221 protein-coding genes, 3 tRNA genes and 2 pseudogenes (1 of these 226 only partly in view) are annotated in these 222747 nt (G+C 72.2%); 125 read left to right on the forward strand and 101 right to left on the reverse strand.

Annotated features, from left to right (window positions below):
• The first annotated feature begins 155 nt into the window (after window positions 1-155).
• A complete protein-coding gene (locus ACE3QY_RS00005; protein WP_374453959.1) occupies window positions 156-680 on the forward strand; it encodes an HNH endonuclease signature motif containing protein in 525 nt (174 codons plus the stop codon).
• Window positions 681-744: 64 nt separating this feature from the next.
• On the opposite strand, the gene ACE3QY_RS00010 is transcribed toward ACE3QY_RS00005, so the two are convergent.
• A complete protein-coding gene (locus ACE3QY_RS00010) occupies window positions 745-1527 on the reverse strand; it encodes a phosphotransferase (protein WP_374453960.1) in 783 nt (260 codons plus the stop codon).
• Window positions 1528-1608: 81 nt separating this feature from the next.
• Between ACE3QY_RS00010 and ACE3QY_RS00015 the strand changes: the two genes are divergently transcribed.
• Both ACE3QY_RS00015 and ACE3QY_RS00020 read left to right on the forward strand, forming a co-directional pair.
• A complete protein-coding gene (locus tag ACE3QY_RS00015) occupies window positions 1609-2130 on the forward strand; it encodes an SGNH/GDSL hydrolase family protein (protein ID WP_374453961.1) in 522 nt (173 codons plus the stop codon).
• 36 nt (window positions 2131-2166) lie between these two features.
• Entirely contained in the window at window positions 2167-2775 is a 609-nt protein-coding gene (locus tag ACE3QY_RS00020) for a nucleotidyltransferase domain-containing protein (protein WP_374454897.1), read from the forward strand.
• Window position 2776: 1 nt separating this feature from the next.
• Here ACE3QY_RS00020 and ACE3QY_RS00025 read toward each other — a convergent pair whose 3' ends face one another.
• Entirely contained in the window at window positions 2777-3124 is a 348-nt protein-coding gene (locus ACE3QY_RS00025; protein WP_374454898.1) for a cation:proton antiporter regulatory subunit, read from the reverse strand.
• Window positions 3107-3967 (reverse strand): annotated as a pseudogene (locus tag ACE3QY_RS00030) (RimK family alpha-L-glutamate ligase); the annotation flags it as partial. The gene ACE3QY_RS00025 and the pseudogene ACE3QY_RS00030, both read right to left, overlap by 18 nt.
• Window positions 3968-4016: 49 nt before the next feature.
• Between ACE3QY_RS00030 and ACE3QY_RS00035 the strand changes: the two are divergent.
• Window positions 4017-4523 (forward strand): ATP-dependent zinc protease, encoded by a 507-nt coding sequence (locus ACE3QY_RS00035; protein ID WP_374453962.1) that lies wholly within the window; start codon window positions 4017-4019, stop codon window positions 4521-4523.
• 8 nt (window positions 4524-4531) lie between these two features.
• Here ACE3QY_RS00035 and ACE3QY_RS00040 read toward each other — a convergent pair whose 3' ends face one another.
• Entirely contained in the window at window positions 4532-5866 is a 1335-nt protein-coding gene (locus tag ACE3QY_RS00040) for a hypothetical protein (RefSeq protein ID WP_374453963.1), read from the reverse strand.
• 125 nt (window positions 5867-5991) lie between these two features.
• Between ACE3QY_RS00040 and ACE3QY_RS00045 the strand changes: the two genes are divergently transcribed.
• Genes ACE3QY_RS00045 through ACE3QY_RS00080 form a run of 8 tightly spaced genes read left to right on the forward strand, consistent with a single transcriptional unit; the run spans window position 5992 to window position 13541 of the window.
• Complete coding sequence (locus ACE3QY_RS00045) at window positions 5992-6924, forward strand: phosphodiester glycosidase family protein (protein WP_374453964.1); 933 nt, start codon at window positions 5992-5994, stop codon at window positions 6922-6924.
• A gap of 4 nt (window positions 6925-6928) precedes the next feature.
• Window positions 6929-8041, forward strand: coding sequence for a GtrA family protein (locus ACE3QY_RS00050; protein WP_374453965.1), 1113 nt, complete (start codon window positions 6929-6931; stop codon window positions 8039-8041).
• A 16-nt stretch (window positions 8042-8057) separates the two neighbouring features.
• The gene (locus tag ACE3QY_RS00055) at window positions 8058-9578 is read left to right on the forward strand and encodes a carbohydrate-binding domain-containing protein (RefSeq protein ID WP_374453966.1); all 1521 of its coding nucleotides are present in this window, start codon (window positions 8058-8060) and stop codon (window positions 9576-9578) included.
• A gap of 45 nt (window positions 9579-9623) precedes the next feature.
• Window positions 9624-10049 carry a hypothetical protein gene (locus ACE3QY_RS00060; protein ID WP_374453967.1) on the forward strand — a complete coding sequence of 142 codons (426 nt, stop codon included), beginning with the start codon at window positions 9624-9626 and terminating at the stop codon, window positions 10047-10049.
• Between the two features lie 41 nt (window positions 10050-10090).
• Entirely contained in the window at window positions 10091-11113 is a 1023-nt protein-coding gene (locus tag ACE3QY_RS00065) for a succinylglutamate desuccinylase/aspartoacylase family protein (RefSeq protein ID WP_374453968.1), read from the forward strand.
• 10 nt (window positions 11114-11123) lie between these two features.
• Window positions 11124-12320 carry a cysteine desulfurase-like protein gene (locus tag ACE3QY_RS00070; protein WP_374453969.1) on the forward strand — a complete coding sequence of 399 codons (1197 nt, stop codon included), beginning with the start codon at window positions 11124-11126 and terminating at the stop codon, window positions 12318-12320.
• 41 nt (window positions 12321-12361) lie between these two features.
• Window positions 12362-12709 carry a PadR family transcriptional regulator gene (locus ACE3QY_RS00075; protein ID WP_374453970.1) on the forward strand — a complete coding sequence of 116 codons (348 nt, stop codon included), beginning with the start codon at window positions 12362-12364 and terminating at the stop codon, window positions 12707-12709.
• Window positions 12702-13541, forward strand: a complete 840-nt coding sequence (locus ACE3QY_RS00080) for a hypothetical protein (RefSeq protein ID WP_374453971.1) — start codon at window positions 12702-12704, stop codon at window positions 13539-13541. Before ACE3QY_RS00075 ends, ACE3QY_RS00080 begins: the two co-directional genes overlap by 8 nt.
• Before the next feature lies 1 nt (window position 13542).
• Here the strand turns inward: ACE3QY_RS00080 and ACE3QY_RS00085 are convergent, their stop codons facing one another.
• Both ACE3QY_RS00085 and ACE3QY_RS00090 read right to left on the reverse strand, forming a co-directional pair.
• Entirely contained in the window at window positions 13543-14394 is an 852-nt protein-coding gene (locus tag ACE3QY_RS00085) for a GNAT family N-acetyltransferase (protein WP_374453972.1), read from the reverse strand.
• A 43-nt stretch (window positions 14395-14437) separates the two neighbouring features.
• On the reverse strand, window positions 14438-14680 hold the full coding sequence (locus ACE3QY_RS00090) for a hypothetical protein (protein WP_374453973.1): 243 nt from the start codon (window positions 14678-14680) through the stop codon (window positions 14438-14440).
• A 90-nt stretch (window positions 14681-14770) separates the two neighbouring features.
• Between ACE3QY_RS00090 and ACE3QY_RS00095 the strand changes: the two genes are divergently transcribed.
• Together ACE3QY_RS00095 and ACE3QY_RS00100 are read left to right on the forward strand one after the other, a co-directional pair.
• Window positions 14771-15601, forward strand: coding sequence for a hypothetical protein (locus ACE3QY_RS00095; RefSeq protein WP_374453974.1), 831 nt, complete (start codon window positions 14771-14773; stop codon window positions 15599-15601).
• A 45-nt stretch (window positions 15602-15646) separates the two neighbouring features.
• Window positions 15647-16690, forward strand: coding sequence for a DNA polymerase IV (locus tag ACE3QY_RS00100; RefSeq protein ID WP_374453975.1), 1044 nt, complete (start codon window positions 15647-15649; stop codon window positions 16688-16690).
• A 108-nt stretch (window positions 16691-16798) separates the two neighbouring features.
• On the opposite strand, the gene ACE3QY_RS00105 is transcribed toward ACE3QY_RS00100, so the two are convergent.
• From ACE3QY_RS00105 to ACE3QY_RS00120, 4 genes are all read right to left on the reverse strand, one after another.
• A complete protein-coding gene (locus ACE3QY_RS00105) occupies window positions 16799-17506 on the reverse strand; it encodes a ZIP family metal transporter (protein WP_374453976.1) in 708 nt (235 codons plus the stop codon).
• A gap of 19 nt (window positions 17507-17525) precedes the next feature.
• A complete protein-coding gene (locus ACE3QY_RS00110) occupies window positions 17526-18992 on the reverse strand; it encodes a peptide MFS transporter (RefSeq protein WP_374453977.1) in 1467 nt (488 codons plus the stop codon).
• A 75-nt stretch (window positions 18993-19067) separates the two neighbouring features.
• Window positions 19068-21632 (reverse strand): ABC transporter permease, encoded by a 2565-nt coding sequence (locus ACE3QY_RS00115; RefSeq protein ID WP_374453978.1) that lies wholly within the window; start codon window positions 21630-21632, stop codon window positions 19068-19070.
• A 4-nt stretch (window positions 21633-21636) separates the two neighbouring features.
• Window positions 21637-22413 carry an ABC transporter ATP-binding protein gene (locus ACE3QY_RS00120; RefSeq protein WP_374453979.1) on the reverse strand — a complete coding sequence of 259 codons (777 nt, stop codon included), beginning with the start codon at window positions 22411-22413 and terminating at the stop codon, window positions 21637-21639.
• 113 nt (window positions 22414-22526) lie between these two features.
• Between ACE3QY_RS00120 and ACE3QY_RS00125 the strand changes: the two genes are divergently transcribed.
• A complete protein-coding gene (locus ACE3QY_RS00125) occupies window positions 22527-23129 on the forward strand; it encodes a LysE/ArgO family amino acid transporter (RefSeq protein WP_374453980.1) in 603 nt (200 codons plus the stop codon).
• 46 nt (window positions 23130-23175) lie between these two features.
• The gene (locus ACE3QY_RS00130) at window positions 23176-23592 is read left to right on the forward strand and encodes a DUF1801 domain-containing protein (RefSeq protein WP_374453981.1); all 417 of its coding nucleotides are present in this window, start codon (window positions 23176-23178) and stop codon (window positions 23590-23592) included.
• Between the two features lie 9 nt (window positions 23593-23601).
• Here ACE3QY_RS00130 and ACE3QY_RS00135 read toward each other — a convergent pair whose 3' ends face one another.
• The gene (locus ACE3QY_RS00135) at window positions 23602-23775 is read right to left on the reverse strand and encodes a hypothetical protein (RefSeq protein WP_374453982.1); all 174 of its coding nucleotides are present in this window, start codon (window positions 23773-23775) and stop codon (window positions 23602-23604) included.
• A gap of 49 nt (window positions 23776-23824) precedes the next feature.
• On the opposite strand from ACE3QY_RS00135, the gene ACE3QY_RS00140 reads away from it, so the two are divergent.
• Window positions 23825-24457 carry a hypothetical protein gene (locus tag ACE3QY_RS00140; RefSeq protein WP_374453983.1) on the forward strand — a complete coding sequence of 211 codons (633 nt, stop codon included), beginning with the start codon at window positions 23825-23827 and terminating at the stop codon, window positions 24455-24457.
• Window positions 24458-24507: 50 nt separating this feature from the next.
• On the opposite strand, the gene ACE3QY_RS00145 is transcribed toward ACE3QY_RS00140, so the two are convergent.
• Complete coding sequence (locus ACE3QY_RS00145; protein WP_374453984.1) at window positions 24508-25461, reverse strand: helix-turn-helix transcriptional regulator; 954 nt, start codon at window positions 25459-25461, stop codon at window positions 24508-24510.
• Between the two features lie 121 nt (window positions 25462-25582).
• On the opposite strand from ACE3QY_RS00145, the gene ACE3QY_RS00150 reads away from it, so the two are divergent.
• Entirely contained in the window at window positions 25583-26266 is a 684-nt protein-coding gene (locus ACE3QY_RS00150; protein WP_374453985.1) for an alpha/beta fold hydrolase, read from the forward strand.
• A 7-nt stretch (window positions 26267-26273) separates the two neighbouring features.
• Here the strand turns inward: ACE3QY_RS00150 and ACE3QY_RS00155 are convergent, their stop codons facing one another.
• Window positions 26274-27260, reverse strand: coding sequence for a serine/threonine-protein kinase (locus ACE3QY_RS00155; RefSeq protein WP_374453986.1), 987 nt, complete (start codon window positions 27258-27260; stop codon window positions 26274-26276).
• 173 nt (window positions 27261-27433) lie between these two features.
• Between ACE3QY_RS00155 and ACE3QY_RS00160 the strand changes: the two genes are divergently transcribed.
• The 5 genes from ACE3QY_RS00160 to ACE3QY_RS00180 all read left to right on the forward strand — a co-directional run bounded on the left by ACE3QY_RS00160 (window position 27434) and on the right by ACE3QY_RS00180 (window position 32566).
• Window positions 27434-27796: an ArsR/SmtB family transcription factor gene (locus ACE3QY_RS00160; protein ID WP_374453987.1), complete on the forward strand. Its 363-nt coding sequence runs from the start codon at window positions 27434-27436 to the stop codon at window positions 27794-27796.
• 3 nt (window positions 27797-27799) lie between these two features.
• A complete protein-coding gene (locus tag ACE3QY_RS00165; RefSeq protein WP_374453988.1) occupies window positions 27800-28288 on the forward strand; it encodes an SRPBCC domain-containing protein in 489 nt (162 codons plus the stop codon).
• 30 nt (window positions 28289-28318) lie between these two features.
• On the forward strand, window positions 28319-28882 hold the full coding sequence (locus tag ACE3QY_RS00170; protein WP_374453989.1) for a dihydrofolate reductase family protein: 564 nt from the start codon (window positions 28319-28321) through the stop codon (window positions 28880-28882).
• 48 nt (window positions 28883-28930) lie between these two features.
• Window positions 28931-30769 carry a Na+/H+ antiporter gene (locus tag ACE3QY_RS00175; RefSeq protein WP_374453990.1) on the forward strand — a complete coding sequence of 613 codons (1839 nt, stop codon included), beginning with the start codon at window positions 28931-28933 and terminating at the stop codon, window positions 30767-30769.
• Between the two features lie 111 nt (window positions 30770-30880).
• Window positions 30881-32566 (forward strand): FAD-dependent oxidoreductase, encoded by a 1686-nt coding sequence (locus tag ACE3QY_RS00180; protein ID WP_374453991.1) that lies wholly within the window; start codon window positions 30881-30883, stop codon window positions 32564-32566.
• Window positions 32567-32570: 4 nt separating this feature from the next.
• Here the strand turns inward: ACE3QY_RS00180 and ACE3QY_RS00185 are convergent, their stop codons facing one another.
• Window positions 32571-32948, reverse strand: coding sequence for a DUF1304 domain-containing protein (locus ACE3QY_RS00185; RefSeq protein ID WP_374453992.1), 378 nt, complete (start codon window positions 32946-32948; stop codon window positions 32571-32573).
• Between the two features lie 16 nt (window positions 32949-32964).
• On the opposite strand from ACE3QY_RS00185, the gene ACE3QY_RS00190 reads away from it, so the two are divergent.
• Complete coding sequence (locus tag ACE3QY_RS00190) at window positions 32965-33600, forward strand: class I SAM-dependent methyltransferase (RefSeq protein ID WP_374453993.1); 636 nt, start codon at window positions 32965-32967, stop codon at window positions 33598-33600.
• Between the two features lie 103 nt (window positions 33601-33703).
• Window positions 33704-33913: a hypothetical protein gene (locus tag ACE3QY_RS00195; protein WP_374453994.1), complete on the forward strand. Its 210-nt coding sequence runs from the start codon at window positions 33704-33706 to the stop codon at window positions 33911-33913.
• Window positions 33914-33932: 19 nt separating this feature from the next.
• Here the strand turns inward: ACE3QY_RS00195 and ACE3QY_RS00200 are convergent, their stop codons facing one another.
• Window positions 33933-34154: a hypothetical protein gene (locus ACE3QY_RS00200; protein ID WP_374453995.1), complete on the reverse strand. Its 222-nt coding sequence runs from the start codon at window positions 34152-34154 to the stop codon at window positions 33933-33935.
• Window positions 34154-34741 carry a DUF664 domain-containing protein gene (locus ACE3QY_RS00205; RefSeq protein WP_374453996.1) on the reverse strand — a complete coding sequence of 196 codons (588 nt, stop codon included), beginning with the start codon at window positions 34739-34741 and terminating at the stop codon, window positions 34154-34156. The genes ACE3QY_RS00200 and ACE3QY_RS00205 overlap by 1 nt, the downstream gene beginning before the upstream one ends.
• A gap of 98 nt (window positions 34742-34839) precedes the next feature.
• Here ACE3QY_RS00205 and ACE3QY_RS00210 point away from each other — a divergent pair, with 98 nt between their 5' ends.
• Window positions 34840-35937: an oxidoreductase gene (locus ACE3QY_RS00210; RefSeq protein ID WP_374453997.1), complete on the forward strand. Its 1098-nt coding sequence runs from the start codon at window positions 34840-34842 to the stop codon at window positions 35935-35937.
• A gap of 18 nt (window positions 35938-35955) precedes the next feature.
• Here ACE3QY_RS00210 and ACE3QY_RS00215 read toward each other — a convergent pair whose 3' ends face one another.
• Window positions 35956-36891, reverse strand: coding sequence for a DUF2971 domain-containing protein (locus tag ACE3QY_RS00215; protein WP_374453998.1), 936 nt, complete (start codon window positions 36889-36891; stop codon window positions 35956-35958).
• A gap of 52 nt (window positions 36892-36943) precedes the next feature.
• On the opposite strand from ACE3QY_RS00215, the gene ACE3QY_RS00220 reads away from it, so the two are divergent.
• The gene (locus ACE3QY_RS00220; protein WP_374453999.1) at window positions 36944-37255 is read left to right on the forward strand and encodes a hypothetical protein; all 312 of its coding nucleotides are present in this window, start codon (window positions 36944-36946) and stop codon (window positions 37253-37255) included.
• Window positions 37256-37274: 19 nt separating this feature from the next.
• Here the strand turns inward: ACE3QY_RS00220 and ACE3QY_RS00225 are convergent, their stop codons facing one another.
• Window positions 37275-37511 (reverse strand): DUF1059 domain-containing protein, encoded by a 237-nt coding sequence (locus ACE3QY_RS00225; protein WP_374454000.1) that lies wholly within the window; start codon window positions 37509-37511, stop codon window positions 37275-37277.
• Between the two features lie 83 nt (window positions 37512-37594).
• Window positions 37595-38458, reverse strand: a complete 864-nt coding sequence (locus ACE3QY_RS00230; protein ID WP_374454001.1) for a sigma-70 family RNA polymerase sigma factor — start codon at window positions 38456-38458, stop codon at window positions 37595-37597.
• A 99-nt stretch (window positions 38459-38557) separates the two neighbouring features.
• Here ACE3QY_RS00230 and ACE3QY_RS00235 point away from each other — a divergent pair, with 99 nt between their 5' ends.
• Complete coding sequence (locus tag ACE3QY_RS00235; RefSeq protein WP_374454002.1) at window positions 38558-39670, forward strand: alpha/beta hydrolase family protein; 1113 nt, start codon at window positions 38558-38560, stop codon at window positions 39668-39670.
• Window positions 39671-39756: 86 nt separating this feature from the next.
• On the opposite strand, the gene ACE3QY_RS00240 is transcribed toward ACE3QY_RS00235, so the two are convergent.
• Window positions 39757-41172 (reverse strand): MFS transporter, encoded by a 1416-nt coding sequence (locus ACE3QY_RS00240; RefSeq protein WP_374454003.1) that lies wholly within the window; start codon window positions 41170-41172, stop codon window positions 39757-39759.
• A gap of 52 nt (window positions 41173-41224) precedes the next feature.
• Entirely contained in the window at window positions 41225-42199 is a 975-nt protein-coding gene (locus tag ACE3QY_RS00245) for a homocysteine S-methyltransferase family protein (protein ID WP_374454004.1), read from the reverse strand.
• Window positions 42200-42270: 71 nt separating this feature from the next.
• Here ACE3QY_RS00245 and ACE3QY_RS00250 point away from each other — a divergent pair, with 71 nt between their 5' ends.
• Entirely contained in the window at window positions 42271-42864 is a 594-nt protein-coding gene (locus tag ACE3QY_RS00250) for a TetR/AcrR family transcriptional regulator (RefSeq protein ID WP_374454005.1), read from the forward strand.
• Here ACE3QY_RS00250 and ACE3QY_RS00255 read toward each other — a convergent pair.
• Both ACE3QY_RS00255 and ACE3QY_RS00260 read right to left on the reverse strand, forming a co-directional pair.
• Entirely contained in the window at window positions 42861-43451 is a 591-nt protein-coding gene (locus tag ACE3QY_RS00255; RefSeq protein WP_374454006.1) for a DinB family protein, read from the reverse strand. The genes ACE3QY_RS00250 and ACE3QY_RS00255 overlap by 4 nt on opposite strands.
• Window positions 43452-43494: 43 nt before the next feature.
• Window positions 43495-44676 (reverse strand): MFS transporter, encoded by a 1182-nt coding sequence (locus ACE3QY_RS00260; RefSeq protein WP_374454007.1) that lies wholly within the window; start codon window positions 44674-44676, stop codon window positions 43495-43497.
• A 145-nt stretch (window positions 44677-44821) separates the two neighbouring features.
• Between ACE3QY_RS00260 and ACE3QY_RS00265 the strand changes: the two genes are divergently transcribed.
• From ACE3QY_RS00265 to ACE3QY_RS00275, 3 genes are read left to right on the forward strand one after another with little or no spacing between them, the layout of a single operon-like run.
• Window positions 44822-45262 (forward strand): MarR family winged helix-turn-helix transcriptional regulator, encoded by a 441-nt coding sequence (locus tag ACE3QY_RS00265; RefSeq protein WP_374454008.1) that lies wholly within the window; start codon window positions 44822-44824, stop codon window positions 45260-45262.
• The gene (locus ACE3QY_RS00270; RefSeq protein WP_374454009.1) at window positions 45259-45720 is read left to right on the forward strand and encodes an MOSC domain-containing protein; all 462 of its coding nucleotides are present in this window, start codon (window positions 45259-45261) and stop codon (window positions 45718-45720) included. The genes ACE3QY_RS00265 and ACE3QY_RS00270 overlap by 4 nt, the downstream gene beginning before the upstream one ends.
• A 58-nt stretch (window positions 45721-45778) precedes the next feature.
• A complete protein-coding gene (locus ACE3QY_RS00275) occupies window positions 45779-46681 on the forward strand; it encodes a helix-turn-helix transcriptional regulator (RefSeq protein ID WP_374454010.1) in 903 nt (300 codons plus the stop codon).
• A 3-nt stretch (window positions 46682-46684) separates the two neighbouring features.
• On the opposite strand, the gene ACE3QY_RS00280 is transcribed toward ACE3QY_RS00275, so the two are convergent.
• From ACE3QY_RS00280 to ACE3QY_RS00370, 19 genes are all read right to left on the reverse strand, one after another.
• Window positions 46685-47047 (reverse strand): bleomycin resistance protein, encoded by a 363-nt coding sequence (locus ACE3QY_RS00280; RefSeq protein ID WP_374454011.1) that lies wholly within the window; start codon window positions 47045-47047, stop codon window positions 46685-46687.
• Entirely contained in the window at window positions 47044-47802 is a 759-nt protein-coding gene (locus tag ACE3QY_RS00285; RefSeq protein WP_374454012.1) for a glycoside hydrolase family 16 protein, read from the reverse strand. The genes ACE3QY_RS00280 and ACE3QY_RS00285 overlap by 4 nt, the downstream gene beginning before the upstream one ends.
• Before the next feature lie 5 nt (window positions 47803-47807).
• Window positions 47808-50084 carry a catalase/peroxidase HPI gene (gene katG, locus ACE3QY_RS00290; protein ID WP_374454013.1) on the reverse strand — a complete coding sequence of 759 codons (2277 nt, stop codon included), beginning with the start codon at window positions 50082-50084 and terminating at the stop codon, window positions 47808-47810.
• Window positions 50085-50112: 28 nt separating this feature from the next.
• Window positions 50113-50562, reverse strand: a complete 450-nt coding sequence (locus ACE3QY_RS00295) for a Fur family transcriptional regulator (RefSeq protein ID WP_374454014.1) — start codon at window positions 50560-50562, stop codon at window positions 50113-50115.
• Between the two features lie 202 nt (window positions 50563-50764).
• Complete coding sequence (locus ACE3QY_RS00300) at window positions 50765-51313, reverse strand: GNAT family N-acetyltransferase (protein WP_374454015.1); 549 nt, start codon at window positions 51311-51313, stop codon at window positions 50765-50767.
• A gap of 102 nt (window positions 51314-51415) precedes the next feature.
• Complete coding sequence (locus tag ACE3QY_RS00305) at window positions 51416-52378, reverse strand: SDR family NAD(P)-dependent oxidoreductase (RefSeq protein WP_374454016.1); 963 nt, start codon at window positions 52376-52378, stop codon at window positions 51416-51418.
• A 4-nt stretch (window positions 52379-52382) separates the two neighbouring features.
• Complete coding sequence (locus ACE3QY_RS00310; protein WP_374454017.1) at window positions 52383-53252, reverse strand: aldo/keto reductase; 870 nt, start codon at window positions 53250-53252, stop codon at window positions 52383-52385.
• A 30-nt stretch (window positions 53253-53282) separates the two neighbouring features.
• On the reverse strand, window positions 53283-53924 hold the full coding sequence (locus ACE3QY_RS00315; RefSeq protein ID WP_374454018.1) for a response regulator: 642 nt from the start codon (window positions 53922-53924) through the stop codon (window positions 53283-53285).
• Window positions 53921-55204 carry a sensor histidine kinase gene (locus tag ACE3QY_RS00320; RefSeq protein ID WP_374454019.1) on the reverse strand — a complete coding sequence of 428 codons (1284 nt, stop codon included), beginning with the start codon at window positions 55202-55204 and terminating at the stop codon, window positions 53921-53923. The genes ACE3QY_RS00315 and ACE3QY_RS00320 overlap by 4 nt, the downstream gene beginning before the upstream one ends.
• Before the next feature lie 29 nt (window positions 55205-55233).
• Window positions 55234-55755: a hypothetical protein gene (locus ACE3QY_RS00325; RefSeq protein ID WP_374454020.1), complete on the reverse strand. Its 522-nt coding sequence runs from the start codon at window positions 55753-55755 to the stop codon at window positions 55234-55236.
• A gap of 96 nt (window positions 55756-55851) precedes the next feature.
• Window positions 55852-57306 (reverse strand): LLM class flavin-dependent oxidoreductase, encoded by a 1455-nt coding sequence (locus tag ACE3QY_RS00330; RefSeq protein WP_374454021.1) that lies wholly within the window; start codon window positions 57304-57306, stop codon window positions 55852-55854.
• A gap of 19 nt (window positions 57307-57325) precedes the next feature.
• The gene (locus tag ACE3QY_RS00335; protein WP_374454022.1) at window positions 57326-58000 is read right to left on the reverse strand and encodes a hypothetical protein; all 675 of its coding nucleotides are present in this window, start codon (window positions 57998-58000) and stop codon (window positions 57326-57328) included.
• A complete protein-coding gene (locus tag ACE3QY_RS00340) occupies window positions 57994-59097 on the reverse strand; it encodes a hypothetical protein (RefSeq protein ID WP_374454023.1) in 1104 nt (367 codons plus the stop codon). Before ACE3QY_RS00340 ends, ACE3QY_RS00335 begins: the two co-directional genes overlap by 7 nt.
• Window positions 59097-59384 carry a hypothetical protein gene (locus ACE3QY_RS00345; protein ID WP_374454024.1) on the reverse strand — a complete coding sequence of 96 codons (288 nt, stop codon included), beginning with the start codon at window positions 59382-59384 and terminating at the stop codon, window positions 59097-59099. The genes ACE3QY_RS00340 and ACE3QY_RS00345 overlap by 1 nt, the downstream gene beginning before the upstream one ends.
• Window positions 59381-59692 carry an SAV_915 family protein gene (locus ACE3QY_RS00350; RefSeq protein ID WP_374454025.1) on the reverse strand — a complete coding sequence of 104 codons (312 nt, stop codon included), beginning with the start codon at window positions 59690-59692 and terminating at the stop codon, window positions 59381-59383. Before ACE3QY_RS00350 ends, ACE3QY_RS00345 begins: the two co-directional genes overlap by 4 nt.
• A gap of 58 nt (window positions 59693-59750) precedes the next feature.
• Window positions 59751-60197, reverse strand: coding sequence for a BLUF domain-containing protein (locus tag ACE3QY_RS00355; RefSeq protein ID WP_374454026.1), 447 nt, complete (start codon window positions 60195-60197; stop codon window positions 59751-59753).
• A gap of 38 nt (window positions 60198-60235) precedes the next feature.
• A complete protein-coding gene (locus ACE3QY_RS00360; RefSeq protein ID WP_374454027.1) occupies window positions 60236-62386 on the reverse strand; it encodes a xanthine dehydrogenase family protein molybdopterin-binding subunit in 2151 nt (716 codons plus the stop codon).
• On the reverse strand, window positions 62383-63369 hold the full coding sequence (locus ACE3QY_RS00365) for a xanthine dehydrogenase family protein subunit M (RefSeq protein ID WP_374454028.1): 987 nt from the start codon (window positions 63367-63369) through the stop codon (window positions 62383-62385). Before ACE3QY_RS00365 ends, ACE3QY_RS00360 begins: the two co-directional genes overlap by 4 nt.
• Window positions 63366-63902 (reverse strand): 2Fe-2S iron-sulfur cluster-binding protein, encoded by a 537-nt coding sequence (locus tag ACE3QY_RS00370; RefSeq protein ID WP_374454029.1) that lies wholly within the window; start codon window positions 63900-63902, stop codon window positions 63366-63368. Before ACE3QY_RS00370 ends, ACE3QY_RS00365 begins: the two co-directional genes overlap by 4 nt.
• Before the next feature lie 145 nt (window positions 63903-64047).
• On the opposite strand from ACE3QY_RS00370, the gene ACE3QY_RS00375 reads away from it, so the two are divergent.
• The 3 genes from ACE3QY_RS00375 to ACE3QY_RS00385 all read left to right on the forward strand — a co-directional run bounded on the left by ACE3QY_RS00375 (window position 64048) and on the right by ACE3QY_RS00385 (window position 66248).
• On the forward strand, window positions 64048-64431 hold the full coding sequence (locus ACE3QY_RS00375; protein WP_374454030.1) for a hypothetical protein: 384 nt from the start codon (window positions 64048-64050) through the stop codon (window positions 64429-64431).
• Between the two features lie 108 nt (window positions 64432-64539).
• Complete coding sequence (locus tag ACE3QY_RS00380) at window positions 64540-65352, forward strand: hypothetical protein (RefSeq protein WP_374454031.1); 813 nt, start codon at window positions 64540-64542, stop codon at window positions 65350-65352.
• A complete protein-coding gene (locus ACE3QY_RS00385) occupies window positions 65349-66248 on the forward strand; it encodes a class I SAM-dependent methyltransferase (protein WP_374454032.1) in 900 nt (299 codons plus the stop codon). Before ACE3QY_RS00380 ends, ACE3QY_RS00385 begins: the two co-directional genes overlap by 4 nt.
• A 6-nt stretch (window positions 66249-66254) precedes the next feature.
• Here ACE3QY_RS00385 and ACE3QY_RS00390 read toward each other — a convergent pair whose 3' ends face one another.
• On the reverse strand, window positions 66255-68699 hold the full coding sequence (locus ACE3QY_RS00390) for a 5'-nucleotidase C-terminal domain-containing protein (RefSeq protein WP_374454033.1): 2445 nt from the start codon (window positions 68697-68699) through the stop codon (window positions 66255-66257).
• Window positions 68700-68817: 118 nt separating this feature from the next.
• Window positions 68818-70086 carry an MFS transporter gene (locus ACE3QY_RS00395; RefSeq protein ID WP_374454034.1) on the reverse strand — a complete coding sequence of 423 codons (1269 nt, stop codon included), beginning with the start codon at window positions 70084-70086 and terminating at the stop codon, window positions 68818-68820.
• 83 nt (window positions 70087-70169) lie between these two features.
• Between ACE3QY_RS00395 and ACE3QY_RS00400 the strand changes: the two genes are divergently transcribed.
• From ACE3QY_RS00400 to ACE3QY_RS00425, 6 genes are all read left to right on the forward strand, one after another.
• Entirely contained in the window at window positions 70170-71036 is an 867-nt protein-coding gene (locus ACE3QY_RS00400) for a LysR family transcriptional regulator (protein WP_374454035.1), read from the forward strand.
• Between the two features lie 258 nt (window positions 71037-71294).
• A complete protein-coding gene (locus ACE3QY_RS00405) occupies window positions 71295-72482 on the forward strand; it encodes a hypothetical protein (RefSeq protein ID WP_374454036.1) in 1188 nt (395 codons plus the stop codon).
• Between the two features lie 52 nt (window positions 72483-72534).
• Window positions 72535-73479, forward strand: a complete 945-nt coding sequence (locus ACE3QY_RS00410; protein ID WP_374454037.1) for a peptidylprolyl isomerase — start codon at window positions 72535-72537, stop codon at window positions 73477-73479.
• A gap of 52 nt (window positions 73480-73531) precedes the next feature.
• Entirely contained in the window at window positions 73532-73906 is a 375-nt protein-coding gene (locus ACE3QY_RS00415) for an ArsR/SmtB family transcription factor (protein ID WP_374454038.1), read from the forward strand.
• Window positions 73906-74811 (forward strand): cation diffusion facilitator family transporter, encoded by a 906-nt coding sequence (locus tag ACE3QY_RS00420; protein ID WP_374454039.1) that lies wholly within the window; start codon window positions 73906-73908, stop codon window positions 74809-74811. The genes ACE3QY_RS00415 and ACE3QY_RS00420 overlap by 1 nt, the downstream gene beginning before the upstream one ends.
• A 50-nt stretch (window positions 74812-74861) precedes the next feature.
• Window positions 74862-75737 (forward strand): HDOD domain-containing protein, encoded by an 876-nt coding sequence (locus tag ACE3QY_RS00425; protein ID WP_374454040.1) that lies wholly within the window; start codon window positions 74862-74864, stop codon window positions 75735-75737.
• A gap of 9 nt (window positions 75738-75746) precedes the next feature.
• On the opposite strand, the gene dnaB is transcribed toward ACE3QY_RS00425, so the two are convergent.
• Entirely contained in the window at window positions 75747-77144 is a 1398-nt protein-coding gene (dnaB, locus tag ACE3QY_RS00430; RefSeq protein ID WP_374454899.1) for a replicative DNA helicase, read from the reverse strand.
• A 543-nt stretch (window positions 77145-77687) separates the two neighbouring features.
• On the opposite strand from dnaB, the gene ACE3QY_RS00435 reads away from it, so the two are divergent.
• Complete coding sequence (locus ACE3QY_RS00435; RefSeq protein WP_374454041.1) at window positions 77688-79013, forward strand: MATE family efflux transporter; 1326 nt, start codon at window positions 77688-77690, stop codon at window positions 79011-79013.
• 51 nt (window positions 79014-79064) lie between these two features.
• Window positions 79065-80252: a hypothetical protein gene (locus ACE3QY_RS00440; RefSeq protein WP_374454042.1), complete on the forward strand. Its 1188-nt coding sequence runs from the start codon at window positions 79065-79067 to the stop codon at window positions 80250-80252.
• 72 nt (window positions 80253-80324) lie between these two features.
• Here the strand turns inward: ACE3QY_RS00440 and rplI are convergent, their stop codons facing one another.
• From rplI to ACE3QY_RS00465, 5 genes are all read right to left on the reverse strand, one after another.
• Window positions 80325-80771 (reverse strand): 50S ribosomal protein L9, encoded by a 447-nt coding sequence (gene rplI, locus ACE3QY_RS00445; RefSeq protein WP_374454043.1) that lies wholly within the window; start codon window positions 80769-80771, stop codon window positions 80325-80327.
• A gap of 14 nt (window positions 80772-80785) precedes the next feature.
• A complete protein-coding gene (gene rpsR / locus ACE3QY_RS00450; protein WP_056603689.1) occupies window positions 80786-81022 on the reverse strand; it encodes a 30S ribosomal protein S18 in 237 nt (78 codons plus the stop codon).
• A 192-nt stretch (window positions 81023-81214) separates the two neighbouring features.
• Window positions 81215-81808 (reverse strand): single-stranded DNA-binding protein, encoded by a 594-nt coding sequence (locus ACE3QY_RS00455; RefSeq protein ID WP_374454044.1) that lies wholly within the window; start codon window positions 81806-81808, stop codon window positions 81215-81217.
• A gap of 113 nt (window positions 81809-81921) precedes the next feature.
• The gene (rpsF, locus tag ACE3QY_RS00460) at window positions 81922-82212 is read right to left on the reverse strand and encodes a 30S ribosomal protein S6 (protein WP_374454045.1); all 291 of its coding nucleotides are present in this window, start codon (window positions 82210-82212) and stop codon (window positions 81922-81924) included.
• 180 nt (window positions 82213-82392) lie between these two features.
• Entirely contained in the window at window positions 82393-82908 is a 516-nt protein-coding gene (locus tag ACE3QY_RS00465) for a hypothetical protein (protein WP_374454046.1), read from the reverse strand.
• Between the two features lie 176 nt (window positions 82909-83084).
• Between ACE3QY_RS00465 and ACE3QY_RS00470 the strand changes: the two genes are divergently transcribed.
• Together ACE3QY_RS00470 and ACE3QY_RS00475 are read left to right on the forward strand one after the other, a co-directional pair.
• A complete protein-coding gene (locus ACE3QY_RS00470; RefSeq protein ID WP_374454047.1) occupies window positions 83085-84008 on the forward strand; it encodes a serine/threonine-protein kinase in 924 nt (307 codons plus the stop codon).
• Window positions 84005-84799: a deoxyribonuclease IV gene (locus ACE3QY_RS00475; RefSeq protein ID WP_374454048.1), complete on the forward strand. Its 795-nt coding sequence runs from the start codon at window positions 84005-84007 to the stop codon at window positions 84797-84799. Before ACE3QY_RS00470 ends, ACE3QY_RS00475 begins: the two co-directional genes overlap by 4 nt.
• A gap of 23 nt (window positions 84800-84822) precedes the next feature.
• Here the strand turns inward: ACE3QY_RS00475 and ACE3QY_RS00480 are convergent, their stop codons facing one another.
• Window positions 84823-85344: a hypothetical protein gene (locus tag ACE3QY_RS00480; protein ID WP_374454049.1), complete on the reverse strand. Its 522-nt coding sequence runs from the start codon at window positions 85342-85344 to the stop codon at window positions 84823-84825.
• Window positions 85345-85580: 236 nt separating this feature from the next.
• Between ACE3QY_RS00480 and ACE3QY_RS00485 the strand changes: the two genes are divergently transcribed.
• Window positions 85581-86717 (forward strand): lipid II:glycine glycyltransferase FemX, encoded by a 1137-nt coding sequence (locus tag ACE3QY_RS00485; protein ID WP_374454050.1) that lies wholly within the window; start codon window positions 85581-85583, stop codon window positions 86715-86717.
• A gap of 76 nt (window positions 86718-86793) precedes the next feature.
• Complete coding sequence (locus ACE3QY_RS00490) at window positions 86794-87873, forward strand: alanine racemase (RefSeq protein WP_374454051.1); 1080 nt, start codon at window positions 86794-86796, stop codon at window positions 87871-87873.
• On the opposite strand, the gene ACE3QY_RS00495 is transcribed toward ACE3QY_RS00490, so the two are convergent.
• Window positions 87784-89016: a hypothetical protein gene (locus ACE3QY_RS00495; RefSeq protein ID WP_374454052.1), complete on the reverse strand. Its 1233-nt coding sequence runs from the start codon at window positions 89014-89016 to the stop codon at window positions 87784-87786. The two genes, ACE3QY_RS00490 and ACE3QY_RS00495, sit on opposite strands and share 90 nt — an antisense overlap.
• Window positions 89017-89024: 8 nt before the next feature.
• The gene (locus ACE3QY_RS00500; RefSeq protein WP_374454053.1) at window positions 89025-91346 is read right to left on the reverse strand and encodes a transglycosylase domain-containing protein; all 2322 of its coding nucleotides are present in this window, start codon (window positions 91344-91346) and stop codon (window positions 89025-89027) included.
• A 72-nt stretch (window positions 91347-91418) separates the two neighbouring features.
• Between ACE3QY_RS00500 and ACE3QY_RS00505 the strand changes: the two genes are divergently transcribed.
• The 3 genes from ACE3QY_RS00505 (at window position 91419) to ACE3QY_RS00515 (ending at window position 93920) form a co-directional block, all read left to right on the forward strand.
• The gene (locus tag ACE3QY_RS00505; RefSeq protein WP_374454054.1) at window positions 91419-91994 is read left to right on the forward strand and encodes a PadR family transcriptional regulator; all 576 of its coding nucleotides are present in this window, start codon (window positions 91419-91421) and stop codon (window positions 91992-91994) included.
• Between the two features lie 57 nt (window positions 91995-92051).
• On the forward strand, window positions 92052-93134 hold the full coding sequence (locus tag ACE3QY_RS00510) for an inositol-3-phosphate synthase (RefSeq protein WP_374454055.1): 1083 nt from the start codon (window positions 92052-92054) through the stop codon (window positions 93132-93134).
• 108 nt (window positions 93135-93242) lie between these two features.
• Window positions 93243-93920 (forward strand): NADPH-dependent F420 reductase, encoded by a 678-nt coding sequence (locus ACE3QY_RS00515; RefSeq protein ID WP_374454056.1) that lies wholly within the window; start codon window positions 93243-93245, stop codon window positions 93918-93920.
• On the opposite strand, the gene ACE3QY_RS00520 is transcribed toward ACE3QY_RS00515, so the two are convergent.
• The 3 genes from ACE3QY_RS00520 to ACE3QY_RS00530 all read right to left on the reverse strand — a co-directional run bounded on the left by ACE3QY_RS00520 (window position 93904) and on the right by ACE3QY_RS00530 (window position 97008).
• A complete protein-coding gene (locus ACE3QY_RS00520; protein ID WP_374454057.1) occupies window positions 93904-94644 on the reverse strand; it encodes a sterol desaturase family protein in 741 nt (246 codons plus the stop codon). The genes ACE3QY_RS00515 and ACE3QY_RS00520 overlap by 17 nt on opposite strands.
• Window positions 94641-95369 (reverse strand): FadR/GntR family transcriptional regulator, encoded by a 729-nt coding sequence (locus ACE3QY_RS00525; protein WP_374454058.1) that lies wholly within the window; start codon window positions 95367-95369, stop codon window positions 94641-94643. The genes ACE3QY_RS00520 and ACE3QY_RS00525 overlap by 4 nt, the downstream gene beginning before the upstream one ends.
• A 202-nt stretch (window positions 95370-95571) precedes the next feature.
• Window positions 95572-97008: a CCA tRNA nucleotidyltransferase gene (locus ACE3QY_RS00530; RefSeq protein ID WP_374454900.1), complete on the reverse strand. Its 1437-nt coding sequence runs from the start codon at window positions 97006-97008 to the stop codon at window positions 95572-95574.
• A gap of 68 nt (window positions 97009-97076) precedes the next feature.
• Between ACE3QY_RS00530 and ACE3QY_RS00535 the strand changes: the two genes are divergently transcribed.
• The 6 genes from ACE3QY_RS00535 (at window position 97077) to trxB (ending at window position 105546) form a co-directional block, all read left to right on the forward strand.
• Complete coding sequence (locus ACE3QY_RS00535) at window positions 97077-99332, forward strand: DUF6049 family protein (RefSeq protein WP_374454059.1); 2256 nt, start codon at window positions 97077-97079, stop codon at window positions 99330-99332.
• Window positions 99329-100972 (forward strand): murein biosynthesis integral membrane protein MurJ, encoded by a 1644-nt coding sequence (gene murJ / locus ACE3QY_RS00540; protein ID WP_374454060.1) that lies wholly within the window; start codon window positions 99329-99331, stop codon window positions 100970-100972. The genes ACE3QY_RS00535 and murJ overlap by 4 nt, the downstream gene beginning before the upstream one ends.
• A gap of 82 nt (window positions 100973-101054) precedes the next feature.
• On the forward strand, window positions 101055-102986 hold the full coding sequence (locus ACE3QY_RS00545) for a protein kinase (RefSeq protein WP_374454061.1): 1932 nt from the start codon (window positions 101055-101057) through the stop codon (window positions 102984-102986).
• Window positions 102983-103663 (forward strand): RNA polymerase sigma factor SigM, encoded by a 681-nt coding sequence (gene sigM, locus ACE3QY_RS00550; protein WP_374454062.1) that lies wholly within the window; start codon window positions 102983-102985, stop codon window positions 103661-103663. Before ACE3QY_RS00545 ends, sigM begins: the two co-directional genes overlap by 4 nt.
• A gap of 52 nt (window positions 103664-103715) precedes the next feature.
• On the forward strand, window positions 103716-104441 hold the full coding sequence (locus ACE3QY_RS00555) for a hypothetical protein (protein WP_374454063.1): 726 nt from the start codon (window positions 103716-103718) through the stop codon (window positions 104439-104441).
• Window positions 104442-104532: 91 nt separating this feature from the next.
• The gene (trxB, locus tag ACE3QY_RS00560) at window positions 104533-105546 is read left to right on the forward strand and encodes a thioredoxin-disulfide reductase (RefSeq protein ID WP_374454064.1); all 1014 of its coding nucleotides are present in this window, start codon (window positions 104533-104535) and stop codon (window positions 105544-105546) included.
• On the opposite strand, the gene ACE3QY_RS00565 is transcribed toward trxB, so the two are convergent.
• Together ACE3QY_RS00565 and ACE3QY_RS00570 are read right to left on the reverse strand one after the other, a co-directional pair.
• Window positions 105515-106126, reverse strand: a complete 612-nt coding sequence (locus tag ACE3QY_RS00565) for a hypothetical protein (RefSeq protein ID WP_374454065.1) — start codon at window positions 106124-106126, stop codon at window positions 105515-105517. The two genes, trxB and ACE3QY_RS00565, sit on opposite strands and share 32 nt — an antisense overlap.
• The gene (locus ACE3QY_RS00570; protein WP_374454066.1) at window positions 106123-106569 is read right to left on the reverse strand and encodes a MarR family winged helix-turn-helix transcriptional regulator; all 447 of its coding nucleotides are present in this window, start codon (window positions 106567-106569) and stop codon (window positions 106123-106125) included. The genes ACE3QY_RS00565 and ACE3QY_RS00570 overlap by 4 nt, the downstream gene beginning before the upstream one ends.
• A gap of 199 nt (window positions 106570-106768) precedes the next feature.
• Here ACE3QY_RS00570 and trxA point away from each other — a divergent pair, with 199 nt between their 5' ends.
• A complete protein-coding gene (gene trxA / locus ACE3QY_RS00575) occupies window positions 106769-107092 on the forward strand; it encodes a thioredoxin (RefSeq protein WP_211734528.1) in 324 nt (107 codons plus the stop codon).
• Between the two features lie 199 nt (window positions 107093-107291).
• Here trxA and ACE3QY_RS00580 read toward each other — a convergent pair whose 3' ends face one another.
• Window positions 107292-107936 carry a GNAT family N-acetyltransferase gene (locus tag ACE3QY_RS00580; RefSeq protein ID WP_374454067.1) on the reverse strand — a complete coding sequence of 215 codons (645 nt, stop codon included), beginning with the start codon at window positions 107934-107936 and terminating at the stop codon, window positions 107292-107294.
• Window positions 107937-107978: 42 nt separating this feature from the next.
• Between ACE3QY_RS00580 and ACE3QY_RS00585 the strand changes: the two genes are divergently transcribed.
• Together ACE3QY_RS00585 and ACE3QY_RS00590 are read left to right on the forward strand one after the other, a co-directional pair.
• Window positions 107979-109193, forward strand: coding sequence for a pyridoxal phosphate-dependent aminotransferase (locus ACE3QY_RS00585; protein ID WP_374454068.1), 1215 nt, complete (start codon window positions 107979-107981; stop codon window positions 109191-109193).
• Between the two features lie 88 nt (window positions 109194-109281).
• Complete coding sequence (locus ACE3QY_RS00590) at window positions 109282-110061, forward strand: lysophospholipid acyltransferase family protein (RefSeq protein ID WP_374454069.1); 780 nt, start codon at window positions 109282-109284, stop codon at window positions 110059-110061.
• A gap of 216 nt (window positions 110062-110277) precedes the next feature.
• Here ACE3QY_RS00590 and ACE3QY_RS00595 read toward each other — a convergent pair whose 3' ends face one another.
• The 8 genes from ACE3QY_RS00595 to rpmH form a co-directional block, all read right to left on the reverse strand.
• On the reverse strand, window positions 110278-111279 hold the full coding sequence (locus ACE3QY_RS00595) for a ParB/RepB/Spo0J family partition protein (protein WP_374454070.1): 1002 nt from the start codon (window positions 111277-111279) through the stop codon (window positions 110278-110280).
• Between the two features lie 61 nt (window positions 111280-111340).
• Window positions 111341-112219: a ParA family protein gene (locus ACE3QY_RS00600; RefSeq protein WP_374454071.1), complete on the reverse strand. Its 879-nt coding sequence runs from the start codon at window positions 112217-112219 to the stop codon at window positions 111341-111343.
• 273 nt (window positions 112220-112492) lie between these two features.
• Window positions 112493-113161, reverse strand: coding sequence for a 16S rRNA (guanine(527)-N(7))-methyltransferase RsmG (rsmG, locus tag ACE3QY_RS00605; RefSeq protein WP_374454072.1), 669 nt, complete (start codon window positions 113159-113161; stop codon window positions 112493-112495).
• Between the two features lie 50 nt (window positions 113162-113211).
• Window positions 113212-113811 (reverse strand): protein jag, encoded by a 600-nt coding sequence (locus ACE3QY_RS00610; protein ID WP_374454073.1) that lies wholly within the window; start codon window positions 113809-113811, stop codon window positions 113212-113214.
• A gap of 65 nt (window positions 113812-113876) precedes the next feature.
• On the reverse strand, window positions 113877-114794 hold the full coding sequence (yidC, locus tag ACE3QY_RS00615; RefSeq protein WP_374454901.1) for a membrane protein insertase YidC: 918 nt from the start codon (window positions 114792-114794) through the stop codon (window positions 113877-113879).
• A gap of 36 nt (window positions 114795-114830) precedes the next feature.
• Complete coding sequence (yidD, locus tag ACE3QY_RS00620; protein WP_374454074.1) at window positions 114831-115085, reverse strand: membrane protein insertion efficiency factor YidD; 255 nt, start codon at window positions 115083-115085, stop codon at window positions 114831-114833.
• Window positions 115082-115435, reverse strand: coding sequence for a ribonuclease P protein component (gene rnpA / locus ACE3QY_RS00625; protein WP_374454075.1), 354 nt, complete (start codon window positions 115433-115435; stop codon window positions 115082-115084). The genes yidD and rnpA overlap by 4 nt, the downstream gene beginning before the upstream one ends.
• 25 nt (window positions 115436-115460) lie before the next feature.
• Window positions 115461-115598: a 50S ribosomal protein L34 gene (rpmH, locus tag ACE3QY_RS00630; RefSeq protein ID WP_011758123.1), complete on the reverse strand. Its 138-nt coding sequence runs from the start codon at window positions 115596-115598 to the stop codon at window positions 115461-115463.
• 513 nt (window positions 115599-116111) lie between these two features.
• Between rpmH and dnaA the strand changes: the two genes are divergently transcribed.
• The 12 genes and pseudogenes from dnaA (at window position 116112) to leuE (ending at window position 129090) form a co-directional block, all read left to right on the forward strand.
• On the forward strand, window positions 116112-117554 hold the full coding sequence (gene dnaA / locus ACE3QY_RS00635) for a chromosomal replication initiator protein DnaA (RefSeq protein WP_374454076.1): 1443 nt from the start codon (window positions 116112-116114) through the stop codon (window positions 117552-117554).
• 409 nt (window positions 117555-117963) lie between these two features.
• Window positions 117964-119100, forward strand: a complete 1137-nt coding sequence (dnaN, locus tag ACE3QY_RS00640; RefSeq protein ID WP_374454077.1) for a DNA polymerase III subunit beta — start codon at window positions 117964-117966, stop codon at window positions 119098-119100.
• A gap of 36 nt (window positions 119101-119136) precedes the next feature.
• A pseudogene (gene gnd, locus ACE3QY_RS00645) lies at window positions 119137-120117 on the forward strand (phosphogluconate dehydrogenase (NAD(+)-dependent, decarboxylating)); the annotation flags it as partial.
• Between the two features lie 7 nt (window positions 120118-120124).
• On the forward strand, window positions 120125-121258 hold the full coding sequence (recF, locus tag ACE3QY_RS00650; protein ID WP_374454078.1) for a DNA replication/repair protein RecF: 1134 nt from the start codon (window positions 120125-120127) through the stop codon (window positions 121256-121258).
• Window positions 121248-121799: a DUF721 domain-containing protein gene (locus ACE3QY_RS00655; RefSeq protein WP_374454079.1), complete on the forward strand. Its 552-nt coding sequence runs from the start codon at window positions 121248-121250 to the stop codon at window positions 121797-121799. Before recF ends, ACE3QY_RS00655 begins: the two co-directional genes overlap by 11 nt.
• 416 nt (window positions 121800-122215) lie before the next feature.
• Window positions 122216-124324, forward strand: coding sequence for a DNA topoisomerase (ATP-hydrolyzing) subunit B (gene gyrB / locus ACE3QY_RS00660; RefSeq protein WP_374454902.1), 2109 nt, complete (start codon window positions 122216-122218; stop codon window positions 124322-124324).
• A gap of 175 nt (window positions 124325-124499) precedes the next feature.
• Window positions 124500-127238, forward strand: a complete 2739-nt coding sequence (gene gyrA, locus ACE3QY_RS00665) for a DNA gyrase subunit A (protein ID WP_374454080.1) — start codon at window positions 124500-124502, stop codon at window positions 127236-127238.
• Window positions 127239-127241: 3 nt separating this feature from the next.
• Complete coding sequence (locus ACE3QY_RS00670) at window positions 127242-127802, forward strand: DUF3566 domain-containing protein (RefSeq protein ID WP_374454081.1); 561 nt, start codon at window positions 127242-127244, stop codon at window positions 127800-127802.
• 95 nt (window positions 127803-127897) lie between these two features.
• Window positions 127898-127971: transfer RNA gene (locus ACE3QY_RS00675), tRNA-Ile, on the forward strand.
• A gap of 42 nt (window positions 127972-128013) precedes the next feature.
• Window positions 128014-128139: a DLW-39 family protein gene (locus tag ACE3QY_RS00680; RefSeq protein WP_310249737.1), complete on the forward strand. Its 126-nt coding sequence runs from the start codon at window positions 128014-128016 to the stop codon at window positions 128137-128139.
• Window positions 128140-128169: 30 nt separating this feature from the next.
• Window positions 128170-128245 (forward strand) — tRNA-Ala (locus ACE3QY_RS00685).
• 173 nt (window positions 128246-128418) lie between these two features.
• Window positions 128419-129090: a leucine efflux protein LeuE gene (leuE, locus tag ACE3QY_RS00690; protein WP_374454082.1), complete on the forward strand. Its 672-nt coding sequence runs from the start codon at window positions 128419-128421 to the stop codon at window positions 129088-129090.
• Between the two features lie 3 nt (window positions 129091-129093).
• On the opposite strand, the gene ACE3QY_RS00695 is transcribed toward leuE, so the two are convergent.
• On the reverse strand, window positions 129094-134853 hold the full coding sequence (locus ACE3QY_RS00695; protein WP_374454083.1) for an Ig-like domain-containing protein: 5760 nt from the start codon (window positions 134851-134853) through the stop codon (window positions 129094-129096).
• Window positions 134854-135029: 176 nt separating this feature from the next.
• On the opposite strand from ACE3QY_RS00695, the gene ACE3QY_RS00700 reads away from it, so the two are divergent.
• Genes ACE3QY_RS00700 through ACE3QY_RS00725 form a run of 6 tightly spaced genes read left to right on the forward strand, consistent with a single transcriptional unit; the run spans window position 135030 to window position 139707 of the window.
• Window positions 135030-135362 carry a YciI family protein gene (locus ACE3QY_RS00700; RefSeq protein WP_374454084.1) on the forward strand — a complete coding sequence of 111 codons (333 nt, stop codon included), beginning with the start codon at window positions 135030-135032 and terminating at the stop codon, window positions 135360-135362.
• A gap of 54 nt (window positions 135363-135416) precedes the next feature.
• Window positions 135417-136655, forward strand: a complete 1239-nt coding sequence (locus ACE3QY_RS00705; protein ID WP_374454085.1) for an RNA polymerase sigma factor — start codon at window positions 135417-135419, stop codon at window positions 136653-136655.
• Window positions 136656-136693: 38 nt separating this feature from the next.
• Window positions 136694-137431 (forward strand): SURF1 family protein, encoded by a 738-nt coding sequence (locus tag ACE3QY_RS00710; protein WP_374454086.1) that lies wholly within the window; start codon window positions 136694-136696, stop codon window positions 137429-137431.
• Between the two features lie 24 nt (window positions 137432-137455).
• On the forward strand, window positions 137456-137836 hold the full coding sequence (locus ACE3QY_RS00715; protein ID WP_374454087.1) for a DUF3817 domain-containing protein: 381 nt from the start codon (window positions 137456-137458) through the stop codon (window positions 137834-137836).
• Between the two features lie 9 nt (window positions 137837-137845).
• The gene (locus tag ACE3QY_RS00720) at window positions 137846-138673 is read left to right on the forward strand and encodes a patatin-like phospholipase family protein (protein WP_374454088.1); all 828 of its coding nucleotides are present in this window, start codon (window positions 137846-137848) and stop codon (window positions 138671-138673) included.
• A 2-nt stretch (window positions 138674-138675) separates the two neighbouring features.
• Window positions 138676-139707, forward strand: a complete 1032-nt coding sequence (locus tag ACE3QY_RS00725; protein WP_374454089.1) for a 1-acyl-sn-glycerol-3-phosphate acyltransferase — start codon at window positions 138676-138678, stop codon at window positions 139705-139707.
• Window positions 139708-139768: 61 nt separating this feature from the next.
• Here the strand turns inward: ACE3QY_RS00725 and ACE3QY_RS00730 are convergent, their stop codons facing one another.
• Window positions 139769-140536, reverse strand: a complete 768-nt coding sequence (locus ACE3QY_RS00730; RefSeq protein ID WP_374454090.1) for a hypothetical protein — start codon at window positions 140534-140536, stop codon at window positions 139769-139771.
• 152 nt (window positions 140537-140688) lie between these two features.
• On the opposite strand from ACE3QY_RS00730, the gene ACE3QY_RS00735 reads away from it, so the two are divergent.
• A complete protein-coding gene (locus ACE3QY_RS00735) occupies window positions 140689-141201 on the forward strand; it encodes a peptidylprolyl isomerase (RefSeq protein WP_374454091.1) in 513 nt (170 codons plus the stop codon).
• 52 nt (window positions 141202-141253) lie between these two features.
• On the forward strand, window positions 141254-142207 hold the full coding sequence (locus tag ACE3QY_RS00740; RefSeq protein WP_374454092.1) for a rhomboid family intramembrane serine protease: 954 nt from the start codon (window positions 141254-141256) through the stop codon (window positions 142205-142207).
• 356 nt (window positions 142208-142563) lie between these two features.
• On the opposite strand, the gene ACE3QY_RS00745 is transcribed toward ACE3QY_RS00740, so the two are convergent.
• A complete protein-coding gene (locus ACE3QY_RS00745; RefSeq protein ID WP_374454093.1) occupies window positions 142564-143016 on the reverse strand; it encodes a cell division protein CrgA in 453 nt (150 codons plus the stop codon).
• A 90-nt stretch (window positions 143017-143106) separates the two neighbouring features.
• On the opposite strand from ACE3QY_RS00745, the gene ACE3QY_RS00750 reads away from it, so the two are divergent.
• Window positions 143107-143859, forward strand: coding sequence for a DUF881 domain-containing protein (locus tag ACE3QY_RS00750; protein WP_374454094.1), 753 nt, complete (start codon window positions 143107-143109; stop codon window positions 143857-143859).
• Between the two features lie 11 nt (window positions 143860-143870).
• Here ACE3QY_RS00750 and pknB read toward each other — a convergent pair whose 3' ends face one another.
• The 7 genes from pknB to ACE3QY_RS00785 are packed head-to-tail and all read right to left on the reverse strand — an operon-like array spanning window position 143871 to window position 152442.
• On the reverse strand, window positions 143871-145652 hold the full coding sequence (gene pknB, locus ACE3QY_RS00755) for a Stk1 family PASTA domain-containing Ser/Thr kinase (RefSeq protein WP_374454095.1): 1782 nt from the start codon (window positions 145650-145652) through the stop codon (window positions 143871-143873).
• The gene (locus tag ACE3QY_RS00760; protein ID WP_374454096.1) at window positions 145649-147136 is read right to left on the reverse strand and encodes a serine/threonine protein kinase; all 1488 of its coding nucleotides are present in this window, start codon (window positions 147134-147136) and stop codon (window positions 145649-145651) included. Before ACE3QY_RS00760 ends, pknB begins: the two co-directional genes overlap by 4 nt.
• The gene (locus tag ACE3QY_RS00765; protein ID WP_374454097.1) at window positions 147133-148593 is read right to left on the reverse strand and encodes a peptidoglycan D,D-transpeptidase FtsI family protein; all 1461 of its coding nucleotides are present in this window, start codon (window positions 148591-148593) and stop codon (window positions 147133-147135) included. The genes ACE3QY_RS00760 and ACE3QY_RS00765 overlap by 4 nt, the downstream gene beginning before the upstream one ends.
• The gene (locus tag ACE3QY_RS00770; RefSeq protein WP_374454098.1) at window positions 148590-149996 is read right to left on the reverse strand and encodes an FtsW/RodA/SpoVE family cell cycle protein; all 1407 of its coding nucleotides are present in this window, start codon (window positions 149994-149996) and stop codon (window positions 148590-148592) included. Before ACE3QY_RS00770 ends, ACE3QY_RS00765 begins: the two co-directional genes overlap by 4 nt.
• 19 nt (window positions 149997-150015) lie before the next feature.
• Window positions 150016-151263: a protein phosphatase 2C domain-containing protein gene (locus ACE3QY_RS00775; protein ID WP_374454099.1), complete on the reverse strand. Its 1248-nt coding sequence runs from the start codon at window positions 151261-151263 to the stop codon at window positions 150016-150018.
• Window positions 151260-151733, reverse strand: coding sequence for an FHA domain-containing protein (locus ACE3QY_RS00780; protein ID WP_374454100.1), 474 nt, complete (start codon window positions 151731-151733; stop codon window positions 151260-151262). The genes ACE3QY_RS00775 and ACE3QY_RS00780 overlap by 4 nt, the downstream gene beginning before the upstream one ends.
• On the reverse strand, window positions 151726-152442 hold the full coding sequence (locus ACE3QY_RS00785; protein ID WP_374454101.1) for an FhaA domain-containing protein: 717 nt from the start codon (window positions 152440-152442) through the stop codon (window positions 151726-151728). Before ACE3QY_RS00785 ends, ACE3QY_RS00780 begins: the two co-directional genes overlap by 8 nt.
• Before the next feature lie 175 nt (window positions 152443-152617).
• Here ACE3QY_RS00785 and ACE3QY_RS00790 point away from each other — a divergent pair.
• Window positions 152618-152701 (forward strand) — tRNA-Leu (locus ACE3QY_RS00790).
• 62 nt (window positions 152702-152763) lie between these two features.
• Entirely contained in the window at window positions 152764-153060 is a 297-nt protein-coding gene (locus ACE3QY_RS00795) for a hypothetical protein (protein WP_374454102.1), read from the forward strand.
• On the opposite strand, the gene ACE3QY_RS00800 is transcribed toward ACE3QY_RS00795, so the two are convergent.
• Together ACE3QY_RS00800 and ACE3QY_RS00805 are read right to left on the reverse strand one after the other, a co-directional pair.
• A complete protein-coding gene (locus ACE3QY_RS00800; RefSeq protein ID WP_374454103.1) occupies window positions 153057-153419 on the reverse strand; it encodes a YciI family protein in 363 nt (120 codons plus the stop codon). The two genes, ACE3QY_RS00795 and ACE3QY_RS00800, sit on opposite strands and share 4 nt — an antisense overlap.
• A 31-nt stretch (window positions 153420-153450) precedes the next feature.
• Window positions 153451-155040 (reverse strand): MFS transporter, encoded by a 1590-nt coding sequence (locus ACE3QY_RS00805; RefSeq protein ID WP_374454104.1) that lies wholly within the window; start codon window positions 155038-155040, stop codon window positions 153451-153453.
• Window positions 155041-155235: 195 nt separating this feature from the next.
• Between ACE3QY_RS00805 and ACE3QY_RS00810 the strand changes: the two genes are divergently transcribed.
• The 5 genes from ACE3QY_RS00810 (at window position 155236) to ACE3QY_RS00830 (ending at window position 158968) form a co-directional block, all read left to right on the forward strand.
• Entirely contained in the window at window positions 155236-155952 is a 717-nt protein-coding gene (locus ACE3QY_RS00810; RefSeq protein ID WP_374454105.1) for a hypothetical protein, read from the forward strand.
• A gap of 30 nt (window positions 155953-155982) precedes the next feature.
• Entirely contained in the window at window positions 155983-156819 is an 837-nt protein-coding gene (locus ACE3QY_RS00815) for a hypothetical protein (protein ID WP_374454106.1), read from the forward strand.
• On the forward strand, window positions 156816-157415 hold the full coding sequence (locus ACE3QY_RS00820) for an RNA polymerase sigma factor (RefSeq protein ID WP_374454107.1): 600 nt from the start codon (window positions 156816-156818) through the stop codon (window positions 157413-157415). The genes ACE3QY_RS00815 and ACE3QY_RS00820 overlap by 4 nt, the downstream gene beginning before the upstream one ends.
• A gap of 43 nt (window positions 157416-157458) precedes the next feature.
• Entirely contained in the window at window positions 157459-158487 is a 1029-nt protein-coding gene (locus tag ACE3QY_RS00825; protein WP_374454108.1) for an alpha/beta fold hydrolase, read from the forward strand.
• A gap of 115 nt (window positions 158488-158602) precedes the next feature.
• Window positions 158603-158968, forward strand: coding sequence for a hypothetical protein (locus ACE3QY_RS00830; RefSeq protein ID WP_374454109.1), 366 nt, complete (start codon window positions 158603-158605; stop codon window positions 158966-158968).
• Window positions 158969-158994: 26 nt separating this feature from the next.
• Here ACE3QY_RS00830 and ACE3QY_RS00835 read toward each other — a convergent pair whose 3' ends face one another.
• Window positions 158995-159855 (reverse strand): hypothetical protein, encoded by an 861-nt coding sequence (locus tag ACE3QY_RS00835; RefSeq protein WP_374454110.1) that lies wholly within the window; start codon window positions 159853-159855, stop codon window positions 158995-158997.
• Between the two features lie 112 nt (window positions 159856-159967).
• On the opposite strand from ACE3QY_RS00835, the gene ACE3QY_RS00840 reads away from it, so the two are divergent.
• Entirely contained in the window at window positions 159968-160444 is a 477-nt protein-coding gene (locus ACE3QY_RS00840; protein ID WP_374454111.1) for a glutathione peroxidase, read from the forward strand.
• Window positions 160444-161424 carry a hypothetical protein gene (locus tag ACE3QY_RS00845; protein WP_374454112.1) on the forward strand — a complete coding sequence of 327 codons (981 nt, stop codon included), beginning with the start codon at window positions 160444-160446 and terminating at the stop codon, window positions 161422-161424. The genes ACE3QY_RS00840 and ACE3QY_RS00845 overlap by 1 nt, the downstream gene beginning before the upstream one ends.
• Window positions 161425-161427: 3 nt before the next feature.
• Here the strand turns inward: ACE3QY_RS00845 and ACE3QY_RS00850 are convergent, their stop codons facing one another.
• Window positions 161428-161709: a GNAT family N-acetyltransferase gene (locus ACE3QY_RS00850; protein ID WP_374454113.1), complete on the reverse strand. Its 282-nt coding sequence runs from the start codon at window positions 161707-161709 to the stop codon at window positions 161428-161430.
• Window positions 161710-161770: 61 nt separating this feature from the next.
• Between ACE3QY_RS00850 and ACE3QY_RS00855 the strand changes: the two genes are divergently transcribed.
• Window positions 161771-163153 (forward strand): NAD-dependent malic enzyme, encoded by a 1383-nt coding sequence (locus ACE3QY_RS00855; protein WP_374454114.1) that lies wholly within the window; start codon window positions 161771-161773, stop codon window positions 163151-163153.
• A 33-nt stretch (window positions 163154-163186) separates the two neighbouring features.
• Here the strand turns inward: ACE3QY_RS00855 and ACE3QY_RS00860 are convergent, their stop codons facing one another.
• Window positions 163187-165256 carry an MMPL family transporter gene (locus tag ACE3QY_RS00860; protein WP_374454115.1) on the reverse strand — a complete coding sequence of 690 codons (2070 nt, stop codon included), beginning with the start codon at window positions 165254-165256 and terminating at the stop codon, window positions 163187-163189.
• A gap of 90 nt (window positions 165257-165346) precedes the next feature.
• Between ACE3QY_RS00860 and ACE3QY_RS00865 the strand changes: the two genes are divergently transcribed.
• Window positions 165347-165823 (forward strand): MarR family winged helix-turn-helix transcriptional regulator, encoded by a 477-nt coding sequence (locus ACE3QY_RS00865; protein ID WP_374454116.1) that lies wholly within the window; start codon window positions 165347-165349, stop codon window positions 165821-165823.
• Here ACE3QY_RS00865 and ppgK read toward each other — a convergent pair.
• Window positions 165820-166575 carry a polyphosphate--glucose phosphotransferase gene (gene ppgK, locus ACE3QY_RS00870; RefSeq protein WP_374454117.1) on the reverse strand — a complete coding sequence of 252 codons (756 nt, stop codon included), beginning with the start codon at window positions 166573-166575 and terminating at the stop codon, window positions 165820-165822. The two genes, ACE3QY_RS00865 and ppgK, sit on opposite strands and share 4 nt — an antisense overlap.
• Window positions 166576-166671: 96 nt before the next feature.
• On the opposite strand from ppgK, the gene ACE3QY_RS00875 reads away from it, so the two are divergent.
• The 8 genes from ACE3QY_RS00875 (at window position 166672) to ACE3QY_RS00910 (ending at window position 175326) form a co-directional block, all read left to right on the forward strand.
• Entirely contained in the window at window positions 166672-167337 is a 666-nt protein-coding gene (locus ACE3QY_RS00875) for a PadR family transcriptional regulator (protein ID WP_374454118.1), read from the forward strand.
• A gap of 110 nt (window positions 167338-167447) precedes the next feature.
• On the forward strand, window positions 167448-168482 hold the full coding sequence (locus tag ACE3QY_RS00880; RefSeq protein WP_374454119.1) for an ATP-binding cassette domain-containing protein: 1035 nt from the start codon (window positions 167448-167450) through the stop codon (window positions 168480-168482).
• Window positions 168482-169240 carry an ABC transporter permease gene (locus tag ACE3QY_RS00885; protein WP_374454120.1) on the forward strand — a complete coding sequence of 253 codons (759 nt, stop codon included), beginning with the start codon at window positions 168482-168484 and terminating at the stop codon, window positions 169238-169240. Before ACE3QY_RS00880 ends, ACE3QY_RS00885 begins: the two co-directional genes overlap by 1 nt.
• A 113-nt stretch (window positions 169241-169353) precedes the next feature.
• Entirely contained in the window at window positions 169354-170820 is a 1467-nt protein-coding gene (locus ACE3QY_RS00890; RefSeq protein ID WP_374454121.1) for a fatty acid desaturase, read from the forward strand.
• 53 nt (window positions 170821-170873) lie between these two features.
• Complete coding sequence (locus ACE3QY_RS00895; RefSeq protein ID WP_374454122.1) at window positions 170874-171437, forward strand: TetR family transcriptional regulator; 564 nt, start codon at window positions 170874-170876, stop codon at window positions 171435-171437.
• Window positions 171438-171607: 170 nt separating this feature from the next.
• Window positions 171608-173005, forward strand: a complete 1398-nt coding sequence (locus ACE3QY_RS00900; RefSeq protein WP_374454123.1) for an MFS transporter — start codon at window positions 171608-171610, stop codon at window positions 173003-173005.
• Between the two features lie 9 nt (window positions 173006-173014).
• Window positions 173015-174232 carry a M15 family metallopeptidase gene (locus ACE3QY_RS00905; RefSeq protein WP_374454124.1) on the forward strand — a complete coding sequence of 406 codons (1218 nt, stop codon included), beginning with the start codon at window positions 173015-173017 and terminating at the stop codon, window positions 174230-174232.
• A gap of 116 nt (window positions 174233-174348) precedes the next feature.
• A complete protein-coding gene (locus tag ACE3QY_RS00910) occupies window positions 174349-175326 on the forward strand; it encodes an NADPH:quinone oxidoreductase family protein (RefSeq protein WP_374454125.1) in 978 nt (325 codons plus the stop codon).
• A 14-nt stretch (window positions 175327-175340) separates the two neighbouring features.
• On the opposite strand, the gene ACE3QY_RS00915 is transcribed toward ACE3QY_RS00910, so the two are convergent.
• Window positions 175341-176747 carry a hypothetical protein gene (locus ACE3QY_RS00915; protein WP_374454126.1) on the reverse strand — a complete coding sequence of 469 codons (1407 nt, stop codon included), beginning with the start codon at window positions 176745-176747 and terminating at the stop codon, window positions 175341-175343.
• Between the two features lie 160 nt (window positions 176748-176907).
• Here ACE3QY_RS00915 and ACE3QY_RS00920 point away from each other — a divergent pair, with 160 nt between their 5' ends.
• The 6 genes from ACE3QY_RS00920 to ACE3QY_RS00945 all read left to right on the forward strand — a co-directional run bounded on the left by ACE3QY_RS00920 (window position 176908) and on the right by ACE3QY_RS00945 (window position 184577).
• Window positions 176908-178821: a M13 family metallopeptidase gene (locus ACE3QY_RS00920; RefSeq protein ID WP_374454903.1), complete on the forward strand. Its 1914-nt coding sequence runs from the start codon at window positions 176908-176910 to the stop codon at window positions 178819-178821.
• Between the two features lie 38 nt (window positions 178822-178859).
• Window positions 178860-179663 (forward strand): 2-phosphosulfolactate phosphatase, encoded by an 804-nt coding sequence (locus ACE3QY_RS00925; protein ID WP_374454127.1) that lies wholly within the window; start codon window positions 178860-178862, stop codon window positions 179661-179663.
• Window positions 179664-179763: 100 nt separating this feature from the next.
• Window positions 179764-180774 carry a GDSL-type esterase/lipase family protein gene (locus ACE3QY_RS00930; protein WP_374454128.1) on the forward strand — a complete coding sequence of 337 codons (1011 nt, stop codon included), beginning with the start codon at window positions 179764-179766 and terminating at the stop codon, window positions 180772-180774.
• A 74-nt stretch (window positions 180775-180848) separates the two neighbouring features.
• Window positions 180849-181787, forward strand: coding sequence for a hypothetical protein (locus ACE3QY_RS00935; RefSeq protein WP_374454129.1), 939 nt, complete (start codon window positions 180849-180851; stop codon window positions 181785-181787).
• 70 nt (window positions 181788-181857) lie between these two features.
• A complete protein-coding gene (locus ACE3QY_RS00940; RefSeq protein ID WP_374454130.1) occupies window positions 181858-182283 on the forward strand; it encodes a sigma-70 family RNA polymerase sigma factor in 426 nt (141 codons plus the stop codon).
• Window positions 182284-182396: 113 nt separating this feature from the next.
• Window positions 182397-184577, forward strand: coding sequence for a RecQ family ATP-dependent DNA helicase (locus tag ACE3QY_RS00945; protein WP_374454131.1), 2181 nt, complete (start codon window positions 182397-182399; stop codon window positions 184575-184577).
• A gap of 95 nt (window positions 184578-184672) precedes the next feature.
• On the opposite strand, the gene ACE3QY_RS00950 is transcribed toward ACE3QY_RS00945, so the two are convergent.
• From ACE3QY_RS00950 to ACE3QY_RS00965, 4 genes are all read right to left on the reverse strand, one after another.
• Window positions 184673-185887, reverse strand: coding sequence for an RNA polymerase sigma factor (locus ACE3QY_RS00950; protein WP_374454132.1), 1215 nt, complete (start codon window positions 185885-185887; stop codon window positions 184673-184675).
• Window positions 185888-185892: 5 nt separating this feature from the next.
• The gene (locus ACE3QY_RS00955; protein WP_374454133.1) at window positions 185893-186261 is read right to left on the reverse strand and encodes a YciI family protein; all 369 of its coding nucleotides are present in this window, start codon (window positions 186259-186261) and stop codon (window positions 185893-185895) included.
• A 259-nt stretch (window positions 186262-186520) separates the two neighbouring features.
• Window positions 186521-188095, reverse strand: coding sequence for a DHA2 family efflux MFS transporter permease subunit (locus ACE3QY_RS00960; protein WP_374454134.1), 1575 nt, complete (start codon window positions 188093-188095; stop codon window positions 186521-186523).
• A gap of 96 nt (window positions 188096-188191) precedes the next feature.
• Window positions 188192-189376: a dipeptidase gene (locus ACE3QY_RS00965; RefSeq protein WP_374454135.1), complete on the reverse strand. Its 1185-nt coding sequence runs from the start codon at window positions 189374-189376 to the stop codon at window positions 188192-188194.
• Window positions 189377-189550: 174 nt separating this feature from the next.
• On the opposite strand from ACE3QY_RS00965, the gene ACE3QY_RS00970 reads away from it, so the two are divergent.
• Complete coding sequence (locus ACE3QY_RS00970; RefSeq protein WP_374454136.1) at window positions 189551-192250, forward strand: DEAD/DEAH box helicase; 2700 nt, start codon at window positions 189551-189553, stop codon at window positions 192248-192250.
• Window positions 192247-192939, forward strand: a complete 693-nt coding sequence (locus tag ACE3QY_RS00975) for a hypothetical protein (RefSeq protein ID WP_374454137.1) — start codon at window positions 192247-192249, stop codon at window positions 192937-192939. The genes ACE3QY_RS00970 and ACE3QY_RS00975 overlap by 4 nt, the downstream gene beginning before the upstream one ends.
• A 240-nt stretch (window positions 192940-193179) precedes the next feature.
• Here ACE3QY_RS00975 and ACE3QY_RS00980 read toward each other — a convergent pair whose 3' ends face one another.
• Complete coding sequence (locus ACE3QY_RS00980; protein WP_374454138.1) at window positions 193180-193692, reverse strand: ferritin; 513 nt, start codon at window positions 193690-193692, stop codon at window positions 193180-193182.
• A 46-nt stretch (window positions 193693-193738) separates the two neighbouring features.
• On the reverse strand, window positions 193739-194290 hold the full coding sequence (locus tag ACE3QY_RS00985; protein ID WP_374454139.1) for a TetR/AcrR family transcriptional regulator: 552 nt from the start codon (window positions 194288-194290) through the stop codon (window positions 193739-193741).
• Between the two features lie 362 nt (window positions 194291-194652).
• Here ACE3QY_RS00985 and ACE3QY_RS00990 point away from each other — a divergent pair, with 362 nt between their 5' ends.
• From ACE3QY_RS00990 to ACE3QY_RS01025, 8 genes are read left to right on the forward strand one after another with little or no spacing between them, the layout of a single operon-like run.
• Window positions 194653-195339, forward strand: coding sequence for a response regulator (locus tag ACE3QY_RS00990; protein WP_374454904.1), 687 nt, complete (start codon window positions 194653-194655; stop codon window positions 195337-195339).
• Window positions 195336-196523 (forward strand): sensor histidine kinase, encoded by a 1188-nt coding sequence (locus ACE3QY_RS00995; protein ID WP_374454140.1) that lies wholly within the window; start codon window positions 195336-195338, stop codon window positions 196521-196523. Before ACE3QY_RS00990 ends, ACE3QY_RS00995 begins: the two co-directional genes overlap by 4 nt.
• A gap of 46 nt (window positions 196524-196569) precedes the next feature.
• On the forward strand, window positions 196570-198141 hold the full coding sequence (locus tag ACE3QY_RS01000; RefSeq protein WP_374454905.1) for a carboxyl transferase domain-containing protein: 1572 nt from the start codon (window positions 196570-196572) through the stop codon (window positions 198139-198141).
• A 4-nt stretch (window positions 198142-198145) separates the two neighbouring features.
• On the forward strand, window positions 198146-199957 hold the full coding sequence (locus ACE3QY_RS01005; protein ID WP_374454141.1) for a biotin carboxylase N-terminal domain-containing protein: 1812 nt from the start codon (window positions 198146-198148) through the stop codon (window positions 199955-199957).
• Window positions 199958-199968: 11 nt separating this feature from the next.
• Complete coding sequence (locus tag ACE3QY_RS01010; protein WP_374454906.1) at window positions 199969-200898, forward strand: hydroxymethylglutaryl-CoA lyase; 930 nt, start codon at window positions 199969-199971, stop codon at window positions 200896-200898.
• On the forward strand, window positions 200895-201980 hold the full coding sequence (locus tag ACE3QY_RS01015) for a hypothetical protein (protein WP_374454142.1): 1086 nt from the start codon (window positions 200895-200897) through the stop codon (window positions 201978-201980). Before ACE3QY_RS01010 ends, ACE3QY_RS01015 begins: the two co-directional genes overlap by 4 nt.
• The gene (locus ACE3QY_RS01020; protein ID WP_374454143.1) at window positions 201977-203119 is read left to right on the forward strand and encodes a hypothetical protein; all 1143 of its coding nucleotides are present in this window, start codon (window positions 201977-201979) and stop codon (window positions 203117-203119) included. The genes ACE3QY_RS01015 and ACE3QY_RS01020 overlap by 4 nt, the downstream gene beginning before the upstream one ends.
• Window positions 203116-204306, forward strand: a complete 1191-nt coding sequence (locus tag ACE3QY_RS01025; RefSeq protein WP_374454144.1) for a hypothetical protein — start codon at window positions 203116-203118, stop codon at window positions 204304-204306. The genes ACE3QY_RS01020 and ACE3QY_RS01025 overlap by 4 nt, the downstream gene beginning before the upstream one ends.
• Window positions 204307-204310: 4 nt before the next feature.
• Here the strand turns inward: ACE3QY_RS01025 and ACE3QY_RS01030 are convergent, their stop codons facing one another.
• Window positions 204311-205573: a calcium-binding protein gene (locus ACE3QY_RS01030; protein ID WP_374454145.1), complete on the reverse strand. Its 1263-nt coding sequence runs from the start codon at window positions 205571-205573 to the stop codon at window positions 204311-204313.
• On the reverse strand, window positions 205573-206250 hold the full coding sequence (locus ACE3QY_RS01035; RefSeq protein ID WP_374454146.1) for an EcsC family protein: 678 nt from the start codon (window positions 206248-206250) through the stop codon (window positions 205573-205575). Before ACE3QY_RS01035 ends, ACE3QY_RS01030 begins: the two co-directional genes overlap by 1 nt.
• Window positions 206251-206298: 48 nt before the next feature.
• Here ACE3QY_RS01035 and aat point away from each other — a divergent pair, with 48 nt between their 5' ends.
• From aat to ACE3QY_RS01050, 3 genes are all read left to right on the forward strand, one after another.
• A complete protein-coding gene (gene aat, locus ACE3QY_RS01040) occupies window positions 206299-206982 on the forward strand; it encodes a leucyl/phenylalanyl-tRNA--protein transferase (RefSeq protein ID WP_374454147.1) in 684 nt (227 codons plus the stop codon).
• Between the two features lie 65 nt (window positions 206983-207047).
• On the forward strand, window positions 207048-207512 hold the full coding sequence (locus tag ACE3QY_RS01045; RefSeq protein ID WP_374454148.1) for a hypothetical protein: 465 nt from the start codon (window positions 207048-207050) through the stop codon (window positions 207510-207512).
• A 79-nt stretch (window positions 207513-207591) separates the two neighbouring features.
• The gene (locus ACE3QY_RS01050) at window positions 207592-207981 is read left to right on the forward strand and encodes a ClpX C4-type zinc finger protein (protein WP_374454149.1); all 390 of its coding nucleotides are present in this window, start codon (window positions 207592-207594) and stop codon (window positions 207979-207981) included.
• A gap of 78 nt (window positions 207982-208059) precedes the next feature.
• On the opposite strand, the gene ACE3QY_RS01055 is transcribed toward ACE3QY_RS01050, so the two are convergent.
• Complete coding sequence (locus ACE3QY_RS01055; RefSeq protein WP_374454150.1) at window positions 208060-208926, reverse strand: Fpg/Nei family DNA glycosylase; 867 nt, start codon at window positions 208924-208926, stop codon at window positions 208060-208062.
• Between the two features lie 46 nt (window positions 208927-208972).
• Between ACE3QY_RS01055 and ACE3QY_RS01060 the strand changes: the two genes are divergently transcribed.
• Window positions 208973-209230 (forward strand): hypothetical protein, encoded by a 258-nt coding sequence (locus ACE3QY_RS01060; protein ID WP_374454151.1) that lies wholly within the window; start codon window positions 208973-208975, stop codon window positions 209228-209230.
• 3 nt (window positions 209231-209233) lie between these two features.
• On the opposite strand, the gene ACE3QY_RS01065 is transcribed toward ACE3QY_RS01060, so the two are convergent.
• On the reverse strand, window positions 209234-210109 hold the full coding sequence (locus ACE3QY_RS01065) for a universal stress protein (RefSeq protein ID WP_374454907.1): 876 nt from the start codon (window positions 210107-210109) through the stop codon (window positions 209234-209236).
• Between the two features lie 5 nt (window positions 210110-210114).
• Window positions 210115-211560, reverse strand: a complete 1446-nt coding sequence (locus tag ACE3QY_RS01070) for an APC family permease (protein WP_374454152.1) — start codon at window positions 211558-211560, stop codon at window positions 210115-210117.
• A 161-nt stretch (window positions 211561-211721) separates the two neighbouring features.
• Here ACE3QY_RS01070 and ACE3QY_RS01075 point away from each other — a divergent pair, with 161 nt between their 5' ends.
• Window positions 211722-212918 (forward strand): ATP-binding protein, encoded by a 1197-nt coding sequence (locus ACE3QY_RS01075; protein WP_374454153.1) that lies wholly within the window; start codon window positions 211722-211724, stop codon window positions 212916-212918.
• Between the two features lie 421 nt (window positions 212919-213339).
• Here ACE3QY_RS01075 and ACE3QY_RS01080 read toward each other — a convergent pair whose 3' ends face one another.
• On the reverse strand, window positions 213340-214746 hold the full coding sequence (locus ACE3QY_RS01080; RefSeq protein WP_374454154.1) for an NAD(P)/FAD-dependent oxidoreductase: 1407 nt from the start codon (window positions 214744-214746) through the stop codon (window positions 213340-213342).
• Window positions 214747-214934: 188 nt separating this feature from the next.
• Here ACE3QY_RS01080 and ACE3QY_RS01085 point away from each other — a divergent pair, with 188 nt between their 5' ends.
• Window positions 214935-215912: a TerC family protein gene (locus tag ACE3QY_RS01085; RefSeq protein ID WP_374454155.1), complete on the forward strand. Its 978-nt coding sequence runs from the start codon at window positions 214935-214937 to the stop codon at window positions 215910-215912.
• A gap of 4 nt (window positions 215913-215916) precedes the next feature.
• Here ACE3QY_RS01085 and ACE3QY_RS01090 read toward each other — a convergent pair whose 3' ends face one another.
• The 3 genes from ACE3QY_RS01090 to ACE3QY_RS01100 are packed head-to-tail and all read right to left on the reverse strand — an operon-like array spanning window position 215917 to window position 217852.
• Entirely contained in the window at window positions 215917-216675 is a 759-nt protein-coding gene (locus ACE3QY_RS01090) for an endo alpha-1,4 polygalactosaminidase (protein WP_374454156.1), read from the reverse strand.
• Between the two features lie 19 nt (window positions 216676-216694).
• A complete protein-coding gene (locus ACE3QY_RS01095; protein WP_374454157.1) occupies window positions 216695-217318 on the reverse strand; it encodes a LysE family translocator in 624 nt (207 codons plus the stop codon).
• Window positions 217319-217360: 42 nt separating this feature from the next.
• On the reverse strand, window positions 217361-217852 hold the full coding sequence (locus ACE3QY_RS01100) for a hypothetical protein (RefSeq protein ID WP_374454158.1): 492 nt from the start codon (window positions 217850-217852) through the stop codon (window positions 217361-217363).
• A gap of 300 nt (window positions 217853-218152) precedes the next feature.
• Between ACE3QY_RS01100 and ACE3QY_RS01105 the strand changes: the two genes are divergently transcribed.
• The gene (locus tag ACE3QY_RS01105) at window positions 218153-218620 is read left to right on the forward strand and encodes a DUF2087 domain-containing protein (protein ID WP_374454159.1); all 468 of its coding nucleotides are present in this window, start codon (window positions 218153-218155) and stop codon (window positions 218618-218620) included.
• Window positions 218621-218637: 17 nt separating this feature from the next.
• Window positions 218638-219003 (forward strand): UBP-type zinc finger domain-containing protein, encoded by a 366-nt coding sequence (locus ACE3QY_RS01110; protein WP_374454160.1) that lies wholly within the window; start codon window positions 218638-218640, stop codon window positions 219001-219003.
• Window positions 219004-219009: 6 nt separating this feature from the next.
• Here ACE3QY_RS01110 and ACE3QY_RS01115 read toward each other — a convergent pair whose 3' ends face one another.
• Window positions 219010-219789, reverse strand: a complete 780-nt coding sequence (locus ACE3QY_RS01115; protein WP_374454161.1) for a hypothetical protein — start codon at window positions 219787-219789, stop codon at window positions 219010-219012.
• A 214-nt stretch (window positions 219790-220003) separates the two neighbouring features.
• Between ACE3QY_RS01115 and ACE3QY_RS01120 the strand changes: the two genes are divergently transcribed.
• Together ACE3QY_RS01120 and ACE3QY_RS01125 are read left to right on the forward strand one after the other, a co-directional pair.
• Window positions 220004-220825 (forward strand): glycerophosphodiester phosphodiesterase family protein, encoded by an 822-nt coding sequence (locus ACE3QY_RS01120; RefSeq protein WP_374454162.1) that lies wholly within the window; start codon window positions 220004-220006, stop codon window positions 220823-220825.
• Window positions 220826-220835: 10 nt separating this feature from the next.
• Complete coding sequence (locus ACE3QY_RS01125; protein ID WP_374454163.1) at window positions 220836-221765, forward strand: DUF5926 family protein; 930 nt, start codon at window positions 220836-220838, stop codon at window positions 221763-221765.
• A gap of 127 nt (window positions 221766-221892) precedes the next feature.
• Here the strand turns inward: ACE3QY_RS01125 and ACE3QY_RS01130 are convergent, their stop codons facing one another.
• Window positions 221893-222747, reverse strand: partial view of an adenylate/guanylate cyclase domain-containing protein gene (locus tag ACE3QY_RS01130; protein WP_374454164.1) — the 3' portion only. 186 nt of this gene lie beyond the right edge of the window; 855 of the gene's 1041 nt are visible here — the last part of the coding sequence; its start codon lies beyond the right edge, outside the window; it ends in the stop codon at window positions 221893-221895.

The following is a 222747-nucleotide window of genomic DNA, read 5'->3' on the forward strand; positions in this document are numbered from 1 at the left end:
AGATAGGTGGTCGAGCAGCCGGTGAGGATCCTCAAGGTGGTCGAGTAGCCGGTGACGACTCCCAAGGTGGTCGAGTAGCCGGTGAGGAACGAGCCGGCGTATCGAGACCCGACCAGGTGTCGGGCCGACCCGCCAGTCCTGCTGCCCGGGAGGTGGTGATCCACGCCCACTTCCAGGCCACCACCACCGGCCAGACCACCGTGTTCGGTCCCACCGGCCACATCGAGGAAGGCCAGCGGCTGGTGCTGCTCGGCCAGGTCAAGGCCTGGTGCGCCGACACCCACACGAAGGTGACCATCAAGCCGGTCATCGACCTCAACGCCGAGCTGACCGCGCCGGGCTACGAGATCCCGGCCCGGATCCGCGAACAGATCATCCTGCGGGACCGCACCTGCGTGTTCCCACACTGCTCTCGGCCGGCCCGCCGCGCGGACGTCGACCACATCGTCGAGTACGACCACGAGGCGGAAGCCGAAGGCCGGCCACAGCCCGGCCCGACCACATCGAGCAACCTGGCGTGCCTGTGCCGGTTCCACCACAGGTTGAAGACCCACTCCGCCTGGACCTACCGGATGGTCGCGCCCGGAGTGTTCGACTGGACCAGCCCCCACGGCCACCGCTACCGACGCGACCGCCACGGCACGAGCCCGATCGACCCGGACCCACCCGAGCGACGATGACCCCGCCCCACACCCCGCCAGTCACCACGATGGCGGGGCGACAGGCATGTCCATACTGACGAGGTCATTCGGAGAACAGTGACCTGTTCTCCTCGATCCACGCGATCTCGGCCAGGTCCTCCTTCTCCATGGCGCCCTCGGCGACCCAGGTCTTCTGGGGTTCCTGACCCTGGTCTGCCAGGAAGTGCATGTGGTCGATCGTGTGGCGGACGCGGGACACCACGGCGTCGGTGACGTCGAAGTCGGCCGGCATCCCGTAGGCGTCGAGGAAGGCGTCGATGCGTGCTCGCCGATCGGGCACCTTCGGGAAGTGGTGCCACCCCAGGGCCGCGTCGTCGTCCCGCATCGGGGCGAACCACCTGAGGGCGTAGGCGACATCACTGCGCCGGGGTGCCCAGTGGAGGAAGTCCCAGTCGATGAGCGCGACGGCCTCCCCATCTCGCCACACGAAGTTCCAGGGGCCGGGATCGCCGTTGACGAAGACCTCGCCGCCCTCGGCCACCGGCGCGCTGAAGACGGCATCGTCAGGTGGGGCCCAGCCAGCGGAGGCGTCGTGGATGAGCCGGAGGAGCTGCGCCGCCGACCGCAGTCCTCGCTCGTCGTGCTGGTGCTTCCAGCCGGCGCCACCACTGTCGCCCTCGATGAAGCGGAGCGCCTCGGTGTTGCCATCCAGCGACACGGGCTCGGGGACGCAGTCCAGGCCCTGTGCGCGCAGGTGGCGCAGGAACGAGTGCACGGTCGGGGTGTGGGGTCCAGCAGGTCGCGTGACGGTCTCGTCCGCCAGCTCGACGTGGCGGGACTGCTCGTTCACCTCTGCCGCCCGGTTCAGAGCCTCGTCGTCCGCCATGGCGGCGACCCTTGCACGGGCACCGGCTGGGACGCCACGGGGTTTGGCGGAGCCTCATGCGTCCCCGTCTAGCGTGGCGCCATGCGCATCGTGTTGCTCGGCGACAGCCATCTTGCGAGGGTCCGGCGCGACCTGCCGGTGGTCGGCCAGGATGTCCGTAACGCGGCGGTGGGCGGGGCCACCTCGCTCGATCTCCTCGCGCAGGCGGACGGGGCGATGGTCACCCAGGACGACCTGGTCGTGGTGTCTGTCGGCACGAATGACGCCGCGCCCTGGAAGTGGATCCCGGTGACGACCTTCGCGCAAGCCCTGCTCGGCTGCATGGAGTCGATGCCCGCACGCCGATGGGTCTGCGTCGCACCGCCAGGAGTCGAGGAGTCGCGCTTGTCGGGCTCGGGCGATCGCACGAACGCGGTCCTCGACCGGTACCGGGAGGCCGCAGGGTCCGCCTGCGTCCAGGCCGGCGCCCACCTCCTCCGCACCGACCAGGTCATCGCACCGCTCGGTGCTGACGCGTTCGCCGGCGACGGCGTGCACCTGAGCGGACGGGGCTACGAAGTGGTCCTGCCCGCGATCGCCGAAGCGGTGCGTGGGGGCGCCTGACGTACGTGGTCGGTCCCGCCTAGGGTCTCCCGCGTGATGGACCACGACGAGATCGTCCGGTTGTACGGCCCGTGGCGAGCCCGGACCCCGCAGGACGTCGTCGAGCTGTTCGAGGGGTACGCAGGGCGGTGGTGGATCGCCGGCGGATGGGCCATCGAGGCGTTCACCGGCGTCGCGCGCCCACACGGTGACGTGGACCCCAGCATCCCGCGCTCCGACGTCGACGACCTGCGTCGGCACCTGTCGGGTCGACTCGACGTGTGGCAGGCCGACGATGGCACCCTGCGGCCGCTGGTCGGCGACTCGGAGTCGTTGACGGAGACCTGCGAGAACCTCTGGCTGCGCCGTGACGGCTCCTCTTCGTGGGAGTACGACGTCATTTTGATGGAGCTCGGGGCGTCGATGTGGACCTACAAGCGGGACAGCCGCATCCGCCTGCCCGTCGAGGAGATCTTCTGGGAGCGCGACGGCGTCTCGTACCTCCGCCCGGAGGTCCAGCTGCTCCACAAGGCGCGCGCACTCCGTCCGCAGGACCAGGCTGACTTCGACGCGGCCGCGCACCTGCTCGAGCCCGCTCGCCGGGGATGGCTGCGAGACGCCCTGGCCACGGCGCACGCAGGACACCCGTGGGTGGACGCCCTCTGAGTCAGCTGCTCTCCGGCGGCAGGTGCTTCTTCATCAGGCGGCGCACGCGCTTCTGCTTGCGGTCGGGGATCATCGAGCGCATCTCCTCGAGCTTGCCGAAGCAGAGGAGGCGGTCCTCACCCTCGAGGACGGTCTTGTTGCGCGGGTTGGGGATCACGTGCGGGCCGCGGTGGAGGGTGAGCACGGTGATGTCGCGCTCGTCGAGGCCGGAGTCGCCGAGCTTCTTGCCGACCATGTCCGAGCCGCCGTGCACGACGATCTCGGCGACGCCGTAGCCCGTCGAGACGGTGAGCCGCTGGCGTACGTCGATGTCGGGGAAGGCGACCTGGTTGTCGATGTAGTCGATGATCGCGCCGGCGACGTCGAGCTTCGTCGCGGTCTCGATGCCCTCCAGGCCGGGCGAGGAGTTCACCTCCATCACCTGCGGTCCCTTGCGGCCCTCGAGCATGTCGACGCCCGCGACGCGCAGGCCCATGATCTGCGCGGAGCGCACGGCCACGCGCTCGAACTCCTCGTCGAGCTCGACCGGCTCGACGCTGCCCCCGCGGTGCACGTTGGAGCGGAACTCGTCACCCTGCGCGACGCGCCGCATCGCCGCGACGACGCGGTCGCCGACGACGAGCGCGCGGATGTCGCGGCCCTTGCTCTCCTTGACGAAGCGCTGGATGAGCACGTTCTGCCGGGTGCTCTGGAGCGTCTCGATGATCGCCTCGGCGACCTTGATGGTCGGGGCGAGGATCACGCCGATGCCCTGGGTGCCCTCGAGCAGCTTGATCACGACCGGCGCACCGCCGACGCGCTCGATCGCGGGGATCACGTCGGCGCGGTCACGCACGAAGGTGGTCGCCGGCATCGGGATCTCGTGGCGGGACAGGATCTGCGTCGCGCGCAGCTTGTCGCGGCTGTTGGTGATGCCGTAGCTGGTGTTGGGGGTGTAGACGTCCATCTGCTCGAACTGCCGCACGACGGCGGTGCCGAAGTAGGTGATCGAGTTGCCGATGCGCGGCAGCACGGCGTCGTACGTCGAGAGCTGCTTGCCGCGGAAGAGCAGGTCGGGCTCGTCGCCCGAGAGGTCGATGCCGAACCGCAGCGTGTTGAGCACCTTGACGTCGTGCCCGCGATCCAGCGCGGCGGTGCGCAGCCGCTGCGTGCTGTAGGAGCGCGGTGCCCGAGAGAGGATGGCGAGCTTCATGGGGAGCCATACAACCACCCCCGTGCACCGGCCCTGACAGGATGGCGCGGTGTCCTCTACACCGACCCCGCCCGATTCACCGGACGAGTCGACCCCCGAGCAGGTGGTCGTGGGGTGGCGCGAGTGGGTCTCGCTCCCCCAGGCCGACGTGCCGTGGGTGAAGGCCAAGATCGACACCGGGGCACGCTCGTCCTCGATCCACGCCTTCGACCTCGAGGTGTTCGAGCAGGACGGCCAGGAGTGGGTGCGCTTCTCCATCCACCCGTGGCAGCGCTCCGACGAGGAGGCCCACGAGCTCAGCCTGCCGGTGCTCGACCGGCGCGAGGTCCGCTCCAGCAACGGGCAGACCGAGCTGCGCTACGCCGTCGCTCTCGACGTCGTCCTCGCCGGCCGCACCATCACCACGGTCATGACGCTGAGCAACCGTGACGAGATGGGCTTCCGGATGCTGATCGGCCGCGAGGCCCTCGAGCGCGGCTTCCTCGTCGACTCCTCGCGGTCGTACGCCGGTGGCAAGCCGCGCCGCGCGGTGCGCCGGAAGAACTGGGGCAAGTAGCCCGCGCGTCAGCGCAGCCTGATCTCGCAGCTCTTCAGCTTCTCGCCGCTGCACCGGTCGCGGTTGGCGTTGCCGTTGACGGTGTCGCGCCCCGGACCCCCGACCAGCAGGTCCTTGCCGCGAGAGCCCGAGATCGTGTCGTTCCCGCCGTCGCCGTGGATCCGGATCCTCGACCGCCGAGCGTCGCAGTCGAGCAGGTCGCCGTCGTCACCGGTGCGGTGCGACTCCAGCGAGTCCTTGCCGGCGCGGCCGCGGATGGTCGCCGTGCAGGCGTAGAAGCGGAGGTCGTCGGCCTTCCTCGTGCCGAGGACGGTCATCTTCTTCGCCCCGACGCGCACGTGGTCCCATCCACGGAAGATGCTGCGATGGGTCTGGCCGAAGATGCGGTTCTCGAGCCGGCCCCTGGCCAGGTCGAGGTCGAGCCGCTTGCCAGCCCACAGGTCGATCGAGTCCTCGCCCGGGCCGCCGACGTACGCGCTGCCGCGCCGGCCGGCACCGTCCTGCGAGACCAGGACGTCGCTGCCACCGCCGAGGGCGTAGCGCTCGACCGTCCGGGCACCGCGGCTCAGGAAGACGCCGACGTACTCGTCGCGGTCACTGCCCATGATGGACAGCGACTCCGGCGCGCCGGGGCCCACCTCGAAGCGGACGATGTCACCCGACCACGCGAGCACCGGAGCGCCGTCCTCGGTCCACGACCTGTTGGCTGCGTCGATCACCACGTCGCCGAGGCCGAGGTCTGGCAGCAGCGTCGCCGAGGTGCCGACCGCGACGCGTGACCCCGCGGCCTGCGTCCCACCCCAGCGGATCGTGTGACCGTCCCCGGCGAGGTCCAGGACGTCGGGGTTGGCGATGTCGAGCATGCCGGAGGCGTACTCGTCGCCGGACTGGCCCGGCCGCACGCCCGTCGTGGCGACGACCGTGTCGGCCTCGAGGTCGATGCGGCTGGGTCCGTCGGTGGACCCGAGCTCCACGGAGTCCCGGCCGGTGGAGGCGGTGTAGTGGTCGGAGCCGCTGCCCAGCTCCGCGTCGATCCAGGACCCCGACGCCGAGGCGTCCACCACGTCGTCGCCCGCCCCGGTGCGCAGGGTCAGCACACCCGGCCGGTCCGCGTCGGTGACGCAGACCAGGTCGTCGCCCCCGAGCGTGTCCACGCGGATCGCGCCGTTGGTGACGACGACGTCCGGCCCCTCCGTCCCGAGGAGCGGGGACTGCAGCGGCTGTCCCACGATCGTGGCCGGCCGCCCCTGGCACGTCTCCCCCGCGGCGTACGTCGGCGCGGTGGTGGTGCTCAGCAGGGTGGCGGTGAGCAGGCCGGTGGCCAGCAGCGGCAGCGGTCGCACGGCAGCTCCTTCGGTCGGGATCGGGAGGACGGGAGGGAGACGCGCCCGGAACCCCCGAAGTTGTCACACCTGACGGCTGGGCGCAGCACAGCGGGCGGACAGGCGGGCCGGTCACCGTCGCACCCATGCCGAACCGACCCTCCCGCCGCGCCTTCCTCGTGGGCGGCCTCACCACCCTCACCCTCACGACCGGCACCGGCGCGTGGGCCCTCGACCGCTACGTCCTCGACCACGTCGAGGTCGCCGACGTGTCGGCGTACGAGGCGAGCCAGGGCAGCGACGGCACCGAGCTCGACACCTCGCAGGCCGTGCGGACCGACGACGGCTGGAGCGCCGACGGCACGTCGATCACCGTCCGCGAGGTCAGCACCGGGACGGGCGACGCCACGGTGACCTACTTCGTCGCCGACCTCGTGCTGAGCGACGCGACCGTGCTGCGCTCGGCCTTCGCCGGCGACGCCTTCGGCACCAACATCGTCGACGAGACCTCCGACATCGCTGAGCAGAACGGCGCGATCCTCGCGATCAACGGCGACTACTACGGCTTCCGCGAGACCGGCATCGTCGTCCGCAACGGCGTCGCCTACCGCGACGAGGGCACCCGCGAGGGGCTGGCGTTCTACCGCGACGGCCGCGTGGAGCTCTACGACGAGACCGCGACCGACGCCGGCACGCTCGTCGCCGACGGTGTCTGGAACACCCTCTCCTTCGGCCCCGCGCTCGTCGCGGACGGCCAGGTGATCGACGGCATCGACGAGGTCGAGGTCGACACCAACTTCGGCAACCACTCGATCCAGGGCGACCAGCCGCGCACTGCGATCGGCGTGGTCGAGGACAACCACCTGCTGCTCGTCGTCGTCGACGGCCGGTCGACCGGCTACAGCGCCGGCGCGTCGATGACCGAGCTTGCGACCCTGATGAGGGGACTCGGCGCGGTGACCGCCTACAACATCGACGGCGGCGGCTCCTCGACGATGTTCTTCGACGGCGAGGTGGTCAACCGCCCCAGCAACGGCGGCGAGCGCGGCACCTCCGACATCCTCTACGTCAAGGGCTGACCGCGTGGTCGCCCCGACGCTGCTGGTCCCGGCGTACCGCCCCGGACCGGCCCTCCTCCGCACCCTCGGTGACGTGCGCGCCGCCCGCCCCGGCTGGGCGCTCGTGGTCGTCGACGACGGCTCCGGCGGGGCGTACGACGACGTGTTCGCGCGGGCACGGACGGTCGGCGCCGACGTCGTCACTCTCCCCGTCAACAGCGGCAAGGGCGCCGCCCTCAAGGCGGGCTTCGCCCACGTGGCCGCGACGAGACCGGGCTCGCCGGTCGTGTGCGCCGACGCCGACGGGCAGCACGCCCTGGCCGACATCGTCGCCGTGGGCGAGCGCCTCCTCGAGGACCCCGCCGCGCGGCGGGTGGTGCTCGGCACCCGCACCTTCGACGGCCACGTCCCGCTGCGCAGCCGGGTCGGCAACACCGTCACCCGCTGGCTGTTCGCCGCCGCGACGCGGACCCGGGTCGCCGACACCCAGACCGGCCTGCGCGGCCTCCCCGCGCACCTCCTCGGCTGGGCCGGCACGGTGCCCGGCGAGCGCTACGAGTACGAGCTCCAGGTGCTGCTGCACGCCGGCCGGGCGGGCATCGCGCTCGACCAGGTGCCGATCGCGACGATCTACCTCGACGACAACAGCTCGTCCCACTTCCGTCCCGTCGTGGACTCCCTGCGGGTCTACCTGCCGCTGCTGGCCTTCCTGACCTCGGCGCTCGCGGCCTTCGCCGTCGACACGGTCGCCCTGCTCGTGCTTCGGGCCCTGACCGGCGACCTCCTCGTCGCCGTCGTCGGCGCGCGGCTCACCAGCGCAGGGGTCAACTTCGTGGTCAATCGGCGTCTGGTCTTCGACGGCGAGCACCGTGTCCGCACCGGCCGTGCGGTGCGGCGCTACGCCGTCCTCGCCACCTGCCTGCTCGCCCTCAACTACCTGCTGCTCAGCGGCCTCACCGTCCTGGGTCTCGCCCTGCTCCCGGCCAAGGTGCTGACCGAGCTGGCGCTGGTCCCGACGAGCTTCGCGGCGCAGCGGACGTACGTCTTCCGGTCCCACCGGAACCTCACAGCAGGCACACAAGGAGAGCCCACGCCCCGGACAGGTGGCGCCAGCACGATCGACCTCACCAACCACTGACGAAAGGCCGCACTCCATGCGCCTCCCCTCCCGACCGGCCCGGATCCGCCAGGCTCTCGCCGGCGCCGCAGCCGCCCTGCTCCTCGCCGGGTGCGGCGCCTCCGTCGCCAGCGACACGACCACCACCGGCACGTCCACCACCTCGAGCTCGTCCAGCTCCGTCTCCACCACGGACGCGACCACGGTCGACGGCGCGCTCGCCGACGACGTCGCGGTCGAGACCGGCGACACCTCCTACGACGAGGCCGACGCCACCACGGTCACGCTGTCCGGGTCGAGCGCCGAGTCCGACAGCGACGCGGTCAGCACCGCCGACGGCACGGTGACGATCTCCGCGGCCGGCACCTACGTCCTGACCGGCGACCTCACCGGCCAGGTCGTCGTGGACAGCGCCGCCGATGGTGTCGTACGCCTCGTGCTGGACGACGCCTCGGTCACTTCCGAGTCCTCGGCCGCCATCGACGTCGTCGACGCCGAGTCGGTGGTCGTGGTGCTCGCCGACGGGAGCGACAACTCGCTGACCGACGCGACGACGTACGCCGACACGTCCGAGGACGCACCCACCGGCACCCTCTACTCCACCGCGGACCTCACCATCGGCGGCAGCGGGTCGCTCACCGTGACCGGCAACAGCAACAACGGCATCGTCGGCAAGGACGGCCTGGTGATCACCGGCGGCACGATCGAGGTCACCTCCGTCGACGACGGCATCATCGGCAAGGACTACCTCGTCCTCAGCGACGGCACCGTCACCGTCGACGCGACCGACGACGCCTTCAAGTCCGACAACACCGAGGACGCCGGCGCCGGCTTCGTGCTCATCGAGGGCGGCGAGCTCGCCGTGACGTCGCAGGACGACGGCATCAAGGGCGTCCAGGTGCTCGTGTCCGGCGGCACGGTCGACGTCGCCGGCTCCAACGAGGCCATGGAGGGCTCGACGATCATCATCGACGACGGTGACGTCGAGCTGCACTCGGCCGACGACGGCGTCAACGTCTCGTCGTCCGACGACAGTGCCGCGACCGACGGCCAGCCCGGCGGCGAGATGCAGGCCGACGACTCGCTCCAGCTGTACGTCAACGGCGGCACGCTCGAGGTCTGGGCCAGCGGCGACGGACTGGACTCCAACGGCTCCGCGACGATCACCGGCGGCGACATCGTGGTCTACGGACCGACGACCGACGGCAACGGCGCGCTCGACGTCAACGGCACCTTCGACGTCAGCGGCGGCACCCTGCTCGCCGTCGGCAGCGCCGGGATGATGGTCGCCCCCTCGACCGACTCTGCCCCTGCCCAGGGCTGGATCGCCACCGCCCTCCCCGCCACCGCGACCGCGGGCTCGGAGGTCGTGATCACCGACGCCGACGGCGCCGAGGTGGCGACGTACACGGTCGAGAAGGACTTCGCCTCGGTCGTCTACTCCTCCGCCGACCTCACCCAGGGCGACACCTACACCGTCACCGTCGACGGCACCGCGACCACGGTCACCGCGGGCGACGCACCCGCAGGTGGCCACGGCGGCCCGATGGGCGGCTGAGCCATGACCCAGACCACCCCCACACCAGGACCCGAAGGACACACCATGAACGACACACCCGACACCGCCACAGACCCCGGAACTGCCAGCCCCGAGCCGCCCGCCCGCACCCGCTCGTGGCGCGCCGCCCGCGGCCGCCGCACGATGGTGGCCGGCGCGGTGGTGGCCGGGCTCGCGATCGGCGGCGCCGGCTTCGGAGCCGGGTACGCCGTCGGCGACCACGGCTCCGAGAGCACCGGCACGACCGGCACGACGCAGCAGCAGGGCTGGGGCGACCGGGGCGACTTCCCCGGCGGGCCCGGCGGCATGGGCGGCCAGATGGGGGGTCCGCCCGGCGACCAGGGCGGCACCACCGACGGGCAGGGCGGCACCACCGGCCAGCAGCCCGACTTCGACGGCGACGGCCAGCCCGACACCGACTCGGGCAGCGACTCGGACAGCTCGACCTCCGGGTCCACCCAGAACAGCTGACCCCCAGACCGACCCACCCCGGCCACCTCACCCCCCGAGAGGTGCCGGGGTGGGTCCTGCTCCGCCACTACCCTGAGCAGGGTGACCACCTCCGCCGCTCCCCGCAGGTCCCGGTAGTGGCGCGCGAGTCGTTCGCCATCGGCACCGTCCGGATCCGGGCGGGGTCGCTGCGCGCGATCGAGCTGCCGATCACCCGCCTGGTCACGGGCGCCGACGTGACGCTGCCGGTGCGCGTCGTCCACGGCCGCGAGGACGGCCCGCGCGTGTGGATCGACGCCGCCATCCACGGCGACGAGGTCGTCGGCATCGAGGTGATCCGCCAGGTGATGGCCGGGCTCGACCCCAAGACCTTCCGGGGCACGCTGGTCGCGGTGCCGATCGTCAACGTCCTCGGCTTCATGACCGGCGACCGCTACCTCCCCGACCGGCGCGACCTCAACCGGTCGTTCCCGGGCTCGGCCCGCGGCTCGCTCGCCAGCCGGATCGCCCACCTCTTCATGCGCGAGATCGTCGCGGGCTGCGAGGTCGGCATCGACCTCCACACCGGATCCGACCGGCGCAGCAACCTGCCGCAGGTCCGGGCCGACCTCGACGACGAGCGCACCCGCGAGCTCGCCGCTGCCTTCGGGGCACCGGTGATGCTGCACGCCAAGATCCGCGACGGCTCGCTGCGCCACGCCGCCCGCGAGCAGGGCGCGAAGGTGCTGCTCTACGAAGCCGGTGAGCCGCTGCGCTTCGACGACTACGCCGTCGAGGCCGGCGTCGTCGGCGTACGCCGGGTGCTGGCCGCGCTCGGCATGACCGAGCCCGTCGACGAGCCCCCCGTCGAGCCGAGCCTGGAGTGCCGCTCCAGCGGCTGGGTGCGGGCCCGTCGCACCGGGATCCTCCACCTCGACGCGCACCTCGGCCAGAAGGTCAGCGACGGCGAGCGCCTCGGCACCCTCTTCGACTCCAACGGCCGGACCCTCCGCGCGGTCTACGCCAACCGCGACGGCATCGTGATCGGCCGCACCGAGGCACCGCTCGTGAACTCCGGCGACGCGGTCGTGCACATCGCCAACTAGCGTTCCCCGCATGGCCTTCGACGTCGCCGCGTTCCGTGCGGGCTTCCCCTCCCTCGCCTCCGGCATCGCCCACTTCGACAACCCGGGCGGCACCCAGACGCCGACCGTGGTCGGCGAGGCGATCGCCCGGACCCTGACCGGCCCGCTGTCGCAGCGCGGGTCCGGGACCCTCAGCCAGCGCAACGCCGAGGAGGCGGTGGCCGGCTTCCGGTCCGCCATCGCCGACCTGCTCGGCGGGGTGCCCGGCGGGGTGGTCCACGGCCGCAGCGCGACGGCACTGACGTACGACTTCTCCCGCACGCTGGCGAAGACCTGGTCGCCGGGCGACGAGGTCGTGGTGTGCGAGCTGGACCACGACTCCAACGTGCGGCCGTGGGTGCAGGCGGCCGAGCGGGCCGGCGTCGCGGTGAAGTGGCTGCGCCTCGTGCCCGAGACCGGCGAGCTCGACCTGTCCTCTCTGGACGTGATCACCTCACGGACGCGGCTGGTCGCCCTCACCGCGGCGTCCAACCTGCTCGGCACCCGCTCACCCGTGGCGACGGTCGCCGCGCGGGCGCACGAGGTCGGCGCGCTGGTGTACGTCGATGCCGTCCACCACGCGGCCCACGCTGCCCCCGACATCGCCACGATGGGCGCCGACCTGGTCGTGTGCTCGCCCTACAAGTTCTTCGGCCCGCACTGCGGCGCGCTCGTCGCCGACCCCGCGCTGCTCGAGACGCTCCGGCCCGACAAGCTCGTGCCGTCGACCGACGCGGTGCCCGAGCGCTTCGAGCTCGGCACCCTCCCCTACGAGCTGCTGGCCGGCGCGACCGCGGCGATCGACCTGATCGCCTCGCTCGGCACGGGCACCTCGCGCCGCGAGCGACTCGTCTCGGCAGCGGCCCTGGTCGCCGAGCACGAGCTGCGGCTCCGGGTCCGGATCGAGGACGGACTTGCCGCCCTCGGTGACCACCTCACGCTCCACTCGCGCGCGGCCGACCGCACCTCGACGCTCTTCGTCACGCTGCGCGACCGCCGGCCGTCGGACGTCCACGAGCTCCTGGCCAAGCAGGACGTGCTCGTCCCGGCCGGCACGTTCTACGCCTACGAGACCTTCCGCGCCCTCGGACTGCCGGTGGACGCCGGCCTCAGGATCGGGCTCGCGGCCTACACCGATGACTCCGACGTCGACCGGCTGCTCGAGGGGCTCGCCGACGCCATCGCCTGACGCTTTGCGCTCGTATCTAGATACGTGCTGTACTTAGATACATGAGCGACACAGCGAACTGGCCGACCCCGTGGGTCCGCGCCGCCCTCGACCTCGCCGTCCTGGCGAGCCTCACCGACGGGCGGCTCCACGGCTACGCCATCGCGCAGGCGCTGGCTGCGCACGGCTTCGGGCTGCTCAAGGGCGGCTCGCTCTACCCGGTCCTCAACCGGCTCGAGGAGGCCGGCGACGTGGCGGCCGCCTGGGTCGAGGGCAGCGGTGGCCCGGGACGCCGGGAGTACGACCTCACGTCCGCCGGGCGTGACCGGCTGGACCGCGAGCTCGCCTCCTGGCGCGAGCTGGGAGAGACGCTGACGACGATGAGCACGGGGGCGATCCGGAATGGCTGAGCAGACGACACCACTGGCGGCGACGATCGACGCGTTCGACTCGGTCCGCGGCGACGACATGGACGGCGTCTGGGCCTTCGGCGTCTCCTGGTCGCTGATGATGCGCGACGTCGATCCGGACCTCATCCGCGACGGCCTCGAGCAGGCGCTCGCGGTGGTCCGGACGAGCGGCGAGTCACCCTCGGCGCTCTTCGGGGACGCGAGCCAGCATGCGGCGGCGCTCTACGACGAGTGGTCGTCCGAGGGCAGGCTCACGCTGATCGCACTCACCCGGACGACGTGGCCCGAGGCGCTCCGGCTCGGCACGGTCCTCTCAGCGGCGTACGCCGTCCTGTTCGCCGTCGTGCAGCTCGTGCGTGGCGACCTCGATGCGTCCTCCGGAGCACGGATCCTGCTGATCTCGCTCGTCATCGGGATGGGCAGCGGGCTCGGGCTGGCCGTCTGGAGCCGACGCCACCGACGGAGCGCCCCTCCCGCAGACCTGCCGGCAGACCTGCGCTGGTCGGCGGAGCTCACCGAGATCCTCCGGACCGACTACTCCCTGTCGGGATCGCGTGTGCGCGACATCGTGGCCGAGGCGAGTGCCCACGTCGCCGAGTCCGGCCGTTCGATGTCCGACGAGTTCGGCACGCCGAGGGAGTACGCCGCCCGGTTCGCGCCGGACCTCGCCCGCCGCAGCCTCTTCACGGCGGCGTTCCTGGGTGCGCTGTCCCTTCTCAACGTGATCCCGCTCGTCGACGAGCCGCACTGGTCGAACGTCGGACTGCTCCTCGGCTTCGGGTGGCTCGCCGTCGCCGAGCACCGGAAGTACCGACACCTCCGGGCAGGATGACTCAGGCGTCGCGCCGCCAGCGGTACGTGCGGGTGCGCGCGCCGGGCTCGAAGCCGATCCCGCGGTAGAGCCGCGCGGGCGCCGGGTAGTCGTCGTCCCCGCGGGGACAGACGAGGCCCTCCGTGGCGCCGAGGTCGCGGGCCGCGGTGAGCGCCGAGACCGACGCGGCGGTGGCCAGGCCCCGGCGGCCGTGCTCCTCGACGCAGCCGACGGGCTCGACGAGGGCGACTCCGGTCGCGGCGTCGAGCCACACGCAGCAGGACGCCACCCACGCGCCGCCGGGTGCGATGACGACGTGGTCGGTCTCGGGGCGGTAGGGCGGGGTCTTCATCAGGCGCTGGTAGGCCGCCGCGGTCACCCGTGACGTCGGCGACCAGGCGGCGCGGTGCACGGCTGCCCGCCGGTCGTGCTCGTCGGGACGCACCGCGCGGACGGCGTACCCCTCGGGGAGGACCACCGGCGGCAGGTCGGCGAGGTCGAGGTGGTGGTGCGTGAACCACGGGCTCTCGACTTCCGCGAAGCCGTGCTGCTCGAGCACCTCGAGGACGACCTGCTCGGTCTCCAGCGTGCTGGTGGTGACCTCGTCGTCGGACTCCGCCAGCGCCGCGGTGACGACCGCGTCGACAGCAGCCGAATTGGTGCCGCAGGCCTCCAGCCAGTCGCGCGACTCCAACCAGGCCCACGCATCGTCGAGCAGGAAGGCCGGGCCGAGGTCGAGCACCTCCGGCTCGCCGTAGGCCGCGGACCACGCGAGCTGGCCGGGGTGGTGGCGCGACCGGTGCGACCAGAGGTCCGAGGCGAGGGCCTGCATCCGCGGCAGGGCGTCGTACGCGCCGAGGCGCTCGGGGATCATGGCCGCACTGTGGCAGTGCCGACCGCGTCCGCGCCCCTGCTTTTCAGTCCTCGCGCACCTGCTCGACGACCTCCTCCGAGCCCGGACCCTGCTCGTGCGCGCGGGAGTCGAGGGCGTCGGTGTCGACGGTGTCGCCGACGGTCGCGTTGCCGTCCGGCTCGGCGTCGAGGGCGCGCTGCCGGTCCTCGTCGTTGACCCGTTTGCCGGCGCCGGGGAAGACCGACTCCTCCGGGTGCTCGGCGTACGCGTCCGGGTCGCTGGGCTCGTCGGTGGGTCGGTCGCTCATGCTCGCGACCGTACGCCGACCCTCGCGGCCGCGGCCCGCCCCGAGGGGTGGGCAGGTGACGGATCGGCCTGACCGGAGGATGCTCCGTGCATGGCCTTCCCCGAGATCCGCGACGTCTCCGCCGACGGGGTGGTCCGGGTCGAGGCGTGGGACGCCGACGCCCTGGTCGGCCACGCCACCGCCCGGCCGGTGCAGCTGTTCGAGTGCGAGCGCTTCTGCGAGGTGCAGGTCAACAGCGCGCGGCGGCGCGAGGGCATCGGCACCGCGCTCTGGACCGCGCTGGACGAGGCGGTGCCGCCGGAGGAGGCGCTGGTCTGCCGCCTCCTGCACGCCGACACCGATGCGGTTGGGTTCGCCGCGTCGATCGGGCACGACCTGGTCGAGCTGTGCCCGGCACCGCAGGCCGACCCGGTCACCGCGGCGTGGGCCGCGTGGTGCGCTGACCAGCCGGTGCCGGACGGGTCGGTCGCGGTCGGCACCGACGGGGTCCCGGAGGCCGACCTCGAGGAGGCGTGGGTCGACTACTACGTCTGGGCCCACGAGATGATCGGCCCGCTGCGCCCGCGCGCCGACGTCGCCGCGGCGTCCGCCGGACTCGGGACCTACGTCGACCACGGGGTGTCGAGCGTGGTGCTGCGCGGCGGCCGGGTGGTGGCGCTGAGCCTGGTGTTCAGCGAGCCGGCCGAGGACGGGATCGTGCGGGTGCTCGCCGAGACGCCGCGCGTCGACGAGCCCGACGGGCAGCACCTCGTCGCGGCCGCCCTCGCTCGCACCCTCACCCTGCTCGCCTCGCGCGGGGTCCGGGTCGTGGAGATGGAGGGCCGCACCTTCGACCCGCACCTCCCCGCGGTCTTCGCGACCTTCCCGCCCCACGACAGCAACCCGATGAGCGTGGTCCGGATGCACCGCGCCGCCCGCTGAGCAACGTACGACCGCGGTGTCGGACCGCTCGGCCACAATGGCGAGGTGTCCCGCCACTGGGTGCTCCATGTCGACATGGACCAGTTCCTCGTCGCCGTCGAGCTGCTGCGCCGGCCCGAGCTGGTCGGCAAGCCGGTGGTCGTGGGCGGGAGAGGTGACCCGACCGAGCGGGCGGTCGTCTCGACCGCGTCCTACGAGGCGCGCGCCCACGGCGTGCGCAGCGGGCTGGCGCTGAAGATCGCGCGGCGGCGCTCGCCCGACGCAGTGTTCCTGCCCGTCGACTTCCCGGTCTACGAGGAGGCCTCGGCCCGGGTCATGGAGACCCTGCGCGCCACCCCCGGGGCGGTCGTGGAGGTGCTCGGGTGGGACGAGGCGTTCGTCGGCGTCGAGACCGACGACCCGCTCGCCACCGCGCGCTCGATCCAGGCGGCGGTGCTCGAGGCGACCGACCTGCACTGCTCGGTCGGCATCGGCGACACCCTCGTCCGGGCCAAGATCGCCACCGACTTCGGCAAGCCGCAGGGCACCTTCCAACTGACCCGCGACAACTGGATGGAGGTCATGGGCCACCGCCCGACCACGGCGCTCTGGGGCGTCGGCACCCGGATCGGCAAGCGGCTCGAGGTGATCGGCATCCGCACCGTCGCCGACCTGGCCGGCGCCGACGAGGAGGCGCTGGTCGCCGCGTTCGGGCCGTCCAACGGCCCCCACCTCGGCCGACTGGGTCGCGGCGGCGGCCGGGCCCACCCCGACGACACCCCGTGGGTGGCGCGGGCGCACGGCCGCGAGACGACGTACCAGTCCGACCTCACCACGGCCGAGGAGGTCCTCGCCGCCCTCACCGAGCTGGCGGCCCGCGTCGTCGACGACGTACGCAAGGAGGAGCGCGCGGTCCAGCGGGTGCACCTCAAGATCCGGTTCGCGCCGTTCTTCACCTTCACCCGCATCCGCAAGCTGCCGGAGCCGACGTACGACGTCGACGTGGTCGCGCGCACCGCCTACGAGCTCTACCTCGCCCTCGACGACCCGCGACCCGTCCGGCTGCTCGGCGTGCGCGGGGAGATGGTGCCCCCGGAGGGCGGCTACTGAGCGACGTCCGGGACGTTGGGCGGCTCCCCCACACGTGTCCGCGACACTGCCCCCGAGCGACGTCGCGGAGGGCGACATCTCGGACACGTGTGGCCTCGGCGGCCCCGCTCAGGCGAGCAGCGAGAGACCGGCCGCGAGCGCGAAGCCGGCGACGGTCGCGAGCCCGGCCCAGTCCTTCGCCTTCTCCTTGGCCTCCGGCACCATCGAGTCGATCAGCATGGTCAGCAGCGCGCCCGCCGCGAAGCCGTCGACGAAGGCCTGGGCGTCGCTGGACACGGCGTCGGCGAGCGCCGTACCCGCCATCGTGGCCGCGGCACAGCAGACGGCCACCGCGGTCCACAGGCCCAGGACCGACCGCCGCGAGCGGCCGGCCGATCGCATGTCGGCCGCCGACCCGATCGCCTCCGGGAGGTTGGAGGCGAAGATCGCGACCAGCAGCGCCGCGCTGACCCCCTCGCCGGACGCGATGCCGATGCCGAGCACGGCCTGCTCCGGGATGCCGTCGAGGAAGGCCCCCACGGCCAGGGGCGCGCCGGCCGACGAGCCGCCATCCCGGCCGCCCCACTGCTGCACCAGCCGGTCGGCCACGAAGTAGGTGACGCCGCCCAGCGCGAGGCCCGCGGCGACGGCGTACGCACTGCCGATGCGCACGCCCTCCTCGGCAAGCTCGAAGGACACGCTGGCGACCAGTGCGCCGGCGCCGAAGCCCAGCACGAGACCGACGAGCGCCGTGGACCACCGGCGCACGAGCGCCAGCACGGCGCCCGCCACCAGCGAGCTGGCGGCCAGCGCGCCCCAGCCGAGGGACTCGATCACGGGCTCAGGATGGCAGCGCTCAGTCCACGCCGGCCATCAGCTTGTGGATCGGCTTGGAGGCCAGCATCACCACGACACCGGTGACCACGGCGGCGAGGCCGACCCAGATGAAGAACGGCGCCTCGGCGGCCTCGTCGTAGTAGCCGGCCAGCGTGCCCGCCAGCGCGGTGCCGAGGGCGATCGAGAGGAAGTAGAGCGCGACCATCTGAGTCGCGAACTTCTTCGGAGCCAGCTTGGTCGCCGCGCTCAGGCCCACCGGCGAGATCAGCAGCTCGGCGAGCGTGAAGACGAGCAGGATGCCGACGATGCCCAGCAGGGGCGCGGTGTTCTCGCCGCCCGGCATCGGCAGGAAGCAGAAGAACGCCACACCCATCAGCGCGGTGCCGGCGCCGAACTTGAGCGGGGTCACCGGCTGCCGGTCACCCAGCTTGGTCCACATCGCCGCGAAGACGCCGGCCAGCACGATGATGAAGACCGGGTTGATGCTGTTGACCCAGGCGACCGGCATCTCCCAGCCGAGCAGGTCACGGTCGAGCCGCTTGTCGGCGTAGATCGCGACGACGGTGAACTGCTGCTGGTAGAGCGACCAGAAGACGACGTTGCAGACGAAGAGCGGGATGAAGGCGAAGATCCGGCTGCGCTCGACGCCGGTGACCTGCTTGTCGAGGAGGATCACCGCGAAGTACGCGACGGCCGCCACCAGGCTGATGCCGATGACGATGTCGGCGAGCCGGTCGGCGGTGATCACGTCGGCCCACACCAGTACGCCGATCAGCGCGAGCATGACGACCGCACCGACGACGTAGCGGACGACGCGGCCGTCCGGGAGCGGGTTCGCGACGTGGAGGGTCTCCTCGGGCAGCCGGCCGCGGAAGAGGGCGTACTGCGTGAGGCCGAGCGCCATGCCGACGGCCGCGGCGCCGAAGCCCCAGTGGAAGCCGATCTCCTTCTGGAGCAGGCCGGTCAGCAGCGGGCCGATCAGCGCGCCGATGTTGATGCCCATGTAGAACAGCGAGAAGCCCGCGTCGCGGCGGCTGTCGTGCTCGTCGTAGAGCGAGCCGACGAGGGCGGTCGCGTTGGCCTTCACGCCGCCGGAGCCGAGGGCGATCAGCACCAGGCCGACGCCGACCCCGACGAGGCCGGGCAGCAGGGCCAGGGCGACGTGGCCGGCCATCACGCAGACGGCTGCGTAGAAGAGGGTGCGCTCGGGCCCGATCAGCCGGTCGGCGAACCAGGCGCCAAGGATCGTGGAGAGGTAGACCGCACCGCCGTAGGCGCCGACGATGCCGGTCGCCACACCCTCGTCGATGCCGAGGCCACCCTCGGCCGCCGAGTAGTAGAGGTAGATGACCAGGATGCCCTGCATGCCGTAGAAGCTGAACCGCTCCCACAGCTCCACGCCGAACAGGTTGGCCAGGACCCCGGGCTGGCCGAAGAAGCCGGTGTCCGACCGCGTGTCGTGCGTCTTCTGTTGTGTCTCACTCACCCGCCCACGGTGCCACCGCGCCCCGCGGGTGTCTCCACCCGGGGGCGCGGGGCCGTGAGTCGCGCCACGTCGCGGCTACTCAGTGGCGATGGCCTGGAGCACCTTCATCCGCGAGGCCCGGACCGCCGGGATGATCGCAGCGACCACGCCGAACACGACCGAGATCACCAGGAAGACCACCAGGCTGGCGATCGGGATGCTCAGCACCTCGAGGTCCTCCTTCAGCGACCGCTGGAGCAGCACCCCGATGATCACGCCGAGCACCAGGCCGAGGACGGCGCCCATCACCGAGATGGTCACCGACTCCAGCGTCACCATCCGGCGCAGCCTGCGTCGGGACAGGCCCACGGCCCGCAGCAGGCCGATCTCGCGGGTCCGCTCGATGACGCTGAGGCTGAGCGTGTTCACGATGCCGACGACCGCGATCACGATCGAGAGCGCCAGCAGGCCGTAGACCATGTAGAGGAGCTGGTTGATCTGCGCGGCCAGGCTCTCGGCGAAGTCCTGCTTGTCCTGCACCGCGACGATCGGCAGGTCCTCGATGAGGTCGTCGAGGTCCTGCTTGACCACGTCGGGGTCGGCGCCGTCGGCGATGTTGATGCTGAGGGTGTTGTCGACGCGCTTCACGCCCGCCTCGCCGAGGACGCCGAAGCCGACGTTGACCTCGCCGGCCACCGCGCTGTCCTCGAAGATGCCCGACACCTTGACCGGCACCGTCTTGTCGCCGGGGAAGTGCAGGTCGAGGCTCGAGCCCAGCGAGAGGTCCTTCTCCTTCGCGAACGACTCGTTGACGATCGCCTGGCCCTTGTCGGCGAGCTCCTCCGTGCCCTCCTTCATCTTCAGGGCGTAGACGTCGCTGAAGGCGGAGTCGGTGGCGATGAGGTAGGTCGGGTCCTTGTCCTCGTCGATCCGGGTCATCACCGCCTGCTGGCGCGAGACGACGGAGACCCCGTCGACCTTCGCCATCTGGGTGCCGAGCTCGACCGGGAAGGTCCCGAAGACCGGCGACTGCACGAGGAAGTCGGACTCGAACTGCTCGTCGACCAGCTTGTCCATCGAGGCGTTCATCGACGCGGCCAGCACGCCGACCGCCGACACCAGGGTCAGGCCGATCATCAGCGCGGCGGCGGTGACGCCCGTACGACGGGGGTTGCGGATCGCGTTGTCGCCCGCGAGCCGGCCGGTGGTGCCGAACAGCCTGCTGAACAGCGCGCGGCACGCGGTCAGGACGGGTCGGCCGAGGACGGCGCTGATCGCCGCGACGGTCAGCACCCAGATCACCGCGCCGGCGCCGATCCAGATGGCGTCGTTGCCGGGGGCTCCCACCACGCCGGCGATCGCCAGGCCCGCACCGATCACCAGCAGCACCGCACCGATGAGGGTGCGGCGCCGCAGGCTGCCCTCGGTCATCGAGACGTCCTCGCGCATCGCCTCGACCGGCGCGACCTTCGAGGCCCGCCGGGCGGGGAGGTACGCCGCCGCGACGGTCACCGCGATGCCGACGGCGTACGCCGCCAGGATGGTGGTCGGCGTCAGGTTCAGCACCTCCGAGTTGATCTCCAGGCCAAAGCTGCTGAACAGCGCGGCCAGGCCGCGCGCCAGGCCGAGGCCGACGAGCAGGCCGAGCGTCGAGCCGACGACGGCCATCAGCACGGCCTCCACCAGCACCGAGCGGCGGACCTGCTTGCGGCTCGCGCCGAGCGCCCGGAGCAGGGCCAGCTCGCGCACCCGCTGGGCCACCAGGATCGTGAAGGTGTTGAAGATGATGAACGCGCCGACGATGACGGCGATCGCGGCGAAGACGCCGAGGAAGATCGTGATGAAGCCGAGGAACTCGCCCACGGCGGTCTGCGACTCCTTGACGATCTTGTCGCCGGTGACGCCCTCGTAGCCCTCCGGCAGCACCGTGTCGGCAGCCGCGACGAGCTCCTTCTGCGAGACCCCGTCGGCCGCGGTCAGGCTCACCGAGGTGAAGGCGTCCTGACCGTCGAGGAACATCTTCTGCGCACCGGGGGTGTCGAAGATGACGAGCGTGCTGCCCGCTGTGCCGCCACCGCCGTTGAAGCCGGCGATGCCCACCAGCGTGAGCTTCTGGGTGATCGGACCGCCCGTGGCGACGGTCGGCGGGATCACGGTGACCTCGTCACCGATCTCGTAGCCGCCGGCCTCGACCGACGAGCTGTTGATCGCGACCTCGTCGTCGGCCTCGGGCCAGCGACCGTCCTCGAGGGTGAGGGTCTCCTCGCCGTCGATGTTGGGCGTGTCGGCGTAGTTGAAGGCGAGCGTGGGCGCGCCACCGGTGCCGACGAGCTTGTCGTCGGTGTCGAGGAGGTAGAGCCCAAGGCCGTCGACGGACCCGTCGGCCTGCGCGACCTCGGGCAGGGCGGCGAGCTTGTCGACGTCCTCCGGGGTCAGGGTCTGGGTGCCACCGGCGCCCATCGCCGAGAACGAGTCGGTGCCCGCGGGGCGGGCCTGGGCATCGGGCGTGGAGCCCTGGATGATGCCGTCGAAGGTCTTGGACAGGCCGCTGCTGAAGGTGAGCACGCCGGCGAGGAAGCCGATGCCGAGCACGATCGCGAGCGCGCTCATCACCAGCCGGATCTTGCGGGCGAGCAGGTTGCGCCAGGTCAGGCGGAACATCGCGTCAGCCCGCCTTGCGGTCGGCGAGGTCCTGCAGCTTGCCCATCCGCTCGAGGATCGTGTCTCGGTCGGGGTTGCGCAGCTCGTCGACGATCTTGCCGTCGGCGAGGAAGAGGATCCGGTCGGTGTACGACGCCGCGACCGGGTCGTGCGTGACCATCACGATGGTCTGGCCGAACTCGTCGACGCTGCGGCGCAGGAAGCCGAGGACCTCCGCGGAGCTGGTGGAGTCGAGGTTGCCGGTCGGCTCGTCGGCGAAGACGATCGACGGCTTGGCGACCAGGGCGCGGGCGCAGGCCACGCGCTGCTGCTGACCGCCCGACATCTCGCTGGGACGGTGGCCGAGCCGGGGCCGCAGGCCGACGGCCTCGATCACCGCGTCGAACCACGCGTGGTCGACCTTCGTGCCGGCCAGGTCGAGCGGCAGCAGGATGTTCTCCTCGGCCGTCAGCGTGGGGATCAGGTTGAAGGCCTGGAAGACGAAGCCGACCTTCTCGCGGCGCAGCGTGGTGAGCGCCTTGTCCTTGAGGCCGCTCAGGCTCGTGCCGTCGACGACCGCGTCCCCCGACGTCGGGGTGTCGAGGGCAGCCAGGCAGTGCATCAGCGTGGACTTGCCGGAGCCCGACGGCCCCATGATGGCGGTGAACTCGCCCTTCATCAGGTCGACGGTGACCCCGTCGAGGGCCCTCACCTCGGCCTCCTCCGACCCGTAGACCTTGACCAGGTCCCGTGCGCTCGCTGCGACGCCGCGCGCCGCTCCCCCCGTGGTGTTCTCAGTCATGCCGAGCATCCTCCCAAAGGGTGGGAAAGCGCGGCCATGGGATATCTCCCGCAGGTGACCCTGACATCTGTCAGGGGCTCCTCGGGGTCGGCCCGACCCCTAGATTGTCCCGCGTGGGAGACATCGCGGCCGGGCTGCTGACCGGCCTCTCCCTCATCGTGGCGATCGGCGCGCAGAACGCCTTCGTGCTCCGTCAGGGCATCCGCCGCAGCCACGTCGGTCCCGTGGTGGCGGTCTGTGCCCTGTCCGACGTGGTCCTGATCGTGGCCGGCGTCGCCGGCATCGGCGTGGTGGTCGACCGCGCGGAGTGGGCGGTCGAGGTGGTGCGCTGGCTCGGCGTCGCGTTCCTGACGGCGTACGGCATCGCCTCGCTGCTGCGCGCCCGACGGCCCGAGGTGCTGACCGTCGGGGGCGACGCCGACGAGGCCCGCGGCGGCGTGGTCGCCAAGGCGGTCGCCCTCACCTGGCTCAACCCCCACGTCTACCTCGACACCGTGCTGCTGCTCGGCTCGATCGCCGGCACCCACGGCAGCCCCGGACGCTGGTGGTTCGCCCTCGGTGCCTGCGCGGCGAGCATCCTGTGGTTCGCCGGCCTCGGGTACGGCGCCCGCCTGGCCGCGCCCCGTCTGGCCGACCCCCGTGCCTGGCAGGTCCTCGACGTCGCGATCGGCATGGTCATGCTCGCCATCGCGGCCCGGCTCGCCCTCGGCGCCTGACCTGCCGGGGTAGCCCGAACGGGCGGTGGCGGGGGACGATGGCGGCATGAGCGACCGGAAGACCCTCCCGACGGACGCCTCGGCCGACGCGGTCATCGATGCCGCGGCCGTGACCGAGGCCCGGCGCGACGACGCCCGCGAGGTTCTCACCCTGATGCAGGAGGTCACCGCCGCCGAGCCGGTCGTCTGGGGGCCCTCCATGATCGGGTTCGGCCGCCAGCCGTACACGACCGCCGACGGCAAGGAGCGGGAGTGGTTCGCGGTCGGGCTGTCCCCCCGCAAGGCGGCCCTCACGCTCTACGGCCTGACCTACTACGGCTCCAACGACGACCTGCTCGAGCGCCTCGGCCCGCACACCACCGGCAAGGGCTGCCTGTACGTCAAGAAGCTCGACGCGGTGGACCGCGACGTGCTCACCGAGATGGTGCAGCGGGCCTGGCAGGAGAACCACCAGCCGGGGTGAGGCTCCTGCTCACTCGGCGTCGTCGGCCTCCCGCGCGACGGCCTCGTCGTGGCGGGCGTGGAGACGGGTGCGGATCTCGCTGGCGTCGTAGTGACGGCGGACGCGCTCGTCGCGGGCGACCGCCGCACCGGTGGCGACACCGGCCAGGATCCCGGCCAGGCCGAGCAGCTTCCACGCGCGCATGGGGGGAGCGTAGCCCCACGCCGACCGGGCCTGCGGCAGACTTCGCGCCATGGCACCCGCCCTGAGCCTCGACGAGGCCGTCGACCTCACCCGCAGCGGCGACATCTGGCTCTTCCGCGGCAGGCGCGCCCCGGACCGGGCGATCCGGGCGGTCACCAACTCGCCGGTCAACCACGTCGGGATGGCGGTCGTCGTCGACGACCTGCCGCCGCTGATCTTCCACGCCGAGCTCGGCAAGCGGCAGACGGACATGTGGACCGGCGGCCACCACCGCGGCGTGCAGCTGCACGACCTGCGCGAGGCGGTCGCGCGCTGGCAGGGCGAGTACCGGCAGGACGCGTGGCTGCGCCAGCTGCACCCGGAGATCGGGCGGACGGAGGAGGACGGCATGCTGCGCGCGGTCGCCCGCCTCGACGGGGTCTCGTTCCCCAGCCTGACGAAGCTCGGCGCGCGCTGGCTGCGCGGCCGCGACGCGTACGTCCCGCGGCGCAAGCGCGGCGTGCGGGTGACCCCGGAGGCGGCGTTCTGCGCCGAGATCGTGGCCACCTGCTACATCGAGATGGGCATCCTGCGCGACGACCGGCGTGCGACCTGGTACGACCCGGGCAAGTTCTGGAGCGGCGACTACCTCCCGATCTCCGACGGCTGGACCCTCGGCAAGGAGGTCGCGGTCAGCCGCTGACCGGGTCGAGTGCCCTCGCGGCACCGGTCGCCGCGGGGTGCGCACTCGACTCAGTCGAGCGACTGCAGCATCCGCTCACCGACCGCGCGGACGGCCGCGCGCAGCTCCTCCCCGCCCACCACCGTGAACGCGAACGGCACCCCGGCCAGCCACTCACCTGCGTACGCCTGGGGGTTGCTGGTGCTGCCGACCAGCTCGCACCCGCCGTCGGGGCGCTCGCGCAGGTCGCCGAGCGTCGGGCGGATCCACGGCCGCACCTCGGCGATCGGCAGGTCGAACACGACGTGCGTCTCGTGCTCCCAGCCCTTGCCGAGGTTGGCCTCCAGCTCCGCTGCGGGGTCGAGGTCGGTGGGCAGCTCGAAGGTCTCCTCGAGCAGCGCCACCTCGGTGATCCGGTCGATCCGGAAGGTGCGCAGCGCGTCGGCGTGGTGCGAGTGGCACAGCAGGTACCACCGGCCGTAGCGCACGACCACCGACCACGGGTCGACCTCGAAGGTCCGCGCGTTGCCGGCCGCGGTGCGGTAGCCGAGGCGGACCTGCCGCTGGGCGGCGACGGCGGCGACGAGGTCGCTCGTGACGGTGGGGTCGGGCTTCACCGACGAGCGCTCCGGCACGGTCCGCGCGGTCTCCCGCATGGTGACGGCTTGCCGCGCGACGTTGGTCGGCAGCACCCGGAGGATCTTGCCGAGCGCCGAGCCGACCGGGTCGTCGGGGTCGGCGACCGCGTGCTGGGAGTCGAGCGCGGCCATCACCAGGCCGAGCGCCTCGGTCGCGGAGAAGACCAGCGGCGGGAGCCGCAGCCCGCGGCCGAGCGTGTAGCCGCCGTAGGGGCCGCGGGTCGACTCCACCGGGATGTCGGCCTCACGCAGGATCGCGACGTAGCGACGGGCGGCCCGCTCGGTGACGCCGAGGCGCTGCGCCAGCTCGGCGGCGGTGATCCCCGGGCGGCCCTGCAGCATGTCCAGCGCCCGCAGCGCCCGCGCGGTCGGGCTGATCTCGCTCATGTCCTAGATGGTCGCACCGATTCCGGACGTGGAGCGTCCGGAACTGCCTCTACGGTGGTCGAGCAGCGCATCTTCAAGGCGCTGCACTCGCACCCCCACCACCGAGACAACGGGAGAACTCATGGACATCGTGCTGATCGCGGGACTCTGGCTCGACGGGTCGGCCTGGGACGACGTGCTGCCCGAGCTGGAGAAGCTCGGCCACCGCGGCATCCCGGTCACGCTGCCCGGCCAGGGCGACGGCACCACCTCGGCGACGTACGACGACCAGGCCGGTGCGGTGCTCGCGGCGGTCGACGCGGCCGAGGGTCGCCCGCTCGTCGTCGGGCACTCGGCCGCGTGCACGCTGGCGTGGGTCGCCGCGGACCGCCGGCCCGACGACGTCACCGGCGTGGTGCTGATCGGCGGCTTCCCGACGACGGAGGGCAACGCCTACGCCGACTTCTTCGAGCCGACCGGCGGGGGCGTGCCCTTCCCGGGGTGGGAGCCCTTCGAGGGCCCGGACTCCGACGACATGTCGGCCGAGCTGAAGGCCGAGGTGGCCGCCGGCGCGCACCCCGTGCCGGTCGGGGTCACCAAGGGCGTCGTGCACTGGACCGACGAGCGGCGCCACGGCGTGCCGCTGACGCTTGTCTGCCCGGAGTTCAGCCCGCAGCAGGCCCAGGAGTGGATCGACTCGGGCGACGTGCCCGAGCTCGCCGACGCCAAGGCGCTGGAGCTCGTCGACATCGACTCGGGCCACTGGCCGATGTACACCCAGCCGGCCGCGCTCGCGGCGCTGCTCGACGAGGCGACGAGGCGCTGACGGAACCTCAGTCGAGGAGCTGCTCGGGGCCGGCCGCCACCGTCGGGGTGTCGGCCGGCGACGGGCCGGCGCCGGCCGCGGCCGGGAGCTTCTGGTTGACCGGGGTGACCGGCGTCAGGGGCGTGACCGGCATGACGACGTAGCCGCTGGGCACGCCGGCGGCCGGCTCGAGGTCGAGCCCGGACAGCTCGGCCGGCGCCACCCCCAGCATCACCGCCACCGTGGCGGCGTTCTCCGGCCGGGCGTCGGGGTCCTTCTGCAGGAGCGCCTCGACCACGCTCCGGACGTCGTCCGGCACGTCCTCGCCCAGCGGCGGCGGGGGCTCGTTGACGTGCGACATCGCCGTCGCGATCGGCGTGCCCCGGTCGAAGGGGCGCTGACCGGTGAGCATCTCGTGGGCGACGACACCGAGGGCGTAGAGGTCGCTCGCCCCGGTGGCCTGCTGGCCCACGGCCTGCTCGGGGCTGATGTAGTTGGGGGTGCCGAGCATCTCGCCGACCCGCGTGTGCCCGATCGCGTCCATCGCACGCGCGATGCCGAAGTCGGTGAGCTTCACCAGCCCGTCCTCGCGCACCAGGATGTTGGCGGGCTTCACGTCCCGGTGCACCACGCCGGCCTCGTGCGCGGTGCCGAGGGCGAGGGCCGCCTGGCCCAGCACCGAGCGGACCGTGTCGGGCACGAGCGCCCCCTGCTCGCGGAGGATCGCGGAGAGCGGCAGGCCCTGCACCAGCTCCATCACGAGGTAGGAGAGGTGGTCGTCCTCGCCGTAGTCGAACAGGGTGGTGATGTTCGGGTGGAGCAGCGCGGCCGAGTGGAGCGCCTCGTCCCGGAAGCGCTCGGCGAAGATCTCCTCGTTGTCGGGGTCGGCGCGCATGATCTTCACCGCGACGTTGCGCTGCAGCACGTCGTCGACACCGCGCCACACGTCGGCCATGCCGCCGGAGGCGATCCGCTCCTCGAGCACGTAGCGGTCGCCGAGACGGAGTCCTGCCACGAGTCTGTGCACTGGGGGATGCCCCACTTCTGTCGGGAGTTCGGGGCGCAAGTGGCACCGACCGGGCGATGCTACTCCGCCGACGACCGTAAACATGCGGCGTCGCGGGGACTGCACACCCCTGTAGGTGAGACCCTTGACAACGTACAACCAGTTGGTTGTATGTTGATGTCATGAGCGAGACGGACGAGGACCGGGCGGACGCCTGGTTCCACGCGCTCTCCGACCGCACACGCCGCGACATCCTGCGCCGGGTGCTGGCCGGGGAGCACTCCGTCTCGTCCCTCGCGAAGAGCTACGACATGAGCTTCGCGGCCGTGCAGAAGCACGTCGCCGTGCTGGAGCGCGCGGGCCTGCTGACCAAGCGTCGGCAGGGCCGCGAGGCGCTGGCCAGCGGCGAGGTGGAGGCCGTGCGGTCGATCGGCGCGATGCTGACAGACCTCGAAGCCCTCTGGCGCGGCCGCATCGCCCGCATGGACGAGCTCTTCGCCCAGGACGCCCATCCGACCGACCCATCCACTCACCGAACGGACTGACCCATGCCTGTCACCGACGTCACCACCGACCTCGACTCCCGCACCCTCACCATCACCGCCGACTTCGCCGCGCCGCTCGACCGCGTCTGGGCGGTCTACGACGACCCCCGCCAGCTCGAGCGCGTGTGGGGACCGCCCACCTACCCCGCCACCTTCGTCGACCACGACCTGCGCCCCGGCGGCCGGATGAACTACTACATGACCAGCCCGGAGGGCGAGAAGTACTACGGCTACTGGACCGTCACGGACGTCTCGGCGCCGACCGGGTTCGACTTCAGGGACGGCTTCGCCGTCGACGAGTCGTTCGCCCCCAACACCTCGCTCCCGGAGTCGGTCAACTCCTACGGCTTCGCCGAGGTCGACGGTGGCACCCGCGCCACCTTCGTCGCGACGTACGCCACGACCGAGGCGCTCGAGCAGGTCCTGGCGATGGGGATGGTCGAGGGCGCCACCCTGGCGATGAACCAGATCGACGACCTGCTCGCCGCCTGACCCCACCACTCCACCAGAGAGGCTGCACCCGTGCGACCCATCGTCATCACCACCTTCCTGTCCCTCGACGGCGTCATGGAGGCGCCCGGCGGCGGCGACCATCCCCACGCCGGCTGGACCTTCAAGGACGTCGACTTCGAGGAGGCGGCCTACGAGATCAAGGGCCGCGAGATGGGCGAGGCCAGCGCGCTCATGTTCGGACGGCGGTCCTACGACGAGTTCGCCCCGGTGTGGCCCTCGATGGAGGAGTTCGCGACCTACAACGCGATGCCGAAGTACGTCGTCTCCACGACCATCGACGGTGACACCGCGCCTTGGGGCGAGGGCACCGTCGGGGTGCTCCACTCGCTCGAGGAGGTGGCCGCGCTCAGGGAGACCGAGGGCGGTGAGATCCACGTCCACGGCAGCGCCACCCTCGCGCAGGGCCTGGCCCGGGCCGGCCTCGTCGACCGCTACACGCTGCTCGTCTTCCCGCTCCTCCTCGGCAGCGGCAAGCGGCTCTTCGGCGAGGGCGACAAGACCAAGCTGTCCCTCGTCGAGCACGCGGCGTACGCCAACGGCATCACGCTGCAGCGCTACGACGTCGTCCGCTGATCGTGAACGCGATGGTCTGATCGCGCCCCGACCCGCCACAATCGCGAGGTGGAACTCGCCCTCCTCCTCGTCTCGATGGCGGCCGTCGTGCTGGCCGCGACCGCCGTGAGCGACCGCCTGCACGTCCCGGCGCCGCTGCTGCTGATCCTCGTCGGCGCGGCGGCGTCGTACGTCCCCGGTGTGCCGACCATCCACCTCGAGTCCGAGGTCGTGCTGCTCGGCCTGCTGCCACCCCTCCTCTACGCCGCCGCGATCCAGACCTCGCTGGTCGACTTCAACGCCAACCGCGGCACGATCCTGCGGCTCTCGGTGCTCCTGGTCGTCGTGTCCGCCCTCGCGGTCGCCGCGGTCGTCGAGTGGCTGGTGCCCGGCATCGGCTGGGCGGCCGCGATCGCGATCGGCGCGGTCGTCGCCCCGCCCGACGCCGTCGCCGCCACGGCGGTCGCGCGGCGGATCGGACTCCCCCGCCGCGTGGTGACGATCCTCGAGGGCGAGTCGCTGCTCAACGACGCCACCGCGCTCGTCACCCTCCGCACCGCGGTCGCCGCCCTGTCCGGGGGCGTCGCGATGGGCGAGGTCGGGATCGACTTCGTGCGCGCGGCCGGCGGCGGCGTGCTGATCGGCATCGGGGCCTTCCTGCTGGTGGCGTGGCTGCGCAAGCGGATCAGCGACCCGCTGATGGACACCGCGATCTCGTTCCTCACCCCGTTCGCCGCCTTCGTCGCCGCCGAGGAGATCCACGCCTCCGGCGTCATCTCGGTCGTGGTGGCCGGCCTGCTGCTGGGCCACAAGGCGCCGATCATCCAGACCGCCCAGTCGCGCATCACCGAGCGGATCACCTGGCGCACGGTCGCCTTCGTCCTGGAGAACACCGTCTTCCTGCTGATCGGCCTCCAGCTCGACTGGATCCTCGAGGACGTGCGGGAGTCCACCCTCTCCGTCGGCCGGATCGCACTGGTCTGCGGGGCGACCCTCGCCACGGTCATCGTCGTGCGGCTGGTCTACATGTACGTCACCTGGATCTTCCGCCGCTCCAACCCGATCCCGCCCACCTGGACCTTCCTCATCGGCTGGGCGGGGATGCGCGGCGTGGTCACCCTGGCCGCGGCGTTCGTCATCCCCGAGGACGCGCCCCACCGCGAGGTGCTGCTGCTGGTCGCCTTCACCGTGGTGGCCGGCACGCTGTTCCTCCAAGGCCTGTCGCTGCCGCTGGTCACCCGCCTGCTCGACGTACCCCCTCCCGACCCGGCCGAGGACGCCCTGTCCCGCGCCGCGTTGCTCCAGCAGGCCTCCGACGCCGGGTTCGCCAAGCTCGCCGAGCTGGAGTACGACGACCAGCACGGGGTGTCCGAGCAGATCCGGGCCCGCCTCGAGCAGCGCACGTTCGCGGCGTGGGAGCAGCTCGCCACGGCACCCGGCCAGGAGACGCCGTCGGAGCTCTACGCCCGGATCCGCGGGGAGATGATCGAGGCCGAGCGTGCCAAGGTGCTGCTGGTGCGGAGCAAGGGCAAGCTCCCGTCGGAGGTGGTGAGCCAGGTGCTCGGCATGCTCGACATCGAGGAGTCGATGCTCGACGCCGGCAGCGACGCCCGCGAGAGCGTGCGCACCAGCACGCTCGTCTTCACGGCCGGGCGCCAGTGCGAGGACCTCGAGTCCCACCCCGCCGTCGACACCGAGCGTGGCGAGGGCTGCGCGACGTGCCTGGCCGACGGCATCCGGTGGGTGTCGCTGCGGCAGTGCCTGGAGTGCGGCCACATCGGCTGCTGCGACTCCTCGATCGGCAAGCACGCCACCGCGCACTTCCACGAGACCCTCCACCCCGTCGTCGAGTCCGCCGAGCCGGACGAGTCCTGGCGCTGGTGCTACGTCCACAACCTCACCGGGTAGCGGGCTCGCGTTCCTGGGGTAGTTAGGGACGTTCTGGTAGGTGAACCCGGGCTTCGGCCTACCGAAACGTCCCTAACTACCCCGCGGGGGACCGCACTAGGCTCCACGGACATGGGAAAGCCCGCGATCGTCATCGCCTCTGCGCACCACGGGGAGGAGCTGGGCGACGCCTTCGCCCGCTACGAGCAGGAGTACGACGTCCGGCTGGTGGGTGACGAGCCCGCCGCCAAGGCCTCGGCCAAGGAGCTGCTCGCCTCGGGCCACCCGGTCGCGCTGTTCGTCGTCGACACCGATCACGACCAGGACAAGCTCTACGCCCTGATCGGCGGCACACGGAAGGTCGTCCCGACCGCCCGCCGCCTGCTGGTCTCGCACATCAGCCGCTTCCGCGTCGACAACGCCGACTTCCGGCACGCGGTCGCCGCCGGAAAGGTCGACGCGCTGCTGCTGATGCCGCAGGGTCCGCGCGACGAGGAGTTCCACGGCGCGGTCGGCGAGATGCTCAACGAGTGGAACGCCACCGTCGCGACCCCGGTGGTGGAGAACGTCCGGATCATCACGCCCGAGAAGGACGTGCTGACCCGCGAGCTGCTCGACTACCTCGCCCGGGTCGGGATGCCGGCCGGCGTGCACCACCCCGACAGCGAGGTGGGCCGCGAGGTGATGGCCCAGTGCCCCGAGGACGAGGGCCGGTGGCCGGTCGTCAGCTCGCTCGCCGGCTGGTGCGGCCACTGCCCGAGCGTCCGCGCCCTGGCCAACCAGCTCTACGGCCGACCCGACGAGATCGACGTCGACGAGGTGGTCGACCTGGTCGTCGTCGGCGCCGGACCGGCCGGGCTCGCGGCGAGCGTGTACGCCTCGAGCGAGGGCCTCGCGACCGTGTGCCTCGAGGCCGAGGCCATCGGCGGGCAGGCCGGCACGAGCTCGATGATCCGCAACTACCTGGGCTTCCCGCGAGGGATCTCCGGGATGCGCCTCGCGCAGCGCGCCCGCGGGCAGGCGCTCCGGTTCGGCACGCGCTTCTTCACCGGCTGGCCCGCGACCGGCATCTCCCCCTGCCACGACGGCGGGCACCACATCGTCCACACCGAGGGCGGCGACGTCCACACGCGGGCGGTCCTCGTCGCCACGGGCGTCAACTACCGCCGGCTCGGGGTGGAGTCGTTGGAGGACCTCGTCGGCAACGGCGTCTACTACGGGGCGGCCATGGCCGCGGCACGCGAGCTCGCCGGCGACCACATCGTCATCGTCGGCGGGGGCAACTCCGCCGGGCAGGCCGCCATCCACGCGGCCCGCTTCGCCAGCCGGGTGACGATCGCGGTCCGGCGTCCCGACCTCACCGCCACCATGTCGTCGTACCTCATCAACGAGATCGAGTGGAACCCACGCATCACCGTGCGCGGGTCGACGCGCGTCGTCGACGGCGGGCCCGACGACGTACGCCACCTGGCGTGGCTCGACCTGGAGGACGTCGACTCGGGCGAGCGCGAGCGGGTCGAGGCGCGCGGGCTCTTCCTGCTCATCGGAGCGGCCCCCGAGTGCTCGTGGCTGCCCGACGAGGTGCTGCGCGACGAGCGCGGCTTCGTGCTCACCGGTCGCGACATCCCGCGCGAGCTGTGGCGCGAGGAGGTCCCGCCCGAGGACCTCGCCACCTCGCTGCCGGGCATCTTCGCCGGTGGCGACATCCGGGCGGGATCGATGAAGCGGGTCGCCTCGGCCACCGGAGAGGGAGCCTCCGTGGTCTCGCTGGTGCACTCCTGGGTGGAGGGCCAGAAGGCCGTCGCGCCGACGGCCTGACCGCTCAGAGCTGGAGCAGCAGGAAGACGACCGCGAGGAGCGGGACCGTGCCCTGGGTGGCCGCGGCGCGCACCATCGACCGGTCGTGCGTGACCAGCACGACCGCGGCCGCGAGCATCGAGCCCGTGCCGGCGAGGGCGAGGGCGGTGCCGGCGACGTTCTCGCTGCCCAGCAGCGCGACTCCGACGAGCGTGACGATCGCGAGGAAGAGGTTGTAGAAGCCCTGGTTGTACGCCATCGGGGCCAGCACCGCCGCGTCGGCCTCCGAGACGCCGAAGGTCCTGCGGGTCGACGGCTCGTTCCACCGGAACGACTCGAGGACGAAGATGTAGACGTGCAGCAGCGCGGCCGCGACCGCGAGGACCACAGCGATGATCGTCATGGACGCACCCTAGGAGTTGAGGGCCATCAGCGACCAGCACCACACCCACCACAGCCCGGAGGCGTGGGACGACCGCTACGGCGACGCCGCCATGTGGAGCGGCCACCCCAACGAGGCACTGGTCCGCGAGGTCGCGGGCCTGGCTCCCGGCACGGCGCTCGACGTGGGCTGCGGCGAGGGCGCCGACGCCGTCTGGCTGGCGCGACGCGGCTGGACCGTCGAGGGGCTCGACGTCTCCGGCAAGGCGCTCGCCCGCGCCCGGGCGGCCGCCGAGGAGGCCGGGGTCGAGGTCCGCTGGCTGCACCAAGGGCTCGAGGACCTCGCCGAGGACGCTGCGTACGACCTGGTGTCGGTGTTCTACCCGGCACTCCTCCGTGCGGACGGGGCGGTGATCGACGTGCTGCTCGACGCCGTCGCGGAGGGCGGCACGCTGCTGGTGGTGCACCACGCGCACGTGGACCGCGAGCGGGCGCGCGAGCACGGCTTCGACCCCGACGACTACGTCCGGCACGAGGACGTGCTCGCCTCGCTGTCGCCGACCGACTGGACGATCGAGGTGGCCGGGGAGCAGGGTCGTACGGCACCGGAGGGCCCGGGCGCCCACCACCACACCGACCTGGTCCTGCGGGCCTGGCGCAAGGTCAGCGCCTGACGGTCCGCCCGGCCGCCCTACCCCTGGGAGGGTGGCAGACCCGTCCGGCGCGGCGCATGCTCGGTCGACCGGCCCACGAGGCCGGACGACACGAGGAGGACCCATGGGACGACTGATCGGCATCCTGGTGGTGATCTGGCTGGTCATCGGCGCCTTCGCCGCCTTCCAGCGCGGCTACTTCGACGACACGGACACCAACTGCTCCGAGGCGGCCGACATCGCCCTCAACGTCGTCGCCGGACCGCTCAACTACACCGGGGTGAACCCGAAGGTGGAGTGCGAGGACGTCGACACCCCGGAGCCGTCCGAGTAGGGCCCGCTCCGGTCCGTCGTCAGCGGCCCGCGTTGCGCGGGTGCTGCTTCGCGGTGCGCTCGTTGCCGCGGCGGTAGTTGCCCGTGACGCGCGCCATCAGCTCCTGGTCGTCCTCGCGCTCGACGTCGTCGAGGAAGCGGGCGGCCGCGCTGCCCCGCAGCACGGTCGCGCGTCGGCCGCGGTGCGTGATCAGCACCTCCGCGCCGCGGACCTCGTAGTCGAATCCCTCCGGTCCAGGCATCAGGGAGCCCACCCGTCCGGCGGGTCCTCACCGACGAGCCCGTCGACGGCCTCGCGGAGCAGGTCGGCGTGGCCGGTGTGGCGGCCGTACTCCTCGAGCATGTCGAAGAGCAGCCGGCGCAGCCGCGGGTGGTTGCCGTTGCCGTCGTCGACATGAGCCACCAGGTCGAGACCTCCCTCCGCGATCGCGGCCTCGATCCGCTCGTCGGCGCGCTCGACCGCCTCGTCGTACGCGGCGTACAGGTCGGCGGCGGACATCGTGTCGGCGTGGGTGAACTCCCAGTCGTTGCTGCCGTCGGAGCCCATCGAGGCCCACGGCTCCTCCAGCTCGATCCCGCGCAGCTTGGTGAGGAGGTAATAGTCCTCGGCCGCGGCGAGGTGGAGCAGCAGTCCGCCGAGCGACAGGGTCGACGGCGAGAGCCGGTGCCGCAGGCCGGCCTCGTCGAGCCCGCCCGCCTTCCAGCGGAACGTCGCCCGCAGCCGGCCCAGCGCGCCCAGCAGGTGCTCGACCTCGGTGCCGGCCAGCGGCGGCTCCCACCACGGCGGGACCCACACGTCGGCCCGGCCGGTCGTCTCGTCGGTGCTCATGCGGGCGACGCTAGCGCCGGTTCCGGACGTTCGGCTACCGCATGCGCGTCCCGGTGTCGAGTCTGGACAAGGCAGTGGGTGCGGAGCAGGGTGGCCGGATGCGACGACTCGGAGCGACCCTCATCCCCGTGGCAGTGCTGACCGCACTGGCCCTCACCCTCCCCGCCAGCACCACGGCCGCACCCGGCCACGCCGGCGCCAAGCCCAAGGGACCCAACCCGTTCAAGGACGGGTGGACCGAGAAGGTGCTCGACGCCGACCAGAACTTCCGAGGCCTCGAGGCGGTCAGCCGCAACGAAGCCTGGGTCACCGGCGAGAGCCTCACCGACGGCGGGCCCGCGCGGGTCTTCCGCACCACCGACCGCGGCGAGACGTGGACGGACGTGAGCCCGGACGACACAGCGGGCCTGTCGTTCCGCGACGTCGAGGTGCACGGCAAGGTCGCGCACGTCCTGGCGATCGGCCCCGGCGACGCGTCGCGGATCTACCGCTCCACCGACGGCGGCGCCTCGTGGACGGAGTCCTTCCGCAACGACGACGAGGACGCGTTCTACGACTGCATGGCCTTCTACGGCAACGGCCGCCGCGGCCTGGCCGTCAGCGACCCGGTCGACGGCAAGCTGCGCATCCTCTCCACCGAGGATCGGGGGCGGACCTGGGAGGTGCTGCCGTCCAAGGGCATGCCGGCCTCCGACAAGGAGTTCGGCTTCGCCGCCAGCGGTGACTGCCTGGTGACCGCGGGCCGCGCGGCCTTCCTCATCACCGGCGGGGCCAAGTCGCGCGTGCTCAAGTCCGTCGACCGCGGCCTGACCTGGACGGCCGTCGAGTCCGGCATCCCGGCCGGCGAGGCAGCCGGCGGCTTCGCCGGTGCCTTCGCGACGCCGCACCGCGGCATCGTCGTGGGCGGCGACTTCGCCGACGCCGAGGACACCGCCGACACGACGGCGTACACCCGCAACGGCCGGACGTGGACCCTCGGCGGCGACCTGACCCACATCGGCGAGGACGTGACGGTGCTCCGCGGCTGGCGGTACGCCCTCGCGACGGGCGACTACGACGGCTCGGCCGGGTCCAGCGTCACCCGCGACGGCGGCGCGACCTGGCAGCGGGTCAGCGACAAGGGCTACCACGTCGTCGACTGCGTCGGGAAGACCTGCTGGGCCGCCGGCAGCGAGGGCCGCGTCGGCCACAACTGACCGCGGACCGACCCCGGGTCACCCGCGGAACGGGATCCGCGACCTGACGACCGGCACGCCGTCGTACCCGTGCTCGGCCAGCAGGGCGAGCAGCGAGTCGACGGCGGCCGGGCCGTTGGGCGAGGGCGACATCGCGATCGCGCGGACCGGCAGCCGGGCCGCGTCCGTGCGGACCGACCGGATGCCGTCGCCGCCCGTCAGGCTGAGGTAGGGCGCCATGCCGTAGGGCGTGGCCCGGTAGCGGACGAGCCCTCCCGGCAGCGGCCCGTCCCCGGTCCCGCGGTAGATCACCGTGCAGTGGCGGGTCTCCCGCTCGTCGGTGAATCCCTCGTGCTTGATCAGCAGCAGCGCCTGCTCCATGTCGTCGAGCAGGTCGGCTGCGTCGTCGAGGACCTCGGCCTTGCTCGCGCCCGACGAGGCCAGCGACAGGGCCCGCTGGATCTCGTGCGGCAGGTCGTCGAAGACCGCGTCCACGAGCCGGGCCTGGTCCTCGGCCGAGTAGCGGACCGGGGTCCACGGCCGGTGCCGGACCTGCGTCGGGCCGGTGTCGACCTCGGTGGCGAGCACAGCGAGGGGTGAGGCCGGGTCGAGGCCGATGGCGTAGGACTCACCCTGCCCGCCGTAGTTGCGCCACATGGCGAGGAGGTCCCAGCCGCCCGACGCGGAGAGCACGAAGAAGAGGCCGGGCGAGACGCTGTGGTCGATGCCGTTCTCCTCGATCAGCGCGGCCGCGTCGCGGAAGAAGCCCTCCTCCTGCGCGGCCCGCTCGCGGAGCTCCCGCTCGAGCAGCTCCACCGCCAACTCGACCTCGCCGGCGTCGTTGAGGAACTGGGCGGAGGTGGCCCACAGCGTGTGGCTGGTCAGGATCGAGAGCAACCCGATGCCGTTGGTGTAGTGCCACACCAGCCCGTCGGGCGGCGCGTCGTGGTGCAGCGGCGGACGGCGGTGTCCCATGGCCAGACCCTAGTCGGGCCGGGTGCGTGGGACCGCTGGCTAGGCTCGAGCGGTGCCCGACCTGACCCGCGTCCCCACCGCTCCCCTGCTCGCCGGCGGCCTCGTCGGCGGCTTCGTCCTCGCCCAGCAGACCGGCGTACGTCCCCTCGGCGGAGCCGCGATGCTCGGCGCCAACGCGGTGGCCGCCCGGCAGTGGTACGCCGTCGGCGAGGCGCCGCTCGCCGCCGGGCTCACCGCGGCCTACTGGACAGCGATGGGCGTCTCGCACCCGCTGGCGAAGAAGATCGGCCGCTGGCCGTCGGTCGGCGGCGTGACCGCCGCGGCGGCCGGCGCCGCCTGGCTGCTGGCGGACCGTCGCCGCTGACTGTCCACCAGGTGAAGCGTCAGTCCTCGGGGAGGGCGGCGAAGGCGGCCTTCATGTCGCGGTACCAGCCGAGCGACTTCTTCGGATGACGCCACCGGCCCTTCATCTCGTCGCGGGCCGGCTGGTGGGCCTTGTCACCCTCCTTCTCGGCCTGCTTGAGGTGCTGGTCCTGGGCGTTGATCACGTCGTCGTGGGTCTCGCCGCGGTGGGCCAGGTCGCACGGGCCGCCGAGCTGGCGGCAGGTCATGGTCTTCATCGGGATCTCTCCTCCGTCGGGGTCCTGCTGGTCTGACGATCGGGCGGGCACGGATGTGACCGCTGCTCCGGATCTGCTGGGATCTACTTCGGGTCGGCACCGTCGCGGCGTACGACCTGGGCGAGGACGTCGGGGGCGGCGCGGAAGGTGATGCCCCGCACCTGGCCGTCAGCGACCTCGAAGTCGAAGACCACCTTGGCCTCGCCCTTGAGGTACCAGGCGGAGGCGGGCCGGTCGCCGACGAAGACCGCGAGGGCGGTCTGGGCGCTGCCGTTGAAGAAGGTGGCCACCTCGTCGCGGCCCTCGATCGACGCCGGGGTGCCCATGAGGATCGCGGCCTCGTCGGCGCCGACCACGGCGTCGGGCGCCAGCAGCTGGAGCAGTCGCTCGAAGTCGCCGCCGCGGGCGGCGTCCATGAAGGCGTCGACCACCTCCCAGTCCGCGAGCGCGTCCTCGGAGGACGGCTGGGCGACCTTGGAACGGGCGCGGGAGGCGAGCTTGCGCGCGGCAGCGGGCGTGGTGTCGAGGACGGCGGCGATGGTGGTGAACTCGAACCCGAAGCTGTCGTGCAGCACGAAGGCGACCCGCTCGCGCGGCGACAGCCGGTCGATGACGGCCTGGAGGGCGATGCCGACGGTGTCGGCGAGCGCCACGTCGTCCGCCGGGTCGGGCGCGGTCCCGGCGAGGTCCGCGTGGTCACCGAACTCCACGTCCTCGACCGGCACGGGCGTGCGGGCGCGGAGCCGGTCGAGGCACAGCCGCGTGGTGACCGTGGTCAGCCAGGCCGGCAGGTTCTCGATCTCGGTGGCGTCGCGGGTGACCGTCCGGTCCAGCCGCAGCCACGCCTGCTGTACGACGTCCTCGGCCTCGGCGTGGTCGGCGAGCACGCGGCTCGCGATGCCGAGCAGGCGCGGTCGCTCGGCCTCGAAGATCTCCGTCTGGTCCATGGGGTCACCCTCTCGTGTGCGCGGTCCATCCTCCTGACGCAGGGGCGACCGCAGATGTGACCGGTGACCCCGCTGGGAGGCGTCCCGCACACTGGGAGCATGGACGCCCCCCGGCGGCGAGCCGCCCAGCTGGCCACGACGGCCCTCGTCTCCCTGCCCCTGCTGGCCGCCTGCTCGGAGGGGTCCGGGTCAGCGGACCCGCCCGGCGCCTCTTCCTCGAGCAACTCCGCGGCGGCCCCGCCGTCCTCGGAGCCGCCCTCGGCCCCCGCCTCGGAGCCCACCTCGGAGCCGACCGATCCGGCACACCCGATCTCCGTGGCGGCCCTCGCCGAGGCGGACCTGACCGGGGGCGGCCTGCGGCTCGGCGCGGTGCGGGAGCGCACGGCCACCTACACGTCGTACGACGTCACGTTCGGCTCGACGACCTCCGGCGCCGGGTCCGCGCCGCTGCGGATCAGCGGGGTGCTCAACGTGCCGACCGGGCGCGGCCCGCGGGGCGGTCAGGGGTGGCCGGCAGTGGTGCTCGCGCACGGCTACATCGATCCGGCCTACTACGTCCGCGGCCAGGGCATGACCCGCGAGCGCGGCTTCCTCGCCGACCGCGGCTACGTCGCGCTGCACGTCGACTACCGCAACCACGCCGAGTCGACCGACGACCCGCGCATCGAGACCGCCGTCCGGCTCGGCTACAGCGCGGACGTCGTCGCCGCCGTCCACGCGCTGCGCGAGTCGCGCGACGTCCGCGTCGACCCCGACCGGATCGCCCTCTTCGGCCGCTCGATGGGCAGCGGCGTGGTGCTCAAGGCGCTCGCGGCCGAGCCGGGGCTGGTGGCCGCCGGTGTCGCGTGGGCCTCGGTGTCGAGCCTCGAGGGCCAGAACTTCGACCACTTCCAGCGGCCCGACGCACCGGTCGATCAGCTGCGGGCCGGCTTCCGCGGCCGCCACGGCCTGCCCGACGACGACCCGGAGTTCTGGCGGGGCGTCTCGTCGCGGCCGGCGTTCGACCAGATCACCGAGCCGGTGCTGCTCGCCCACGGCCGGGTGGACGACACCTGCCCGCCGGCCTGGGCCCGGGCGACGCAGGCGGCGCTCACCGACGCCGGCGTCGACTCCACCCTGGAGTGGTACGACGACGGGCACGCGTTCGGGCCGGCCTTCATCGCCGCGATGAATCGCACCGTGCGCTTCCTCGACGCCCGCATGCCCGCCTGACCGGGCGGTTCCTCCCCGTCCTGCCCACCGACCGGGCGGTTCCTCCCCGTCCCGAGTCGGCCTGACGGGGACGAAGTGCCCGGTCGTCAGGTGGCGGTCTCGAGCTGCTGCGGTGGCGCGTCGGCGTAGGCGCGGGAGAGGCGGCGGTAGGGGGCGGAGGCGAGGGCCAGCGTGACCGTGGCGAGCATGATCAGGCCGGCACCGAGGAAGACCAGCGCGATGCCGCGGGCCTCGCCGCTGCCGAGCAGCCAGCCCCAGGTCGAGCGGCCCTCGGACGACTCCATGTAGGGGATCAGCCAGAACTCCGCGATCGGCCCGATGAGGAAGGCCGAGATCGGGCTGGCCGCGACCTCGACGCTCTGCGCGAAGCCGAAGACCCGCCCCTGGGTGCGGAACGGCACCACCCGCTGGAGGATCGTCTGCTCCGCCGACTCGGCCGCCGGGATGATGCACATGAAGACGAAGATGCCCAGGACGTAGAGCCAGGCCCACTCGCGCACGGTGAACGTCATGCCCAGGGCGGCGATGCCGAGGTTGACCAGCAGCAGCGTGCGGACGGGGTTGCTCCCGAGGCCGAATCGGGCGACCAGCCCACCGCCGACGACGAAGCCGAGGCCGGTCACGCCCAGCACGATGCCCCACGCCTCGACGCTGAAGAGGGTGAGGCCGTAGGGGTCCATCAGCGCGATGTAGACGCCGTTGACCAGGTTGTTGAAGGTCGAGAAGAGGATCAGCGCCACCAGCCCGGGCACGGCGCGGATCGCGACGACAGCACCGCGCACGTCGAAGCGGGACGCGCCCTCCTCCGGCTCGGGGTCGAGCTCGGGGATGGAGATGGGCAGCAGGTGGAGCAGCGCCACACCGGTCAGGGCGAGCGCGACGCCGAGCGTCCAGCCCATGCCGAGCAGGCCGACGCTGAGACCGCTGAAGACGCTGGTGATCATGAAGGCGATGCCCTGCACGGTGCCGACCAGGCCGTTGGCCTTGTCGCGGCCGTCCTCGGGCACGAGCAGCGTGACGGTGGTCGACAGCGCGATGTTGCGCAAGCTCTCGACCACGCCGCCGACGAGGATGACGGCCGCGAACAGCCAGAACCAGGCGCTCCCCCAGTCGGCCAGCCGCTCCTCGCCCAGCAGCACCCACAGCACGCCGGCGAGCGCGTAGGTCACCAGGGTGATCGTCGAGGAGGTGACCATCACCTGCTTCTTGCGGTGGTGGTCGACGAGCGTGCCGAAGAACGTGCCGAAGACCGCGGTGAACAGCATGAACCCGCCGCCGATGATCGACGTGGCCATCACGGAGCGGGTCTCGAGGTAGGCCCAGAAGGTCAGCGCGAACCAGAGGTAGCTCGAGGTGACGTTGGCGACGAGGGTGTTGACCAGCACCGCGCGGAAGGCGCGCAGCGTCTCGGGGCCGCGGGTGACGCCGGGCGGCAGGTGCGCCTCGACCTGTGGCGCGGCCGGGTCCGCGGGGATGGCGTCCATCTCGTCGTCCAGGGGCACACCGGAACCCTAGGCGGGGGCACCGACAGCGCGCCTCCTCCTCAGTGCCCCATCACCGGGCGACCGGGGACCCGTCGGCCCACATCGCCGCGACGTGGCGTACGTCGGTCCCGCAGCACCCACCCACGATGCGGGCCGCGGGCAGGCGCCCGAGGAGGCCCCGGGTCGTGGCGGCCAGGTCGGACAGGTCACCTTCGTCCAGCTCCTCCGCCTCGTCGAGCTCGGCGTGGCTCTGCCGCGAGGAGTTCACCCGCAGCCCGGCGATCCGGCCGAGCCAGGGAGCCCCGTCGTCGACGCCGCCCGCCACGTGGTCGGGGTGGGCGCAGTTCACGAGCACGTGCGCGGCCCCGGTGCCCGTGGCCGCGTCGAGGCCGGTGATCGCGTCGCCGAGCGTCGTGCCGTCCGGCAGCCGGCCGTCGGTCTCGACGGTGAAGGCGATGCCCACGGGCAGCCCGACGTCCGCGGCCGCGCGCACGACCCCGATCGCCTCGGCGACCGTCGTCAGCGTGTAGGCCGTCGCCAGGTCCGCACCGGCGTCGGCGAAGGCGGCGACCTGGGCACGGTGGTAGTCGGCCGCCTGCTCGGCCTCCATCTCGCCGGCGACGTAGCCGTCACCGCGCGGGCCGATCGACCCGACCACCTGGACCTCGGCGGCCCGGTCGCGCACCTCCTCGGCGAGCGCCCGCAGCCCCTCGACCGCCCGCGCGTTGACGCGGCGCAGGGCGGGGGCGTCGTAGCCGAGCCGAGCACCCCAGTCGGGGTTGGCCCGCCAGGTCGGGGTCTCGAGGAGCAGCCCGGCGCCCGCGCCGGCCGCCACCTCGACGAAGCCGCGGTAGTAGGAGTCGAGCGCGCGACTCCCCTGCTCGTCCTCCACGAGGGGGAAGGCGGCGAAGTCCGGGAGGTCGATCCCTCGGTGGAAGATCAGGTCGGTCTCGAGGCCGGCGTCGGTCACCCACCCCGCGGCCACGTCGGGCAGCCGCCACCCGGTCGTCGTACCTGTCGGTGCCGTGCTCGGAGATGTGCTCATCGGACCCTCCCGAGGGTTTCAGACTGATTGGTCTGTTTTAGCAGACCATCCGGTCTGGTACAAGTGGTGTCATGCCCCGCGACGGAACTGCCACCCGGATCCGGCTCCTCGACGCCGCCGAGCGCCTGGTCACCGACAACGGCTTCGCCGCGACCTCCGTGGACCAGGTCATCGCCGAGGCGCGGTCGTCGAAGGGCGCCTTCTTCCACCACTTCTCCTCCAAGACCGACCTCGGCGAGCAGCTCGTCGAGCGCTACGCCGCGCACGACGTGCAGACCCTCCACGACGGGCTCGCCGCGGTCGCCCACCTCGAGGACCCCAAGGTCCGCCTGGTGGAGTTCGTCCGCCACTTCGAGGGCCGGGGCGACGAGATCATGTCGGCGCAGTCCAACTGCCTCTACGTCTCGGTGCTCACCGAGCGGCAGCTCGCCGGCCCGGAGGCCACCGGCGCGATCCTGGGCGCCGTGGTCGCCTGGCGCGAGGAGATCGTCACGCTGCTGCGCGACGCGCTCGGCGACACCGACCACGACCTCGAGGCCCTCGCCGACCACGTCTTCGTCACCTTCGAGGGCGCCTTCATCCTGTGCCGGTCCACCGGCGACCCCGACCACATGCGCCGCCAGCTCGCCGCGCTGCGGGTGCTGGTCGAGGCGCTGGTCGCCTAGCCCGCCGGGAACTGCTCGGCGACCAGCCGCAGCCGCGCGACGTACGCCGGCCAGTCGACGCCGTCGGGGAGGTTGGACACGTCGACCCGGAGGCCGGCCGCGCCGTCGATCGCCTCGCGCAGGATGTCGGCGTGGCCGGCGTGCCGCGCGAGGTCGACGATGACGTGCGTGACGACCTGGTGCAGCGTGACCTCGCCGTCGGACCACCACGGCACCGACCCGGTCGCCTCGAGCGGCAGGTCGGCGATCGTGGCGTCGCTGAAGGTCATCACCTGCCGGTAGAAGGCGACGACCTCGGCCGCCGAGACCTCGGCCGGCACCCACCAGTCGGCCTGCGGGTCGGCGTCGTAGTCGGCGTCGTCGACCACCAGCGGGTGGTCGGGCTCGGGCCAGGCGCGGCCGAAGGTCGGGCCGAAGTAGCCGATCTCGACGTTGGCGACGTGGCGGACGATGCCGAGCAGGTTGGTGCCCGTGGGGGTGCGCGGGAGCCGGAGGTCGCGCTCCCCCACCCCGTCGAGCTTCCACAGCAGCGCCTCGCGGACGGTGTCGAGGTAGCGCTTCAGGTTGGCCTTCGGCTCGGTGATCATGACGGCGATCATGCCCCTGACGTCCGACGCCGGCGACCGGGACTCAGCCGACCAGCGCCGGCGCCTGCTCGTCGGCGCCGGTCGTCGCGGACCGTCGCGGACCGGAGACGAGCAGGATGCCCAGCGCCGCTGCGGTGAGCGCCGCCCCGGCCCAGATCGGCGAGACGTAGCCGAGGCCGGCGGCGATGGTCAGGCCGCCGAGCCACGCGCCGAAGGCGTTGCCGAGGTTGAAGGCGGCGATGTTGGCGCCACTGGCGAGCGTCGTCGCGCTGCCGGCGTAGGTCATCACGCGCATCTGGAGGGCCGGGACCGTCGCGAAGCCGAAGCCGCCCATCAGCAGCAGGCTGATCACGGTGAGCACCTTGCTCTCGGCGGTCAGGGCGAAGACGACCATGACGACGACCAGCGCGCCGAGGGCGACCAGGAGGGTGCCGCGGACCGAGACGTTGGCGGCACGGCCGCCGAGCGCGTTGCCGACCACGAGTCCGACGCCGAAGAGCACGAGCAGCCCGGGCACGGTCGAGGCGGCGAAGCCACTGACGCCGGTGAGGGTGAAGGCGATGTAGGTGAACGCGCCGAACATGCCACCGAAGCCCAGCACGGTGAGCAGCAGCGACACCCACACCTGCGGCGCCGCGAACGCCCGGACCTCCGAGCGCAGGTCGCTCGCGCCCGAGGCCCGCTGGGCCGGCACGAACGCGGCGATGGCGGCGAGCGCCACCAGGCCGATGACGGTGATCGCCCAGAAGGTCGAGCGCCAGCCCCACAGCTGACCGACGAAGGTGCCGGCCGGGACGCCGAGCACGTTGGCGAGGGTCAGCCCGCCGAACATCAGCGCGATCGCACCGGCCTTCTTGTCGGGCGCCACCATGTCGGCGGCGACCACGGAGCCGATGCCGAAGAAGGCGCCGTGGCACAGGGCGGCGAGGACGCGGCCGGTCAGCAGCACCTCGTACGTCGAGGCGAGCGCGGAGAGCAGGTTGCCCGCCACGAACAGGACCATCAGCCCCTCGAGCACGGCCTTGCGTGGCAACCGCGTGACGCCCGCGGTGATCGGGATGGCGCCGACGGCGACCGCCAGGGCGTAGCCGGAGATCAGCCAGCCGGCGGTCGCCTCGTCGACGGCGAAGTCGGTGGCGACCTCGGGCAGCAGCCCGGCGATGACGAACTCGGTCAGTCCGATGCCGAAGCCCCCGGCGGCGAGAGCGAGCAGTCCCGGCTTCATGTACTTCCTCCAGGTGGTGAGCGTGTGCAATAGAGCGCGTGTGCAACTTTCTCCGAGATTAGTTGCATACGCGGCATGTTGCAAACGCTGGTAAAGTGAGGTCGACGACATCGCAGGACGGGATCGCAGGACGAGAGGTACGCCGATGGGCATCAGCGACGACGCCGTGGAGGTGCGGGCCAGGGGCTGGCGCCGCCTCGCCGCGCTCCACCAGCTGATCGAGGCCCGGCTCGAGCGCTCGCTGCAGGAGCGGCACGACCTGTCGGTCGTGGAGTTCACCGTGCTCGACGCGCTGTCCCGCCAGGACGGCTGGCACCTCCGGATGGCCCAGCTCGCGCGCGCCACCGGTCTCTCGCCCAGCGCGACGACCCGCCTGGTCAACCGGCTCGAGGCCCGTGGCCTGATCAAGCGCATCCTGTGCGAGGACGACCGGCGCGGCATCTACACCGAGCCGACGCCCGCCGGCCGGGCGCTCCTCAAGGCCGCCCGGCCCACCCACGACACCGTGCTCGACGAGGCCCTGCGCGAGGCCGGCGAGACGCCCGAGCTCAGCGACCTCGCGCGCACCGTCGTCGAGCTGGTGTGACCGAGGCCGTGACCGAGGCCGTGACCGCTCGCGTCCACGCCATCCACGTCGCGCCCGGCCGCCGGCTGCCGACGAAGTCGGTCGAGCAGGTCGAGGCGGAGGCCGGCGCCGGGCTGGTCGGCGACCGCTACCACGGCACCCGCCACCGGCACGTCACCGTGCAGGCGCTCGACGACCTGGCGGCGGCCAGCGAGGCGCTCGGCCGGCCGGTCGACCCGGCCCTCACCCGCCGCAACATCACGCTGACCCACGGCCCGATCCCGACGCGTCCCGGTGAGCGGATGCAGATCGGTGCCGTCGAGCTCGAGGTCGTCCGCATCGCCGCACCGTGCCGCCTGCTCGACGACGACCTCGGTCCGGGCGCGATGCAGGCCCTGAGGTCGCCCCGCGGCGGCACGGTCTTCCGGCTGCTGAGCTCCGGGACGATCAGCGTCGGCGACGAGGTCGGCACCGGCTGAGCCGGATCGTGGAGAGAACGGTCAAGCCGGATCCGCTCGCGTGCGTCACGCTGGTCGCATGACGCGCGATCCGCTCCGGGACCTCCTCGACGCAGTGCTCGCCGACGACGACGGTGCGCAGGTCGGCGTGGAGGAGATGGCGGCCCGCACCTTCACGTCGCCGACGCACTTCGCCCGTGTCGTACGCCGTCGCACCGGTGAGCCGCCCGCGAGCCTGCGCCGCCGGGTGCTGCTCGAGCGGGCCGCCTGGCTGCTCCGGCAGGGGCGCTCGGTCACGGACGTGGCGTGGGAGAGCGGCTTCGACTCCCTCGAGGGCTTCTCGCGCTCGTTCTCCCGCAGCTTCGGCATCGCCCCCAGCCGGGCCGGCGAGCTGGCTGCCCACCGGCTCCCCGCGCCGAGCGGGATCCACTTCCACGCGCCGGCCGCCCTCTGGGTCGACGCCGAACCGACGGAGGCCTCCATGGACCTGACCGCCGTGCTCGTCGAGCACGATCTCGCCGACACCACCGCGCTGCTCGACCTCGCGGCCGCCGCCCCCGAGGACTCGCTGCACCGCCCCACCGTCTCCGGGCTGACGCCGGCCGCCTTCGACGAGGCCGACCTGTCGCCCGCGGTCCTGCTGCGGACCCAGGTGCACACCAAGGAGGTCTGGCTGGCCGCCATCGACGGCACGGACTTCCCCGACCACGGCACCGCCGACGTCGCGGTGCTCCGGCGCCGGCACGACGAGGTGGCCCCACGGTGGCGGTCTTTCGTCGCCGACACCGCCCAGCGCGGCGGCTGGGGCGACACGGTCGTCGACGCGCTGTGCGAGCCGCCGCAGTCCTTCACCCTCGGCGGCATCGTGGCGCACGTGCTGACGCACGCGGCCCACCGCCGTGCCCTGGTCCGGCACTCGCTCGACCCGCGCCTGGATCAGGGCAACGGCGACCCGATCACCTGGCTCGAGACGCGACCCTGAGGGTCAGGGGTTCTGCACCAGCCGCAGCAGGATCCCGTCGGGGTCGACGAGGTAGCCGATCCGCATCCCTGAGTCCTCGACCTTCGGCGGGTGCACGCGCGGCCACCCGAGGTGGGTCACCGGCAGGCCGGCGCCCACGCAGGTGTCGTACAGGCTGTCGAGGTCGTCGACCCGCAGGCAGCAGCTCGCGGCGGTCGAGGCGGGGTCCATCCCGGGGTCGGGGAAGAACTCGAGCATCAGACTCCCGCGCTCGAGGATCAGCCAGCCGGGGTCGCGGTAGGTCGCGGTGAAGCCGAGGGCGGCGTAGAACTCGGTGGTCGCGTCGAGGTCGCGCGCGGGCAGGTTGGGGGTCGCGCGGTCGGTCATGTTGCCTCCGTGTGCTCGATCGAGTCCACCTCGAACGTCGGCACGTGCTCGCCGAGCGTCCCGTCGTCGCGGTCGGGGAAGTCGAAGACCCCGACGAAGAGCTGGAGGGGGTACGTCGGGCACTGGTCGGAGGTGCGCAGCACCTGCCCGTCGACGGTCCAGGTGCATCCGTCGGGGGTCATCGTCACGGCGTAGTCGTGCCACTCGCGCAGGTCGAGGTCGGCGGTCGTGACGGAGAAGTCCTCGCGCAGCGCCGGGTCGCGGAACTCGTGGACCCCGGCGCCCACCCCGGCGGAGGAGGACGTGACGGTGTCGCCGAAGACCTCGAACACGCACACCTCGCCGCACCGCTCGGGCTCGTCCTCGAAGCCGGTGAGCCACACCGAGACCATCGACCGCGCGGTGAGGTCGGCACGTGCCCGGACGGACAGACGGCCACCGCTGAGCAGCCACCCCCGGAAGGGATCCTGCTCCTCGGTGACCGTCAGTCCGTCGGCGAAGGGCTGCTGCCCGACCGTCGACCCCAGCGGGCCGGCGTACAGGCCCGACGCGATGGTCGAGGTGCGCAGGGCCGGCGTGTGCCGGTCGGGGCACCAGAGGCCCTGCTCGGTGGGGATGCGCAGGCGGAGCACCGAGCCCGCGACGTCGTACGTCGCCCGGGTGCCCTCGCGGCTCGACCAGTGGGGCAGGTAGTACGGCACCCACGTGCCGGCCGCGAGGTCAGAGCCCTCGAAGTGCTCCGTCCGCGCATCCATGCGGCTCAGCCTCGGAGGTCGAACCTGTCGTTGTCCATCACCTGCGTCCACGCAGCCACGAAGTCGGCGACGAACTTGTCGCGCGCGTCGTCGCTGGCGTACACCTCCGAGAGCGCCCGGAGCTGGGAGTTGGAGCCCAGGACCAGGTCGACGGCGGTCGCGGTCCACTTCACGTCACCGGAGGCGACGTCGCGGATCTCGTAGACGCCCTCGTCGGACTCCGACGCCTTCCACTGCGTGCCCGGGGACAGCAGGTGGGCGAAGAAGTCGTTGGTGAGGGTGCCCGGACGGTCGGTCAGCACGCCGTGAGCGGTGCCGCCGGCGTTGGCGCCGAGGGCCCGGAGGCCACCGAGCAGGACCGTCAGCTGCGGGGCGGAGAGGCCGAGCAGGTAGGCCTTGTCGACCAGGAGCCGCTCCGGCTCCAGCTTCTCGCCCTGGCGCAGCCAGTTGCGGAAGCCGTCGGCACGGGGCTCGAGGTAGCCGAAGGACTCGACGTCGGTCTCCTCCTGCGTCGCGTCGGTGCGACCCGGCGTGAAGGGGACGGTCACGTCGTGACCGGCGTCCTTGGCGGCCTTCTCGATCGCCGCGGCGCCGCCGAGCACGATCAGGTCGGCGAGCGAGACCTTCTTCGACCCGGTGTTGAACTCCTCCTGCACGCGCTCGAGCGCGGCGATCGAGGTGTCGAGGTCGAGGTCGGCGTTCACCGCCCAGCCGCGCTGCGGCTCGAGGCGGATGCGGGCGCCGTTGGCGCCGCCGCGGCGGTCGGTGGCGCGGTAGGACGAGGCCGAGGCCCACGCCAGCGCGACCAGCTGCGACACCGACAGGCCGGAGGCGAGGAGCTTCTCCTTCAGCGCGGCGACATCGGCGTCGTCGACCAGCTCGTGGTCGACGGCCGGGACGGGGTCCTGCCACAGCTGGGCCTCGGGAACCCAGGGGCCGAGCAGGTGCGGGCCGACCGGACCCATGTCGCGGTGCAGCAGCTTGTACCAGGCCTTGGCGAAGGCCTTCGCGAACTCGTCGGGGTTCTCCAGGAAGCGGCGCGAGATCTTCCCGTACTCCGGGTCCTCACGCAGGGCCAGGTCGGAGGTCAGCATCGTCGGGCGGTGCTTCTTCGACGGGTCGTGCGCGTCGGGGATGATCGCGTCGTCGGTCTTGGCGACCCACTGCTTGGCGCCGGCCGGGCTCTCGGTGAGCTCCCACTCGTAGCCGAAGAGGATCTCGAAGAAGCGGTTGCTCCACTGGGTCGGCCTGTCGGTCCAGGTGACCTCGAGGCCGGACGTGACGGTGTCACCGGCCTTGCCGGAGCCGGACGTGCTGAACCAGCCGAGGCCCTGCGCCTCGAGCGGCGCCGCCTCGGGCTCGGGGCCGACCAGGTCGGCGTTGCCGTTGCCGTGGGTCTTGCCGAAGGTGTGGCCACCGGCGATCAGCGCGACGGTCTCCTCGTCGTTCATCGCCATCCGGCCGAAGGTCTCGCGGATGTCGCGGGCCGAGGCGACCGGGTCGGGGTTGCCGTTGGGGCCCTCGGGGTTGACGTAGATCAGACCCATCTGGACCGCGCCCAGCGCGCCGGAGAGCTCCCGGTCGCCGGAGTAGCGCTCGTCGCCGAGCCAGGTGTCCTCGGGACCCCAGAAGATCTCCTCGGGCTCCCACACGTCCTCGCGACCGAAGGCGAAGCCGAAGGTCTCGAAGCCCATGTCCTCCAGGGCGACGTTGCCCGCGAGCACGAGCAGGTCGGCCCACGAGATCTTCTGGCCGTACTTCTGCTTCACCGGCCACAGCAGGCGACGCGCCTTGTCGAGGTTGGCGTTGTCGGGCCAGCTGTTGAGCGGGGCGAACCGCTGGCCGCCGTCGCCGGCGCCACCGCGGCCGTCGTGCACGCGGTAGGTGCCCGCGGCGTGCCAGCTCATCCGGATCATCAGGCCGCCGTAGTGGCCGAAGTCGGCGGGCCACCAGTCCTGCGAGGTCTTCAGCACGTCGGCGATGTCGCTCTTGAGCGCCTCGACGTCGAGCTTGGCGAACTCCTCGCGGTAGCTGAAGCCGGCGCCGAGCGGGTTGCCCTTCGGCGAGTGCGCGTGGAGGACGGAGAGGTCGAGCTGGTTGGGCCACCAGTCCTGGTTGGTGCGCGGGCGGTGACCCTGCGGGGTCGGCGCGTCGATCGCCGGGTTCTCGCTCTCGCTGCCCTGCGCGGTGGCGGAGTCGTGCATCACGGGGCACCCGGACTCGGCCTTGCGGTCCACCCCCTGGGGGCTCTCGGGTGCGCGGTTGTCCTGGCTGTCGGTCATGGCTTTCCTTCCGGGATGGCGATCGGTGTCACGAGAGGACGGTGGTCGGGCGGGCGGAGCAGCTGGAGCAGGTGCCCCAGTAGGTCACCTCGGCCTCGTCGATGACGAAGCCGTGGGAGTCGGAGGCGGTCAGGCACGGGGTGTGGCCGACCGCGCAGTCCACGTCGGCGACCGCTCCGCAGGAACGGCACACGACGTGGTGGTGGTTGTCGCCGACGCGCAGCTCGTAGCGCGCGACGGAGCCGGCGGGCTGGATGCGGCGGACGATGCCGGCGTCGGTGAGCGCCCCGAGGACGTCGTACACCGCCTGGTGGGAGACCGTCGGCTCCTCGGCCCGGACAGCCGACAGGACGGTGCCGGTGTCGGCGTGCGGCTGACGACGTACGGCACGGAGAACGGCCAGCCGCGGGCGGGTGACCCGCAGGTCCGCGCCCCGGAGGAGGTGCTCGAAGTCACCCTCGGTGGTGTCGTCGTCCATCACCGCCACCCTGCCCCCTTTTCTTGAACGAGTCAAGTTTTCCGGCGACATCTCCTGCCGCCCGTCCCCGGGGTAGTCCAGTGGCAGACGGTCGTCGTTCCCGTCCGGGGACAGCCATCTGCCACTGGAGTACCCCGGCGAGACCGCCATCTGCCACTGGACTACCCGGCACCAGGCCGCCCGGCCGGAGGTGGGAGCGGGGCTACGACCGCGGCGGGAGGCCCTGCCACTCGCGGGCGAGGAGGGCCCAGACCTCGAGGTCCTGGCGCTCGTCCCGCACGGGGAAGGCCTCGCGGAGCGTGCCCTCGTGGGTGAAGCCGAGCCGCTGCGCCAGCCGGCGGCTCGGCTCGTTGCCGGGGGCGCACTTCCACTCCACGCGCTGGATGCCGCGCTCGGTGACGGCCCAGTCGAGCATGGCGGCGACGACCCGCGTGACGATGCCGCGGCCACGGGCGGTGCCGGCGAGGAGGACGCCGACCTCGGCTGTCCGCGAGCGGGCGTTGAAGCTGGGGAACAGGGTCGCCCCGACCAGCTCGCCGCCGACCCGGATGCCGTAGATCCGGCGGCCGTCGGCGCGGGACTTCGCGAAGCCGTCGAGGAAGCCGCGCGCCGCGTCGACTTGCTCGAAGCCCTCCCACGGCAGCCAGTCGTAGAAGTCGGCGCCGTGCGTGCGCATCATCGTCGCGAGCTGCTCGGCGTGCCAGGGCTCGAGGTCGGTCAGGGTGGCGTCGTCGATCTGCAGGCTCAGCACGCGCGCCACCCTATGCGGACCCTCGCGCCGGGTAGTCAGGGACGTTCCGGTAGGTCGAGCGCCCGGATGACCCACCAGGACGTCCCGAACTACCGCGGGCGGTCAGGTGAGGTCCGCGGACCGCTGCAGCCAGGCCCACGCGCGGTCTTGGGTCGGCGCGTCCGGGCGCGTCGAGGGGAGCAGGCTGGTCGGGCGCTCGACGCGGTCGTGCCAGAAGCGACCCGTCGGCGGCGCCGGCTCGACGGCCGCGAGCCACACGCTGGTGTCGGCGCCCTGCGCGTCGTCCCGCAGCACCGGCCGGGTGACCTTGCGGAAGGTCGGCAGCGACTCCTGCACGCCGGGGGTGTCGGCCCACCCGGGATGCATGGTCGCGACCGTGATCCTGTCGGAGGCCCAGCGGTCGGCCAGGAGCGGTGCCATCTCGACCTGCCAGCGCTTGGACCGGGCGTACGACGTCGTCGGCGAGTAGTCGCCGCGCTCGAAGCCCGGGTCGTCGGCCCGCAGCGGCTGGCCGTACATCCCGCCGCTGCTCACCAGCACCACCCGACCGCCGGCCAGCACGCCGCGCAGCGCCTCGGTCATCACGACCGGTCCGAGCAGGTGCACCGCCATGCTGAGCTCGTGCCCCTGCGGCGACTCCGTGCGGGACGGCGGCATGACGCCGGCGTTGTGGACCACCGCGTGCAGCTCCGCGACCTGCGCCGCGAACGCCTCCGCGAAACGGCGTACGTCGTCGAGGTCGGCCACGTCGCAGCGCCACAGCCGCAGCTCGGACCCGGGCTGCGCCGCCCGGATCCGCCCGGCCACGGCCGCCCCCTTCGCCTCGTCACGCACCAGGAGGTGCACGACCGCGCCGAGGGCGGCGAGGCCCTCGACGGTGGCGGTGCCGAGCCCCGAGCTGGCGCCGGTGACGAGCACGTGGCGGCCGGCCAGGGCACCGGCCGGCGGGTCGGGCGGCCAGCCCGGCAGCGCGCGCCGGACGGCCAGGCCGATCGTCGTGTAGCCGAGGACCAGCGAGCGGTCCATCGCGGTGTCGACCGCGCGGGCCAGGAGGGGGCGCGTCACGGGATCAGCCCGCGTCGAGGGCGGCGAGCTCGTCGGCGGTCAGCTCCAGGTCCGCGGCGGCGGCCGAGTCGGTGATCGACGACGGCCGCTTCGCTCCCGGGATCGGGATGACGACAGGCGACTGGGCGAGCTCCCACGCCAGCGCGACCTGCTGGGCGCTCACACCGCGGTCGGACGCGATCTTCGCGAAGGCCGGGTGCTTGTCTGCGAGCTCCTTCGCGTCGGACAGGCCACCGAGCGGGCTCCACGGCAGGAACGCGAGGCCGAGCTCCTCGCACACGTCGATCTCGGGGCGCGAGCTGCGGAAGGCCGGGGAGAACTGGTTCTGCACGCTGACCAGGCGGTCACCGAGGACGGCGTGCGCCGCGCGGATCTGCTCCGGGTTGGCGTTGGAGAGACCGACGTGGGCGACCCTGCCGCTGTCGGCGATCTCCTTCACCGTGCCGATGACCTCGTCGTAGGGGACCTTCGGGTCGGGGCGGTGGTGCTGCCACAGCGCGAGCTGCTCGACCCCGAGCCGCTGGAGGCTGTCGTCGACGGCCTGCCGCAGGTGGTCGGCCGAGCTGTCGGTCGCCCAGCCTCCGCCGTCGGTGCGCACGTGCCCGCCCTTGGTGGCGAGGAGGACGCGGTCGCGGACGCCGAGCTCGTCGAGGATCGAGGCGATCAGCCGCTCGTTCTCGCCCTGCGCGCCCGCACCCTTCTCGTCGCCGGGCCCGTAGGCGTCGGCGGTGTCGAAGAGGGTGACGCCCGCGTCGAGCGCGGCCCGGACGGTGTCGACGAGCTGCTGGCGCGGCTGTGTGCCGGACTGGTCGAAGGTCATCAGGCCGAGTCCGACGGCGCCGACCTGGGTGGTTCCGAGAGTGCGTGTCTGCATGTCACGACACTAGACAGGTCGACGAAGTCGCTAGGAGCGGTCGACCAGCCCGTGCCGCTGCGCCCAGAGCGCCGCCTGCGTGCGGTCGGCGACGCCGATGCGCTGGTAGGCGGAGGTGAGGTGGGCCTTGACGGTCCGCTCGGTGACCCCGAGCCGCTGGGCGATCTGCTTGTTGAGCAGCCCCTCGACCACGAGGCGCAGCACCTCGGCCTCGCGGGGCGACAGCTCCCCGACGACCTCCCCACCGGTCCGGCTGGAGGACCTCGCGCCCAGCAGCGTCCGCGCCGCCCGCGGGTCGATCGGCGACTCGCCCCGCGCCACCGCGCGGATCCCGTCGAGCAGGACCTCCGGCTCGGCGTCCTTGAGCAGGTAGCCGACCGCGCCGGCGTCGATGGCGGCGTGGATGCGCGCCTGGTCGGAGAAGGAGGTCAGCACCAGCACCTCGGCACCGAGGCCCTCCGCGACGATCGTGCGGGTGGCCTCGACGCCGTCGACGTCCGGCATCTGGAGGTCCATCAGCGCGACGTCCGGGCGGTGCCGGCGTACCTGCTCGACGGCTTCGCGCCCGTTGGCCGCGACACCGACGACCTCGAGGTCGTCGGTGCCCTCGATCAGCCCGGTCAGCCCGCTGCGCACGACGGCGTGGTCGTCGGCCACCACCACCCGGATCATCCGGCCGGCACCTCCATCCGCAGGGTCGTCCCCTCGCCCTGGGCCGACTCGACCTCCAGTGTCCCGCCCGACTCGCGGACCAGGCCGTCGAGGGTGCGCAGCCCGAAGTGGCCCTCGTCCGCGCCCGCAGCCGGGTCGAAGCCGCGCCCGTCGTCGACGATCTCCAGCACCAGCCGGTCGTCCTCGCGGTGCACCGTCAACGAGACGCGCGTGGCCGCGGCGTGGTGCACGACGTTGCGCACGCCCTCCTGGGCGACGCGCCACACGAGGGCGACCGCGTCCTCGCCCGCGGACGCCTCGCCGCTCACGTCCACGTCGACGGCCACCCCGGCGGCGGCCAGCGGGGCGACCACGTCGTGCAGTGCTGCCGCCAGGCCGCCGGTGTGCAGGTCGGGCGGGTAGATCTCGACGAGCAGGGAGCGCAGCGACCGCATGCTGGTGCGCAGCGAGCGCCCGACCCCGTCGAGCTCCTCGCGCACGCCGGCGTCCACGGCCGGCCGGGCCGCGACGGTCGAGAGGGCGTACGACGAGCCCGCCAGGTCCTGCACCACGCCGTCGTGCAGGTCGCGCGCGATGCGCAGCCGCTCGGCGTCGGAGGCACGGACCGCGGCCCGGAGCAGGGCCTCGCGCTCGCGGGCCGCACGGTCCAGGCGCCGGGTGAGCAGCAGGACCAGCGGGGTCGTCAGCAGCATCAGGCCGATGAGCGCGCCCAGCATGATCGGGAGGAAGCGGCCGAGGACCTCCTCGCGCTGGCGCTCGATCTGGTCGCTGGCGAAGTACGCCTCGAAGAGCAGCGGCTCGCCCTCGGGCGAGGTGATCCGCGTGTAGACCTCGAGCAGGTCGCCCCCGATCTCGCGCTCGAAGCGGTTCTCCGGCTTGGTGAGGTCGGAGAGCTCGGCGTCGGTGCCGCCGGTCTCGAGGGCGTCGAGCTCCTCCTCGTCCAGGGGGTACGTCGCCCCGATCAGCTCGGTGCGGTCGCTGTAGAGCACGGTGCCGTCGGCGGCCCAGATCTTGATCCGGCGTACGTCGCCGACGAGCAGCCGGTCCAGCACCTGCCAGTCCATCTGGTCGATCGCGGACGCCTTGCCCCGGACCAGGCCGCGCGGCACGGCGGGCTGGGCCACCGAGCGGCCCAGCACCGTGGTGAGGGCGCGGGCGTCGTGGATGGCTTCCTCGTCGGCCGCGTCGCGGCTCAGCGCGCTGGTCGCGAGGACCACGATCACCAGCGCGACGAGTCCCGCGGCCAGGAACTGCACCACGGGATTCGTCAGCCAGCGCACGGGACCTCCTCCGAGGCCGGTAGTCGGGATCAGAAGTTGACCACACCTCGGCACGTCTGACCGGCGTACGTCGCACGGAACACGACGCGGTCGGTCCCGGCGAGGTCGACGATCTTGCGCTCCACCTCGAAGGAGCCGCTGCGTGCGGTCGTGGTCGAACTGCCGCGCGCACTGACGGAGCCGTTGTGGCGCAGGGACCACGCCCAGGTCTGGCCGGCGCGGTTGGTGTCGACCTCGCCCTCGACCTCGAGGCGGCCGTCGTCGGTCTTGACCTTGACCTTCCAGCGGGCGCCCGCCGAGCAGGAGCCGGTGTTGATCACGCGGTCGTCGTCGCCGCCGGAGCCGCCGTTGTCGTCGGTGCCGTCGTCGCCGCTGCGGCCGCCGTGGTCGTCACCGGGCGGGTCGTCGTCGCCACCGGAGCGGAGCGTGGGGGCGGCGCCGCCGGCGTGGGCGGGGGTCGCCGCGGCGACGAGGGGTGCGAGGCCCAGCACGGACGTGGCCGTGACGGCGGCGACGACTCGGGTGAGCGGGTGGGTGGTGTTCGGGTTCATGGGGTCCTCCTCAGGTGAGGGCTCCAGCCTCGCCCGGGACCGCGTCGCCCGGCGACCTGTCCGATGGTGCTAGTACCCGCCTCCCGGCGGGAGCCCTCAGGCGTTGAGCCCCGCCAGGTCCAGCACGTCCTCGGGACGGTCGAGGTCGGGCGTGGCGAGGAAGACGGTGCGCACGCCCAACCCCGCGAGGCGGGCCCAGCGCTCGCGGTGGCCGGCCACGGTCGCCGCGTGCGTGCGGGCGGCGTACGTCGCTGCGAGGGTGCGGCCGCGGTGCCGCTCCACGCGGGCCCACACGTCGTCGCGGTCGCGGCCGACGACCGGGAGGTCCAGGACGGTCACCTCGACGTCGCCGCGGTCCCGGCCGACGGCGTCGCAGTGCGCGTGGAACACCCCGACGAGGCGCCGCAGCTCCTCCTCGTCGGTGGTGCGGAGGTTGCAGGCGTCGCCGTGCTGCGCGGCGATGCGCAGCGTGCGCCGCTCGCCCGACCCGCCGACGACGACGCGGATCGGGGCGGCCGGCCGGGGGTAGCCGGTGGTCTCGGGCAGCTGCACGCCGTGCGCGTCGTGCGCCTTGGTGCCGGCCGACCACAGCGCGCGCATCGTCACGACGGCCCGCTCGAGCTGGTCGAGCCGCTCGCGCGCGGGCGGGAAGGCGATGCCGTACGCCGCGTGCTCCCGCTCCCACCAGCCCGCACCGATCCCGACGAAGGCCCGGCCGCCGGTGAGCGCCGACAGCGTGGCGGCCGCCTTGGCGGTGACCCCGGCCGGGCGGAACGTGACGGGCGTGCAGAGCGTGCCGAGCTCGAGGCCCGTGCCCAGCGACGCGATCGCGCCCAGCGTCACCCACGGCTCCGGGATCGGGTCCCACGCCCGCCCGACCTGCGGCACCTGGATCAGGTGGTCCATCAGTGCCAGGCCGGCGAAGCCCGCCTCGTCGGCCGCGCGGGCGATGTCCGCCAGCCACGCCATCGGGTCCTCGCCCCACGGGAAGCGCGAGACCTGGAGCACCGTGCGCAGGCCGAGGCCGGACGTGCGGTCGGGCGCCGTGTCGGGCCGGCGCTCGGGTGCCGGCGCCGCGTCCGGTGCGGCTGCGTCGACCGGGACGACGAGGTCCCAGCCCTCGACCTCGAGCAGGGGGCGTACGTCACGGACCGACCGCAGCTGCCCCGCCAGCGCCGGCGCCGGGACCGGGCGGTCGCGGGCGGCGTTGCGACGCCTGCACTCCGCGTCGGGGGTGTCGAGCAGCACGGCGACCGCCGGCAGGCCGGCCGCGCGGGCGGCGGCCAGCCAGGCCTGCCGCTTCGCGGCGTCGAGCCCGAGGGTGTCGACGACGGTGGTGAGGCGGCGGCCGAGCCGGGCGGCGACGACGGTCTCGAGCACCGCGAAGGCGTCGGCTGAGGCGTCGAGGTCGTGCGGGCCGCTGCCCACCACTCCCCGCAGGGCGTCTGAGGACACGACCTCCTGGTCGCGGAAGTGCTCCGCGGCCCACGTCGACTTCCCCGAGCCGGAGGCGCCGACCAGCACGACGAGGGCCGGGTCGGGGAGCCGCATCTCCCCAGTCTGGCCCAGCTCAGCGGCGCGCGGCCTTGCGGGCCCGGATGATCTCCTCGACGACCTGCTCGGCGGGGACGTCGAAGGCCGTGACGGGCACGACCGGGTCCGGTCGGTCGCCGCGGAGGTCGATCCTGACCCCGGCCGGGCCCCGCTCCTGGACCACGGCTCCGTGCACGTCCTTCCACGGCACGGTGAGGTCGGTGCGGTAGCCGCGGTAGGTCAGCTGCTCCGGGCCGATGGCGACGGTCCAGCGGTGCAGCCGGCCGGTGAGCAGGCGGACGAGGTCGGGCAGCGACGCGAGGGCGCCCACGACGGTGATCAGCGAGAACCCGGGGGACTCGAGCGCGTCGAAGTCGGTGAGTGCCAGCCACCCCCAGACGGTCGCGGTGACGAGCAGGGCGACCCAGGCACCCACCAGGGGCCACACCGTGAGCGACGGCGAGCGGAACACGCGGGTGCCGTCCGCCGTGACCTCGGGGTCACGCGGTCGGCGCGGTCGCAGCAGCGCGGAGCAGGCAGCCACGAGGACCAGCGCGCTGCACGTCGCCAGCCCCCACATCGACGCGCCCGCCAGTCCCTCGCCGAACGCTGTCGAGGTGACGACGAGCGCGAGGGTGAACACGACCAGCCCGCCGACGACGGTCGCGGCGTACCACCGCGGGATCAGCCGCTCGGGGCTGCTGCTCACCATGGCGTGACCGAGTCCCACGCGTCTCCGATGGTGTCGGTGGCACTGTCCCAGGTGTCGCTGACGGTGTCGGTGATGTCGTCCCAGTTGTCGTAGACCTGTCCCACGACGTACGACGCGCCGGCCGCGAGGGCACCTGCTGCGACCACGGTGACCCACGCCGGAGCGGTGACGACGCCGGCCGCCACCAGGGCGGTGACGCCCACGCCGACGGCGATGCTCGTCCCGGTCGTGAGCGCGGCACGCTCCCAGTTGCCGGTCTCCATCCCCTCCTTCACGCCGAACCCGACATCGATGAGGATGCCCGCCGGCCCGCCGAGGATGCGGCCGCCCTTGCCCAGCCAGTCGGCCTTGCCCAGCAGGTCGTCGAGCTTCGCCTTCCCCGCCGGCGTGTCGGCGGACCCCCTGATCCGGGGGTCACCCGCCACGTTGCTCCGACGCCTGAACTCGCGCGCCTCGGCCTTCAGGTCCTGGGCCTTGTCGGTCAGGGCTGCACCGGCGAGGCCGGCGCCGCTGCCACCCCCGAAGTTGGGCAGCATCCCCTGCACGGTCTCGAGGAACGAGTCCGAGCCGTCCTTCTCACGCGCCTTGGCCACGGCGCCCGGCATGGTGCCGTCGACCCAGTCGACGAAGGCCTCGTAGTCGGCGGCGGCATCCTTGACGAGGGTGTTCCACAGCTCGACCTTCGCCATCCCGGCCTGGTAGGCGGCCTCCTCGGCCGAGCCGGGCTCGAACTCCGTCGACGGCACGTCGGGCGGTGGGTGGATCACCGTGCCGTTCACGGTGAGCCCGCCGCCGGTGGCCCGGCTCCGGATCTCGCGCATGGCGTCCTCGAGGCCCTTGAGCCGCGCGGCGTAGTCGTCGAGGGCCGTCGCGGCGGCCTTGATCCGTCCTTCGTGCTTGTCGGTGACCTTCAGCGCGTCCCCGCTGAAGTTCTGGTAGGACGAGGCGGTCTCGCCCTCCCACCGGCTGCGGGCGTCGTTGCGTGCGTCCTGCTGCTGGTCGCCCGCGTCCGCGACCTTCTTCGCCAGCGTGTCGCGCAGCCACGTCGCGGCCGCGGTGACGGCAGCCGGGGAGCCCTCGACCTCGGTGTCCAGCATCAGTCGCCCACCCTCGCCATCTCGTCGAACTCACGCCCGATGGCGGCCTCGGTGAGGCCGAGGTCGCTCGCCACGTCACGCACGAGCGCGCCGACGGCGGCGTTGACCATCGCGATCTCCCCGGCGGTCTCGCTCACGGCGGCGAGGATGTCGAGGACGTGGCCGGCGCCGTAGCCGGCGTCCACCGACACCGGTGCGGACGTCGCCGCGGAGTCGATGGTCGCCGCCGCCTCCTCGTGGCCGCTGGCCACCAGGTCGGCTGCTCCGGCGTCGAGGCGCAGCGTCACGGGGTCACCCCGCGGCGGGCGGACCGGAGCTCGTCGGGGACGACGACGTCGAGGAGCTTGAGGTCGAAGGGCTTGGCCCGGTGGATCTCGTCGATCTTGCGGGTCTCGAAGAGCAGCCACGGCTGCTCCTCTCCCCACGCGTCGACGAAGCGGTCGAGGGCCGTGTAGGCGAGGAGCGCGATCCGGCCGTCGCCGAGGCGGATCATCCGGAAGTCCGTGACGTTGCCCTCCGCGTCGACGTCGACCGGCAGGTAGACGACTGGCGGCGCCGTCACCCCGCCCTGGCCCGTGTGCTGCGTCGCGGTCATGCGGTCAACGCTACCCAGAGGTGACCGCGCCGAAACGGGCCGCCGGGAGGCCGACGCGTCAGACGGCGGTCGCGCGAAACCTCTCGAGCAGCTCGAAGGCCGACTCCGGGTGGGTGTCGAGGTCGCGGCCCACGGAGTGCTCGACGAAGGCGGTGTAGCCCGAGGTGTCGGCGATCTCGCGTGCGGTGAGGTGCCGGAACCCCATGGACCAGCTCGCGAAGGCGCGGTCGTCGCGGCCACGGCGCTCGAGCACGCGGACGCCGGTGTGGCGCGGGTCCTCGGCGATCGTGCGGAAGAGGGCGTCGACCGTCCCGGGCTCGCCCTCGAGGGTCTGGATCACGTTGCCGCCGCTGTAGAGCAGCAGGCCCGAGACGCCGAGCCGGTGGTTCTTCGGGCGGATCTGCTCGACGAGCTCCACGAGCTCGTCGATGGTGAACAGCTCCCGGGCGGAGCTGGCGTACGTCAGCGTCAGCACGGGTGGGCCGGGCAGGGTGTGGAGGGTCATCGCCCGAAGACAGTAGGTGGGGCCGCCGGGCCGTTGCCTCACCCTGAAGGGGGCGGCTCCCACGCGGCGAAGAGCCGGTCCGGGGTGAACGGCAGGTCCCGGAGTCGTACGCCGGTCGCGTTGAAGATCGCGTTGCCGATCGCCGCCGGTGCGCCGACGATGCCGAGCTCGCCGATGCCCTTCGCGCCGGTGCGACCGAACCACGGGTCGTGCTCGTCCACCGTGATCGCCTCCAGCCCGACGACGTCGGCGTGCGCGGCGACGTGGTAGCCGGCGAGGTCGCCGTTGACGACGTGGCCGAAGCGCTCGTCGAGGTGGCCCTCCTCGTGCAACGCCGCCGAGAGGCCCATCGTCATGCCGCCGATCAGCTGGCTGCGTGCCGTGCGCGGGTTGATGATCCGGCCCGCGGCGAAGACGCCGAGCATCCGGTCCACCCGGACCTCGCCTGTCACCGTGCTCACCCGCACCTCGGCGAAGTGCGCGCCGAAGGAGTGCCGGGAGTAGCCACGCGCACCCCGCGGCAGCCGTCCGGTGGCCGTCTCGTAGGCGCCGTCCTCCGGGGAGTCGCCGTGCTTGCGGTGGAACTTCGTGGCCGCCGCGACGACGGCGTCACCCCAGTCGTAGGTGCCGACCGAGCCGCCGGCCATGATCGCCCACGGCAGGCCGGTGCGGCCGATGTCCGCGTCGACCAGCTCGACGGGCACGCCCAGGGTGTCGGCCGCGATCTGCGGGAGGATCGTCCAGGCACCCGTGCCGATGTCGCTGGCCTGGATCTCGACCGACCACCGCCCGCCGGAGTAGCGGATCCCGGCCCGGTTGGGCACGAAGTGCTGGTTGGGGTACGTCGCGCTCGCCATCCCGAGCCCGACCTGCCACTCGCCGTCGCGGTGCTGACCCGGCGGGGTCCGGTCGGCCCAGTCGAACCGGTCGGCGCCCTTGCGGAGGCACGCCACGAGGTTGCGGGTGCTGAACGGCTTCCCGGTCTCCGGGTCCCACTCCGGCTCGTTGCGGATGCGCAGCTCGACGGGGTCGACGCCGGTCGCGACGGCCAGCTCGTCGAGCGCGGTCTCGAGCGCGAACATCCCGGTGAACTCGCCGGGCGCCCGCATGAACATGCCGGGTGCTGCGTCCTGCCTGACCGCGTGGTGGATCGTGCGCAGGTGCGGGACGTCGTACATCATCCGCGTCGCCGAGACGGTCTGCTCGACGAACGTCTTCGTCCGCGCCGTCGGCGCCCAGCTCTGGTGGTCGACGGCGATGAGCCGCCCCTCGGCGTCGGCCGAGAGCCGGATCCGCTGCGCGCTCGCGGGCCGGTGGCCGGTGCTGCGGAACATCTGCTGGCGGGTCATCGCGAACTTCACCGGCCGGCCGGGCAGCAGCCGGGCAGCCATCGAGACCAGCACGAGGTGCGGCTGCGGCCAGCCCTTGGTGCCGAAGGAGCCGCCGACGTAGGGCGAGATGACCTCGAGCTGGCCCGGCAGCAGCCCGAGCACCGGGCCGAGCAGCGTGCCCAGCAGCCCCGGCCCCTGGTTGGTGTCGAACAGCGTGAGCCTGATCGCGCGCGGGTTGACCGCGGACGCGTCGTGCCAGATCGCGGTGACGGCGTGCGGCTCGATCGGGGAGTGGAACTCCATCGGCGTCGTGTAGTCCGCCTCGACGAGGACGCCGTCGCGCAGTCCCTCGTCGACGTCGCCGCGCTCGTAGGACCCGTGCTTGAACGCGTTGACCCGGCGCGGCTCGAAGGACTCCGGGTGGTCGATGGCGAAGCCGAGCTCGGCCGGCTCCTCGGCGTACTCGATGCGCACGAGCCCGGCAGCCTCGCGCGCGACGTGCGGTGAGTCGGCGACGACGGCGCCCACCAGCTCGCCCCGGTGGTGCACCTCCGGCGACTGGAGGATGGTCAGCGCGCCGTCGGTCCGCACCCGGATGCGCGGCGCGTTGTCGTGGGTGAGGACCAGGTGCACGCCCGGGAGGGCCCTTGCCGCGCTGTCGTCGATGCGGGTGATGCGCCCGCGCGCGATGGTGGAGACGAGCGGGACGAGGTACGTCGGCTCCTCGACGGGCTGCTCGTAGGCGTAGGGCGCGGTGCCGGTCACCTTGAGCGGGGCGTCGACGCGCATCCGGTCGCTGCCGATGGCGGGCCGCTGCGTGTCCTCCGCGGGAGCGGTGGGCTCGAGCGTCGTGGTCATGCCGCGCTCCCACCGGCCAGGCCGGACAGCACGTCGACCACCGTGTTGCGGACCATCGGCACCTTGAAGGCGTTGTGCGGCCCGGGCCTCGCCGCCTCGAGCTCGGCCTCGATCGCGGTGCGGAACCGCTCCTCGGTGGCGGGCTGTCCTCGCAACGCCTCCTCGGCGGCCAGCGCCCGGTGCGGCTTGTGCGAGACCCCGCCGAGCGCGAGGCGCACGTCACGGACCACGCCGTCCTCGACGTCGAGCGCGGCGGCCACCGACACCAGCGCGAAGGCGTACGACGCCCGCTCGCGCACCTTGCGGTAGCGCGAGCGGACGGCCAGGGCGAGCGGCGGCAGCTCGACCGCCAGCACCAGCTCGCCCGGCTCGAGCGTGGTGTCGAGGTCCGGCCGGTCGCCGGGCAGCCGGTGGAGGTCGCGGAAGGGGATGCGCCGCTCGCCCGCCGGTCCCGTGACGACCACCTCGGCGTCGAGCGCGGCCAGCGGCACGCACAGGTCGGAGGGGTGGACCGCGACGCAGTCCTCGGACGTTCCCAGGAGCGCGTTGTAGCGGCCGAAGCCCTCGGCCGCCGAGCAGCCGGTGCCGGGCTCGCGCTTGTTGCAGGGGGTGGTCAGGTCCTGGAAGTAGACGCACCTCGTGCGCTGGAGCAGGTTGCCGCCCGTGGTGGCCATGTTGCGGAGCTGCCCGGACGCACCCGCGACCAGGGCCTGGGTGACGAAGGGGAAGCGGGTGCGCACCAGTGGATGCGCGGCGAGGTCGCTGTTGCGCACGCCCGCGCCGATGACCAGCCCGCCGTCCTCGCGCTCGCGCACCTCGGACAGCGGGAGGCGCGAGATGTCGACGAGGCGGTCGGCGTCGCGGATCCCGAGCCGGAGGTGGTCGACCAGGTTGGTGCCGCCGGCCAGGTAGACACCGCCGTCGGCGGCGAGCGTGAGCGCGTCCTCGACGCTGGTCGCCCGCTCGTAGGTGAAGGGCTTCATGCCGCGCCATCCTCCTTCGTGTGGGCCACGTCCTGGATCGCGGCGACGATGTTGACGTAGGCCCCGCAGCGACAGAGGTTTCCCGACATCCGCTCGCGCACCTCGGCGTCGGTGAGGTCGACCTCGGCCACCGCGACGTCGGGGCTGACGTGGCTCGGCATGCCGGCGCGCGCCTCCTCCAGCATCGCGACCGCCGAGCAGATCTGGCCCGGCGTGCAGTAGCCACACTGCAGCGCGTCACGGTCCGCGAAGGCCTGCTGCATCGGACCGAGGCGGTCGGTCGTGCCGAGCCCGGCGGCCGTGGTGACCTCCGCCCCGTCGTACGACGCCGCGAGGGCGAGGCAGGACACGATCCGCCGCCCGTCGGCGATCACCGTGCAGGCTCCGCACTGCCCGTGGTCGCAGCCCTTCTTGACCGACGTCACGCCGAGCTCGTCGCGCAGCGCGTCGAGCACCGTGACCCGCGGGTCGAGGTCGAGCTGCCGATCGGTGCCGTCGACGGTGAGCCGGACGCTCACCTCTTGTCCTGTCATCGACCGTTCCTCTCCGGGGGTCCGTGGGTGTGCCCACGGTAGAGGGCACGTCGACAGTTATCAACTGTCTGGTTAGTTAGTTTCTCCTGCTCGCCATCCCGTGCCGATCGGCGGATACTCGGGAGCACGGGCGGAGGGAGAAGGGATGGCAGTCGTCGACGACGTCCTGCCTCTCGGTGAGGGGCTGGACAGGTCCTACGTGGTGACCGTGCGCGGCCGGCTCAAGTTCCGCGTCGGGTCGATCGTCTACGTCGCCTTCTCGCACGACGAGACCGTGATGGGCTTCGCCTTCCCCAAGGAGGAGCGGCAGGCCCTCGTCGACAGCGACCCGCGCTTCCAGCTGCCCGACGAGTCCGACATGCGCTTCAACTGGGTGCACGCGACGCTGGCCGAGCTCGACCCGGTCGAGGCCCGGGAGCTGGTCGTCGACGCGTGGCGGATGGTCGTCCCGCAGAAGGTGTCCCACGCCTACGACCTCCTCCATCCCGACGGCCCCGGCCCGCGCACGGCCCGGCAGCGCACGACCTAGGACTGCGTCCCCAGAATGGGGCAGGTCCTCGCGTCCCGTCGTCCCGGGCACCCCACGCTCCTACCGTGGCCGGGTGAAGGGGGGCGTAGGGGGATGAAGGCCGCCGCCGTGAGGCGCGTGCTCCTGGGGGCTGCCGTCGTGGCCGCTCTGGGCGCCGTCGTGCTCGTCCGCTTCTGGGGACCGCGCGAGCCGGAGCCGTCGCCCGACACCGCCGCCGAGACCGTCTCCGAGAGCGAGCTCACCGCGGCCGCGGGCGAGCGGGTCTTCCTCGGGCACATGTCCATCGGGTGGAACCTCCTCGACGGGATGCAGCGGCTCTACGCCGACAAGGGCGTCCCCGAGCCCGAGGTCGTCCAGGTCGAAGCGGGCGACTCGCCCCCCGACCTCGCCGCGGGACAGGGCGTGGTGGTCCACGCCGAGATCGGCACCAACGGCGACCCGCTCGGCAAGATCGCCAACTTCGACGCCACGATGCGCGCCGGCATGGCTGAGGCCGTCGACGTGGCGCTGGTCAAGCTCTGCTACACCGACGTCACGGCGAAGACGGACGTCGACGCGGTGTTCGCGGCGTACCGCGACACGATGGACGCCCTGGAGCGCGACTTCCCGCAGGTCCGCTTCCTCCACACCACGGTCCCGCTGACGGCCGCGCCGTCCGGGATCAAGCAGCACCTCAAGGTCGTCGTCCGCGGCGACGACAACGCCGCGCGCGAGCGCTACAACGCGCTGGTGCGCGAGGCCTACGGCGGTGACGACCTGTTCGACATCGCCGCCGCCGAGGGCACCGCGGCCGACGGCACCCGCACCGCCTCGCTGGCGACCGGCTGGGCCGACGGCGACCGCCAGCACCTCAACCACGCCGGGTCCGCGATGCTCGCGGCCCGCTTCCTCGACGTACTCACCCAGACGGAGGACGGATGAACACCTCGACCCTGACCGAACCGGCGCTGTTCGAGCGCCACCTGGCCCGACTCGAGGCGGAGGTCTCGATCCTGCCGGACCACCCGGAGGAGACACCCGACTCGACGTTGCGCGCGCTCTGGTCGACCGCCGCCGGTCGCCCGCTGTCGGTCCAGGCGGCAGCGGACCAGGCGCTCGAGCCCCTGACGCCGGAGGGGGAGCGCCTGCTGGCCGCTCTGGTCGAGCGGCGGATCACCGGGTCGCCGCTCGCGCACCTGACCGGGCGGCAGAGCTTCATGGGCGTCGAGCTGCTGGCGGGTCCGGAGGCCCTCGTCCCCCGGGTCGAGACCGAGATCCTCGGCCGCACGGCGCTCGACCTGGTCCGCCGCACCGAGGGCTCGCTGGTCATCGACCTGTGCACCGGAGCGGGCAACCTCGCCGCGGGCCTCGCGGTCGTGGAGCCGGGTGTCATGATCCATGCCGCCGACCTCTCGACGGCAGCCGTGGGCCTGGCCCGCGCGAACATGCTCTTCATCGACGCCGCCGACCGCGTCCAGGTGCACGAGGGCGACCTCTTCGACGCCCTCCCCGCGAGCCTGCACGGCACCGCGGACGTGGTGATCTGCAACCCGCCCTACATCTCCTCGGCCAAGGTCGGCGAGATGCCGGCCGAGATCTCGGAGCACGAGCCACGCCTGGCCTTCGACGGCGGGAGCCTCGGCCTGTCGATCGTCGGCCGGCTGGTGCAGGAGGCTCCCACCTGGCTCCGGCCGGGCGGCTGGCTGTGCTTCGAGATCGGCCTCGGCCAGGGTCCCTACTGGCAGAAACGGGTGCTCCGCTTCCCCGGCTGGGCCGAGGTGGGCTCCGTCGAGGACGACGAGGGCAACGTCCGGGTGGTCACCGCCCGCCGTGAGTGAGCGCGGTCAGCGCGTCACCCGCAGCTTCACCGTCCTCGTCGCGCTGAGGGTGGCGGCGTCACCGGCGTAGCTGACCTTCAGCCTCACCGTCCCGGGCTTGGTGAAGACCGGCAGCTTGAGCGTGACCTTGCCGGCGCGGAGGGTGCCGGTGAGCACCTTGCCACCCACCTTCACGCGCACCTTGCCGGTCGGGGTCGCCCCCGTGGAGGCGAGGGTCACCACCAGCTTCGCCCGCGTCTTCCTCACCGCCACCGAGCCGGGCTTCACCTTGGCCACCAGCGTCGGCTTGGCCTTGGTGACCGGCGTCGGGGTCGGCGTGGGGGTCGGGGTGGGGGTCGGCGTGGGGGTGGGCGTCGGCGTGGGGACCGGCGCCGGGGCCGGGGTCACCACGATCGGCAGCTGGACGGTCGTGCCGGTGGTGGCACCGACGACGGTCACCGTCTGGGCGCCGGCCGGGAGGTCGGCGGGGAGGGTGGCCCGGACCGCGACGGCACCGTGGTCGTCGTACGCCGTGTCGGTGGCGGTCGCGTCGACCGGGAAGCTGCCGATCGCACGTCCGGCGACGGACACCTGGACCGCGCTGTCCACCGGGTCGGTCGCGGCCGAGAACGACCACGACGAGAGGTCGACCGAGAACATCGTCCCGGCGACGTACGACGCCGGCTTGCCGCCCGGGAACACCACGGCCAAGGACCGCTGGGTCGGCTCGGGGGCGAAGGACCCGCCGGTCGAGGCGTCGGCGAGGTAGGCGGCGACGGCGGAGGCGGTCGTGGCGTCGGGCGTGCGCAGCCCGATCCCCTCGGCGAGCTCGTGGAAGTTGTCGCCACCGGCGGCCAGCGACTGGCTGACGGTCACGGAGTAGGTGCCCGTCGGCACGATCGCGGCGCCGTTGAGCCAGATGCCGGTGACCCGGTCACCCTCCGCCCGGGTCGGGTCCTCGGTCCACGTGAAACCGGAGGAGGCGCCGAGGCGGATGAACGAGAGGCTGGGCACGTGGTTGCTCGCGGTGCGCTGCCACTGCTGCTCCAGCACCGTCTTCAGCTGGGTGCCGGTGAGTCGCATGTTGACCAGCGGCTCGGCGGCGACCACTGCGGCCGCCTCGGCGTAGGTGGTCGTGCCGGCCGCGAGCTCACCGGTGAGGGCGGTCGGGGTGGCCAGCGAGATCTTCGCGTTGCCACCAGAGGCGTTGCGGGTGGCCCAGCGCTGCGCCTCGGCGACGAGGTTGCCGAGGGTCGACTCGGCGCCGGCGTCCGGGGTCGTGCCGTCGGCCTTCCTGGCCCGGCTGACCGCGCCGGCCAGCGACGTGAGCTCGACGCCGGGCTCGAGCTGGATGTCACGGAAGCTGACCTGGTCGGTGCCGGCCCTGTTCTCCAGGCCGATGTAGCCGCTCATCGCGGCGGAGCGGTCGAGGGTGTTGACCGGCGTGCCGTTGAGCAGCACGCGGATCCGCCGCGGGGTGACCTGGATCGTGAACCGGTTCCACTGGCCGACCGGCTTGACCGCGGCGGCCAGGGCCGTGGCGTCCGCGGCCTGGGTGGTGCTGCCGTCGGCGGTGCGGATGGTCGCGGTGTCGGCGGCGCCGATGCGCACCTGGTAGCCGCTGCTCGGCTCAGCAGCGCCGTTGCCGGTCGAGCCGACGTACACGCTGGAGCCGGCGCCGCTGTCGCCGCGCCGCCAGTCGACACCCAGGCTGTAGGGGCCGTCCTGCTGGGCGGTGGTCCACGTCGTGCCCTGGCCGCGGAAGCCGCGGATCGAGCAGTCGGTCTGGCGGCCGAAGCCGCCGGCGCCGGCCTTGCGCCACTGGTCGAAGGAGGCGAAGGTGCCGTCGAAGAGGCGTACGGCACCCGGTGCGGCCGGCGTCGCGGCGCACGGGTCGGGCGCGAGTCCGCCGACCTGGATGGCGTCGAAGTTCAGCCGGCAGATCTCCTGGTTGCGGTCGCACTGCACCGCGAGGGTGTTGGCGCCCGCGACGAGGGTGACGTCGGCCCGGGCCCACGCCCAGCTCTCCCAGCTCCCGGTGAGCGGGTAGCTCACGGTCTGGCGCGACCCGCCGTTGGTGAGCAGGCCCATCGCGCGGGTGATGTTCTCCTCCGGGCTGAGCGGCCCCGCGGCGTAGCGGATCCAGACGGGGTACGTGCCGGCCTCGGGGGCGGTGAAGGAGACGGTCGACTGCATGCCGGTCTCGCGGAACGTGTAGGAGCCGGTGCCGGAGAAGTTGCCGTGGTCGCCGGAGTTGAGCGCGGGGCCGCCGCTGATCGTCCCGTCCTCGATCTCGCGCCAGGCGATGACCTCGCCACCGGCCGCGGCCGCGACGACGTCGGGCGCGACGGCCGCGACCGCCGGCGCGCCGCCGAGAGCGGGCAGCGCCAGCGCGACGGCGGTGGCGCCCAGCAGGAGCCCGCGCGCGGCGGCACGGACCGGGTGGATGGAGGCGGGGACGGGCACGGGCACGACGGGCTCCTCGCTGGGCGACGCTGTGACGCACGCCACAGCCGGAGCCGACCGTAGCCCTCAGGGTTCACACTGTCGAATTTAGTTCCACATCTCGGAACGCTGACCGGGCATGCGGTCACGGTTCACGTATGTGACTCGTGTCCGCGAGCGCCGGTGTCTTCCTCAGCACGGTGACCATCGCCGCCGCGGTCAGCAGCAGCCCGGTGGCCAGCGCGACGACCCCGCCCCAGCCGGCGTGCGTCCAGGCGGTGCTGCCGAGGTTGCCGAAGACCGAGGAGCCCACGTAGTAGGCGAACAGGTAGAAGGCCGCCGCCTGTCCGGTGCTCGCCCCGGCGAGGTGGGCGCGCGCGGTGACCCACCCGCTCGCGAGCCCGTGCACGCAGAAGAAGCCGACCGTGAGCACGGCCATGCCCAGCACGATCACGGGGAGCGACGCACTGAGCGTCAGCCAGGCGCCGGCGAGCGCGAGCGCGCACCCGGCGGGAATGGTCGCGCGGCGGCCGATCCGGTCGGCGATCCGCCCGGACGCGGCGGAGCTCACCGACCCCAGCGCGTAGACCAGAAAGACCAGGCTGATGGTGCCGACCGTGAGGCCGTACGGCGCCGAGCTGAGGCGGAAGCCCAGGGCGTTGAACACCGCGACCAGCGAGCCCACCGCGCACGCGCCCAGCAGGTAGAGCGCGAGCAGGGCGCGGTCGGCGAGCGCACCCCGCGCCATCGCCAGGACGGCGCCCGGGCCGGTCGGTCGTGGCGTGAAGTTGCGGGACGCCGGCAGCAGCCGGGCCACGACGAGGGCGCTGGCGAAGGCGAAGCCCGCCGCGGCGGCGAGGCCCCAGCGCCAGCCGGCGACGTCGGCGATCGGGGCGGTCACCAGGCGGCTGGCCATCCCGCCCAGGGCGGTGCCGCCGATGTAGAGGCCGAAGGCGCGGCCGTGCGCGGAGGGGTGCACCTCCTCGCGGAGGTACGCCGTCGCCACGGCCGGCAGCCCGGCGACGGTCACGCCCTGGAGCATCCGGAGGCCCACCAGCACGTCCCACGTCGGGGCGAGCGCGCACCCGAGCGCGACCAGTGCGGAGGCCCACAGCGAGAGGTGGACGAGGCGGGTGCGGCCGACGACCTCGGAGACCGGTCCTGCCACGAGCAGGGTGACCGCGAGCGCGGCGGTGGTCAGCGACAGCGCGAGGGTGCTGTGGCTCGGCGAGACGTCGAAGACGCGGACCAGGTCGGGCAGCAGCGCCTGGACGTCGTACAGCAGCACGAAGGTGGCCATCCCGGCCGCGAACATCGCCGTCATCACCCGGCGGTAGCCCGCGGTCCCCGGAACGTACGTCGACGCCGGTGCCGTCGGCGAGGTGGCGAGGCGGTGCGGGGCAGAGGTGCTCACCCGAACCATGGTCCGGCTCCCCACGGCATACGTCCAATGTGTCGGACGGTACATATCCATGCGTCAGACGTATGATCCGTGACGTGCTGGTCCGCGACCTCGAGTGGCTGCTCGCGCTGGCCGATCACGGCCACGTCACGGATGCGGCGTCGGCGCTGGGCACCAGCCAGCCGACCCTGTCGCGGGCGCTCGCCAGGATCGAGGCGGAGCTCGGGGTACGGGTCTTCGAGCGCGTGCCGACCGGCATCGTGACCACCGCCGACGGCGAGCTGGTGCTGGAGTCCGCGCGCGAGCTGGTCGCCGGCCACGACCGCCTGCGCGCGGCACTCGCCAACCGGCTCGACCCCGACACCGGCGTCGTACGCCTCGCCTTCCTGGACTCGATGGCGACCACGCTCCTGCCGCGGCTGCTGCGCGGCTTCCACGAGCACGCGCCGGGCATCAAGGTGGCGCTCAGCCAGGAGCCGGCCCACGACATCCGGCGCGACCTCGACCGCGGGGCGGCGGAGCTGGGGCTGACGATGATGCGCCCCCACGACGGCTACGCGCGGCTGCCCGTGCAGGAGGAGCGGCTGGTCGTCGTGGTGCCGCCCACCCACCGGCTGGCCCGCCGCAAGCGGGTCGCCCTCACCGAGCTCGCCGACGAGGAGATGGTGATGATCCCGCCCGGTTTCGGCCACCGAGCGCTGGTCGACGAGCTGTTCGCGGAGGCCGGGGTCACCCCGCAGGTGTCGTTCGAGAGCGCCGACCTCGCCACGATCGAGGGCCTGGTCGCCGCAGGGCTCGGCGTCGGCATCGTGCCGGAGGTGTTCGCGGGGGTGTCCGGCACCGTGGGACTGCGGCTCACGGCGCCGGGCGCGCGCCGGACCATCTCGCTCGTCTGGCGCGCCGATCGGCCGCTCGCACCGCCCGCCCAGCGCTTCCTCGACTTCGTGCGCGCCTGGGCGTGAGGCCGCGGCCGTGGCGGCACATTGTGGGTAGATCGACGCCGGCTTGGCGCTGAGGGGTGCCATTCGCGGCTCGGCTGTGGGTACGGTCACGTGATCTCTCCGCCGTGAGGTGGATCGTGCCGACTGGCCGCTGACGTGGACCCACCCCCCTCCGCGCCACCACCGCGACGACGGTGACGACCCCTGTCTCGACACGTGCCGCGTGGCGCCCGTCGAGCAGTGCTGCACGCCCCCACCCCCACTGCAAGGAGCACCACCATGTCCCCACTCAGGCGCTACGGCCCCGTCGGCCTCGCGCTGGGCATCACCGCCAGCCTGTTCGCCGCCGTCGGGTACGCCGCCGGCCCCGCCGCGGCGCCCGTCCGCGTCCCCGACTGCGACGAGCCCACGCCCCCCGTCTCCGTGACCGAGCTGTACGAGTACAACGACTGCCGCTTCGACCGGATCGAGTCCCTGCTGGCCAACCACGACGCGCCCGAGGGCACGCCGACCCCCACCCCGACCGAGACCCCGACGCCCACGGAGACCCCCACCCCGACCGAGACCCCCACCCCGACCGAGACCCCCACCCCGACGCCCACGCCGACTCCCACCCCGACCGAGACCCCCACCCCGACGCCCACGCCGACTCCCACCCCGACACCGACCGGATTCCCCAACGCGGCCACCACCGGCGTCCCCGACGGGGTCACCCTCGAGCCGTACACCGGCCCGTGCATCTTCCGTGAGTCCCACGGCTCGTCCGCGGTCATCGACGGCAAGGACGTCCGGGCACGGTGCAGCGAGCTGGTCGCCTACCACCCGTTCGCGCTGACCATCCGCAACAGCCGCGTCCCCCGCGTGGAGGTGACCGGCAGCGGCCAGAGCCTCGACATCAGCGACAGCGAGGTCGTCGCGGGCAGCTGGTCGGACGGTGCCCTCTGGGGCTCCCACATCACGGCCACCCGGGTCGAGGTGACCGGTGGCCAGCACTCCGTGCACTGCGAGGACGACTGCACCATTGTCGACTCGTGGCTCCACGCCCAGTACAACCCCGACGGCGGCAGCTTCCACACCAACGCCTTCCTCACCAACGGCGGCGAGGGCATCGTGCTGCGGCACAACACGCTCCACTGCGACTCGATCCTGAACCGCACCGACGGCGGGTGCACGGCCGACGTCTCGCTGTTCGGCGACTTCGGCCCGGTGCGGGACGTGCTCGTCGAGCGCAACCTGCTGAAGGCCAACGCCTCGTCGATCTCCTACTGCGCCTACGGCGGCTACTCCCCCAGCAAGCCCTACCCGGTGGCCACGCAGATCCGCTTCATCGACAACGTCTTCGAGCGCGGGCCCAACCGCCGGTGCGGCGTCTACGGCCCGGCGACGTCCTTCCAGGCGTCGGCAGCCGGGAACGAGTGGCGCGGCAACGTGTGGGACTCAGGAGAGCCGGTCACCGCCGGCGGCTGACCACGACCCGATCGCCGCGGCGCGCCGCGCCAGCCGCCCGTACGCTCGCACCGTGAGCAGCAGCAAGCAGCGCAAGGCGCGCCAGCAGGCCGAGCGCGAGCAGTGGGAGCGCGAGCAGCAGCGCGCCGCGGCCCGGCGTCGTCGTACGGTGCTCCTCGGCGTCCTCGGCACGGTCGTTGCCGTGGTTCTGGTCATCGGCCTCGTGGTCGCCCTCACCCGGGGCGACGACACCGAGCCGGACGCTGCCCCGCAGGCCGAGGACACCGGGCTGATCGACACCGAGGCGTCCGGTGAGGCACAGGCCTCGGCAGCCAACGAGGCGATGGCGGCCGGCGAGGCGAAGGCCGAGGACTACACCGTCGAACCGGGCACGCCGGTGGACAGCGATGAGAAGCCGGCGCGCGACGACCGGCCCGTCGCCTGCGGGGCGAAGGCGCCCGCCGACGTGCGCGCGAGCCGTCCGCGCTTCCCGGGCGGTCCTGCGCAGGTCCTCGAGGACGGCGTGGACTACGTCGCGCGGGTCCAGACGTCCTGCGGCCCCATCGTCATCGACCTGCTGGAGGAGGACGCACCCGTCGCGGTGAACTCCTTCGTCTTCCTCGCCCGGCAAGGCTTCTACGACGGCCTCGAGGTCTACCGCGACTACGGCGCCATCTCGGCCGTCCAGGCCGGCAGCGGCACCAACGCGGTCGGGTGGGACGTGGGCTACACCCTGCCCGACGAGCTCGCCGCGGCCGAGCGCGACGGCTACCCGGTCGGGTCGGTGGTCACGGCCGGCCTCGGGCAGCCCTGGACCGCCGGCAGCGAGTTCTGGATCGCGTACGGCACGGAGTTCGACGCCGGCTTCTCGACCGACCGGGTGCACACCACCTTCGGCACGGTGCTCGAGGGGATGGACGTCGTCGACCGGATGACCGCCATGGAGCGTCTCGGCATGGGCGGAGAGTCGTTCGCCGAGCGGCTGTTCATGGAGAAGGTGACCATCGAGGAGCGCTGACCGATGTCCGGATAGTTGCTTATCTGCGCGATCATGCAGATAGGCTGCGGGCATGACCGACCGGCGCACGGACCTGCCGACCGACGACCAGGTGGACCTGGCCGTCGAGGCATTCCGGATGCTCGCCGACCGCCGGCGCATCAAGATCCTCTGGGCGCTGCTGCACGGCGAGTCCTCGGTCAACGAGCTGGCCGAGCGCGTGGGCGCCAGCTCGTCGGTGGTGAGCCAGCACCTGGCCAAGCTCAGGCTGGCGGGGCTCGTCCAGGTGCGCCGCGAGGGGACGTACGCCTACTACACCGCGGCCGACGAGCACGTGCACCGGCTGCTCGACGAGGCGCTCTTCCACGCCGACCACGCCAACCACCCGGACCAGGTCGCGATGGTCCACCGGCTCCACACCGACGAGCGCCACGGTCGGGGGTCCTGATGGGTCACGGACACTCCCACGGCGGCGGGCACGCGGGCGCACGGCACCGCTGGCGGCTGGCGGTGGCCTTCGGGCTCGTCGCCTTCTTCCTCGTCGTCGAGCTCGTGGTCGGCCTGGTCTCCGGCTCGCTGGCGCTGATCTCCGACGCCGGCCACATGGCGGCCGACGTCGTCGCCCTCGGGGCCGCGCTGGCCGCGACCAAGATCGCCACGCGTCCGGACACGTCCGGCCGGCGCAGCTACGGGTCGTACCGCGCCGAGATCTTCGCCTCCGGGTTGACGGTGCTGATCATGCTCGGCGTCTCGGCGTACGTCGTCGTCGAGGCGCTCGGCCGGATGGGCGAGGACGTCGACGTGGCGGCCGGGCCGGTCGTCGTCGTCGGCGTCATCGGCCTGGTGGTCAACGTGGTCTCCATCGTCCTGCTCCGCGGCGGCGCGGGGGAGTCACTCAACGTCAAGGGCGCCTACTACGAGGTCGTGGCCGACGCCGCCGGCAGCGTGGGTGTCATCCTCGCGGGCGTCGTCGTCGCGACCACCGGCCGAGGCTGGTGGGACACCGCTGTGGCGCTGGCCATCGGCGTCTTCGTCGCGGTCCGCGCGGTCGTCCTCGGCCGCGAGGTGCTCGCCGTCCTGGGCCAGCACGTGCCCGAGGGCATGCGGCTCGACGACGTCGTCCGCGACCTCGAGGCCGTGGCGGGCGTGGCCGACGTCCACGACCTGCACGTCTGGACCCTCACCTCCGGCATGTACGTCGCCACCGCGCACCTCGTCGTCGAGGACGCGACCTCCGGCCAGGACGTCCTCGACGAGGCCCGCGCGGTGATGCGCGCCCAGCACCACATCGAGCACGCCACCCTCCAGGTCGAGTCTCGCGCCACCCAGGACTGTCACGCCGCGACCTGGTGAGGTGGGTCATAGTCCCTCAGATCGCGCCTCGGCTGGCCGATCACGACTAGGTGACTGCTACTCCCCTCGTCGACCGTGCCGACCTGCTGACCGCTGCCGAGGCCGTCGAACCCCTTCCCCACACCGTCGCCCGGCTGGCCACGCTGGTCGCCGACCCCTACTCCGACATCCGCGAGATCACCGAGACGGTGTCCTTGGACGTCTCGCTGACCGCAGACCTGCTGCGCCGGGCCAACTCGGCCGCCCTCGGCCGCCGCTCCACCGTCACGTCCGTGCGCGACGCCGTGGTGCGCCTCGGTCCCAGCACGGTGCTGTCGCTCACCCTCGCGTCGCGCGTCGGCAGCAGGATGCTCCAGCCGATGCCGGCGTACGGCTTCAAGCGGGGGGCGCTCTGGGAGCGTTCGGTGGCCGCGTCGATCGCCGCCGAGGTGATCCGCTCCCGCTCGACCGTCCCGGTCCCGGCCGAGGTCGGGACCGCCGCTCTGCTGCACGACTTCGGCATGGTGGTGCTGGGCCAGCACTTCGGCAAGCACATCCTCGACACGCTCGCCCTCGCTGCGGAGACCGACGGCACGGACATCGTGGAGACCGAGCGGGTGGTCTTCGGTCTCACCCACGCCGACATCGGCGGCACCGTGGCCGAGGCGTGGGGTCTCCCGCGAACGATCGCCGTCGCGATCCGCGAGCACCACGAGGCGCACGAGGGCCTGTCCCCCGTGAGCGCGGCCGTCGGGCTCGCCTGCGCGATGTCGTACGAGATCACGACCCGCGAGGCCGACCCTGAGGAGCTCGAGAGCATGGTGGCCCGGCGCCACGAGGTCACGCCCCTGCTGGGGATCCTGCGGCTCGACCACGACGACTACCACGACATCGTGGCGACCTCGCGCGAGCGGTACGACGAGCTCGCCGACCGCTACGGCGCCTGACCCCGAGCCCTAGCCCTGGGCCATGTCGACGAAACGGGAGTAGTGGCCCTGGAAGGCGACCGTGAGGTCGCGGGTGGGGCCGTTGCGGTGCTTGGCCACGATCAGGTCGGCCTCGCCGGGGCGGGTCGACTCCTTCTCGTAGACGTCGTCGCGGTGGAGCAGGATCACCATGTCGGCGTCCTGCTCGAGCGAGCCGGACTCACGCAGGTCGCTCATCATCGGGCGCTTGTCGCCGCGCTGCTCGGGACCACGGTTGAGCTGGGAGAGCGCGATGATCGGGCACTCGAGCTCCTTGGCGAGGAGCTTGATGTTGCGGGAGAACTCCGAGACCTCGAGCTGGCGGGACTCGACCTTCTTGCCCGAGCTCATCAGCTGCATGTAGTCGATGACGATGAGCTTGAGGTCGTGGCGCTGCTTGAGGCGCCGGGCCTTGGCCCGGATCTCCATCATCGTCATGTTGGGGCTGTCGTCGATGAACATCGGCGCACCCGAGACCTGGCCCATCTTGCGGGCGAGCTTCTCCCAGTCGTCGTCGCGCATCGTGCCGTTGCGGATGTGGTTGAGCGGCACCTTCGCCTCGGCCGAGAGCAGGCGCATCATGATCTCCGAGCGCGTCATCTCGAGGCTGAAGAAGACGCTCGTGAGGTTGTTGTGGATCGACGCGGCCCGGCAGAAGTCCAGGGCGAGAGTTGATTTGCCCATGGCCGGACGCGCCGCGACGATGATCATCTGGCCGGAGTGGAGGCCGTTGGTCAGGTCGTCGAGGTCGGCAAAGCCGGTGGGCACGCCGTAGAGGCCGGCCTCACGGTTGCCGATCGCCTCGATCTCGTCGAGGACGCCGCTCATGATGTCGCTCAGCGGCGCGTAGTCGACGCTCGCGCGACGGTCCGTGACCTTGTAGACCTCCGCCTGGGCGTTGTCGACGACGTCGTCGATGTCCCCCTCGCCGGCGTAGCCGAGGGAGGCGATGCGGGTGCCGGCCTCGACCAGGCGGCGCAGGATCGCCTTGTCGCGCACGATCTCGGCGTAGTAGCCGGCGTTGGCCGCGATCGGGACGTTGGCCGAGAGGGTGTGGAGGTAGGGGGCGCCGCCGATGCGCTGGAGCTCGCCGCGCTTCTGCAGCTCGGCGGCCACGGTGATCGGGTCGGCCGGCTCTCCGCGCCCGTAGAGGTCGATGATCGCGTCGTGGATCACCTCGTGGGCGGGGCGGTAGTAGTCCACGCCCTTGATGACGTCGACGACGTCGGCGATCGCGTCCTTGGAGAGCAGCATCGAGCCGAGCACGCTCTGCTCGGCGGCGTTGTCCTGCGGGGGTGTGCGGTCACCCGCCGAGCGCGGCGACTCGCCGGGCTCGTAGGCCGCGGGACCGTCGCCCCAGGCCTCGTCGGTGTCCCCCTCGAAGGCGATGCTCACCGATGCTCCTCTCACTGACCATCTCACCGGCCACTGCCCACGACGCTAGGGCCGACCACCGACATCCACCGTGCTGCCGCGCGTCGGCGAGTCGGTGCAACCGGTCGGCGACCGCTCCACTTCCGCGCGAGACCGTACGTCCTCGGCGCGGGCGTTGGGAAGCCGACGACGCCGAGTTATCCACAGACTCTGTGGACAACGTGGGGACGTGCGTGGACGACACGCGACGAGCGGTGCACATGCCGTGGACGCACCTGTGGACATCGACGTACCTCATCTGGGAGAAGGGCCTCTGACCTGCGCAAACGCGTTCCACACGCTGTGGAGAGAAATCCCCACGGGGGTCATCCCGTTCACCTGTCCGCCATCTGGAAGATGCCTGTTGCTTTGTCGACAAGGGCAGGAGACCACCGCCACTTCGCCATCATCCACACGGATCTACACAGGTAGTCAGATCGGGCTATGTACACCCCCGGCGCCCCTCAGTATGTGGAACGCGAATGCACCCTCGCGACGCCTGCTTCCTAGGGTTGGCCCGTGAACGCCACCGACCGGGAGATCCTGCGCCTGGCCGTGCCGGCCTTCCTCGCCCTCGTCGCCGAGCCGCTCTTCCTGCTCTCCGACGCCGCCGTCGTCGGCCACCTCGGCACCCCCGAGCTGGCGGGCCTGGGCGTGGCCGCGGTGATCCTGCAGACCGTCGTCGGCCTGTGCGTGTTCCTCGCCTACGGCACCACCGCGAGCGTCGCGCGCCACCTCGGCGCCGGCGACCTCCGCGCGGCCCTCGCCCAGGGCGTCGACGGGGTGTGGCTGGCGATCATCATCGGCGGGATCGCCACGGTCCTCGGCATCCTGCTCACCCCGGCCCTCGTCGGGGCCTTCGGCACCGGCGTCGAGGTCGCCGACCACGCCGAGACCTACCTGGCCATCGCGTTCCTCGGCACCACGCCCCTGCTCGTGATGCTCGCCGCGACCGGCGTCCTCCGCGGGCTCCAGGACACCCGCACCCCGCTCCACGTCGCCGTGGTCGGCAACGGCCTCAACATCGTCCTCAACGTCGTCCTGGTCTACGGCCTCGACCTCGGCATCGCCGGCTCGGCGATCGGCTCGGTGCTCGCCCAGGTCCTCTCCGCGGCCTGGCTCGTGGCCGTCGTGGTCCGCGCCGCCCGCGAGCACGACGCCCCGCTGTCCCCCGACCTCCCCGGCATCCGGGCCGCCGCCCACGCGGCCGTGGCCCTGGTGATCCGCACCCTCGCCCTGCGCGCCTGCCTCCTCGTCGGGACGTACGCCGTCACCCGCGTGGGCAGCAACGCCACCGACGTCAACGTGGCCACCCACCAGATCGCCATCACCCTCTGGAGCTTCCTCGCCTTCGCCCTCGACGCCATCGCGATCGCTGCACAGGCGCTGACCGGCCGGTCGCTCGGGCAAGGCGCCGTGGACACCACGCGGCAGCTCACCCGGCGGATGATCCGCTGGGGCTGGGGCAGCGGGATCGTGGCGGGTGCCGCCCTGGCGCTCTCCTCACCCTTCATCGGCGCGCTCTTCACCACCGACCAGGAGGTCCGCGACCTGCTCGTCCCCGTGCTGCTCGTCGCCGCCGTCGGGCAGCCCCTCGCCGGACTGGTCTTCGTGCTCGACGGCGTGTTGATCGGCGCCGGCGACGGTGCCTACCTCGCGTGGGCGGGCATCGCGGTGCTGGCGGCGTACGCACCCGCCGCGCTCGTCGCGGCCACCTTCCCCCACGGCCTGGTGTGGGTCTGGGTGGCGATGACCTTCGTCTTCATGGGCGCGCGTGGCGTGCTCCTGTCGTGGCGAGCGCGGGGCGACCGCTGGCTCGTAACCGGAGCGACGCCCGTGCGTTGAGCCTGACGGAGGGAGCGCGCGCTCGGCTGCGCGCACCAGAGGGAGGGCACCATGACCACGACGACCACCAGGACCGGCGTACGCCGCTCGGCCGGCGCAGTCGCGCTCGTGCTGGCCGCGTCGGCGCTGCTCGCGACCGGCGCCGCGCCGGCAGGCGCCACGCCGGGCTGCACGGACGAGACCCAGCCCACGGACCCCATCCTGGGGCTGCCGACCGGCGACGGCTGCGACGACGACACCCCACCGGAGACCGGGCTGACAGCATCGGCCACGCCGAACGCCGCCGGCTACGTGGCGACCCCGACGATGACGTTCGCCTTCACCGCGAGCGTCGCCGACGGCGACCCCGGACCGTTCGGGTTCGAGTGCCGGCTCGCCGGCGGCCCGCAGGCCCACGACTGGCAGGCGTGCACCAGCCCGGTCACCGTCACCGGTCAGCCCGACGCTGCGGCCGGCGGCTACACCTTCGCGGTCCGTGCGGTCGACCTCGGCGACCGGGCGCGGACGCCCGACAACGTGCTCGTGCCGCCCACCGTCACCGACATCCCCGACGAGGACCCGACGCCGGCGACCGTCACGTGGGGCCAGGACACCAAGGCGCCGTTCGTGTTCGTGACCCGCAGCGGGTACGACGAGGACACCCCGACCCAGCCGGTGATGACCTCGGCCACCGTGCCGCTGCGGCTCAACAGCAGCGAGCCCGGCGCCACCTTCGAGTGCACCGACAACGGCAGGCCCACCAGCTGCACCGGGCCGCGCTGGGAGGTGGCGAACCCGAAGCCGGGCCGGCACGTGGTCACCGCGCGGGCCATCGACCGCGCCGGCAACGCGAGCGCCTGGTCGAAGCCGGTCGAGTTCTTCGTGCCGCGCAACCTCACCCGTCGCCTCTCGCCGAACCGCGGCTGGGCGAAGATCCGCAAGGCCGGCTACTTCCGCGGGGACGCGATCCGCGCGGAGAAGCGCGGCGCCCGGATCGTGCTGCCGCGGACCGCGGTCGGCGAGCTGCGGCTGATCGCCCCGACCGGGCCCGGCTTCGGCAAGGTGCGCCTGCGGGTGGGCCGCCGGGATTGGCACGTCGTCGACCTCTCCGGACGGCGTACGCCACTGACGCAGGTCACGGTCATCGACCGCTACTCCGGCATGCGCACGGGCCGGATCACCCTCGAGTCGCTGAGCAACAAGCCGGTGGTCGTCGACGCCGTGGTGGCGCGACCGAACCGGTTCCCGCCGGCGGACTGACCCGCACATGCAGACGGCCCGCCGCCTCCGAGGAGGCAGCGGGCCGTCGTGTGGGTCAGGCAGGGGCGGCGATCAGGCCGGGACGACGTTGAGGGCCACCGTGGCGGACACCTCGTCGTGCAGCTTGACCGACACCTCGTGCGCGCCGAGCGTCTTGATCGGGTTGGTCACCACGATCGTGCGACGGTCGACCTTCTCGCCCGAGACCTCGGCGACCGCGTCGGCGATCTCCGCGGTGGTGACGGCGCCGAACAGGCGACCACCCTCACCGGCACGGACCTTCACGTTGACCGCGTTGGCCTCGAGCTTGGTCTTGATCTCCTTGGCGTGGTCCTCGTCGCGGGCCGCACGGGCGGTGCGGGCGGACTTGATCGACTCGATGGTCTTCTCGCCGCCACGGCTCCACTTGATGCCGAGACCACGGGGAACGAGGTAGTTGCGGCCGTAGCCGTCCTTGACCTCGACCACGTCGCCGGGGGCGCCGAGGCCGTCGACTTCCTGGGTCAGGATGAGCTTCATGTCCCGTGCTCCTCTCAGCGACCGGTGGACGTGTAGGGCAGCAGAGCGAGCTCGCGCGCGTTCTTCACGGCGATGGCCACGTCGCGCTGGTGCTGGACGCAGTTGCCGGTCACGCGACGGGCGCGGATCTTGCCACGGTCGGAGATGAACTTGCGGAGCAGCGTGGTGTCCTTGTAGTCGACACCGGTCGCCTTCTCCTTGCAGAACTGGCAAACCTTCTTCTTGGGCTTGCGCAGAATTGCCTTGGCCATTGTGGTGCTCCCTTTCAGTGAGCCCGGCCCTGAAGGCAATCAGGGACGGAATGGAATTTCGGAATCTCTTGCTTGGTGTTCCGGATCAGGCTGAGGGGTTTCGATACGCCCTCGTCACGGCTTCGCGAGCTCAGCCGTGGGCTACTCAACCTGGCGACCTGACGCGACTTCGCACGCTCAGTCGCGGGTCCCTCAGAACGGCGGCTCGTCGTTCCCGCCGCTGACCCCGGGCGTGGCCCACGGGTCGTTGGCCGGAGCCGACTGGCCGCCACCCTGGGACTGGCCGCCCCAGCCGCCGCCACCCTGGCCACCCTGCTGGGGAGCCGGGCTGGCCCACGGGTCGTCGGCCGGAGCCGACTGCTGCTGCTGGCCGCCACCCGAGTAGCCGCCGCCACCGGAGTAGCCGCCACCGCCGCCCTGCCGCGTCGTCTTGGTGACCTTCGCGCTGGCGTTGCGCAGCGACGGGCCGACCTCCTCGACGTCGATCTCGAAGACGGTGCGCTTCTCACCCTCGCGGGTCTCGTACTGGCGGGACTTCAGGCGACCCTGGACGATCACGCGCATGCCCCGCTGGAGGGACTCGGCGACGTTCTCCGCGGCCTGGCGCCACACAGCGCACGAGAGGAACAGCGTGTCGCCGTCCTTCCACTCGTTGCTCTGGCGGTCGAAGGTGCGCGGCGTCGAGGCGATCCGGAAGTTGGCCACGGGTGCCCCCGACGGGGTGAACCGCAGCTCCGGGTCGTCGACGAGGTTGCCGATGACGGTGATCGTGGTCTCGCCTGCCATGTCAGGTCTCCTCTGGGTGTCCCTGCTAGATCCGGGGTGCTCCCGGTGATGCGCCCATCAAACAGGCACTCACCGACAGCGGGAAGGTCTTTCCACAGATGCCGCGAGGGCGATCAGTGGGCGTCGGGACGCAGGACCTTCGTGCGCAGGATCGACTCGTTCAGCGTGAGCTGGCGGTCGAACTCCTTGACCGTCGCGGGCGTGGCCGTCAGGTTGATGACGGCGTAGATGCCCTCGGCGTTCTTCTTGATCTCGTACGCCATCCGGCGACGACCCCACACGTCGACGGACTCGACCGAGCCGCCGTCCTTGCGGATCACGTTGAGGTACTTGTCGAGCGACGGCTCGATGGTGCGCTCGTCGAGACTCGGGTCGAGGATGACCATCACTTCATAGGCACGCATAGCGGTCTCCACCTCCTCTGGGCTAGAGCGGCCACGGGCTTTCCGTGGCAGGAGGACTGTGCGTTCGCGGCGGATGTACGACGTGGGTCGTGCGCCGCGGTCACCCGAAGGCAACCGGGGAAGGCTACCAGCGGCGCACCCGCCCGCTGGAATCGTCGTACGCCGCTGGGGACGGCGGCCTCAGTCGGCCGAGCGGCGCATCGCGGCGAGCGCGGTGCCGGCGATGGTCGCGAGGAGCGCGAGCCAGTAGCCGAAGCCGTGGCCCTGGTCGATGGCGTCGCAGAAGTCGCCCCCGATCAGGGCGTCGTCGCAGCTGCCGCCGGGGAAGACGAAGAGGGCGAGCACCGTGCAGAGGACGGCACCGGCGAAGAGGCCGAGGACCGTCGTGCGGGCCGGGAACGGGAGTCCGACACCGAGCAGCTTCGCGACCAGGACGGCGGCGCCGGCGAGCGCGAGGAGTGCGCCGAACCACCCGAAGAAGCCGTGCCAGGCCGTGACCGAGTCACCGTTGGACACACCCAGGATGTCGACCGACACCGTGTAGTACGGCAGCAGCGAGCCGAGGATGGCGAGCACACCCGCGCCGATGATGCCGAGGTCGAGCCGGTCGGCGGACTTCAGGGTGTCGACGGCCTGGTGGGTCGACGGCGAGCCGGACGGCGTGGCGGGCGTGGGCTCAGGCGTGGATTCGGACATGGGTTCTCCCCCGTGAGGTGGCCCGGGTGCGGGCCGATCAGCGGCGAGGATCCCGCACGGGGGTGCCGGCGGCAATACGGCTGGCACCACCGGTCCAGACCGGGACTCTGCACGCGAGTCTCCGCGCCTGTGGAGGACAGAGGCGCCAGGGCGTGTGCCGGGGCTAGCGTCGGGTGGTGCCCGGGACCGCACCGTCCGGACCCGCCGTCGTCGCGGGGCGCTACGTCCTGCTCGACCAGATCGGTTCCGGAGGCATGGGGTCGGTCTGGCGTGCGTGGGACGAGCGCACCCGGTGCCACGTCGCGGTCAAGGTGCTCGGGCGGCACAGTTCGGCGCTGCTGGCGCGCTTCGTGCGCGAGCAGGCGATCCGGGTCCGCCACCCCCACGTGGTCGCGCCGCACGGCTGGGCCGCCGAGGACGACCTGGTGGTGCTCGCGATGGAGCTGGTGCCCGGCGGGTCGGTCACCGACCTCATTCGCGAGCACGGCCCGCTCGACGCCGGCACTGCTGCGCTGCTGCTCGAGCAGCTGCTCCTGGGGCTGTCCGCGGTGCACGCGGCCGGGCTGGTGCACCGCGACGTGAAGCCGGCCAACCTCCTGCTCGAGGCGACCGGCGACGGTCCGCCCCACCTCAGGCTCGGCGACTTCGGCGTCGCGGCGCCGGTGGCCGACCGCCGCTTCACCACCGTCCCCGGCGCGATCGGGACCGACGGCTACATGGCGCCCGAGCAGGCGCGGGGCGCGCTGCCCGAGCCGACCCAGGACCTGTACGCGGTCGGGCGGGTGGCGCTCGAGATGGTCACCGGGCTGCCTCCGTCCCACCAGGGCGCGATCCCCTCGCACCCGCTGCGACCGCTGGTCGAGCGGCTGCTCGTCGCCGACCCCGAGCAGCGGCTGGCCACCGCCGAGGCGGCGCTGCGCCTGCTCCGGCGACTCCCGGTGCCGCCGCCGGAGGGACCACCGGTGCCCGACCGGCTCGGCGCCGCCCCGCGCCGCCGGCGTACGACCGGTGCGGTCGACTGGGCGGGATGGGCGGCCGTCGCGGGACTGCTCACCGTCGTCGCCGGGTGTCTGTGGCTGCTCCTAGTCTGGCTCCCATGAGCACGAAGATCGGCGCCCACGTCGACCAGACCGACCCGATCGCCGAGGCCGTCGCGCGCGAGACCACGCTCGTGCAGTTCTTCCGCGGCGCCCCGCGGGGCTCCACGGGACCGGTGGTCCGCTGCGCCGGCGGTGCCGCCGCCGTGGGGGGGGGGGCGGGGGCGGCGGGCGTCGACCTCTACGTCCACGCCCCCTACATCGTCAACGTCGCCACGACCAACAACCGGATCCGGATCCCGAGCCGCAAGCTGCTCCAGCAGCACATGGACGCCGCCGCGGAGATCGGCGCCAAGGGCCTGATCGTGCACGGCGGGCACGTCAACAAGGACGACGACCCGGCCGTCGGCTTCGACAACTGGCGCAAGGCGGTCGAGGCCACCGACCTCAAGATCCCGCTGCTCATCGAGAACACCGCCGGCGGCGACAACGCGATGGCCCGCCACCTCGACCGCATCGCCGGGGTGTGGGACGCGATCTCCTCGGTCGAGGGCGCCGACGACGTCGGCTTCTGCCTCGACACCTGCCACGCCTGGGCCGGCGGCATCGAGCTCGGCGACGCGGTGGAGAAGGTCCGCGCCATCACCGGCCGCATCGACCTCGTCCACGCCAACGACTCGCGCGACGACTTCGACTCCGGTGCCGACCGCCACGCCAACTTCGGCCAGGGCCACCTGCCCGCCGACGAGTTCGCCGGCGTGGTGCGCGAGGCGGGTGCGCCGGTGATCTGCGAGACGCCGGGGGGCGCGGCCGAGCACCTGGCCGACTTCGCCTGGCTGCGCGACCACCTCTGACCGGGATCAGCCCACCGCAGCCGTCACGTCTGGTTCGGCGGGGTCTCCTCGCAGTCCTGCACCCAGAACACCTTGGTCTTCGTGTCGCTGCCGTGCGAGCGCGGCGTCGCGACGGTCACTCGCACGTGGAAGCCCTGCTGTGGGTGGGGATCACCGGTGAAGGAGAGGGTGTACGTCTCGCGGCCGTCGAGCCCGGTCGACGTACCTGCGCCGGTGGCGCGGTCCTCGCCGACGAAGACCTGCGAAGGACCGGCGACGACCAGGCCGACCCCCTGCGTGGGGTCCTGCTCGGCGAAGGTCACCGTGGACACGACGTCGGCGCCGGCGTCGTAGCCGTACCACTCGACCGCGAACGAGCACCCGACGTGCGGGGTGTTGTCGGGCGCACGGTCGCCGTCGTCGAGCTGGGCGATCTTCACGCTGCCGTTGTTGCCGCCGGGAGCGGCGCCAGCCGGAGCGGCGCCAGCTGAGGCGGCCAGACACATGAGTGCGGCTGCGGCCAGGCGCGGCGTGCCGAGGGCACGACGGGGTCGATGGGGACTCATCAGGTCTCCTCACTGAGGCGCCGACGCGCGTCGCGTCGGTCCGAGCGGCCTCGGTGGCCGGGTGCCGCCACCGTAGGCCGTTCGAGCCGGACGGGTGAGGCGAATCGGCAAGCCGGCAAGAAGCTGTCAAGAAAGTTCTGACAGCGACGCAACCTCAGCGGCCCTCGCTGCGTCTGTACACACAAGGGACCAGACACGTACGGGGGTCGTGTCTGGTCCCTTGTAGCGTGTCCGGGGTGACGACCCCCCTCTCGCTCCGCCCGATCTCCGCGCAGGAGCACCGCGACTTCGTCGCGCAACGGTCGTCCGCCAGCTTCCTCCAGACCCCCGCCTGGGCGGCCGTGAAGTCGGAGTGGCGCAGCGAGTCGATCGGCTGGCACCGGGGCTCCGAGCTGGTCGGCGTCGGCCTCGTCCTCTACCGCCAGCTGCCCAAGGTCAAGCGCTACCTCGCCTACCTGCCCGAGGGCCCGGTCATCGACTGGTCCGGCGACGACCTCGAGGCCTGGCTCGCGCCGATGGTGACCCACCTGAAGAAGCAGGGCGCCTTCGCGGTGCGGATGGGCCCGCCGGTCGTCACCCGCCGGTGGTCGGCCGACCAGGTCAAGGCCGGCATCGCCGATGCGTCGGTGCGCTCGGTGGGCGACGTACCTCCCCTCGAGCGGTCGCAGGACGGCGCGCGCGTGATCGCCCAGCTCCACGAGCTCGGCTGGCAGCACCAGGCCGCCGGGGGCGGCTTCTCGGCGGGCCAGCCGCAGTTCAACTTCCAGATCCCGCTGGTCGACGCCGAGGGAGCGCCGCGCACGGAGGACGACGTCCTCAAGGGGATGAACCAGCTCTGGCGCCGCAACATCAAGAAGGCCGACAAGTCCGGCGTCGAGGTCGTCCGCGGCGACGCCACCGACCTCAAGGCCTTCCACGACCTCTACGCCCACACCGCCGAGCGCGACCACTTCACCCCGCGCCCGCTGTCGTACTTCGAGACGATGTACGACGCCCTCGGCGCCGAGGACCCCGACCGGATCCAGCTCTGGCTGGCCCGCCACGAGGGCGACCTCGTTGCCGCGACCATCGCGATCCGCGTGGGCACGCACGCCTGGTACTCCTACGGCGCCTCGTCCACCGAGAAGCGGGACGTCCGCGGCTCCAACGGCGTGCAGTGGGCGATGATCCGGCACGCCCTTGAGGCCGGCGCCCACGTCTACGACCTGCGCGGCATCACCGAGACGCTCGACTCCGACGACCCGCACGTCGGCCTGATCCAGTTCAAGGTCGGCACCGGCGGGCAGGCCGTGGAGTACGCCGGCGAGTGGGACCTCCCGATCAACCGCGCGATCTACAAGGCGTTCCAGCTCTACCTCGCGAGGCGTGCATGAGTGAGCGCAGCGAGCGAGTCATCAGGCACAGCGTCCCCCGTGCCTCATGCGCGCACGGAGCGAAGCGAGTACGTGCATGAGTCTCACGCTCACGGTCGACGGCGACCGGTGGCGCTCCCACCTGCTCGCCACCGCCACGAAGTTCCCCGGCATCGTCCCGGTCGCCAAGGGCAACGGCTACGGCCTCACCCTGGGCCGGCTGGCACGCCGGGCGCAGTGGCTCGCCGAGCACGCTGACGAGACCGGAGCCCCCCTCGACCTGCTCGCCGTGGGCACGTACGACGAGATCCCCGACGCCGCGTCCCGCTACGACGGCGACCTGCTGGTGCTCACGCCGTGGCGGCCGTTCGGTGCGGCGCTCGACCTCGACCCGCGGGTCGCGAAGCGGGTCGTCCACACCGTCAGCCGCCCCGAGGACCTCACCGCCCTCCTCGCGCACGACCCGTCCGCGCAGTTCGTGCTCGAGCAGCTCACCTCGATGCTGCGCCACGGGATGACCCGCCGGGGGCTCGCCGCGGCGGCCGAGCAGCTCGGCCCCGGGCGCAGCGGGCTGCGCGGCGTCGCCCTGCACCTGCCGCTCAACACCACCTCCCACCTCGGCGAGGTCAACCGGCTGATCAACGACGTGGTGGCCTCGGGCCTGCCGACCCGCACGGTGTTCGTCTCCCACCTCACGCACGCCGAGATCACCACGCTCGCCGGCAGCTACCCCGACTTCACCGTCCGCCCGCGCATCGGCACCGACCTCTGGCTCGGCGACCGCGGCGCGCTGAAGGTGACCGCGACCGTGCTCGACGTGCACGAGGTCGACCGCGGCGACACCTTCGGCTACCGCGGCCGCAGCGCGCCCAAGCACGGCCACATCGTCGTGGTCAGCGGCGGCACCGCCCACGGCATCGGGCTCGAGGCGCCCACCGGCGACCAGTCGCTCAAGGCCCGGGCCGCGACCCTGGCGCGAGGGGGCCTGGACGCGGTCGGCTTCGTCCGCTCACCGTTCTCCATCGACGGCAAGCAGCGGCTCTTCGCCGAGCCGCCGCACATGCAGGCGTCGATGCTCTTCGTGCCCTCAGGCGCGCGCGTGCCCCGCGTCGGGGAGGACATCGAGGTCCGGGTCCGCTTCACCGCGACCGACTTCGACCGCGTCGTCGTCGCCTGACGCGTCGCGCAGCACCGCCACGGCTAGCCACAGCAGCCCGATCACCCGCAGCAGGATCGCCAGCCAGTAGGCCCGGTCGTCGTCGGTGACCGTCGGCAGCAGGGCCTCGCCGAGCCACCACCCGGTGATCGCCCAGCTCACCAGGTGGGTGCCCTGCCAGACGAGCAGGTCGCGCCAGCGCCGGACGGCGACGGCGGCCAGCGGGAGGGCCAGCAGGGCGAGCTCGGGCGGTGCGGTGGGCGAGACCAGCAGCGCCGCCACCATGACCAGCAGCCCGACCCGGGCGCAGGTGAACACGGTGGGCCGGCCGGCACGATGGACCAGCCAGGCGGCAGCCGCCGCGGCGAGCAGCAGGACCACCACGGACGCGGTCATCCGGAAGGTCCGGGAGCCGGGGGCGCCCACCTGCTGGAGGAAGAGCCACGTCGAGCCGACGTCGGGGTCCTGGACGTGCCCGCGGCCCGGCAGCGTCACCACGACGTACGCCGCTGCTGCCGCGACGAGCGCGTCGACCCGGTCCCGCAGCCGGCCACCGACGGCGACCACGCCGACGAACGCCACCGCGACCGGCAGCGCGAACGCGGCACCGACGCCGGCACCGACCCCCGCCAGCCAGGGGCGCCCGGTCGTCCAGGCCCAGAGCAGCACGGCGACCCCGACCGCGGCGACCAGCTCCCAGGAGAGCCAGTGCACCAGCAGCACCGGTGACAGCGCCCAGCCGGCCGCGGCCCAGGGACGGCGTACGTCGGTGCGCGCGAGCAGGGCGGTGGCGAGCAGGGCGAGCGCGGCCAGCAGCACCGCCAGCCCGGCCGTGGTCGACACCGTGCCCGATCCCGGGAAGACCCCGGCGAGCCGCTCGAGCCAGGTCGCGACGTGCGGCGGCGTGCTGGAGTCGGCGGGCTTGCCGGCCAGGCCGGTCCAGCACAGCTGGGCGTAGGGCTGGTGGTCCTTGCTCCAGCCCGACGGCACGCACGCGCCCTTGCTCAGCATCCCCGCGGCCAGCACCACCGTGGTCGCGCCGAGGAGGACGCGCGAGGCGCTCCACCAGCGGTGTCCGGCGGCGTGCTCGCCGACCGGGCCGCCGACGACCTCCGAGAGCGCGGCCGCGACCGGGTCGGTCCGGGTCGGTGCGGAGTCGTCCACCGGGCTGCTCAGGGTCGTGGGTCGAGGACGCGGTGGCGCGGCTCGAAGCGACCCGCGGGCGTGGTGGGGCTCTCCGTCGGGATCGTCGGGACCGGGGTCGTCGGCGTCTCCGTCGGCGCCGGGGTGGTCGGCGTCTCCGTGGGCGTCGGTGTCTCGGTCGGCGTCTCCGTCGGCGTCTCCGTGGGCGTCTCGGTCGGCGTCTCGGTGGGGATGCCGCCGGTGGCGGTCTTGGTGGGCTTGCTCGGCTTCGGCGGCGGGGGCGGCGGCGGGGTGTACTCGTGGCCGTCCTCGGGGGCGTCGCCGTCGACGTAGGCCGGCTCCGGGAACTCCTCGACCTCCATGCCCTCCATCACGCGCTGCATGATCGAGGTCCACGTCTTCGCCGGGTAGTTGCCGCCGAAGTAGCCCGAGCGGCCGTCCGAGCTGGTGGGGAGCCACATGTCGGCGCCGTCGGGGCGGAGCTCGTCGAGGGACTCGCGCCCGCGCCCGCGCACGAACATGACCGCCGTGGAGATCTGGGGAGTGGTGCCGACGAACCACGACGAGGAGACCCCGCCGTCGTCGTTGGTCGCGGTGCCGGTCTTGCCGGCGACCGGGCGCGCGAGGGCCAGTGCCTCGGTGCCCGAGCCCTGCTCGACCACCTGCTGGAGGGCGTACGTCACGTCTGCGGCGATGTCGCCGTCGACCGTCTTCTTGCTGCCCGGTCGGGCGTCGTAGATGGTCTCGCCCTCCTTGTTGACCACCTTCAGCACGACGTGGACGTCGTGGCGCGTGCCGCCGTTGGCGAGCGTGGCGTAGGCGTTGGCCATGTTGATCGGGCTGACCTGGGCGGTGCCGAGCGTGACGCCGACGTTCTCCTGCATGTCGCCCGACTTGCGCGGGATGCCCCACCGCTCACCGCCGCTGCCGGGGATGCCCATGTCCTCCGCCGCCTGGATGACCTTCTGCGGGCCGTCGTCCATGGAGTCGACCATGTCGACGAAGGCGGTGTTGATCGAGTTCTCGGTCGCGGTGATCATCGAGACCGCGGTCCCGTAGTCCTCGTCGCCCTGGTTCTCGAACTCGGTGCCGGCGATGTCGATCGGGCTGTTGCCCTCGAAGGTGTCGGTGAGGGAGAACCCGTCGCGGATCGCGGCGACGTCGGTCGCGGCCTTCATCGTCGAGCCCGCCATGCCGCCGGCCACCGCCCAGTTGATCTGGGACTGAAGGTAGTCCTGGCCGCCGTAGAAGCCGAGCAGCTCACCGGTGCGGGTGTCGACGGTCGCGGCGCCCACGTGCAGGTCCTTGTTGCCGGCCGGTCCGGGCATCCCGGCGTCGGGGCGCTGCTCGGTGACGGCCTCCTCGATGTCGGCCATCACCTGCGGGTCGAAGGTCGTGGTGATCCGCAGGCCGCCGCCGTCGATCTCCTCCTCCGACGCGATGCCCCTGGCCAGCAGCTCCTGCTTGACCAGGGCGAGCATGTGGCCCTTCTGGCCGCCGAACTGGCTCTGGGTGGCGATCTTCGGGAACTTCGGCAGCCGCTTGAGCGCGGTGTCGCGCTCGTCGGCGGTGATCGAGCCGAGCTCGGCCATGCTGTCCAGGACGTACTGGTAGCGGCCCTTGAGGTCGTCCTTGGCCTCCTTGCCGTTGGCCGGGTCGTACTTGGTGGGGTTGTTGAGCACGGTCGCCAGGACCGCCGACTCGCGGAGGTTGAGCTCGGAGGCCGGGTGGCCGAAGTAGGCCTTGGACGCGGCCTGGATGCCGTACGCGCCGCGACCGAAGTAGATGGTGTTGAGGTAGCCCTCGAGGACTTCCTTCTTGCTGAGCTGCTGCTGGATCTTGAGCGAGACGATCGCTTCCTTGATCTTGCGCTTGTAGCTCTGCTCGCTCGTCAGGTAGAGGATCTTGACGTACTGCTGGGTGATCGTCGAGGCACCCTGGCGGGCGTTGCCGCGCGCGTTGGAGAACAGCGCGCGCAGGATGCCCTTGGGGTCGATGCCCTTGTCGGTCCAGAAGGTCTGGTTCTCCGCTGCGACGACCGCGTCCTGCATGGTCTGCGGCATCTGGTCGAGCGGGATCGACTCGCGGTTCTGGTCCTCGTAGTAGGTGCCGAGCTGCTGCTCGCCGCCCTTGTAGTAGACGAAGGTCGTCTGGGCCTTGAAGGCCTGGTTCTCCTCGGGGATGTCGATGGCCTGGTAGAGCACCACCACGATCCCGGTCAGGACCAGCGTGCCGACGGCGGCGACGATGGCGAGGACCTTGGCGACCTGGGCCGCCCGCTGTCGCGGCGTACGTCGGGGCTTGGGTCGCCGGGTCTGGGCCTTGCCTGGCGACCTCCTCTTCGCAGTCACCGGGCAAGAGTACGGGGGACCCCGCGGCATCCCTGATTCGTCACGGGCGGATATATCGGTACGATAGGTCACATGGCACGTCGTGGTGACACCATCGAGCTGGCAGTCCTCGGGCTGCTGCACGAGGGACCCATGCACGGCTACGAGCTGCGCAAGCGGCTCAACCTGATGCTCGGGTGGGGGCGGGTGCTGTCCTACGGCTCCCTCTACCCGGCGCTGAAGAAGATGCTGCGCGCCAACCTCATCACCGAGGCCGCCGCGACCACGACGCCGGCCAACCGCCGCCCGCGCATCGTCTACGAGGTCACCCCGGCCGGCAACGAGCACTTCCAGCGCCTCATGTCGGAGGTCGGTCCCACGGCGTGGGAGGACGACAACTTCGACATCCGGTTCGCCTTCTTCTCCTCGACCGACATGGAGATCCGGCTCCGGGTCCTGGAGGGACGCCGCTCGCGGCTGCAGGAGCGGCTGGCCCGCGTGCAGGGCGAGCTCGAGCGCACCCAGGCCGAGGTCAACCGCTACGCCGCGGAGCTGCAGCGCCACGGCGTGGAGTCGGTGGAGCGCGAGGTCCGGTGGCTCTCCGACCTGATCCAGGCCGAGCGCGGCGGCGACGAGCCGCCCGCACCGCGCACGGCCGGCACCACCTGAACCTCTTCGAGTCAACAGCAACCAGATCAAGCCCCCAGAGATGAGAAGGAGAGCCCCATGGGTTCGGTACGAGTAGGGATCGTGGGAGTGGGCAACTGCGCCACCTCCCTGGTCCAGGGCGTTGAGTACTACAAGGACGCGGACCCGGCCGGGACCGTCCCGGGGCTCATGCACGTCGTCTTCGGTGACTACCACGTCAAGGACGTCGAGTTCGTCGTGGCGTTCGACGTCGACGACAAGAAGGTCGGCAAGGACCTCTCCGAGGCCATCAACGCCTCCCAGAACAACACCATCAAGATCGCCGACGTCCCCACCCTGGGCGTCGAGGTCCAGCGCGGCCCGACCCTCGACGGCCTCGGCAAGTACTACAAGGCCACCATCGAGGAGTCCGCGGCCGAGCCGGTCGACGTCGTCCAGGCGCTCAAGGACGCCGAGGTCGACGTCCTCGTGTCCTACCTCCCGGTGGGCTCGGAGGAGGCCGACAAGTTCTACGCCCAGTGCGCCATCGACGCGGGCGTCGGCTTCGTCAACGCACTGCCCGTCTTCATCGCCTCCGACCCCGAGTGGGCCAAGAAGTTCGAGGACGCCGGCGTCCCGATCGTCGGCGACGACATCAAGAGCCAGGTCGGCGCGACCATCACCCACCGCGTGATGGCCAAGCTGTTCGAGGACCGCGGCGTGGCGCTGGACCGCACCTACCAGCTCAACGTCGGCGGCAACATGGACTTCAAGAACATGCTCGAGCGCGAGCGCCTGGAGTCCAAGAAGGTCTCCAAGACCCAGGCCGTGACGTCCAACCTCAAGGGCGAGCTCGCCGACAAGGTCAGCGACCGCAACGTGCACATCGGCCCGTCCGACTACGTCGAGTGGCTCGACGACCGCAAGTGGGCCTACGTCCGCCTCGAGGGTCGCGCCTTCGGTGACGTCCCGCTGAACCTCGAGTACAAGCTCGAGGTCTGGGACTCCCCGAACTCCGCCGGCATCATCATCGACGCCGTCCGCGCCGCGAAGATCGCCAAGGACCGCGGCATCGGCGGCCCGATCATCCCGGCCTCGACCTACCTGATGAAGTCCCCGCCGGTGCAGATGCCCGACGACATCGGTCGCGCCGAGCTCGAGAAGTTCATCCGGGGCGAGTGACCCGCTCCCCCTGACGCAGCAACGCAACGCCGAACGGCCTCCGAGACCTCAGGGTCCCGGGGGCCGTTCGCCGTTCCCGCAGGCGTCCGGCAGGAGTAGAACTGCCCCATGGACATCGCAGTGCTCGGCACCGGAATGGTCGGCCAGGCCCTGGCCGGCGGACTCGCCCGCACGGGCCACACCGTCGTCGTCGGCACCCGCGACCCGGCCGCGACGCTGGCCCGCACCGAGCCCGACGGGATGGGCAACCCGCCCTTCGCGGCGTGGCACGCCGAGCACCCCGACGTCGCGCTGGCGACGTACGCCGATGCGGCGGCCGGCGCCGAGCTCGTGGTCCTCGCCGGCAACGGGTCGGCTGCCGTCGACATGCTCACCGCCGCGGGCGCGGAGCACCTGGCGGGGAAGGTCGTGCTCGACGTGACCAACCCGCTCGACTTCTCGGCCGGCTTCCCGCCGACCCTGTTCGTCAAGGACACCGACTCGCTGGGCGAGCAGGTGCAGCGCGCCTTCCCCGACGCCCGGGTGGTGAAGTCGCTGAACACCATGACCGCGCCGCTGATGGTCGACCCCGGTCGGCTCGGCGAGGCGACGACCGTCTTCGTGTCGGGGGACGACGCCGACGCGAAGGCGACGGTGATCGCGGTCCTCACCGGCCTGGGTCACCAGGACGTGGTCGACCTCGGCGGCATCGAGACGGCGCGCGGGGTGGAGATGTACCTGCCGCTGTGGCTGCGCGCGATGGGCGCCCTCGGCACCGGGATGTTCAACATCAGGGTCGTGCGTTGACGCCGTGCAGGTCCTTCGCCGTCGGGCTGGTCTCGACGGTCGCCGGGTCGGGGTAGGTGCCGAGCAGCCGGTCGCTGGTGCCGGACGTGGTCACCGAGAACCAGTAGTGCTCGTTCTTGTAGTGGTGCAGGCGGTGGTTGCGCCAGATCGCCTTGTAGAGCCGGGTCCGGGGCTTGTAGTCGGAGTGGATGACGTAGTGCGTCCACTCGTAGACGAACAGCACCGTGGCGAGCGTGACCACGAACGACAGCCGGGGGGCCAGGTCCGCACCGACGAGGGCGCCGACGCCGAGCGGGAGCGCGATGCCGGGCAGCGCGATCACCCAGACGAGCGCGCGCCAGGGGATGAAGACGAGGGGTACGTCGCGCGGGTCGGCGTGGTGCCGGCGGTGGTCGCGGGCCAGCCGGGTGTCGACCTCGACCCCGACGATCCGGCGCGGTCGCCAGTGCAGGATGAACACGTGGATAAGCCACTCCACGACCGGGAAGAGCGCGAGGAACACCGCGGGGGCGAGCAGGTCGGTCCACGACCACTGCCCGATCGCGACGCGCGCCACCACGGCGGCCAGGAGGTAGGCGCCGATCATCCACGGCGACGGGTAGCGCCAAAACCCGCGCCCGGTCGCCGCGAGGGTGACCTTCGGCTTGCGGGAGAGCTCGCGCTCCGCGCCCGCCAGTCGCTGCCGGGCCAGCGCCTCGACGGCCTCGTCGGTCTTCTCGCTCATCGGTCCTCCAGGGACCGCATCCGGTCGATGGCCTCGACCAGGCTCGTGGTGGCGGCGCCGAGCAGGTCGGCCGCGCAGGCCCTGGCCTCCGCGCCGTCGCCTGCGCCGACCGCCCGGGTGAGCGCGGCGTAGGCGTCGACCCGGTCGACCTCGGCCGCCATCAGCGGGGCCAGCGCCTCGACGAGGGGGAGGTAGGCGGCGCGCATGCTGTTGAACATCAGCCGGAAGGTGATCGAGTCGGCCGCCTCGACGAGGTGCTCCCAGAAGCCGAGCGCCACGTGCTGGCGGCCCACGGGATCGGCGTCGCTGCGCAGTGCCTCCACCGCGTCGGTGAGGGCGCCGACCACGGCGGGGCCGCCGCGCTCGGCGGCCAGCTCAGCGATCTTGGGACCGACGTGCGCGCGGGCCTCGAGGATGCTGCGGGCGACCGCGAGGTCGAGCCCGCCCCGGGCGAGCAGCAGCCGCGGCAGCAGGTCGAGCCCGCCGAGGCGGCGGAAGTCGCGGACCGTGGTCGCATCCCCCTGTCGTACGTCGACGTAGCCGGCGTGGGCCAGCCGCTGCATCGCCTCGCGGACCGCCGGCCGGGAGACCCCGAGCACCTCGGCCAGCCGGCGCTCGCTGGGCAGCGCCTCCCCGGGCGTGAGGTCGCCGTCGAGGAGCTCCCCGAGCAGCTGGTCGTAGACCTCGTCGGGGACGGAGCGGCGGGCGACGGGAGACAGCGGCATGTCGTCGACCGTACGACGCGCCGGTCAGGTGGTCAAGTGGTCAGACCACCCGAGACAGAGCGGTGGTCCACCTACATTCCGCAGCCGTCGAATGTCGGTGGACCACCGGCGGTCAGCGTGTCGTGGCGCGGCGCGCCCACGGGCGGTGGTGGACCTACGTTTCCTCGGCCGGAAATGTAGGTGGACCACCGCTCCCCGGACGTCAGGCCTGACGCCCGGCCCACCACTCCCGCAGGGCGGCCTCGGCGGCCTCGGGCGACTTCGGGCCCTCGTCCATCCGCAGCTCGAGGAGCCACCGGTAGGCCTCGCCGACCTCGCGGCCGGGACCGATGCCGAGGATCCCCATGATCTGGTTGCCGTCGAGGTCGGGCCGGATCGCGGCGAGCTCCTCCTCCTCGGACAGCCGGGCGATGCGCTCCTCGAGCGAGTCGTACGTCCGGCGCAGGCGGTCGGCCTTGCGCTGGTTGCGGGTCGTGCAGTCGGCGCGGGTGAGGATGTGCAGCCGCTCGACCTGGTCGCCGGCGTCGCGGACGTAGCGGCGTACGGCACTGTCGGTCCACTCGCCGGAGCCGTAGCCGTGGAAGCGCAGGTGCAGCTCGACCAGCTTGGCGACCGCGTCGATGTCGTGGTTGGAGAACCTCAGCGCCTGCATCCGCTTGCGCGTCAGCTTGGCGCCCACCACGTCGTGGTGGTGGAAGGTGACCGTGCCCCCGGCCTCGAAGCGCCGCGTCTTCGGCTTGCCGACGTCGTGCATCAGCGCCGCGAAGCGCGAGACGAAGTCGGGACCGCCGCCGAGCCGGTGCTCGAGGTCGATCGACTGCTCGAGCACGGTCAGCGTGTGCTCGTAGACGTCCTTGTGCCGGTGGTGCTCGTCGCGCTCGAGCGCCAGCGCCGGCAGCTCCGGCAGGACGTACGCCGCCAGCCCGGTGTCGACGAGGAGGGTGAGCCCGAGGCGGGGGTGCGGCGCGCAGACCAGCTTCACCAGCTCGTCGCGCACCCGCTCCGCGGAGATGATCTCGATCCGCCCGGCCATCGCGGTCATCGCCTCGACCACGTCGGGGGCGACCGAGAAGCCGAGCTGGGCGGCGAAGCGCGCGGCCCGCATCATCCGGAGCGGGTCGTCGGAGAAGGAGTCCTCGGGCGCGCCGGGCGTGCGCAGCACCCGCTCGGCCAGGTCGACGATGCCGCCGAAGGGATCCACGAAGTCGCGGCTCGGCACCCGGACGGCCATCGAGTTCACCGAGAAGTCGCGACGGCCCAGGTCGCCCGCGAGGGTGTCGCCGAAGTCGACGTCCGGCTTGCGCGAGGAGGGGTCGTAGGACTCGGAGCGGTAGGTGGTGATCTCGACCTGCCACGGGCCCTTGCGGCAGCCGATGGTGCCGAAGTCGCGGCCCATGTCCCAGATCGCGTCGGCCCACCCGGACAGCAGCTTCTCGGTCGTCTCGGGGCGCGCGGACGTGGTGAAGTCGAGGTCGTTCTGGAGGCGGCCGATCATCGCGTCGCGGACCGGGCCGCCGACCAGGGCCAGCTCCTCGCCCGCGTCCGCGAAGCGGGCGCCGAGCTCGTCGATGACCGAGCCGATGCGGTCCAGCTCCGCGCCGACGCGGCGCTGGATCTCGACGATGGTGAGCGGGGGCATGGCGGCGTCGGACACGACAGCCCAGTCTACGTGCCGGCGTACGACCCTCGACCAACTAGCATCGGTGCGTGCCCCGCCCGTCGTTCCGTGCTGCCCTGGCGGGGCTCGTGACCCTCGGTGTGGCAGGCGGATGGGCCCTCACCCCCGCTGCGGCCGCACCCGCGGAGGACGCAGATCCCCTCGTGGTGCACATCGACTCGATCAGCCCGGTGCTGCCCACCAGCGGCGACGTGGAGATCACCGGCACGGTCACCAACGTCGGCGACGAGACGTTCACCCGGATCAACCTGCACGCCTTCTCCTCCCAGTCCCCGATCGCCGACTCGGCCAACCTCGCGGCGTCCGCGCTGATCGGGCCGGACACCTACATCGGCGAGCAGCGGGTGGTGGAGCCCGGCTCGTTCGACACCGTCGACGAGCTCGCGCCGGGTGAGTCGGAGTCGTTCACCGACTCCGTGCCCGTGGAGCTGCTCGGGATCCCCGACGAGGCGGGTGTGTACTGGATCGGCATCCACGCCCTCGGCGACACCCCGACCGTGCCCCGCGACGGGGTGGCCGACGGCCGGGCCCGCACCTTCATCCCGGCCGAGCCCGCGAGCGACGACGTCCAGGAGACCTCGGTCATCCTGCCGATCCGCGGGCGTGTCTGGTACGCCGCGGACGGCTCGCTCGGTGCCCCCGAGCGGTGGGCGCGCCGGCTCGCCGAGGGCGGCAGCCTCGACGCCGTGCTCGACATGGCCGACTCGGCCGGCACCACGCCGTACACCTGGCTGGTCGACCCTGCCGTCCTGCACGCGCTCATGCGGCTCCAGAGCGGCAACCCGCCCCGGACCATCGCCCCCGACACCAGCGTCCCCGGCCAGGAGCCCTCCCCGACCAAGAGCCCCACGGACGGGGCGGAGACGTCGCCGACGGAGTCGCTCACGCCGAGCCAGCCCGCGGAGTCCGAGTCGCCCAACGCCGCCGACGACGAGCTGGTCGCGGCCGCCGAGGCCTGGCTCAACCGGTTCAGGGCGCTCGCGGGCAGCCGGCCCGTGCTGACCCTCCCCTACGGCGACCTCGACGTGTCGGCGGCGGCGCGCAACGCCCCCGAGCGCTACGACCAGGCGGTGGCGCGGGGCGAGCAGGTGATGGCGGCCCTCGCGCTCTCCTCGGAGAAGACCGTCTCCCCGGTCGACGGGCACCTCAGCCCCGAGGCCCTGGCGCTGGTCCCGACCGACACGGTCGTGCTGCTCGCGGACACCGCGTTCGCCCCGGTCCCGCCGACCAGCCCGAGCTCCGTCGTCCGGCTGCTCGGCCACGAGGTGGTGGTCACCAGCAGCGGCGCCGAAGCAGGCGGTCCCGCCCCGACCGCGGCCAACGACCCGCTGGCACTGCGCCAGCGCCTGCTCAGCGAGGCGGCCCTGCGGCTGGAGAACGGCGACACCGCGCCGCTGGTCGTCACGCTGCCGACGGTCTGGCGCGGCGAGGACGCCGACCAGTTCTTCGCCGAGCTCGACCAGCCCTGGCTCGACGTCGTCCCGTTCGGGGACGTCGCCGCCCGCAGCGCCACCGACATCCCCGACACGAGCCTGGCCTACACCGAGACCGACATCGAGGACGAGCTCTCTCCGGCCAGCTTCACCGCGGCCACCCGCGCGAGCGACGCCGCCTCGACCATGGAGGAGGTGCTCACCCTCGAGACCACCATCGAGGACCAGGTCCGCGACGAGGTGATGGTGACCCTCTCCGCCCAGCACCGCGAGCGCCCCCGGCTGGCGATCGCCGCTGCCGGACGGGTCGAGGACGCCCTGCGCGACCAGCTCGCCCGGATCAGGATCGAGGCCCCCACGGCGGTCACGCTCTCCAGCGACAACGGCCCGCTCGGGGCGACCCTCGTCAACGGACTGGACCAGCCGGTCACGGTCCAGGTGGTCGCCACCACCGACGGCCAGCTGACCCTCACCGGCGACGGCGTCCGCGAGCTGGCGCCCCAGGCGCGCAGCGTCATCCGCTTCGAGGCCAGCACCCAGCAGGCGGGCATCCACCCGGTGCGCCTCGCGGTGACCACGGTGGACGGTGTGCCGCTGGGCTCGGTCGACGAGCTGCCGATCCGGGCCGCGCGAGTCAGCGCCCTCATCTGGATCGTGATGGCGGCCGGTGCGCTCGTGCTCTTCGGGATGATCGGCTACCGGCTCCCGCGCCAGATCCGGGCGCGGCGCGCCGAGCAGGCCGCAGCCGAGCGGGCCGAGGTCGAGCACGCCGAGGACCAGCGCCCGCAGCCCGAGCACCCCCAGCCCGTCGATCCCCCGGCCCACCACGGCCTCGAGCCCGGACGCCCGTGAGCGCGACCGAGCAGCGGATCCTGGCCTCGTCGGCGGTGATGGCGGCCGGCACGCTCTTCTCCCGCGCCTCGGGCTTCATCCGCAGCGCCCTGCTCGTCGCCGCGCTCGGCGCCGCGCTGCGGGCCGACCTGTTCACCATCGCGAACACGCTGCCCAACATGGTCTACATCCTGCTGGCCGGCGGCATCTTCAACGCGGTCCTGGTCCCGCAGCTCGTGCGCCGGATCAAGGCCGACCCCGACGGCGGCGACGCCTACGCGAGCCGCGTGATCACCCTCTCCGCGCTCTTCCTCGGCGGGGTCACCGTGCTGCTCGTGGTGCTCGCCCCCGTCCTGCTCCGGGTCTACCTCAACGACCGCTTCCTCGAGCCGGAGCTCGCCGCGCACCTCGAGTCGATCATCGACCTGACCCGGTGGTGCCTGCCCCAGGTCTTCTTCTACGGCATGTACGTCCTGGTCGGCCAGGTGCTCAACGCCCGCGGGCGGTTCGGCCCGATGATGTGGGCGCCGATCGCCAACAACATCCTCGCGGTCGCCATGCTGGTCACCTACCTCGTCCTCTGGGGATCCACCGGCGACGGGCCGGCCCGGCTGGAGCCGCTGTCGACCCCCCAGGAGACGCTCCTCGGCCTCGGCTCGACGCTCGGCATCGTCGCGCAGTTCGCGGTCCTGGTGCCCTACCTCCGGGCGTCCGGCTTCACCTACCGCCCCCGCTTCGACTTCCGCGACCCCGAGCTGCGGCACACGCTGTCGCTGGGCGTGTGGACCGTGCTCTTCGTGGTGGCCACCCAGACGGCGTACCTCGTCGTGGTCTACCTGGCCTCCGGCGGCACGGCGAGGAGCGGTGACGGCACCGGCTACACCGTCTACTCCAGCAGCCTGCTCATCATGATGGTGCCGCACTCGATCGTGACGGTCTCGCTCGCGACCGCGATCCTCCCCCGCCTCTCGTCGTACGCCCACGAGGGCCGGCTCGCCGAGCTCGGCAGCACGGTCGGGTCGACGCTGCGCACCTCGCTGGCGCTGGTGCTGCCGTTCGCCGTGCTGCTGCCGATCGTCGCCGGGGACGTGGCCGGCTTCGCCTTCGGGTGGGGCGGCGAGGACACAGCCGCGAGCTTCGCGCCCACGTTGGCCCTCTTCGGTCCGGCGCTCGCCTTCTTCACCGTCCACTACTTCATGCTCCGCGGCTTCTACGCGATGGAGATGACGCGACTGGTCTTCTTCATCCAGGTCGCGGTGTCGCTCACCAACATCGTGGTGGCCACGGCCCTGGTGCCGCAGCGCCCGGCGTCGGAGACGGCGCCCATGCTCGTGGTTGCGTACCTGTCGTCGTACGCCGTCGGGGCCGTGGTGAGCTTCGTGCTCCTGCGGCGCACGGTCGGCGGGCTCCAGACTCCCCAGCTGGTGAGGTTCCTGGTGCGGATGGCCCTCGTGCTCGCCGTGGCAGGGGCCGCCGCCTGGCTCGTCGAGTGGTCGCTGTCCGGGCTCGGCGAGCGACCCGGACCGCTGGTCGCGCTCGCACGGGGCGGTCTGAGCAGCCTCGCCGGCGCAGCGGTCCTCCTCCTCGGCGCCCGCGTGCTCCGGGTCACCGAGGTCACCTCCCTGGTCGACACCGTCGCGGCGCGTCTGCGTCGCGGCTGAAACTCCCTACGATGACCGCAGACGCACGGACACAGCCAGGACACAGCCGGGACGCCCGGGACGCGTGGGGATCGAGGTGAGCATGTCGACGTCGATGCAGGCCGGCGACGTGCTCGCCGAGCGCTACCGGCTCGACGACCTGCTCGCCGAGAACGGTGCGGGCCGGTTCTGGCGCGCCCACGACCTGGTGCTGCACCGCCCGGTCGCAGTGCACATCCTCGGCGCCGACGACGAGCGCGCCGAGCCGCTGCTCGAGGCGGCCCGCCGCGCCGGTCCGGTCATCAACCGCCGGCTCCTGCGGGTGCTCGACGCCGAGGTGGCCGACGGGCGCTGCTACGTCGTCAACGAGTGGGGCCAGGGCGACTCCCTCGACATCCTGCTGACCCGCGAGGGGCCGCTCGCCCCACGCCGTGCGGCCTGGATCGTCGGCGAGGTGGCCGACAGCATCGCGGAGGCGCACGACGCCGGGCTGGCGCACGGACGCCTGACGCCGGAGAACGTGCTGATCGACCAGCACGGCCAGGTCCGGGTCATCGGCTTCGGCGTCGAGGCCGCCCTGGCCGGTCTCGCCCCCGGCCGGATCAACGTGGACGAGATCGACCTCGCCGGGCTGCTCTACTGCGCCCTCACCGGCAAGTGGGCCGGGGTCTCCCGCTCCGCGGTGCCCCCGGCACCCGAGCTGCACGGCGCGGTGCTGCGCCCCCGCCGGGTGCGCGCCGGCATCCCGCGCCCGCTCGACAACCTCTGCGACCAGGTCCTCAACCCGCACGCCACCGCAGGTGCCGAGCCCGTCCACCACAGTGCCCGCGACATCTCCGACCTGCTGCTGGGGTTCGTCGGCGACCTCACCGGCACCCAGGTCCCCATCCAGGGACCCCGGCTCCCGGTGACCCAGCCCCTGCGTCCCGAGCCCGCCCCGACTGCCATGCCGGACCCCGAGCCCGTCGAGGAGGCCACGGCGGAGGGCACGGCGGAGGGCACGGCGGAGACCCCGGTGGACGACGCCGCCCAGCCCGAGCCGCCCGCCGATCCCGACGCCACCGAGGTCGCCCCACCGCCGTCGACGACGGACCTCCCGACCGAGGCCGGGATGCCGGTGTTCCACGAGGACGACGAGGTCGACTGGCTGCGCGCGCGCAGCGACAAGCCGGCCCCCCCGCCTCCGCTGGCCGAGCCGCCCCCGCGCCCGCTCTTCGCGCCCGACCCGCCCGAGGGCGAGCCCGTACGCCGTCCGCGCGCGGGCAGCAAGGCCGCCTCGGCCGGCGGCGGCAAGGACTACTGGCCGTGGGACTCCTCGCAGGACTCGGGCGTCCGGCCCGTCTCCCGCGACACCGGGGGGTGGAGCTCGGGCTCGTGGAACGAGGACCGCTGGGCCACCGGCGAGGGCCTCGACGACACCGGCGACTCGGTGCCCGGCCGGAGCTGGATCCGGCTCGCGATGATCGTCGCGGTCTGCCTGGCGGTCATGGTCGCCGCCGTCGCGGCCTACCAGCTCGGCCTCAAGCCGCCCACCCCCGGCTCGGACGACGAGCCCACCACCACGGCGAGCCCGACCGCGTCGGCGGAGCCGACGCCGTTCACCGGGCTGAGCGCCGACGACTTCGACCCGCAGGGCTCCGAGCCGCGTGAGGAGAACCCCGACCAGGTGCCCAACGTCGTCGACGGCGACCCCACGACGTCGTGGAGCACGTCGTCGTACCTCCAGAACTTCGGGCCCGGCGGGCTCAAGACCGGCGTCGGCGTGGTCGTCGACCTCGGCGCCACCAAGGGCGTGCGCCAGGTCGTGGTGACGACCGAGGGCGGCCAGACGTCGCTGGCGGCGTACGTCACCTCCGACGCGCCCACCGGCGTCAGCGAGCTCACCCCCGTCGGCACCGACTCCGGCAGCGGCGAGCTGACGATCAGTCTCGACGAGGCGGTGTCGGGTCGCTACGTCACCGTGTGGCTCACGCTGCTGCCGCAGGTCGGCAACGAGTTCCGCGGCACCATCGCCGAGGTGCAGGTGCTCGGATGAGCCTCACCCCAGCGGGGCCGGGCGGCGACGACCGCTCCGACCAGGAGCTGCTCCGGGCGCACGTCGACGGTGACGCCGAGGCGTTCGGTGTGCTCTTCGCCCGGCACCGGGACCGGCTGTGGGCGGTCGCCCTGCGGACCATGGGCAACCCCGAGGACGCCGCCGACGGGCTCCAGGACGGGATGATCGCCGCCTTCCGGCGCGCCGGCTCGTTCCGCGGCGAGGCTGCGGTGACGACCTGGCTGCACCGGGTCGTCGTCAACGCCTGCCTCGACCGGATCCGGGCCGCGAAGATCCGCCGGCTCGAGGCGCTGCCCGACGACGTGGAGGACCGCGGCACGCTCGTGGCCACCGCCGAGCACGACGACCAGCCCGACGCGGCCGCCGAGGACGCCGAGCGGCGACGACGCGTGCTGGCCGCCCTGGCGACCCTGCCGCCCGACCAGCGCGCCGCGCTCGTGCTGGTCGACATGGAGGGCTACCCCGTCGCCGAGGTGGCGGAGATGCTCGGCTGCGCGGAGGGCACGGTGAAGTCGCGCTGCTCGCGCGGTCGCACCAAGCTGGCCGGGCTCCTGCTCGACCTGCACCAGCCTCCCGGTGACCCGCCTCACGGGAACCCGCCCCCGGACGGTCCCGTCCAACCCATGCTCCGGCCGCGGGGCCCGCCAGCGACCTGATCGCCCGACCCTGCCCGCTCCCGCCCTGCCACCCGCCCGAGGAGGTGACCCGATGTCCGACTCCCCCGACCTGACCCCCGAGCAGGACGCCGTACGCCGCCTGCTCGCCGACGCGCGGCACGACGGGGCCACCCCTCCCGAGGTCGTCGCGCGGCTCGACGAGACCCTCGCCTCCCTGACCGCGGAGCGGTCGGCGCCGGCCGCAGCCGGCGCCCCCGTCGTCGACCTCGCCGCCCGCCGTCGCCGGATCGTCGGCACCGGCGTGCTCGCCGCGGCCGCCGTCGTGGTCGCGGGCGTCGCCCTCGGCCAGGTGCTGCCCGTCGGGCAGAGCAGTGACGACGCCGGCACCTCGGCCGAGAGCAGCGCCGGTGGCGGCACCGAGCGCGAGTTCGGGGGGCAGCAGGACGACGCCGGCGGCGACACCGGCGACAGCTCGGCCGGCCAGGAGCTGGCCCCGCAGAGCAAGACCGCCACCCCGGACCCGATGGCGAGCCAGCCCACGCTGTCCAGCGCCGATCCTCAGCTCGACCAGGAGGTCGCGAAGCTGCGCGCCACCGACGCAGGGTCCTCGGCCCGCTCGAGCCGGCTCGAGATGCTCGAGCTGATGCGCTCCTGCGACCTGCCCGACCTGGCCCGCGGCCGCCGGGTCGCCGCCGAGGTCGACGGGCAGCCGGGCCTGGTGCTCTTCCAGCGGCCCGCCGGTGCCGCGCAGGACGTCGCGCTGTACGTCTGCGGCACGCCCGACCCCGTGCGCACGCTCACGCTTCCCGCCCCCTGACCCGTCCGGACCCGGCAGGAACAACGCTGGCCTACGATCGGTTGAGCACGTCGTAGGACGACACCGATCCCAGCAGGAGTGACCCACCCCCATGAGCACCAGCACCGAGACCCGCAACGTCATCATCATCGGCTCGGGTCCCTCGGGCTACACGGCCGCCGTCTACGCGGCCCGCGCCTCGCTCAACCCGCTCGTCTTCGAGGGCTCCGTCACCGCCGGTGGCGCGCTGATGAACACCACCGAGGTCGAGAACTTCCCCGGCTTCCGCGACGGCATCATGGGCCCCGCCCTGATGGACGAGATGCGCGCGCAGGCCGAGCGGTTCGGCGCCGAGCTGGTCTCCGACGACATCGTCGAGGTCGACCTCACCGGTGACGTCAAGGTGGTCAAGACGGCCACCGACACCTACACCGCGCGGTCGGTGATCCTCGCGACCGGCTCCGGCTACCGCAAGCTCGGGCTGCCCCGCGAGGAGGAGCTCTCCGGGCGCGGCGTCTCGTGGTGTGCCACCTGCGACGGCTTCTTCTTCCGCGAGCAGGCCATCGCCGTCGTCGGTGGTGGCGACTCCGCCATCGAGGAGGCCACGTTCCTGACCCGGTTCGGCTCGAAGGTCTACCTGATCCACCGCCGCGACGAGCTGCGCGCCTCCAAGATCATGCAGGAGCGCGCGTTCGCCGACCCCAAGCTCGAGATGGTGTGGAACTCCGAGGTCGCCGCGATCAACGGCACCGACAAGCTCGAGTCGATCACCCTGCGCGACACCGTCACCGGTGAGAAGCGCGACCTCGACGTCACCGGACTGTTCATCGCGATCGGCCACGACCCGCGCTCCGAGCTGCTGACCGGCCAGGTCGACCTCGACGACGACGGCTACGTCCTCGTGCACCACCCCTCGACCCGGACCAACCTGCCCGGCGTCTTCGCCGCGGGTGACCTCGTCGACCACCACTACCGCCAGGCCATCACCGCCGCCGGCACCGGCTGCGCGGCGGCCCTCGACGCCGAGCGGTTCATCGCCGCCCTCGACCACGAGGCCAGCACGGCCGGCGACGCCGCCGCGACGGTCGAGGAGATCAGCGAGCAGGTGCAGACCGCCGGCGCCTGAGCAGCTCGGCCACCTCGCGCGGCTCGTCGACCCAGAGGCCGACGGTCGCCGGGGCGAGGTCGCCCTGCGGGGACGCGATCGTCGTACCCTCCTCGAGCTCCAGCTGGAGGTTGGTGCGCCCGGAGACCATCACGAGCAGGGCGTCGTCGACCACCTTGATCGCGCGGATGCCGCCCTCGTCGACGTCGGCGACGCGCACGTGGGTGATCGCCTCGAGTGGTACGACGACCTCCGTGCGCGCCATGTGGCGCACGTGCAGGTGGGAGCCGGTGAGCAGGTGCGGGCGCATCCGGTAGGACGCCATCAACCCGAGCATCCAGACCACGCCCCAGATGCCCAGCACCAGGAACGGGACCCGCAGGAAGGTCAGCCACCTGCTGAGGATCAGGTCGAACGCGACCACCTCGACCGTCGAGCCGAAGATGAAGAGCCACACCACCGGCGTGGCCAGCCGGGAGTACGGCACCGGGGTGGCGCCGTCGGGCACGTCGGGACGGCGGACCACCCAGCGCAGCAGCTGGCCGTAGAGCGCCAGCTCGGTCACGAGGGCCTCCCGGCCGAGGGCCAGTGCGCGCCTCATCGCCCGTCCGCCTCCGCCATCAGGCCGGCGAAGCGATCCACCGTGGAGGTGAGCACCTCGTCGAAGGTCGCCAGCGCCGCGGGGGCCACGTCGCCGAAGAGTCGGTGCGCCAGGTCGACGTGCGAGGTGACGAGGTCCTCGATCGTCCGGGAGCCCAGCCCGGTCGGGGTGACCAGCGTGGCGCGGCGGTCCTCGGGGTGGGGCTCGCGGGAGACGTGGCCGCTCGCGACGAGTCCGTCGACCAGCCCGGTGACGTTGCGCGGGGTGACCCCGAGGGCCCTGGACAGCGCCTGCTGGGTGCTCGGCCCGGCCTCGCCCAGCACCCACAGCAGGTGCACCCGCGGCGTGGTGAGCCCCTGCTCGCGCTCGAAGCGCGCGAGGTCGGACTGCACCAGGGTCGCCAGGTGGAGCACCCGGTCCAGGACGGCGGTCGTCTCGGTCATGTGGTGAATGTACTTCACAATGGTGTCACTTCACCACTTCCGCGGTAGTCCAGTGGCAGATGGTCGTCCCACGCCTTGTCCGGCGACCATCTGCCACTGGACTACCCCGCCACCGGGGCGACCGGGAACAACTGTCCGAGGCGTGGTGTTGACTGGACGTCACCCCATAGACACCGACTTCCTGAAAGGGGAAACCGCAGTGGCCGACATCGCCGCCGTGACCGACGCCGAGTTCGAGGCGCAGGTCCTCAAGTCCGACAAGCCCGTCCTGGTGGACTTCTGGGCTGAGTGGTGCGGCCCGTGCCGCCAGGTCGCCCCGATCCTCGATGAGCTCAACAAGGAGCACGGTGAGAAGCTCACCTTCCTGAAGATGAACGTCGACGAGAACCCCGTGACCCCCTCGTCCTACCGTGTCACCGGCATCCCGACCATCAACGTCTACCAGGGCGGCGAGGTCGTGAAGTCCATCGTGGGCGCCAAGCCCAAGGCCGCGCTCCTCAAGGAGCTCGAGGGCATCATCTGAGACACGCAGCCGTGCGCGCTGACGCGCACGGCGTCGCGTGGCCAGGTTGAGCAAGCGACGTCCCTGAGCCTGCGAAGGGACACGAGCGCGTCGAAACCCCTCGCGGGAGGAACAGTCCTCCCGAGACGCCGAGGGGTTTCGAGGCTCGCTCCGCTCGCACCTCAACCATCGAGTGGGCTCCCCTCGACCACAGAGCCCGTCAGTCGCCGGAGGCGGCCCGCACCGATCCGATCGGGCGGGTCGCCTTGTGCGTGGGGCGTACGACACCCCACATCTTCTCCAGCGCCAGCTCGACCTCGTCCTTCCAGCTCAACGCCGTGCGCAGCTCCATCCGCATGCGGGGCGTGGTCGGGTGGGCACGCTGGGTCTTGAAGCCCACGCTGCCGAGGAAGTCGGCCGGCAGGACGCAGCCGTCGGAGCGGCCGCGGGTGTCGCCGTACGCCTCGATGGCGGTGTGGCCGCGCTCGACGAGGTCGGCGGCCATCGCCTGCACCAGGAGGCGCCCCAGGCCCCCACCGCGCATCGACGGCTCGATCCACGCGGTGGCCGCCACGATGGCGTCTGGTGACGTCGGTGCCGTGGGCAGCGCCGCCGCGCCCGGCAGCCGCGCCGCCGGGGCGTACACGATGAGGCCGACCGTGCGTCCGTCCACGCGCACCACGCGTCCGCACGAGCCCCAGTCGCGCAGCACGCCCGAGAGCCAGCTCTCCTTCTGCGCGATCCGCTCGGCCCGGTCGAGACGGGCCCGGTCGACGGGCGCCAGCTCCCAGAACACGCACGCCCGCACCGGCTCGGCCAGCTCCGCGAGGTGGTCGACCGTCAGGCGCGCGGTCTTGCGGGACACGTCCTCGATGCTAGCGCCGCACCGGGCCTGCGAAGATGAGGCGTGCGCCAGATCCGACAGAGCAAGAAGCTGCAGGGTGTCCGCTACGACGTGCGCGGGCCGATCCTCGTCGAGGCGCAGCGGCTCGAGGCGGAGGGCCACCGCATCCTCAAGCTCAACATCGGCAACACCGCACCGTTCGGCTTCGAGGCGCCCGAGCAGATCCTGGCCGACATGATGCACCACCTGCCGCAGTCGCAGGGGTACGCCGACTCGCAGGGGATCTGGTCCGCCCGCACGGCGGTCATGCACTACTACCAGTCCCGCGGGCTGCGGGACGTCGGCGTGGAGGACATCTACATCGGCAACGGCGTCTCCGAGCTCATCTCGATGGTGCTGCAGGCCTTCGTCGACGACGGCAACGAGATCCTCGTCCCGGCACCGGACTACCCGCTCTGGACCGGAGCCGTGACGCTCGCCGGTGGCATCCCGGTGCACTACCGCTGCGACGAGGACGACGACTGGAACCCCGACCTCGCCGACATCGAGGCCAAGATCACCGAGAACACCCACGCGCTGGTGATCATCAACCCCAACAACCCCACCGGGGCGGTCTACAGCGAGGAGACCGTCAAGGGGCTCGTCGACATCGCGCGTCGCCACCAGCTCGTGGTGATGGCCGACGAGATCTACGAGAAGATCCTGTTCGAGGACGCCGAGCACCACCACGCGGCGACCTTCGGTGGCAACGACGTGCTGTGCCTGACGTTCTCCGGTCTCTCCAAGGCCTACCGGGTCTGTGGCTACCGCGCCGGCTGGGTGATGATCTCCGGTCCCAAGGAGCTCGCCACCGACTTCCTCGAGGGCCTCACCCTCATCGCCAACATGCGGATGTGCGCCAACGTCCCGGCCCAGCACGCGATCCAGACCGCGCTGGGCGGCTACCAGTCGATCGAGGAGCTCATCGGCCCTGGCGGACGGTTCTACGAGCAGTCGATGCTCGCCCACCGGTTGCTCAACGAGATCCCCGGCGTCTCCAACGTGAAGCCGCGGGGGGCGCTCTACTGCTTCCCGCGCCTGGACCCCGAGGTCTACCCGATCGAGGACGACCAGGAGTTCGTCATCGAGCTGCTGCGCGCCAAGAAGATCCTCGTCACGCACGGCACGGGCTTCAACTGGCCGGCCCCCGACCACTTCCGGCTCGTCACGCTCCCCGAGGCGAGCGTCCTGGAGGAGGCCATCGGCCGTATCGCGGACTTCCTGGCCACTCGCCGCTGACGTCGCGCCCCGCTCGGACCGTCCCGGGTGCCCGGAGTCACCCTCTCCGCGTCTGGTGGGGCCCACGCCGCATCTCTAGGCTCGGCCCATGCGCGATGTCACCTACCCGCCGATCATCTGGACCGCGCTCGCGGGCTTCAAGGCCCTGGGGCAGACCTTCCAGATGACGGGGACCGACAACGTCCCCCGCAGCGGCGGCGTGCTGCTGGCCTACAACCACATCAGCTACGTCGACTTCATCTACGGCGGCTTCGCGGCCCATCCCTCGCGACGGCTGGTGCGCTTCATGGCCAAGCGGGAGCTCTTCGACCACAAGGCGTCCGGCCCGCTCATGCGGTCGCTGCACCACATCGAGGTCGACCGCGGCGAGGGCGTGGCCAGCTTCCACACCGCCGTCGACTACCTGCGCCAGGGCGAGGCCGTGGGGATCTTCCCGGAGGCGACCATCTCGCGCGCGATGGAGCTGAAGGAGTTCAAGACCGGTGCCGTACGCATCGCGGCGGATGCCGGCGTACCCCTCGTGCCGGTCGTCCTCTGGGGCACCCAGCGGATGATGACCAAGGACCACCCGCGCGACTTCTCCCGCGGCAAGACCATCGCCATCACCGTCGGCGAGGCCATGCACCCCACCGGTGACGACCCAGTCGGCGACACCGCAGAGCTGCGCCGACGGATGAGCGCGATGCTCGCCGACACCGTCGCGGCGTACCCCGCCGACGAGCAGCCGCCCGGCTCCTGGTGGGTCCCCGCCTCGATGGGCGGCACTGCGCCGACCCTCGAGGAGGCAACCGCTCTCGACGCCGCCGAGAAGCGCGAACGCGCCCGCAAGCGCGCCGAGAAGCGAGCGAAGCGACAGGGCGACAAGTAGACCTGTCGATACGTCGACGTATGGCTTTGTCGACAATTTCCGTCGGCGCTCACTCGGTGGTCGAGTAGCCAGGCGAGGCACGAGCGGGCGTATCGAGACCATCCATGCTCGCTGGTCGAGGTGCGAGCGGAGCGAGCCTCGAGACCACTCCAAGGTCTCGAGGCTCGTCGCTAGCGCTCCTCGCACCTCGACCAGCGAGACCAGCCGGGCGTCAGATCAAATGGGGCGGTCGTTGCGGTTGCGCGGGTCCATGATGTCGACGATGCGGCGCAGGTCGTCCAGGCTGGCGAACTCGACGGTGATCTTGCCCTTCGCCTTGCCGAGGTCGACCTTGACGCGGGTCTCGAGACGGTCGGAGAGGCGGTCGGCCAGCTCGGTCAGGCCGGGTGCGACCGGCTTCTTGCGGACGACCCGTGGTGCGTCGTCGTCCTCGACGCCCAGGGAGACGATCTCCTCCAGCCCACGCACGGAGATGCCCTCGGCGGTCACCCGGGCGGCGAGCCTGTCCTGCAGCCCGGCGTCGTCGACGGTCAGCAACGCGCGGGCGTGGCCGGCGGAGAGGACGCCGGCGGCGACCCGGCGCTGGACGGCCGGCGAGAGCTTGAGCAGGCGCAGCGTGTTGGAGATCTGGGGCCGGGAGCGGCCGATGCGCTGGGCGAGCTCCTCGTGGGTGCAGCCGAAGTCCTCGAGGAGCTGCCCGTACGCAGCCGCCTCCTCGAGGGGGTTGAGCTGCGAGCGGTGGAGGTTCTCCAGCAGCGCGTCGCGGAGCATGTCGGTGTCGTCGGTCTCGCGCACGATCGCGGGGATCGTGTCGCGGCCGGCCTCCTGGGAGGCACGCCACCGACGCTCGCCCATGATGAGCTCGTAGGAGTCCTCGCCCGACTTGCGCACGACGACGGGCTGGAGCAGGCCGACCTCGCGGATCGAGTGCACGAGCTCGGCGAGCGCCTCCTCCTCGAACACCTGACGGGGCTGGCGCGCGTTGGGCCGCACCTGGGTGATCGGCAGCTCGGCGAAGTACGCGCCGGCGACGGTGCCGCCGGCCACCTCAGCACTCTCCGACGACGAGACGGTCGCGGAGGGGGTGCCGTTCGACGTGTGCGCTTCAGGAGCGCCCGACCCGTCAGGGGTCTCCGCGGCGGGAGGCTGCGACGGGGCCGTGGGGATCAGCGAGCCCAGGCCTCGTCCGAGTCCACGGCGGGGCGGGGTGGCGTTCATGCGGGGTCCTCGCAGTGTTGTTCGGGGGAGCGGAGCGGCGGAGAAGAACACTGTGGGGTGCTCATGCGGGTGCTCCCTTGCTGGCGATCTCGCGGGCGGCCTCCAGGTAGGAGAGTGCGCCCGCCGAGGCGGGATCGTAGGTCATGACCGTCTGGCCGTAGGACGGCGCCTCGGACACGCGGACCGACCGGGGGACGGCCGTCTTGAGGACCTGGTCGCCGAAGTGCCCGCGCACCTCGTCGGCGACACCCGCGGCGAGGCGGGTGCGGGCGTCGTACATGGTGAGCAGGATGGTCGAGACCACGAGCCGGGGGTTCAGGTGCTGGCGCACCATCTCCACCGTCTCGAGCAGCTGTCCGAGTCCTTCCAGGGCGTAGTACTCCGCCTGGATCGGGATGAACATCTCCCGGCCGGCCACGAGGGCGTTCAGGGTGAGCAGGCCGAGCGAGGGCGGGCAGTCGACGAAGACGTAGTCGAAGCGCTCGTCCCCGACCTCGGCCGCGGACCCGACGTGGGGATGGGCCGCGATCGCCTTGGCCAGGCGCTGCTCGCGCGCGACGACGCTGACGAGCTCGATCTCGGCGCCGGCCAGGTCGATGGTGGCGGGCACGACCCACAGGCCGGGGAGGTCCGGGCACTCGGTCACCACGTCCGCCAGCGGCTGCCCGTCCACCAGCATGTCGTACGTGGACGGGACACCGCGGTGGTGGTCGACGCTCAGGGCGGTGGATGCGTTGCCCTGGGGGTCCAGGTCGATGACGAGCACCTTCTGGCCCAGCTGCGCAAGCCCGGCGGCGACATTGACCGTCGACGTGGTCTTGCCGACGCCGCCCTTCTGGTTGGCGACGACGAAGACGCGGGTGGCGTCCGGTCGCGGTACGCCCTGCCGGCGGAGACCCCCCGTACGGGCCAGCACGGAGTGCTGCGCGGCCTGAGCCAAGGGAGTGCCGTGGTCGGAGAAGTCGTGGTCCTGGTCGGCGATGTCGGCTGCGGTGCGGACCTGCCACGCCGGCTTGGTTTCACGTGAAACGTCCGATCCCGGTGTTTCACGTGAAACACCAGCCTCACCCGTTGCCTGTGGATGAACTCCCCCATCCTGTGGAAGAGCCCGCTCAGCAGGCGTACCCGCATCGGTGGAAAACTCCGTGGGGGAGTCACTCACGGGACGCCAGCCCGCGCTCTCGGTGGAACCCTCGGTCACCTCGGACACCTCTCACTGTGCTGCACGTCGGCGCTTCTTGGGGCGACGCTTGGACTCACGGGCAAGGGGCCAACCTATCTGCGCCGGATCGGCCCACGGCACCCGGATCACCGTCGTCGGTGGATCCACAAGACCGATACCCACTTCGAAGACCTCCGGAACCCCACACCGCCACGTGTGGAGGAAGCCCTGGGCGTCCTCGATCTCGTCGTGAACGGACCGACCCTTCATGGCCACCAGCGCTCCCGTGGGAGACACCAGTGGCATCGACCAGCCGAGCAGCCGCTCGAGCGGTGCCACTGCCCGGGAGGTCACCACGTCGAAGGTCGCCCTCCCGTGCAGGTCCTCGGCCCGCCCTCGCACCACGGCCACGTGGTCGAGCCTGAGCTCAGCGACCACCTCCTCGAGGAAGGTCGTACGCCGGAGCAGCGGCTCGACGAGCGTCATCCGGACGTCCGGGCGAGCGATCGCCAGCACGAGGCCCGGGAGCCCCGCACCCGTCCCGATGTCACACACGGTCGAGCCCTCGGCGATCGCCTCGGCCAGCACGGCCGAGTTGAGCACGTGGCGCTCCCACAGCCGGGGTGCTTCACGTGGGCCGATCAGCCCACGGAGCACGCCCTCGGTCGCCAAGAGCTCGGTGTAGCGGACCGCCAGGTCGAGGCGGTCGGACGCGAACACCCTCCGCGCCACCTCGGGCACGGAGGGTGTTTCACGTGAAACGTCGTCGCTCACGCCGGGAGGATCACCACGTGGCGCTTCGGCTCGGCGCCCTCCGACTCGGACGTCAGGCCGGCCGCCGCGACGGCATCGTGGACGACCTTGCGCTCGAAGGCGCTCATCGGCTCGAGGGAGAGGGACTCGCCGCTCTCCTTCACCTCGGCGATCGACTTCTCAGCGAGCGCCACCAGACGCGTGCGCTGCTCGGCACGGTGCCCACCGACGTCGAGCATCAGGCGCGACCGCTCACCGGTCTCCCGGTAGACGGCCAGGCGGGTGAGCTCCTGGAGCGCCTCGAGGACCTCCCCGTTGCGGCCCACGAGCTGGCTCAGGTCGGCACCACCGATCTGCACGCTCGCCCGGTCACCCTCGACGTCCATGTCCAGGTCGCCGTCGAGGTCGGCGATGTCGAGGAGCTCCTCGAGGTAGTCCGCGGCGATGTCGCCCTCGTGCTCGAGGCGCTGGATCTTCGACGGACGACCCGCCTTCGCCTCCGTGCCCTCGGCGTCGTCCTGGGCGCTGTCGGTCTCGACGGCCTCTGTCTCGGTGCTCTCGGTGTCGACCGCCTCGGTGGTCTGCGTGGCCTCGGCGTCGGTCAGCTGCTCACTCACGTGTGTCTCCTGCTTCTCGTTCTGCGTCGACGGCACCGCACGCGGCCCGTCGTGGAAGGTCTGGGTCAGCGCTTCTTCTTCTTGTTCCGCTGCGCCTTGGTCTGCCGCTGCGGCTGCTGGCGCGGCTGCTTGGGCCGCTCCTCCACGACCGTCGCCGGCTCGGTGCTCGCCTGACCGGCGGGGACCTTGCCCTTCGCCCGGTCGCGGTCCTCCTTGGCCTTGGCGGCCGGGGTGCCGGGCGCAGGGTTGTTGCGGATCACGTAGAACTGCTGGCACATCGTCCAGAGGTTCGACACCGTCCAGTAGACGAGGACGCCGATCGGGAAGGCGATGCCACCCACGGCGAACACGACGGGAAGGACGTAGAGCAGCATCTTCTGCTGCTGGGCGTAGGGACCCGAGAGCGCGTCGGCCGGCATGTTCTTGCTCATCAGCTGCCGCTGGGTGAGGAACGTCGTCGCGGTCATCGCGAGCACGAGCACCGCGGCGACGACCATCACGCCCGTGACGCCGCCGGTGTTGAGGAAGGTGCCCGAGACCGGGATCTTGTCGAAGAGCTTGGAATCACCGAACTGCTTGGCGAGCTCCTCGTTGAGGAAGCCGTGGGCCTTGCCCTTCTTGGACGCCTGGTCGAGCATCCGGAACAGCGCGAGGAAGATCGGCATCTGCAGCAGGATCGGAAGGCACGAGGCGAACGGGTTGGTGCCCGTGTCCTTGTAGAGCTTCATCGTCTCCTGGGCGAGCTTCTCCCGGTCGTGCCCGTACTTCTTCTGCAGCTCCCGCACCTTGGGCTGGATGAGCTGCATGTTGCGGCTGGACTTGATCTGCTTCACGAAGAGCGGGATCAGCGCGGCCCGGATGACCAGGGTCAGACCCACGATCGAGAGGATCCACGCGGCGCCGCCGGCCGGGTCGAGGAACGTGGACAGCGCCTTGTGGATGCCGACCAGCACGAAGGACACCGCGTAGTAGAGCGGCACCATGATCGCGTGGCCGATGGATCCGAAGAAGTCGAGCACTCATGCTCCTCGTGTTGCAGGTGACTCCGCAGCCGGGGTGGCGCGGGAGGGGACGGGGTCGTAGCCGCCGGCGGCCCACGGGTGACACCGGCCGATGCGGCGTACGGAGAGCCAGGTGCCGCGCACGGAGCCGTGCACGGTGACCGCCTCGAGGGCGTACGCCGAGCAGCTGGGGTGGTAGCGGCACACCTGGCCGTAGAGCGGGCTGATCGCGAAGCGCCACGCGCGGATGAAGCCGATCAGGAGGTGCTTCATGACGGGCTCACCCGATCGAGGGTACGGGCCAGGTCGGCACCGAGCGTCACGGACGACGCCCCGGCGGCAGCGGGCAACGCCCGGACCACGAGAGCAGCACGACCCGGAAGCCCCTCCAGCGCTGGGAGGTGCTCCCGGGTCAGATGGCGAAGTCGTCTCTTCACGCGATTGCGTGTGACGGCGTTGCCCACGGCCTTGCTGACCGTGAATCCCACCTGGGGAGGGCCGGGCTCGGCCTCGGGGTCCGACCAGAGGTGGACCACCAGGGTGGCCGAGCCGGCCCGTCGGCCGCTGCGCACAGCCCGGCGGAAGCCGTCGCTGTCGGTCAGGCGGTTGACGGTGGAGAGCACGGCGGGCTGCCGTGAGCCCTGGCCGTCAGACGGCCAGGCTCTTGCGGCCCTTGCGGCGACGGCTGGACAGGATGGCGCGACCGGCGCGGGTCCGCATGCGCAGGCGGAAGCCGTGCACCTTGTGACGGCGACGGTTGTTCGGCTGGTACGTACGCTTGCTCACGGCTATTTCTCCGAAGGTTTCGAGGGATGTCCACTCCACTGCGCGGGAGGTGCAAGGCCTGGGGTCCAGGCGACTTCGGCCGGCACCGCCCACCCACGCGGCCGCCAGGTGGCGGATCGTGGACATGCGGCACCCGTCGACACGGAGCGACCGGCCAACGGTACGCGGTGGGGAAAGAGAGGGTCAAACCCGCGCGGCCCCCCATCGGGTCGGCCTGTGGATGACGTCTTGCCCGAGCCGTCGACCGGTTGTTACGTTCCAGTCCTCCGCGGTCTGCGAAAACCACGGTTCATCCAGGGTCGGCAGCACGCTGTGACCCGGGTCACATGGCTTCTGAATCGGCCTCTGACCTGCACAAACGCTGGAAGGATCGCCGGCTGGAGCAGCACGCGGGGCCCGATCCCGACGATCGGGCCAAGCAGTTCACAGCTTGTGGACAACTCTGTGGACTCGGGTGCGACCTCGTGCCCGGTGTGACCTCAGACATGACGTGGAACAGCAAAGGCGGTCCGGGTGGACGACCAGCAGGTAGATCTCGGGACGGCGTGGCAGCAGATCGTCGAGGATCTCCAGCCCAACCAGCGCGCCTGGTTGCGCCCGAGCGTCCCCATGACGCTCCACGAGAACACCGCGATCATCGCCGTGCCCAACGACTTCACCCGCAACCAGCTCGAGGGCCGGCTGCGCAACCACATCGAGGACGCGCTGACCGAGGGCTTCGGTCGCGAGATCCGGATGCTCGTCACGGTCAACCCGGCCCTGGAGGCCGAGGCCCCACCGCAGATCGATGAGTCGACAGATGGATCTATCGCTTTGTCGACAATTGACGCTGGCCCCCTCGAGGCCACGCCTCCGGCCATGACGATGTCCGACCCCGAGCCGCCGGCCGGCTCGAGCGAGCGCCGCCCGTCCGCGCTCGAGACGCGGCTCAACCCCAAGTACACCTTCGAGACGTTCGTCATCGGCTCGTCCAACCGGTTCCCCCACGCCGCGGCCGTCGCGGTCGCCGAGGCGCCGGGCAAGGCGTACAACCCCTTGCTGGTCTACGGCGAGTCCGGACTGGGCAAGACCCACCTGCTCCACGCGATCGGCCACTACGTCCGCAGCCTCTACTCCAACGCGAAGGTGCGCTACGTCTCCAGCGAGGAGTTCACCAACGAGTTCATCAACGCGATCCGCGACGACCGGCAGGACCGGTTCAAGCGGCGCTACCGCGACGTCGACGTGCTGCTGATCGACGACATCCAGTTCCTCGAGGGCAAGACCCAGACGCAGGAAGAGTTCTTCCACACGTTCAACACCCTCCACAACGCCAACAAGCAGATCGTGCTCACCTCCGACCGGGCGCCGAAGCGGCTCGAGGCGCTCGAGGACCGGCTCCGCAACCGGTTCGAGTGGGGCCTCATCACCGACGTCCAGCCGCCCGACCTCGAGACCCGCATCGCGATCCTGCGCAAGAAGGCAGCGATGGACCGGCTCACCGCCCCGCCGGACGTGCTGGAGTTCATCGCCTCCAAGATCCAGACCAACATCCGCGAGCTCGAGGGTGCGCTGATCCGGGTCACGGCGTTCGCCAACCTCAACCGCCAGGAGGTCGACATGACCCTGGCCGAGATCGTCCTGAAGGACCTGATCCCCGAGGGTGGCGAGCCGGAGATCACCCACGCGCTGATCATCGCCCAGACCGCGGCGTACTTCGGCGTCTCGCTCGAGGACCTCACCGGGCCCTCGCGTGGCCGGCACCTGGTCATGGCGCGCCAGATCGGGATGTACCTCTGCCGCGAGCTCACCAGCATGTCGCTGCCGCAGATCGGCCGCGAGTTCGGCGGCCGCGACCACACCACGGTGATGTACGCCGACCGCAAGATCCGTCAGCTGCTCGCCGAGCGTCGCGCGGTCTTCAACCAGGTCAGCGAGCTCACCAACCGCATCAAGATGCAGGCCCGCCAGGCCTGAGCCTGTCGTTCGCAGACGAGCACGCTCGTCGTGTGGAGAACATGTGATTCGGGTCGGCGCTTCGTCCCCAGCCCCTGTGCACTCGCGGGGACGAACTACACGGATCCGGACGGGCTCCACACCCGCCGACAGCCCGCCCCCAGGGCATCCACACCCCGTGTGCACACGATTTCGGCCACCTGACCTGCGGAAACACGAGTTGTCCACAGTTTCCACGGACCCTATGACAACTACGGACCTGAAGACTGATCCGATCTCCCACGAACATCGAACACCGCCCCCTCTGGGGAGAACCCTCCCGCCGTGTCGGGACCGCGTGGCAGGATGCTCTTCCCACGCGCCTGCGCGCGTCTTCTTGTCTGCCCGTTGACCTGCCCCCTCAGCACCACCTCTCCCCGAGGAGACCCTTGTGAAGTTCCGCGTCGAACGCGACGTCTTCGCCGATGCCGTCGCCTGGGCTGCCCGCAGCCTGCCGATCCGCCCCAGCTCGCCCGTGCTGGCGGGACTGCTGATCGAGGCCAGCGACGCGGGCCTGGTGCTCTCGACCTTCGACTACGAGACGTCGGCACGCGCGACCCTCACGGCCGAGGTCAACGACGAGGGCAAGGCGCTGGTCAGCGGCCGCCTGCTGGCCGACATCTGCCGCAGCCTCCCCGCCAAGCCCGTCGAGCTGACCCTCGACGGCCCGCGCGTCTCGCTCACCTGCGGCTCGGCCCGCTTCAGCCTCCAGACCATGCCGGTCTCGGACTACCCCACGCTTCCCGAGATGCCGTCGGCCACCGGCACCGTCTCCAGCGCCGACTTCGCCCACGCCGTCGCCCAGGCAGTGACGGCCGCCGGCCGCGACGACATGCTGCCCGTGCTCACCGGCGTACGGATCGAGATCGACGGCTCCACCATGGCGCTGCTCGCCACCGACCGCTTCCGCCTCTCGCACCGCGAGCTCACTTGGAACCCCCAGTCGCCCGACGAGTCGGTCGCCGCGCTGGTCCCGGCCAAGGTGCTCGGCGACACCGCGAAGTCGCTGACCTCGGGCGCCGAGGTCACGATCGCGCTCAGCGCCGGCGGCACCGGCGAGGGCCTCATCGGCTTCGAGGGCACCGGCCTCGGCGGCGTGCGCCGGACGACGACGCGGCTGCTCGACGGCGAGTTCCCCAAGGTCCGCTCGCTCTTCCCGGCCGAGCACCTCACCGTCGCGAAGGTCAACAAGGCCGAGCTGATCGAGACCGTGAAGCGCGTCGCCCTGGTGGCCGAGCGCAACACTGCCGTCCAGATGAAGTTCGGCGACAACCAGATCGTGCTCGACGCCGGCTCCGGCGACGAGGCGATGGCGACCGAGGCCGTCGACGCCGACATTACCGGCGACGACCTGACCACGGGCTTCAACCCGCAGTTCCTCCTCGACGGCCTGACCGCCATCGACGGGGAGTTCGTCGACCTCGCCTTCACCCAGGCGACCAAGCCCGTCGTCATCTCCGGCACCGACGCCGACGACGACACCAGCTCCTTCCGCTACCTCCTGATGCCGCGCCGCCTGCTGAGCTGACGCCCGCTCGCCCACCGTTGGGAGAGGGCTAGGCTCCGACGTATGGACATCGGACTCATCGGCCTCGGCAAGATGGGCGGCAACATGCGCGAGCGCATGCGTCGTGCCGGACTCACGGTCGTCGGCTACGACCGCAATCCCGACGTCAGCGACGTCGACTCGCTGTCGGCGCTCGTCGAGGCGCTGCCGAGCCCGAAGGTCGTGTGGGTGATGGTGCCCGCCGGCGACCCGACCCGGGCGACCGTCAAGGAGCTCGCCGGCCTGCTCGGTGAGGGCGACGTGGTGGTCGACGGCGGCAACTCGCGCTGGACCGACGACATCGCCAACGCCGAGCTGCTCGCCGAGAAGGGCATCGGCTACGTCGACTGCGGCGTCTCCGGTGGGGTGTGGGGCCTGGAGAACGGCTACGCCCTGATGTACGGCGGCGACGCCGACGACATCGCCAAGGTGCAGCCGGCCTTCGACGCCCTCAAGCCGGAGGGCGAGTTCGGCTCGGTCCACGCAGGCAAGGTCGGCGCCGGCCACTTCTCCAAGATGGTCCACAACGGCATCGAGTACGCCATCATGCAGGCGTACGCCGAGGGCTGGGAGCTGCTCGAGGCCGCCGACCTCACCGACAACGTCACCGAGGTCTTCCGTTCCTGGCGCGAGGGCACGGTCATCCGCTCGTGGCTCCTCGACCTGATGGTCAACGCCCTCGACGACGACCCCGGGCTGAGCAAGATCTCCGGCTACGCCGAGGACTCCGGCGAGGGACGCTGGACCGTCGAGGCCGGCATCGAGCACGCCGTCGCGACGCCCGCGATCACCGCCGCGCTCTACGCGCGGTTCGTCTCGCGCCAGGACGACTCCCCGACCATGAAGGCCGTGGCCGCGATGCGCAACCAGTTCGGCGGCCACGCCGTGCGCTCACCCGCACCCAAGGGCGGCGACGCCGAGGGCAGTGCGGGCGCGGAGCAGTCGGAGACCGCGAAGCAGGCCGGCGCCGGCAGCGCCGAGGAACCGGGCGAGAGCTAGGAATTCGTTGCACGTCGCGCACCTGACCCTGCACGACTTCCGCTCCTACGCCGACATCGACGTGGCGCTGGAGCCGGGGGCGACGGCCTTCATCGGCCGCAACGGCCAGGGCAAGACCAACCTCGTCGAGGCGATCGACTACCTCTCCCGCCTGTCCTCCCACAGGGTCGCGACCGACACGCCACTCGTGCGGGCCGGGGCCGACCAGGCGATCGTCCGCGCGTCCGTCGTGAAGGAGGGGCGTACGGCGCTGCTCGAGGTCGAGCTCAACCCCGGCCGCGCCAACCGGGCGCGGATCAACCGCTCGCCGCTCCCCCGTCCCCGCGAGCTGATCGGCGTGGTGCGCACCGTCGTCTTCGCTCCCGACGACCTGACCCTGGTCAAGGGCGACCCCTCCGACCGCCGGAAGTTCCTCGACGACCTGCTGGTCCTGCGCGTGCCCCGCCTGGCCGGCGTCCGGTCCGACTACGACCGGATCCTCAAGCAGCGCAACAGCCTGCTCAAGACCGCCGGTGTGGCGCGCGGCGGCTCGCGCGACGCGGCGATGTCGACCCTCGAGATCTGGGACGACAACCTCGCGCGGGTCGGCGCCGAGCTCCTCGGCGCACGGCTGCGGCTGGTCGAGGACCTGCGCCCCTACCTCGGCAAGGCCTACGAGGCGGTGGCCCGCGGCGCGAGCCGCGACGACGCCGACCTCGACTACAAGCCGAGCGTCGACGTCGACAGCACCAGCGACCTCCCGCAGGCACTGCTCGACGCCATCGCCACCAGGCGCAAGGACGAGCTCGACCGCGGCATCTCGCTCGTGGGACCGCACCGCGACGAGCTGCTGCTCACCCTCGGCAACGCGGACCTCCGGCTCCCGGTCAAGGGCTACGCCTCGCACGGCGAGTCGTGGTCGTTCGCGCTCGCGCTGCGCCTCGCGTCGTACGACCTGCTCCGCGCCGACGGCGACGACCCCATCCTGGTGCTCGACGACGTGTTCGCCGAGCTCGACGGCGAGCGACGCAACCAGCTGGCGCAGCTCGTCGCCGGTGCCGAGCAGGTGCTCGTCACCGCGGCGGTCGCCGCCGACGTGCCGGAGGCGCTGCAGGGAGTGCGGTTCGTGGTGGCCGACGGGCAGGTGACCCGTGACGCCTGACGACACCGGACCTGGCGAGGACCCGGCACCGGAGGTGGCCGAGCACCAGCCCGACGGCCTCGACCTGGCGCGCGCCGCGGCCCGGGCGGCCGCGGCCAGTCCCGGGACGCCGGCCAAGCGCCGCAGGTCCGCGCCCGCCCAGCGGCGTACGACCGCGAAGGCGTCGGGCGCGCGGCCCGATGACCGCGACCCCCAGCCGCTGGACAGCGCGCTCGGGCGCTTCGTCGCCCAGCACGGCTGGGAGCTCGACCTCAAGGTCCAGGGTGTCTTCGGCCGCTGGGCCGAGCTGGTCGGCGACGAGGTCGCCGCGCACTGCACGCCGGAGTCGTTCGCCGACGGCAGGCTCGTGGTCCGCACCGACTCGACCGCCTGGGCGACCCAGCTCAAGCTGCTCGCCCCCACCGTCGTACGCCGCCTCAACGAGGAGCTCGGGCACGGCACCGTCACCCTCATCGAGGTGCTCGGCCCCCACCTGCCGACGTGGACCAAGGGCCGGCTCTCCAGCCGCGACGGACGCGGGCCACGCGACACCTACGGCTGAGCCGGACACCCGACCCGAGCCCGCGGCGAGAGCCTCGATCTGCCGATCTGGGAGCCGCACGGACCTAGGGGGCCCCATCGGCCCCCCTGTTCGGGCCTGTGAACCGGCCTCATGGGGCGCCTGAGGGCACATTTTCGCGCGGATCCCTCCCCAGGCCGGGGTGTGTCCTTCGGTTCAGGGCCGCTGACGGGTAGTATGAGGACACGAGTCGCACGTCGTGTTGCCACCGCAACCGCAGCGACTCGACTCATGTCGACCGCCCTCGGTCAGAGATCCGGGGGCGACGAGAAGAAGGCCGTGCCTTGAGCGAAGAGAAGCCCGAGTCCACCGCAGCTCCGACCCCCGATTCCGCTCCCCAGTCTCCTTCACCACAGGCACAGCCCGACTCCCCCACCGAGGCCGACCGCGCCGCCGCGCTGGCCGAGGCCGTCGAGGCTGCCGAGGACGCGGTCGAGAAGCGCTCCAACACCGCCGTCGACGAGGGCACCGAGTACGACGCCTCCGCGATCCAGGTCCTCGAGGGGCTCGAGGCCGTGCGCAAGCGCCCCGGCATGTACATCGGCTCCACCGGCGAGCGCGGCCTGCACCACCTGATCTGGGAGATCGTGGACAACGGCGTCGACGAGGCGCTGGCCGGCTTCGCCACGAAGATCTCGCTCACCCTGCAGGCCGACGGCGGCGTGCGGGTCGAGGACAACGGCCGCGGCATCCCGACCGACACCGCACCCGGCCAGGAGATGCCGGCGCTCACCATGGCGCTGACCATGCTCCACGCGGGCGGCAAGTTCGGTGGCGGCGGCTACAAGGTCTCCGGCGGACTGCACGGCGTGGGCGTCTCGGTCGTCAACGCACTGTCCACCCGGCTCGTCGCCGAGGTGCGGAACCGCGGCCACCTGTGGCGCCAGTCCTTCCAGCTCGGTGTCCCCGACGCCGACCTCGAGCAGGTCCGCCCGATGGAGGACGGCGAGGGCACCGGCACGACCGTGACCTGGTACGCCTCCGAGGACATCTTCGAGCACACCAACTACAGCCTGGAGACCATCACCTCGCGCATCCGCGAGATGGCGTTCCTCAACAAGGGCGTCGAGTTCGTCGTGCGCGACGAGCGCGCGCAGGCCGACGCGATCATCGACGCGGTCGAGGACGACACCATCGCCAACGAGGTCGACAGCGCCGCCCACGACGCGATGAAGCGCGGCGAGGGCGGCGGTCTGGAGCAGGTCTTCCGCTACGACCGCGGCCTCGTCGACTACGTCGAGCACCTCAACCGACGCAAGGAGGCGGCCAACCCGACGGTCATCTCCTTCGAGGCCGAGACCGCCGAGGGCGCGAGCGGCCAGCACATGAGCCTCGAGCTCGCCATGCAGTGGAACCGGACCTACACCGAGTCGGTCCACACCTTCGCCAACAACATCAACACCCACGAGGGCGGCACCCACGAAGAGGGCTTCCGCGCCGCGCTGACCTCCCTGGTCAACAACTGGGGCGAGGAGTGGGGCCTGATCAAGAAGCGCGAGGACCGGGTCTCCGGCGACGACATCCGCGAGGGCCTGACCGCGATCATCTCGATCAAGCTCAGCGAGCCGCAGTTCGAGGGCCAGACCAAGACCAAGCTCGGCAACACCGAGGCCAAGGGCTTCACCCAGCGCATCGTCAACGACCAGCTCGGCGCCTGGCTCGAGCAGAACCCCAACGAGGGCAAGGACATCATCCGCAAGGCGCAGGCCGCGGCGTCCGCCCGGATCGCGGCCCGCAAGGCACGCGACCTGGCCCGCTCCCGCAAGGGCCTGCTCGGCGGCGGCGGCCTCCCCGGCAAGCTCAGCGACTGCCAGTCGACCAACCCCGAGGAGTGCGAGGTCTTCATCGTCGAGGGTGACTCGGCCGGTGGCTCCGCACGCCAGGGCCGCGACCCGCGCATCCAGGCGATCCTGCCGATCCGCGGCAAGATCCTCAACGTCGAGAAGGCCCGCATCGACAAGGTCCTCGGCAACACCGAGGTCCAGGCGATCATCTCCGCGCTCGGCACCGGCATCCACGAGGAGTTCAACCTCGAGAAGCTGCGCTACCACAAGATCGTGCTGATGGCCGACGCCGACGTCGACGGCCACCACATCAACACGCTGCTGCTGACCCTGCTGTTCCGGTTCATGAAGCCGCTGATCGAGCACGGCTACGTCTTCATGGCGCAGCCCCCGCTCTACCGCCTGCGGTGGAACAAGCCGGCCGAGCACGAGTTCGTCTACTCCGACGCCGAGCGCGACGCGCTGATGCGCGACGGCCTGGCCCAGGGCCGCAAGCTCCCCAAGGAGAACCCGGTCCAGCGCTACAAGGGTCTCGGCGAGATGAACGCCGACGAGCTGTGGGAGACCACGATGGATCCCTCTGCCCGCCTGATGAAGCAGGTGACGCTGGAGGACGCCGCCCACGCCGACGAGATCTTCTCGATCCTGATGGGCGAGGACGTCGAGCAGCGCCGTTCCTTCATCCAGCGCAACGCAAAGGACGTGCGATTCCTCGATATCTGACAGGAGGCGCGATGCACGCACGCTCGCTGCGTTGTCGTCGCTCGACGACCCGCTCCGCTCAAAGGTCGCCTTCGCTCCTCCGCCTTGCGATCGCACGCACCTCGCGCCTCCTGCCGGCATAGCCGCGTATCGCTGTTTCTAAGACTTCCACTAGACAAGTCGAGAAAGCCGAATCATGACTGAGATCCCCACCGACACCACCACCGGTCCCGGCGACGGCGACGGCGGCGACCGCGTGCAGCAGGTCGAGCTGCAGACGGTGATGCAGCAGTCCTACATCGACTACGCGATGACCGTCATCGTCGGGCGCGCGCTCCCCGACGTACGCGACGGGCTCAAGCCGGTGCACCGCCGGATCCTCTACGCGATGTACGACGGCGGCTACCGCCCCGACCGCGGCTTCTCCAAGTGCTCGCGCGTCGTCGGTGACGTGATGGGTCAGTACCACCCCCACGGCGACTCGGCGATCTACGACACCATGGTCCGGCTCGCGCAGCCCTGGGTGATGCGCGCGCCGCTGATCAACGGCCAGGGCAACTTCGGCTCGCCGGGCAACGACTCCGCCGCCGCCATGCGATACACCGAGTGCCGGATGGCGCCGCTGGCCATGGAGATGGTCCGCGACATCGACGAGGACACCGTCGACTTCCAGCCCAACTACGACGGTCGCTCGCAGGAGCCGACCATCCTGCCCAGCCGGTTCCCCAACCTCCTGGTCAACGGCTCGGCCGGCATCGCGGTCGGCATGGCGACCAACATCCCGCCGCACAACCTCATCGAGGTCGCCGAGGGCGCGACGTGGGCGCTCCAGCACCCCGACGCCACCAAGGAGGAGCTGCAGGAGGCCCTCCTCGAGCGGATCAAGGGCCCCGACTTCCCCAACGGCGCCCTGATCGTCGGTCGCCAGGGCATCGAGCAGGCCTACCGCACCGGCCGCGGCTCGATCACCCAGCGCGCGGTCGTGGAGATCGACGAGGACAGCAAGGGCCGCACGATGCTCGTCATCAGCGAGCTCCCCTACATGGTCAACCCCGACAACCTCGCGCTGAAGATCGCCGAGCTCGCCGACTCCGGTCGTGTCCAGGGCATCTCCGACGTCCGCGACGACACCTCCTCGCGCACCGGCCAGCGCCTGGTCGTGGTGCTCAAGCGCGACGCCGTGGCCCGGGTCGTGCTCAACAACCTCTTCAAGCACACCGAGCTGCAGAGCAACTTCTCGGCCAACATGCTGGCGCTCGTCGACGGTGTGCCCCGCACGCTCAGCATCGACGCCTTCATCAGCAACTGGGTGACCCACCAGATCGAGGTCATCCAGCGGCGCACGCGCTTCCGCCTCGCCGAGGCCGAGCGCCAGGCCCACGTCTACCGCGGCCTGGTCAAGGCGCTCGACGCCCTCGACGAGGTCATCGCGCTGATCCGCAACAGCCCCGACGTCGACCAGGCCCGCACCGGGCTGATGGACCTCCTCGAGATCGACGAGATCCAGGCCAACGCCATCCTCGAGATGCAGCTGCGCCGCCTGGCCGCCCTCGAGCGCCAGAAGATCATGGACCGCCTCGCCGAGCTCGAGCGCGTGATCGCCGACCTCGAGGACATCCTCGCCAACGAGACCCGCCAGCGGCAGATCGTCTCCGACGAGCTCGCCGAGATCGTCGACAAGTACGGCAACGAGCGGCGTACGCAGATCATCGCCGCCGACGGCGACCTCTCGATGGAGGACCTGATCCCCGACGAGGACCTCGTCGTCTCGATCACCCGCGGCGGCTACGCCAAGCGCACCCGCGCCGACCAGTACCGCCTGCAGAAGCGCGGCGGCAAGGGCGTGCGCGGCGCGACCCTGCGCGGTGACGACGTGGTGCAGCACTTCATCGCCACCACCAACCACCACTGGCTGCTGTTCTTCACCACGGCCGGCCGGGTCTACCGGACCAAGGCCTACAACCTGCCCGAGGCGGCGCGCGACGCGAAGGGCGGCCACGTCGCCGGCCTGCTGAGCTTCCAGCCCGACGAGGACATCGCCCAGGTGCTGGCGATCCGCGACTACGACCAGGCCCCCTACCTCGTGCTCGCCACCCGCACCGGCCTGGTCAAGAAGACCAAGCTGGGCGACTACAACAGCCCGCGCCAGGCCGGCGTCATCGCGATCAACTTCCGCGAGGACGACGACGAGCTCATCGGCGCCGAGCTGGTCAACGAGGACGACGACATCCTGCTCGTCTCCCGCAAGGGCCAGTCGATCCGCTTCAAGGCCGACGACGAGCAGCTGCGCCCGATGGGTCGCGCGACCGGTGGTGTGCGCGGCATGAAGTTCCGCGACGGCGACTCGCTGCTCTCGATGTCGGTCATCCGCGCCGCCCAGGTCGCGGCCGAGGAGGCCGCCGAGCACCGCGCCGAGGAGGCCGGCGAGTCGACCGCGCCGGGCGACCTGCCCGACGTGAAGGAGCAGTACGTCTTCACGATCACCGACGGCGGCTTCGCCAAGCGCAGCCGGATCAGCGACTACCGCCTCCAGTCCCGCGGCGGCATCGGCATCAAGGCGATGTCGCTGGCCAACGAGGACCGCGGCGGCCTGGTCGGCGCCTTCATCGTCGAGGAGGACGACGAGGTCCTGTCGATCACCAGCGGCGGTCAGGTCGTGCGCAGCCCGATCGACGCCAACTTCCGCCCGACCGGACGCTCCACGATGGGCGTGAAGTTCGTGACGCCGAAGTCGGGCGACACGGTCGCCGTGGTGGCCCGGTCGGTCGAGGCGAAGGTCTCCGAGGAGGACGGCAACGGCGACTCCGAGGCCACCGCCGAGGACGGCACCACCCAGATCGAGGAATCGCCCGTTGTGGCCGACGGTGCAACAATCGAGGGTCAGGAGGCTGACGAAGCCTCCCCCGAGACCCCCGACGAGACCACCGAGGAGTGATCCATGTCGGACCGCACCGCGCCCAGCTCTCGCGAGGCAACCCGTCGTACGTCCGCCCCTGAGCCCGCCCGCCGGTCGTTCACCGAGCGCATGCAGGACACGCTCTCCAGCGCTGCCCAGGAGCACCGCGCCAACGCGGCACCCGGGGCCGGCTCCAAGGGCCGGCGCACCCGGTCGCCCGGCCGCCAGCCGCGGCGGGCCCGGCTGCGGCTGACGCGGATCGACCCCTGGTCGGTGATGAAGACGTCGTTCCTGCTCTCGGTCGCCTTCGGCGTGGTCACGTTCGTCGCGATCTTCATGGTGTGGTCGGTGCTCGGCGCCGCCGGCGTGTGGGACTCGATCAACTCGGCGGTCGCCAGCATCGTCGAGGGCGACAGTGGCAACTCGACCTTCGACGTGACCGACTACGTCGGCATGTCCCGGGTGCTCGGATTCACCCTGCTGGTCTCGGTGCTCGACGTCGTGCTGATCACCGCGATCGCCACCCTGACGGCGTTCCTCTACAACCTCGCCGCCGCCCTCCTGGGCGGCATCGAGGTCACCCTCGCCGAGGACGAGAAGTGAGCTGACCGCCTCGATCAGCTTTCGACCAGCCCTCGATTGGCAACGGTCGAGGCGGGTCAGGTAATCTTCGGCGTCGCCGCTCGTGCGGCGAGTGCGGGCCTATAGCTCAGACGGTTAGAGCGCTTCCCTGATAAGGAAGAGGTCACAGGTTCAAGTCCTGTTAGGCCCACTCCATCCCATTCTCGACCGAGTGATCTCGAGGAGAGTTCCCGTGAAGAAGCTCCTGCTGGTCCTGCTCGCCGCCGCCGGCGCCGCGTTCGCGAAGAAGAAGATGGACGAGGGCAAGAACGAGCAGGCCCTCTGGGCCGAGGCCACCGACACCGTCGACAAGGCCTGACCCTCCCGGCGCTCCCGGCGCCACCCGCGAGGGGCCTTGGCGCAATTGGTAGCGCACCTGCTTTGCAAGCAGGGGGTTAGGGGTTCGAGTCCCCTAGGCTCCACCACTCGCTCACCGAAGTGCGCCAAGGGGCGCAATTGGTAGCGGCTCTGCCGTCGATGCTTTGCAAGCAGGGGGTTAGGGGTTCGAGTCCCCTAGGCTCCACCACCCGGATGTGACCTCGCGCCCATCCCTCGGTATTCGTCACCGCCCGCGTGGCGACGGCCCCACACTGGAGCCGTGCTGGGCATCACCGACCTCCCGACCTACCTCGTCGGCCTCATCCTGATCGTGCTGCTGCCCGGTCCGAACTCGCTCTACGTCCTCTCCGTCGCCGCCCGGCGCGGGGTGCGCAGCGGGTACGCCGCGGCGGCGGGCGTGTGGACCGGCGACGCGGTGCTGATGACGCTGTCCGCGGCCGGTGTGGCCTCGCTGCTGCAGGCCAACGAGGCGGCGTTCGGCGTCGTGAAGTGGGCGGGTGCGTCGTACCTGCTGTGGCTCGCGATCGGCATGCTGCGCGCGGCGTGGGGCATGTGGCGCTCGCGGCGGACGGTCGCCGAGCAGCTGGCCGACGCGACCGTCGAGGCGGGCGTGGAGCCGAAGGCGCGCGGTGAGCGGCCCTACCGCCGGGCGCTGGTGATCAGCCTGCTCAACCCGAAGGCGATCCTGTTCTTCGTGGCGTTCTTCGTGCAGTTCGTCGACCCGGCCTACGCCCACCCGGCGATCTCGTTCCTGGCGCTCGGGACGCTGGCCACGATCGCCAGCGCGGCGTACCTCAGCGTCCTCATCGTCAGCGGCACCCACCTCGCCGAGGCGTTCCGGCGTCGCAAGGCGCTCTCCGCCGGCGCCACCTCGGCGGTGGGCGCGGTCTTCGTCGGGTTCGCCGTGAAGCTCGCCCTCGCCTCAGCCTGACGCTCACCCTGACCCGGCGGGCCGGATCTCCACCGCCACCAGCTGCCACCGGTCGTTCTTGCGCAGCCCGGGGTTGCGCAGCGTGAGCGCGGTCGTGGAGGTCGTGGGCGTCGTACGCCGCTGGACCCAGAAGTAGTCGTCGACCTGCCTGCTGTGGAACTTGTGCACCCAGTCGTGGCCGTCAGGCAGCCGCGGGGCGGTGCTCGTGCTCCAGTTGTGGCCGACCGACCAGACGAGCGACGAGGCCGACCGTGGCGTGATGACCACCTTCGCCTCCGACGAGATGCCGGTCGCTGAGGCGACGCCGACCTCGGGCGCCGCGCCGGCGTAGGCGGCGACGGTGATCGTGCCGGTGTAGCCGCGGTGCTTGAAGACGGCCTTCACCTGCACGTCCCTCACCCGCTTGGTGGCGTACGCCGTCCAGACCTCGGTGCTGCCCCACGTCTGGTTGGCCCTGGCCTCGCGGGTCCAGGTGAGGTCGTCGCTGCGCAGGCTCTTGACCTGCTGCGTCGGTGCCTGGGGTCCGTCGAAGGACACGTAGGCGACGAGCAGCTCGTTCGCCCCGGCGGTGTCGAGCTTCGACGCGGTGATCGAGTCCGTCGGCTTCTTGGTGTCGGCGGAGACGACGGTGTCCAGGGTCGGTGCCACGACCACCGGCGGCGGCGGAGGCGGAGGAGGAGGAGGCGGCGGCGGTGGCGGCGGAGGTGGGGGCGGCGGAGGTGGGGGCGGCGGAGGCGTGACCCGCTCCACCGTGATCGAGACCGTGGCGGGCGCCGAGGTGTGGGTGGCGTCGGCGACGGTGAAGGTGAAGGAGTCGGGCCCGAACCAGCCGGGGTCGGGCGTGTAGGTGCGCGTGGCGCCCGACCCGGTCAGCGTGCCGTGCGCGGGCTGGGCGGCGATCGCGAAGGTGAGCGGGTCGTCCTCGGGGTCGGTGCCGGCGAGGGTGAGGGGCAGGGCGGTGTCCTGCGGCGTGGTGAGGGTCGCGGGCGTCGCGGTCGGCGCCTGGTTGACCGGCGGCTCGGTCCAGGTGAACGTCGCCTCCGCGGTCAGTCCGGACGAGGCCGCCCGCACCGCGGCGGCGCCGGCGGTCTGCGACGTCAGGCAGTACGAGGCCCCGCCGTCCGCGCCGGTCACGAGCGAGCGCTCGTCGGTGACGGCGCCGGTGGTGGTGAGGTCGACGCGCGCCCCGGCGATGCCGGTGCCGTCCTGGTCGGCGAGCCGGGCGGTGGCACACAGCTCGCGACCGACCAGGCCGGACGGTGCCGCCGGTGACAGCGAGAGCTGGTTGGCCTCGGCCACCCGCGCGAGCCGGAAGCCGCCGGGGAAGCCGTAGGAGTCGTACTCGTCGAAGCCGTAGACGACGGTCCCGACGGGAACGGGCGAGGTGACCCGGTGGATGCCGGCCCCGATGTCGACCACCGCGCCGGAGTACGTCGTGCCCGGGATCGGCCGCCACGCGCCGTCAGGGACGGCTGCTCCGTCGAGGCGTACGTCGCCCACGCGCGTTGTCGGCGCGGTCAGGTTCACGTGGTGGGCACGGAAGCCCGTCGTCGGCGTGGAGAACACCGAGCTGGTGTAGCCCTGCTCGAGCGCCGGCACGAGCACCATGAACGGGTCGGACACGGTGTCGTCGAAGGCTGAGCCGTTGGAGTACTGGGCCACGCTGATCGGCTTGGTGGCAGTGATCGACTGCGGCCGGCCGCTGAGGAACTCGTGGAACTCACCACCGGCGAGCGTGACGTCGCGGCTGCCCGTGGAGTCGGCGACGGTGACGACCGTGCCGTCCTCGTCGGCCACCACGCGGAAGGTGTCCTGCGTGCGCCCGGCGAGCGGCATGCTGGCGAAGGACCGTCCCCAGGTGCTGGTCGGGATCAGCTGCTCGACGATGTGGTCGCAGTAGCCGAAGCCGCCGGGGATGTTGGCGCAGCGGTTGGCGCCGTAGACCGAGACCGGACGGTCGGCGGTGATGAGGGCCCCGGTCATGGTCTGCGTCGTGTTGGTCTCCCACTCGAAGACCTCGCCCAGCTCGAGCTGCACGGTGTGGGTCTCGAGCGCCGGCGAGGGGGGATCGATCGTCACGGTCGTCCGGCCCTCGGTGGCCACGATGCCGACCACGGGTGCGAGGCCGAACTCGTAGTCCACGACCCGGTAGCGGGTCCCGGTGGCGGTGACCGGCACGGCCAGGAACGCGTCGGTCGTGTACTTCTGGCGGTTGAGCCCGTAGACGGTCACCGCGTCGTCGGCCACCACGTGCACCGCGAGCGGCTCGACCCGCTGGGCGTTGGTGTCCTTCACCCCGGCGCGTACGTCGATGGGCAGGGACACCGCCGTCACGTCGTTCGCCGCGACGGTGAAGGGGAGCTCCTCCAGCAGGCCGGGCACCTCCACGACCCCGCTGGTCGCGGTGGACGAGGCGATGAAGAGGGTCAGCGCCGAGTCCTCGGTGCTCAGGTAGTTGGCGTCGAAGGTCACCCAGAACTCGCGGCCCGCCGAGGACGGGGTGCGGTCGACGTCGCCGAGCACGTGGACCTGCTCGGTCCGGGTGACGCGCTTGCCGTCCACCTCGGTGACCGTCACCGTGACGTCGTACGTGCCGGCCGCGGACCAGGCGTGCTCGGCGGTCCGGCCGGTGGCGGTGCCGCCGTCCCCGAAGGCCCAGGTGACGACGGACGCGGGGTCGGGTCCGCCCGGGTCGCTCCAGTAGGCCCGGAAGCCGAGGGGTTCGCCGGTCCGGCCGACGGCGTGCTCGGCGACGGCGGCCCGGGTCGGGGCGAGGTTGGCGACCGTGGCCGCCGTGGTGTCGGTGAACACCTTCCCGCCGTCGCTGTGGTCGACGGCGGAGAGCTGCACCTCGTAGCTGCCGGGCGAGGCGTAGCGGTGCTCGATGGTCCCGCCTGGCCAGGGCTCGGTGCGTCCGTCGCCCCAGTCGACCGTGTAGACGAGGGCGCTGTCGGGCGCGGTCGAGCCGGTGAAGTCGAAGGCCAGTGCGGCGCCCTCGTCGCCGCTGACGGTGGGCCCGGCGTCGAGCACGACGTCCCTGATGATGATCGTCGCCACCACCTGCTCGACGCTGCCGCCGTCGCCGTCGGACACAGTGACGGTCACCGGGTAGGTGCCGTTGTCCGCCCACGCGTGCTCGACGGACGAGCCGGTCGCCTGCTGTCCGTCGCCGAAGTCCCACGTCGTGGTGAGGACGTCCTGCGGGCCGGGGTCCCAGGCGAAGACGCTCATCGCGAGCGGCCGGCCCCGCACCCAGCGGCCGTTGTGGACGCTCGGGGCGAACGACGGCGGGCGGTTGACCACGGTGACCCGGACGTCCTTGGAGGTCGAGGCACCGCGGTTGTCGGTGACCGTGAGCGTCGCCGTGTAGGTGCCCTCGTCGGGGAAGCTGGGCGGGTAGGCGCCGGAGTAGCCACCGGCCGCGGTCCACTCCGCCGACACGATCGCGCCGTCCGGGTCGCTCGCGGTGTAGGAGTACGGGAACGGCGAGCCCTCGTCCGCGGTCGCGGTGTCGGCGCCGGTGATGACCGGGGACCGGTTGTCGTCGACGATCGTCACGGTGACCGTGCCCACCGCGCGCTGACCGGCACCGTCCTCCACTGTGTAGGTGAAGCTGTCGGTCGTCGCGGTGCCGTCGGCGGTGTAGCTGCAGGTGCCGAGCCCGAGGGCGCAGGTCGCGGTGCCGTCGCTCGCCGGCGTCGAGGAGACCAGGTGCACGTTGCCGTTGGGTGAGGTGTCGTTGGCCAGGACGTCGGCCGTCAGGGTCAGCCCGCGCCCGACCGTGAAGATCTCGTTGCCCACCGACAACCCGTCGGGGTTGCCGACCTTGAAGGTCGTCACCGCCGGGTCCGAGGTCAGCGTGCCGTCGGAGGCGGTGAAGACCGCGCCGTCGGTGCCGCGGAAGCCCGCGTTCGGCGTGTACGTCCACACGCCGCCGTCCTGGGTGAGGGTGCCGTACGTCGGAGGCGTCACGACGTCGTACGTCACCGGCTGTCCGTCGGGGTCGTAGCCGTAGAACGGGTTCGCGAACGCCTGGCCCTGGTCGACGTTCACGGTCTGGGAGACCGCGATCGGGGGCCGGTTGACCGGCGTCGGCGGGGTGATCGTGATGGAGACGGTGGCCGGGTCGGAGCCGACCGTGCCGTCGTGGACGCGGTAGGTGAAGGAGTCCTGGCCCACGGTGCCGGCGTTGGGCACGTAGGTCCGCTGCGCTCCGCTGCCCTGCAACGTGCCGAGGGTCGGCGGATCGACGACCTGGTAGGTGAGCGGGTCTCCGTCGGCGTCGGTGCCGGACAGGGTGATCGGCAGGGAGGTGTCGCGCTCGACCGTGAGGGTCAAGGGGGCGGCGACCGGCGGTGTGTTGGGCGGCTGCACCGGGCCCTCGATCCGCGCCGCGACCGCGATCGCCTCGCGACCGAACTCGTCGAAGCCCACCACCGCGGCATCCGTCGTCGTCGCGAGTGCGTCGAGCTGGCCGACCAGCGAGGTGGCGGGGTCGAAGCCACCCAGAGGCACCTCGAAGTGCGAGCGGATCGCCTCGATCTGCGCGGGCGTGCGGCCCGCAGCGGTGAGGGCGGCGGTCTCCTCCGGTGCGAAGCCCTGCTGCCGGACCCGGTCGTAGGCCCCCTTGATCACCGTCCACTCCTCGGGCGTGACCAGGGGACCGGTGAAGTCGTCGGCGGAGCGGAACAGGTCGGCGTACGCCGTGAGCGCGTCAGCGCTGCGCCGCATCTGCGTGGCCTGCGAGAGGGCGTAGCGTCCGGCTGCGCGCAGCTGGGTGGCGGCAGCCTCGTCGTCGCCCGCCTCGACGGCGCCGAGGTACTTCTCGTAGGCCGACAGCGACACCTCGGCGAAGGCCGACTGCCGGTCCAGGGCCGCCATCAGCTCGTCGAGCACCGGCGACGCCGAGGTTCCGATGGTGGCGAAGGACGGCGTCGGCACGGCCTCGAAGTCCGGGTCGGGCGGGTCGGCGACGATGTCGGCGTACATGGCCGCGGTCGCACACGACAGGTCGTGGAGGATCTCCATGGCCTTGTCCTGGCCGGCGCCGATCGCGTCGAACGACGGGAACGCGAAACCCATCAATCCCCCGGCGGCCGGGATGATCGTCGCCGCGAAGCCGACCTCGCCCGCCTCGTAGCGGTCGGCGCGCTGCTGGGCCTTCTTGATCTTGCCGCGGGCCGCGGTGACGCTGTCGGCGGCGTCCTTGAGCGCGAAGCCGACGCAGGCCAGGCCGACGCCGGTACGCATCTGCTCGGCGCGGTCCTTCCACTCGCGCATCTTGGCGAGCGCGGGCTCGCGCGAGCAGTCGAAGCAGCTGGTGACGGTGAACTCGACGCTCACCGCGGTCGGGGTGCCCTCCGAGTCCTCGGCCAGGATCCGCCACGTGCCGGGCAGGAGGGTCGGTCCCTCGATGGGCTGGATGATGCTGCCGAGCCCGACGATGTCGTTGGGCGATCCCCAGGCCGGCCGGTCGCAGCTCCCGCTGGCCGGGTCCTCGACGGTCGCCTCGACGATGCAGACCCGACCACCCTTGATGTCGGAGGTGACGTAGACGAACAGCGCGTCGTCGTCGGTGAACTGGTCGTCGGGCTCCTCGTCGGAGTTCATCGGGATCGGGTTGTGCAGGGCCGCCTGCGAGGCCGGCGCGAGCACCATCAACCCGGTCAGGGCGAGGAGCAGCGAGAGCAGGAGCTGGACCGCGTGCCGCGCGCGGGCACCGCCGGTCCGCTTCCCGGGCTCGGGACGACGACTGGGGGTCATGCGCGTCAAGGTCCTCTTGCAGCCGCCCCGCGCCTCCCGTTCGGTCGGGAGTTACCCCAAACGGGGGGTCGCGGTGGAACCGCGCCGCGCTCGTGTCGTATCGGCGGCAGCCCGTTCGTGGTAGTCGTGAGAGGCCACCCAGCAGGGGTGGCCGCGCACCGCGGGAGATGACTGCCATGCACTACCTCTTCACCGTCGTCGGGGACACCGCCCACGAGGTCGACGACTCGGCCCCGGGCGCGGTCGACGCCTTCAACGAGCGGCTCAAGGCCGAGGGACGCTGGGTCTTCGGTGGCGGCCTGACCTCGCCCGAGCACGCGACCGTCACCGACAGCCGCGGCGGCGACGCGGTCTTCACGGACGGACCGTTCGTGGAGTCCAAGGAGTACCTCGCGGGCTTCTGGGTGGTCGAGGCCGACGACCTCGACGTGGCCCTCGCGCTGTCCGCGGACGCGTCGCGCGCCTGCCACCGCAAGATCGAGGTCCGGCCCTTCGACGGGCTCGCCTGACGTGGTCGCAGTGTTCGAGGCTCGCTGCGCTCGCACGTCAACCAGCAGGTGGCCGTGAGCGAGCCCGCCCACGAGGTCGTAGCCAAGGTCCACCGCGAGGAGTGGGCCCGGATCGTGGCCTCGCTCACCCGCCGCTTCGGTGACCTCGACATCGCCGAGGAGGCGGCGGCCGAGGCGTTCGCCGTCGCCGTCGAGCGCTGGCCGGCCGACGGCGTGCCTCCCAACCCCGGGGGGTGGCTGACCACGACGGCCGGCAACAAGGCGCTGGACCGGGTGCGCCGCGAGGCCAAGCGCGGCGACAAGCAGAAGCAGGCCCACATGCTCGACCACCAGCTCTCCGGACCACCCGACCCGACGGGTGCGATCGAGGACGAACGGCTCCGCCTGGTCTTCACCTGCGCCCACCCCGCGCTGGCGCCCGAGGCCCGCATCGCCCTGACGCTCCGCATGGTCGGCGGCCTCACCGTCGCCGAGATCGCCCGCGCCTTCCTCGTCCAGGAGACGACGATGGCCCAGCGGATCACCCGGGCGAAGGCCAAGATCAAGGCCGCCGGCATCCCCTACCGCGTGCCCGAGGCCGCGGACCTGCCCGCGCGCCTCGACGGCGTGCTGACCGTCCTCTACCTCGTCTTCAACGAGGGCTACCTCGCCAGCAGCGCCGAGGCCGACCCCGTGCGTGCGGACCTGACCGGCGAGGCGATCCGGCTCACCCGGCTCGTCGCCGGGCTGCTCCCCGACGAGGGCGAGGTCGCCGGCCTCCTCGCCCTGATGCTGCTCATCGAGGCGCGCCGCCCGGCGCGCGTCTCGGCCTCCGGGGAGCTGGTCACCCTCGACCAGCAGGACCGCGGGGCGTGGGACCGGACCCTGGTCGCGGAGGGGCACGCCCTCGTCCGCGCCCGGCTGGCCTCGGGAAGGCCACCGGGCCGCTACCAGGTCCTGGCCGCCATCAACGCCGTCCACACCGACGCCCCCGACGCCCGGGCCACCGACTGGTCCCAGGTCGTCGCGCTCTACGACCAGCTGCTCCTGCTCGACCCCTCACCCGTGGTCGTGCTCAACCGGGCGATCGCGGTGGCCGAGCTCGACGGTGCGCAGGTGGCGCTCGCGCTGGTCGACGCGCTCGCCGGCGACCTCGACGGCTACCACGCCTTCCACGCGACCCGGGCCGACCTGCTGCGCCGCCTGGGCCGCAGCCCGGAGGCCCGGGCGGCCTACGACCGGGCGATCGGGCTGGCCGGCAACACCGCCGAGGCGGCGTACCTCACGCGGCGGCGGGACGAGCTCGCGACCTGAGGCCGGGTGGTCACCGGGCGGCTGGGACAATCGAGCCCGTGACCGCCCCCCGCCGACCCGGCCTGCTGACCGACCTCGGCGCAGCGGTCCTCGCGCTCGTGCTCGTCGGCATCGCCGGCTGGCTCGGGACGTGGCAGTACGACGCCTGGCAGGCGCACCGCGACGCCGAGGCGCGCGACCTGACCGGCGTCGCGCCCGTCCCGCTCGAGGACGTGATGGGCAGCGACGACCCTTTCCCCGCGCCCGACCTGGGCCGTCCGGTCGAGGCCGCGGGCGAGTGGCTCGACGGCGGCTTCTGGGTCGCGGACCGGACCTACGGCGGCACGGACGGCTACTGGGCCGTCGCCCCGCTGCGCGTCGGCGACGCCGCGGTGCTCGTCGTGCGCGGGTGGGCGGCGGAGCCCGACGAGACGCTGCTCGAGGCCACCGGCGACGCGGACGTGGTCGGCTGGATCCAGGCACCGGAGGGCAGCCTGGTCACCGACGACGACGCCGATGACGACGTCTTCCCCGAGATCCGCGTCGCCGACGCGGTCCAGAGGGTCGACGTCGACCTCTACTCCGCCTACCTGATCAGCCAGCAGCCCGCGCCGGGACTGGAGCCCGCCGAGCTCGCGGCACTGCCCGAGCCGGGCCGCTTCACCGGCGTCCGCAACCTGCTCTACGCCTTCGAGTGGTGGGTCTTCGGGGCGTTCGCCGCCTTCATCTGGTGGCGCTGGCGCCGCGACGCGACCGCCCCCGAGGTCGCCGAGGTCGACCAGCCCGTGGCCGGGTAGGTGGCGCCGGATATCTTGACGGCCGTGTCCCGCAACCTCACCGCGTACCGCGTCATGGCCACCGTCGTCGGTGTCCTGCTCGTGGTGCTCTGCCTGATCGGCGTCCCCTTGGCCAACTTCGACGGCTCCCCGATGTGGGGCGTCTTCGACAGCACCCCGGCGTGGGTGTCGACCGGCTCGGACGCCCAGCGCCTCGGTGAGCTGATCACGACCTACCTCGGCATCGCCCACGGCTGGCTCTACATGATCTTCCTGTTCAGCGCCTTCCTGCTCTCGCGCCGGGCAGGCTGGGACTTCCCCTTCACGATCATCACCCTCGTCTGCGGCACCATCCCGCTCCTGTCCTTCTGGGCCGAGCACCGCGCCACCCAGCGTGTCCGGGCGGAGCACCCCGAGCTGGCCTAGGGTCGTGCTGTGACCACCGCGTTCGTGCTCGGCGGCGGCGGTGTCCTGGGCGCCGTCGAGGTCGGCATGCTGCGCGCCCTGCTCGAGCGCGGGATCGTCCCCGACCTCGTGCTGGGCACCAGCGTCGGCGCGCTCAACGGCGCGATGGTCGCGCGCCAGCCCGAGGTCGCGGTGGTGGACCGGCTCACCGAGCTGTGGGCGGCGACCGCGCAGGGCCGGGAGGTGTACGGCGACCGCCCGCTGCGCACGGTCCGGCGGGCCATGTCCACCGGCACGCACATCTACTCCTCCAAGCCGCTGCGGCTCCGGCTGGAGGAGGAGTTCGGCGAGACCCGCTTCGAGGACCTGCCGGTCACCTTCGGCGTGTGCGCGGCCAGCATCGAGCGTGCCGCCGAGCACTGGTTCACCTCGGGCCCGATCGTCCCGGCGATCCTGGCCAGCGCCGCCGTGCCCGGCCTGCTCCCGCCGGCCGAGGTCGACGGCGAGCACTTCCTCGACGGCGGCCTGGTGAACTCGATCCCCGTCGGCCGCGCCGTCGAGCTCGGCGCCACGCGCGTCTTCGTCCTCCAGGTCGGTCGCATCGACCGGCCGCTGAAGGCCCCGAGCAAGCCGTGGGAGGTGGCCCGGGTCAGCTTCGAGGTCGCCCGCCGGCACCGCTTCATGCGCGACATGGCGACCATCCCCGACGGCGTGGAGGCCCACGTCCTGCCGGCCGCCGGGACCTCGGCCCGCGACGACTCGCTCCGCGCCTACCGCGACTTCGAGAGCGTGCAGGCCCGGATCGACGCGACGTACGACGCCTCGCGCGCCTACCTCGACGAAGCGCTGGGCGACTAGCCGTGGGCGGCGCGCTGGTCTGGGTCCTGCGGCGCCTCGTCGTCGCGCCCGCGGTGATCGGCCTGACCGTGGCGCTCTGGGTGACGCTGCCCGCGTGGCTGCTGGTCGCGGCCGCGCTGTCGCCGGCGCTCCCGGGCCGTTGGCGGGCGCTGCGGCTGCTGTGGCTCGCGGTGCTCTACCTGACCTTCGAGACCCTCCTGCTCGCGGTGATGCTCGGGCTGTGGCTGGCCAGCGGCTTCGGCTGGAAGATCCGCTCCCCCTACTTCGCCGGCATCCACTACGACCTCGTGCAGGGCACGCTGCTCGTGTTCTTCCGGGAGGCGCGGCGCGTGCTGGCGCTGCGGATCCGCACCGACGGACCGCACCCGCCGCGGGTCCCCGACGGCCCGGTGCTGGTGATGTGCCGCCACGCCGGACCCGGCGACTCGTTCATCCTGATGTACGCCCTGCTGCACTGGTACCACCGCGAGCCCCGCGTGGTGCTGAAGGAGACCCTGGCCTGGGACCCGGCCATCGACGTGGTGCTGCGGCGCATCCCGGCGCGCTTCATCTCACCCAACCCGGACGCCGGCGAGGACCTCGAGTCGCAGATCGCCGCCCTGGCCACGGGCCTCGACCACAACGACGCGTTCGTGATCTTCCCCGAGGGCGGCAACTTCACCCCGGGCCGGCGCGACCGGGCCATCGCCCGGCTCCGCAAGCTCGGCCTGGAGAAGATGGCCCGGCGGGCCGAGGAGATGACCCACGTGCTGGCGCCGCGGCCGGGCGGCGTACTGGCTGCCCTGGAGGCGGCGCCCGGTGCGGACGTGCTGATGGTCGCCCACACCGGGCTCGACCACATGCTCACCGTCGGCGACGTGTGGCGCGAGCTGCCGATGGACAAGCAGATCGTCATGCGGTGGTGGGAGGTGCCCCGCGCGGAGATCCCCGAAGGCCGCGAGGCGCGCATCGAGTGGCTCTACGCCTGGTGGGAGCGCGTCGACGACTGGATCGAGGAGAACCGGGTCGTCGACACGCGAACGGGCGGTGCGTGAGGGGGAGTCCCGGGCGTGGGAACCCTCCTCACGCACCGCCCGCGGCGATGCGTGGTGGGGCCTACTTCTTCTGCGGCACGTCGTCGATGTCGATGATCTCGGCCGGGTCGTCCGGCGTGGTCGCCGGGTGCGGCTCCTCGGCGGCGTCGCTGACCGCCTCGCCGGGGGCGCCGCCACCGATGTCCTCGGTCGCCGGCGGCTCCTCGGTCACCACGTCGTCCGCCGTGACGCCACCGGCAAGCGGGTCACCGCCGGCAGCCGGCGCGGCCGAGGGAGTCGGCGGCGGGGTGGCGGTGGTCGTCGTGGGCGGGGTCGGCGGGACGTACGTCGACTGCCAGTGCGCGCCGTCGTCCTGCTTCTGCCGGAGCTTGCTGAACACGACGCCGCCGATCGCGAGCAGACCGCTGATCAGCAGCAGCTTCTTGAGCTTGCCGCCCTTGGGCTCGGGCTCGACGCCGCGGAGCTCGTTGACCTTGGCCGTCGCCAGGTCACGACCCTCGGCGGCACGCTCGGCGGCCAGCGCTGCGGCGATCGACGCCTTGTCCGCCGCCGTGGCGCGGGCCTCGGCCAGCAGGGGTGCGGCCTTCTCGCGCGCCTCGGCGCCCTTCTCGGCGGCGAGCGCGGCCCCGGCAGAGGCCTTCTCGGCGGCGATCGCGCGACCCTCGGCGATCAGGGGGGTGGCCTTGTCATGGGCATCGGCGATCGCAGGTCCGGCCTTGTCGACCGCCTGCTCCCACGCCTGCTCAATCTGTGGGATCACGGTCTCCGAGATCTGCTCGACATAGTCGTGGGCCCGGTCCATGAGGGACTTCTTGCGGCCGAAAGGCATGCGTGACCTCCTCAGTCGTTGTGCCTCCATCTCACCACGCCCACCCACACGCGACCAGCCCCGTCCGGGTGGAGGACCCACGCGTGGCCTCGCATGGCAGGATCGAGGCGCACACGCGACTACGTGACACACAGATCCGAGAGGCACATCCCATGGCCGACCCCAAGGCGACCTTCAAGACCAACCGGGGCGACATCGTCGTCAACCTGTTCCCCCACCACGCTCCCGAGACCGTCGACAACTTCGTCGGCCTGGCCGAGGGCACCAAGGACTACCGCGACGACGCCGGCCGCAGCGGGGAGAAGTACTACGACGGCCTCGGCTTCCACCGCGTCATCGACGGCTTCATGATCCAGGGCGGCTGCCCCCTCGGCACCGGCACCGGCGGCCCGGGCTACACGTTCAAGGACGAGATCCACCCCGAGCTCGTCTTCGACAAGCCCTACCTGCTCGCCATGGCCAACGCCGGCCCGGGCACCAACGGCTCGCAGTTCTTCATCACCGTCGCGGCCACCCCGTGGCTCAACCGCAAGCACACCATCTTCGGCGAGGTCGCCGATCAGGCCAGCCGCGACGTCGTCGACGCGATCGCCACCAGCCCGACCGGCGCGATGGACCGCCCGGCCGACGCCGTGGTCATCGAGTCGGTCACCATCGAGCGCTGACCCGCTCCGACCACGCACCACCCCGACACCAGACGACGACCCAGACGACGAGATGACGCAACCGTCCGAGGGCCCGGCCGCGACCGGGGTGCCGACCTGCTACCGGCACCCCGATCGCGAGACCTGGATCCGTTGCCAGCGCTGCGACCGCCCGATCTGCCCCGACTGCATGCGCGACGCGGCCGTGGGCTTCCAGTGCCCCAGCTGCGTCCACCAGGGCAACAAGGGCTCCCGCCAGAACCGCGCGATGTACGGCGGTGAGCGCAGCGCCGACCCGCGGCTGACGTCGTACGTCCTGATCGCGCTAAACGCGGTCGTCTGGCTCGCCATCACCGCCACCGGCGGGGCGCGCTCCAAGCTCGCCGACCTGCTCGCGCTCTCGCCCACCGGCCGGTGCGTCTCGGAGTCGCTGCCGGGGCAGTACTACCCCGACATCCACGCCTCCGGCCTCTGCGAGGCCGGCACCAGCGGCGACGGGTTGTGGCAGGCCGGAGTCGCCGACGGCGCCTGGTGGCAGCTGGTCACCAGCACGTTCACGCACGTCGAGATCTGGCACGTCGCGATGAACATGTTCGCGCTGTTCCTCTTCGGGCCCGCGCTCGAGGGCATCCTCGGCCGCGCCCGCTTCCTGGCCGTCTACCTCGTCAGCGGCCTGGCCGCCTCGGTGATGGTCCTGTGGCTCTCCGCCTCCGACGGCAGCACCGTCGGCGCCTCCGGCGCGCTCTTCGGCCTCCTCGGGGCGCTGCTCGTGACCGCCAACAAGGCCCGGCTCAACTCCCAGTGGCTGGTCCAGAACCTCGTGCTCGGCGTCATCGTCACCGTCGTCGGCTGGCAGATGATCTCCTGGCAGGGCCACCTCGGCGGCTTCCTCGGCGGCGCCGCGGCCGCGGCCGTCATCGCCTACGCGCCGAGGAAGCGGCGTACGACGATCCAGTGGGGCGGCCTCGCCGTGCTCACCGTCGTGCTGGTCTGGCTCGCGCTCGTGCGCATCGCCCAGCTCGGCTGAGCGCCCCCGTCCCGTCGTGTGATCCCCGGTCAGCCGGGGCTCTCGAGCGTGGGCGGGGGCGCCGTCATTTCCCACAGGTGTGCACACATCTGTGGATAACTACACGCGTGTAATTCTCCACAGCCGTTCTCCACAGTGTGGAAATCCGAACGCGCTGTCGAGCGGTGGTCCACCTACATTCGGAGGCCCTGAAAGGTAGGTGGACCACCGCTCCACCGCCGGTCGCGGCGCCACGACGACGTACGCCGAAATCGACTCGAGCGGTGAGAGAGACGCCTCCCCTTCCCCAGGAAGGCGCCTCACTCACCGCTCGAGGCGACGAATGCGTGCGGCTGCTCAGCAGCCGCGGGAGAAACCTACTCCCACTTGGTGGCGAAGCTGAACCCGACCGCCATGAACGCGATGCCGACGACGAGGTTCCACTGGCCGAGGTCGTTGAAGATCCACAGCTTGGTGAGGTCGTCGGAGAAGACGTAGAAGGTGCAGATCCACAGCAGCCCGATCAGGAAGCAGGCCAGCATCGCGACCACGACGCCGCGGCCCCGGCCGAGCGGGGTGGAGGGGTGCGCGGAGACCATCAGGCCGAGCATGAGCGCGCCGAAGCCGATGGCGTAGTTCCACCGCCCCAGGTCGGCGATGGCCTTGGGCTTGCCGTCGACCGGCGGGAAGGCGAGCGGGTTGCCGCGCGGGCCGACGTAGTAGTAGGCCAGCCAGGCGATGCCGGCGACGATGAGCAGCAGGGCGACCAGGAACCTGATGGAGAAGAGGCTTTCCTTCTCCGGGGTGGTGATCGTCGTGGACTTCGACACTGCTGCTCCTGTGGCTCGGCTGGGTTCGTCGGCGTTCGGCGACGCCCGTCGCGGACGCTCGGCGCCCGCCGGGGGGTTAGCGTAGTCGCCATGCCCCCGTCGCCCCACTCATCCCCCGGACGCCGTCGCGTCTGGCGGGTGGCGACGCCGCTGGTGGTGCTGCTGAGCGGCACGCTGTTCGCGGTGAGCGCGGAGCAGAGCGACGGCCTCGACCTGCGCGGCGGCCGGCTCACCGACCTGGCGTCGGTCGTCCGCGCCGAGCGCGACGAGGCCGGCGAGCTCACCGCCGAGGCGGCCGACCTCAACTCGCAGGTGGAGGCGCTGAGCGCCGAGCTCGGGGACCGCTCGGTGGCCCGGGCGCAGGACGAGATCGCCACCCTCGTCGACCCGGCCGGCCTGACCGAGAGGAGCGGGCCTGCCGTCCAGGTCACCCTCGACGACGCGACCGAGGAGGCCCGCCTCGCCTACGACGGCGACCCCAACGACCTCGTCGTCCACCAGCAGGACATCCAGGCGGTCGCCAACGCCATGTGGAACGCCGGCGCGACCGCGGTCACCATCCAGGGCCAGCGGCTGATCTCCACGACTGGCATCAAGTGCGAGGGCAACCAGGTCACGCTCCACGGCCTGCCCTACTCACCGCCCTACGTCATCGTCGGCATCGGCGACCCGGCCGCGCTGCAGGCCGAGCTGACCATCGACCCGATCCTGGCCATCTACCGCGACTACACCACCATCCCGGGCGGCGGGGTCTCGTGGGACATGACCGAGCTCGAGTCGGCCGTCGCGCCGGCGTACACCGGCCTGCTCGACCTGACGTACGCCACCCCGATGGCCGGGTAGCCGAGCCGCGGTCACCCCGTCGGCGGCGGGGTCGTCGGGCTCTCGGTCGGGGGCGTCGGCGTCTCCGTCGGCGTCTCGGTCGGCAGCGTCGGCGTCTCGGTGGGCGTCTCCGGCTCCTCGTAGGCGGAGACGAAGATGGTGACGGTGCTGTTCTGGTCGGCGGTGCCACCCACGGGGATCTGGTCGACCACCGTGCCCTTGGGCTCGGTCGAGGTCGCGTCGACGCGCACGTCGGGGACGAAGCCGGCCTCGCGGATCGTCCGCTCGGCCTCGCCCTGCTTCATGCCGCGGACGTCGGGGATCTTCTCCGGACCGTCGGAGTAGAAGACCGTCACCGTGGTGCCCTCGGCCACGGAGGTGCCCGCGGCCGGGTCGGTGCGGAGCACCTGGAACCGGTCCTCGTCGGAGTCCTCCTCCTCGAACTTCACCTTCAGTCCCGCCTCGACCAGCGCCTGGCGGGCCTCCTTGCGGAGGTTGCCGACGACGTAGGGGACCTCCACCTCGGGCTTGCCGAGGGAGAGCACGAAGTCGATCGACTCACCCGGGTCGGCGAAGGTGTCGCGCGCGGGGTCCTGGCTGATCACCAGGTCGGCGGCCACGGTGTCGGACGTCTCGCGACTGACGCGGCCGACGGTGAAACCGGCGTCGACGATCTCCAGCCGCGCCTCGTCCTCGGTCATCCCGACCAGGTTGGGCACGGCGTCGCGCTGGGGCGCGTCGTCGAAGAGCAGGTCGTTGAGCAGGTAGGCGCCGACGACGACGAGCCCGACGACCAGCAGGCCGGCCAAGACCCACCAGCCGGTGCGGCTGCGGGACGGCTCGCCGCCGGGTGGCGGCGGCGGGCTCGCGGCCATGGTGCTCGTGGCCTCGCCGGGCGGCACCGGAGGGACGTACTGGGTGTCCGCGGGCGGGGGCACCACCGCGGGTGCCTGGATCGGGTGGCCGGCGAGGTAGCGCTCGATGTCGGCCTTCATCGCCGCGGCGCTCTGGTAGCGGTCCTCGACGCGCTTGGCGAGCGACTTCATCACGATCGCGTCGATCTCGGGGTCGAGCTGGTCGTCGAGGTCCGACGGCGGGGAGGCCAGCTCGCGGACGTGCTGGTAGGCCACGGCCACGGGGCTGTCGCCGATGAAGGGCGGTCGCCCGGTGAGGAGCTCGTAGAGCAGGCAGCCGGTGGAGTAGACGTCGGAGCGGGAGTCCACGGTCTCGCCGCGGGCCTGCTCGGGGGAGAGGTACTGGGCGGTGCCGACGACGGCCGCGGTCTGCGTCATCGTCGAGGAGGCGTCGGAGATCGCGCGGGCGATGCCGAAGTCCATCACCTTCACGTCGCCGGACGGCGTGAGCATGACGTTGCCGGGCTTGATGTCGCGGTGGATGATCCCCGCGCGGTGGCTGTAGTCGAGGGCCGAGAGCACGCCTGCGGTGATCTCCAGCGCGCGCTCGGGCAGGATCTTGCGGCCCTCGCGGAGGATGTCGCGCAGGGTGCGCCCCTCGACGCACTCCATGACGATGTAGGGCTGGGCGACGCCGGAGCCGTCGGTGGCCATCTCCTCGCCGGTGTCGTACGTCGACACGATCGCGGGGTGGTTCAGCGAGGCCGAGGACTGCGCCTCGCGCCGGAAGCGGGCCTGGAAGGTCGCGTCGCTGGCCAGGTCGGTGCGCAGCCGCTTGACCGCGACCGTGCGGCCCAGCCGCAGGTCGCGTCCCTTGCGGACCTCGGCCATGCCGCCTCGTCCGAGGAGCTCTCCGAGCTCGTAGCGGCCGCCGATCAGCGTCGGCTCCGACTGCGTCATCCCTGCTGGTCCTCTCCGTTGCCCCCCGAGCCGCCCTCCGGCTTGCCGTTCGGCGTGCCCGGCGGGGGCTTGCCGTAGTAGGTGATGGTCACGGTGTCCCCCTCCTCGAGGGTGCCACTGGGGGACACGTCCACCACGACGTCCTTCTCCTGGTCCCCGGGGTTCTCGAGCTCGACGAGCTCGGGCACGAGGCCGAGCCCGGTCAGCTCCTTCTCGGCGTCCTTGGCCTTGCGGCCGATGAAGTCGGCCGGGTCGACCTCGACCGTGGTCGGCTCCGTCTCGCTCGGCGTCTCGCTCGGCGTCTCCGAGGGGGTCTCCGTCGGGGTCTCGCTGGGCGTCTCCGAGGCCTGGCTCGGCGTCTGCCGCTGCGACGGCGACGCCGACGTCGTGCTGCCCGTGTCGTCGGAGGGCGCGTCGTCGCCGCGCGACCCGAGCCACACCGCCAGCAGCACCGCGACCACGACCGCGAGCACGCCGATCACGAGCGGCCAGGGTGCCGTACGCCGCGGGCGCGGGGCGGGCTCGACCGGTGCGGGCGCAGGTGCCGGTGCCGGGGCCGCTGCCGGCATCACCTGGGTGTGCGACCCGGTGGCAGCGACCGGGGTGGTGATGGTGGCCGCCGCTGCGCCGGCCCCCGCGACGGACGCCGGGTCGCGCAGCGCCCGTGCGAAGGCGGTGCCGTCAGTGAAGCGCTCCTCGGGCGCCTTCGCCAGCGAGCGGCGTACGACGGCCGCGAGGTCGGCGGGCACCGACCCGGGCAGGTCGGGCACCGGGTTGCGCAGGTGGGCGATCGCGGTGGCGACCGGGCTGTCGGCGACGTAGGGCTTGCGGCCGGCCAGGCACTCGAAGGCGACGACGCCGAGCGAGTAGACGTCGGAGGCGGCCGTCGCGGGGGCGCCCTCGGCCTGCTCGGGTGAGATGTAGGCGGGGGTGCCGAGCACCTGCCCCGTCTCCGTCAGGGCCATCCCGTCGGCGGCACGGGCGATGCCGAAGTCGGTGACCTTGACCCGGCGGTCGGGCGTGACGATGAGGTTCGCGGGCTTCACGTCGCGGTGCACGATCCCGGCCGCGTGCGCGACGCCGAGGGCGTCGGCGGCCTGGGCCAGGAGGTCCTGGGTGACCGCCGGGTCCAGCGGTGCGTCCGGCCGCAGCAGCGCGGACAGCGGCTGCCCCTCGACGAGCTCCATGACGAGGTAGGGGCGGGGCGTGGCCGAGCCGTCGTCGGCGGTGCTCTCGCCGAAGTCGAAGACGGAGGCCACACCCGGGTGGTGGAGGGCGGCGGCGTGGCGCGCCTCGGTCTCGAAGCGGGCGCGGAACAACGCGTCGTCGGCGTACTCGGTCTTGAGCACCTTGACCGCGACCGCCCGGTCGAGCGTCGTGTCGCGGGCGGCCCACACCTCGCCCATCCCGCCGGTGGCGATGCGCGACTCGAGGACGTAGCGGCCCGCCGCGTCGACGTGCCCTCCTGGTCGCAGCGCCGTCACGGGTTGATCACCGCCTCCATGATCGCCTTCGCGATCGGCCCGCCGAGCAGGCCGCCGGCGATCTCCTCGCGCGCGGTGTCGCTGGACTGCACGAGGACGGCGACGGCGACCTTCGGGTCGTCGGCCGGGGCGAACGAGACGAACCAGGCGTAGGGCGGGCGGTCGGCGGTCGACTGGGCGGTGCCGGTCTTGCCGGCGACCTCGACGCCCGGGATCTGCGCGGGGGTCGCGGTGCCGGTGTCGACGGTCGCGACGAGCATCTTGGTGAGCTCCTCCGCGGTCGTGCTCGACATCGCCTTGCTGATGCTCTGCGGGTCGGTGCGGTCGAGCACCGAGAGGTTGGGCGCGCGCACCTCGTCGACGACGTAGGGGCGCATCACGTCGCCGTCGTTGGCGATCGCCGCGGCGACCATCGCCATCTGGAGCGGCGTCGCGGTGACGCTCGACTGGCCGATGCCCGACATCGCGGTCTGCGGGGCGTCCATGTCGCGGGGGTAGAGCGACCTGGCCTGGCCGCCGAGGTCCTCGAGCGAGGTGGAGTTGAAGCCGAACTTCTCCGCCTGCTCGGCCATCGCGTCGTTGCCGAGCTCGTTGGCCAGGCTGAGGAAGGTGACGTTGCACGACACCTGCATGGCTTGGGTCATCGTGATCCGGCGACCACCGCAGTTGCCGCCGTCGTGGTTGCGGATGGTGGTCGAGGACTGGGGCAGCTTGAAGCCGAAGCCGCCGGGGACCATCGAGTCGGCGTCGTAGTCGCCCGACTCGATCGCGGCCGCCGCGGTGACCAGCTTGAACGTCGACCCGGGCGGCAGCGTCGTGCCGATCGCCCGGTTGATCAGCGGCTCCCGGGGGTCGGCGTTGAGCTGCTTGCTGAGGTCGGCGACGGCCTGGAAGTCGTGGGAGGCGAAGTTGTTGGGGTCGAACGTCGGCGTCGACGCCATCGCCAGCACCCGCCCGGTGGTCGGCTCGAGCGCCACGACGGCACCCTGCGCGTCACCCGGCAGGTTCTCCAGGCCCTCCCACGCGGCGTCCTGCGCGGCCGCGTTGACGGTGAGCTGGACGTTGCCGCCCTTGGGATCGGTGTTGCTGAGCAGGTCGACGAGGCGGGTGACGAAGAGCCGCGAGTCGTCGCCGGCCAGCACGCTGTTCTGGGAGAGCTCGACGCCGGTCTGGCTGAACCAGGAGAAGTAGCCGGTGATCGGGGCGTACTTGAACGGCTCGGAGTAGGTGCGCTGGAACTTGTACTTGTCGTCGGAGGGGACGCTGCGCGCGATCGCCTCCTTGCCGACGAGGATCGCACCGCGCTCGCGGGAGAACGTCGCGGTGATGATGCGACGGTTGCGCGGGTCCTGGGAGAGGTCGTCGGCGCGGACGTACATCAGGTACGTCGCGTTGACCAGCAGCGCCAGGAAGAGCACCAGGCAGAAGACCGAGACGACGCGGATGGGCTTGTTCACCGGAGCTTCACCACCTGGGTGTGCTCGCTGTCGGCGGCCGAGTCGTCCACCGGGTCCAGGCGCGGGGCCGGGCGGCGGGCCTGGTCGGAGATGCGAAGCAGCAGCGCGATGACGACCCAGTTGGCCACCAGCGACGAGCCGCCGTAGGAGAGGAACGGGGTGGTGAGGCCGGTCAGCGGGATCAGCCCGGTGACGCCGCCGATGACGACGAAGACCTGGAGGGCGAAGATCGCGCCGAGGCCGACGGCGAGCAGCTTGCCGAAGCCGTCGCGCGAGATCAGCGCGATGCGCAGCGCGCGCTCCACGATCAGTCCGTAGCAGAGCACGATCGCCATCACCGCGGTCAGGCCGAGCTCCTCGCCGATCGCGGCGACGATGTAGTCGGACTCGGCGTAGGTGATCCGCTCTGGGAAGCCGTTGCCCAGCCCGCGGCCGATCAGGCCTCCCCAGCCCATGCCGAACATCGCCTCGACGGGCTGGTAGCTGCCGGGGGAGGAGTCGTAGTAGTCCATCGGGTGGAGCCAGAAGTTGAAGCGGTTCTGCACGTTGCCCACGAACGTGTACGCCGCCAGCGCACCGACCGCGAACAGCAGACCGCCGACGACCAGCCAGCCCGGCCGCTCGGTGGCGACGTAGAGCATCACCAGGAAGAGGCCGAAGAAGAGGAGCGAGGAGCCCAGGTCGTTCTGGAGCACCAGGATCATCATCGAGACGCCGAACATCGCCAGGATCGGGCCGAGGTCGCGCCCGCGGGGCAGGTCGACGAACACGACCCGCCGCCCGGCGAGCGCGAGGGCGTCGCGGTGCAGGACGAGGTAGCCGGAGAACGCGACCACGAGCAGCACCTTGGCCACCTCGCCGGGCTGGAAGCTGAACCCCGCGACGTTGATCCAGATGTTGGCGCCGTTCTTGCCGCTGCCGATGACGGGCAGGAACGGCAGGACCAGCAGCAGGATGCCGACCAGGCCGGCGGTGTAGGTCAGCCGCTGGAGGACGCGGTGGTCGCGAAGCAGCACGAGCGTGAGGATGAACAGCACGACGCCGAGCGACATCCAGATCAGCTGCTGGCGGGCGAAGTCGTGGTTGGTGCGCCCGAACGCCTCGTAGGTGAGGTCGAGCCGGTGGATCACGGCGAGCCCGAGCCCGTTGAGGGCGGCGACGAGCGGCAGCAGCACCGGGTCGGCGTACGGCGCGACGAGGCGGACGGTGATGTGGGCGGCGACGATCAGCGCGGTCAGCCAGCCGCCGTAGCCGACGAGGTCGGTGGGCACGACGCCGTCGACGCCCAGGCCGACGGCGGCGTAGGCGCCGATGCCGACCGCGAGGGCGAGCACGAGCAGGAACAGCTCCGCGCCCCGGCGACGCCGGTGCACGAAGCCCATGAGGGTCCCGGTCTGGCTCATCCTCGTCCGCCCGTCACCCTCAGTCGACGTCCTGGCGCGCGGCGAAGTTGTCCACCGTCGCCCGGGCGTCGTCGAGGTCGTCGGCCTCGAGGCCCTCACGGACCTGCTCGGCGTCGATGTCGCTGAGGCGGTCGAGGTCGACGTCGGTGACCTCGTAGGCGTGCGAGAGGGAGATGCCGGGGAGGTCGGCGTTGAGGCCGCGGAAGATCGCGACCTTGCCGTCCTGCTCGGCGACGTAGAACTGCTGCTGGCTCCACGACCACCCGGCGGCCAGCACGATCCAGGTCAGGCCGGCGAGTACGGCGGCCACCATCAGCCGGCGCAGCCAGCGGAAGCGACCGGGGTCGCGCGGCGCGTAGCGAGCGGCCTCCGGGTCGATCGGGTCGGCCGCGAAGGCACCCTCGGGTACGTCGCCGGGGACCGGGGGGATCTCACCGGTGTCCCCGGAGCGGTGCCCGCGGAACAGGCCGCCGACGGCGCCGGCGAGCGGCATCCGGCGGGGCAGGTCGGCCGCGGCGCCGACCAGGAGGGGGGCCAGCTCCTCCGGCGGGGGCTCCTCGGAGACGTCGGCGACGATGCAGGTGACGTTGTCGGTGCTGCCGGCCTCGAGGCTGGCGCGCACCAGCTCGACCGCCGCGAAGTCAGGGGTGCCGGTGGCGAGGATGTCGGCCATCCGCTCGGGGCTCAGCGTCCCGCACGCCCCGTCGCTGCAGACGAAGATCCGGTCGCCGACCTCGGCGGGGACCTCGAAGAGGTCGGGCTCCTCGTGGCGCACGCCGTCGAGGGCCTTGAGGATGAGGTTGCGGTGCGGGTGCGTGCGCGACTGCTCCTCGGTGATCCGCCCCTCGTCGATGAGCGACTGGACGAAGGTGTGGTCGTGGGTGAGCTGGCGCAGCTCGCCGCGGCGGTAGAGGTAGGCGCGGCTGTCGCCGATGTGGCCGAGGCCGAAGCGGGTGCCGTCGAAGAGCGCCACCGTGGCGGTGGTGGACGTGCCGTTGAGGCCGGGGTCCTCCTCGACCAGCTCGGCGATCCGGTCGTCGGCGCGGTGGATGGCACCCGCGACCTGGCCGAGGATGTCCTCGTCGGGGCGCTGGTCGAGCTTTCGCAGTGCCTGCACGGCCGTGCTCGACGCCAGGTCACCGCGTACGGCACCGCCCACGCCGTCGCAGACCGTCAGCAGCCACGGACCGGCGTAGCCGCTGTCCTGGTTCTCGCGGCGTACCCGCCCCACGTCGGAGATCGCGGAGTAGTGGAGGTAGAGGGTCACTTCCGCAGCTCCAGGATGGTCTTGCCGACCCGCACCTGCACACCGAGGCCGATGGTGGTGGGCTGGGTGATCCGGACCGGGCCGACGTAGGTGCCGTTGGTGGAGCCGAGGTCCTCGACGAACCACTCGTCGCCGCTGGCCGCGACGCGGGCGTGGCGGGTGGAGACGTAGTCGTCGTCGAGCTTGATGGCGGCGTCGCTGCCGCGACCGATGAGGAGCGGGGCGTCGGCGAGCTCCGCGCGGACGCCGGGGTTCTCGCCCTCGACCACGAGGAGGTGGGTCGGGGAGCCACGACGCGGCTTGCGGGTCTTGCCGCCCCGGCGCTCGGGGGCAGGTGCGGCACCGCGGGCCGTCTCGGGGACGCGGGCACCGAACATGTCGGAGCGGATCACCGAGATCGCGGACAGCACGAAGATCCAGAGGATCGCGAGGAACGCCACCCGGATCAGGAAGAGGGTCAGCTCAGACATTCCAGCCCCCGGCCTCGTCGCGCCCGCCGTCGATCCGCACCGTCATCTCGGTGTGGCCGATCCGGATCAGCGAGCCGTCGCGCAGTCGCGCCCGGGAGACCTTGGTGCCGTCGACCATGATGCCGTTGGTCGAGCCCAGGTCGACCGCCTCGACTCCGTCGATGGAGACCTCGAGCTCGAGGTGCCGGCGGCTCACGCCCGGGTCGTTGATGCGCAGGTCGGCCTCGGTGCCGCGGCCGATGACCAGGCCCGGCGGCCGCAGCGGGTGGCGGGTGCCGTTGACCTCGAGCGTGGCGTGCGAGGAGCGGGTGCGGGTGCGCTGGTCGTTGTCGGTCACGCTGGCCTGCGCCTTGCTGCGGATCCGGAAGCGACCGGTCGTCAGGTCCTCGGCGGATTCGAAGGCGACCGAGATGGGGCCGGTGAAGACGTAGCCCTGCGCGTCGGCGTGGTCCTGCAGCTGGTCGACGAGGTCCTGCTCGAGGGCGCGGCCGAGGCCGACGATGCGGTCGAGGTCGGCCGGCGACAGCTCGACGTGGAAGTCGTTGGGCACCAGGCGGCGCTGCCGGCTGAGCACCTGCGCGTTGTTGTCGCACTCGCGCTGGAGAGCCGCGGCGATCTCCACGGGCTGCACGGCACTGCGGAAGGCGCGCGCGAAAGCACCGGAGATGAGCTGTTCGAGCCGCTGCTCGAAGCGCTGCAGGGCGTTCACACAGGCCTCCTCTCCTCGCGTTCGCGGACGCATCGTGGTGGTGGGCAGGCATCAACGACCGCCCGGCCGGTGCCAGCGAGCGTACCGGCCGGTCGCTCGTGCGCCACGGTGCCGCCCCGCTGTGCGGCCGATTGGGAGCGCGCGCGAGCCGTGGGGTAGCCTGAGCCCGCTTCTCGCGCGAGTGGCGGAATAGGCAGACGCGCACGGTTCAGGTCCGTGTGTCCGAAAGGACGTGGGGGTTCAACTCCCCCCTCGCGCACCGCACCACGAAGGCCCCGGACAGTGTCCCGGGGCCTTCGTCGTCCCTGAGATGCTCGGGGCGTGGCCGAGCCGACCGAGGACGAGAAGTGGCTCGTCGTCGACGGCCGGCGGTGGCGGCGTACGGACCCGGCGATCCCCGACGACGTGCTCGCGCGGCTGAAGTCGCACCTCGGGCGGGGCCGGTCCGGCGTGAGGACGGCGTCGTCCGAGGACGAGCTCGCGGCCACCCGGCACCGGACCCGGCTGGCGAAGGTCGGGCTGGGCGAGCGGGGTACGCCGTGGTGGGAGCAGACCGACTCCCAGCGGCGGGACCGCTGGGAGTCGGCGTTGGCGGAGCTCGACGGCCTGGACGCCTAGGCCAGTCCGTCGAAGGGACGGACCTCGACCTTGCCCCGGCAGGCGGCGGAGCCCTCGGCCGCGAGCCGCAGCGCGGTGTCGAGGTCGGGGGCGTCGATGACCCAGAAGCCCCCGATGAGCTCCTTGGACTCCAGGTAGGGCCCGTCGGTGACGACCGGACTGCCGGACGTCCCGTCGACGACCTTGGCGGTGCTGGCGGACTGGAGGCCGCCGGCGAAGACCCAGTGGCCGTCGGCCTTGAGCTGATCGTTGAAGGCGCCGGTGTCGGCGAAGGCCTGCTCCATCGCCTCCTTCGAGCCGTAGTTGCCGTACTCGCCCATCTCTGCGGGGCCGTGCACGGCCATCAGGTAGTGCGTCATGACGTTCTCCTCTGTGTGTCGGGTGGTGGTCTCAGGCGGTGGTGGTCTGCAGGCCGGGCTCGACGTCGTCGGCCCAGTCTGTCTGCGGCTGCTGAGGGGTGGCGAGGACGCGGCGGGCGACCAGGGCGGTGACCAGCAGGGCCGCTCCGCCGAGGACGCCGATCACGTTGTAGGCGTCGGTGAACGCGCCCTGCGCGGCCGACAGCACCTGCGTGGCGAGGTCGGGCGACCCGTGGGCGGCGGCCGGGGCTGAGGCCACGCCCTCGCGGACCAGCGACTCGCTCTCCAGGGAGAGGCCGCCGGGGAGCCGGCCGGGCAGCTCGAGGCGGTAGAGGGCCGCGACCAGGGACCCGAGCGTGGCGACGCCGAGCGCGATGCCCAGCTCGCCGCACATCTCCATCAGCGAGCCGGCCGAGCCGGCCCGCTCCGGCGGGGTCGCGCCCATGATGAGGTTGACGACGAGGGCCATCGGGACGCTCACCCCGCCGGCAGCGACGACCATCGCGACCAGGTGTAGGCCAAGCGAGTCCCGGTCGAGCAGCCCGAGCAGCAGCAGGCCGAGACCGGCGACGGCCAGGCCGCCGGCGACGAGGGTGACGGTGTCGAAGCGCCGGTCCAGGCGCGGGGCGAGCAGCGTGCCGGCCAGCATCACCAGGCTCTGCGGGACCATCCAGGCGCCGACCGCGGTCGGCGTTAGTCCCAGCACGCCCTGGAGGTAGAGCGCCGCGGCGAAGGAGACGCCCGCCATCACGACGCCGGTCACGAGGAAGGTGCTCAGCCCGACGGTGAACCGTCGGTCGGCGAAGAGCCTCAGGTCGACCAGGGGGTCGGCGAGCCGGCGCTGGCGGCGTACGAAGACGGTGCCCGCCACGGCGGCGACCAGGAGGCCCGCCGCGGCGGACAGCAGGTGCTCGCCTCGGGCCACCTCCTTGAGCCCGTAGACGCCGGGCAGGAGGGCCACCAGCGACAGGACGACGGACCAGGCGTCGGGAAGTGCGTGTCCGCCGGCACTGGGGCGGACGTCGGGGAGCAGCCGCGGCGCGAGCACCACGAGGAGGAGCATCACGGGCACGCCCATGAGAAAGGCCGCGCCCCACCAGAAGCGCTCCAGCAACGCCCCGCCGAGCACCGGGCCGACGGTCATGCCACCCATGAAGCAGGCCAACCAGATGCTGATCGCCTGGGCCATCTGCTCCGGCCGGGGGAACATGTGGCGGATCATCGCCATCGTCGAGGGCATGATCGTCGCGCCGGCGACGCCGAGCAGCGCGCGGGCGAGGATCAGCATCTCCGCGCTCTGCGACAGGGCGGCCAGCACCGACACGGCACCGAAGGCCGTCCCGCCGACGACGAGCAGGCGCCGGCTGCCCATCCGGTCGGCCAGCCCGCCCATGGTGACCAGCAGCCCGGCCAGCAGGAACGAGTAGATGTCGAGGATCCACAGCTGCTGGGTGGCGCTGGCGTCCAGGTCGCGGCTCAGCGACGGGAGGGCGACGTACAGCACGCTCACGTCGATGGAGATCAGGAGCGTCGGCAGGGCGAGCACGCCCAGGCCGACCCACGCGCGCCGGGTGGCGGCCGGGGGTGCGGCGGTGTCGGACGGGTCGAGCGTCGTGGTCATCTCGGATCCTTCGGTCGTGGACGGGTCGTCACCCACTCCACGAACGGCTCGCACCCGATTCGACATCGAGTCGGGGAGAAACTTCCGGGAAGTTCCGGCGGGCGCGTAACGGAGGCAGTGCCACATGACAGGTACGTCACTGAGGGGCCGTGCTTCTCGGCGCGCGCCCGACCCCACCTCACGAAGGAGAACCTCGTGAAGCACCTGCGATTCCTGTCCACCGCAGCACTCGTCTCCGCCGTCGCCCTGACGACCGCCGGCGCCCCCGCGCAGGCCCACGGCGACCGCGACGGCGGTCGCGGCGACCACGCGAGCAGCCACGGCCACGGTGGCCACGGCCCCTGGCACGCGCGTGCCGGCTGGGTGACGCTGACCGAGGAGGCCACCGCGATCCTCGACACCGCGTCGGTGGAGGTGGAGGGCAGCGACGGCGCCCGGGTGGGCCGCAACCGTGACGACCTCATCGTGATCTCCCTCGGCGGCGGTCGCCACCACGACCACTCCGACGACTCCGACGACTCCGACGACTCCGACGACCGGACGAGCCTGCGCGGCAAGGGCGGCAAGGGCGGCTGGGACCGCTCGAGCGACGCCACCATCGAGTTCTCCTCCACCGCCGGTACGACGGAGTGGTCCGGCTTCGCCTTCGACAAGGCCGAGGGCGTGATCACCGCCGACGTCGATGGCGCCGAGGACGTGCCGGTGCTGACGCTGGTGAAGACCGACGACGATGACGAGGACGACGACGACACTGGACACTGGGGTCACCGTCGTGGAGGCTCGCACGGGTGGGGCTCCAGCGAGCTCCAGCTGACCGAGGAGTCCTCCGACGCGCTGGACACTGTGGTCGGTGCCGACGCGTTCGCCGCGGGTGACGCGTTCGCCACCATCGGTGGCGGCTGCCGCCGCTGACCCGGACCCGGATCGAACAGGAACTTCCGCATGAGCAACCCGGAGCGCGAGGAGTCGAGGCTGCGCCTCGACGCCCCCGTGCTCGTCCCTGACCGGGACTTCCTCGTGCGGTTGAGCGAGGAGTCGGCCCGGGCCACCCCCCGGGCGTGGGCCGACTCCTCCGTGGCAGCAGGTGTCCTGTCGTGGTTCGGCCCGTGGCGACCAGCACTCGCCGCCGCGGCGGCCGCCGTCGTGGTGGCCGGCAGCGCGGTGGTCGCGACGTCGATGACCCGCAGCGCCCCCGAGCCGACCGGACCGGCGACCTCGCCCGCCAGCCCGCTCCCGTCCACGCCCGACCGCGAGACAGACGACGATCGTCGCACCCAGGACGGCGATCGCTCGGACAGCTCGGACCGCTCGGACCGGGAGGACGAGGGCGCGGCCTCCTCCGGTGAGGGCGCGTCCACGGACCCGTCCTCCGGCGCGGACCGCGGCGACGATCCCGAGGCCGACGGCAAGGTGTGGGGCGGTGACGCCTCCTCCCACGACCACGACGGCCAGCGCGACGACGACCCGGGCGACCGGGACGACGAGGACGACCAGGGCCCTGACGGCTGGGACCCCGACCGCGAGGGCTGGGACGGCGGACGCAACGGGGGCCGTGACGGAGGCCGGGACGGGGGCCGTGACGGCAGTCGTGGCGGCGGGCGCCACCACGACCACGACCACGACGGCCGGGGCGATCGCGACGACGACTCGGCGCACGACGACGCACACGACGACACGCACGACGACGCCGACGACGGCGCGTACGACGACTTGGACGACACCGACGGGTCCGGCAGTTCCGGGTCTGACGCGGAGAGGGACGGGCCCAGTCCTCCGTGACCGACGACCAGACCGTCTCGGCCGCCAAGGCGGGCGACACCGATGCCTGGCATGCGCTGTACGTGGCGCATGCCGGTCGGCTGCTGCTCTGGCTCCGCGCGCGGCAGCCGGTCGACTGCGCCGTCTCGGCCGACGACGTGGCCTCGGAGACGTGGCTGGTCGCCGCCCGTCGGGTGCACCACTTCCACGGCACCAGCGACCAGTTCGCCGGCTGGCTCTTCGGGATCGGGCGCAAGGTCTCGGCCAACCAGTCCCGCCGCGGCGCGCTGCGCGTGACGGCGGCGCTGGACGGCCACGAGGTCGAGGAGCCCGGCCGCGTACCGATCGACCCGCAGGAGGCCGTCAGTGGCCTGGACTGGGTCCGCAGCGAGCTCGCCCGGCTGCCGCGCCGCGAGCGCGACGTACTGGCGTGCACGGAGGTCATCGGGCTCGACGTCGCCGCCACCGCGCACGCCCTCGGCATGACCAGCGTCGCGGTGCGGGTCAGCCGCCACCGTGCGCTCAAGCGGCTCCGCGCTCGACTCGTGGCGGCACCCGACGTCGAGCCGCACCGGGCGCCGGCGCCGACCCCGCGCTACAGCCCCGAGCTGTCCTGAAACGACGCGGGCCGCGGCGGCCTCTCACGGGTAGCCTGACGAGGTGGACCAGGAGGTGCGCTTCTGCCGCGCGGACGACGGCGTACGCCTCGCCTGGGCGCGCCACGGCTCCGGTCCTCCGCTCCTGATCGTCTCCTGCTGGCTCAGCCACCTACAGCACGACTGGCACAGCCCGGTCTGGCGGCACTTCCTCGACGACCTCGGTGAAGTGGCCACCGTGGTGCGCTACGACGAGCGCGGCTTCGGCCTGTCCGACTGGGAGGTCGACGACTTCAGCCTCGAGCGGCGGCTGGCCGACCTCGAGACGCTGGTCGACGCCATGGGGCTCGACCGCTTCTCGGTGATGGGCATGTCCGGTGGGGCGCCGGTGGCGCTGGCGTACGCCCACGCGCACCCCGACCGGGTGGAGCGCCTGGTGCTGTACGGCGGGATGGCCGCGGGCGGCGCGGACGACGACGCGGACGCCGAGACCGCCTTCCTCGCGATGATCCGCGCCGGCTGGCAGCGTCCGGACAGCACGTTCCGGCGGGTCTTCACCACCGCGTTCATCCCGGGAGCCTCCGAGGAGCAGATGGAGTGGATGGACGAGCTCCAGCGCACGTCCACCAACACCGACAACGCGGTGTGCAGCCGGATCGCCCGGCACCAGACCGATGTGCGGCCCCTCCTGCCCGGGATCTCCGCGCCCACCCTCGTCCTGCACGCGGACGGCGACCGCGTCGCGCCGGCGTGGGGCCAGCGCCTCGCCGCCGACATCCCGGACGCCCGGCTGGTGCTGCTGGACTCGCGCAACCACGTGCTGCTCGCCGACGAGCCCGCGTGGCAGGTGTTCCGCGACGAGGTGGCCGGCTTCCTCGCCGACGGGCGGCCGACGCCGTCGCTGGCCGGCCTGTCCGAGCGCGAGCGGGAGATCCTCCGGCTCGCCGCGGACGGCCTCGACAACACCCAGATCGCCGACCGGCTGACGCTGAGCGTGCGTACGGTCGAGCGGCACCTGCAGAACGTCTACCTCAAGCTCGGCCTGTCCGGCCGCAACGCGCGCACGGCCGCCGTCGCCCGCGTCCTGGCCTGACCCGTCTACGCGTCCGCCGCCACCACCGCCCGTACGGCTGCGCGTCGGCGCGGAAGCACCTGCCACGTCGCCGGTGCGACCTTCGGAGCACACCACGAACCGAAGGAGCACCACCATGTCGAACAAGGCAGTCATCAGCCTCACCACCGGCCTCGAGGACCCGGAGAAGGTGACCGTCGCCTTCCTGGTCGCCGTCGGCGCCGCCGAGCAGGGGCGCCCCACCCTGATGTTCCTCACCAAGGAGGCGGTCCGCCTGGTCCAGCCCGGCACCGCCGTGGGGACCGCGTGCGAGGGGTGCCCCTCGCTGCCCGACCTGCTCGCCCGCTACGAGGCGGCCGGCGGGACGTACCTGGTCTGCCCGATCTGCTTCAACGCCAAGGCGCTGGACCCGGAGAACCTGCTGCCCAACGCGCAGATGGGCGGCACGGTCCCGATGTGGCAGTGGATCGGCGACGAGGGCGCGACCACGTTCTCGTACTGAGCTCCCACTGAGGCCGCCGCGAGCTGCTACTCCAGGTGGATCATCCTGAGCTCGCCGGCGAGCACGTGCGCGATCTGCGACCACGGGTCGGTGAGGAAGCACATGACCACGTACTGGCCGCGGGGCAGCCGGTAGTCGACCGTCATCCTCCGGCGCGGCGAGAGCCACTGGGTCTCGAGCCGTCCGGGCAGGTTGAAGTTCGGCTCCGCCTCGTTCGAGGACAGCCAGGCCCGGTAGGCCTCGGCGGTCGTGCCCTCCCGGACCCGCTGGAGGACCAGGTCGTGCGGGAGCCTCGGTGACCGGTTGGCGAGGAGCAGGCGACCCTCGTGCGGCAGCACGCTCGATCCGCCCCAGCGCAGACCCGGGAGCACCTCGAGGCGGCCGCCGGTCGCCGGCCGGGCGCGGGTCGCAGGCGTGCTGGGGCCGGCGCGGAAGGTCGCACTCACGATCCCGGACCGGGTGCCGATCGCCATCACCGTGTAGGGGCCGGGACGGGGGAGCTTGATGCTCCCGGAGCCGCCGAGCCCGACGCCACCGAGGAACGACGTCCCGTCGAGGATGCGTGCGTACGCCCGCCTCCCCTTCCGGCCGCCCGACCCGATGCTCTCGTAGTCCTCGGTGAACGCGTCGATGTCGTAGCCGTCCGCGAAGCGCACGACGAGCGCCCGCCCGGCCCCTGTGACGTCGAGGTGCGCCCACCCCGCGCGGACGTCCGGGGCGGAGACCGACAGCGACGCGCCGAGCGTGACGGTGATGGTGGGGAGCGCCGTGCCCGGTCGCTCGGCGGGCGAGCTCGGCGACGCGTGCGCGTGAGGCGGCTGGAGGAGAGCCGCGACGACGGTGGCCGCCAGCAGGCGGGCCACGACGAGCGGGACGATCGTGCGCACGCGCCCTCCCCTCGCTCGAGGCGTTCAACCGTACGCGCGTGCCGGCGGCCGCGACGCCCGTGTCTGGACCACCCTGGGTCGCCACCAGCGATCACCACGGCAGACTGGGGGCATGACCTCTCTTTCCGACTTCTCGGCGCCCGCGATCGACGGCACGGACACCGACCTGTCCCAGTACGACGGCAAGGTCGTGCTCGTCGTCAACACCGCCTCGCAGTGCGGCTTCACCGGCCAGTACAAGGGCCTCCAGCAGCTCCACGACACCTACGAGGACCAGGGGCTGGTCGTGCTCGGCTTCCCGTGCGACCAGTTCGGCAACCAGGAGCCCGGTGACGAGGCGGAGATCGCGGACTTCTGCGAGCGCAACTTCGGAGTGACGTTCCCGCTGTTCTCCAAGGTCGACGTCAACGGCAAGGACGCGCACCCGCTCTTCGACTGGCTCAAGGACTCCAAGGGCGGACTGCTCGGCGACAAGATCAAGTGGAACTTCACCAAGTTCCTCGTCGGTCGCGACGGCCAGGTCATCGACCGCTACGCGCCGACCACCGAGCCGGAGAAGCTCACCGGCGACATCGAGAAGGCGCTCTGATGAGGGCCGGCGTCCTCGTCGCGGCGGCCGTCGCCGCGGTGGTGGCGTCGGCCTCTCCGGCGGGAGCCGGTCCCGCCCCCGCGGACCGCGCGGCTGCCGGCACCGTCGTCGGCAGCGGCACCCCGGCGTCCTGCACCTCTCGCGCGGTCGTGAAGGCCGTCGCACAGGGGGGACTCATCACCTTCGACTGCGGACCCGCACCGGTGACCATCGCCATGAAGCGGACCGCCAAGGTGGTCAACACCTCCGCATCGGTCGTCCTCGACGGCGGCGGGAAGGTCACCCTGAGCGGCGAGGGGCGGCGTCGCATCCTCTACATGAACACCTGCGACAAGGCCCAGGTCTGGACGACCTCGCACTGCAACGACCAGGCCGAACCCCGGCTGGTGGTGAAGCGGATGCGCTTCGCCGACGGCGACGCGAGCAGGGAGGACGAGGGCGGCGGGGCGATCTTCGTGCGCGGTGGCCAGCTCAAGATCCTCGATTCCACCTTCGTCGACAACCGCTGCGTCCGCACCGGACCCGACGTGGGCGGCGGGGCGGTGAGGGTCTTCGACCAGCACCGCGACCGGCCGGTTGTGGTGAAGCGCTCCACGTTCACCGGGGGCCGCTGCAGCAACGGTTCCGCGCTCAGCAGCATCGGCGTCTCGTGGCGCGTCGTCGACTCGACCTTCACCGACAACAAGGCGGTCGGTCGCGGCGCCAACCCGTCACGGCCGGGCAGCCCCGGCGGCGGCTCCGGCGGCGCGATCTACATGGACGGCGACGACATCCACCTGGTCCTCGAGGGCTCCACGATGACCGGCAACCGGGCCCGCGAGGGCGGCGGCGCGATCTTCTTCGTCTCCAACGACCGCAGCGGCACGCTGACCATCCGCGGCTCCCGGCTCGAGGACAACCCCAGCGACGGCTTCGAGACCATCCCGGGGATCTTCTTCCTCGGCGCCGAGCGGACGATCACCGACAGCGTGGTGCGCTGAGGCTCACGCCTTCACCAGGTCGGCGTACTCCTGGTGCTTGCGGATGTACGCCGCCACGTAGGGGCACGACGGGACGACCGAGAGGCCGCGCGAGCGGGCATCGTCGAGCGCCGAGCGGGCGAGCGTCCCGGCGTGGCCCTGGCCGGAGTACGCCTCGTCGACCTCGGTGTGGACCATCGTGATCACGTCGCCGTGGAGCCGGTAGTCGATGAAGCCGATCAGGGTGTCGCCGGCGGTCAGCTCGTAGCGGCTGCGGTCGGGTGCGTCGGCGAACTTTATGTCCATATCGCAAACCTAGCCGGACATGACTTGCTGGTAACCCCGGCGGCGGGGGAAGGTCGTGGTCATGGCAGCAACCGCGTCGTCGTACTCGATCACCATGCGGTTGTACACCGCCCCGGACCACGGCGTCGTCGGCGCCGTCGCGACCGCGATCGCCTCGCAGGGGGGCGTGGTCACCGCGATCGACGTGACCGACTCGCGGCACGACCGCCTGGTCGTCGACGTGACCTGCTCGGCCGCCGACGCCGAGCACTCCAAGGACCTGGTGTCCTCGGTCGACGGCGTCGACGGCGTGACCGTGCACAAGGTCAGCGACCGCACCTTCCTGCTCCACCTCGGCGGCAAGATCTCGGTCGAGTCGAAGGTGCCGCTCCGCACCCGTGACGACCTCTCGATGGCGTACACGCCCGGCGTCGGTCGCGTGTCGATGGCGATCCACGACAACCCCGAGGACGTCCGCAAGCTCACCATCAAGGGCAACTCGGTCGCCGTGGTCACCGACGGCTCGGCCGTGCTCGGGCTCGGCAACATCGGTCCCGGGGCCGCGATGCCGGTGATGGAGGGCAAGGCCGCGCTCTTCAAACGGTTCGCCGACATCGACGCCTGGCCGATCTGCCTGGCCAGCCAGGACACCGACGAGATCGTCAAGGCCGTCGAGATGATCGCCCCCGGCTTCGGCGGCATCAACCTCGAGGACATCGCCGCCCCGCGCTGCTTCGAGATCGAGAAGCGGCTGCGTGAGTCCCTCGACATCCCGGTCTTCCACGACGACCAGCACGGCACCGCGATCGTCGTGCTCGCCGCGCTCACCAACGCGATGCGGTGCGTGGACAAGAAGCTCACCGAGGTCCGCATCGTCGTCTCCGGTGCGGGCGCGGCCGGCACCGCCATCGTGACGCTGCTGCTCGCGGCGGGTGCGCAGGACGTCGTCGTCGTCGACCGCGAAGGTGCGCTCTCCGCCGACGACAGCACGCTGTCCGCCGCGCACGCCCAGCTCGCGGGGGCAACCAACCCCCGTCGGGTGACCGGCTCGCTGCAGGAGGTCCTGGTCGGCGCGGACGTGTTCGTCGGCGTCTCGGCCCCCGGCATCCTCGACCCGCAGTGGATCCCCACGATGGCCGAGAAGCCGGTCGTCTTCGCGCTCGCCAACCCCGACCCCGAGGTGGACCCGGCCGAGGCCGGCAAGTACGCCGCCGTCGTCGCGTCGGGCCGCTCCGACTACCCCAACCAGATCAACAACGTGCTCGCCTTCCCCGGCGTCTTCCGGGGCCTCCTCGACGCCGGCGCCTCCCACGTCACGACCGACATGCTGCTCCGTGCCGCCCAGGCCATCGCCGACACGGTCAGCGAGGAGGAGCTGCACGCCGCCTTCATCATCCCAAGCGTGTTCCACACCGACGTGACCAAGCGCGTCGCCAACGCGATCAGCGGTAGGGGCGAGGGGTAGGACGGCGTCAACCCACGCGCTTGCCGCCCGTCCTCAAGGGCGGCGAGCACGCGCGAGCGGAGCGAGCGCAATCGAACCTGGCCACCAGAACTTCTCGCCGAGGGTGAGCGCGAGGGCCGGGACGAGCACGGTGCGGACCACGAGGGTGTCGAGCAGCACGCCGACGAAGATGATCGCGCCGAGCTGGGCGAGCACCACGAGCGGCAGCACGCCGAGGACTGCGAAGACGGCGGCGAGCAGGATGCCGGCGCTGGTGATGACGCCGCCGGTGGCGGTGAGCGCGCGCAGCATGCCGGTGCGGGTGCCGTGCTCGCGGGCCTCCTCCCGCGCGCGGGTCACGAGGAAGATGTTGTAGTCGACGCCCAGCGCGACCAGGAAGAGGAACGCCAGCAGCGGCACCCCGCTGTCCATCGCGGCGAAGTCGAAGACGCTGCGGAAGAGCCACCACGAGGCGCCCATGCTCGCGGCGTACGTCGCGACGACCGTGGCCACCAGCAGGACCGGGGCGAGGACCGAGCGCAGCAGCAGCACCAGCGCGCCGAGCACCAGCAGCAGGATCAGCGGGAGGATGGTGAGCCGGTCGCTGGCGGCGTACTCCTGCTCGTCGACCGCCTCGGCGTCCCCGCCGCCGACGTGGGTGTCGTCGAAGTCGGCGACCGCCGCCCGGACGTCGGCGACGACCTGCTCGGCCGCGGCGCTGCCCGGCTCCGCGTCGGGTACGACGTCGATGCCGGCGACGCCGTCACCGCGCGAGGTGATCCGCGCCGACGTCGTGCCGTCGACGTCCTCGACCGCCGCGAGCACCTCGTCGGGGTTGCCGCGGGTGACGACCTGCACCGGGTCCGTCGTACCTGCGGGGAAGGACTCGGCGAGGCGCTGCGCCGCGGTGATCGCCTCGGGCTCCTGGAGGAACTGGTCGGCCGGGTCGAGGCCGGTGCTGATCGAGAGGGTGCCGGTGGCCAGGACCGCGAGGCCCGCGACGGTGCCGACGACGAAAGTGCGCGGGCGTCCGGCGACGGCGTTGCCGACGCGCCGCCAGACCGACTGGGAGTCCACCAGCACCGCGTCGCCGACGTGCGGCACGCGCGGCCAGAAGACCCAGCGCCCGAACAGCACGAGGGCAGCCGGGAGCACGACGAGCGCGAACGTGGCCGCGATGACGACGCCGACCGCGCAGGCGACGCCGAGGCCACGGGTGGTCGGGATGGCCGACAGCAGCAGCGTGAGCAGGCCGAGGACGACGGTCGTGGCGCTGGAGAGCACGGCTTCGGTGGTGCGGGTGAGGGCGTGCGCCATCGCCTCGTGGCGCGAGTCGGTGGTCTTGAGCTCGTCGCGGTAGCGCGAGATCAGCAGCAGCGCGTAGTCGGTGCCGGCGCCGAACACGAGCACGCTGAGGATGCCGACGGTCGACTCGTCCCACGCGAGGCCGGCGACCTCGAGCACGTTGGTGGCGGTGATCGCCGCGAGGCGGTCGGCCACCGCGACGACGGTCAGCGGCACCAGCCAGAGCACCGGGCTGCGGTAGGTGATGATCAGCAGCACTGCCACGACGGCCGCCGTCGCCGCCAGCAGCCGGATGTCGGCGCCGTCGAAGACCTGGCCGATGTCGGCCTGGATCGCGGCCGGACCGGTGACCTGCACGTCCAGCCCGTCGGGGGCGTCCGCGCGGAGCTGGTCACGCAGCTCCTCGACCTTGTCGATGTTGTCGGTGTTCGAGGACGACACCACGGGCACCACGGCGAGGGCTGCGGTCTTGTCGTCGGAGACGACGAGCGGGGGTCCTTGTGGCTGCCCGCCCTGCGGCAGGAGCGCGGTCGCCTGCTTCGTCACGGCGCCGACCTGGCCCTCGGACAGCTCGCCGTCGCCGGTCCAGAGGACCAGGGCGACCATGCCCTCGTCGTCGGGGAGCTGCTCGGCGAGCTCGACGGCCAGCGTGCTGTCCGCGCCCTGCGGGAGCGTGTCCGTCGCCTTGGCGTCGTGCTCGCCCTCCGCGACGAAGCCGATCGCCAGGACGGCCAGCAGCAGGGGGACGAGGGCGACGAGCCAGGCCGTACGCCGGCCGGTGACGAAGCGGGCGGGTGCGGGGGACTGGTGACCGGGCACGGGGGTTCCTTACGATCAGGTCGCTAGCAGAGTAGATTGCTAACTAAATTAGCGATCTCGTCCGAGGAGAGCAAGACCGGGAGCACGCGCATGACCGAACCGACGGGGCCACCCCAGGGCTGGGACGCGACCGGGACCCTCGTCGCCCTGCGCGAGCTGCTCACCACCGGCGCCCGGGTGAACCACGTCGTGGCCCGCCGGGCCGGCATCAGCGACACCGAGCTGGTGACCCTGGAGCACCTGAGCCGCGAGCAGATCGGGCCCGCCGAGGTGGCCCGCCGGCTCGAGGTGTCGACGGCCGCCGCCACCGGCATCGTGGACCGGCTGGTCTCGCGCGGGCACGTCGAGCGGCGGCCGCACCCGGGCGACCGTCGGCGTACGGAGCTGGTGCTGACCGCGTCGGGGCAGCGCGAGGTGGTCGGCCACCTGCTGCCGATGTTCCTCGCGCTCGACCGGCTGGACCGCTCCTTCAGCGAGGAGGAGCGGGCGGTCGTGGAGCGCTACCTGCGCGGCGCCGTCGCGGCCTTCGAGCAGGTGCTCTCTGCCGGGTCGGGCGGACCGGGCTAGTCGTCCAGGCCGGCCTTGCGGTGCGCGACCAGCGCGGCGCCGACGATGCCGGCGCGGTTCTGGAGGGTGGCGGGCACCATCTCGGTCTCGACCTCGATGAGGTGGCCGAACTTGTCCCACGACTTGCTGACCCCGCCGCCGATGACGAACAGGTCGGGGGTGAACAGTCGCTCGAGGTGGCGGAAGTAGGTGGTGAGGCGCTCGGCCCAGGCCTCCCACGTCAGTCCCTCGCGCTCGCGCGCGCTCGTCGCGGTGGTCACCTCGGCGACGGCGCCGTCCAGCTCGAGGTGGCCCATCTCGGAGTTGGGCACGAGCTGGCCGTCGAAGATCATCGCGGAGCCGATGCCGGTGCCGAGGGTGATGACCATGACCAGGCCCTTGCGGCCCTTCGCGGCGCCGTACTCCGCCTCGGCGAGACCGGCGGCGTCGGCGTCGTTGACGACGTGCACCTCGCGCCCGAGCGCCTCGGTGAAGATCGCGTCGGCGTCCTCGCCGATCCACGACTTGTCGATGTTGGCGGCCGAGAGCACCACGCCGCGGCGGACGATGCCCGGCACGGTCACGCCGACCGGGCTGGACGAGGCCGGGAAGCTGTCGACGATCTGCTGGAAGACCCCGGCCACGGCCTGCGGGGTCGCCGGCTTGGGGGTGTCGATCCGCACCCGGTCGTGGGCGAAGTCGCCCTGCTCGAGGTCGACCGGCGCGCCCTTGATGCCGGTGCCGCCGAAGTCGATGCCGAAGGGGTGTTCCATGGCGCACAACCTATCGCCCGGCGCTCGACGATGTGACGCGGGCAACAGTCCTGGTGAGACGCCACGGGGCGCGCCGCACCACCTACGATCCGGACCATGGCCGTCCACACCACGCGCATGCTCCTGCTGGGTGCGGTGGCGATGTTCGAGCCCGTCAACGGCTACCAGATCCGCCGCGAGCTGGTGTCGTGGCACGTGGACGAGTGGGCCAACCTCGGTCCGGGCTCGATCTACAGCGGGCTGTCCACGCTCGAGAAGCTCGGCCAGGTCGTCCGCCACGACCTCGACGACGACGGCCGGACGGTCGCGGTCTACGAGATCACCGACGCGGGCCGAGGTGAGCTGGCGCGACTCCTCGGCGAGGGCCTGGAGACGGTGACGCTCTTCAACGCTGTCGCCTTCAACGCGGCCTTCGGCATGCTGCCGCTGCTCGCCCGCGAGGTCGCAATCCGCCACCTCGAGGTGCGCATCGAGGTGCTCGACCGCTCCACCGAGGAGTGGGACCCCGGCGCCGGCGAGCTCGCCCCGCCGCATGCGGTCCACGGCGTACGCCACTGGCTGGAGCTGCTGCGCGAGGAGCGCTCCTGGCTGGTCCGGACGATCGAGCGGCTGCGCGCCGGCGACTTCGACCTGGCCGGCGAGCCGTGGCGCTGGGTGCCGCCCACGGACGACCCCGGACGACAGATGCAGGCCGACCGCGAGCGCTACCGCCGGATGCTCGCTGGCCTCGCGGCCGAGGGTGGGTCCGCGCCGGTGTCGTGACGGCGTACGACGCCTCGGTGTCGGTGGTGCGACGCAGAATGCGGTTGCACCCTTTTGGGCGACGCTGCACACTTGGCTGTTCAAGTTTGAACATCGAAGGACGGGGATCCATGATCACAGCACGAGGACTCGTGCAGACCTTCCACACCCGGGTGGGGAAGGAGAAGAGGGAGGTCCGCGCCGTCGACGGCGTCGACCTCGACGTGGCCGAGGGCGAGGTCGTCGGCTTCCTCGGCCCCAACGGGGCCGGCAAGACCACGACGCTGAGGATGCTCACCACGTTGCTGCGCCCCGACGCGGGCACGGCGACCGTGGCGGGCTACGACGTGGTGAAGGAGTCGGAGCAGGTACGCCGCTCGATCGGCTACGTCTCGCAGGCCGGGGGCGTCTTCTCGTCCGCGCGTGCGGGCGAGGAGGTGATGGACCACGGCATGCTCTACGGCCTCTCGCACGCGCAGGTGGAGAAGCGGGGCAAGGAGCTGTTCGCCCAGCTCCAGCTCGACGGCCTGTGGGAGCGGATGCCCAAGAACATGTCGGGTGGCCAGAAGCGCCGCCTCGACATCGTGATGGGGCTGATCCACGACCCGACGCTGGTCTTCCTCGACGAGCCCACCACCGGCCTCGACCCGCAGGCGCGCGCCAACCTCTGGGAGCACATCGCCCGGCTCCGCACCGAGCGCGGCGCCACCGTGTTCCTCACGACCCACTACCTCGACGAGGCCGACGCGCTCTCCGACCGCATCGTCATCATCGACCAGGGCCGGATCGTCGCCTCCGACACCAGCGACAACCTCAAGGCGCAGGTCTCCGGCGACCTGGTCACCCTCGAGGTCGCGGCCGACCAGGTGTCGGTCGCCGCCGAGAAGCTCGCCAGCGTCGCGCAGTCCGTCCAGACCTCGGGCACGCAGGTGTCCGGCCGGGTCGCCCGCGCCGGTCGCGTCGTCCCCGGCCTGCTCCGTGACGTCGAGGCCGCCGGGGTGACGCTCGAGTCGATCGAGGTCCACCGGCCCACGCTCGACGACGTGTTCCTCACCCTCACCGGGCGCTCGCTGCGCGATGCGGAGTCCGAGTCCGAGGCGGCGGGCGAGACAGACCCCGACGACCCGACCGCCTCCGGCCAGGCCCGACAGGAAGTGAGCGCCTGATGTCCACCTTCTTCCGCGAGACCTTCATCGTCTTCCGGCGCCAGATCCGGATGAACCTCCGCAACCCCGCCTGGGTGATCATCGGCGCGCTCCAGCCGATCCTCTACCTGGTGCTCTTCGGCCCGCTGCTCAAGCCCTTGGTGGCCCAGTTCGGCGCCACCAACGCCTACACCTTCCTCGTGCCCGGCCTGCTCGTGCAGCTGGGCATGTTCGGCGCCTTCTTCGCCGGGTTCGGGCTGATCGCCGAGTGGCGCGAGGGCGTCGTCGAGGCCGAGCGCGTGACACCGGCGTCGCGCACCGCGCTGCTGATGGGTCGGCTGCTGCGCGACCTCCTCCAGCTGCTGGTCCAGGCGCTGATCCTGATCGGCCTCGGCACCGCGATGGGCATGCGCCCGTCCTGGGGCGGTGTGGTCGCCGGCGTCGGCATCACCGTGCTCGTCGGTGGCGCCTGCGCCGCCGCCTCGAACGCCCTCGCCCTCACCACCAAGTCCGAGGACGTGATGGCCCCGGTGATCAACATGGTGATGATGCCGGTGCTCCTGCTCAGCGGGATCATGCTGCCGATGACCCTCGGTCCGGCCTGGCTGGAGCGGATCAGCGACTTCATGCCGTTCCGCTGGATCGTCGACGGCGTGCGCAGCAGCTTCGTGGGCGACTTCGCCGCCAGCGGGGTCATGTGGGGCACCACCTGGGCGCTCGCCCTCTTCGCCCTCGCCGTCTGGTGGGGCACGGCCACCTTCCGCAAGGAGAACGCCTGACGTCCCGTCGGCCTTTGGGGGCGGTGACTCCTCATTTGACAAATGGCGACCCCTTGTCAAACGGCTTTACAGATCCTATGGTCGTGTAAACCCCACGGCAGGAGGTCAGGCAGATGGCCGGCTACCCCACCCGACTCGCCCCCAGCGGCACCGTCCCCGACGGCACGACCGAGCTCTGGAAGGACCGCAAGCGCTACCTGTGGCTGATCGGCCTGGTGGTGCCGAGCCTGGCGTTCGTCGCCTTCGGCGGCTACCTCGCGACCGGCTGGTCGATCTGGTTCTGGGTCGGGCCGATCGTGATCCTCGGCATCGTGCCGTCGATCGACCTGATCGCCGGGCTCGACCGCTCCAACCCGCCCGACGACGTGATCGAGGCGCTGGAGCAGGACCGCTACTACCGCTGGATCACCTACCTCTTCCTGCCCATCCAGTACGTCGGGTTCCTCTCCGCGATGGCGGTCGTCGGCGGGTGGGACGTGTTCGGCCAGCTGGCCGACCAGCCGCTGACCACGCTGGACAAGGTGGGCCTGGCGATCTCGATCGGCTGCATCGGCGGCATCGGCATCAACACTGCCCACGAGCTCGGCCACAAGAAGGAGGCCAACGAGCGCTGGCTCTCCAAGATCGCGCTGGCACAGGTCTTCTACGGCCACTTCTACATCGAGCACAACCGCGGCCACCACGTCCGGGTCGCGACTCCGGAGGACCCGGCGAGCGCACGGCTCGGCGAGAACTTCTACCAGTTCTGGCCGCGCACGGTCGGCGGCTCCCTGAAGTCCGCCTGGCGCCTGGAGAAGCGCCGGCTGGCCCGCCGCAAGCAGAGCCCGTGGCGCCTCGACAACGACGTGCTCAACGCGTGGCTGATGACGGTCCTGCTCTGGGGCGTGGTCCTCGCGGCCTTCGGCCTCGAGGTGGCGCCGTACCTCCTCATCCAGGCCGTCGTCGGCTTCTCGCTGCTCGAGGTCGTCAACTTCATGGAGCACTACGGCATGCTGCGCCAGAAGGTCGGCGAGGGTGACCGACAGCGCTACGAGCGCGTGCTGCCCAGCCACAGCTGGAACTCCAACAACATCGCCACCAACGTGCTGCTCTACCACCTGCAGCGCCACAGCGACCACCACGCGAACCCGACCCGGCGCTACCAGACGCTGCGCGACTTCGAGGAGAGCCCGGTGCTCCCGACCGGGTACGCCGGCATGATCGTGCTCGCGATCGTGCCCGCCGTCTGGCGGCGGGTGATGGACCGGCGGGTGGTCGACCACTTCGGCGGCGACGTGTCGCTGGCGAACATCAGCCCGCGCAAGCGGGAGACCTACCTCGCCCGCTATCCCGCCCCCGGTCGAGTGCGCACCACCGCGGGCACTAGTGCCGCGAGCGCACTCGACCCGACGACGGAGGTGCTGGCCGCCCGGTGCCCCGGGTGCGAGTACGTCTACGAGGTGGCCGCGGGCGACGAGCACGAGGGCTTCGCCGCCGGGACAGCGTGGGCCGACATCCCCGCCGACTGGTGCTGCCCCGACTGCGGCGTGCGCGAGAAGATCGACTTCGTGCCGTTCGACCCCGAGCGCTCGGTCGCCTGACCGCCGCGAGGGCCGGACGGCTCGCGACCGCGCTCGCACCTAGACTCGTGGGCATGCCCGAGTCGACCCGCGAGCGCATCGTCGCCGCGGCCGTGGACCTGACCACCTCCTCGGGCTGGGCGGCCGTCACCATGGCGCGGCTCGCCGAGGAGGCCGGCGTCAGCCGCCAGACCGTCTACAACGAGGTGGGCTCGAAGACCGCGCTGGCCGAGACGATGATCCTCGAGGAGCTCGCCCGCTTCCTCGGCGTCGTCGAGCAGGCCTTCGAGCACGAGCCGGCCGACCTCACCCGGGCCATCGAGCGGGCCGTCTCCGACGTGCTCACCTACGCCCGCGCCAACAAGCTCCTGCACGCCGTCGTCAGCGCGACCCACGGCGCGGACACCGAGCTGCTGCCGCTGCTGACCACCAACGCGGGCTCGCTCCTCGGCGTCGCCAAGGAGGTCGTCAGCGCCCGCGTGGCGCCGTACGCCCCGGGCATCGACGCCGACCACCTCGACCCCGCGATCGACATGGTCGTCCGAGTGGTGCTGAGCCACGTCATGCAGCCCTCCTCCTCGCCCGAGCAGACCGGCGCCGACATCGCCTGGCTCGCCGGCCGGGTGCTGACCGGCTGAGGCGCTGGCATGACCCGCAGATCGGTGGCCGGTGGTTCGTCGCGGCGCGCCCGGGAGTGCAGGAGGAGCGGCAAAGCCGGACGAGCGAAGCGGGGGAGGGTGCGGGCGCGACGACGAACGAGCGGGTTACGAGCGCCGCGACACGCGCCGAAGCGAAGCGGAGGCGCCAGATGAGCGCAGTCGAGTGGGGTACGCCGACGGGGCGGGGGATCGTGGCGGCGGCGACCCTGGGGTCGGGGCTGACGCTGCTGGACGGGACCGTGGTCAACGTCGCGCTGCGGACGATGGGCACCGACCTCGACGCGTCGCTGTCGCAGCTGCAGTGGATCACCAACGGCTACTTCCTCTCGCTGGCCTCGCTGATCCTGCTCGGCGGGGCGCTGGGTGACCGGCTGGGCCGGCGCCGGGTCTTCGTGATCGGCACGATCTGGTTCGCGCTGGCCTCGCTGGCGTGCGGTCTCGCGCCCAACGCCGAGGTGCTGATCGTGGCGCGTGTGCTCCAGGGCATCGGAGGTGCCCTCCTGACCCCGGGCAGCCTGGCGATGATCCAGGGTGCCTTCCGTGCCGAGGACCGCAGCCGCGCGATCGGCGCCTGGTCGGGCCTCGGCGGCATCGCGGCGGCGCTCGGTCCGCTGGTCGGCGGTCTGCTCGTCGACCACGCGTCGTGGCGCTGGATCTTCCTCATCAACCTGCCGCTGGCCGCGCTCACCGTGTGGCTGGCGCAGCGCTGGGTGCCGGAGACCCGCGACCCCCGCGCCCACGGCCGCTTCGACCTCGCCGGTGCCGCGCTCGCCTCCCTCGCGCTGGCCGGCACCACCTGGGCGCTGACCGACGCGGGCGGCGCGGCCACATGGTGGGCCGCCGGGCTCGGTGTGGCGGCCGCGGTCGCCTTCGTGGTCGTCGAGCGTCGGGTTCCCGAGCCGATGGTGCAGCTCGGGCTGTTCCTCGACCGCACGTTCAGCGCGGCCAACGCGATGACGCTGCTGGTCTACGCCGCCCTCGGCGCGATCCTCTTCTTCCTGGTGCTCCAGCTCCAGACGGTCGGCGGCTACAACGCCCTCGAGGCCGGGCTCGCGACCCTCCCGATCACCGCCTGCATGCTGCTCCTGGCCGCGAGAGGCGGTGCGCTCGGCGAGCGGATCGGCCCACGGATCCCGATGACCTTCGGCCCCGTCGTGATGGCCGCCGGCACGCTCTGGCTGCTTGCGGTGGGACCGGGTGTGACGTGGTGGCGCGACGTGCTGCCGGGGCTCACCGTCTTCGGCCTCGGCCTGGCCCTGATGGTCGCGCCGCTGACCGCGACGGTGCTCGCCGCCGCGCCCGACGAGGTCGCCGGCACGGCCAGCGGGATCAACAACGCCGTGGCCCGCGCGGGCTCGCTCCTGGCGGTGGCCGCGCTGCCGATGGCGGTCGGTCTCGGCGGCGACGACTACCGCGACCCGGCCCGCTTCGACACGGCGTACGCCTCCGCGATGGTCGCCTGCGCCGTGCTGCTCCTCGTCGGCGGCCTGATCTCCTGGGTCACGATCCCGCACCGGCTCCAGACACCCCAGACACCTCGGTCCTAGGGTCTCCCCATGCGGGTACGACGGCGGGGGAGGGTCGCGGCGACCGCTGTGCTCGCCCTCCTCCTCGGCGCGTGCAGCGAGCCGGAGACGTCGACAGACCCCGATCCCACGCCGGCCTCCGAGTCGAGCGCGACCGGCACGCCGTCGCAGGACCCGACCACGCCGGTCGCCGACCCCGCACACGCAGTCGACCCGCCGGGGAAGCGGAAGGACCGGCTCTGGAGCGCCGACATCCTCGTGCAGTGGGACCAGGCGCTCGACGCCTCGACGATCAAGCAGATCGAGCGGCTGAAGGGTGTCGCGCACACCGAGCGGATCGGCCTGGGCCAGGTCTCGCTGGAGAACCGGGTGCTCACTGTCGCCTCGGTCGATCCGGGGGCGTACCGGCTCTTCACGCGGGCCGACGTCGCCGACTTCCAGGAGGCCTGGGACCGGGTGGCCGGTGGCGAGATGGCGACCGACAAGAAGATCGGCAGGCGGCTGGCCGACGAGGACGGCATGATCCGGCTCGGGTCGGACGACGACGCGCCCACCCTGCACGTCGGGGCGTACACCCCGCAGATCCCCACCATCGACATGGTCGTCAACACCGCGTGGGCCGAGGACATCGAGATGGCCACCGACAACGGCCTGCTCATCTCGACCGACGCGATCTCCCCCGCCTCGATCCGCAAGCCGCTCGAGAAGCTGGTGGGCAAGGACGCGTCGGTGCAGATGCTCGACATCGCCTCGCGCATCGGCCTCGACCCCGGTGCCACCCTGAGCGCGATCCCGACGGGCGGCAGCATCGGCAGCGTGGTCGGCACCTACCGCTACCGGGTCATCGGTGGCGGGCGGATCGCGCCGGACTCGTCATGGGTCGCGGCCAACATCCGCACCGAGGCGGTGCCGATCCTCGGCAGCGTGACCTGCCACAAGGACCTGTTCCCCCAGCTGCGGCAGGCGCTGCTCGAGGTGCAGCAGCTCGGGCTGGCGGACGAGATCCACCCCGGTGAGTACGCCGGGTGCTACTACCCGCGCTTCATCGCCAACACCACGACGTTGTCCAACCACTCCTTCGGCCTCGCCCTCGACCTCAACGTGCCGGGCAACCAGCGCGGCACGGTCGGGGAGATGAACCGCGCTGTCGTGGCGATCTTCAAGAAGTGGGGCTTCGCCTGGGGTGGCGACTGGCGCTGGACCGACCCGATGCACTTCGAGCTCGCCGAGGTGAAGCGGGTCGGCTGACTAGCGCGTTGTCGGTTTCGACGCGCCTGTCGCGACTTCGTTCCTCAGTCGCGGGCTTGCTCAACCCGCCTCGCCACGCCCCGCGCTCGTCCCTCGCGCGTGACTAGGCTCGGCGCATGAAGGCAGTCCAGGTCGTCACGCTCACCGGTCCCGCCGACGTCGAGGTGCGGGAGGTGGACGCCCCGGGGCCGGGCCACAACGACGTCCTGGTCGAGGTGCACAGCGTCGGGGTGTCGTTCCCCGACCTGCTGCTGAGCCGCGGGGAGTACCAGTTCAAGCCCGAGCCGCCGTTCACCCTGGGCGTCGACTTCGCCGGCGTGGTCCTCGATCCGGGGTCGCCCGAGTCGAGCGGCTTCCGAGTCGGCCAGCGCGTGGCCGGGGTGAACCTCAACGGCGGTGCGGCCGAGGTCGTCGCCAATCCCGTGATCTTCACCTTCGCGCTGCCCGACGAGCTGTCGTACGACGAGGGCGCGGCGCTGCCGATGAACTACCTCACCGCCCTCTTCGCGCTCGAGGAGCGCGGCGGACTCCGCGAGGGCGAGACCGTGCTCGTCCACGGCGCCGCGGGCGGCGTCGGCACCGCCACCCTCCAGGTCGCCAAGGGCCTCGGCGCCCGGACCATCGCGGTCGTCAGCACGGAGGAGAAGGCGGCCTTCGCCCTCGCCGCCGGCGCCGACGAGGCGATCGTCGGGCCCGACTTCAAGGACCGGGCGAAGGAGCTGACCGGCGGCCGCGGCGTCGACGTCGTCCTCGACGTGGTCGGCGGCGACGCCTTCACCGACTCGCTGCGGTGCCTGGGCGAGCAGGGCCGGATCCTGGTGGTCGGCTTCGCGGCCGGGCAGGGGATCCCCGAGGTCAAGGTCAACCGGCTGCTGCTCAACAACACCGACGTACGCGGCGTCGGCTGGGGCGCGTTCGCGATGACCAAGCCGGGCTACATGCAGAAGCAGTGGCACCGGCTCGAGCCGATGTTCGCCTCGGGCGTGGTGAAGCCGCCGATCGGGGCGACGTACGACCTCGAGGACTTCGGGCAGGCGCTCGTCGACATGGACGAGCGCCGCACCCTCGGCAAGTCGGTCGTGCGCGTGCGCTGAGCCGCAGGTCCGGGTCAGCGCCGCACCGTGAGCGTCACCTTCGCGTCGTCGTAGGCACGCTTGGTCGCCTTCGCGGTGAACCGTCCCGGCCGCATGCCGCTGAACCGGATGGTGCAACGGCCCGCCCCGTTGGTGGTGCAGCGCCGACCACCGGCCCGCACCTTCGCCCGCGACACCCCGCCGTCGACGTCGGTGACCTTGAAGACGACGGTCTGCGCACGACCGCTGCCCCACCGGCGCGGGGTCGCGCGCAGCACCAGCTGCGCCGCGACCGAGCGCGCCATCAGCCGCGTGGGGTCGCCGTCGTCGTTGGCGACGAGCAGCACCTCGGCGCGCAGGGCGGTCGAGGCCGACACCGACACGCCGAAGCTGGAGGACAGGTCCGGCAGGAGGCTCGGCCGCCGGTCGACCGTCCAGCCGCGTGCAGAGACCCGCGAGGCGCGCGGCTCGTAGCCGATCGGCCCGGCCGAGGCGACCCACAGGTGCCCGTCGGGCAGCACGGCGAGCTCGGGCACGCTGGCGCCCTTCATGCCCGGCACCCGGTGGGTGCGGTTGGCCAGCACGTCCCACAGCACGACCTGGTCGTTGAGCATGTACGCCGCCACCGGACCGACGCCGGGCCGGTTGACCACGGCCATGGGCTGGCCGGGGTTGGTGTAGGAGCCCGGTGCCCGGACCGGCACGCCGAGGGTCGGCCAGACCTGCCGGGCGTAGACGCCGTTGGACCGGATGCTCTGGTAGAGCACCCACACCGCCGAGCCGTTGCTGACCAGCTGGGCGGCCATCGCGTCCTGGTCGGTGAACTCGGAGTTCAGGGTGGTCGGCTCGGCGGCCTCGGAGATCGCGCCGACGTGCCAGTGGAAGCCGCCGGTGTCGCCGTAGCCGCCGAGGACGGTGCCGTCGGGCAGGTTGACGAACGTGCTGCCCCCGCCGCTGGCGTCGCTGACCGCGAGCACCTCGCGCGGCAGGACCCAGCTGGCCCCGCCGTCGGAGGAGACCGCGGAGTAGACGCCGCGGTAGGTGAAGAAGTCGGCGCTGTTGCCGTCGACGGTGCCCCGGAAGGACATCCGCAGCCGGCCGGCCGCGTCCACCTCGAGGTCCACGGGCGTGCTGAGCTGCGCCCACGTCGCCGCCAGCACGCGGGTGACCGCGCCCTGGCGGCCACGCGCGTCGATGGTGGTGTGCAGGTAGTTGGCCCCCGCGCCCTCGTCGACGATCCACACGACGTGCTGGAGGCCGTCGGCGGTGCGCACCGCGCTCGCCTGCGCGAAGTTGGGCGTCGAATTCGGCGCCAGGGCGGTCCAGCTCCGCGCGCTGACCCGCGCGTCGGCGTCGAGGGCGTTGCCCGGGGGCGCGGCGAGCGCTGCGGTCACGGAGACGGCGAGCAGTGAAGCGGCGAACGTGCGGGTGCGTACGAACACGAGTCCTCCCGGTGGCAGTCCAGTGGCGCCCACCCTTCACCCATTCGGGGGAGTCGGCACGGGTGCCAGCACGTGGTCTGGACCGGTGGGTCGGCGGTCGGGGTGGGAGCGCGGGGTTAAGGTCGGGCGCGTGACGATCCTCGACTCCGCCCGCGAGGGCATGAACCCCGACATCCGCCCCCAGGACGACCTCTTCGGGCACGTCAACGGACGGTGGCTGGACGAGACCGAGATCCCGTCGGACAAGTCGAGCTGGGGCGCCTTCATCGCCTTGGCCGACGCCGCCGAGCAGCAGGTGCGCGACATCATCACCGAGCTCGCCGACCGGCCCGCCGACGAGCTGGACGACGACGAGCGCAAGATCGGCGACCTCTACGCCTCGTTCATGGACACCGAGACCATCGAGGCCAAGGGCCTGCGGCCGGTCAAGGGCCTCCTCGACCGGGCCCACCGGATCGCCGACCTGCAGGAGCTCGCGGCCTTCCTCGGCATGTTCGAGCGGATCGGTGGTCCCGGCCTGTTCGGGTCCTACATCACCCCCGACCGCGCCGACGCCTCGCGCAACATCGTCTACCTCGCCCAGGGCGGCCTCGGCCTGCCCGACGAGTCCTACTACGACGACGAGAAGTTCGCCGAGATCCGCAGCAAGTACGTCGACTACCTGACCACGCTGCTCACCCTCAGCGGCCACGACGACCCGGCCGGCGCGGCCGCTGCCGTGCTGGCGTACGAGACCCGCCTGGCCGAGGGGCACTGGGAGGCCGCGGAGACCCGCGACGTCCAGAAGACCACCAACCACAAGAGCCTCGAGGAGCTCCAGGCGCTCTGCCCGGCCTTCGACTGGGTCACCTACGTCACCGCGCTCGGTGGCACCGAGGAGACCCTGCGCACCACGATCGTGATGCAGCCGGACTTCTTCTCCCACCTCTCCTCGGTGCTCGACGAGACCCCGATCGAGACCTGGCGCGACATCCTGCACGCCCGGATCGTGCGCAGCTCGGCGCCCTACCTGCCCGACGAGTTCGTGCAGGCCAACTTCGACTTCTACGGCCGCACCCTCAACGGCACCCCCGAGCTCCGGGCCCGCTGGAAGCGCGGCGTGGACTTCGTGGAGGGCGCGATCGGCGAGGCCGTCGGCAAGGTCTACGTCACCCGGCACTTCCCGCCGGCGTCGAAGCAGAAGATGGACGACCTGGTCGCCAACCTGGTCACCGCCTACCGCCGCTCGATCGAGAAGCTCGACTGGATGGGCGAGGACACCAAGCAGAAGGCCTACGACAAGCTCGACCGATTCTACCCCAAGATCGGCTACCCGACGGAGTTCCGCGACTACTCCGCGCTGGCCATCACCGCCGGCGACCTGATGACCAACGTCGCCGCGGCGTCGGCGTTCGAGACCGACCGCCAGCTGGAGAAGGTCGGCCAGCCGGTCGACCGCGACGAGTGGCTGATGCTCCCGCAGACCGTCAACGCCTACTACCACCCGGGCACCAACGAGATCTGCTTCCCGGCGGCCATCCTCCAGCCGCCGTTCTTCAGCCCCGACGCCGAGGAGGCCGAGAACTACGGCGGCATCGGCGCCGTCATCGGCCACGAGATCGGTCACGGCTTCGACGACCAGGGCGCCCAGTACGACGGCGACGGCAACCTCCACGACTGGTGGACCGCCGACGACAAGTCGGCCTTCGAGGCCAAGTCGCAGGCGCTGGTGAAGCAGTACGACGCCTTCGAGCCGCGCAACCTGCCGGGCGAGCACGTCAACGGCAGCCTCACCGTCGGCGAGAACATCGGCGACCTCGGCGGCCTGACGATCGCGCACAAGGCCTACATCATCAGCCGCGGTGGCGAGGCCCCGCTCGAGGACCGGCGCACGCTCTTCCTCAACTGGGCCCACGTGTGGCGCACCAAGCGCCGCAAGGAGCAGGAGCTCCAGTACCTCACCATCGACCCGCACAGCCCCGCCGAGTTCCGCGCCAACATCGTGCGCAACCTCGACGAGTTCCACGAGGTCTTCGAGACGCAGCCCGGCGACGGCCTGTGGCTCGAGCCGGAGGGCCGCGTCCGGATCTGGTGAAGCAGCGGATCGAGACCATCGGCGGTTGAATGAGCCCCGTGGCACTCCCGGGGCATGACCAGTCGTCCTACCCGCTGCGCGTGGAGTGGGGACCGACCGGCGCCGAGGCCGTCCCCGCCGACTACGCCGTGGTGGTCGACGTGCTGTCCTTCACGACCACGCTGAGCGTCGCGATCGAGCGCGGCATCGAGGTCTTCCCCTACCGCTGGCGCGACGCCCGCGCGGCCGAGCACGCGATGCGGCACGGCGCCACCCTCGCGGTCGGCCGCTTCGAGGCCCTGTCGCGGCCCGGCGCGCGGCACGTCTCGCTCTCGCCCGCGAGCCTGTCGGAGGTCGAGGGGATCGAGCGCCTGGTGCTGCCCTCGCCCAACGGCTCGACGATCGCCTTCGCGCTCGCCGAGTCGGGAGCGCAGGTCGTCGGTGCGTGCCTGCGCAACGCGGCCGCGGTCGCCCGGTGGCTCGCCCCGAAGGTGGCCGGCGGCGCCAGCGTGGTCGTCGTACCTGCGGGGGAGCGGTGGTACGACGACACCCTCCGCCCGGCGGTCGAGGACCTGTGGGGCGCCGGTGCGGTCCTGGCCGGGCTGGCCGACGGCACCCCCGAGGCCGGCCTCAGTCCCGAGGTGCGGATGGCGATCGCCGCCTGGCAGGCGGTCACGCTGCCCGTCGACCTGCTCGCCTGCGCGAGTGGCCGCGAGCTGGTCGAGGCAGGCTTCGTCGCCGACGTGGAGATCGCGGCCCACCAGGACGTCAGCGAGGTCGTGCCGGTGCTCGTCGGGGAGTCCTTCCGCGACGGCGCGGTCCCCGAGCCGCCCGGTCCGCGGCTGCGTCGCGTCGGGCCCTGAGCAAAACCTGACCGCTCGGTCTGGTGGCCGGCGCCCGCGCTCCCTACTGTATGATGGCGGTCACACTCGGGTGACCCATTCTCTCGGAGGTCCCTCGACGATGAAGCGCTCGTCCACCCGTCTGGCGGTCCTCGGCTCCGCCCTGGTCGGTCTGCTCAGTCCCCTGCTGCTCCAGCCGGCCCAGGCGGCCGCGCCGGTCTACGTCGCCCTCGGCGACTCCTACTCCTCGGGCACCGGCACCCGCTCCTACATCAGCGACGGCACCAGCTGCCAGCGCTCCACCAAGGCCTACCCCAGCCTGATCGCCGCCGCCCGCGGCTACGCGCTTAACTTCCGCGCCTGCTCCGGCGCCAAGGTCGTCGACGTGACCAACACCCAGCTCAGCGCACTGACCACGGCGACGAACTACGTGACGATCTCGGTCGGTGGCAACGACGCCGGTTTCGCCGACGTGCTCACCGAGTGCGCGCTGCCGGGCTGGGCGAGCAACTGCAACGGCAAGATCAACACCGCCCAGGCCTACATCAACAACACCCTGCCGACGTCGCTGTCGACCCTCTACGCCGCCATCCGCAGCCGCGCGCCGTACGCCCAGGTCGTGGTGGTGGGCTACCCGCGCATCTTCATGGGCGAGGACTGCAACGCCCTCACCTGGTTCTCCCCGGCGGAGGAGGCGCGGCTCAACGAGACCGCCGACCTGATGAACGCCCGCACGGCGGCGGCCGCCTCGGCCGCGGGCTTCGGCTTCGCCAACCCGACGAACGCCTTCATCGGCCACGCCGTGTGCGACAACCCGGAGTACCTCAACGGGCTGTCCAACCCGATCTCCGAGAGCTACCACCCCAACGTGCTCGGCCACGCCAACGGCTACACCCCGGTCGTCGGCGCCACCGTCGGCGGCGCCTTCGCGGTCACCGCCAAGGTGCGCGCGGACGCCGCTGCCTCCGGGCGCAGCCAGGCCGCGCTCCAGCGCCAGTACGCCGCTGCCGACCGCAGCATCCAGCCCGAGGTCGTCCGGGCCCCCGACCTCACCACGCCCGCGGTCCGCAAGGCCGCGCGCAAGGCGGGGATCGACCTCGAGAGGTTCATCGCCCGCAGCCAGCGTCGCTGACGTGTCGCCACGGGGCCCGGTCGCCGGACCGGGTCCCGTGACAACCTTTCGCCGTGCCGGACCGTCGAGGGGACATGAGTGAGAGCGACCTGCTGACCCGGCTCGACGACGAGCTCGCGCACCTGCCGAGCGTCGCGCCGACGACGTACCTCCTGGAAGGGCGGCGCGTGCGTCGCCGCCGTCGCGCCACCTCCGCCGTCGTCGCGGTGGCCGCCGCGGTGGCCGTGGCCGTCGGGGCGCTGCAGGTGCTCACCCCGGGCGGACGCGGGGAGTCGCGGATCGCGGAGGACCCGACGGGCACCAACGACCCCCTGCCGGCGGACCGGGCCGCCGACCCCGACTTCGTCGCCCCGGCCCCCAACAACCCGCTCGAGGCGCAGGACGGACTCGACGGCATCGACTGGTTCACGACGACCGACATCCCCTCGTGGGCCGAGGAGTACGGCAACCACGGGCCCGTGGCCATCGCGCCGGACGGCCGGCTCTGGGTCGCGCCCGACGCGACCGTCCAGCGGATCGTGGTCGACCCCTTCACCTACGGGAAGCCCGGCGGTGCGACGTCGTACGCGGTCGAGGCGACGTGCACCTGCGCGCCCGAGGAGATGCCGGACGACGTGGTCTGGGTGTGGCTGTCCTCGGACGGCTTGGGGCTCATGGACGTCCCGGGCTGGACCACGGACGACTTCGAGCTCTGGGTCGACGCGGCGACCGCGCACGAGCAGGGGCGGCCCTCCCTGGCTGCGCGGTTCGCGCACTTCTCCGGAGCGGGCTCCGGCCGGATGGTCGCCGGCGCGCCGGAGGTGACGCTGGTCCACCAGGTGGCCGACCCCGACCTGGGGTCCGGGCGCGTGACGCACACCCGCGCGGGCGCCGCCGAGGTGGAGTACGCCGGGCAGACGTTCTACGTCGTCGGCGTCGACCCCGAGGAGGGGGCTGCGTGGTACCGGTTCTGGCCGGGCGACTCCCAACCCGACTTCGCTTCCTTCCTGACGATGCTGCGGGGCAACTGGTGAGCGCCGGGGACGAGGGCTACGTCGAGTTCGTCGAGGCCCGACAGGCCACCCTGCGCCGGTCGCGTACGCCGTGTGCCGCGACGACGCCCGGGCCGAGGACGTGCTCCAGGAGGCGCTGGTCAAGCTCTACCTCGCGTGGTCACGCGTGCAGGGCACCGGCCGTGAGGAGGCCTACGCGCGGCGGATCATCGTCAACGCCGACCTCGACCAGCGTCGCCGGCCGTGGCACCGCCGGCGGTCGTCGGTCCCGGTCGATCTGCTCGACGGGCCGGCGCGCACCGGCGCGAGCTCCGAGGACCGGATGGAGCTGCTCGCCGAGCTCCGTGCGCTGCCACCGATGCAGCGCCGCACCGTCGTGCTGCGCTACTGGCTCGGCATGTCGGTGGAGGAGACCGCGGAGGAGCTCTCGATCAGCACCGGCACGGTCAAGAGCCACGCCTCGCGCGGGCTCGCGACGCTGCGTGAGCGGCTCGGCGAGCAGGTCGACGCGGGGTAGTCCAGTGGCAGATGGTCGTCCGCCGAGCGTTCTGACGACCATCTGCCACTGGACTACCGGGGTATGTGGACGGCGCCGCGCGCGTCGTCGGTGGTGGTTGGTAGACAGGGTGCATGACCAGCACCGCCGACCCCGCCGTCACCGACGACGTACGCCGCGCCGCGCGCGAGGCTGCTGAGCGACACCTGCGCGCGCTCGTGGGTCGCGACGACGCCACCCTGCGCGAGGACCAGTGGCACGCGATCGAGGCGCTGGCGGTCGACCGCCGCCGGGCCTTGGTCGTGCAGCGCACCGGCTGGGGCAAGTCGGCGGTCTACTTCGTGGCCACAAAGCTGTTGCGCGAGGCGGGGGCCGGCCCGACCGTGATCGTCAGCCCGCTGCTCGCGCTGATGCGCAACCAGATCGCGGCCGCCGAGCGCGCCGGCATCCGGGCGGTGACGATCAACTCCACCAACATCGACCAGTGGCAGCCCATCCACGACCAGATCCACGCCGGCGAGGTCGACGTGCTGCTGGTCAGTCCCGAGCGGCTCAACAACCCCGGCTTCCGCGACGAGGTGCTGCCGCGCCTGGCTGCGACCTGCGGCCTGCTCGTCGTCGACGAGGCGCACTGCATCTCCGACTGGGGCCACGACTTCCGTCCCGACTACCGCCGCCTCCGCACCCTGCTCGCCGAGCTGCCGGGCGGCATCCCGGTGCTCGCCACCACGGCGACGGCCAACCAGCGGGTGACCGACGACGTCGCCGAGCAGCTGGGTGTCCACGCCGACGGTGCGGGTCTCGAGGCTCGCTCCGCTCGCACCTCGACCAGCGACGAGGGTGTCCTCGTCCAGCGCGGCACCCTCGACCGCGAGTCGTTGCGGCTGGGCGTGGTGCAGCTCAAGACCCCCGAGCAGCGCCTGGCCTGGCTCGCCGACCACCTCGCCGAGCAGCCCGGGTCGGGCATCGTCTACTGCCTGACCGTCGCGGCGACCCAGGAGGTCGCGGGCTACCTCCGCGACCGCGGGCTGGAGGTCGCCGCCTACTCCGGCCAGACCGAGGCCGACGAGCGCCATGTCCTCGAGCAGGCGCTGGTCGACGGCCGGGTCAAGGCGCTCATCGCTACGAGCGCGCTCGGCATGGGCTTCGACGCGAGCCTCGGCTTCGTGATCAACCTCGGCGCCCCGTCCTCACCGGTCGCCTACTACCAGCAGGTCGGCCGCGCCGGCCGCGGCACCGACGACGCCACCGTCGTCCTGCTGCCGCAGATCGAGGACCGCGACATCTGGGCCTACTTCGCCTCGCTCGGGTTCCCGCGCGAGGAGCAGGTCCGCGAGACGCTGGCCGCCCTCGCCGACTCGGACCGGCCCCTGTCCACCGCCACGCTGGAGACCCGCGTCGAGCTCGGCCGCAACCGGCTCGAGTCGATGCTCAAGGTCCTCGACGTCGACGGCGCCGTCCAGCGGGTGCAGGGCGGCTGGGTGGCGACCGGGCAGCCCTGGACCTACGACGCCGAGCGCTACGCCCGCGTCGCCGAGGCCCGCGAGCGCGAGCAGCAGGCGATGCTGGGCTACCTGAGGACCACCGAGTGCCGGATGCGCTACCTCCGTGAGCAGCTCGACGACCCCGAGGCCACCGACTGCGGGCGCTGCGACAACTGCCGCGGGCTCACCCTCTCGACCGCGGTCAGCGAGGCCGCCGTCGCGGAGGCCGGCGAGCGCCTGTCCCGGCCCGGCGTGGTGCTCGAGCCGCGCCGGATGTGGCCCACCGCGCTGGCCAACCTCGGCCTCGACCTCAAGGGCAAGATCGCCGACGCCGCCGAGCCCGGGCGGGTGGTCGCGCGACTCACCGACCTCGGCCACGGCCAGGCGCTGCGCGCGCTCTTCCGCGAGGACACTCCCGACGGCCCGGTCCCGCCGGGGCTGGCCCAGGCGGTGATGGACGTGATGAAGGACTGGTCGTCCGAGTGGGGCTCGCGGCCCGACGCGATCGTCGTCGTCGAGTCGGCCACCCGGCCCACCCTGACCCGCGACCTGGCCGACGGGCTCTCCCGCGTCATGCAGGTCCCGGTCGTCGGCACCTGGGCGATCCGCGACGACTCCGTCCCGCCGCGCGCCGGCCAGTCCAACTCGGCCCAGCGCGTCGCCGCCGTACGCCGTCGTGGCGGGCTCGACGCCGACGTGCCGCCCGGCGCCACGGTCCTGCTGGTCGACGACCAGGTCGCCACCGGATGGACCCTCACCGTCGCGGCCACTGCGATCCGGGCGGCGGGTGCCGGCGCGGTCCTGCCGCTCGCCCTCGCCTCGCAGGGCTGACGTCCGGCCTCGCCTGCCCCGCGACACCCCCGGCGTCCCGCCGATCCGTCATCCCAACCGGAACCGATGACCTCGGGAACGTATGACGGACCAGCTCAGCTGCCGTCGTCCAGCGGGCGCCGGTGGAGCCGGCGGGTGAGCAGGCGCCGCTCGGCGTCGTTCTCCGTGAGCTCGAGCGCGCGGCGGTTGGCGGCCTCGGCGTCCTCGTCGCGGCCGACCGCGCCGAGCAGCTGGGCGCGCGTGGCGTGGAAGAGGTGGTAGCCCGCCAGCGGGCCGGCCAGGGTCTCGAGCCGTCGCAACGCGTCCTCGGGTCCGACGACCTGCGCGTGGGCGACCACCTGGTTGAGCCTCACGACGGGCGAGGCGTCGTACCTCGCGAGCTCCTCGTAGAGCAGCGAGATCTGCAGCCAGTCGGTCTCCGCCCAGCTCGCCCCGGTGGCGTGGACCGCGGCGATGGCGGCCTGGAGCTGGTACGCCCCCGGGTGACGCAGCGCGGCCGCGCGCTCGATCATCCGCTCGCCCTCGGCGATCGCGTCGTGGTCCCAGAGGCCGCGGTCCTGGTCGCGCAGCAGCACCAGCTCGCCGCCGGCGAAGCGGGCGCGGCTGCGCGCGTGCTGGATGGTGAGCAGCGCGGCCAGCCCCCAGGCCTCCGCCTGGTCCGGCAGCGACGTCGCGACGACGCGAGCCAGCCACACCGCGTCGGCGGCGAGGTCGCGGTCCTGCGTCGGACCGGTCGACGACACGAAGCCCTCGTTGAACATCACGTAGACGACGGCGAGCACGTCGTCGAGCCGCTCCGCGCGCTGCGCCTCCGGCGGCACCGTGAGCGCGATGCCGGCCGAGACGATCTTCCGCTTGGCGCGTACGACGCGCTGCGCCAGCGTGGTCTCGTTGACGAGGAACGCCCGCGCGATCTGCGGCGTGGTCAGGCCGACGACGGCGCGAAGAGTCAGCGCGAGCCGGGCCTCGGGCGCGAGTGCAGGGTGGCAGCAGGCGAAGAGAAGGGCGAGCCGGTCGTCGGTGTCCTCGCCCGGTCCGAGGTCGGGCGGTTCGGCCCGGACGGCCAGCGCGCGCTGGCGGTCGCGCAGCCGCAGCGCGTCCATCGCGTTGCGGGTGGCCGCGACCTGGAGCCAGGCGCCCGCCCGGTCGGGTGGTCCGTGGCGGCGCCAGGACGTCAGCGCCTCCACCACCGCGGCCTGCACCGCCTCCTCGGCCACGTCGAAGTCGCCGAACCGGCGCGACAGCCGGGCCACCAGCGGACCGGCCTCCTCGCGCAGCGTGCGCGCGAGGAGGTCGTCCGTGGAGGACACCGGTCTCAGCCCTCCATGTGCGAGTAGTCCTCGACCATCGGACGGATCTCGACGGCCACGCCCGGGAGGTCGAGCATCGGCCAGGTCTTCACCACGGCGATGGCGGCGTCCATGTCGGCCACGTCGATGACGCTGAAGCCGCCGATCACCTCCTTGGCCTCGTTGAACGGGCCGTCGACGACGACCGCGCCGTCCGACCCGTGCTTGACAGTGGTGGCGGTCTCGACGCCGAGCAGCTCGGCGCCGGAGTCGGCCATCACGCCGGCGTTCTCGCCGAACCACTCGTAGACCCGCTTGTAGATCGCCTGCGCAGCCTCCGGGTCGGCGGACGCGTCCAGGTCGGGGCGGGAGGTGTACATCAGGACGTACTTCATGGCAGTGCCTCTCGTGCTGGAGCCCCGTGGTCCGGGGCGCTCATCACCTCGTCGCCGCTCGCCGCCGGAAATCGACAGCCCGCGGGAAACTTCTCGAGGTCATCATGCTCCGACGCGGGTGGGCCCGTCAGGAGGCGGTCTCCACCGCGCGCTCGAAGGAGTCGCGCTCGAGCGCCGGATGACAGACCCTGGGTCGCAGACGAACAGCGGCCCGCCCTCCTGCAGGAGGACGGGCCGCTGTCGTCGTACGTCGTGCGGGTCAGTGACCCATCATCGCGGTCGGGTCGACCGGGGCCACCTTCCTGCGGGGCAGGAAGAAGGCCGGGATGAGGCAGCAGGCCACCAGCACGGTCGCCACGATGAAGACGGTGGCGAACGCGTCGGCGAGGTCGCTGGTCGCGAGCGCCTGGAGGTTCTCCAGCTGGGCCGGCGAGATGCCGAACTTCTCGAGGATCGCGCCGATCGCGGCCTGGTCGCCGCCGGCCTCGGCCACCGCCTGGCCGGCCGCGACGAACTTCGAGTCCTTGATCTCGTTGGTGAGGATCACCGAGAACAGCGCGGTGCCGATCGAGGCGGCGACCTGCTGGGTGATGTTGAGCAGCGTCGAGCCGCGGGCCACGTTGTGCGCGGTCAGCGTCGCGAGCGCGGCGGTCATGATCGGCATCATCGTGCCGCCCATGCCGAGGCCCATGATGAAGAGCGCGCCGAGGATGTAGACGTACGACGTGTCCGCACCGATCTGGGTGAACATCGCCATGCCGACGGTGATCACCGTGATGCCGGCGAGGACGATCTTCCCGGGGCCGATCTTGTCGGCGAGGATGCCGGCGATCGGCATGGTGATCATCGCGCCGAAGCCCTGCGGGGCCAGCAGCCACCCGGTGAAGAGCGTGCCCTCGCCGCGGACCTGGATGAAGTACAGCGGGAACAGCAGCGACGCCCCGAAGAACGCGATGGCGAAGAGCATCATCGCGATGACCGCGACCGTCATGTTCTTGTTGCTGAACAGGCGCAGGTCGACGAGCGGGTGGATGTTGCGGCGGTTCAGCGCCCACGGGACGAAGGCCACGATCAGCACGATGCCGATGATCATCGGCACGAGGACCCTGGCCGCCATCGCGGTGCCCTCCTCGGGGATCGAGCTGACGCCGTAGAGGAAGGCGGCCAGACCGGGGGACAGCAGCACCATGCCCAGCCAGTCGAAGGTCTCCGACGGCTCGACCTCGTCCTTGGGCAGCACGAACCAGGCGTAGGCGATGGCGAGGATGCCGATCGGCAGGTTGATCAGGAAGATCCAGTGCCACGAGGCGCTCTCGATGAGCGCGCCGCCGATGATGGGGCCGAAGATCGGGCCGAGGAGCATCGGGATGCCGAGCACGGCCATCACGCGGCCGACGCGCTCGGGGCCGGCGGCGTGGGTCAGGATCGTCATGCCGAGCGGCATCAGCATGCCGCCGCCGAGGCCCTGGAGCACGCGGTAGATGACGAGCAGCTCGAGCGAGGTGGCCGTCGCGCACAGCACGGAGCCGGCGGTGAAGAGCGCGACCGCGATGAGGTAGAGGCGCTTGGTGCCGAACCGGTCGGCGGCCCAGCCGGTCAGCGGGATGACGCTGGCCAGGGCGAGGGTGTAGCCGGTCATCGTCCACGCGACCTCGGCCGCGGTGGCGTCGAACTCCTCCTGGAAGGTGTTCAGGGCGACGGAGACGACGGTGATGTCGAGGATCGACATGATGGCGCCGAGGACGACGACGCCGGCCACCATCAGGACGCTCTTGTCGAGCTTGTCGGAGTTGTCCGGCTGGATCTCGCCGGCAGAAGTCTGGGTGCTGGTCACCGGACAACGGTATTGGTTGCAACTGACAACGACCCAATCCTTTTCGCGGTGGGCAGGATCACCCCGCATTGCGCGAACGCCGGAAACATCGCGGTGTCACACTGCGCCCGGGCCGGGTCCGTCGAGGTCCTCGATCCGCGCCAGGCTCGGGCCGCGCGTCGCCTGCAGGTCGCGGGCGCGCTCCTCCACCGCACGCATCACCCGCAGCACGTTGCGGCATGTCAGCCGCGCCAGGTCGTCCGCCGACCAGCCGCGATCGGCCAGCGCGGTGAGCAGCGCGGGGTAGGTGGAGACGTCCTCGAGGCCGGCGGGCAGCACCTCGACGCCGTCGTAGTCGCCGCCGAGGCCGATGTGGTCGATGCCGGCGACCTCGCGGACGTGCTCGCAGTGCGCGACCACGTCGTCCAGCGTCGCGGGCGGCTGGGGGTGGTCGACGGTCCACGCGGTCTCGAAGGCCGCGAACCGTACGCCGTCCGCCTCGGGGATCCCCTCCGCCTCAGCCGCGGCGACCATCTCGCGCTGCCAGTCGGCGCAGGCCGCGTTCACGAACTTCGGCACGAAGGTCACCATGCACACGCCGCCGTTCGCGGCCGTCGACGCGAGCACGTCGTCGGGCACGTTGCGCGGGCTGTCGGCCACCGCCCGGGCCGAGCTGTGGCTGAAGAGCACCGGCGCCTCCGCGACCTCGAGCGCCGCCCGCATGGTGTCCGCGGACACGTGCGAGAGGTCGACCATCATCCCGATCCGGTTCATCTCCCGGACCACCTCGCGACCGAAGGCGGTGAGCCCGCCGGCCACAGGCCGGTCGGTCGCCGAGTCGGCCCAGGGTGTGTTCGCGTTGTGGGTGAGCGTCAGGTAGCGGACGCCGAGCTCGTGCAGCTGGCGCAGGGTGCCGAGCGAGCAGTTGATCGAGTGGCCGCCCTCGGCGCCCATCAGCGAGGCCATCCGGCCGCTCGCCCACGCCTGCTCGACCTCGTCGGCCGTGGTCGCCCACGCCAGCTGGTCGGCGTAGGTCCGGGTGAGGTGGCGCGCGGCGTCGACCTGCTCGAGCGTCGCGCTCACGGCGTCGTCGCCGGTGAGCCGGGTCGGGACGTAGACCGACCAGAACTGCGCGCCCATCCCGCCGGCCCGCATCCGCGGCAGGTCGGTGTGGGTCGGGGTGCCGCCAGCGCCGACGTCGAGCCGGTCGAAGTCGTACGCCGCCTGCACCCGCGCCTCCCACAGCAGGTCGTTGTGGCCGTCGATCACGGGGTGCGCGGCGAGCAGCGACGAGATGTCCATGCCGGGTGACGCTAGCAACCGGGAACTCCCTGTCGGTCCCACGCGTTAGCGTCCCTGTTGCCCGCTGTCCGAGCGAGCACGGAAGGGTGCCTGCATGAGCGAGCGTAGCGAGCGAATCGTTCAGCACTGTGTGACCCGTGCCTCATGCGCGCACGGAGCGAAGCGAGTACGTGCATGAGTTTTGTCCCGGTCACCGGTCCCGCCAGGTTGTTGGTGGGGGAGCCGCCCCGGGAGGGCTCGATCGAGTTCACCGACGAGCGCCGCACGATCGTGATGCCGATCCGCGGGGCCCTGCCGGTGCTCGCCAAGGTCCGCGACCAGGACGACCTCCATCCCTCCGTGGCGCTGCTCGCCGGCGCCTCGCTGCTCGGCCTCCAGCTCGTCGCCGCGGGCCGCTTCGCGCCCGACCCGGAGAGCCGGCACTGGCAGGTCGCCGGGCTCGACGCCCACGACGAGCGGCGGATCGTCGAGCTCGCGCGGGCGCGCGCCCACGAGGGCTACGACGAGGCCTCCGCCGAGGGCACGGTCCGGGCGCTGCTCGACGCGGTCGCCGACACGGTGCCCCGCACCGCGCCCGGCAGGTCGCGCCCGCGGCTCGCACCGGCCGATCGGGCGGCGCCGCCGACGAGCCCCGACGACTTCAGCGACCAGCTGCAGCAGCGGATCGAGCGGATCCGGGCCCGCGGCCGCGACGACCGGCCGCACCTGGTGTCGGTGTCGTTCCGCATCGAGGCCGACGAGGAGGAGCTCGTCGCCGGTGCTGTGCGGCTGGTCATGCAGGTGCACGCCGTCGACAACGCCGCCCACGTGGCTGACGCTGCCGAGCTGTGGGCCGACACCGGCCTCGACGCCGCCCACGGCTTCGGCGAGCGCGCCCGCACCCACGCGGCCATCGCGCTGCGCTCGGCCGCCGATGCCTGGCCCGTCCTCGACCGGCTTCTCGACCTGCGCATCCCCGACGAGATCACCCTCGACTCCGACGAGCTGCTCTCCCTGCTCGACGAGGGCGCCGCCGCGCTGACCGAGGCCGGGCACCAGGTGATGTGGCCGAAGTACCTCGACCGCGAGGTCACCCAGCGCGTCGAGCTGGGCAGTCGCTCACCGGCCGGTGCCCGCGACGAGGCGCTCCAGGACGGGCTGTTCGGTCCGCAGGCGCTCTTCGGCTTCGAGTGGCAGCTCTCGCTCCACGGCGAGGAGCTGACCGAGGAGGAGATGGACGAGCTGGCCCGCACGACCAGCCCGGTCATCAAGCTGCGCGACAACTGGATCGCCGTCGACTCCGGCGTCATCAAGCGCGCCCGCAAGCGGCTGATCCGCACGGTCACGCCGGTCCAGGCGCTCGCCGCGACCCTCACCGGCGTCGTCGACATCGAGGACGTCCCCTACGAAGCGGTCGTCGGCGCCAGCCTGCTCAAGGTCCGCGACCGGCTCGAGGCCGCGGGCAGGACGGAGCCCGTCGAGGTGCCCGCCGCGCTGCAGGCCGACCTCCGCGACTACCAGCGGCGTGGCCTGTCCTGGCTCGCCGAGCTCACCTCGCTCGGCCTCGGCGCGTGCCTCGCCGACGACATGGGCCTGGGCAAGACGATCACCCTGATCGCGCTCCACCTGCACCGGCAGGAGCACGGCCCGGGCGGGCCGATGCTGGTGGTCTGCCCGGCGTCGCTGCTCGGCAACTGGGAGGCCGAGATCCGTCGCTTCGCGCCGGGCACCGCCGTACGCCGCCACCACGGCAGCGCCCGCGACCTCGGAGGCGTACGAGACGGCTTCGTGCTGACGACCTACGGCACGATGCGCAACGACGCGGCCCTCCTCGCCGAGGTCCCGTGGGACCTGGTCGTCGCCGACGAGGCCCAGCACATCAAGAACTCCCGCTCCGCGGCCGCCCGCGCGCTGCGCACCATCCCGAGCACCGCCCGCGTCGCGCTGACCGGCACCCCCGTCGAGAACGACCTGACCGAGCTCTGGTCCATCCTCGACTGGGCGATCCCCGGCCTGCTCGGCAGCCGCAACGCCTTCCGCAAGGTGTGGGCGGCGCCGATCGAGTCCGGCCTCGAGCCCACCAAGGCGCGGCAGTTCGCCGACCTGATCGGGCCGTTCCTGCTGCGCCGCCGCAAGTCCGACCCGGGCATCGCGCCCGAGCTGCCGGCCAAGACCGAGACCGACCACGTGCTCGGCCTGACCCGCGAGCAGGTCGTCCTCTACGAGACCCTGGTCCGCGAGTCGATGCGTCGGATCGAGGAGGCCGACGAGGAGACCCGCCGCGGACTCGTGCTCAAGCTGCTCACCGGCCTCAAGCAGATCTGCAACCACCCCGCCCACTTCCTGCGCCAGGCCAACCCCAAGCTGCGCGGGCGCTCGGAGAAGCTCGAGCTCATCGACGAGCTCGTCGGCACCGTGGTGGCCGAGGACGGCGCGGTCCTCGTCTTCACCCAGTACGTCGCGATGGCCCGGCTCCTCGAGCGCCACCTCGGCACCACCGGGGTGCCGCACCAGTTCCTGCACGGCGGCACTCCGGTGCGCGAGCGCGACGCGATGGTGACGCGCTTCCAGGCCGGCGAGGCGCCGGTCTTCCTGCTCTCGCTCAAGGCCGGTGGCACCGGCCTCAACCTGACCCGGGCCGACCACGTCATCCACTTCGACCGCTGGTGGAACCCCGCCGTCGAGGACCAGGCCACCGACCGCGCCTACCGGATCGGGCAGACCAAGCCGGTGCAGGTGCACCGCTTCATCACCCAGGGCACCATCGAGGAGAAGATCGCCGAGCTGCTCGCCCGCAAGCGCTCCCTGGCCGACTCGGTCCTGTCCCGCGGCGAGACCGCGCTGACCGAGCTCTCCAACGACGAGCTCCGCGACCTCGTGGAGCTGCGGCGATGATCACGCATCCGCGCCTGCCTCCCCGGCGTGGCGGTGGCTCGGGCACGTGGTGGAGCAAGGCGGTGCTGCGCGCGGTGGAGGAGGCCGCCTTCGGTGAGAAGGAGCTCCGGGCCGGGCGCGCCCTTGCCCGGTCCGGCGCGGTCGGCGCGATCACCGTCGACGTGGGGGGCGCGGTCGCCGCGGTGACCGAGGGCCAGGACGCCTACACCGTCGAGGTCACTCTGCCCGTCCTCCACGACTCCGACGCGGCCGCGTTCACCGAGCTGGTCGCTGCGGAGTCCGGTCGGGTCGGCGCCCTGCTTGCCGGACAGCTGCCTCACGCGTTCGTGGAGGCCGTCGAGGAGGCCGGCGTCGAGCTCCTGCCGTACGGCGGTGAGCTGGGCTCGGCCTGCACGTGCGACTCGTGGCTCGACCCCTGCCCGCACGCGCTGGCCGTGTGGACCCAGCTGGCGTGGCTGATCCAGGTCGACCCGTTCGTGCTGACCCACCTGCGCGGGCTGTCCCGCGACCGGGTGCTGCGCGACCTCCACCAGCTGACCCGACCCCGCCCACTGGGCGTTGAGTCTCCAGGAGACTCAACGCCCAGTGCGGGGGGCGCGGACCCCGAGGACCTCGACGACCTGGCCGTCGCGGAGGACGCCGCCGCCCGCGCGGCCCGCCTGCTGGAGCACCCGGCCGACACCTGGTGAGTCGCCCGAGCGGTGATCCAGGCGGATTCGAGGGCCCCGGAATCCCCCTCGACCACCGCTCAGCCGGCGTGTCGGTCGCGGCGCGCCGGGCAGCGGTGCTGGAGGAGGAATCGAGGGCCCCGGAATCCCCCTCGACCACCGCTCGGCAGGCGTGTCGGCCGCGGCGCGCCGGGCAGCGGTGATCCAGGAGGATTCGAGGGCCGCGGAATCCCCCTCGACCACCGCTCAGAAGGCGGAGGGTCAGCGGGCCTCGGTGGTGGCGACCGGGCGGAGGCCGAGCTCCTCGTCGAGGCGGAGCAGGCCCGGGCCGTCGTCGTCGATGAGCTTCACCCGGCCGACGATCTCGTTGACGGTCGCCTCCTCCTCGATCTGCTCCTCGAGGAACCAGTTGAGCAGCGGGCGGGAGTCGAGGTCGCCCTCGGACTCGGCGAGGCGGTAGAGGTCGCGGATCGAGGCCGAGACCTTCTCCTCGTGGGCGCGCGCGGCCTCGAAGGCGTCGAGCACCGAACCGACGATCACGACCGGGGCGGGCACCGCGCCGATGCGCGGGTGGTTGTCGCGGTCGGCGACGTGGTCGATGAACTTGTTGGCGTGGACGATCTCCTCGTCGGCCTGGTGGCGCAGCCAGGCGGCCATGCCCGGGAGGTCCATGATCTCGAGCTCGATCGCGAGCTGGCGGTAGACCAGGGATGCCTGGAACTCCAGCGTGATCTGCGCGTTGAAGGCGTTCTCGAGGCTCTCGCTCAGCTTCATGCGCTCACCCTATCGGGGGAGGCGGTGGCGCGAGCGGGCCGGCGGATCAGGCGAGACCCAGGGCGCCGTGGGCCATCTCGCGGAGCACGTCGTGCATCTGCGGGTCGGGCAGCCGGCCGCTGTGGGGCGTGGAGTTGAGCAGCCCGAACAGCACGTGGGCGCGGGTGTGGGACGTCTCCGGGCTCAGGCTCGGGTCGAGGAGGCGGACCTGCGTGGCCCACACGTCGACGTAGGACCGCTGCAGCGCGCGCACGCGCTCGCGGGCCTCGTCGGGCAGGCTGCTCCAGTCGCGGTCCTGGACGACGATCAGCGCGCGGTGCTCGAGGGCGAACTCGATGTGCCACTCGACGAGGGCCTCCAGGGCGGCGCGCGGACCGCTGGCGGTCTCCACGCGGCTGCGTCCCTCGGCCAGCAGGGTCTCGCTGATGGAGACCAGCATCTCGGCGAGCATCGCGTCCTTGGACTGGAAGTGCTTGTAGAGCGCGGGGCCGGAGATGCCGCACGCCGAGCCGAGCTCGGCCACCGAGACACCGTGGAACCCCCGCGCCGCGAAGAGCTCGGCGGCGATGTCGAGGATCTGCTGACGACGAGGAGTCACGAGGTCGAGGTTAGTGGTGGTTAACCACTGCCACGACCCACGCGGGGCCGGGAGCGGCATCTCGCGCTCCGGCGCCTCCCACACTGCAAGCGGAATCACACGGCCCTCCCCGGCCCATCCTGAGCTCTCCCGAGAGTCGGTGCATTCAGTGGGCCGCACCCCCGCACGGCCCACTGACTCCCAAGACGTGTGCACCAACACGGAGAGTCTGGCCGCCCGATCCGACGATTTCAGTGGTGCCAGCACCACATTCGATCTGGACGAGTGTCAAGAATTCCTCTGGCGCCACGGATTCCGGGGTGTGGTGCCTGCTCTACCGACATGGCCGCGGACGCGTGGCTACAGTGCCCCGCATGCCGCAGATCCGAGTCGTCCTCGCCGAGGACGGCGACCTGCTCCGGGCCGGTGTGCTCGCGCTCCTCGAGGCGTACGACGACATCGAGGTGGTCGCCACGGCGACGAACCTGCCGGAGCTGATCGGCGCGGTCGAGGAGCACCGGCCCGACGTGCTGCTCACCGACATCCGGATGCCTCCCGACTTCACCGACGAGGGCATCCGGGCCGCGGGCGAGCTGCGGCGCACGCACCCGGACATCGGGGTGGTCGCGCTGACGCAGTACTCCGACGTCGAGTACGCCCTCGACCTGGTCCGTGACGGCTCCGACGGCCGGGGCTACCTGCTCAAGGAGCGGGTCGCCGACATCGACGAGCTGGTCGCCGCGCTCCGCACCGTCGCGGCGGGCGGCTCGGTGATCGACCAGATCGTGGTCGACGCGCTGATGGCGACCGGCACCCGGCGCCACGACTCCCTGCTCGACCGCCTCACGCCGCGCGAGCTCGAGGTCCTGGCGATGGTCGCGCGCGGGATGACCAACGCCGCGATCGCCGCCGAGCTCGTGATCACCGACCGCGCGGTGGAGAAGCACATCAACTCGATCCTCACCAAGCTCGACCTGCCCTCCGACGCGCCCGTGCACCGCCGGGTCGCCGCCACTCTGGTCTTCCTCAGCGAGGCCGGCGTGGGCGGCGGGGTCGCGCCCCGCAGATGAGGGGGATCCTCGCCGGCTGGGACCGCCTCGACCCCGCCCTGGCGTGGCTGCTGCGGATCAACCTGATCGCGCTGACCGCGGCGACGGTGCTGCTGGGAGCGGCGTACCTGCTGGGTTTCAAGCACACGGCTGTCGAGATCGACCTGGCCGTGATGGTCGTGTCGCTCGTGCTGATGCTGGCGACGCCGCCCCTGTCCCGGCGCTTCGGCGCCAACGCGGCGATCCTCGGCCTGACCCTGTCGGCGCTGCTCTTCGCCGTCGGCGGCACCTGGGCCACGCCGGTCCTCTCGCCGCTCACCGCGCTGCTGACGATGGTGCCTCTGCTGGTGGCCTACCCCTACCTCTCAGCCCGCTGGGTCCACGCGCTGATGGTGGTGGCCGTGGTGGGCAGCGCGGCGATCGTGGCGCTGGGCGAGTGGCGCCGGATGGAGGCGCTGGACGACCTCTGGTGGGTCAACGCGCTCGTCATCGCCTCCTCGCTGCCGGCCGGCGTGCTCGTCGTGGTCTTCCTCGTGCGCGGGGCCTACGCCCGAGTCCAGGAGCAGTCGACCCAGCTCACCGAGTCGCGCACCCGCATCGTCGAGGTGGCCGACGCCGCCCGGCGCAGCCTGGAGCGCGACCTCCACGACGGCGCCCAGCAGCGGCTGCTCGCGATGAGCGTCACGATCGAGCGCGCCCGCAAGGAGCTCGAGGCGGGCCGGCAGGACGGCGCCACCGCGCTGCTCGGGCAGCTGGCCGCCGACAACCGCGAGGTCCTCGTCGAGCTGCGGGAGCTGGCCCGTGGCATCTACCCGCCGCTGCTCACCGAGCGGGGCCTGGTCGCCGCCCTCCAGTCGACCGCCCGGCGCTCCACCGTGCCGGTGACCCTCGACGTCGCCGACTTCGAGCGGCCAAGCCGGCAGGTCGAGGCGGCGGCGTACTTCTGCATCCTCGAGGCGCTCACCAACGCCGCCAAGCACGCCGGCGCGAGCGAGGTGCTGGTCACCGTGCGCGGCCTGCCCCACCTCTCCTTCACGGTCTCGGACAACGGCAGCGGCTTCGACCGGGCCCTCGTCGAGGCCGGCGGGCTCCTCGGCATGGAGGCCCGGGTCGCGGCGGCCGGCGGCAGCCTCCGCCTGGAGACCGCGCCGGGACGGGGCACGACCGTCCGGGGCGAGTTCCCGCCACTGGACTCCGTGGGTTAACGATCGCTAACCTGAGGCGGTGTCCGAGCCCCAGACCCCACCCACCATGCGCGAGCTCGTCGACGACCTCCGCGCCCGGCTGGCCCGGGTGCGTCAGGGCGGGTCGGAGAGCGCGCGTCGCAAGCACACCGACCGCGGCAAGCTGCTGGTCCGCGACCGCGTGGACCGGCTGCTCGACCCGGGCAGCCCGTTCCTCGAGCTCGCGCCGCTGGCGGCGTACGGCATGTACGGCAGCGGTCAGGGGGGAGAGGCCGACGACTACGCCGTCCCCAGCGCGAGCATCGTCACCGGCATCGGCCTCGTGCACGGTCGCCCCGTCATGGTCATCGCCAACGACGCGACGGTGAAGGGCGGCACCTACTACCCGATGACGGTCAAGAAGCACCTCCGGGCCCAGACCGTCGCCGCCGAGAACCGCCTGCCCTGCATCGCGCTCGTCGACTCCGGCGGCGCCTTCCTGCCGATGCAGGACGAGGTGTTCCCCGACCGCGAGCACTTCGGCCGGATCTTCTTCAACCAGGCCAACCTCTCCGCCCAGCGCGTCCCCCAGCTCGCCGCGGTGATGGGGTCCTGCACCGCCGGAGGGGCCTACGTGCCCGCCATGTCGGACGAGACCGTGATCGTGCGCAACCAGGGCACGATCTTCCTCGGCGGCCCGCCGCTGGTGAAGGCCGCGACCGGTGAGGTCGTGAGCGCCGAGGACCTCGGCGGCGGCGACGTGCACGCCCGGACGTCCGGCGTGGTCGACCACCTCGCCGAGGACGACGCCCACGCGCTCGCGATCCTGCGCAGCGTCATCGACACCCTCCCGGCGCCGGAGCCGTCCCGGGTCGACCACGCAGCCGTGGAGGAGCCGCACGAGCCGCCGGAGTCGATCTACGACGTCGTGCCCACCGACACCCGCACGCCGTACGACGTGCGCGAGGTGATCCGCCGCGTCGTCGACGGCAGCCGCTTCCACGAGTTCAAGAAGCTCTACGGCGACACGCTGGTGTGCGGCTTCGCGCGGATCCACGGCCACGAGGTCGGCATCGTGGCCAACAACGGCATCCTCTTCAGCGAGTCCGCGCTCAAGGGCGCGCACTTCGTCGAGCTGTGCAACCAGCGCAGGATCCCGCTGGTGTTCCTGCAGAACATCACCGGCTTCATGGTCGGCCGCGAGTACGAGAACAAGGGCATCGCCCGCGACGGCGCCAAGCTCGTCACCGCGGTCGCGTGCAGCGTCGTGCCGAAGTTCACCGTCGTCATCGGTGGCTCCTTCGGGGCCGGCAACTACGGCATGAACGGCCGCGCCTACGACCCGCGCTTCCTCTGGATGTGGCCGAACGCCCGGATCTCGGTGATGGGCGGCGAGCAGGCCGCGGGCGTCCTCGCCACAGTGCGCCGCGACGGCCTGGAGAAGGCCGGCCAGGAGTGGTCGGCCGAGGACGAGGAGGCCTTCAAGGCACCGATCCGCGAGCAGTACGAGACCCAGGGCTCGCCCTACTACTCGACCGCGCGGCTGTGGGACGACGGCGTCATCGACCCCGCCGACACCCGCCGCATCCTCGGCATGGCGCTCTCGGTGACCTCCGCGGTCCCGGTGCCCGAGCCCTCCTACGGCGTCTTCAGGATGTGACGACATGAACACCCTCTTGATCGCCAACCGCGGCGAGATCGCCCTCCGCGTCATGCGCACGGCGAAGCGGCTCGGCTGGCGGACCGTCGCCCTGCACACCGACCAGGACGCCGGCGCGCCCCACGTGCGGGAGGCCGACCGGGCGGTCGCGGTGCCGTCCTACCTCGACGTCGAGGCGGTCGTGGCGGCCGCGCAGGAGGCCGGGGCGGGCTACGTCCACCCCGGCTACGGCTTCCTCTCGGAGCGCGCGCCCTTCGCCCGCGCCCTCGCGGAGGCGGGCATCACGCTGGTCGGGCCGACCGCCGAGGTGATGGACGCGATGGGCCGCAAGGACGCCGCCCGCGAGATCGCCGTCGCCGCGGGCGTGCCGGTGGTGCCGTCGTACGCCCTCGACGACGACCCGGAGTCGTTCGCCTACCCGGTGCTGGTCAAGGCCGCTGCCGGCGGTGGCGGCAAGGGCATGCGCGTCGTCCGGACCGCGGCCGAGCTGCCGGAGGCCCGGGCGGCTGCGGCGCGCGAGGCGGCGAGCTCGTTCGGCGACGACACCCTGCTAATCGAGAAGTACGTCGAGTCCGGCCGCCACATCGAGGTGCAGGTCCTCGGCGACACCCACGGCCACGTCCTGCACTTCTTCGAGCGCGACTGCTCCACCCAGCGGCGCCACCAGAAGGTGCTGGAGGAGGCACCCGCGCCGACGATCTCCGACGCGCAGCGCGAGGCGATCACCTCGGCCGCGGTCGCGCTCGCCCAGCAGGTGTCGTACGCCAACGCCGGGACCGTGGAGTTCCTGCTCGACAACGCGACCGGGGAGTTCTACTTCCTCGAGATGAACACCCGCCTCCAGGTCGAGCACCCGGTGACCGAGGAGGTCACCCGGGTCCGCGGGGAGCGGGTCGATCTCGTCGAGCTGCAGCTCCGCGTCGCGACTGGCGAGCCGCTGGGCATCGAGCAGGCCGACGTCACCCTCGAGGGCCACGCCATCGAGGCCCGCGTCTACGCCGAGGACTCCTTCAACGGCTTCCTGCCCCAGGCCGGGGTGGCGACCCACGTCGGGTGGCCGCGCGGCGACGGGATCCGCGTGGACCACGCGCTCGAGCCGGGGCAGGAGGTGACGACCTCCTTCGACCCCATGCTCGCCAAGGTGATCGCCGTCGGGGTCGATCGCGAGGAGGCCCGCCGACGGCTCGTCGAGGCCCTCGGTCGCACCGAGGTCGCGGGCCTGACCACCAACACCGGCTTCCTGCGGGTCCTCGCGGCCTCGGACGAGTTCCGAGACGCCACGATCGACACGGCCTGGCTCGACCGCCACGACGTGCCGGCTCCCGACGACGCGGAGGCCCGGCTGGTGGCGGCCACCGCGCTGGTCGCTCCTCGCGCCGCCGGACCGTGGCAGGCCGACGGCTGGCGCTCGGCGGGCGAGCCTGCCCCGGTGCGGGTCGTCGTGGGCACCGACCTCGTGGACGTGCCACCCGGGGCCTCAGTCGCCGCCGCCTTCGTGAGCGTCAGGTCGAACGCGGTCGAGGTCGTCCACCGCGGCCAGCGCTACGTCTTCGACCGGCACGACCCCTTCGCCGACCACGGGCCGGAGGCCGGCGACGGCACCCTGACCGCACCCATGCCCGGCACCGTCCTGGCGGTCAACGTCGCCGAGGGCCGGGCCGTGGCCGAGGGTGAGACGCTGGGGGTGATGGAGGCGATGAAGATGGAGCTCGCGCTCAAGGCGCCCTTCGCCGGCACGGTGACCTCGGTCGGCGCCGCGGCCGGCGACCTCGTCAAGCTCGGTGCCGTGCTCTTCGTGGTGGAGGCTGACGCGTGAGCGGGCTCCCGATGCAGGTCCGGGCCGACGGCCTGCCGTCGGCCGTCACGATCTACGAGGTCGGTCCCCGCGACGGCCTGCAGAACGAGCAGGCGATCGTCCCGGTCGACGTCAAGGCCGAGTTCGTACACCGCCTCGTGGCCGCCGGGCTCTCGATCGTCGAGGCCACCAGCTTCGTGCACCCGAGGTGGGTGCCGCAGCTCGCGGATGCCGCCGAGCTGATGGCCGACCTCGGCGAGGCGGGTCGGCACCTGCCGGTGCTGGTGCCCAACGAGCGTGGCCTCGACCGGGCCCTCGAGCTGGGCCTCGAGCACATCGCGATCTTCGGCAGCGCCACCGAGACCTTCGCGAGCAAGAACCTCAACCGCACCTTCGACGAGCAGTTCGCCATGTTCGAGCCGACCGTGGCCCGCGCCCGTGAGGCCGGGATGGACGTCCGCGCCTACGTCTCGATGTGCTTCGGCGACCCGTGGGAGGGAGCGGTGCCGGTCGAGCAGGTCGTCACCGCCGGCACCCGGCTGCTCGACCTCGGCGCCTCCCAGCTCAGCCTCGGCGACACCATCGGCGTCGCGACCGCCGGGCATGTCAAGGCTCTCGTCGCGGCCTTCGCCGAGGCGGGCGTGGGCACCGACCGGCTGGCGATGCACTTCCACGACACCTACGGCCAGGCCCTCGCCAACACCTTCGCCGCGCTCCAGGAGGGGATCACCACCTTCGACGCCAGCGCCGGCGGGCTGGGCGGCTGCCCCTACGCGAAGTCGGCGACCGGCAACCTCGCCACCGAGGACCTGGTGTGGATGCTGACCGGGCTGGGGATCGACCACGGGGTCGACCTCGACGCCGTCGTCGGCACCAGCGTCTGGATGGCCGGGCAGCTCGGCCGCCCGAGCCCGAGCGCCGTCGTACGAGCGCTGGGCGGACTGGCACAATCTGCGCCATGACCCGCGTCGTCCACCTCCACATCGGGGCCCCGAAGACCGGGACGACCTACCTCCAGGACCGCCTGGACCTCAACCTCGCCTCGCTCGCGCGGCACGGCGTCACCATTCCGGCGCCGCGCTCCGGCCACTCCGACGTCTTCCACTTCCGGGCGGCGCTCGACCTGCTCGAGCAGGACTGGGGCGGCGCCCCCGGCCACGCCCGCGGGTCCTGGGACGCGATGGTCCGCAAGGTCCAGAAGGCCGAGGGCAACGTGGTGATCAGCCACGAGATCCTCGCCGGCGCCAAGCCAGACAAGGTCGCCAAGGCGCTGAACGACCTCGCCGGCAACGAGGTCCACGTCATCTACTCCGCGCGCGACCTCGGCCGCCAGCTGCCGGCCGCGTGGCAGGAGTCGATCAAGCAGGGCCGCAAGTGGCCCTTCAAGCGCTTCCTCACCAAGGTCGAGCGCGGCCAGACCTGGTTCTTCAACGCGATGGACCTGCCGACGGTGCTCGCCCGCTGGGGCGCGAAGCTCCCGCCCGAGCGCGTCCACGTCGTCACCGTCCCGCACGACCGCGGCCCCAACGGCGACGAGCTGTGGCTGCGGTTCTGCCGGGCCTTCGGCATCGACCCGGCGTGGGCACCGCTGGACTCCGAGCGGGACAACCGGTCCCTCGGCATCGCCGAGACCTCGCTGCTGCGCAAGCTCAACCGGCGCCTCGAGCTCGGCGTGCGCCGCGACCCGGTGTACGACAGCCTGATCCGCGAGCAGCTCGCGCAGGAGGTGTTGGTCTCCCGGGAGGCGATCCCGGTCCGGCTGCCGCCCGACCGCTACGACTTCGCCGAGCAGCAGGCCGAGCGCTGGATCGAGTGGATCAAGGGCAGCGGCGTCGACGTGGTCGGCGACGTGGAGGACCTGCGTCCCCGCCGTCCCGCGGAGGGCGTCGTGTGGCGCGACCCCGACCGGGTCCGGGCCAAGCTCGAGCTCGGCGCCGCCCTCGACGCGCTGGCCGAGATGACGCAGGAGGCCGCCAACCGCGCCGCGGCCGAGACGCTGGGCGACCGGTTGCGCGTCACCGCCCGTCGGCTGCGCGACCGTTGAGCGAGCGCGCACGGAGCTGGGTCGACCACCTGCGCCAGGGCGGTACGACGCCGTGGCTGGCGTGGCACGACGACGCGCCCACCGGACCGGCGACCGGTGCCGTGCCCGGCGCCCAGCAGCTCGAGCTGCTGCGCCGGATCAACCTCGTCCGCGCGTCGAGTGCGCAGCCCCGTGCCGACCACGACCGCGAGGGCACTCGACTCGCCGACCGGGTGCTGGCCGCGCCCGCTGCCGGCCGCGGGAAGGCCGACCTGCCCCTCGTCGGCGTGGACGCGCCGGCCTTCGGCCCGCAACCGGTCGACCCGGCCACGGTGTCCGCGCACGAGCTGCTCCGGGTCGCGAGCGTGCTGCTCGCCGACGACCTCGTCGCCCTCGGCCCCGACCCGGTCCGCACCTCCTGGGCGCGGCCGTGGCGGCTGCGCTACCGCCTCGTCGGCGACCCGCTCCTCGCCGCGCGGTGGCGCGAGGACCTCGCCTCGCGCGGTCGTCCCGAGGGCGGCCCACGCCCCTTCCTGGTCGCCGTCGGCAGGCCGCTCGACGAGCTGCTCTCCCACACCTGGACCCAGCGCTGCTTCGAGACCGGCAGCACGCCGTGGGCGGAGTGGCTGCGGTTCTGGCGTGAGCGCGACCAGCTCCCCGCCCGCGCCGACCTGCCCGCCTCGGCCCGCCGGTGGAACGCGCGCCGCCCCCTCGTCCGGATCGTCACCGACCTCGACCGCCTGCCCCGCCAGGTCGGCGTACGCCGCCTGCCCGAGGTGCGGGTGCCCGGCGCCGACCAGGCCGAGCTGGCCCGCCGCATCGCCGCGGTCGTCGGCCTGCGTGTCCCGGCCCACGAGCGACCCGCCCTGATGCGCACCCTGCAGCGCCGGATCCCCGACACCGGCACCGCGCCCGCCGTCGTGCCTGAGCGAGAGCGGGAGTGGGTCGCGGCCTCCGCCGCCCGCATGACGCGGGACGTCCGGCGCGCTGGCTACGCTGTCGTCGGCGACCTCGCCGCCCTCGCGCCGCGCACCGAGCCGCCGGCCGCGAGCGGCCCGGGCGCCGCGGACCAGCAGGTGCTGGACCTGGCGATCCGCATGGTCGTCGACCCGGGCTGGCGCACGGCGGACCCGAAGGTGGAGAGGAGCGTGGAGCGGTGAGCAGGCGAGTGCTGCTGCACGTGGGCTGCCCCAAGACCGGCACGTCCTACCTGCAGGACGTCCTGTTCCGCAACCAGGCGACCCTGCGCGAGCACGACATCCTCTACCCCGCCGACCGCTTCGACGCGCACTTCCTCGCCGCGCTCGACCTGATGACGCTGCCCTGGGGCGGCCTGGAGACCGAGGCCGTCGGTGCCTGGGACCGGCTGGCCGAGCAGGTGCGGGAGTGGCACGGCACCGCGATCGTCAGCCACGAGATCTTCGCCCGCGCGACGCCCACCCAGGTCGAGCGCGCGCTGACCTCGCTCGGCGACGCCGAGGTGCACCTGGTCCTCTCGGTCCGCGACCTGGTCCGCCAGATCCCCGCGGAGTGGCAGGAGAACGTCAAGCACCGCAGCCACATCACCTACGCGAGGTTCCTCGAGACCATCCGAGACCCGGCACGCGAGTCGAAGATCGGCTCGTGGTTCTGGGCGGTCCAGGAGCTCCCCGACATCCTCGCCCGCTGGGCCGGCTCGCTGCCGCCGGAGCGGGTCCACCTCGTCACCGTCCCGCCGTCGGGCTCCGACCGCGGCGAGCTGTGGCGTCGGTTCTCGCACACGTTCGGCCTCGACGGCATCGAGCTCGACCTCACCGCCGAGCGGGAGAACCCGTCCCTCGGGGTGCCCGAGACCTCGCTGCTGCGCACCATCAACCAGCGGGTCACCTCGATCATCTCCCCGCCCGACTACCGGCCCCTGGTGCGCGAGCTGCTCGCCCACCAGACGCTGTCGCGCGGGGTCGCCTCGGCGCGGCTGGGCCTCTCGCCCGAGGACCACGCGTGGGCGCAGGACCTCTCCCGCAGCTGGGTGGACGCCATCGCCGAGCGCGGGTACGACGTCTCCGGCTCGCTCGACGACCTCCTCGGCCCGGACCTCGGCACGTTCGTCGACCCCGACACCGTCACCCCCGACCTGCTGCTGCCGTCGGCGCTCGACGCGATCAGCGCGTTGCTCGTCGAGGGCGCGCGGCTGCGGGCGGTGGAGGAGCGGCTCCACGAGGAGGTCCGCGAGGCGCACGCCGAGCGCGACCGGGCGCGCGCCACACCGACGTACCGGGTCAAGCGCAGGATCGTGCGCACGCTCGAGGAGAGCCCTGCCGGCCGAGGCACGCTCGACGCCTACCGCCGGATGAAGGGCAGCAAGTAGTCCGTCAGCCGCGCGACTCGCACCCGCGCAGCACCTCGCCGGCGCGGCAGACGTCGCGGCCGGAGGCACCGCGGAGCACGTCGCGTCCGGCCCCGCCGTCGAGCACGTCGTCGCCCGGGGTGCCGGTGAGGACGTCGGCACCGCCGCGTCCCCGCAGCACGACGGGGGAGGCCCAGTAGGAGGCCCGGACGTGCTCACCGACGTCGGCTCCGACGAACGTCCACCGCACGCCCTCGGCGAGGGTGAGCCGCTCGAACCCGGACGTCCGCCCCAGGAGCCCGGTGCCGGTCCGCACCCGCCCGCGGGCGTTGTCCCAGGTCACGCGGGCGTCGGCGAAGCCACGCGTGACGACGTCGAGGTCGTCGCGGCCGGTGCCACCGGCGACGGCGAACCGGTCGCCGCCGGGGCGCAGGACCACGAGCCACTCGTCGTGCCCGCTCCCGGTGTCGATGTCGGCCGGCCCGTCCATGAGGATCGAGTCCCGGCCGGCACCGGTGCGGGCCGTCGATCCGGCGGCGTGGCGCTGCACCTCGATGCGATCGGCACCCGGTCCGGTGTCGACCTCGTCCGCACCCCGGCCGATCGCCACGGAGTCGTCCCCGCTCCCCGTGTCGACGCGGTCGGCCCCGCTGCCGGTGATGACACCGTCGTCGCCGCCCACGGTGGTGACGACGTCGTCCCCAGGACCGGTGTCGAACAGCTCGTCGCGATCGGACCCCGAGATGGTGTCGGCGTGGACCGATCCGACGACCTTGGTCGCAGGCTGGAGGACGATCGTGTCCGTGCCCTCGCCGACCGCGGTGCCGGCCACGAGATCGACGGTGACGCCCGCGGGGCTTTCCGCCCAGCTGATCGAGTCGAAGCCCGGCCCGTTGTCCTCCGGTCCGTCCGTGAGCGCCTCCGGGTCGAGCCCCAGGTCGATGGTGTCGTCGCCCGCACCGGGGACGACCGTGTCTGCCTGGTAGACCCCGTTCTCGTCACGGCCGCTGAGGCCGCCGAAGAGCCGGTCGTCACCCGCCCCGCCATGGATCTCGTCGCCCCCACCGAGCCCGCAGACGACGTCGTTGCCGCCCAGGGCGTCCACCACCTCCGGCCCGTCGGTGCCGACGATGACGTCGTCGCCCTCCGTCCCGCGGGTGGGCCGTCCCTCGACGGCGACGATCGTCGCCGGGCGACCGTCGCACGCCTCGCCGGTGGCCGCGACCGGGGCGGACGTCACCGCGAGGGACGCGGTCAGCGGCAGCAGGGCCAGCAGCGACCGGCGCATCAGCGCGGCCGCGGCAGCAGCTCGCGGTCGGCGTAGCGGCCGACCTTCCAGGTGGCGAAGCCGTCGGCACCGGCGCCGACCACGCCGCCGACGACGGGGATCTTCCGGCCGACGGTGGTCGCCAGCCGCTTGCCCGCGACGCGGGTGATGATGTCGGTCGCGACGACCGCGGAGATCGTGCCGTCGAGCGTCGGGTCGTGGGCCGGGGCGGTGGCGAGCGCCATCGGCGTCGCCGGGAGCTTGCGCTTCTTGACCAGCTCGCTCACCTGCTCCTCGCCGAGCAGCAGGGCGAGGATCGCGTTGCGCACCCGCGGGTCCTCGAGGTCGTGACCGCGCAGGTGCGCGATGCCGGCCACCATCCGGCACTGGACCAGGGCCAGGCCGGTGACGTTGGCGGGGATGGTCACGGCCATCGTGACGAGACCGCCGATGTTGGTGACGAATCCCTGGGCGCCGGCGATCCGCACGTTGTTCTCGATGACCTCGTGGATCGCCCGGTCGACGTTGCCGCGCTGCTCGGCGAGCTGCTTGTCCGCGGCCTCGGCGGCCGGCGTGAGGGGACCGATGCCGTCGATGGCGCGGTTGAGCGCCTCACGGACGAACCCGGTGGTCAGGCCGGGTGCCATCTCCTGGATGCGGGGTGCGAGCTGGCGCCCGACCGTCTCCTTCAAGCCCATGGCGCGATCGTACGGCCGGGGTGGGGGCGACTCGCTAGCGTGAGGCCCGTGCCCATCGCGCCCGACCCCACGCCGTGGGCGTTCCCGCACCACTCCACGTGGGACCCCGACGACGACCTCGTCGCGCTCGGTGCGGACCTCGAGGCGGGCACGCTGATCACGGCCTACAGCCTCGGCCTCTTCCCGATGCCGGTGACGCTGGACCGCGAGGAGCTCGGCTGGTTCTCCCCGGTGGAGCGGGGCGTGCTGCCGCTCGACGGGATCAGGGTGTCGCGGTCGCTGCGCCGCTCGGCCCGCGCCTTCGAGATCCGCGTGGACACCGCCTTCGACGAGGTGATGGCGCAGTGCGGCAGCCCGGAGCGTCCTGACGGCTGGATCACCCCGGAGTTCGTCCGCGGCTACACCCGCCTCCACCACCTCGGCTGGGCGCACTCGGTCGAGGCGTGGCGCGACGGGCGGCTCGCTGGCGGGCTCTACGGCGTCAGCATCGGCGGCCTGTTCGCCGGGGAGTCGATGTTCCACCGCGACCGCGACGCCTCGAAGGTCGCGCTGCTCGGGCTGGTCGACCTGCTCCGCGACGAGCACGCCGACCAGCGGGTGCTCGACGTGCAGTGGCAGACGCCCCACCTGGCCAGCCTCGGTGTCGTACGCCGTCCGCGCGGGGAGTACCTCGAAGCCGTCGGGCGGGCCCTGCGCCTCCCGCTGCCGGCGGCCTTCCGAGTGGACGACTGAGCCGCGCCACGACAGGGTAGGCACCCGACGACGCGACCGCCGCGTCCGTGCGAAGGGGGACACCCATGACGATCCGTACCCGCCTGACCGTGACCAGCGCGGCGCTGCTGGTCGGGGCGGCGACCGCGGCGTGCGGCGGCAGCGGCGGCGGAGCCCCCGCCGACGCGAGCAAGGACGACTTCTGCACCACCCAGTCCAGCCTCTTCACCGACCTCGACCTCGACTTCACCGATCCCGACGCGGCGCTGCCGAGCGAGAAGGAGATGGCCGACGCGATGCACTCGTGGGCCGAGAAGATGGAGGAGGTCGGCACCCCCGAGAACATCTCCGACGAGGCACGCGAGGGCTTCGAGGAGACCGTGAAGGCCGCCAAGGGCATCTCCGAGGCCGACCTGAAGTCGCCCGACCTCAACGCCCTCGAGAACGACATGTCCGAGGAGGCGCAGAAGAAGGTCGAGGCCTTCACCACCTACGTCAACGACACGTGCGGCTCGATGTTCGGCGACCTCGACGTGCCCGAGATGGAGTGACCCGTCTCACTCGACTCACCCGCAGGGGTGGGTGCGGCGGCTAGCATGGTTTCCACGGACCGGGAGGGAGGGCGGCAGCATGAGCATCGCTCGTGAGGGCAGGATCTGTTCGTTCTGCGCGACCCCGGGCGGCCCGGGCACCGACGTGCCGCTGGTCGGGGGCCTCGGCGCCCAGATCTGCCGGTCGTGCGTCGACACCTTCCACGGCATCCTCCACGACGAGGAGCGGATGGCCGCCGCGCGCGGCGTCATGCCGTGGGACCGGATGTCCGACGCCGAGGTGCTGGCCGCCCTGCCGCAGATCCTCGCGTCGGCCGAGCAGAACATCTCGTTCGCGCAGGAGTGGGTCGAGATGCTCCACGACCGTGGGATCACGTGGGCCGAGATCGGCCGGGTGCTCGGGGTGACCCGGCAGGCCGCCTGGGAGCGATTCGCGAAGAAGTCGGCGTCCAAGGGCGCGACTGCGTGACACGGAGCACCTTCGTCAAGGTAAACTTGACGAAGGTGCTGGTCGGACTGTCACGGGGGTGGGTCCGACCGGCACCTCTCACTTCAGCAGCTTGGACATCCGCCGGTCGGCCAGCGGCTTCCCGCCCGTCTGGCACGTCGCGCAGTACTGCAGGCTCGAGTCGGCGAAGGACACCTCGCGCACCACGTCGCCGCACACCGGGCACTTCTGGCCCGTCTTGCCGTGCACCGCGAGGTTGGTCTTCTTCTCGCCCTTCAGCTCGCTCATCGCGACCCCGCTCGCCCGCTCGACGGCCCCGGTGAGGGTGTCGCGGATGGCGGCGTACAACGTCTGCAGCTCGGCGTCGTCCAGGCTGTTGGCCGGCTTGAACGGTGACATCCGGGCGGCGTGCAGGATCTCGTCGGAGTAGGCGTTGCCGATGCCGGCGACGATGGACTGCATCCGCAGCACGCCCTTGATCTGCTTGCGCCCCTCGGCCTCGAGGATCGAGCGGAGCACCTCGGGCGTGAAGTCGTCGGCGAGCGGGTCCGGCCCGAGCCGCGCCACCCCGGGTACGTCGGCGGGGTCGCGCACGACGTACATCGCCAGGCTCTTCTTCGTGCCGGCCTCCGTGACGTCGAGCCCGACCTCGTCGTCGATGACGATCCGGACCGCCAGCGGGTTCTTGCTGTTGGGCCGCGCCGGGAGAGCGGGCACCTCGTCGCGCCAGCGGATCCAGCCGGCGCGCGCGAGGTGGATGACGACGTGCACGCCGCTGGCGTCGATGTCGAGGAACTTGCCGTGGCGGGTCACGTCGTCGACCAGCGTGCCGTGCAGCGCCTGGAGCGGCGGTTCGAAGGTCTTCAGCGCACTGAAGGCGGCGAGGTCGATGCGGGTGATGGCCCGTCCGACCAGGCGCTTGCGCAGGTCCTGGGCGAGGGCTTCGACCTCCGGCAGCTCGGGCACGAAACCGAGTCTAGGCACAGCCTTGTGGGCCGGGTCACAATGGGACATGGCCCAGCAACGCACTCCTCGCACCGGGGCGGTCTTCCTCGACCCCCGCGGTGAGGACCGTTCGCTGCGCGTGACCTGGCACCAGGAGTCGCTGCTCGTGGTGCTCTCGCTGTGGCGGGACAACGTGTGCGCGGGCACCTTCCGGCTCGCCGCCGACGAGGTGCCCGACCTGATCGCGCTGCTGCGCCGGGGCCTCGACGACGCCTACGACGCCGCCCGCGAGCGTGTCGAGCGCTCCTCGCCGCAGGCGGGCTAGGACTCAGGGCACCGCCAGCACCGGGACCGGGGAGGTCCGCAGGATCTTGGTGGCGTTGGAGCCGAGGAAGAGCCGCGTGGCCAGGCCGGTGCGCGAGGAGCCGACCACGAGCAGGTCGCCACGCTGCCAGTGCAGCCGGTCCATCGCCGCCTGCCACGTGCGGCCGGTGGCGACCACGGCCTGCACGTCGTCGGGCCGGGGATCGGGCAGCGAGGCCAGCGCCTCGGCCTGGAGCACGCCGGCCTGCTCGGCCCAGGCCTCGGTGACCATGTCCTCGTCGTGCGGGCCGGTCTCGTGCGGGAACATCGTCCGGCCGCGCACCGCGAAGGTCGCGATCCGCAGGGCCGCTCCGGTGCGGGCACAGACCTCCGACGCCGCGTGCAGCGTCCGGAGCGAGCGCTCGTCGCCGCGGAAGGCGCACGTCGCGCGGGTGACCGTCGCCCCCGGCGGGGCGTCGTACCCGCGGGGCGCGATCGCCACCGGCACCTCCGCCGAGTGGAGGAGCACGTCGACCGTGGAGCTGATGAAGACGTGGCCGTAGGCGCCGGCCTGGCCCGAGCCCACCACCACGGCCCGCACGCCGTGCTTCTCGGCCTGCGCCAGGAGCACCGACGAGGCGGAACGGCCCTGGACCCAGGTCACCCGCGCCGGGACCTGCGGATCGATGTCGGCCACGAGGGCGGTCGCCTCGGCGACGGCCGCGTCGCCGTAGGCCTGCGCCCAGTCGGCGTACTCGCGGTCGGTGCCGCCGGCCAACGGCGTCGGCCACCGCGACGGGGCGGCGGTGACGATGCGCAGGTCGTCGCCGTCGGAGCGGGCGAGCATCACGGCCAGCTCGAGGACCGCCCGGTCGTCCTTGCCGGGGACGAAGCCCACCATCAGCGTCACAGCGATGCTCCTTCGTGCTCGCCGGTCTGCAGGCGGGAGTGGTGCCGGCCCCACACGGCGTAGAAGACGAGCACGACCGCCAGCCAGGTGCCGAAGATCAGCCACGTCACCGCGGCCAGGCCGGAAAGGACGTAGGCGCACGCGGCGATGGTGAGGACCGGGGTGACCGGGTAGCCGGGCACCCGGAAGGGCCGCTCGAGGTCGGGCTGGGTGCGTCGCAGGATGAGGATGCTGATCGCGACCACGCTGAAGGCGACCAGGGTGCCGATCGAGACTGTGTCCCAGAGGTAGTCGGCGGGCACGAAGCCGGCGATCAGCGCGACCACGATCCCCACGACGACGGTGTTGAACGTCGGGGTGAGGGTGCGCGAGCTCACCGCGGCGAAGCGGTCCGGCAGCATCCGGTCACGACCCATCGCGAAGAGGATCCGGGTCTGGCCGTAGAGGGTCACCAGCGTCACGGAGAAGATCGAGATCACCGCGCCGGCGGCGACGATCGTGCCGGGGACCGACGATCCGGTGATGTTCTCGAGGATGACTGAGAGGCCGGCGCTCTGCTGCTCGTCGCTGGAGAACTCGGCCAGGGGCTGCGAGCCGACGCCCGCGAAGGCGACCAGCAGGTAGACCGCGACGACGATCGCCAGCGCACCCATGATCGCGCGGGGCAGGGCACGTTGCGGGTCGCGCACCTCCTCGCCGGCGGTCGACACCGCGTCGAGGCCGATGAAGGAGAAGAAGATCGTGCCGGCGGCCGCGCTGATCCCTGCCGACCCCGACGCGAAGAACCCGTCGAACCGGTCGGCCTCGAAGGCGGTCAGCGCGACGACGACGAAGAGCATCAGCACGCCGAGCTTGACCAGCACCATGATCGAGTTGACCCGCGCCGACTCGCTCGCGCCGCGGACCAGCAGGACCGTGCAGAGGAGGACGAGCACGACGGCCGGCAGGTTGACCAGCCCGGTCACGTTGTCCTCGTAGGGCACGGGGGAGTACGACAGCGCATCGGGCAGCGCGACGCCGATCGTGCTGTCGAGCAGCTCGTTGAAGTAGCCGCTCCACCCGACCGCGACGGCCGACGCCGCGACGCCGTACTCCAGGAGCACGCACGCGGCGATCACCATCGCCATCAGCTCGCCCATGGAGTGGTAGGTGAAGGAGTACGTCGACCCGCTGACCGGGATCGAGCTGGCCAGCTCGGCGTAGCAGAGCGCCGACAGGCCGGCCGCGATGCCGGCGACCACGAACGACACCACGACCGCCGGGCCGGCGTCGGGCACCGCCTCCTGCAGCACGAAGAAGATGCCGGTGCCCACGGTGGCGCCGACGCCGAACATCATCAGCGAGAACGTGCCGAGGCTCCGGGCCAGCTCCGGCCCCTCGTGGTCGCCGCGCGGCGGGGCGATCGGCTTCCGGCGCAGGAGCTGCTGACTGAGACCGGGCATGTCTGGTACCTCCCGAGCGTGGGGCCGTCCTCGGAATGTAGACCCGCGCCCCTGCCCGCGTCACCGGCCGCGTCCAGTCCCCGGCAGCGGTCTGGACGGGCCGACTCGCCGAGTATCCGGCGGTCTAGGGCAGGGCCTAGATTCACCGATAGCGTCCGATCGTGGACCCGATCCGGAACCCGTACGCCCCCGGCGCGGGCCAGCGCCCGCCCGAGCTCGCCGGCCGCGACGAGCAGCTCGCCGCGTTCGAGGTCGTCCTCGAGCGCGTGTCCAAGGGCCGGCCCGAGCGCAGCCTGGTCCTCACCGGGCTCCGCGGCGTCGGCAAGACCGTCCTGCTCAACGCGCTGCGTGGTGCCGCGGTGCGCAAGGGGTGGGGGACCGGCAAGCTCGAGGCGCGCCCCGGCCAGGGCCTGCGCCGGCCACTGAGCAGCGCGCTGCACCAGGCGGTCCGCGAGCTCGGGCACCGCGACGAGGAGTCCGTCGACCACGTGCTCGGCGTGGTCCGGTCCTTCGCCCAGCGCGACGCGGGCTCGGGGGCCAGGCTGAAGGACCAGTGGAGCCCCGGCATCGACGTACCTGCCGTACGCGGGCGGGCCGACTCCGGCGACATCGAGATCGACCTCGTCGAGCTGTTCACCGACCTCGGCGGCCTCGCGGCCGACGTGGGGAAGGGGATCGGCGTCTTCATCGACGAGATGCAGGACCTCGGCCCCGACGACGTCTCCGCGCTGTGCGCGGCGTGCCACGAGCTCAGCCAGTCCGGTCTCCCGGTCATCGTGGTCGGTGCCGGGTTGCCGCACCTGCCCGCCGTGCTGAGCGCCAGCAAGTCCTACAGCGAGCGGCTCTTCAGCTACCAGCGCATCGACCGGCTCGCCCGCGACGCCGCCGACCGTGCCCTCGAGGCCCCCGCCGCCGACGAGGACGCCGCCTTCGAGCCCGACGCCCTCGCCGCGATGTACGACGCGACCGGCGGCTACCCGTACTTCATCCAGGCCTACGGCAAGGCCGTGTGGGACCTTGCCCCCCGCTCGCCGATCACCGCAGCCGACGTCGCCGTCGCGGCCCCCGAGGCGGAGTCCGAGCTCGCCGTCGGCTTCTTCGGCTCCCGCTACGAGCGCGCCACCCCCGGCGAGCGCGACTACCTGATGGCGATGGCCGACGTGGCCGCCGCGCAGGACGACCCCGACTCCGACGCGGTCCTCAGCGCCGACGTCGCCGCCGCCCTCGGCAAGAAGCCCCAGTCCCTCTCACCCGCCCGCGACTCCCTCCTCAAGAAGGGCCTCGTCTACTCCGGCGAGCGCGGCCGGATCGCCTTCACCGTCCCCCACTTCGGGAGGTACCTCCGGGAGCGGGGTTGACCGCTCTCGGTGGTTGAGGTGCGAGCGGAGCGAGCGTCGAAACCACGATCTGTCCCGGGCTGGCGCGGTCCTGCTCATAAGTCCTGTGCTTGATTTGCGCCTCCGCTTCGCTTCGGCGCGTGTCCGCGGCGCTTCAAGGCAGCGCCTTCGTCGTCGTTGCCCGACCCTCCTCCGCAACGCTTCACCCCACGAGCTTGTGACTCCCCCGCTGCGCTCCTCCGTCACAACCCCGCGGGGACCCCAAGCGCTGCTCCCCCGGCTCGAGCCCTCCTCCTGCAGGCGCCGCCGCGCCGCGGACGGCACCACCGGCCATGAGCCGACGGTCCCGAGCAGGGATTGAATTGATCTCAAGTCAATCCGGAGGAGCCCTGCCCGATCCTTTGATCTGTGGTCGGTGACACGGCGAAGCGGAGCGAGGCCATCAAACCGGTGTGCGGAACTCCCTCGGCAGCTCCTCGAGCAGGCGGAGCCAGAGCTCGCTGGCGGTGGGGTAGGACGCGACCGCGTGGCGGAGGACGTGGACCGGGACGCCACCGACGATCGCGACGGTGGCGGCGTGGACCAGCTCGGCCACCTCGGGGCCCACGAAGGTGGCGCCCAGGAGCAGGCGGCTCTCGGCGTCGACGACCAGCTGGGAATGGCCGGCGACGTGGTCGCGCAGCAGCGCCGTCCCGGAGGCCGACGCGGTGGGCACCCGGGTGACCACGACGTCGCGGCCGGCTGCGCGCGCCTCGGCCTCCGTCATCCCCACGCTGGCGACCTCGGGGTCGCTGAACACGACCTGCGGCACCGGCGCCTCGCGGTCCGGCTCCCACGCCACCTCGCCTGCGGCGGCCGCAGCGATCCGGGCGCCGACCACGCGGGCCTGGTGCTTGCCCCAGTGGGTGAGGGGCGGGCCGTCGCTGGCGTCGCCGACGACGTGCAGCCACTCCGGCAGCCGACCACCGGTGACGTCGGCGGGCTCGAGCCCGACGGAACCCAGGCCCAGGTCGTCGAGCCGCGGCGAGCGCCCGATGGCCAGCAGCAGCTCGTCGGCCTCGAGGTCGCCACGGGTCGTCGTCACGGTGACGGCGCCACCGTGGATCCTGCCCGTGCCGGTGGCGGCCGCGTCCGGGCGGCGTACGTCGGTGACCTCGCAGCCGACGTGCACCGTCACGCCGCGCTCGCGCAGGCCGTCCAGCACGGCCTCACCGGCGAACGGCTCCGACCGGCCGAGCAGCCGGCTCCGGGCGAGGAGGGTCACGGAGCTGCCGAGCGCGGACATCCAGACCGCGGCCTCGCACGCGACCACGCCGCCGCCGACGATCACCAGCCGGTCGGGGACCTCGACCACGCCCGTCGCGTCGCGTGACCCCCACGGGAGGGCGTCGGCGTACAGCTCGGGCACGTGCGGCTCGCTGCCGGTCGCGATCACCACGGCCCGGCGGGCTCGGACCTCGACCTCCCCGGAGGCGGAGGCGACCCGCACGGTGCGCTCGCCGGCCAGCCGCCCGTGCCCGCGCACGACCGCCAGTCCGGCGCCCTCGGCCCAGGACACCTGCCCGGCGTCGTCGTAGCGCGAGACCCAGGAGTCGCGTCGCTCGAGCAGAGCCCGGGCTGCCACGTGCGCGGTCGAGACGCCGGGCAGGTCCGCCGTCGTGGCGGCCACCGCGATCGGGCGGAGCAACGCCTTGCTGGGCATGCACGCCCAGTAGCTGCACTCCCCGCCGAGCAGCTCGCGCTCGATGATGGCGGCGCTCATGCCGGTGCCCTCGACGGCGTACTGCGCCGCGTTCTCGCCGACCGGACCGCCACCGATGACGACGACGTCGTACTCGCGTGTCTCCATGCTCGCGAGACTACGGGGGCAGCGCCGTTTCGCGATGCGGTTGCCCGGTCAACTAAACTGCGTCGCGAGGGGAGTACCCCACCAACCTCCGCCGGTCACTACGGCGCCTCCGCAGGCGCCCCGGCGGGGACCGGCACCAGCACGACGCCGGCGGGGGAGACCTCAGGAGCTCGTTCCTGAGGAGACCCATGTCGTCCATCGCGTCCCCCACCCTGTGGTTCGTCACCATCGGCGTGGTGCTCGCCCTGCTCGTCGTCGACTTCGTCGCCACCCGCCGGCCCCACGAGGTGTCGATGAAGGAGGCCCTCGCCTGGTCGGCGTTCTACGTCGCGCTGCCACTCACCTTCGGCCTCTACGTCTGGAGCGCCCACGGCGGCGACCGCGGGCTCGAGTACTACACCGGCTACCTCGTCGAGAAGACGTTGAGCGTCGACAACCTCTTCGTCTTCATGCTGCTGCTCGCCGCCTTCGCGGTGCCCGAGGTGCTCAAGCAGCGGGTGCTGCTCTACGGCATCGTCGGTGCGCTGGTGCTGCGCGGCATCTTCATCGCGCTCGGCGCCGCCGCCCTCTCCCGCTTCGACTGGGTCTTCCTGGTCTTCGGCGGCGTCCTGCTCGTCACCGGCGTGAAGCTCCTGCGCGACGCGCTCCGCGGCCAGGAGCACCAGGTCGACGTCGCGGAGATGCGGGTGGTCCGGCTGATGAAGCGCTTCATGCCGGTCAGCGACCAGTACGACGGCCCGCGGATGACCGTGGTCCGCCAGGGGGTGCGGATGCTGACCCCCTTCGCCCTCGTGACGGCCGCCGTGTTCGCCACGGACATCGTGTTCGCCGTCGACTCGGTGCCCGCGGTCTACGGCATCACCGGCGACCCCTACCTCGTCTTCGTGACCAACGCCTTCGCCCTCCTCGGGCTCCGGGCGCTCTACTTCGTGCTCGAGGGCGCGCTCAGCGCGCTGGTCCACCTCAGCTACGGCCTGGCCGCGATCCTCGGCTTCATCGGCGCCAAGCTGGTCCTCCACTGGGCGCACCTGGTCTGGCCGTCGGTGCCCGACGTGCCGACGCTGATGTCGCTGTTCGTGATCGTCGGCATCCTCGGCGTCACGATCGCGACGAGCCTGGCGGCGAGCCGTCGGCAGAAGGCCCGCGAGCCCGAGCCCGTCGGCTGAGGCCTCAGCAGAAGCGGCGTACGCCGTCCGGGGTGAGGTCGCGGTCGCGCAGCACGACGGCCAGCCGGTCGCCGTAGCCGGTGCAGGTCTTGTCGAAGTCACGCGCGCGGTACTCGACGACGAGCACCTGGTCGCCGTAGACGTCGGTGTAGGCAGCGCACTCGTCGTAGCGGCCGCACTCCTCGGCGACGGCGAAGTCGAAGCCGGCGCGGCGGCCGTCCCAGCCGGCGCGGTTCTTCTGGCCCGCCGCGAGGCCGGAGTCGTGGGCTCGCGCGGTCAGGAGGCGCGCGTACGCCGTCGCCTGCCGGCCGGTGACGAGGCCGCGGCTGCGCACGTAGGAGTCGAGGTTGTCGTACTCCACCGCGTCGAAGCCGTCGCGGGCGCAGCCGGCGGTCCAGCGGCCGACGACCCGCGCCAGCTGCGCGCGCTTCGCGGGCGTGCGGATGTCGAGCAGCCACTCACCCCAGGCCTCGTCCTCGACCGGGCGGCCGCGGCCGTCGCGGAGCACCAGGTCACGGTGCTTCCTCCAGAAGCGGCGGGCGTCGGGCTGGGTCTGGAAGCCGTTGACGTAGCAGACGTTGTAGGCGCCCGGCGCCGGCGTCTCGGTGCGGTCGCGCACCACGATGCCGACGTTGTCGGGGACGTAGGCCGGACCGCCCAGCTGGTAGTCGACGTCGGTGCCGGTCGGCAGGGGTGTGGGTTCGGCGGCCGCCGGTGCGGCGAGGGCGGTCAGCAGCAGGAGCGTCGAGACCAGGAGGCGCATGCCCAGCACCCTAGGGGTGTCACTCGGCGGCGATCATCGTGGCGCCGAGGCCGATCATCATGGTGCCGCCGGTGGCGCTGAGCGTGTCGAGGCGCGAGGGCCGGCGGGCGAACCAGTCGCGCGCGGTGCCCGCCGCGATCGCCCACGTGCCGTCGGAGACGACCGCCATCGCGCCGAAGACGAGCCCGAGCAGCATCGTCTGCACCGCGACCGGGCCGGTCGGGTCGGTGAACTGCGGCAGGAAGGCCACGAAGAACACGATCGTCTTGGGGTTCGTCGCCCCGACCGTGAAGCCGATCCGCACCGGGTGCCCGCGCCGGACCGGCACCGAGGCGGCCATCGCCAGCCGGGCGTCGGCGCGGTGGCGGATCGCCTGCACGCCGAGCCAGATGACGTACGCCGCACCGGCGACCTTGATGAGGGTGTACGCCGTCGCGCTGGCCGCCACGACCGCGCCGAGGCCGACCGCCACGAGGGCGACCTGGGCCGTCACGCCGAGCCCGTTGCCGAGCACCGAGAGCAGCGCCTCGCGCCGGCCGACGGTGAGCGCGCGGCCGATGGTGAACAGCAGGCTGGGGCCCGGCACCTGGATGAAGAGGATCGAGGCGACGAGGAACGCCACCCACTGGCTCGACGACGGCATGGCCCCAGTGTGGGGCCACGCCGTCGCTGTGTCAGGCGGGTATCAGCAGCCGCAGGTGTAGTACGTGATGTCCCAGTGGTTGCTCTCGCGGGCGTAGACGTTGCCCGACGGGGCCGTGTAGAGCGCGGCGCCGTCGCTGCGGGTGCCGGAGTAGGAGTAGTGGCTGGTGATGTAGCTGGACACGCAGCTCGTGGGGCTGACGTCGACCTTGTAGCCGTTCCAGTGGCTGTAGGTGCCGGACGCGTGCCCGGTCTCGGTGCCGCCGGTGATGGTGATCGCGCAGCCGCTGATCGACTTGAAGGTCTTGATCCCGCTGACGGTCTCCTGGTTGATCTGCTCGTAGGACGTGCAGGTCGACACGTTGCGGTTGGTGCAGCCGCCGCTGGAGACCCGGCTGATCCCGACCGCCGACAGCTGGCTGGCGGCCTGCGCGTCGGTCAGCTTGGTGACCGCGTGGGAAGGGCTGGCGAGGCCGGCGACCGCGATGAGCGAGCCGAGGATCGCGAGCAGGGTCCTGCTGATGGTGCTGTGCATGGGGCATGACTCCCTTGTCGTGGCGAGACCCCCGATGGCCTCGTCGCTCCCTCCACCCGAACCGATGCCGTCCGCCCGGGTCAACCCCGCGCGGGTGGACCGTCAAAGACTTTGCCCTGGGCGTTGAGTCTCTGGGAGACTCAACGCCCAGGGCGTCGTCCAACGCCCAGCCCACGCGTCGGCCCCAGTCCGTGCGAGGCGGCGAAGGGGAGCAGATCCTCGGACGGATCCATGAGTCGCACCGTCGAACGCCCGCTGCAGCGGCGTACTGGGGACGCAGCGCAGCCGAGGTGATCACGAGTGACCAGGGACAGTGACTTCAAGAAGGTCGTGCGAGCGCGCATGGCCGAGACCGGCGAGAGCTACACGGTCGCCCGGACGGCCGTGCAGGCGAGTGCCGGCCCGCAGGAGGCGGCGTACGACGCTGCGCGCGCGGAGCAGGAGCGGCTGGTGGGCCGGCTCTTCACCGGCGGGCGCATCGAGCGGGTGCCGGCCAGGCGGAAGGTGCGCGCGGCCGTGCTGCTCGAGGTGGTGAGCCGGTTCGAGCCGGGGCGGGAGTACTCCGAGAAGGAGGTCAACGAGGTGCTTCTCGGCGTGCACGAGGACTTCGCCTACCTGCGCCGCGAGCTGGTGAACTACCACTACCTCGAGCGCGAGGCGGGCCGCTACCGGACCGCCGCGCAGGCGCCCGTGCGGTCGGCCGTCGAGCAGCAGGAGATCCCCGCCTGGGAGGCGCACTGGCTGCCGGCCTTCCTCGCGGCCCGCTGACAGGGCAGGGTGGGGTCATGACCGATGCGACCCCCGACCCCGTGCCTGCCGGCATCGACCCCGAGGCGGCGCCGTCCGGACCCGGGTGCCTGGAGTGCGACGAGGCGGGTGGCTGGTGGGTGCACCTGCGCCGGTGCGCGCAGTGCGGCCACGTGGGGTGCTGCGACAGCAGCCCGGCGCAGCACGCCACGGCGCACTTCCACGCCACCGGGCACCCGGTGATGCAGAGCTTCGAGCCGGGCGAGGACTGGTTCTGGGACTTCAGCCGGTCAGTCGGCGTGCTCGGTCCGCGGCTCGCCGACCCGCAGCACCACCCCGTGGACCAGCCGACCCCCGGCCCCACGGGCCGGGTGCCCGACGACTGGCGCGACCACGTCCACTGACGGGTGTCAGCAGCCCGCGGCGTTGAACGTGAAGTCGCTGAGGAAGATGCGCTGGTTGCCGTCGCCCGAGTTGTTCCAGAACGTCAGGATGATCGGGCTGTTCGCTGCGATCGTCCCGGCGTAGGTGACCGTCAGGTTGCGCGACCCCGAGTCGTTGTCGGCGTTGCCGCCGTCGTCGGGCCGCCAGGCGTCGTTGCTGTTGCCCGGGCCGTTCGTGCCGTCACCGTTGATATTGGGGCCGGCGTAGGTGCGGCTGCCGGTCAGCTCGACGCGGTCGCTCCAGTCGCCGCTCTGCCGGTCGATGTCGGTGATCGTGAAGCTGAGGCCCGTGACCGCCCGGTCGAACGAGATCGACACCTCCTGGCGGTTGGCGCGCCCGGAGGAGATCGGGGCCAGGTGGGAGACGTTGAGGCCCGCGCCCTGTCCCAGGCCGCCGACGTTGTTGGCGGCGGGCGACAACGCGTTGGACACCTTGAGGTTGTCCCCGTCGCGCTGCATGGTGCCGTACATCTGGCTCCGGAACGTCACCGCGATGGGTGCCGACCCCGCGGGGCCGGTGATGGTGGCGACGCCCGTCTGGATCCCGCCGCTGGTCGTGGCCGCCGGGTAGGAGGTCGAGAACGTGTCGGTGGTGTTGTCGTTGCTCCAGTCGAGCCGCCACGTGTAGGTGGTGCTCCCGCACGAGGCCGCGAAGGCCGGCGCGCCGACGGTCGCCGCCACGACCGGCACCGTCCAGGCGGCGGTCCGCACCACGTTGCGGCGCGAGGGCAGCGTGACGTCACTCATCGAGATCCTCATCCCTGAGGCGTCCTGGCGTGTCCCCACGCGCGTGTCGAGCACCTCACCGCGACCGTAGGTGGCCACTACACCCCGCCCGGAGGCTTGGGGATTCCTTCGACCAACGTTGAGGATCCTCCCCAGATTCGGGGATGACAGGTCCAGACCAGTGCTGCTCGGTGGGATCCCGTGCGCGGGGCGGGCGACGTGCCATGCTCGACCCATGCGTCGTACGCCGCGCATCCGCCGCGCCCGTCAGACCCGCACCCGGCCGCAGGTCGTCGCCCACCGCGGCAGCAGCCACGACACGGCCGAGCACACCCTGGCGGCGTACGTGAAGGCGCTCAACGAAGGCGCCGAGGCGCTGGAGTGCGACGTCCGGCTCACCGCCGACGGTCACCTGGTCTGCGTGCACGACCGCAACCTGCGCCGCACCGCCGCGAGCGCCGGGATCGTCTCGACGATGAACCTCGCCGAGCTCGACGAGCTCGACTTCGCCTCGTGGAAGAACCCGTGGTCCGAGCTCGACGACGAGGCCCCCGAGCGCGACCCGGAGCACGGCAAGGTGCTGACCCTGCGCAAGCTGCTCTCGACCGTCGCCGACTACGACCGTCCCGTCGAGCTCGCGATCGAGACCAAGCACCCGACGCGGTACGGCGGCCTGGTGGAGCGGCGGCTGGTCGACACCCTCGGCGACTTCGGGTGGGACCGGTCCGGGTCCCCCGTCCGGGTCATGAGCTTCTCCCTCAACGCGATGAACCGGGTGCGCCGGCTGGCCCCCGAGCTCGACGTGGTGATGCTGGTGGAGAAGGCGCACCACTGGCCAGTGCTCCGTCCCGTCGTCCCCGACGGCTGGATCATCGGTCCAGGGATCGAGGAGCTGCGCGACCACCCCGGCCTCGGCCGGCACCTGGTCAAGGAGAGCCGGGAGATCCACGTCTGGACGGTCAACACCGCCGAGGACCTCCAGCTCTGCCTCGACCTCGGCGTCACCGCGGTCATCAGCGACCGCCCGGCCTACATGCTGGAGCTGCTCGACGGCTAGGTTTCCGGGTATGGCCAAGAAGTCCCGCAACAAGTCCCAGCCCGCAGCCGCCCCTGGCGAGGTCGGACCCCGCCAGCCCTGCCCCTGCGGCTCGGGCAAGCGCTACAAGGCCTGCCACGGCGCGGCCGGTGGCGCCGCCCCGACGTTCGTGGCCCGTCCCTTCGAGGGGATGCCGAGTGAGTGCGACGTGATCGCGCTGCGCGAGCTGGTCCCCGCCGCGACCGCCCCGCTGACGCTCACGGAGGGCTCGCGCACGGTCCGGCTCGCCACCCTCCTCCCCGGCGCCGCGCCCGCGATGGTCCGCGACTCCGGCGACATCTGGCTCGGGCTCCAGGTGCAGCACTCCTACGGCAACCCCGCACGCGACCTCGGCGCGGTCCTCGAGGCGGCCCTGGCCACCGAGGAGCCGGGCATCGTCGGCCTGCCCAGCGCGCCGGGCGAGGGCCCGAGCCTGCAGGACCTGATCAGCGACACGACCCTCGACATCACCGTCCACGACGGCTTCGAGTACTGGATCGACGACATCCCCGACCGCGACGCCAGCATGGAGGCGGCGCTCGAGCAGGCCAACAGCGGCGTGATGCCCACCGTGCGGCTCGAGTCCGTCGAGGCGGCGTACTGGACCAACGTGGGCACCAAGGAGCACCTGCGCTGGGTGATGCCGCACCAGGAGGACCAACTCCTCGACGCGCTGGCCCGCCTGCACGCCGCCGGGAAGGACTCAGTCGCCGAGGGATCGCGGTTCGTTGGCATGTTCCGCGCCCACGGCCTGCTGGCTCCGGTCTGGGACCTGCCGCTCGGCACGGGCGCCGAGGTCCTGGAGGGTCCGGCGAAGGCGTTCGCCGCCGACCTCGAGGAGGCGATGAAGGGCGGCGAGCTCACCGCCGCGGAGCGCTCCGCCCGCGCCGGGCTCGCCAACCGGCAGGTGACGATCCGGTAAGGAACGGGCTACGTTCGTTCCACGAGGCGAACACAACGTCCGGGACTGTTGTGCGCGCGCTCACGAGCGGAGTAGATTGATGTTCGCCCGGTCGTTGTTGTTTCCCCCGTCAACAACGACCGGGCTTTCACATGTCCGGGTCCCGGTCCTCGTCGCGGGACGGTCTGACCCGCCACGCCTCGAGGTGGTGGAAACCTTTCGCCGAGACGCGCCTCAGACGACGCCAGCGCCACGCGCCGTCGTCGTCCTCCCGTGCCGTGAGCGCCTCGTGGACCCCGGCATCGACGAGCACGGTGCCCGGCCGGGCGGCTGACGTCAGCCTCGAGGCGGCGTTGACCGTGGAGCCGAACACGTCACCGAGGCGGCGTACGACGGCACCGTGGGCGATGCCGGCCCGCACCCGCGGGAAGGGGTCCTCGTCGTCGTCGCCGCGCGCGGTGAGGGTGTGGGCGATGGTGACCGCCGCCGCCGGGTCGGCGACGGTGAAGAGCACCTCGTCGCCGATGGTCTTGATGACCTGGCCGCCGTGGTCGACGACGAGCGTGGTGGTGTCCTGCTCGAAGCGGTCGACCCACTCGACGAGCGCGGCGCCGTCGAGGCTGCGGCTCTGGGTGGTGTAGCCGACGATGTCGACGAAGCACACCGACAGCCGGGTCTCGGTCTGGGCGAGGGCCGTGGTGTCCTCGAGCAGGTGCTGGGCGGCGCTGGCGAGGTGGCGGCGCCAGACGTAGGTCTGCAGCGCCTCGACGCGCGGGAGCACGTCGCCGGCGAGCGTGGTGAGCTGCGCGGCGGGGTCGTCGCCCTCGACGGCGAGACCTGCCAGGAGGGTGGTCTGCCACTCCGCGAGGCGGGCGTAGCTGCGGCCCCACGTGCGCACCAGCGCCGCCTGCGACTCGGGCGGCAGGATGCCCAGCTCGACCAGGTCGGCGCTGAGCCGGAGCGCCTCGACGTCGCTCTCGGCGAAGGCGACGTCGTCGTCGTC

It is taken from the genome of Nocardioides sp. (assembly GCF_041913365.1).
Classification (GTDB): domain Bacteria; phylum Actinomycetota; class Actinomycetes; order Propionibacteriales; family Nocardioidaceae; genus Nocardioides.

What these genes read in the sequence shown, in the direction of transcription:
- ACE3QY_RS00010 (WP_374453960.1), bottom strand. Translation starts at nt 1,527, where the DNA reads ATGGCGGACGACGAGGCTCTGAACCGGGCGGCAGAGGTGAACGAGCAG.
- ACE3QY_RS00015 (WP_374453961.1), top strand. Translation starts at nt 1,609, where the DNA reads ATGCGCATCGTGTTGCTCGGCGACAGCCATCTTGCGAGGGTCCGGCGC.
- ACE3QY_RS00020 (WP_374454897.1), top strand. Translation starts at nt 2,167, where the DNA reads ATGGACCACGACGAGATCGTCCGGTTGTACGGCCCGTGGCGAGCCCGG.
- ACE3QY_RS00045 (WP_374453964.1), top strand. Translation starts at nt 5,992, where the DNA reads ATGCCGAACCGACCCTCCCGCCGCGCCTTCCTCGTGGGCGGCCTCACC.
- ACE3QY_RS00055 (WP_374453966.1), top strand. Translation starts at nt 8,058, where the DNA reads ATGCGCCTCCCCTCCCGACCGGCCCGGATCCGCCAGGCTCTCGCCGGC.
- ACE3QY_RS00060 (WP_374453967.1), top strand. Translation starts at nt 9,624, where the DNA reads ATGAACGACACACCCGACACCGCCACAGACCCCGGAACTGCCAGCCCC.
- ACE3QY_RS00070 (WP_374453969.1), top strand. Translation starts at nt 11,124, where the DNA reads ATGGCCTTCGACGTCGCCGCGTTCCGTGCGGGCTTCCCCTCCCTCGCC.
- ACE3QY_RS00075 (WP_374453970.1), top strand. Translation starts at nt 12,362, where the DNA reads ATGAGCGACACAGCGAACTGGCCGACCCCGTGGGTCCGCGCCGCCCTC.
- ACE3QY_RS00080 (WP_374453971.1), top strand. Translation starts at nt 12,702, where the DNA reads ATGGCTGAGCAGACGACACCACTGGCGGCGACGATCGACGCGTTCGAC.
- ACE3QY_RS00085 (WP_374453972.1), bottom strand. Translation starts at nt 14,394, where the DNA reads ATGATCCCCGAGCGCCTCGGCGCGTACGACGCCCTGCCGCGGATGCAG.
- ACE3QY_RS00090 (WP_374453973.1), bottom strand. Translation starts at nt 14,680, where the DNA reads ATGAGCGACCGACCCACCGACGAGCCCAGCGACCCGGACGCGTACGCC.
- ACE3QY_RS00095 (WP_374453974.1), top strand. Translation starts at nt 14,771, where the DNA reads ATGGCCTTCCCCGAGATCCGCGACGTCTCCGCCGACGGGGTGGTCCGG.
- ACE3QY_RS00115 (WP_374453978.1), bottom strand. Translation starts at nt 21,632, where the DNA reads ATGTTCCGCCTGACCTGGCGCAACCTGCTCGCCCGCAAGATCCGGCTG.
- ACE3QY_RS00120 (WP_374453979.1), bottom strand. Translation starts at nt 22,413, where the DNA reads ATGACTGAGAACACCACGGGGGGAGCGGCGCGCGGCGTCGCAGCGAGC.
- ACE3QY_RS00130 (WP_374453981.1), top strand. Translation starts at nt 23,176, where the DNA reads ATGAGCGACCGGAAGACCCTCCCGACGGACGCCTCGGCCGACGCGGTC.
- ACE3QY_RS00135 (WP_374453982.1), bottom strand. Translation starts at nt 23,775, where the DNA reads ATGCGCGCGTGGAAGCTGCTCGGCCTGGCCGGGATCCTGGCCGGTGTC.
- ACE3QY_RS00140 (WP_374453983.1), top strand. Translation starts at nt 23,825, where the DNA reads ATGGCACCCGCCCTGAGCCTCGACGAGGCCGTCGACCTCACCCGCAGC.
- ACE3QY_RS00145 (WP_374453984.1), bottom strand. Translation starts at nt 25,461, where the DNA reads ATGAGCGAGATCAGCCCGACCGCGCGGGCGCTGCGGGCGCTGGACATG.
- ACE3QY_RS00150 (WP_374453985.1), top strand. Translation starts at nt 25,583, where the DNA reads ATGGACATCGTGCTGATCGCGGGACTCTGGCTCGACGGGTCGGCCTGG.
- ACE3QY_RS00160 (WP_374453987.1), top strand. Translation starts at nt 27,434, where the DNA reads ATGAGCGAGACGGACGAGGACCGGGCGGACGCCTGGTTCCACGCGCTC.
- ACE3QY_RS00165 (WP_374453988.1), top strand. Translation starts at nt 27,800, where the DNA reads ATGCCTGTCACCGACGTCACCACCGACCTCGACTCCCGCACCCTCACC.
- ACE3QY_RS00180 (WP_374453991.1), top strand. Translation starts at nt 30,881, where the DNA reads ATGGGAAAGCCCGCGATCGTCATCGCCTCTGCGCACCACGGGGAGGAG.
- ACE3QY_RS00185 (WP_374453992.1), bottom strand. Translation starts at nt 32,948, where the DNA reads ATGACGATCATCGCTGTGGTCCTCGCGGTCGCGGCCGCGCTGCTGCAC.
- ACE3QY_RS00195 (WP_374453994.1), top strand. Translation starts at nt 33,704, where the DNA reads ATGGGACGACTGATCGGCATCCTGGTGGTGATCTGGCTGGTCATCGGC.
- ACE3QY_RS00200 (WP_374453995.1), bottom strand. Translation starts at nt 34,154, where the DNA reads ATGCCTGGACCGGAGGGATTCGACTACGAGGTCCGCGGCGCGGAGGTG.
- ACE3QY_RS00205 (WP_374453996.1), bottom strand. Translation starts at nt 34,741, where the DNA reads ATGAGCACCGACGAGACGACCGGCCGGGCCGACGTGTGGGTCCCGCCG.
- ACE3QY_RS00210 (WP_374453997.1), top strand. Translation starts at nt 34,840, where the DNA reads ATGCGACGACTCGGAGCGACCCTCATCCCCGTGGCAGTGCTGACCGCA.
- ACE3QY_RS00215 (WP_374453998.1), bottom strand. Translation starts at nt 36,891, where the DNA reads ATGGGACACCGCCGTCCGCCGCTGCACCACGACGCGCCGCCCGACGGG.
- ACE3QY_RS00225 (WP_374454000.1), bottom strand. Translation starts at nt 37,511, where the DNA reads ATGAAGACCATGACCTGCCGCCAGCTCGGCGGCCCGTGCGACCTGGCC.
- ACE3QY_RS00230 (WP_374454001.1), bottom strand. Translation starts at nt 38,458, where the DNA reads ATGGACCAGACGGAGATCTTCGAGGCCGAGCGACCGCGCCTGCTCGGC.
- ACE3QY_RS00235 (WP_374454002.1), top strand. Translation starts at nt 38,558, where the DNA reads ATGGACGCCCCCCGGCGGCGAGCCGCCCAGCTGGCCACGACGGCCCTC.
- ACE3QY_RS00245 (WP_374454004.1), bottom strand. Translation starts at nt 42,199, where the DNA reads ATGAGCACATCTCCGAGCACGGCACCGACAGGTACGACGACCGGGTGG.
- ACE3QY_RS00250 (WP_374454005.1), top strand. Translation starts at nt 42,271, where the DNA reads ATGCCCCGCGACGGAACTGCCACCCGGATCCGGCTCCTCGACGCCGCC.
- ACE3QY_RS00255 (WP_374454006.1), bottom strand. Translation starts at nt 43,451, where the DNA reads ATGATCACCGAGCCGAAGGCCAACCTGAAGCGCTACCTCGACACCGTC.
- ACE3QY_RS00260 (WP_374454007.1), bottom strand. Translation starts at nt 44,676, where the DNA reads ATGAAGCCGGGACTGCTCGCTCTCGCCGCCGGGGGCTTCGGCATCGGA.
- ACE3QY_RS00265 (WP_374454008.1), top strand. Translation starts at nt 44,822, where the DNA reads ATGGGCATCAGCGACGACGCCGTGGAGGTGCGGGCCAGGGGCTGGCGC.
- ACE3QY_RS00275 (WP_374454010.1), top strand. Translation starts at nt 45,779, where the DNA reads ATGACGCGCGATCCGCTCCGGGACCTCCTCGACGCAGTGCTCGCCGAC.
- ACE3QY_RS00280 (WP_374454011.1), bottom strand. Translation starts at nt 47,047, where the DNA reads ATGACCGACCGCGCGACCCCCAACCTGCCCGCGCGCGACCTCGACGCG.
- ACE3QY_RS00285 (WP_374454012.1), bottom strand. Translation starts at nt 47,802, where the DNA reads ATGGATGCGCGGACGGAGCACTTCGAGGGCTCTGACCTCGCGGCCGGC.
- katG (WP_374454013.1), bottom strand. Translation starts at nt 50,084, where the DNA reads ATGACCGACAGCCAGGACAACCGCGCACCCGAGAGCCCCCAGGGGGTG.
- ACE3QY_RS00295 (WP_374454014.1), bottom strand. Translation starts at nt 50,562, where the DNA reads ATGGACGACGACACCACCGAGGGTGACTTCGAGCACCTCCTCCGGGGC.
- ACE3QY_RS00310 (WP_374454017.1), bottom strand. Translation starts at nt 53,252, where the DNA reads ATGCAGACACGCACTCTCGGAACCACCCAGGTCGGCGCCGTCGGACTC.
- ACE3QY_RS00315 (WP_374454018.1), bottom strand. Translation starts at nt 53,924, where the DNA reads ATGATCCGGGTGGTGGTGGCCGACGACCACGCCGTCGTGCGCAGCGGG.
- ACE3QY_RS00325 (WP_374454020.1), bottom strand. Translation starts at nt 55,755, where the DNA reads ATGAACCCGAACACCACCCACCCGCTCACCCGAGTCGTCGCCGCCGTC.
- ACE3QY_RS00330 (WP_374454021.1), bottom strand. Translation starts at nt 57,306, where the DNA reads ATGCGGCTCCCCGACCCGGCCCTCGTCGTGCTGGTCGGCGCCTCCGGC.
- ACE3QY_RS00335 (WP_374454022.1), bottom strand. Translation starts at nt 58,000, where the DNA reads ATGGTGAGCAGCAGCCCCGAGCGGCTGATCCCGCGGTGGTACGCCGCG.
- ACE3QY_RS00340 (WP_374454023.1), bottom strand. Translation starts at nt 59,097, where the DNA reads ATGCTGGACACCGAGGTCGAGGGCTCCCCGGCTGCCGTCACCGCGGCC.
- ACE3QY_RS00350 (WP_374454025.1), bottom strand. Translation starts at nt 59,692, where the DNA reads ATGACCGCGACGCAGCACACGGGCCAGGGCGGGGTGACGGCGCCGCCA.
- ACE3QY_RS00355 (WP_374454026.1), bottom strand. Translation starts at nt 60,197, where the DNA reads ATGACCCTCCACACCCTGCCCGGCCCACCCGTGCTGACGCTGACGTAC.
- ACE3QY_RS00360 (WP_374454027.1), bottom strand. Translation starts at nt 62,386, where the DNA reads ATGACCACGACGCTCGAGCCCACCGCTCCCGCGGAGGACACGCAGCGG.
- ACE3QY_RS00365 (WP_374454028.1), bottom strand. Translation starts at nt 63,369, where the DNA reads ATGAAGCCCTTCACCTACGAGCGGGCGACCAGCGTCGAGGACGCGCTC.
- ACE3QY_RS00370 (WP_374454029.1), bottom strand. Translation starts at nt 63,902, where the DNA reads ATGACAGGACAAGAGGTGAGCGTCCGGCTCACCGTCGACGGCACCGAT.
- ACE3QY_RS00375 (WP_374454030.1), top strand. Translation starts at nt 64,048, where the DNA reads ATGGCAGTCGTCGACGACGTCCTGCCTCTCGGTGAGGGGCTGGACAGG.
- ACE3QY_RS00385 (WP_374454032.1), top strand. Translation starts at nt 65,349, where the DNA reads ATGAACACCTCGACCCTGACCGAACCGGCGCTGTTCGAGCGCCACCTG.
- ACE3QY_RS00405 (WP_374454036.1), top strand. Translation starts at nt 71,295, where the DNA reads ATGTCCCCACTCAGGCGCTACGGCCCCGTCGGCCTCGCGCTGGGCATC.
- ACE3QY_RS00415 (WP_374454038.1), top strand. Translation starts at nt 73,532, where the DNA reads ATGACCGACCGGCGCACGGACCTGCCGACCGACGACCAGGTGGACCTG.
- ACE3QY_RS00420 (WP_374454039.1), top strand. Translation starts at nt 73,906, where the DNA reads ATGGGTCACGGACACTCCCACGGCGGCGGGCACGCGGGCGCACGGCAC.
- ACE3QY_RS00440 (WP_374454042.1), top strand. Translation starts at nt 79,065, where the DNA reads ATGACCACGACGACCACCAGGACCGGCGTACGCCGCTCGGCCGGCGCA.
- rplI (WP_374454043.1), bottom strand. Translation starts at nt 80,771, where the DNA reads ATGAAGCTCATCCTGACCCAGGAAGTCGACGGCCTCGGCGCCCCCGGC.
- rpsR (WP_056603689.1), bottom strand. Translation starts at nt 81,022, where the DNA reads ATGGCCAAGGCAATTCTGCGCAAGCCCAAGAAGAAGGTTTGCCAGTTC.
- ACE3QY_RS00455 (WP_374454044.1), bottom strand. Translation starts at nt 81,808, where the DNA reads ATGGCAGGCGAGACCACGATCACCGTCATCGGCAACCTCGTCGACGAC.
- rpsF (WP_374454045.1), bottom strand. Translation starts at nt 82,212, where the DNA reads ATGCGTGCCTATGAAGTGATGGTCATCCTCGACCCGAGTCTCGACGAG.
- ACE3QY_RS00465 (WP_374454046.1), bottom strand. Translation starts at nt 82,908, where the DNA reads ATGTCCGAATCCACGCCTGAGCCCACGCCCGCCACGCCGTCCGGCTCG.
- ACE3QY_RS00475 (WP_374454048.1), top strand. Translation starts at nt 84,005, where the DNA reads ATGAGCACGAAGATCGGCGCCCACGTCGACCAGACCGACCCGATCGCC.
- ACE3QY_RS00480 (WP_374454049.1), bottom strand. Translation starts at nt 85,344, where the DNA reads ATGAGTCCCCATCGACCCCGTCGTGCCCTCGGCACGCCGCGCCTGGCC.
- ACE3QY_RS00490 (WP_374454051.1), top strand. Translation starts at nt 86,794, where the DNA reads ATGAGTCTCACGCTCACGGTCGACGGCGACCGGTGGCGCTCCCACCTG.
- ACE3QY_RS00505 (WP_374454054.1), top strand. Translation starts at nt 91,419, where the DNA reads ATGGCACGTCGTGGTGACACCATCGAGCTGGCAGTCCTCGGGCTGCTG.
- ACE3QY_RS00510 (WP_374454055.1), top strand. Translation starts at nt 92,052, where the DNA reads ATGGGTTCGGTACGAGTAGGGATCGTGGGAGTGGGCAACTGCGCCACC.
- ACE3QY_RS00515 (WP_374454056.1), top strand. Translation starts at nt 93,243, where the DNA reads ATGGACATCGCAGTGCTCGGCACCGGAATGGTCGGCCAGGCCCTGGCC.
- ACE3QY_RS00520 (WP_374454057.1), bottom strand. Translation starts at nt 94,644, where the DNA reads ATGAGCGAGAAGACCGACGAGGCCGTCGAGGCGCTGGCCCGGCAGCGA.
- ACE3QY_RS00525 (WP_374454058.1), bottom strand. Translation starts at nt 95,369, where the DNA reads ATGCCGCTGTCTCCCGTCGCCCGCCGCTCCGTCCCCGACGAGGTCTAC.
- ACE3QY_RS00530 (WP_374454900.1), bottom strand. Translation starts at nt 97,008, where the DNA reads ATGCCCCCGCTCACCATCGTCGAGATCCAGCGCCGCGTCGGCGCGGAG.
- ACE3QY_RS00545 (WP_374454061.1), top strand. Translation starts at nt 101,055, where the DNA reads ATGTCGACGTCGATGCAGGCCGGCGACGTGCTCGCCGAGCGCTACCGG.
- sigM (WP_374454062.1), top strand. Translation starts at nt 102,983, where the DNA reads ATGAGCCTCACCCCAGCGGGGCCGGGCGGCGACGACCGCTCCGACCAG.
- ACE3QY_RS00555 (WP_374454063.1), top strand. Translation starts at nt 103,716, where the DNA reads ATGTCCGACTCCCCCGACCTGACCCCCGAGCAGGACGCCGTACGCCGC.
- trxB (WP_374454064.1), top strand. Translation starts at nt 104,533, where the DNA reads ATGAGCACCAGCACCGAGACCCGCAACGTCATCATCATCGGCTCGGGT.
- ACE3QY_RS00565 (WP_374454065.1), bottom strand. Translation starts at nt 106,126, where the DNA reads ATGAGGCGCGCACTGGCCCTCGGCCGGGAGGCCCTCGTGACCGAGCTG.
- ACE3QY_RS00570 (WP_374454066.1), bottom strand. Translation starts at nt 106,569, where the DNA reads ATGACCGAGACGACCGCCGTCCTGGACCGGGTGCTCCACCTGGCGACC.
- ACE3QY_RS00590 (WP_374454069.1), top strand. Translation starts at nt 109,282, where the DNA reads ATGCGCGATGTCACCTACCCGCCGATCATCTGGACCGCGCTCGCGGGC.
- ACE3QY_RS00595 (WP_374454070.1), bottom strand. Translation starts at nt 111,279, where the DNA reads ATGAACGCCACCCCGCCCCGCCGTGGACTCGGACGAGGCCTGGGCTCG.
- yidC (WP_374454901.1), bottom strand. Translation starts at nt 114,794, where the DNA reads ATGGTGCCGCTCTACTACGCGGTGTCCTTCGTGCTGGTCGGCATCCAC.
- yidD (WP_374454074.1), bottom strand. Translation starts at nt 115,085, where the DNA reads ATGAAGCACCTCCTGATCGGCTTCATCCGCGCGTGGCGCTTCGCGATC.
- gyrA (WP_374454080.1), top strand. Translation starts at nt 124,500, where the DNA reads ATGACTGAGATCCCCACCGACACCACCACCGGTCCCGGCGACGGCGAC.
- ACE3QY_RS00670 (WP_374454081.1), top strand. Translation starts at nt 127,242, where the DNA reads ATGTCGGACCGCACCGCGCCCAGCTCTCGCGAGGCAACCCGTCGTACG.
- ACE3QY_RS00695 (WP_374454083.1), bottom strand. Translation starts at nt 134,853, where the DNA reads ATGACCCCCAGTCGTCGTCCCGAGCCCGGGAAGCGGACCGGCGGTGCC.
- ACE3QY_RS00700 (WP_374454084.1), top strand. Translation starts at nt 135,030, where the DNA reads ATGCACTACCTCTTCACCGTCGTCGGGGACACCGCCCACGAGGTCGAC.
- ACE3QY_RS00730 (WP_374454090.1), bottom strand. Translation starts at nt 140,536, where the DNA reads ATGCCTTTCGGCCGCAAGAAGTCCCTCATGGACCGGGCCCACGACTAT.
- ACE3QY_RS00735 (WP_374454091.1), top strand. Translation starts at nt 140,689, where the DNA reads ATGGCCGACCCCAAGGCGACCTTCAAGACCAACCGGGGCGACATCGTC.
- ACE3QY_RS00740 (WP_374454092.1), top strand. Translation starts at nt 141,254, where the DNA reads ATGACGCAACCGTCCGAGGGCCCGGCCGCGACCGGGGTGCCGACCTGC.
- ACE3QY_RS00750 (WP_374454094.1), top strand. Translation starts at nt 143,107, where the DNA reads ATGCCCCCGTCGCCCCACTCATCCCCCGGACGCCGTCGCGTCTGGCGG.
- pknB (WP_374454095.1), bottom strand. Translation starts at nt 145,652, where the DNA reads ATGACGCAGTCGGAGCCGACGCTGATCGGCGGCCGCTACGAGCTCGGA.
- ACE3QY_RS00770 (WP_374454098.1), bottom strand. Translation starts at nt 149,996, where the DNA reads ATGAGCCAGACCGGGACCCTCATGGGCTTCGTGCACCGGCGTCGCCGG.
- ACE3QY_RS00780 (WP_374454100.1), bottom strand. Translation starts at nt 151,733, where the DNA reads ATGTCTGAGCTGACCCTCTTCCTGATCCGGGTGGCGTTCCTCGCGATC.
- ACE3QY_RS00800 (WP_374454103.1), bottom strand. Translation starts at nt 153,419, where the DNA reads ATGACGCACTACCTGATGGCCGTGCACGGCCCCGCAGAGATGGGCGAG.
- ACE3QY_RS00805 (WP_374454104.1), bottom strand. Translation starts at nt 155,040, where the DNA reads ATGACCACGACGCTCGACCCGTCCGACACCGCCGCACCCCCGGCCGCC.
- ACE3QY_RS00815 (WP_374454106.1), top strand. Translation starts at nt 155,983, where the DNA reads ATGAGCAACCCGGAGCGCGAGGAGTCGAGGCTGCGCCTCGACGCCCCC.
- ACE3QY_RS00830 (WP_374454109.1), top strand. Translation starts at nt 158,603, where the DNA reads ATGTCGAACAAGGCAGTCATCAGCCTCACCACCGGCCTCGAGGACCCG.
- ACE3QY_RS00840 (WP_374454111.1), top strand. Translation starts at nt 159,968, where the DNA reads ATGACCTCTCTTTCCGACTTCTCGGCGCCCGCGATCGACGGCACGGAC.
- ACE3QY_RS00845 (WP_374454112.1), top strand. Translation starts at nt 160,444, where the DNA reads ATGAGGGCCGGCGTCCTCGTCGCGGCGGCCGTCGCCGCGGTGGTGGCG.
- ACE3QY_RS00850 (WP_374454113.1), bottom strand. Translation starts at nt 161,709, where the DNA reads ATGGACATAAAGTTCGCCGACGCACCCGACCGCAGCCGCTACGAGCTG.
- ACE3QY_RS00855 (WP_374454114.1), top strand. Translation starts at nt 161,771, where the DNA reads ATGGCAGCAACCGCGTCGTCGTACTCGATCACCATGCGGTTGTACACC.
- ACE3QY_RS00865 (WP_374454116.1), top strand. Translation starts at nt 165,347, where the DNA reads ATGACCGAACCGACGGGGCCACCCCAGGGCTGGGACGCGACCGGGACC.
- ppgK (WP_374454117.1), bottom strand. Translation starts at nt 166,575, where the DNA reads ATGGAACACCCCTTCGGCATCGACTTCGGCGGCACCGGCATCAAGGGC.
- ACE3QY_RS00875 (WP_374454118.1), top strand. Translation starts at nt 166,672, where the DNA reads ATGGCCGTCCACACCACGCGCATGCTCCTGCTGGGTGCGGTGGCGATG.
- ACE3QY_RS00880 (WP_374454119.1), top strand. Translation starts at nt 167,448, where the DNA reads ATGATCACAGCACGAGGACTCGTGCAGACCTTCCACACCCGGGTGGGG.
- ACE3QY_RS00885 (WP_374454120.1), top strand. Translation starts at nt 168,482, where the DNA reads ATGTCCACCTTCTTCCGCGAGACCTTCATCGTCTTCCGGCGCCAGATC.
- ACE3QY_RS00890 (WP_374454121.1), top strand. Translation starts at nt 169,354, where the DNA reads ATGGCCGGCTACCCCACCCGACTCGCCCCCAGCGGCACCGTCCCCGAC.
- ACE3QY_RS00895 (WP_374454122.1), top strand. Translation starts at nt 170,874, where the DNA reads ATGCCCGAGTCGACCCGCGAGCGCATCGTCGCCGCGGCCGTGGACCTG.
- ACE3QY_RS00900 (WP_374454123.1), top strand. Translation starts at nt 171,608, where the DNA reads ATGAGCGCAGTCGAGTGGGGTACGCCGACGGGGCGGGGGATCGTGGCG.
- ACE3QY_RS00905 (WP_374454124.1), top strand. Translation starts at nt 173,015, where the DNA reads ATGCGGGTACGACGGCGGGGGAGGGTCGCGGCGACCGCTGTGCTCGCC.
- ACE3QY_RS00910 (WP_374454125.1), top strand. Translation starts at nt 174,349, where the DNA reads ATGAAGGCAGTCCAGGTCGTCACGCTCACCGGTCCCGCCGACGTCGAG.
- ACE3QY_RS00920 (WP_374454903.1), top strand. Translation starts at nt 176,908, where the DNA reads ATGAACCCCGACATCCGCCCCCAGGACGACCTCTTCGGGCACGTCAAC.
- ACE3QY_RS00930 (WP_374454128.1), top strand. Translation starts at nt 179,764, where the DNA reads ATGAAGCGCTCGTCCACCCGTCTGGCGGTCCTCGGCTCCGCCCTGGTC.
- ACE3QY_RS00935 (WP_374454129.1), top strand. Translation starts at nt 180,849, where the DNA reads ATGAGTGAGAGCGACCTGCTGACCCGGCTCGACGACGAGCTCGCGCAC.
- ACE3QY_RS00945 (WP_374454131.1), top strand. Translation starts at nt 182,397, where the DNA reads ATGACCAGCACCGCCGACCCCGCCGTCACCGACGACGTACGCCGCGCC.
- ACE3QY_RS00955 (WP_374454133.1), bottom strand. Translation starts at nt 186,261, where the DNA reads ATGAAGTACGTCCTGATGTACACCTCCCGCCCCGACCTGGACGCGTCC.
- ACE3QY_RS00965 (WP_374454135.1), bottom strand. Translation starts at nt 189,376, where the DNA reads ATGGACATCTCGTCGCTGCTCGCCGCGCACCCCGTGATCGACGGCCAC.
- ACE3QY_RS00970 (WP_374454136.1), top strand. Translation starts at nt 189,551, where the DNA reads ATGAGTTTTGTCCCGGTCACCGGTCCCGCCAGGTTGTTGGTGGGGGAG.
- ACE3QY_RS00975 (WP_374454137.1), top strand. Translation starts at nt 192,247, where the DNA reads ATGATCACGCATCCGCGCCTGCCTCCCCGGCGTGGCGGTGGCTCGGGC.
- ACE3QY_RS00980 (WP_374454138.1), bottom strand. Translation starts at nt 193,692, where the DNA reads ATGAAGCTGAGCGAGAGCCTCGAGAACGCCTTCAACGCGCAGATCACG.
- ACE3QY_RS00995 (WP_374454140.1), top strand. Translation starts at nt 195,336, where the DNA reads ATGAGGGGGATCCTCGCCGGCTGGGACCGCCTCGACCCCGCCCTGGCG.
- ACE3QY_RS01000 (WP_374454905.1), top strand. Translation starts at nt 196,570, where the DNA reads ATGCGCGAGCTCGTCGACGACCTCCGCGCCCGGCTGGCCCGGGTGCGT.
- ACE3QY_RS01005 (WP_374454141.1), top strand. Translation starts at nt 198,146, where the DNA reads ATGAACACCCTCTTGATCGCCAACCGCGGCGAGATCGCCCTCCGCGTC.
- ACE3QY_RS01010 (WP_374454906.1), top strand. Translation starts at nt 199,969, where the DNA reads ATGCAGGTCCGGGCCGACGGCCTGCCGTCGGCCGTCACGATCTACGAG.
- ACE3QY_RS01015 (WP_374454142.1), top strand. Translation starts at nt 200,895, where the DNA reads ATGACCCGCGTCGTCCACCTCCACATCGGGGCCCCGAAGACCGGGACG.
- ACE3QY_RS01030 (WP_374454145.1), bottom strand. Translation starts at nt 205,573, where the DNA reads ATGCGCCGGTCGCTGCTGGCCCTGCTGCCGCTGACCGCGTCCCTCGCG.
- ACE3QY_RS01035 (WP_374454146.1), bottom strand. Translation starts at nt 206,250, where the DNA reads ATGGGCTTGAAGGAGACGGTCGGGCGCCAGCTCGCACCCCGCATCCAG.
- ACE3QY_RS01045 (WP_374454148.1), top strand. Translation starts at nt 207,048, where the DNA reads ATGACGATCCGTACCCGCCTGACCGTGACCAGCGCGGCGCTGCTGGTC.
- ACE3QY_RS01050 (WP_374454149.1), top strand. Translation starts at nt 207,592, where the DNA reads ATGAGCATCGCTCGTGAGGGCAGGATCTGTTCGTTCTGCGCGACCCCG.
- ACE3QY_RS01060 (WP_374454151.1), top strand. Translation starts at nt 208,973, where the DNA reads ATGGCCCAGCAACGCACTCCTCGCACCGGGGCGGTCTTCCTCGACCCC.
- ACE3QY_RS01065 (WP_374454907.1), bottom strand. Translation starts at nt 210,109, where the DNA reads ATGGTGGGCTTCGTCCCCGGCAAGGACGACCGGGCGGTCCTCGAGCTG.
- ACE3QY_RS01070 (WP_374454152.1), bottom strand. Translation starts at nt 211,560, where the DNA reads ATGCCCGGTCTCAGTCAGCAGCTCCTGCGCCGGAAGCCGATCGCCCCG.
- ACE3QY_RS01080 (WP_374454154.1), bottom strand. Translation starts at nt 214,746, where the DNA reads ATGGAGACACGCGAGTACGACGTCGTCGTCATCGGTGGCGGTCCGGTC.
- ACE3QY_RS01085 (WP_374454155.1), top strand. Translation starts at nt 214,935, where the DNA reads ATGTCGTCCATCGCGTCCCCCACCCTGTGGTTCGTCACCATCGGCGTG.
- ACE3QY_RS01090 (WP_374454156.1), bottom strand. Translation starts at nt 216,675, where the DNA reads ATGCGCCTCCTGGTCTCGACGCTCCTGCTGCTGACCGCCCTCGCCGCA.
- ACE3QY_RS01095 (WP_374454157.1), bottom strand. Translation starts at nt 217,318, where the DNA reads ATGCCGTCGTCGAGCCAGTGGGTGGCGTTCCTCGTCGCCTCGATCCTC.
- ACE3QY_RS01100 (WP_374454158.1), bottom strand. Translation starts at nt 217,852, where the DNA reads ATGCACAGCACCATCAGCAGGACCCTGCTCGCGATCCTCGGCTCGCTC.
- ACE3QY_RS01110 (WP_374454160.1), top strand. Translation starts at nt 218,638, where the DNA reads ATGACCGATGCGACCCCCGACCCCGTGCCTGCCGGCATCGACCCCGAG.
- ACE3QY_RS01115 (WP_374454161.1), bottom strand. Translation starts at nt 219,789, where the DNA reads ATGAGTGACGTCACGCTGCCCTCGCGCCGCAACGTGGTGCGGACCGCC.
- ACE3QY_RS01120 (WP_374454162.1), top strand. Translation starts at nt 220,004, where the DNA reads ATGCGTCGTACGCCGCGCATCCGCCGCGCCCGTCAGACCCGCACCCGG.
- ACE3QY_RS01125 (WP_374454163.1), top strand. Translation starts at nt 220,836, where the DNA reads ATGGCCAAGAAGTCCCGCAACAAGTCCCAGCCCGCAGCCGCCCCTGGC.